This window comes from Chromobacterium violaceum ATCC 12472 (assembly GCF_000007705.1).
GTDB classification, from domain to species: Bacteria; Pseudomonadota; Gammaproteobacteria; order Burkholderiales; family Chromobacteriaceae; genus Chromobacterium; species Chromobacterium violaceum.
Genome location: NC_005085.1, coordinates 3180478 through 3405026, shown reverse-complemented (window position 1 = coordinate 3405026; position 224549 = coordinate 3180478). Strand labels below are relative to the sequence as shown.

Below are 224549 nucleotides of genomic sequence, written 5' to 3'. Positions count from 1 at the left end.
GCGATGCAGGAATACATCGATGTGGTGAACAAGCTGCTGGCCGACTGAGCCGCGCTGGACCGCGATCAAGCCAAAACGGCGCCATTCAGGCGCCGTTTTTGTTTGCCCGTCACCAGCAGCCGCTGACGTTCAGCGGGGTGCCGCTGGAGCCGTTGGCGATATTGCTCTGGTTGCCCAGATTGTCCAGCTGGTAGGTCTGGCAACTGTCCTGGGCCTGGCTGCCCTGCGGCGCGGCGTTCAGCACGAAGGTGCTGTTCGTGGCGCTGGCGATGGACAGCGCGTACAGATTATTGCCGCTGCCAGGCACGTAGACCGTGCCGCTGGCATAGCCCAGAGTGGCCAGCTGGCTGGCGTAGTTGTTGTTGATGGCGAAATAGCTTTCCTCGCGGCTGGCCAGGTCCTGCAGCGCGGTCTTGGCCGCGGTGCGGTTGGACTGCATCATGAAGCTGCGGTACGAGGGCAGGGCGATGGACACCAGCAATGCCAGCACGGCCAGCGCGATCACCAGTTCCAGCAGGGAAAATCCTTCAGGCTTTTTTTTCATGGTTTTGTCTCTAGCGTCTCAGCGCAGCTCTATCCAGTTCAGCCTGGCATGCAGGTCGAACGCTGCCGGATTGATCTGCGGCGGGGTGGCGACCGGGCCGCCGCTGATGCTGCTGCCGATCGCGAAATAATTGCCCAGAAAGCGGACCACGCTGGGCGAGCCCGCCATATTGACCGCGATGCCGTCGATCACGCTGCCGCTGATGCCGTTGAAATTGCCGGAATCGTTGGCGTAATAGGAGCGCAGGGTGGCGCCGCCGGTCTTCGGGTTCAGCGACATGGTGAAGCCGGTGGCGGACGACACCGTGCACGACGACGGATTGCTGTTGGGCGGAATGGTGGTGTTGACGGTGAAGGTGCCCAGCTGGCTGACCGGGTTGTAGATCACCTGCTCATTGCTGCCGGGCAGGTTGAGCAGCCAGCCGTAGCTGGAGCAGCTGCTGACGCCCTGCCAGCAGACGGCGTTGTTAGACAGCGCGCGGTAGCCCTGCACCGAGCCCAGCGTCGAGCTGTAGGACGCGGCGACGGTCTGGGCAGTGAGATTGCTCGGGCGCACGGTCAGGCCGCCGGTGGGGGCCGCCTGGCTGTAATAGGCGGATTGGCCCGTCAGCGTGTTCCAGCCCGACATGTCCCAGTCCCAGACGCCGTACAGACTCTGGGTGCCGCCGGCGTAGACGTCGGCGGAGTTGGTGGTGAACGGTATTTTCTGGCCGGTGCCGAACGACACCAGCACCCGCGGGCTGGTGTTGCCGGTGGGGATGGCCGTTACCAGCAGCTTGCTGGTGATCGGCTGCAGGCTGGGCGTGCAGCTGCCGGCGCTGATCTGCGCGCTGCTGCAATAGGTGTACTGGGTGGTGAACAGCGGCGAGGCCGCGCCTTTGCCGAACTGCGATACCGACCAGCTGGACGGCGTGCTGCCGGTGACATCGAAGCGCCAGACGTTGCCGAACAGGTCGCCGGCGTAGATGTAGTCGGCGGTGTTGTCGCCGTCCAGGTCGGCGACCGTGGTGTAGTAGATGCCGTTCTTGCCGCCGGCGCCCGAGGGATCGTTGGCGCTGCCGCTGCCGGTGTCCAGCTCGTAGAAGCTGGGCGCGCCGCTGCTGTTCACCAGCATGATGAAGATGACGGCGTGGCCGTTGGCGCTGTTGTAGCCGTTGCCGAACACCGCGCCCCACTGGCCGTTGTGGAAGCGGGCGATCACCGGCGTGCCGAAGGTGTAGCCCAGATCGTTGCCGCAGGTGGCCTTGTTGACGCAGCTGAGCGTGCCGCTGTTGATTTCCGACACCACCAGGCTGGCGGCGTTGGTTTCGGAGAAATTGGCCGGATTGCTGACGTCCAGCATGTATATCGCCTGGCCGCCGGCGCCGAGGCCGCCTATCAGCCAGGTGTGCCAGGCGCTGTTGTAGAACAGGTCGTCGGCGACGGGGGTGGCGTCGACGAAATACTGGTGGGGATAGGTGGGGTTGCTGTACTGGACGGTGTTGGCCTGCACCGCGGCCGGCAGGTAGGCGAGCACTTCCTGGCCATCGTTGTTGGTGGCCACGTAGTTGCCGTTGGCGTCGTTCGCGCCGCTGCGGAAGCCGTGCAGCATGCCGTCGTTGCCGCCGTTGTAGACGACGTTGGTCCGGGTGGCGTTCGCGCTCTGGTAAGCGGGATAGGTCTGGGCGCCGGTCGCGTTTTCCGCCGGCGAGGCGGAGGGGTAGAGCTTGTCGCTCCAGGTCGCCTGATAGTTGTTCTGCGGCGGCCCGACCCAGATCGGGCTGCTGTTGATCAGGTCTCCCAGCACGCTGTCCCGGTCGCGGAACAGGCCGCTGCCCAGCGTGGTGACCTCGTTGCCGCGCGCGCCGCGCAGGTAGGACACCCGAGCGGAGCCGTTGCCGTCCGGGCTGATGGCGCTTTGCTGGCCAGCCGTCAGGTTCGCCCATTGGAAGGGGATGCCCTGGCTGCCGCTCCAGCTGAGTATGGCCCGGCTGGTCTGCGCGTTCATGTTGCTGGCGCCGGTGGTGGCGCAGCTGCCGCCGGTCAGCACGCAGGAGCTGTCCCAGGTGGCGGTGCTGGCCACCGAAACCTGGCCGGTGCTGGTATTGCCCTGCAAGGCGTAGGACGCCAGCGAACCCCACCAGTTGTCGGCGTGGTAGCTGGCTACATATTGCTGAGTGCCGGTGCGGATCAGCGTGGTCTGCTGGCTGTTCAGGCCGCTGGAGCTGGCGGACTGGGTGAAGGGCTGGGCCTGGAAGCAGCTGATCTCATGCACGTTGCGGCTGGCGCCGGTGGACGCCGCGAAGCCGAAGGTGATCTGGCTGGGCAGCGGCCCGCTGACCGCGGTGTTGTTGATGTCGTAGTTGGTGATCACCGGCACGTAGGCGCCGTTGTTGTAGCTGTACCAGAGGCTGAGCAGGTTGGCCGGCGTGATCTTCAGCTTGTAGCTGATCGGCACCGCCTGGCCGCGCCTGGTGGCCGATTCGTTGGCCATGGGCTGGCTGGACGGCAGCTGATAGACGCCGCCGCTGGTGCCGGGGATGCTGATGAATGGATAGTTCATCACGCTGGTGCCGTTGTAGTTGCCGTTTCGGCACACGCTTTGCACCATGGACGCGCTGAAGCTGCGGCCGAACTGGGTGCCCAGCGAGCTGGCGGCCACCGAGCCGGCGCCGCGCAGCGAGATGTTCTGCGGCTTGGCGCCGGGGCCGCTGGAGGTGTTGTCGTTGTAGTAGCCGCCGTTGGGAAAGTTGCCATACTCGTCCATGCCCAGGCCGAGGTAGCCGCCGATGATGCCGTTGTACGGCGAGTTCACGTTGGAGCAGCTGTAGCCCAGGCTGCCGCCGAAGGAGCCGACGGCGCTGGGGATGGCGGTGAGCAGGAAGAAGCTCATGCCGTCGGCGCCGTTGCGCGCGCTGCCGCCGGAGTCGCCGTCGTAGGTGTAGCTGGTGAAGGTGGCTTGCAGGCCGCTGCTGGACGGGAACAGGCTGTTGTAGACGATGGCGCCGGACTGGCTGCCGGCGCTGTTGGTCAGCCGCAGCGCGCCGTTGCCGTTGGAGTCGGGCAGGGTGCCGCTGTAGCCGCCTATCTGGGTGTTGCCGCTGGGGTCCTTGCTGCCGCAGGCGGGAATGGTGCCGCTGCCGTTGCCGGCGGTCATGCAGGCGCCGCCGAACACCAGCCAGTTGAGCTGGGCGCTGCCGCCGGTGAAGTTGTCGCTGACGGTGACCGCGCCGGCGGCTTGCGGCCACAGGCTTGCGGCCAACAGCGCCGTCAGGCTGAGGGTGAGGCGCGGGGCATCGGGTCGCATGGTCATTTCCCCAGGTTGGTGGTGCCGGAGTACAGCGTGTAGGTGCTTTGCAGCACGGCCACCGACGCGGCGTTGCCGCCGTAGCCTATCGCGGTGAGCTGGTAGATCGCGCCGCTGCCGGCGGCGTTCAGGCCCAGATACTGGATGTAGAGCTGGGGGGACTGGTAATAGGTTTGGCCGCCGCCGCTGGCAGAGGCGGTCATGAAGGGCGGGGTGTAGGTATAGCCGGCGTTGCCCCACGATGTTGTGGCGGTCGGGTTGGACAGCGCGTTGTTGCAGACCTGCAGCGTGCTTTGCCTGCCGCTGCAATTGGCGGCGGCGCCGGCGTTGCCGCCTTGGTTCAGCCACCACTCCGCGTATTGCAGCGTCGCTTCCGCGGCCTCGAAGGCGCGGCCCTTTTCGCGGGTGTTGCCGGCCAGCTTGCCCAGGAGGCCGCTGCTGCGCATCAGCGCGATGCCGATGATGGTGATCACGATCAGCATCATCAGCGCCGCGATCAGCGTGAAGCCGCGTGGACGGCAACAGCGGGATCGATGGAGATGGCGCTTCATAGCTGGTTCATCAGGCCGGTGAGCCAGGACATGGTCACCGTGGACTGCTGGCCGGGTTGATTGGCCAGCGGATTGATCATGGTCAGCGTCACCCACACCGAGCGCACGGCGGCGCCGGCCGGCAGGCTGGAGGCCGGGTAGTAGTGGGTGGTGGAGCCGGCGCCGGTTTCATCCACGCCGTACAGCACCTTCATGCCGCTGACGCCGTCCACCAGCACCTGGGCGGTTCCGCCGTTGACCGCGCAGGTGAGCTGTTTCGAGCCGTTGACGGCAAATTGATTGATGTAGATCTGGCCGTTGCCGCCGGCGCCGTTGCAGTTCAGGGTGTTGTCATTGACCTGGGAGGCGAAGCGCACGCTCAGGGTGTCCGGCGCGCCTGACGCGCCAGACGTGCCGATGATCGACTGCCCCGCGGCGAAGCCGTTTCCGGCCGGCAGCGCTTGCGCCGCGGTCTGGGTTTGCGGGTTGGGGTAGTAGCCGGCGGATTGCACGATGCTGCTGATCAGGGTCATCGCCGTGCGCTGGTTGTCCTGCAGCTGGGCCAGGCCGGACTGGCTGGTCTTGGTCAGCCGCACGGAACTGAAGATCATGGTCAGGATGCCGAGCAAGGCCAGGCCGATGGCGATGGCTACCATCACCTCGATCAGGCCGCTGCCGCGCTGCCGGGCGGCGTTCATGGCACCACCACCATCTGGTAGCTCTGGCTGGCCGTGGCGGCGGTCATCGAGGCGGCGTTGACCGAGCGGCTTTTTTCCAGCCAGTACACGGTGATGGTACAGACCACTGGCGTGGCGCTGGAAGCTGGGTTGCAGGCGATCTGGCCGCTGCCGCCGGGCAGGGCGCTGATGGTGCCGCTGCCCCACTGGGTGGCGTCGTAGCCGGCGATATTGGCGGCGGTGCAGGTGGTGCCGGAGGCGGAGCAGACCACGGTCTGGCTCAAGGAAGGCGTGCCGCTGATGACGCCGGAGGCGCTGACGCTCCAGCTGCCGCTGGCGCTCAGCGCGCCCCAGTACGCGGTATTGGCGTGCATCGCGGCGGCCATGCTCTGGGCGGCGATGGCCCCCAGGCTGCGGCTGCGGGCGATGCTGGTGCTGTTGATGGCGGCGGCCTGCATGCCGGCGATGCCGAGCAGGCCCAGCGAGATCACGATCAGCGCCACCAGCACTTCCAGCATGCTGAAGCCGCTCTGGCGGGGCGCGCTCATGGACATGTGTATTGTCCCGTGCTGTCGGTCTGGCCGCTGGCCAGCACCTGGGGGTGGCCGACCGCCGCCAGCGCCACGCAGCGTCGGCTGCTGGCCTGGTTGGCGGGCGTGTTGAAGGTAAGCATGCCGACGTTGCTGGACGGGGCGTAGCCCATGCGGTTGAAGCATAGCGACGGATAGGCGCTGTTGCTGTAGACGGCGCTGTCGCCGCTGCCGAAGGCCTGCTGCCTGCGCAGCACGGTGCCGCTGGTGTCGCCGCAGCTGTTGTTGACCGCTTGCAGCACGATCCAGCCTCCAGCCCAATTCGTGCTGGCCGGCGCGACGGTATTGCAGTTGGCGCCGTCGGAGGAAGGACAGACCAGCACGACCTGGCCGCGTTTGAGCGCCTCGTTGCGCGCGGACAGGATGTCGCCGTACAGATTGTTGCTCTCGGACATCACCGCGTTGCTGGACACGGTGCTTTGATAGGCCGGCACGGCGAATGCCAGGACGATGGCCAGCAAGGCCATGACGATCAACAGCTCCAGCAGGGTGAAACCTTGTTTCTTGTCCATGATGCTCAATCTGTTGCCCGGCGCGCGCGCCGGCGAAGTGCTTCAATCCATTATCAGCCAAGACTCCCCGCGGCGGAATCGCCGCCGCCGCCGCTGGTCCGCCCGCCGGGTCCGTCTGTCGCCTGCATGGCACAGCGGCTCATGTCCAGGCTTGCAAAATCGCCTGCAGCGCGGGGTGCTGCAGCTTGCGGCGGCTGGCGGTGACGTAATAGTGCTCCCACACGCCGTCCAGCGCGCCCAGCGGCAACAGGCCGGGATGGTCGGCTTCGCCGTCGGGCGAAACCGGCGCCGGCAACAATCCCAGTCCCTGGCGGGCGAATGTTTCCATCAACGCATGATCATCGAATTCGCCGACAAGGTCGGGCCGGACGCCGTTCGCGTCGAACCAGTGCTCCAGTTGCCGGCGCAGCACGTTGTCCCGGCTGGGCAGCAGCAGCGGCGCCTGTTCCAGGCTGGCCGGGAATCCGGCCTGGCAGCGGGCGTGCAACTCCGGCGCGGCCAGCAGCTGCACCGGGCAGCGCAGCAGCGGCCAGGATTGGAACTGCTGTTGCTCGCCGCTGGCCACGGGGCGGTCCGCCAGCACCAGGTCCAGCCGGTGGCGGCCCAGTTCGCCGATCAGCTCATCGAAGTCGCCTTCGCCGCAGCTGAGCCGCAAACGGCCGTTGGTGCGCAGCGCCGGCCGCAGCAGCCGGCTGGCGATGCCTTTGGGCACGACATCGGAAATGCCGGCGGCCAATCTCAGCGTCTGGTCCAGCAGCGGGTCGGCCAGCGCCGTCTCCAGTTCTTCCCCCAGCAGGAAGATGCGGTCGGCGTAATCCAGCGCCAGCCGGCCGGCCTCGGTCAATGCCAGGCCGCGGCCCTGCTGGCGGAACAGCGAACGTCCCAGTTGCTGTTCCAGCTTGGTGATCTGTCCGCTGATGGTCTGCATGCTGACGTTCAACTGGCCGGCGGCGCGGGTGACGCTGCCGGCGCGCGCCACATGCCAGAAATAGTGCAGATGCTTGTAATTGATCCTGTCCATGTCTATTCGAAAATTTCGAAGAATTATTCAGATAATACTTTATTTTTTCGATGCTTTATCTGTCATACACTGCAGCATGGCTCCGGCGCAAGACCGGGCCGCGTTCCACTTTTTGGAGAATGAAACATGAAACGGGTGATTTTGCTGATTGTGACCAACATCGCGGTGATGCTGGTTCTGAGCCTGAGCGTGCGATTGCTGGGCCTGGATCGCTTCGTCACCGCCGGCGGCCTGAACCTGGGCATGCTGCTGATGTTCTCGGCGGTGCTGGGTTTCGGCGGCGCTTTCATTTCCCTGGCCCTGTCCAAGACCATGGCCAAATGGAGCACCGGCGCGCGGGTGATCACGCAGCCGTCCGGCCAGACCGAAGCCTGGCTGCTGAACACTGTGCGCAAGCTGGCCGACCGCGCCGGCCTGCCGATGCCGGAGGTGGCGGTGTACGAGGGCGAGCCCAATGCTTTCGCCACCGGCCCCAGCCGCGCCAACTCGCTGGTGGCGGTGTCCACCGGCTTGCTGGCCAATATGAATGAGGAGGAAGTGGAGGCGGTGCTGGCGCACGAGATCGCCCACATCCGCAACGGCGATATGGTGACGCTGACGCTGATCCAGGGCGTGGTCAACACCTTCGTCTATTTCCTGGCCCGGGTGGTCGGCTACCTGGTGGACAGCTGGCTGAAGCGCGACGAGGAGAACGGTTCCGCCGGCACCGGGATCGGTTATTTCATCACGGTCATCGTCTGCGAGATCGTATTCGGCATCCTGGCTTCCGTGGTGGTGATGTACTTCTCCCGCCAGCGCGAGTTCCGCGCCGACGCCGGCGCCGCCGAGCTGCTGGGCTCGCCCGTGCCGATGGCCAACGCGCTGCGTCGTCTGGGCGGCATCGAGGCCGACGGCTTGCCCAAGAGCATGGCGGCTTCCGGGATCGCCGGCGGCCGCGGCCTGCTGGGCCTGTTCGCCACCCACCCGAGCATGGAGGAGCGCATCGCCGCGCTGGAAGGCCGCGGTTGACGGAGCGGGCGGCGTATCCCGCCGCCCCACATTGATGAATTGAATGGAGTGTTGAAGTGATCGATTTTCTGACCGCCCCCGCGCTGGGCTATCCGCTGTGGACCTGGCTGGCTTTTCTGGCCGGCGTGCTGGCGCTGCTGGCCTTCGATCTCGGCATCTTGCAGAAGAGCGGCCGCGAGATCGGCGTGCGCGACAGCCTGAAGCTGTCGGCGTTTTACATCGGCATCGGCCTGGCCTTCGGCGGCTGGGTGTGGTGGTATCGCGGCGCCGACGCCGGCGTGCAGTATTTCACCGGCTATCTGCTGGAGAAGTCGCTGTCTCTCGACAATGTGTTCGTGATTTCGCTGATATTCGGCAGCATGGCCGTGCCGCGCGCCTACCAGCATAGGGTGCTGTTCTGGGGCATTCTGGGCGCCATCCTGATGCGGGCGCTGATGATAGGCGCCGGCGCGGCGCTGGTTGCCGAGTTCCAGTGGGTGCTGCTGCTGTTTGGCATCTTCCTGCTGTGGGCGGGCTTGAAGATGCTGTTTTCCGGCGACGATGAGGCCACGCCGCTTGCGGAGCAGAAGTTCTACCAATGGCTGCGCCGCCGGATGCGGCTGACGCCGGCGCTGCATGGCAACGCTTTCCTGGTGCGCGGCGAGCGCCACGGGCTGGCCAGGGGCTGGTGGGCGACGCCGCTGCTGCTGACGCTGATCCTGGTGGAGTCGGCCGACCTGGTGTTCGCGGTGGACAGCATCCCGGCCATTTTCGCGGTGACCCAGGATCCCTTCCTGGTCTACACCTCCAACATCTTCGCCATTCTGGGCCTGCGCGCGCTGTATTTCGCGCTGGCGGCGATGGTGCACCGCTTCCACTATCTGAAGTACGCGCTGGCGCTGGTGCTGGTGCTGATAGGCGTCAAGGTGGGGCTGGTGTACCTGCACGATGCCGGCCTGGTGGCGTTCAAGCTGCCCACCGCCTGGTCGCTGCTGGCGACGGTATCCCTGCTGGCGGGCGGCATCGTCTATTCCTGGCATCGCACCCGTCTGGAGACGGACAGCGGAACCAATTGACAGTTCGGTTACTCCAACCTTGAGAACGCGGGCGCCAGAAGATGGCGCCCGCGCCGTTGTCGCGCTTGCAGGCGACACCTTCGTGACCAACTCCCGATACCTTAGGAACTGCCGATGTCTCAAGCTTCCCGCGTACTTATTGTCGATGACGATCCGGATCTGCGCGATCTGCTTAGCGATTATCTGAGCCGCCAGGACATGGTTGTCTCCGCGGTGGGCGATGGCGAGGCGATGAACCGCGCCCTGGCCGAGCAATCGTTCGACATCCTGATCCTGGACCTGATGCTGCCGGGCGCGGACGGCCTGACGCTGTGCCGCGACCTGCGCTCCCGCTCCAATATGCCCATCCTGATGCTGACGGCGCGCGGCGACGAGCTGGACCGCATCATCGGCCTGGAAATGGGCGCCGACGACTACCTGCCCAAGCCGTTCAATCCGCGCGAGCTGCTGGCCCGCGTGCGCAGCATCCTGCGCCGGGTGGAGGAGCGCCGCAACAACAGCGCGCTGCGCGCCTTGCAGTTCGGCGACTGGCGGCTGGAGCTGGGCGCCCAGCACCTGGTCGACGGCGGCGGCGTGGTGACGCCCTTGTCCGGCGGCGAGTTCAAGCTGATGCAGGCGCTGGCCGAAAATCCGCAGCGCGTGATGTCGCGCGATCAATTGATGGAGGCGATGAACGGCAAGGAAGCCGGTCCGTTCGATCGCACCGTCGACGTGATGATAGGCCGCCTGCGCCGCCGCCTGGGAGACGACGCGCGCGAGCCGCTGCTGATCAAGACCATACGCAGCGGCGGCTACATGCTGGCTTGCGAGGTGGTGCCGGTGCGATGAGGCGTCTGCCTCGCACCCTGTACGGCCAGTTGTTGTTGACGCTGCTGACCAGCGTGCTGTTGGCCAACGTGATCGGCATCGCGCTGGTGCTGACCGACCGCGAGCGGCTCAGCCGCACCTTGCGCGCCGAGTATGTGGCGCAGCACCTGGCGGACATGATCAATCTGCTGGATGAGACCGCCGCCGCCAGCCGGCCCAAGCTGGCCGGCGCGCTGACCTCGCCCAACGCCCAGGTGCTGCTCGACCACCCCTGGCTGGCGGGAGGCAAGACCAGCCTGCCGGAGGCGGGGAAGCTGCGCGAGTTGATCCTGGCCGATCTCGGCTCCCCGTTCCGATTGCAGGTGCTGTCGTTCCGCGACGATTCCCCCGATGCGGCGGAGGACTTGCTTAGGCCCTTCGTCGAGCCGGGCCGGCATGTGTTCACGCCGGGCAAGCAGTTCTGGGTTCAGGCTTTCCCCAACAAGCTGGGCGAGGGCGGGCCGGAGTTCAAGATCCAGATGGCGACGGTGCAGGCGCAGCTGCGCGACGGCACCGTGGTGACCTTTCGCATCGGCCAGATATCCAGCGCGGCGGAAACGCCGTGGCGGGTGACCGCCTGGCTGCTGCTGGTGGCCCTGGTGGTGGCGGCGGCGTCCGCTTGGGCGGTGCGTCGGCTGACGCGTCCCTTGTCGCTGTTCTCCAAGGCGGCGAGCGGGCTGGCGTCCGATCTGAACCAACCCCCGTTGCCGGAGACCGGCACCCAGGAAGTGGTCAACGCCACCCGGGCCTTCAACCGCATGCAGCAGGAGCTGCAGCGCTACCTGCAGACCCGCAGCCAGATGCTGGCGGGCGTTTCGCACGACCTCCGGCTGCCCATCACCCGGGTCAGGCTGCGGCTGGAGCAGCTGGAGGAGGGCAGCGCCCGCCAAGCGATAGAGCGGGACCTGTCCGAGATGGACCAATTGATAGGCGACACATTGGCTTATTTGCGCATGGGGCAGGGCAACGAGAATGCCGTGCTGCTCAATGTGGGCGCGCTGCTCGAGGGCGTGATCGAAGACATCGAGGCGCTGGGCGCGGAGGTGGCGTACCAGGCGGAGCCGGTCAGGCCGTTGTACGCGCGGCCGCAGGCCTTGCGGCGGGCCATCGCCAATCTGCTGGAGAATGCCCGGCGCTACGGCGGGGATGGCGTGGTGGAAGTGGCGCTGCGCGAGCGCGCCGGCCGGATCGAGATCACGGTGCGCGACCATGGTCCCGGCATCGCCGAGGCCGACCTGGAGCGCGTGTTCGAGCCCTATGTCCGGCTGGAGCATTCCCGGGCCAGGCACACCGGCGGCAGCGGACTGGGGCTGGCGATCTCCCGCGCCATCGCGCGGGAACACCATGGCGACATCCTCTTGTTCAATCACCCGATGGGGGGATTGTGCGCGGAGCTGCATTTCCCTGCGCTGCGGGATGCGGCTTCGGAGCGTTGAGCGGCGAGCCCGGCGCAGCGCGGCGATGACGGGCGGGCGCGCGCGCTTAACAATGTTTGACAAACAGGGTGTCGGGGGAAATTGATTCGAAAAACGAAAGCGAGTACACTCTAAATTGAGTCTGGTTGATGTCTGAATTTCTTAGGTTCGAGCAGGCTCAGGTCAAGTCTATCCTTTTGTAAGGCCCACAAGCGTGGGCCTTTTTTTTCGATTTTTGACATTGTTTCGCCGTTAATGGCTTTGTTAAAGTTCATTAAGCAACAAATTGACACATATTTGTTAAGTTTGGACATGATTTCATGCTTGGGTGCGAGTGTTGTATTTTTGCTGCTTGTGATGTGTTTTTACAACATAGTACCGAAGTGTTCACTTGCATATATCAATCGACGGAATTAGTATTCAATCGCTTTCTAAGACAAGCCACAAGGATTGTTCACCATGAAAAAAACTCTGATCGCCCTGGCGGTTGCCACTCTGCCGGCTGCCGCATTCGCTGATGTCACCATCTACGGCCAAATCAAGGCCGGCGTGGAAAATGTCGATGCCGGCGGCGTCAACAAGACCAACGTCGATGACATGGGCTCCCGCATCGGCTTCAAAGGCAGCGAAGACCTGGGCAATGGCCTGAAGGCCATCTGGCAGGTTGAAAGCGGCTTCGACATCGACGGCACCAACCGTCAAGGTTACGGCACGTTCGCCAGCCGCGAATCCTTCGTCGGTCTGGATACCGGTTACGGCAAGGTTCGCCTGGGCAACATCTCCACCTTCAGCGACTCCAACATGAGCGTCGTGAACCCGTGGGAAAGCTCCAGCAATGCGCTGCAACTGAACGCCTTCACCCGCGACGACGTCCGCGTGAAGAACGCTGTCCGCTTCGACACCGCCAACTACAACGGCTTCCAGGGCGCCTTCCTGTACGGCACCAAGGAAGACAAGACCGCTTCCTTCGCCGGCGCGCCGAGCGACAGCTCCCGCGAGCTGTACAACCTGGGCCTGTCCTACGAGAACAGCGGCTTCTTCGGCAAGTACCAGTACATCCACCAGACCCCGGTGACCATCGCCGGCGTGCGTTCCCAGTCCAACGACAGCCATCGTCTGGAAGCCGGCTACAACGCCAACAACCTGCTGGTGGCCTTCGGTTACCGCAACGACCGCGGCGACAGCTCCATCACCCCGCTGAGCTTCCTGCAGAACAATGCGGTTCCGAACGGCGATGGCAGCAAGTACAAGTCGCAGGAATACGCGCTGACCGCCGCCTACACTCTGGGCGCCTTCACGCCGAAGATCACCTACGCTCAGGCCAAGGACTACGACAAGGACGGCGTGAGCGTGGATAACACCGGCTACAAGCAGTTCCTGGTCGGCGTGGATTACCAAATGTCCAAGCGCACCACGGTTGGCCTGCAATACGGCGAAGTGAAGGCTGACAAAGCCATCTTCAACAATGGCAGCGACGCTTCCAGCACCGGCAACAAGCTGCGCGGCGTGGGCCTGAACATGGTTCACTCCTTCTAATACCGCAAGGGATTAGAAAAGGCCGCGTCGATGGGCTGACATCGGCGCGCGAATACAGACTGCCGTTCCCGCGAGGGAGCGGCAGTTTTGTTTTGGGCGGCTTGCCAGCCCGCGCCTGCGGGCGTTAAATCGGACTTTTGCCTACAGGAGAGTTCGATGCCGGAATTGCACCGCCTGCTGCACTCGGTGGCCCAGGTCTTGCCCTGGCTGGATAAGACGATGGCGCCGTGGCAATGGCTGGCAGACTTGTCCGCCCTGCTGGCTGCGCAAAGGCGCGGCGCTTTTCCGGATGACTGGATGGTCGATGGCGAGTCCATGATCCACCGCAGCGCGGTGCTGGAGGAGGGCGCGATCCTGAAGGGGCCGATCTGGATCGGCCCAGGCTGCCGGGTGGCCGCCCATGCCTACTTGCGCGGCGGCGTAGTGCTGTGTCCCGGCGCGACAGTGGGGCCGGGGTGCGAAATCAAGACTTCCATCGTCGGGCCGGGCAGCCGTCTTGCCCATTTCAATTTCGTCGGCGACTCTGTGCTGGGCGCCGACGTCAATCTGGAGGCCGGCGCCATCCTCGCCAATCATTGGAACGAGCGCGCCGACAAGGCTATCCGGCTGCATGTGGCCGGCGAAGTGCTGCTGCCGGGGCTGGATAAGCTGGGCGCGCTGCTGGGCGACGGCGTGAGAGTGGGCGCCAACGCGGTGTTGTCGCCGGGCACGGTGCTGGCGGCCGGAACCGTGGTGCCGCGGTTGGGGCTGGTGGAGCAGGATAGGCCATGAAAACGGACCGCCGCGGCCTAGCCGGGCGGTCCGTGTCGGGGGCGCGAGGGCAAGCTAGCGCGGGAAGGCGGAAACGCCCAGTTTGCCCAGCAGGTAGCCGGCGGTCTGCAGCGCGCCCTCCACCCAGCCCTGGGCATCGGAATAGGCCTCGCCGCAGATATACAGCGGCAGATCGGTCGGCTGCACCACGGCGTGCTTCACCTCCCAGCTCTTCACCCCTATGTTCCAGCTGTTCCAGCCGCCGCCGAACGGGTCGTCGCCCCAGTCGCGGTAGGCGGCGTTGCGCACCTTGGGCGTGTAGCTCAGGCTGTGCATCACGGTCAGCTGGCGAGTGACTTCCTCTGTCATCATCCGCGGGGCCTTGTACTGGTGCCATTCCAGCTCGTTGCGCATCACGTCGTCGTCGACGCCGATGAAGGGATCGGCCAGCGGCGCCACGTCCAGGCCGCGCGCTCTGGGTTGACGGCGCTTGGCCCGCAGCCCATCCCAGAAGCCGGTGTTGTCCCCGTCGTCGTAGCTGGCCAGCAGCATCGCGTGGCCTGAGGTGGCCGGTTTGCCGTTGTCCTTCGGCCAGTAATAGGTTTGCCGCACCGGCAGGTCGGTGACCGAACGGCCTGCCTCCACCGCCGCGTAGACCGGCTTGCCGTCGGTTCCTGAGACGGTGCAGCCGGTGTTGCGCCACCAGGGACTGTCGTAGGTGGTGAACAGCTTGAACAGCGGCCGCGGGGTGACCGTCGAGATCAGCGCCTGGGTCTTGGCATCTTGCAGCGCGGGGCTGGTGGCGGTCAGCAATTCCAGCGAGCGGCGCGGCATCGCCAGGATCAGCGTCTTGGCTGCCGCCGCGCTGCCGTTGACCAGGAAGGAAAAGCCGTCGCCTTTCAAGGCGATGTCGGAGACGTGGGATGCCAGCCTCACCTCGCCGCCGGCTTGCTCAAACAGCTGGGCCAGCGACAGCGGCACCTGCTGGAAGCCCTTGCAGAAGCCCTTGTATTTCGGGTCGACGCCGAAATCGGACAGATACCAGGGGATGGCGTCGGCGGCGTTCCAGTTGCACAGCGTGGAATCGTAGCCGCCGACGTCCTCCGCGTATTGGTAGGCTTCGCCGGTGATCACCCGCAGCAGCACGTTCCAGAAGCCCTGCTTGTACAGCGGCACGCCGCCGAATTCAGCGCTTTGCGCCATTTCGCGGCGTTGTTCTTCGGTGAGGGCGGGATTGGTGATGCCCGGCACGATCTGCTCGATCGCATTGACGATCACCGCGCCGGCCGACTGGCCGTGGTCGATGAAGTTGAGCTGGTAGGGCACCAGGTCCGGGTTCTGGGTGAAGTCCGCCAGGCGCAGGTAGACGCCGCGCAGGAAGGCGATGTTCTGCGGCTCGTCCACCGGGAAGTCGTACAGCGTGATCTGTTCGTCGTCCGGCAGTTCCTTGTTCAGCTCGTGAATCAACTGGGTGACCAGCGGCTGCACCGCCGGCAGGATGCGCATGCCGCCCAGCTCCGCCACCATGTCGAAAATGTCGGGCGGCCGCACCGACAGCAGCCGTCCTCCGATGTGGTTGCTGGCTTCGAACACGGCGATCTTCTTGCCGGGATAGGTCTGTTTCAGTCGCCAGGCGCAGTAGACGCCGGATACGCCGCCGCCGACGATGGCGATGTCGAAGGTTTCTTCAGCCATGATGCGGTCTCCTCCTCGGGAGTGGATGGGGCTCAGAAGATCACCGGCACGTTGCCCGGCAGGCCGGCGCCGTCATTGCGTTGCTGCGCGTCCGCGCCGAAATGGAAGCAGTCCAGGCGCGGTTGCTTGTCGTAGCGGGCATTGGCGTCCTCCGGCGTGGGGGGCGGCTGGTCCAGGCCGACGGTATGCATGTCCAGCACATAGGCGTGTCCGCTCAGCGCGTGGTCTATGCCGCGCCGTACCGCGGCGCGCACGTCCTCCGGGTGGCGGACGATCTCGCCCTCCATGCCGCCGAAGGCCTTGGCCAGGGTGACGAAGTCGGGCTTGGGCCGGTGGATGCGCAGGTATTCCGGGTCTTGCGTCCTGGCTGTCCACTCGTAGCCGGGCGCTTCGCCGTACATCGCCTCCACCTGGGTCAGCCCCATCTGCAGCGTGTGGTATTCATGGTTGTTGGTGATGATGATGTAGAGCACGCCCAGTTGGCGGTGCTGCGCGGTCCACCAGGTTTGCGGGTAGAACAGCGAGGAGCCGTCCCCGGTGGCGGCGACGACGAAGCGGGTATTGATGTCCTGGCAGCCGCTGGGCTCCAGCTTGATGCCCAGCGTGGCCGGCATCGACCAGCCCAGCGAGCCGCCGCCGACGCAGTAATAGCTGATCGGCGCCGCCGCCTCGTCGGTGAACGGCAGCAGGTACTGGAACGGCGCCGGGTCGGACACCGCCTCGTGCACGTAGACGAACTGCTTCTCCAGCTTGCGCTCGCCGATTTCCTTGCGCAGCGCGTCGGCGATCACCACCGCCCAGATCTCGTTCTGGTGCATCGCCTCGCGCAGGTAGGCGTCCCAGGCGACCTTGCGCTGGGCGGCCATCTCCTTCAGCTTGGCGTTGCGGGCGGCGGCTGCGGGCGAGGGCTGGTCGCCGATCAGCTGGTTGATCAGCGGCAGCGTGGCTTTCAGGTCGCCGAACAGCGCCGCTTCGCCGTAGTAGTTCTTGCCGATGTCCCAGGTGTGGTTGCTGAGGTAGACCTGGGTGACGTCGGGCGGGATCAGCGGACCGTCGCTGTACTTGTAGACCGTGATCTGCGCCTGGTTGCTGAAGCCGCACAGGAAGGCGACGTCATGGCCGGCGAACACCTGTTGAACGCCGGACTGGCTGCCGGGCAGCTCGCCCTGCCAGTGGTAGTCGTTGTTGGGGAAATTGGCCAGGCTGCTGAAGGTCTGCTGCAGCACCGGCGCGCCCAGCAGCTCAGCCATCCGCTGCAGCTCGGGCCAGGCCTCGGCGTAGCCGGCGGCGTCGCCGGTGACGATGATGGGGTTCCGGGCTTCGCGCAGCAATTGCGCAGCCTGGTCTATCGCCCGGCGGTCGGCGGTGAAGTGCGGCGAGATCCGGGTCACGCCCTTGATGCGGTCGTCGTCGCCGATGCGGCGCATCGTGAACTCCCAGGGAATGGCGACGAAAACCGGGCCGTTGGGCGGCGCCATCGCCTCCTTGAACGCGCGTTGCAGCACCATCGGGAATTCCTGTTCGGTGCGGACCTCGTGCGCCCACTTGGTGTACTGGCGGGCCAGGTCCACCAGGTTGGACGCCAAGAGCGGCTCCTGCGTCACCAGCTCGTTCTGCTGCTGGCAGCACAGGACCACCAGCGGCGCTTGCGAGCGCCAGGCGTTGAACAGGTTGCCGATGGCGTGGGCGATGCCGGGCGTCACGTGCACCACCAGCACGCCGGGCTTGCCGGTCATCCGCGCCGAGCCCATCGCCGCGCCGATGGCGATGTTCTCGTGCAGGCACTCGATGTACTCCACCTGGTTTTCCGGGTAGGAGGTGCCGTCGATGATGGGAATCTCGTTGGTGCCGGGCACGCCGAAAATCCGGTGTATGCCCAGCTGGCTCAGGATGTCGAATACGTAATCGCGCGCCCAGCGCTTTTGTCCCCCTGCCTCGTCCACGCTCATGCTTGTTCTCCCCCTGGAAAATTCGGATTGATACCGTGAGTGGTAATCCAGCGGGAAAACGAAGGATATGGAAGGGAGCTTGTCGGATTTATTTCCACACCCTGATGGCAGGCCGGCGGGGCGGGATCAAGTCCGCGATTTTCCAGGCGATCTTCTCCAGGGACGAGAGGAGGTTAAGTACGAATACGACCTGTCTAAAAGTTTAGGTTTGATTCGAAAGAGCTGGATGACTGATCATGGCTGAACTAAAGCCGAGTTGTTCGCATGAAAAAAGCCGGTCATTCGACCGGCTTGCGGAGGTTTCGGCCTTATCGCGCGTTCAGACGCTCAGAACCACTGGCCGTAACGTTTGATGTACAGCGTCTTCACCGTTTGCGTCAGGGCCAGGTAGCCGGCCATGGTCAGCAGCAGCCACCAGAAGTAGCTGGTATCCAGCTGGATGAAGCCCAGCGAGGAAGCGATCGGCGAGAACGGCAGGTAGCAGGCGATGGCGATGGCAGCCGTGGTGGACAGCATCACCGGCAGGGACGCCGTGCTCTGCAGGAACGGAATCTTGCGGGTGCGCAGCATGTGCACCACCAGGGTCTGCGATATCAGGCCTTCCATGAACCAGCCAGTGTTCATGATCAACTGGCCGCCGTCGCCGCCGTGCAGGTGGTAGGCCGCGCCGGCGCCGAACACCGTCCACAGCAGGATGTAGGTGGTGATGTCGAACACCGAGGACGTCGGTCCCAGCCACAGCATGAAGCGCTTGATGTTGCCGGCTTCCCACTTGCGCGGCTTCTTCAGGAAGTCCGGATCCATCTTGTCCCAGGGCAGGAACATCTGCGACAGGTCGTAGATCAGGTTCTGCAGCAAGAGCTGCATGGCCAGCATCGGTTCCCACGGCAGCCAGGCGGACGCCACCAGCACCGAGAACACGTTGCCGAAGTTGGAGCTGGCGGTCATGTTCAGGTACTTGAGGATGTTGCCGAAGGTTTCGCGGCCCTTGATCACGCCTTCTTCCAGCACCATCAGGCTCTTTTCCAGCAGGATGATGTCGGCGGTTTCCTTGGCGATGTCGGCGCCGCTGTCCACCGAGATGCCGACGTCGGCGTCGCGCAGCGCCGGCGCGTCGTTGATGCCGTCGCCGAGGAAGCCGACGGTGTGGCCGTTGGCCTGCAGCGCCTTCACCACCCGCGATTTCTGCAGCGGGGTCAGCTTGGCGAAGATGGTGGTGTGCTTGACCGCGGCGCACAGCGCCACGTCGTCCATCGCCTCGATCTCCTGGCCCAAGAGCGGCTTGCCCGGATTGAGGCCGACGTCGCGGCAGACCTTGGCGGTGACGATGGGGTTGTCGCCGGTCAGCACCTTGACCGCGACGCCGTACTCGTTCAGCGCCTTGATCGCCGGCGCGGCCGAGTCCTTCGGCGGGTCGAGGAAGGTCAGGAAGCCGCGCGCCACCAGGCCTTTTTCGTCCGCGGTCTGGTAGGCGTTCTTGCGTTCGTCGGACGGAATGTGGCGGGTGGCCACCACCAGCACGCGATAGCCCTCGGCGTTGAATTCCTGGCTCAGGCGCAGCATGCGGGCGCGTTCTTCCGCGTTCAGCGCGCGCACTTCGTCGCCGTCCTGGATGTGGCTGCAGACGGCCAGCATCTCTTCCACCGCGCCCTTGGACACCATCAGCTGCTGGCCATTCTGCTCCTGCAGGATCACCGACAGCCGGCGGCGCTCGAAATCGAACGGCAGCTCGTCCACCTTGCTGTAATGGCGCAGCTTGACGCGCTCGCCCAGTTCGTCGGCGCGTTCGACGATGGCGATGTCCATCAGGTTCTTCATGCCGCTCTGGTGGAAGCTGTTGAGCCAGGCCAGCTGCAGCGTGGTTTCATCCTTGTCGCCGTAAACGTCGTAGTGATGCTCCAGGATGATCTTGTCCTGGGTCAGGGTGCCGGTCTTGTCGGTGCACAGCACGTCCATCGCGCCGAAGTTCTGCACCGAGTTCAGCCGCTTCACCACCACCTTGCGCCGCGCCATCGCCACCGCGCCCTTGGCCAGGTTGGCGGAGACGATCATCGGCAGCATTTCCGGCGTCAGGCCCACGGCCACCGCCAGCGCGAAGGTGAGGGCGGACATCCAGTCGCCCTTGGTGACGCCGTTGATCATGAACACGATGGGCACCATCACCAGCATGAAGCGGATCAGCAGCCAGGACACGCTGTTGACGCCCTTGTCGAAGCTGGTCTCGATGCGTTTGTGGCTGACTACGTTGCGCGCCAGCGAGCCGAAATAGGTATCGGTGCCGGTGGCCACCACCACCGCGCGGGCGGTGCCGGACACCACGTTGGTGCCCATGAAGCAGGCGTTGGACAGGTCGAGCAGGCCGGCCTCGCCGTCCGTCTGGCCGTCGGCGGACTTGGCGGCCACCGCGCCCAGCGTGTCGTACTTCTCCACCGGCAGCGCCTCGCCGGTCAGCACCGCCTGGCTGATGAACAGGTCGCGGGACTCCAGCAGCCGCACGTCGGCCGGCACCATGTCGCCGGCTTGCAGATGGATGACGTCGCCCACCACCAGTTCGGCCATCGGCACCTCCATGCGCAGCGGCACGGTCGGCGAAGTGGGGCGGCGCTGCACGGTGGCGGTGTTGCGCACCAGCGACTTCAGTTTTTCCGCCGCCTTGGCCGAGCGGTATTCCTGCCAGAATCGGAGCAGGCCGCTGACGCCTATCATGCTCCCCAGGATGATGACCTTGGTCCAGTCCTGGTCGCCCGGCGCGGCCATCGCGATGTCCATCACGTAGCTGATCGCGGCCAGCGCGATCAGCACCATCACGAACGGGTTCTTGAACGCCAGCAGCAATTGGACCAGCGCGTGCGGCGGCTTGTCGTGGGCCACTTCGTTGGGCCCGTATTGCTCCAGCCGTTGGGCGGCTTCGGCGGCGGTGAGGCCTTCCGGCTGGCTGCGCAGCCGCTTGAAGGTTTCTTCTTGCGGCAGCAAGGCTTCGTGAGCCAGGCGGAAGGCGATTTGGTCGCCGGTCTTGCCCGGGGTGGCGATGAAGCCCCGGCTCCGTTTGCGGGGGGTGAGATTCTTGGTCATGGTGTAACTCTCCTGGCGCTGCGGGCGCGACCAGCCCTGCCGCGTGAGCGTGTTCACGGTCTTTTCCCGGGCGTCGTGGACGGATGTCGGAAAATACCGCGAGCAGGCTCTCGTGCATCAGCGCCGACAATGTGTCAGCTCGAACGTCGAGAGAACATTGCCGCCCGTTGGGGCGCTCTGCGCGAACACCCCAGCGGATGGCATCTCAATATGGTGGTCAAGGCGCTATGTCATGCCGTCTCCTGTGCTGCTTGGGCGGCGGGCGGCTTGCGCCCGGCGCGTGAATGGAGGGAAGACGGCTCAGGCCGGCGCGCGATTGACGGTCGGCGGCAGCGACAGGCATTCCAGCTTCACCTGCGTCAGCGGCAGCGTGGTCAGCCGCTGGGCGACGCTCTGCAAGAAATGCATGCAGGCGGTGGAGTCGGAGCGGAAGTCGGCGCTGATCAGCCAAGGGGCGGCGCCCACGATGCCGCCGCGGGGCGGCGTCTGGGGCTGTTCCTGCCATTGCAGGATGCGCAGGCCGTGCTTGAGCGCCTGGCCGCGCAGTTCGCGCCGGGCCGCGCCCAGCGACATCGACGGGCAGGCGATCGACAGTTGATAGCGCTGTTGTTGGCGCGGATTCAGGAAGGGATTCTGCATCGTAAGCTCCTGGCCGCGCGGCGGCCGGATGGGCCATCGCGCGCGGCGACGGATGTCCGCATCTGGGCTTGAGCGTGGATGCGGACGGATCGGGTCATGCCGCGACGGCATTCCCCGATGCTTGCGATGGGGGATTACCGGCGGCGAAGGCTTGCTGTTTGCGGCTCGGGCTCTTCGGGCATGTCGGTATGGTCCTCGTTGAGATGGCGTGGTGAATGAAGTCAGGGCTATCAGGCGACTCTGGTCCGGCCGGGGCCGAACAGTCCGCGCGCCTGCGGGCGGGCGGCTTGCGCGCGGCGGCCCCAGTGAACGCGGTGGATTTCCGGCAGCTGGCTCAGGCGCAGCGCCATGTCATCCAGGATCTGGCGTTGCTGCAGCGGGCAGTTCAGCACCACCGACAGTTTGCAGTGGCTGTCGCCGCCTTCCGGCGCGATGGTGACTTGCGAGGCGCGCAGGCCGAGATCATGCATTTCCCAGAACAGGCGTTTGCGCAGCGTGGTGATCACGTTTTTATCGCAGACGATATTCAGGCGGAAATCGGCGGAGGCCGTCTCTTGATTATTGCGGGTGAAATATTTCAGCAGCTGGGACAGTTTCAGGGCGTGCATATTGAATCCCCCATTTATTATTTCAACAGGTAATAAGCATCCCGTTCCGGCTAAATAAGCCGTAGGCGGGAATGTACTCCGATATTGAATGAGCGAGTATCGCGCAGCTGCTGTTCCGGCCATTCCCGCCTAAGGGGGATCAGCCTGTCCGGCAGGCATGCGGCGCATCCGCTCGCGGTTCTGGTTCTTCCGGCATGGAATCTCCTTTGCGAAACGAAAGCATGCGCAAACAATCCGTCTGACGCGTGATCTGTCGACTGGGGCATGGCCGCCGCGACGCGGGCCCGGACGGAGCGGCGCGGCCGGTCAGGGCCGGACGGCGTTCGTCATGTAGCGCGGTGCGTCGTATTGCGGTTTGTGCGCCGGCGTGGCGCCGGGCAGAGATGCCACATCCTGCTTGCAGGATGTAGCAGAGGAAGGGTGTTCGGTCTGCTGGAATCCTGCAAGGCTTAAACTGCGATCGAAGATCGACTGGAACCGTCGTTGTCCACGGTCTGCCTTTGCAAAATTAATAACAAGCCAACTATAAGCGAAATTCGTTATTAAATCAAACCGGATTGTTATTTGATGGAATCGGCGTGGCGGATTTGTCTAATTCGCGCAGGATATTCATGAGGCGGGATGAAAGAAACGGCGAGAGGATAGAAAAACGGCATCCGGATTGGCGCCCTGGATGCCGTTTGAGTGAGTTGCGGAAATTAAACGCCGGCTTCGTGCGCCTGCACGTCGGCATGGTAGCTGGAGCGCACCATCGCGCCGACCGCGGCATGGACGAAGCCCATTTCATAGGCTTTTTCCTCGAACATCTTGAATACGTCGGGATGCACGTAGCGCAGCACCGGCAGGTGGCCGTCGGACGGCTGCAGGTACTGGCCTATGGTCAGCATGTCCACGTTGTGCGCGCGCAGGTCGCGCATCACTTCCAGGATTTCCTCGTCGGTCTCGCCCAAGCCCACCATCAGGCCGGACTTGGTGCGCACGTTCGGATTCTTCGCCTTGTAGTCCTTGAGGAGCTGCAGCGAGTGCGCGTAGTCGGCGCCCGGGCGCGCCTGCTTGTACAGGCGCGGCACGGTTTCCAGGTTGTGGTTCATCACGTCCGGCGGCGTCTGGGTCAGGATGTCGACGGCGATGTCCAGCCGGCCGCGGAAGTCGGGCACCAGGGTCTCGATCTGGGTCGCCGGCGACATTTCGCGCACGGCGTTGATGCAGTCTGCGAAGTGTTGGGCGCCGCCGTCGCGCAGGTCGTCGCGGTCCACCGAGGTGACCACCACGTACTTCAGGCGCATCGCGGCCACGCTCTCGGCCAGGTGTCTCGGCTCGTTCTCGTCCAGCGGATTGGGACGGCCGTGGCCGACGTCGCAGAACGGGCAGCGGCGGGTGCAGATGTCGCCCATGATCATAAAGGTGGCGGTGCCCTTGCTGAAGCACTCGCCGATGTTCGGGCAGGTGGCCTCTTCGCAGACCGTGTGCAGCTTCTGCTCGCGCAGGATCTGCTTGATCTCGTGGAAACGCTGGCCATTGGGCAGCTTGGCGCGGATCCACTCCGGCTTTTTCAGCTTTTCGTCCAGCGGCACGATCTTGATCGGGATGCGGGCGGTCTTGGCCGCGCCCTTGTGCTTCACCCCGGCCTGGTTGTCCGGCTTCATGCGGTCTCCTTGCTTGTGCTCAGGTGGCGTTCCAGGTGCGGCAGCAGCTTGTCGGCGGCTTCGGCGACCGTGAGGTTCACGCCCAGATTCTTCATTTGGGTCACCTTGAGGTTGGCGTAGCCGCAAGGGTTGATCCAGCTAAACGGGGTCAGGTCCATGTCCACATTGAGGCTCAGGCCGTGGTAGGTGGCGCCGTTCTTGATGCGCAGGCCCAGCGAGGCGATCTTGGCGCCGTCCACGTATACCCCAGGCGCATCGACGTCGCCGTTGGCGGCGATGCCCTGTTCGGCCAGCATGTCTATGATGGCCTGCTCGATGCGGCGCACCAGCTCGCGCACGCCGACATGCATGCGTTTGAAGTCCACCAGCAGGTAGACCACCAGCTGGCCGGGGCCGTGGTAGGTGATCTGGCCGCCGCGGTCGGTTTTCACCACCGGGACGTCGTTCTGCTGCAGCAGGTGTTCCGGCTTGCCGGCCAGGCCCTGGGTGAACACCGGAGGATGCTCCACTACCCACAGCTCGTCGCGGGTTTCGGCGCCGCGGCTGTCGGTGAAGGCTTGCATGGCGCGCCAGGTCGGTTCGTAATCGACCCGGCCCAGATGTTTGATGATGCGAGGCACCTGAACTCCCGGTGTTTTAGAGGACCATTTTTACCATCGGATGGCCGGTCAGCGACAGATAGATGTTGTCCAGCTGCTGGCGCGAGGTGGCGGTGACGGTGACGGTCAGCGCATAGAAGCGGCCGCCGGAGCTTTCGCGCAGCACCACGTCGATCTCGGCGAGATCGGGCGCGTGGACGCGGACCACTTCGGTGATGGTGGTGACGAATTCATCGTGCCGCTCGCCCATGATCTTGAGCGGGAAGCGACAGGGGAATTCAAACAGTTCCTGCTTTTCGTCGGACATGTCTGGCTACTCTAACGCGATTACAAAATGGCAGGCCGCGGTCTGGCCGCGGCGCTGCGTACTACTGACAAATACTATTATACCCCGGCTTACTTCCACCCGAGCATCAGCTTCAGGCTGTCCCACAGCCGGCTGAAGAAACCGCCTTCCTCGACGGCCTTCAGCGCGATCACCGGACGCTCCAGCAGCGGCTTGCCGTCCAGGGACACGGTCAGCTTGCCCACCACCTGGCCGGCCTTGATCGGCGCGATCAGCGGCTGCATCGTGGTCATGTCGGCCTTCAGCTTGGCTGCCTGGCCCTTGGCCACGGTGGCAAACACGTCGCTGCCGAAGCCGACCGGCACGATCTTCTCGCTGCCCTTGTACACGGAGACGTCGGATACGCGGGTGTTCGCAGCATAAAGTTTGGGCGTGTCGAAGAATTGCAAGCCGTAGTTCAGCAGCTTGGAGCTTTCCACCGCGCGCGCTTCGGGGCTGGCGGTGCCGACGACGACGGAAATCACGCGGCGGCCGTCGCGATGGCTGGAGGTGACCATATTGTAGCCGGCGCTGTCGGTGTAGCCGGTCTTCATGCCGTCGACGTTGGGGTCGCGGTACAGCAGCAGATTGCGGTTCGGCTGCTTGATGTTGTTGTAGGTGAACGACTTCATCGAGTAGATCGGGTAGAACTCGGGGTAGTCGCGGATCAGCGCGGCGGCCAGGATGCCCAGGTCGTGCACCGTGGTGTAATGGCCCTCGTGCGGCAAGCCGGTGGCGTTCTTGAACTGGGTGTTCTTCATGCCCAGCTTCAGCGCTTGCTGGGTCATCAGCTGGCCGAACACGTCCTCGCTGCCGGCGATGGCTTCGGCCAGCGTCACGCAGGCGTCGTTGCCGGATTGCACGATCATGCCCTTGATCAGGTCATCCACCTTGGCCGGAACCTTGGGATCCAGGAACATGCGCGAGCCTTCGGTCTTCCAGCCGCGCTGCGACACGGTCAGCGTCTGTTCCAGCGACAGCCGTTTTTCCTTCAGCGCCTTGAAGGTCAGGTAGGCGGTCATCAGCTTGGTCAGCGAGGCCGGTTCGATGCGGGCGTCCGGATCGCGGGCGGCGAGCACCTGCTGGCTGTTGTAGTCGAGCAGGTAATAGGCTTTGCCGGCGATTTCCGGCGTCGGCGGCACGAATGCGGTGTTGGCAAAGCCAAGAGAAGGCAGCGCCAGCGCGGAGGCCACCAGGGCAGTGGTGAGTTTTTTCATTTTCTGGAAGGGGGCTTGCTAGGGGTCACAAACAGTAGCCGTTGATTATACACACTCGAGCTGGCTACGCAGCCGGAAAAAGCCTGTCCGACACATTGCATATTGCATTGCAGCAAAATCTGTCCGGCAGGCCTCCCGCTAGTTTGGAGTTCCTGTTAGTCTGACAGTTCAAACACAAGAAACTACAGGGACGAAAGCAGCGCCATGAGCAACAAGCAAGACTATCTGGAACGCATCCTCACCTCGCGGGTGTACGACGTGGCGGTGGAAACGCCGCTGGAGCTGGCGCCCAATCTGTCGCGCCGTTACCGCAACCACATCCTGCTCAAGCGCGAGGATCTGCAGCCAGTGTTCTCGTTCAAGCTGCGCGGCGCTTACAACAAGATGGCCAAGCTGACGCCGGAGCAGCGCGCGCGCGGCGTGATCACCGCCAGCGCCGGCAACCACGCCCAGGGCGTGGCGCTGTCGGCCAGCAAGCTCGGCTGCGAGGCGGTGATCGTGATGCCGGTCACCACGCCGCAGATCAAGATAGACGCGGTGAAGCAGCGCGGCGGCCAGGTGGTGCTGTCGGGAGACTCCTTCAACGAAGCCTACCTGCATGCGGTGAAGCTGGCCGAGGAGAGCGGCCGCACCTACATCCCGCCTTTCGACGACCCGGACGTGATCGCCGGCCAGGGGACGGTGGGCATGGAAATCCTGCGCCAGCATCCGGATGATCTGGATGCCGTATTCGTCGCCATCGGCGGCGGCGGCCTGGCGGCCGGCGTGGCCAGCTTCATCAAACGGCTGAAGCCCGAGATCAAGATCATCGGCGTGCAGCCTGTCGACTCGGACGCGATGCGCCAGTCCATAGAGAAGGGCGAGCGGGTCGAGCTGAAGGATGTGGGTTTGTTCGCCGACGGCGTGGCGGTGAAGCTGGTGGGCGAAGAGACCTTCCGCATCTGCCGCGAGCTGCTGGACGAGATCATCCTGGTGGATTCCGACGCCATCTGCGCGGCGATCAAGGATATTTTTGAAGATACCCGCTCCATCGTCGAGCCGGCCGGCGCGCTGGCGGTGGCGGGCGCCAAGGCCTACATCGAGCGCGAGGGCTGCGAGGGCCAGTCGCTGGTGGCGATCTCCTGCGGCGCCAACATGAATTTCGACCGCCTGCGCCATGTCTCGGAGCGATCCGAGCTCGGCGAGCGGCGCGAGGCCATCATTGCCGTCACCATTCCGGAGAAGCCGGGCAGCTTTAAGCGCTTCTGTTCGGTGATAGGCGGCCGCAACATCACCGAGTTCAACTACCGTTTCGCCGACCCCAGCGTCGCCCATGTGTTCGTCGGCGTGCAGATCGCCGGCAAGGAGGATGTGGAAAAGCTGTTGCGCGACTTGCGCGCGGCGGAGCTGGATGGCATCGACCTGACCGACAACGAGCTGGCCAAGCTGCACATCCGCCACTTGGTCGGCGGCCACGCGCCGCAACTGAAGGACGAACGCGTGCTGCGCTTCGAGTTTCCCGACCGTCCCGGCGCGCTGATGCGCTTTTTGGAGGCGATGCGCACCGACTGGAACATCAGCCTGTTCCACTACCGCAACCATGGCGCGGACTATGGCCGGGTGCTGGTCGGCATCCAGGTGCCGTCCGGCGACGCCCAGGCCTTTCAGCAATTCCTCGACACGCTCGGATATCCTTATATAGAGGAAACCGAAAATCCGGCCTATCGATTGTTCCTTGGCAAGACCATCCGTTGATGGTGCAATGTCGGCCTCATTCCCAATCCGCTGAAGCAGGAATCATGATCAAGGCAGTATTGTTCGATTTGGACGGCACGTTGGCCGACACCGCCCGCGACTTGGGCGCGGCGCTGAACCGCCTGTTGGCGGAGGAGGGGCTAGCCCCTCTGCCTTACGAGCGTATCCGGCCCGTCGCCAGCCACGGCGCGCGCGGCCTGGTTCAGCTCGGCTTTGGCGCAGACCTGCCCGCCGAGAGGATGGAGGCGCTGCGGGTGCGCTTCATGGATCTCTATGACGCCAATCTCGCGGGGGAAACCACGCTGTTCGATGGCGTCAACGAGCTGATCGCCGAACTGGACAAGCGCGGCCTGGCCTGGGGCATCATCACCAACAAGTCGATGCGCTTCACCGACCGCCTGGTGCCGTGGCTGCCTTTCGCCATCCCGCCGGCCGTGATCGTCAGCGGCGATACCGTCGGCGTGGCCAAGCCCGATCCCAAGCCCATGCTGCATGCGACCGGGCAGATCGGCATCGCGCCGGAGCAGTGCATGTATGTCGGCGACGCCGAGCGCGACATCCAGGCGGGTCGCAACGTCGGAATGAAAACGGTGTTGGTCAACTGGGGATACTTCTCCGAACAGGATAGGCCTGAGCAGTGGGGGGCGGACATCGATATCGATCATCCCTTGCAGCTGCTTGATCATCTATAAAGACGAGTTTGGACGATACTGGAACAGGCCGGCGGCAACGCCGGCCTGTTTGTTTTCTGCCGTTGGCGCGGGGGTGAGGCGGACAGGCATGCGCTTTGCGGAGCCGCCTTGCAAATACCCCTTCCTCATATCCTGTGGCGAATCAGTGGCTTGGCTTGGGTTTGGCAGTCCGGGGCGGATTTTTCCTGATTTTTCTCGCAAAAGGTGTTGACGGGTCCGGGGGCGGGGCGTATAGTTCGCCTCCTCAGCTGACGCAGCGAACGAAACAGCGGAAACGAAACGGTTCCGGTGATGACGACGCAGCGATCGGCACTGCTCTTTAACAGAACGAATAACCGATAGGTGTAAGTGCTTGGCGAAAGCCGAATACTTGCACTGCAAGAGATAGGAAATACCAGTTATTTCTTTGAACTTGCGTGCCAGAAATTGCTAAGAGATTGAACTGAAGAGTTTGATCCTGGCTCAGATTGAACGCTGGCGGCATGCTTTACACATGCAAGTCGAACGGTAACAGGGTGCTTGCACCGCTGACGAGTGGCGAACGGGTGAGTAATGCGTCGGAATGTACCGTGTAATGGGGGATAGCTCGGCGAAAGCCGGATTAATACCGCATACGCCCTGAGGGGGAAAGCGGGGGATCGAAAGACCTCGCGTTATACGAGCAGCCGACGTCTGATTAGCTAGTTGGTGAGGTAAGAGCTCACCAAGGCGACGATCAGTAGCGGGTCTGAGAGGATGATCCGCCACACTGGGACTGAGACACGGCCCAGACTCCTACGGGAGGCAGCAGTGGGGAATTTTGGACAATGGGGGCAACCCTGATCCAGCCATGCCGCGTGTCTGAAGAAGGCCTTCGGGTTGTAAAGGACTTTTGTCAGGGAGGAAATCCCGCTGGTTAATACCCGGCGGGGATGACAGTACCTGAAGAATAAGCACCGGCTAACTACGTGCCAGCAGCCGCGGTAATACGTAGGGTGCGAGCGTTAATCGGAATTACTGGGCGTAAAGCGTGCGCAGGCGGTTGTGCAAGTCTGATGTGAAAGCCCCGGGCTTAACCTGGGAACGGCATTGGAGACTGCACAGCTAGAGTGCGTCAGAGGGGGGTAGAATTCCACGTGTAGCAGTGAAATGCGTAGAGATGTGGAGGAATACCGATGGCGAAGGCAGCCCCCTGGGATGACACTGACGCTCATGCACGAAAGCGTGGGGAGCAAACAGGATTAGATACCCTGGTAGTCCACGCCCTAAACGATGTCAACTAGCTGTTGGGGGTTTGAATCCTTGGTAGCGTAGCTAACGCGTGAAGTTGACCGCCTGGGGAGTACGGCCGCAAGGTTAAAACTCAAAGGAATTGACGGGGACCCGCACAAGCGGTGGATGATGTGGATTAATTCGATGCAACGCGAAAAACCTTACCTGCTCTTGACATGTACGGAACTTGCCAGAGATGGCTTGGTGCCCGAAAGGGAGCCGTAACACAGGTGCTGCATGGCTGTCGTCAGCTCGTGTCGTGAGATGTTGGGTTAAGTCCCGCAACGAGCGCAACCCTTGTCATTAGTTGCCATCATTCAGTTGGGCACTCTAATGAGACTGCCGGTGACAAACCGGAGGAAGGTGGGGATGACGTCAAGTCCTCATGGCCCTTATGAGCAGGGCTTCACACGTCATACAATGGTCGGTACAGAGGGTTGCCAAGCCGCGAGGTGGAGCTAATCTCAGAAAACCGATCGTAGTCCGGATCGCACTCTGCAACTCGAGTGCGTGAAGTCGGAATCGCTAGTAATCGCAGATCAGCATGCTGCGGTGAATACGTTCCCGGGTCTTGTACACACCGCCCGTCACACCATGGGAGTGAGTTTCACCAGAAGTGGGTAGGCTAACCGCAAGGAGGCCGCTTACCACGGTGGGATTCATGACTGGGGTGAAGTCGTAACAAGGTAGCCGTAGGGGAACCTGCGGCTGGATCACCTCCTTTCTAGAGACTGGCGATTGCCAAGTACTTACAGCCTATCGGTTATTTGTCGTTAAGGGCATGGCAGCTGAGCTGCCAGTCAACTGGGTTTGTAGCTCAGCTGGTTAGAGCACTGTGTTGATAACGCAGGGGTCGTAGGTTCGAGTCCTACCAGACCCACCATTTGACCTGTTTGGGGGATTAGCTCAGTTGGGAGAGCACCTGCTTTGCAAGCAGGGGGTCGTCGGTTCGATCCCGTCATCCTCCACCATACGCCGCAAACAAAATCGAATTGAGAAGTTTGATTCTGTTTGCGTTGTTGAAACGCCCGATCTTTAACAAACTGAAGAAGCCGAATATATAAGACGGCGAGATGAAAGCGTAGAGTTAACTCTTTACGCGGACAAATCGTCATCTTGGGTATTTGATTGTATCTAAGGCTGCGTCGCCATATCAAAAGGGGCGGTGCAGTCGTCGCACAAACACGCTCCGTCGTTTTGGTGATTTAGGTTACTGAAATGATAGGGTCAAGCGACTAAGTGCATCTGGTGGATGCCTTGGCGATCACAGGCGATGAAGGACGTGTAAGCCTGCGAAAAGCGCGGGGGAGCTGGCAATAGAGCTTTGATCCCGCGATGTCCGAATGGGGAAACCCCTCCGCAAGGAGATCCCTGACTGAATACATAGGTCAGTGGAGGCGAACCGAGTGAACTGAAACATCTAAGTAACTCGAGGAACAGAAATCAACCGAGATTCCGTAAGTAGTGGCGAGCGAACGCGGAACAGCCTGTACGTGTTATGGATTGTGTTAGTGGAAGGTTATGGAAAGGACCGCCATAGTGGGTGATAGCCCCGTACACGAAAACACATTCCAAGGACTAGGCGTACGAGAAGTAGGGCGGGACACGCGAAATCCTGTCTGAAGATGGGGGGACCATCCTCCAAGGCTAAATACTCGTGATCGACCGATAGTGAACCAGTACCGTGAGGGAAAGGCGAAAAGAACCCCGGGAGGGGAGTGAAATAGAACCTGAAACCGGATGCATACAAACAGTGGGAGCGGACTTGTTCCGTGACTGCGTACCTTTTGTATAATGGGTCAGCGACTTACGTTCAGTAGCAAGCTTAACCGAATAGGGGAGGCGTAGGGAAACCGAGTCCGAATAGGGCGTCTTAGTTGCTGGGCGTAGACCCGAAACCGAGTGATCTATCCATGGCCAGGATGAAGGTGCGGTAACACGCACTGGAGGTCCGAACCCACTAGTGTTGCAAAACTAGGGGATGAGCTGTGGATAGGGGTGAAAGGCTAAACAAACTCGGAGATAGCTGGTTCTCCCCGAAAACTATTTAGGTAGTGCCTCATGTATCACTTCCGGGGGTAAAGCACTGTTATGGCTAGGGGGTCATTGCGATTTACCAAACCATGGCAAACTCTGAATACCGGAAAGTGCGAGCATGGGAGACAGACGGTGGGTGCTAACGTCCATCGTCAAGAGGGAAACAACCCAGACCGCCAGCTAAGGTCCCAAATGATCAGTTAAGTGGTAAACGAAGTGGGAAGGCCTAGACAGCCAGGATGTTGGCTTAGAAGCAGCCATCATTTAAAGAAAGCGTAATAGCTCACTGGTCGAGTCGTCCTGCGCGGAAGATGTAACGGGGCTCAAACTGATAACCGAAGCTGCGGATGGGCACGTAAGTGTCCGTGGTAGGGGAGCGTTCTGTAGGTCTGTGAAGGTGTCTCGTAAGGGATGCTGGAGATATCAGAAGTGCGAATGCTGACATGAGTAGCGATAAAGCGGGTGAAAAGCCCGCTCGCCGAAAGCCCAAGGTTTCCTACGCAACGTTCATCGGCGTAGGGTGAGTCGGCCCCTAAGGCGAGGCTGAAAAGCGTAGTCGATGGGAAACGGGTTAAAATTCCCGTACTTTTGTGTAGTGCGATGTGGGGACGGAGAAGGTTAGGTCATCAGACTGTTGGAATAGTCTGTTTAAGCCGGTAGGCGTGAGGGGTAGGCAAATCCGCCCTTCTTTAACGCCGAGACGTGATGACGAGGGTCTACGGACCTGAAGTGACTGATACCACGCTTCCAGGAAAAGCCACTAAGCTTCAGCTACACAAGAACCGTACCGCAAACCGACACAGGTGGGCAGGATGAGAATTCTAAGGCGCTTGAGAGAACTCAGGAGAAGGAACTCGGCAAATTGATACCGTAACTTCGGGAGAAGGTATGCCTCTTAGAGTGTAGGACTTCGCGTTCGAAGCTTTGAGAGGTCGCAGAGAATCGGTGGCTGCGACTGTTTAACAAAAACACAGCACTGTGCCAACACGAAAGTGGACGTATACGGTGTGACGCCTGCCCGGTGCCGGAAGGTTAAGTGATGGGGTGCAAGCTCTTGATCGAAGCCCCGGTAAACGGCGGCCGTAACTATAACGGTCCTAAGGTAGCGAAATTCCTTGTCGGGTAAGTTCCGACCCGCACGAATGGCGTAACGATGGCCACACTGTCTCCTCCTGAGACTCAGCGAAGTTGAAGTGTTTGTGAAGATGCAATCTCCCCGCTGCTAGACGGAAAGACCCCGTGAACCTTTACTGTAGCTTTGCATTGGACTTTGAACAGACTTGTGTAGGATAGGTGGGAGGCTTTGAAGCCAGGACGCTAGTTCTGGTGGAGCCGTCCTTGAAATACCACCCTGGTGTGTTTGAGGTTCTAACCTTGGTCCGTGATCCGGATTGGGGACAGTGCATGGTAGGCAGTTTGACTGGGGCGGTCTCCTCCCAAAGTGTAACGGAGGAGTTCGAAGGTTACCTAGGTACGGTCGGAAATCGTGCTGATAGTGCAATGGCAAAAGGTAGCTTAACTGCGAGACCGACAAGTCGAGCAGGTGCGAAAGCAGGACATAGTGATCCGGTGGTTCTGAATGGAAGGGCCATCGCTCAACGGATAAAAGGTACTCCGGGGATAACAGGCTGATACCGCCCAAGAGTTCACATCGACGGCGGTGTTTGGCACCTCGATGTCGGCTCATCACATCCTGGGGCTGTAGCCGGTCCCAAGGGTATGGCTGTTCGCCATTTAAAGTGGTACGTGAGCTGGGTTCAAAACGTCGTGAGACAGTTTGGTCCCTATCTGCAGTGGGCGTTGGAAGTTTGACGGGGGCTGCTCCTAGTACGAGAGGACCGGAGTGGACGCACCTCTGGTGTACCGGTTGTGACGCCAGTCGCATTGCCGGGTAGCTAAGTGCGGAAGAGATAACCGCTGAAAGCATCTAAGCGGGAAACTTGCCTGAAGATGAGACTTCCCTGGAGGCTTGACCTCCCTGAAGAGTCGTTCGAGACCAGGACGTTGATAGGTCGGGTGTGGAAGCGCTGTGAGGCGTGAAGCTAACCGATACTAATTGCTCGTGAGGCTTGATCCTATCATTTGAGTGGCTTGGAGAATCCAAGGCGCGAAGATAGCGTGTGTGCGACACGATCAGATACCGAATATTCAGAATCAGAGAGGATCTCTGGTTCAGGCTTCTTGAGTTTGACCAGTTTATGTCTGGTGGCCATAGCGAGGTGGTCCCACGCCTTCCCATCCCGAACAGGACCGTGAAACGCCTTAGCGCCGATGATAGTGTGGCATTCGCCATGTGAAAGTAGGACACCGCCAGACGCCCATACGACAAAGCCCAGCTCAATCGAGCTGGGCTTTGCGCATTCCGGCCCGACCACCGGCCATGCCTCCGCCGTTTCTCGGTAGGCCTCGACATCCCCCGTTTTCAGTAGCAAAGTGCCGACGTCCCACCGGTATTGAGTAGTACGTGACCAACGTCCCTCCATGCTGCCTTTCTCGCGGGCGGGACAGCTTCGACTGTGTGAATTCTTGGACAGATTGTCCATGCGGCATCGTTGCGGCTGTGCGGTATTTTTGCAAAAATGCGCGGCAGATAATTTATGCGGCGCATATTATTCAAAATGTCGAGTAAACCCCTAAGGCGGAAGTCTTGAGCAAATTCAAGGGCGGCGAATGGCTGCTGTTCGGCGCGGTCTGGCTTGCTTGCGCGCTGCTTGTGGCAGTGCAGTGGGGTGTGGGCGAGTATCGCCGCCTGCAGGACGGCTTCGAATTGGCCGCCCATCAGGCGTATGCCGGCGTTGCCAGGCGGCTGGATCAGAACGAGTCGGTGCTGTCGGCTATCGATGCTTTGCTGCTGTCTCGAGAGCCATTCGATGCATCGGCGGTGGGCGCCTTCTCGCGGGAAATGCTGCCGCGTTACCAGCAGCTGTATGCGATCCAGTTTCTCCGCAATGTCACCTCCGACAATCGTGAGGCTTTCCTGCGCGAGATGGAGCAGCGCTTTGGCGAGACTTTCTATATCCGGGATTTCGATATCGTGGGCCGGCGCAGTTGGCAGCCTGCGCCTGTCCGTCCGCAGTCTCTCGTCGTATCGATGATAGAGCCGGATTTGCCAGCGGCCAGTCCGGTGTATGGCTACGACATGCTGGGGGATGCTTACTTCGCTCCCGAGCTGAAACGGGCGATGGCAGGCGGGCAGAAGGTGTCGTCGCGCCCCTTCGAGCTGTATGACGGCGGCGGGAGGGCTTATCTGCTGATGCAGCCCCTGTATCGCGAGTTGGAATCGCCAGGCAGGAAGCGCTTGGTCGGCATGGCGGTGCTGGTGGTGTTTTGCGATCGCTTGCTGCAGTTGCCGGTCGACGCCAGCCTGCCTGGCAATCTGGATCTGGCCTTGCTGGCGAAGGAGGGCGGACACGAGTTGCTGTACGAGCGCCTTCACCGCGTGACCGACCACGACTGGTGGCCGGTCGTCACCCGGCTGGAAACGCGATTGTCCTTGAACAGCGAAGCCCAGCCATTTGTGCTTGGGGTGGCGCAGGACATCCGGATCAGCGATCTGGCCCTGCTGCTGTTGCTGCTGCGCGAACTGTTGCTGACGCTGCTGCTGGCCGCGGTGGGGTTGATCTATTCTCAGCGCATGGCCCTGCGTAGGCAGCGCAGCCTGGCGGACGAGGAGCTGTTTTTGCAGAGTGAACGGGCGTCGGTGACGCTGAATGCGATTCACGACGGCGTGCTGATCCTGAGGCAGGACCGCAGCATCGAGATGGCGAATCCCATCGCGCTGAGGCTGGTGGAGATGCCGGCCGAGGAGGTGCTGGGTCAGCCTTGCCATGAGGTGTTCCGCCTGCTGGGCGAGCTGGCTTCGGAGTTCGCCGAAGATCCGATAGCCGAATGCTTCCGCACCGGCGCGCCGGTGGAGTTGCAGGAGAGGATGCAACTGACGACGGCGCGGGGCAAGGTGCATTTCGTCGAAGGCGGCATCGCGCCGCTGCTGTCGCGCGATGGCGTGCTGATCGGCGTGGTGTGCGCGCTGCGGGACATGGGGCCGCTGCGTCAACGGACGGCGGAAGCGCTGGAGGCCAGCGAGACGCGGGTCAAGGAGCACCTGGAGAAGCTGTCCCATGTGGCGCGCTTGCATACCATGGGTGAAATGGCCTCGGGCATCGCGCATGAGCTCAATCAGCCGTTGACAGCCATTTCCAATTATTGCCAAGCCGCGATGCAGATGCTGGAAGGCGTGGACGACGCGCCGCCCCAGGTGCATTCGGCGCTGAAGCTGGCGGTGGCGCAGGCGGGCCGGGCCGGGGAGATCATCAAGCGCTTGCGCGCGCTGGTCAGCAAGCGGGCGATAGAAACCCGGCTGATCGACATCAACCAGGTAGTCGGCAATTGCATGTTCCTGGCCGAGTACGACTTGCGCGACCGGGGCATCGAAGTGGTGCAGCTGTTGTCCGGGTATTCGATCCCGGTGATGGCGGACAGCATACAGCTGGAGCAGGTGGTGCTGAACCTGTTATCCAATGCGATGGATGCGCTGAAGGACGAGCCGCCGATGAAGCGCCATGTGATCATCCATACGCGGCGCGAGGGGCGGAAAGGGATACTGGAGGTGCGCGACACCGGCCGAGGCATTACGCCCGATCTGCTGGAGGTGTTGTTCCACCCGTTCTTTTCCACCAAGCCGCATGGCATGGGGCTTGGCTTGTCGATCTGCCAGACCATCGTCGAGCAGTACGGCGGGCTGATCTCGGCGGAAAACATCCCGGCCAGCGGCGCCTGCTTCCGCATCGAGCTGCCGCTGGCTTTGCAGGCGGAGCGGCAGGTGAGCTGACGGTCAGGGCGCCCGGGACAGGGCGCCTGGCTGGGCGCGTTGAGCGCGTTCCTCGCGCGGGGTGATGTTGAAATGGTTGCGGTAGGTGCTGGAGAAATGCGGACCGCTGGAGAAGCCGCAGGCCAGTCCGATCTGGACGATGGATTTGCTGGTCTGCTGCAGCAGCTGGCGCGCGCGGTTCAGACGCAGCTCCAGGTAGTATTTGGACGGCACCGTGCCCAGATACTGCTTGAACAGCCTCTCCAGCTGCCGGCGGGACACGCCGACGTAGTAGGCGATGTCGTCGGTGGAGAGCGGCTCTTCTATGTTCGCCTCCATCAGGCTGACCGCCTCGGTCAGCTTGGGTTGGCTGCCGCCGATGCGGGTGGCCAGCGGGATGCGCTGGCGTTCGTTGCCGGGACGGATGCGCTCCATGCTGAACAGTTCGGACAATTGGGCGATGAACTCGTGGCCCTGTTGCTTGCCCACCAGATCCAGCATGAAGTCGAAAGTGGCGGCGCCGCCGGCGCAGCTTAGGCAGCGGCCTTCGCTCTCGTAAAGATTGGACGTGACGATCACGTCCGGAAACTCCTCGGTCAGGCGAGAAATCTCGCGCCAGTGTATGGTGGCGCGCTGCCCAGCCAGCAGGCCGGCGCGCGCCAGCCAGTAGCTGCCGCAGCCTATGCCGGCCAGCGTCATCTTGTCGGCGTTGCCGCCGGCCAGGCCCTTGCTCAGGTCTTCCAGCGCGAAATCGTTGCCGATCTCATCCGCCAGGATCAGCAGATAGTCCAGCTTGGGCGCGTAGGACAGCGGCAGGTCCACAGCCAGCTTGATGCCGTTGGACAGTTGCACCGGGGCGCCGTCCAGCGACAGCAACAGGGTTTCGTACAGGCGTTTTTCCGCCAGCAGATTGGCGTGCGTCAGCACCTCGGAGGCGCTGGCGAAATCGGCCATCGAGGCATGGGGCAGGAGCAGGAAGCCAAAGCGCAGGGCTTTGCCGGTTTGGGACGGATGACCCATGGTTTGATTGTCTGTGTCAGTTGGCAAAAATGCCGCCATGTCAGGCTGGCCTGGCATGGCGGCGTTATCTTGCCCTGCATTGTACGATTTATTTCGGCGGGCCGGCACAAATTGTTGCCGGCCCGTGCGGCCTCATGGCTTGCGGGGGGCGAGGAAGGCCAGATAGCGGCGTTCGGCGCGCTTCATCAGCCAGACCAGGGCGAAGGTCAGGGCCAGGTAGATCAGCGCGGCGGTGAGGAAGGGCTCGAACGGCATATAGCTCTCGCTGTAGATGCGCCGGGCCACGCCGGTGAGGTCGGCCAGCGTCACCAGGCCGGCGATCGCGGTGCTTTGCAGCATCATGATCACTTCGTTGCTGTAGGCGGGCAGCGCGCGGCGCAGCGCCGAAGGCAGCACGATCCGGCGCAGCATCAGCCAGTGGCTCATGCCCATCGAGCGCGCCGCCTCGATCTCGCCCCAGTGGGTGGCGCGGATCTGGCCGGCGATGATTTCGGTGGTGTAGGCGGCGGTGTTCAGCGTGAAAGCCAGGATCGCGCAGACATAGGCGTCCTGCAGGTAATGCCAGGCCCAGCTGTCGCGCACCCAGTCGAATTGCGCCAGGCCGTAGTAGATGATGAACAGCTGCACCAACAGCGGCGTGCCGCGGAACACGTAGCCGAACAGCCAGACGGCGCCGGACAGCGCGCGCCTCCTGGAGACGCGGGCCACCGCCAGCGGAACCGCCATGGCCAGGCCCAGCAGCAGCGACAGGGCCAGCAGCTCCAGCGTCAGGATCAGACCGTCGGTGCTGGACAGCATCGGGCCGCCGTCACGGGCGCCGAAAAATTCAGGCAGCCGTTCGATAATCAGTTGGGGATCGATCACAGGCCGCTCTCCTTGGTGCCCATCGAATAGCGTTTCTCCAGCCAGTGGAGCAGCAGGTTGGACACGCCGGTGACGACGAGGAACAACGCGCCGACGACGATGTAGACGTCGAACGGCTGCTGGGTGGCGGATTTGGCGGCATCGGCGCGGTACATCACGTCATTGAGGCCGATCACAGACACCAGGGCGGTGGACTTCACCAGCACCAGCCAGTTGTTGGAGAAGCTGGGCAGCGCATAGCGCACCATCTGCGGCAGCTGGATGCGGAAGAACACGCGCAGCGGCGTCATGCCGTAGGCGAGCCCGGCTTCCATCTGGCCCTTGTGCACGGCCATCATCGCGCCGCGGAAGGTCTCGGTCATGTAGGCGCCGAAGATGAAGCCCAGCGTGGCCACGCCCGCGGCGAACGGGTCGATGTCCGGGCTTTGCCAGCCGAAGTAGCCGCAGAGGTCATTGAGAGCCATCTGGGCGCCGAAGAACAGCAGGAACATCCACACCAGGTCCGGAACGCCGCGCACCACGGTGGAGTAGAATTCTGCCAGCAGGGTCAGCGGGCGCGAGTGGCTGGACTTGAACAGCGCGCCGACCAGGCCGAGCGCGACGGACACGACCAGCGCGGTGCCGGCCAGTTTCAGGGTCAGCACACCGCCTTCTAGAATGCTGGGAAGGTAGCCTTGAAGCATGAAGCAATCTCGGAAAAAGGGATTGCCGACGCCGGCGCGCGGGCGGCGCGCCGGGTCGTATCGGGTGGGATCAGTTCAGGAATCAGCCGCCGTAGATGTCGAAGCTGAAGTACTTGTCCTGAACTTTCTTGTAGGAACCGTCCTTGCGGATCTGGTCGATGCCCTTGTTCAGGCGCTCGACCAAGGCCTTGTTGCCTTTCTTGACGGCGATGCCGCAGCCGGGGCCGAAGTACTTGACGTCGGAGTAGTTGGGGCCGACGAAGCTGTAGCCCTTGGCCTGGGTGGTCTTGAGGAACTCTTGCTCGCCTACGGCGCTGTCGACGAACACCGCGTCGACGCGGCCGGACTTCAGGTCCAGGAAGGATTCGGGCGATTTGGCGTAAGGCACGACGGTGGCGCCGTTCTTGCCCCAGTAATCCTTGGCGAACTTTTCCTGGGTGGACGCGCGCAGCACGCCGATCTTCTTGCCCTTCAGGCTGGCGGCGTCGACCTTGGTGCCGTCCTTGGCCACCATGCGGCTGGCGATGTTGTAGTACTTGTGCGAGAAGTCCACCGCCTTCTGGCGTTCCGGCGTGATCTGCATCGACGAGATGATGACGTCGAACTTGTTGGCGTTCAGCGCCGGGATCAGGCCGTCCCAGTCTTGCGGCACGATCTGGCAAGTGACCTTCATCGCCGCGCACAGCGCGTTGGCGATGTCGATGTCGAAGCCTTGCGGCTTGCCGTCGGCGCCTTGCTTGGAGAACGGCGGGTAGTTGAGATCCACGCCGACGCGCAGGGTTTCGGCTTGAGCGGACAGGGAGGCGAGCAGGGCGAGGCCGGCGCTTGCGATCAGGGCTTTTTTCATGATGTTGCTTCTACTTCTCTCTCGTTGGCCGCTGGCGGGACGCGCCGGCGGCCTGCTTGTAAACCCCGCACCGGAGGCAACGTTAATGTTCCGATCCGGGCCGTCTTGTGTTCTGAATCGACCAACGGTTTTTGTGATAGCCAACAATAATCGGCGGAGTTGGTCAATCCCCACAAGCAAGTGCGCACATTCTACCTTACTTTTTCGAATAAATGGAAATATCATAAAAATCAATGACTTAATATCGCATTGTTCGATGGTCTACAATGCGTGCTGTCACGAGATTTGTGTAATTGTCCGTCGCTTTGATGTAAGGTGTCGGCTGGATTTTCGCGTGGCTTATGCGGCTGCGTTTTTGCCGCCGGGATAGGGCTTGCGCGTTTTATGTAAGTCCATGTCGCATTAAGGAAATCCGGCCGGGGTGGCGCTATCTACAATGCCCCGACAACCTCCCTGCTCACAACAAGAGAAGCTAAATGTCGCTTACCAACAAGACCGAACTGGCCAGTCTGATCGCTGATATTCAGGCAGTGGCCGAGAGCAAGCTTTCTTCCAAGGAGACCCAACGACTCGCCGCCTTCTTCCCGATCTACTTCGAAGAAACCGAACACGCCGACCTTCGGCAGTTCTCCTCTCTCGATCTGTTCGGCGCAGCAATGGCCCACTACGAGTTTGCCGGCAAGCGCTCTGCCGGACAGGTCAAGTGCCGCATCTACAACCCCGATTTCGAACGCGACGGCTGGCAAAGTACTCACACGGTGATCGAAGTGGTGAACGACGACATGCCGTTCCTGATCGATTCGATCTCCATGCTGCTGTCGCGCTACAACCTCAATCTGCATCTGCTGGTCCATCCGGTGCTGGCGGTCGCCCGCGACAAGAGCGGCGTGCTGGCCGAGGTGAAGCGCACCGAGGACCGCAGCCTGCCGCTGGAGTCGTTCATCCACGTCCAGATCGACCGCATCAGCGACGCCGAGCTGCTGTCCAAGCTGGAGGCCGAACTCAAGCGCGTGCTGGCGGACATCCGCCTGGTGGTCAGCGACGAGCCGAAAATGCGCGAAGTGCTGGCCGGCATCGGCAAGGACCTGGCCAAGGTGAAGGGCGAACGCGCCGCAGAGGCCAAGGAAGCCGTGGCCTTCCTCGACTGGATGGCCGCCCGCAACTTCCTGTTCATGGGCTATTGCGACTACGACCTGGTCAAGCGCGACGGCAAGGACAGCCTGAAGATCGTCAAGGACTCCGGCCTCGGCATCCTGAAGGACCAGGGCGACAAGGAATACTCCGCCAGCTTCGAACAGTTGCCGCAGGAACTGCGCGAGCTCGCGCACCTGCCGCAACTGATCATCCTGAACAAGTCCCAGACCCGCTCCATCATCCACCGCCCGGCCTATGTCGACTTCGTCGGCATCAAGCGCTTCAACGACAAGGGCCAGGTGATAGGCGAGCGCCGCTTCCTGGGCCTGTATACCGCCAGCGCCTACCAGGCTTCGCCGAAGGACGTGCCCATCCTGCGCCAGAAAGTGGCGACCGTGGTGTCCAGCTGCGACTTCGTCGACGACAGCTACAAGGCCAAGACCCTGGGCTTCGTGCTGGAAAGCTACCCGCGCGACGAGCTGTTCGAGATCCCGGCCGAAGTGCTGGCGCCGATCGCCGAAGGCATCGTCAGCCTGCAGGAGCGTCCGCGCGTGCGCCTGTTCGTCCGCGCCGACCGTTACCACCGCTATGTCAGCAGCCTGGTCTACGTGCCGCGCGACAGCTTCAGCACTGAAGTGCGGCTGAAGATCGAAAAGGTGCTGATGAACGCCTTCAACGGCGCCAGCGCCGAGTTCAGCGTGCAGATCGGCGACGGCACCCTGGCCCGCGTCCACTACATCATCCGCACCGCATCCGCCAAGTTGCCTGAATTCCACGCCGCCGACATCGAAGCCGAAATCGCCCGCCTGGTGCGCGGCTGGACCGAGGAGCTGCACCAGCAACTGGTGGAGGCGCACGGCGAAGAGCGCGGCAACGGCCTGTTCAACCGCTACAAGGACGGCTTCCCGCTGGCTTACCGCGAAGAGTTCGCGGTGCGCAACGCGGTGCTGGACGTCCAGCACCTGGAAGCGATCTCTGCCGAGCAGCCGCTGGCGATGAAGCTGTACCGTCCCTTCCATCGCGTGGGCGCGGCCTTCAATCTGAAGCTGTTCCGCGAGGGCGAGCCGCTGGGCCTGTCCGCCAGCCTGCCCATCCTGGAGAACATGGGTGTCAAGGTGCGCGACGAGCATCCGTACTGCGTGAAGCGCGGCGACGGCAGCCAGGTGTGGATCAGCGACTTCGGCCTGGACGTCGGCGGCTTCGGCGAGCAGATGGCGCAGGACCAGGTGCAGCAGGACTTCCAGGAGCTGCTGGCCCAGGTGTTCGCCAAGCGCTGCGAGAACGACGGCTTCAACCGGCTGGCGCTGGTGGCCGGCCTCGACTGGCGCGAAATCTCGCTGGTGCGCGCGCTGGCCAAGTATCTGCGCCAGGGCGGCCTGACTTTCAGCCAGGCCTACATCGAGCAGTGCGTGGCCAACTATCCGGCCATCACCCGCAGCCTGGTGGAGCTGTTCTACGCCCGCCTGGACCCGGCGGGCTTCGACGACGACAAGGCCGAGCTGCTGCTGGCCGCGGTGCGCGGCATGCTGGACGGCGTGGCCAACCTGGACGAAGACCGCATCCTGAACGGTTTCCTGGCCGTGATCCTGGCCACCCGCCGCACCAACTTCTGGCAGAAGGCGGAAGACGGCCAGTTCAAGTCCTACATCTCGTTCAAACTGGAGTCCAACCAGATTCCGTTCCTGCCGCAGCCGCGCCCGCTGTTTGAAATCTGGGTGTACAGCCCGCGCGTCGAGGGCGTGCACCTGCGCGGCTCCAAGGTGGCCCGCGGCGGCCTGCGCTGGTCCGACCGCATGGAAGACTTCCGCACCGAGGTGCTGGGCCTGGTGAAGGCGCAGATGGTGAAGAACTCGGTGATCGTGCCGATGGGTTCCAAGGGCGGCTTCGTCGGCAAGCAACTGCCGGCGCCGAGCGACCGCGAGGCCTTCCTGGCCGAGGGCATCGCCTGCTACAAGATCTTCATCTCCGCCTTGCTGGACGTCACCGACAACCTGGTGACCGGCCAGATCATTCCGCCGAAGGACGTGCGCCGCCTGGATCCGGACGATCCGTACCTGGTAGTGGCGGCCGACAAGGGCACCGCGACCTTCTCCGACATCGCCAACGGCATTTCCGAGTCCTACGGCTTCTGGCTGGGCGACGCCTTTGCCTCCGGCGGCTCCGCCGGCTACGACCACAAGGGCATGGGCATCACCGCCCGCGGCGCCTGGGAGTCGGTGAAGCGCCACTTCCGCCATCTGGGCATCAATACCCAGGAACAGGACTTCACGGTGATCGGCATCGGCGACATGGCCGGCGACGTGTTCGGCAACGGCATGCTGCTGTCCGAGCATATCTGCCTGAAGGCGGCGTTCAACCACCTGCACATCTTCCTGGACCCGACGCCGGACGCGAAGAAGAGCTTCGCCGAGCGCGCGCGCCTGTTCAATCTGCCGCGCTCCAGCTGGGCTGATTACAACCGCGAGCTGATCTCCAAGGGCGGCGGCATCTTCGAACGCTCCGCCAAGTCGATTCCGCTGTCGCCGGAAGTGAAGGCATGGCTGGAAACCGACAAGGACCAGATGGCGCCGAACGAGCTGATCCATGAGATCCTCAAGGCCAAGATCGATCTCTTGTACAACGGCGGCATCGGCACCTACATCAAGGCGTCGACGCAGAGCCACGCCGACGCCCGCGACCGCGCTTGCGATCCGGTGCGCGTCAACGGCAACCAGCTGCAGGCCAAGGTCGTCGCCGAGGGCGGCAACCTGACTTGCACCCAGCTGGGCCGCGTGGAGTTCGCGCTGGCCGGCGGCCGCATCGCCACCGACGCCATCGACAACTCGGCCGGCGTCGATTGCTCCGACCACGAGGTCAACATCAAGATCCTGCTGGGCGCGGTGATGCAGGCCGGCGACATGACGCTGAAGCAGCGCAACGAGCTCTTGGCTGAAATGACCGAGGAAGTCGGCCACCTGGTGCTGCGCAACAACATCCTGCAGACCCAGGTGCTGGCGATCAAGCGTCTGGAAGCGGCTTCCATGCTGTCCACCCACGCGCGGATGATCGCGCACATGGAGAAGACCGGCGAGCTGAACCGCGAGATCGAGTACCTGCCGTCCGAAACCCAGATCAACGAGCGCCGCCTCGCCCGCCAGGGCCTGACCGTGCCGGAGATCGCGGTGTTGTTGGCCTACAGCAAGATTTCGCTGGACCAGGCCATCCTGGCCACCGACGTGCCGGACGACAAGGACTTCCTGCCGGTGTTGGTGGGCTATTTCCCGAAACCGCTGCAGCAGCGTTTCGGCAAGCAGATGGAGCAGCACCAGCTGCGCCGCGAGATCATCGCCAACCAGCTGGCCAACCAGATCGTCAACCGCATGGGCACCACCTTTGTGTTCCGCCTGCAGGAGGAGTCGCCGTTCTCCGCGGCCGACATCGCCCGCGCCTGGTGGATCGCCAGCCGCGCGTTCGACGCGGAAAGCCTGTGGGGCCAGATTGAGGCGCTGGACAACAAGGTGCCGGCCGACCAGCAGATGCAGCTGATGGTGCTGGTGCGCACCCTGGTGGAGCGCGTCACTCGCTGGGTGCTGCGCAACAAGCGTCCGTTCGGCTCCGTCAACGCGGTGATCGAGCAGTACGCGTCCAAGGTGCAGGGCCTGCTGGCGCAACTGCCCAAGCTGATTCCGTCCGCCGACTACCCGGCGGTGGCCGAGCTGGAGCAGCGCATCGCCCACGCCAATCTGCCGCAGCCGCTGCAGCAGGTGCTGGCTCGCCTGGAATACGCGGTGCCGCTGATGGACATCATCGAGATCGGCGAGGGCAGCAAGCTCAAGCTGGAGCAGGTGGCCGCCAACTACTTCCAGCTGGGCCGCTCGCTGCAGCTGGACTGGCTGCGCGACGCCATCACCGGCCTGCCGCGCGACAACCGCTGGCAGTCTCTGGCCCGCTCCGCGCTGCGCGATGACCTGTACCGCGTGCATTGCAAGCTGGCCAAGCTGGCGCTGCAGGATGGCGAGGGGGCAGCCTTCGCCCTGCAGTGGCTGGAGAAGCGCCACGCCGCGGTGGAGGTGTGCGGCCAGATGTTCGCCGAGCTGCAGTCCTTCAGCGCGCTGGATCTGGCGATGCTGTCCGCCGGCATGCGCGAGCTGAACAACCACCTGCTGGCCTGATGCCGATGAGCTGAAGATTCCGGCCGAAAGGACGGAATGAGCAACGCCGCGAGGTTTCCTCGCGGCGTTTTTGTTTGTCTTGCCGATGCGGCCGAGGTTTTCCGATTTTGTATTTTTGGCAGTTCAAATGTCATTGAACTTGTGTATCTTTGCCGATCTCGATGTCATGCCGTGGCAGCGGCGGATATCGGGTGAAGACTATTACAAGGGAGCAAGTCAATGAAACTGATTCCGTTGGGCATGGCCCTGGGCGCCTCGCTGGCGCTGGGCGGCTGCATGTCCGATTCCTCTTCCGTGAGCGCGACGCGCACCCAGACCGGCGACGAAGCCGCCGCTGGCCAGGTGGCGGTCAAGATGATCGCCTTCAACGATTTTCACGGCAATCTGGAGGCGCCGGGCACGCTGTCGATCCCCGATCCAAAAGACGCGAGCAAGACCGTCAAAGTGACGGCCGGCGGCGTCGACTACCTGGCGGCCTGGGTCAAGCAGCTGCGCGCGCAGTCGCCGAACACCGTGGTGGTGTCGGCCGGCGACCTGATAGGCGCCAGCCCGCTGGTGTCCGGCCTGTTCCACGACGAGCCGACCATCGAGGCGATGAACCTGCTGGGCCTGGACATCAACGCGGTGGGCAACCACGAGTTCGACGACGGCCAGGACGAACTGCTGCGTATGCAGAACGGTGGCTGCAAGGCGGGCGGCGGCAACACCACTTGCCAGAACGGCGGCAGCTTCGCCGGCGCCAAATTCAAGTTCCTGGCCGCCAACGTGCAGAAACAGGACGGCGGCACGCTGTTCCCCGCCTATGAGATCAAGAAATACGGCAATATTCCGGTCGCCTTCATCGGCATGACGCTGAAAGGCACGCCTGACATCGTCTCGCCCACCGGCATCCAGGGGTTGAGCTTCAAGGACGAGGCCGACACCGTCAACGCGCTGGTGCCCAAGCTGAAGGCGCAGGGCGTGGCCGCGGTGGTGGTGGTGGTGCACGAGGGCGGCTACCAGAGCGGCAATTACAACGAGTGCAAGGGCATCTCCGGCCCCATCGTCGACATCGTCAAGAAGCTGGACAAGGCGGTGGGTCTGGTGGTCACCGGCCACACCCACCAGGCCTACAACTGCCAGATCGACGGCCGCACCGTCACCAGCGCCAAGAACTACGGACAGTTGTTCACCGAGATCAATTTCAAGCTGAGCCACGCGACGCGGACTTTCGTGCCGGGATCCATCCAGGCGGTCAACCGCCCGGTGACCCAGGACATCGCGCCGCTGGCCAATATCAGCAGCCTGGTCCAGTTCTATTTGAACAAGGCCGCGCCCATCGCCAACAAGCCGGTGGGCACGCTGGCGGGCGGCTTGACCCGCGCAGCCAGCCCGGCGGGCGAGTCGACGCTGGGCGACGCGATCGCCGATTCGCAACTGGAAGCCGGCAAGGCGCAGGGCGCGGTGGCCGCCTTCATGAACCCGGGCGGCATCCGCGCCGACCTGGCGCCGGCAGCGGATGGCAGCGTCAGCTACAAGCAGATCTATACCGTGCAGCCGTTCGGCAACACCATGATGACGATGAAGCTGACCGGCGAGCAGATAGACCGCCTGCTGGAGCAGCAGTGGAGCAATCCGTCCCAGCCCAAGATCCTGCAGGTGTCGTCCGGCTTCCGCTACAGCTGGAGCCAGTCGGCGCCGGCCGGCAGCAAGGTGGACATCGGCAGCATCACGATCAACGGCGTGAAGATCGACCCCAAGGCCAGTTACACGGTGCAGGTGAACAACTTCATCGCCGGCGGCGGAGACGGCTTCACCGTGTTGACCGAGGGCGTCAACCGCGTCGGCGGCGGGGTGGACGTGGACGTGCTGCAAAGCTATCTGGCGGCGCATCCCGCGCTGCCGGTGCCGGCGCTTGACCGCATCGTCCAGTTGCCGTGACCACCGGCGTTCAGAAATAGTCGACCTGGCTGGAAGCCGGCGGCGCCTCCAGCTCGCCGCCGGCTTCCAACTGTTCGTAGCCGCGCACCTGGTTGCGGCCATGGCTCTTGGCGTAATAAAGCGCGCGGTCGGCTTGCTCGATCAGGCGGTCGGGCAGTTGGCCGTGGACGATGCGGGTATGCCCGATGCTGATGGTGATGTTGCCGACTTGCGGGAAGATGTGGCCTTCCACCGTGGCGCGGAAGCGTTCCAGCGCCTGTTCGGCGATTTCCGGCTGGTTGCCTTGCAGGAGCAGCGCGAACTCCTCGCCGCCGTAGCGGAACAGCCCGTCTTCCTCGCGGAAGCTCTGCTGCATCAGTTGCGCCATCAGCAGCAGCACCTCGTCGCCGACCATGTGGCCGAATTGGTCGTTCACCCGTTTGAAATGGTCGATGTCCAGCAACGCCAGCACGTGCGGCATCGTGGATGCGGGCTCGTGCTGCAGCGCGGCGATCAGGTTGTAGAAGCGCAGGTCGAACTTGCGGCGGTTGTGCAGCGCGGTCAGCATGTCACGGTCGGCCTCGAACAGCAGGCGCAAGAAGTTCTCGTGTATCCGCGTCATCGCCTTGAGCATGTCGCGGTTGATCCTGGAGTCGCTGCCGCAGTGGATCACCACCAGGGCGATGATGTTGCCCATGCAGCGCAGCGGCAGGCACAGGCCGCTGGGGATGCGCTGCACCACGTCGTCGCGGCCGACGCGGTTGAGCAGGTCGTACAGGAAGGCGGGGGGCGGCAGCCAGCCGTCGGTGTTGGTTTCCCGCACGACGGGTTTGCCGGAGGAGGCCTGGGCTTCCAGCCTGCGGCGGATGTAGGGCGCGCCGTTGACCCAGCGGCAGGCGAACAGTTCGGCCTTGTCCACCCGCATCAGCTCCACCAGCGTGGACAGCAGGCTGGACTCCAGCATTTCCTGCTCGCGCTGCGAGGTCAGCTCGACCAGATTGTCGAGCAGAAGCTTGCTGTCGTCCTGCTTCGAGGCGGAGTGGGGCATGGCGGGCGCTCCTGTGCCGCGGCGCGACGGCGCCGCGGGTCCACGGAATTATAGGCAAGCCCGCCGGGAAAAACGCCTCAGCCGCGGCCGGTGCTGCCGAAACCGCCGGCGCCGCGGTCGGACGCGTCGAAGTCGTCGACGATGTTGAAGCTGGCCTGGACCACCGGCACGATCACCATCTGGGCGATGCGCTCCATCGGCTCCAGGCGGAACGGCTGCTGGCCGCGGTTCCACACGGACACGAACATCTGGCCCTGGTAATCGGAGTCGATCAGGCCCACCAGGTTGCCCAGCACGATGCCGTGCTTGTGGCCCAGGCCGGAGCGCGGCAGCAGCATCGCAGCCAGGCCCGGATCGCTCAGGTGGATGGCGATGCCGGTCGGAACCAGCTGGGTTTCGCCCGGCTGGATGGTCATCGTCTCTTCGGTGGCGGCGCGCAGATCCAGTCCGGCCGAGCCGGCGGTGGCGTAGGCGGGCAGGTTGTCGCGCAGGCGCGCGTCCAGGATCTTGACGTCGATAACGGCTTGCATGGTGTTTCCTTGTGATGCGGCGGCGGCCGGCTGGCCGCCGCATGGTTGATTCTTCAGCGTTTGGCCAGCAGGGCGGCCAGGTGGCGGACGATGGCCGAGGCCACTTCGTCCTTGGGCATTTGCGGCAAGGGATGTTGGCCCGCGTCGTCCAGCAGCACGACCTGGTTGTCGTCTGCGCCCATCGCCTGCTGGGCGAGATTGGCCACCAGCATCGGCAGTTTCTTGCGCTTGCGCTTGGCTTCGGCGAATTCCAGCAGGTTCTGGCTTTCGGCGGCGAAGCCGACGCAGAACGGCGCGGCGGGCAGGCTGGCGACGGTGGCCAGGATGTCCGGATTCTCCTCCAGCTCGATGGTCGGCGCGGCGGCGCCTTTCTTGATCTTGTGCTCGCTGCGGTTCTTCACCCGGTAGTCGGCCACCGCCGCCACCGAGATGAACACGTCGCTGCGGCCCACTTCGGCCAGCACCGCCTGCTGCATCTCGGCGGCGCTCTGGACGTCCAGGCGGCGCACATTCATCGGCGCCTCCATGCCGGTGGGGCCGGAGACCAGGGTCACTTCGGCGCCGGCGTCGCGGCAGGCGCGCGCCAGCGCGTAGCCCATCTTGCCCGAGCTGATGTTGGTGATGCCGCGCACCGCGTCTATCGCTTCGTAAGTGGGGCCGGCGGTCAGCAGCACTTTCTTGCCGGCCAGCCGCTTGTCGGCGAAGAAGCCGTGCAGCAGCTCGACGATTTCATGCGGCTCCAGCATGCGGCCGTCGCCGGTCTCGCCGCAGGCCTGGAAGCCGTTGCCGGGGCCGAACACGGTCACGCCGTCCGCCTCCAGCTGGGCGATGTTGCGCTGGTTGGGCGGGTTCTGCCACATCTGCAGATTCATCGCCGGAGCGACGATCAGCGGGCAGGCGCGGGCGGCGGCCAGCGTCGAGACCAGGTCGTCGCAGGCGCCGTGGGCCAGCTTGAACAGCAGGTTGGCGGTGGCCGGCGCGATCAGGAACGCGTCGGCGCGGCGCGACAGCTCGATATGGGCCATCGCGTTGCTGGGGCGGGGGTCCCACAGGTCGGTGTAGACGGTGTGGCCCGACAGCGCCTGGAAGGTGGCGGGCGCGACGAAACGGGTGGCCGATTCGGTCATCACCACTTCCACTTGGTGCCCGGCCTTGATCAGCTGGCGGGTCAGCTCGGCGGATTTGTAGGCGGCGATGCCGCCGCCGACGCCGAGGAGGATGCGTTTGGCAGTCATCTCTATGGGTTCGAAAGCAGCCGTAAACTGGCCATTCTAGCGGATTTGTCCTTTCGGGTGGCCATGTCGTCCGCAGTTCATGCCAATGTTAATGTCATTGCCTGCTTCTATCTTGTTGGCCTGACCCCACAAACAATGCTATAGCCAGAAGGAGGATGCGTGATGTCTATCGCCAGTTGGCCCGAGTCCGAGCGTCCGCGGGAGAAATTGTTGTCGCAGGGCGCCGCGACGCTGAACGATTCCGAGCTGCTGGCCATCTTCCTGCGCACCGGCATCAAGGGCGTCAACGCGGTGGAGCTGGCGCGGCGGCTGTTGCAGGAGTTCGGTTCTCTTTCGGCATTGTTGGCCGCGCCGCTGCCGGCGTTCAAGGCCAAGCCGGGTCTGGGCGAAGCCAAGTACGCGCAGTTGATGGCATGCACCGAGCTGGCGCGGCGCGCGCTGTCGGAGCAGATGAGGCTGGGCGACGCGCTGTCCAGCCCGCAGCAGGTGAGGGACTACCTGAGGCTGAGCATAGGCCGGCGCGAGGTCGAAACATTTGTTGTGATTTTTTTGTCGGCACAAAACCGGCTGATCGAAGTCGAAGAAGTGTTCAAGGGAACCTTGACCGAGACCCGGGTGTATCCGCGGGAAGTGTTGCGGCGGGCATTGCGGCACAACGCGGCGGCGCTGATCATCGCGCACAATCACCCGTCAGGCGTCAGCGAGCCGTCCAGCGCCGACCGGGTGCTGACCGACACGCTCAAGCGGGCGCTGGAACTGGTCGATATCAGGTTACTTGACCATTTTGTCGTAACCGGCGGGCACGCGGAATCGTTCGCCGAGCGTGGCTGGCTGTAGAAGTGGAGTGAACACGCGGAGCCCGATGCGATGGCGGTTCGACAGTGCCGCCCCAGATGACGGAGTCCGCGAACAATAACTGTCTGCTTGACCTTGTTCTCCACCGCATCATAAGGAGGTCATCATGAACATCCTGCGTTTGCTGAATGAATCGGACTACATTCAGGTCAACAACCAGTTCGTCAAGCCGGACTTCCACGTGGTTTCAGAAGAGTTCTCCGACGACGATGACGTGGTGCTGGAAGCCACGTTGGATGGCCAGGAGCTGGTGTTGACCGTGGCCGACCTGACCGACGCCACGCCGCTCGCCGACGGCGGCTTCTGGCTGGAGGGCCTGGGCTATCTCCGCTTCCTGTCGCAGCAGAATCTGCACTGACGCTCCGTTGCCGCATTCCCGATGGCCCGGCCCTCGCCGGGCCATTTCATTTGGCGGTCCAGGTTTGACCTGCCTCAACTCCGATCCGGGCGCGATGTTCTAGAGTGGCTGCTGTTATTTGCCAGTCATAAATCGGAAGCGTGGAGCGCATATGCAAAAGTTCAGGATAGGCATGGTGGGAGTGGGGGAGACAGGCACGCCTTTGCTGAAGCAGTTGCTGGATGCGCCGTTCGTCGAGCTGGTCGGCGTGGCGGATCTGGATTTGCGTCTGCCCGGCATCCTGCTCGCCAAGGAACGGGGAGTGCCGGTGACCGACAATTTCATCGAGATCGCCGAACAGGGCAGCCGCGTCGACATCATCATAGACGTCACCGGCTCCCGCAAGGTAAGGGAGGATCTCCGCCGCTACATGCAGTTTTCCGGCAACACCCACACGGTAATCGTGCACGAGCGCGTGGCGCTGCTGATGCTGTCGCTGGGGGCCGGACGCTGGGTGGAGACCAGGCATGACGAGTTAAGTTATTGATTCGGAATGCTTAGGATATGAGGCTGTCCCGGCGACAAGGGATGGCTGCACGAGGGGATGCGGGAGGCTTGCGCCTCCCGCTTTTTTTATTCTCGGGTCGGCGCTTCGGGCCGGCCGGCGTTCTTGTATGCTGGGAGTGTAGTCCGCGTGGTTTGCGTGTTGCGGATCATCCTTCATTGCCATGCAAGGGGAATGCAAATGATCAAGCCATCTTCATCCGCCTGGCTGCTGCTGCTGTTGCTGCCGGGACTCGTATACGCCGCCCTGGGGCAGCGCATCGACTTGTCAAGCTCGGCGCCGGCCGCCGGCCGTCAGCAGCTGGCCGTCACTACCGGCGCGGCCTATCGGGTGGTGCAGGAGCAGGATGCCGCGGGTCGAGTGATCCGCCAGTATGTGGCCGGCGACGGCACCGTGTTCGCCGTGGCCTGGAGCGGGCCTACGCTGCCGAATCTGCAGCAGTTGCTGGGCGATTATTTTCCCGCCTTCCGCCAGTCCCAGCAGGCCAACCGCCGCGGGCTGAATGCGATGCAGGGCCAGGTGGGCAGCTTTGTGGTGCAGTCCCGCGGCCGCTTGGGCAACTTTTCCGGCTTCGCTTACGACAGCGCCCTGTTGCCGGCGGGCGTAGCCATTGATCAGCTGAAATGAGGGGCGAAGCGATGCGAAGAATAATATCGATATGCCTGATGCTGTTGTTGAGCGCTTGCGGCGGGGGCGGAGGTGATGGAGGCAATCTCTCCAATGGCAGCAATACCGGCAGCACGGCCAACAGCGTGACGATGACGGTCGATTCCGGGCCCAGCGGCGTCCAGGGCGCGTTCAATCTGCCTTATGTCTCGGTCACCGTCTGCACGCCGGGCAGCGCCAGCAATTGCCAGACGGTCGATCACGTGCTGGTCGACACCGGCTCCACCGGTTTGCGGATACTGGCGTCGGCCTTGAATGCCTCGCTGCTGGCAGGGTTGGGCAGCCAGCAGGTGAACAGCCGGCAGGTGGTGGAGTGCATGCAGTTCGCCGATGGCATCACCTGGGGGCCGGTCAAGCTGGCCGACGTCAAGATGGCCGGCAAGACGGCGAGCGCGCTGCCGATGCAGCTGATTTCAGATCCGTCGTACGCCACGATTCCGGCCAGCTGCTCATCGATAGGCTCCAATGAAGGCAATCTCGCCGGGCTGGAGGCCAACGGCATCATCGGCGTCAGCCAGGCCTTGCAGGATTGCGAGATCAATGGCAATTGCGCCAGCAATTCGGCCAATTCCCTGTACTACTTGTGCGCCGGCGCAACGAGTTGCGTACCGGGCGCGGTGCCGGTGGCGCAGCAGGTGGCCAATCCGGTGGCCAGTTTCAGCGGCGACAACAACGGCGTGCTGCTGCAATTGCCCAGCCTTGCCGCCACCGGTGCGGCAAGCGCCACCGGCTCGCTGACCTTCGGCATAGGCACCCAGTCCAATAATGCGGTTCCAGGCGGCGCCCAGGCCTTCCTTACCACCTCGGCTTCGGCGTTCAACATCAACACCCTCTACAAGGGCCTTAGCTATTCCAGCTTTATCGACAGCGGCTCCAATATATTGTTTTTCCCGGATAGCAGCATCAGCACCTGCGTGGTATCTGGTTCAACCTGGTTCTGCCCCGCCTCGCAGCAGAACCTGAGCGCGGTGTTGTCCAGCGGCGCCAGCAGCAGCACCGTCAATTTCAGCGTGATCAGCGCGCAGTACCTGACGAGCACCAGTTATGCGGCCATTCCTGGCATCGCCGCGCCGGCCTCCGGCGTGCTTGCCAGCCAATTCGACTGGGGCCTGCCGTTCTTCTATGGCCGCAGCGTGTTCATCGGTTTCACCGGCCGCAGCAACCCGTTGGGAAATGGCCCTATGTATATTTTCTGAGCCAGTCCGATCTTGCGGCGCAGCAAAAGCTGGCCTATAACGCAAGCGTCATCACGATGACATCTCCTCTGTCTTTGTGCTTGAGGATAATGGCAAACAGGCCCGGAACATTCCGGGCCTTTTTTTGTTATATGGTCGGCACAAAATGTCAGTTAACCTGGTATTTGTTCCATGCTACATTTCCATGTCATTTTTATGTCGGAATGCATGTGAACGCGGCGAAGAAGATACGGCAATTGCTGGATCAGAGCGAAGAGCCGGAGCAAGTGGAAGTGTTGTTGCAGATGGCGGCCGGTTTGCAGCTTGGCTTGCCGTTCGACCTGAGGCGCTTGTGCGGGATCGAGCAGCCTTATTTCGAATTGGGCATGGCTCTGCTTAAGGACTGGCACGCCGATCATCACATCGCCGCGCGCAGCAAGCTCTTGGAGTCGATTCTGGCCCGGGACCAGGGGCTGCAGCTTCGGCTGTGCCATCTGGGGTCCGCCGCGGGCTGACCTTGTTGTTAGAATGGCCGTCTTTGGATTCACGGAGACGATCATGCTGGCGGATGTGGAACTGGCCAAATCCTATCGATTGTTGAACCATGGCCCGACGGTGCTGGTCAGCAGCGCGGCGGCAGGCAGGCGCAACGTGATGGCCGCCGCCTGGGCGATGCCGCTGGATTTCGATCCGCCCAAGGTGCTGGTGGTGATCGACAAGTCCACGTATACCCGGGAGCTGGTTGAGGCCAGCGGCGAGTTCGTGCTCAACATTCCCTGCCGCGCGCAGGCGGAGCAAGTGGTGCGGGTGGGCAGCGAGAGCGGCCATGGTCGGGACAAGTTCGCGTCCAGCGGGCTCGCGCCTCTGCCGGCGCGGAAAGTGGGCGCGCCGAGGGTGGCCGGCTGCATCGCCTATCTGGAGTGCAAGGTGGTTCTAGAGCCGCACAATCAGCGGCAATATGATCTGTTCATCGGCGAAGTGGTCGCCGCCCAGGCTGATGACGCCTTGTTCAGCGATGGTCATTGGCATTTCGACGACGACCCGGCCAAGCGCAGCCTGCACTACATCGCCGGCGGCGCCTTCTTCGCCACCGGCGAGGCGTTCAGCGTCTGAGCGTCGCCCCACAATCCTGCGCTGCGCCTTCTTGCCGCTTGGCGACGGTGCCGGCGCGTCTTCGCTCAGGCGCATCGCGAGGTTGGATTGGCGATGAAAAAGCCCGCTTTCGCGGGCTTTTTGTTTGCGCGGGGCGTTTACTGCCAGTCGACCAGCGCGTACAGCTTCTTACCGCGCTTCAGCAGCGAGTACTGGCCGAACAGGCGCTCGCCGTCGCCGATCGCGTGCTCCAGGCTGTCCACCTTGATGCCGTTGACGCTGACGGCGCCGCTCTGGATGAAGGTGCGCGCCTCGCTCTTGGACTTGGCCAGGCCGCCGGCGGCCAGCGCGTCGATCAGGCCGCTGGCGCTCTTGTCCAGCTTGATGGTCGGCAGGCCGTCCTGCGCCAGCTGGGCGAAGTCGTCGGCGGTCAGGTTGGTCAGGTCGTTGCTGAACAGGCTGTGGGTGATGCGCTGCGCGGCTTCCAGCGCGGCCTTGCCGTGCACCAGCTCGGTGACTTGCTCGGCCAGGATGCGCTGGCCTTCCGGCTTGCCTTCGCGGCTCTTGTCGGCTTCTTCGATCGAGGCGATCTCGTCCACCGACAGGAAGCTGAAGTAGCGCAGGAACTTGTACACGTCGGCGTCGGCCGTGCCGAGCCAGAACTGGTAGAAGGCGTAGGGCGAGGTCTTCTTCGCGTCTAGCCAGATGGTGCCGGATTCGGTCTTGCCGAATTTGGTGCCGTCGGCCTTGGTCACCAGCGGCATGGTCAGGCCGTATACCTGGGTCTGGTTCAGGCGGCGGGTCAGGTCGGTGCCGGCGGTGATGTTGCCCCACTGGTCGGAACCGCCGATCTGCAGCTTGCAGCCCAGCCGCTGGTTCAGCTCGGCGAAATCATAGCCCTGCAGCAGGCTGTAGGAGAACTCGGTGTAGGAGATGCCCTGGTCGTCGCGGTTGATCCGCTGCTGCACCGATTCCTTCTTGATCATCGCGTTGACAGAGAAGTGCTTGCCGATGTCGCGCAGGAACTCGAGCGCGTTCATTTTGCCGAACCAGTCGTAGTTGTTGGCCATCACGGCGGCGTTTTCGCCTTCGAAGGACAGGAAGGGTTCCACTTGCTTGCGGATCTTTTCCACCCAGCCCTCGATCACGTCCGGGGTGTTCAGCTTGCGCTCGGCGGCCTTGAAGCTCGGGTCGCCTATCATGCCGGTGGCGCCGCCCACCAGGGCCACCGGACGGTGGCCGGCCTGCTGGAAGCGCTTCAGCATCAGGATGGGCACCAGGCTGCCGATGTGCAGGCTGTCCGCCGTCGGGTCGAAGCCGCAATAAAGCGTAACCGATTCCTTGTTCAGCAGTTCTTGCAGCGCGGCCATATCGGTGGTTTGCGCGATGAGGCCACGGGCCTCCAGATCCTGAAGAAGGGCGGTTTGCGTCATTTGACTGGGTCTCCAACACGGTAGAAAAACAACGGCCCTCGGGGGCCGTCAGGGACATGCGGGCCCGACGCCGCGCCGCGTCGTCGGGAAAAACGTCCATCTTAACCGAAAATGGGGCCAATTGCGCCTCCTGGCGCAGAATATCCTCATCCATGGCATGGGCGGGTTTGCCTGCCTGCCGCATTGCGGCAAAATGTCGAATGGAAAATCAGGAAAGGAAGAATCGATGTCGCGGCAGGTCAAGGTATGGGATGCGCCCACCCGTTTGTTTCACTGGACGCTGGTGATATTGTTCGGCGCGATGTGGTTCTGCGCGGAGCAGGGCGGCGAATGGCTGCAATACCATATCTATTGCGGCGTGGCGCTGGCGTCGCTGCTGGTGTTCCGCCTGGTCTGGGGCGTGATCGGCAGCCAGACCGCGCGCTTTTCCAGCTTTGTGCGCGGTCCGCGCGCCATTCTGCGTTACCTGAAGGGCGAGCTGCCGGAGCGCGAGGCGCCGGGCCACAACCCGCTGGGCGGCTGGATGGTGGTGGTCATGCTGCTGGCGCTGGCCGCGCAGGTGCTGACCGGCCTATTCGCCGCCGACGTGGACAGCTACCTGTACGATGGCCCGCTGGCCAAGCACGTGGGCAGCGGCTTGGCCGAGGCCGCCACCGGCGTGCACAAGCTGCTGTTCAACGGCCTGCTGGGCCTGGTGGGGCTGCATGTCGCCGCCATCGTCGCCTACCGGGTGGTGAAGAAGCAGAACCTGGTGGGGCCGATGCTGACCGGCTACAAGAAAATGGCGGGCGAGCCGCCGCGGCTGCGTTTCGCCCACGGCGCGCTGGCCTTGGCGACGCTGCTGTTGTCGGCGGGCGGCCTGTATTTCGCGCTGCTGCGCTGAAGCGCTTCCGCGGAAAACGACAAAGCCGGCAATCGCCGGCTTTTTGCTTTCCACCGCGCCGGGCGCTTATTTTTCCGGGCCGCGGAAGGCGTCGTGACAGGTCTTGCAGTTTTGCGCCACCTGGCCGTAGGCCTTCTTGATGGCGGCCAGATCGCCGGCCTTGGCGACGGCGGCGAGGTTGTCCACCGATTTCAGGAAGGCGTCGCGGTCGGCCTGGAACTTGGCCGGCTGGCTCCAGATTTCCGGCTTGGCGCGGCTCTTGCCGCTGATGCTGTTCGCCGGGAAGTGCTTGAACGGCTCCGCGGCCAGCGTCTTCATCGCTTCCGCCTGCTGCTCGAACTTGGCCTTGTCATAGGGCGCGCGCTCGCGCACCGCCATGCCCATGGGCTCGAACGATTGCAGCAGCATCTTCTTGAATGCCTGGCCGCGAATTTCGGCGGGGGTGTCGGCGTGGGCGGCGGGAATGGCGATGGCTGCCAGCAGCAGCGCGGTCAGTATCTTGTTCATGGCGTCTCGAATGCGTGTCGTGCTTGTCGGATGGCGGCGCGGCGCGGCGCGCCGCAAGAGCCTGTTTGCGATGAGTGGCCGATGCCGCAAAAAGATCGTAAACAGGCGCTCAGCCGATTATATCGATGACGGCGGGAAATGGGGCCGGGTGGGCGGCCCGGGCGGATCAATCCTTGCGGAAATCCTTGTGGCAGGCCTTACAGGTCTGCTGGGTGGCGCCGAACTGGGCCTTGATCGCGGCCAGATCGCCGGTCAGCGCCACTTGCTTCAGCTTGGCGGTGGCGGCCTTGTGGTTGTCGATGGCTTTCTGCCAGTCGGCGGGCTTGCTCCAGATTTCCGCTTTGGCGTCGGTCTTGCCCGCGCCGCTGCCGGCCGGGAAGTATTGCCAGGGCTGCTGCGACAACTGTTCCAGCTTGGCCGCCTGCTTGGCGAATTGGTCCTTGTTGTAAGGGATTTCGCCCTTCACCATCTTGCCCATCTCGCCGACCACCGGCTTGTACTGCTTGAACACGTCCTTGCGCTGGCTGACCGGGTCGGCGGCGAAGGCCTGGGCGGCCAATAGCAGCGCCACGGAAGCCATTAACATCTTTTTCATCGAAACTCTCCTTGTTTGGCATGAAAAGCGGCGTTGGCAGCGTATCACGGCATGCACTTCGCCAAAACCCGCAATGTGTAAATGGTTGAAAGTGTGCGATGTTATACAGTAACATTATCGCCGTCATTCAGCCGAACCATGGCAAACCGAAATGGATTCCACCTCCTATCTCGCCGCCGCCGAGCGCCACTGCGCCGCGCGCGGCAGCAAGCTGACCGAACTGCGCCGCCAGGTGCTGAAGCTGGTGCTGGGCCGCCGCGGCGTGGTCAAGGCCTACCAGGTGCTGGCCGATCTGCAGCAGCAGCGCGGCAACGCCGCGCCGCCGACCGTCTACCGCGCGCTGGACTTCCTGGTGGAGCACGGCCTGTTGCACAAGGTGGACGCGCTCAACGGCTTCATCGTCTGCGATCATTTCGATTGCCAGCATGAGAGCCTGATCCTGGTGTGCGAGCAATGCGGCCGCGTCAATGAAGTGGACGCCGCCGGAGGGCTGGCCAGCCTGCGTGAAATGGCGCAAGCCGCCGGCTTCGCGCTCAGTCCGCAAAACCTGGTGCTGGCCGGACGCTGCCAGTCCTGTGCCGTCTGAATCTGAAGAAATCATGAACAACAAGACCAAAGTCAACCTGTTTACCGGCTTTCTGGGCGTCGGCAAGACCACCGCGCTGCGCCACCTGATCGCCAACCGGCCGCAACACGAGAAGTGGGCGGTGATCGTCAACGAGTTCGGCGAAGTCGGCATAGACGGCGCCGCGCTGCTCAACGACGAGCTGGCGGTGGCGGAGATCGCCGGCGGCTGCCTGTGCTGCGTCGCCGGCCCGCAAATGACGGCCACCGTGGCCACGCTGCTGCGCCGCGAGAAGCCGGACCGCCTGCTGATCGAGGCCAGCGGCCTCGCCCATGCCGCCGGCGTCATCGACGAGCTGCGCGCCAAGCCCTTGGGCGAGGCGCTGGAAGTGGCCGCGGTGCTGACCTTGGTGGACCCGCGCCAGTTCATCCAGCCCGACTACCACCGCCAGCCGCTGTACCGCGACCAGATCTCCATCGCCGACGTGCTGGTGGCCAACAAGATCGACACCGCCGACATCCCGACCATGGAAGCCTTCCGCGCGCAGGCGGCGGCGCTGTTCCCGCCCAAGTCGCTGGTCGGCGAGGTGCGCGACGGCCAGCTGGATGTCGCCTGGCTGGACGCCGAGCTGGCGGCCAAGCCGCGCTACCGCCCGGCGGTGTTGCCGGACAATGCCAGCGCGTGGCAATCGGCCGGCTGGACCTTCGACCCGGAGCTGAATTTCGACGGCGAGCGGCTGACGCGGCTGTTCGACGGCCTGCCGGCCAAGGTGCCGGGCCTGGTTCGCGCCAAGGGCGTGTTCCGCGTGCTGGACAGTTGGGTATGGCTGAACTGGGCCGCCGGGCAGTGGGGCGCGGCCCAGGTGTCCTGGCGCCGCGACAGCCGCTTCGAGCTGATCGCGCCCGAATTCGACGCCGCCGCGGTGGAAGCCTGGCTGAAGGAGTGCCTGGAATGAGCGGACAACACTCGCACGATCATGGGCACGGCCACGCGCACGCGCCGCACCGCCACGTGACCGCCGCCAATCTGCGCGCGCCGCTGAGCCTGCTGTCGATGTCGGCCGCCCGGCGCGTCGCGCTGACGCTGCTGCCGCTGGCCGGGTTGTGGCTCTTGGTGTGGTGGGCATTGCGGGAGCTGGCATGAGCATCATCCTGAACAACCTGACGGTGTCCTACCAGCGCCATCCGGCGGTGCACCACATCAGCGGCCGCTTCGCCGACGGCGACGCCACCGCGATCTTCGGACCCAACGGCGCGGGCAAGAGCACCTTGCTGAAGGCGATGATAGGCGCGCTGACGCCGGATGCCGGCGGCGTGGACCTGAACGGCTACCGCCGCAGCGACATCGCCTACCTGCCGCAGCAGGCCGAGATCGACCGCAGCATGCCGGTCAGCGTGCTGGAGCTGGTTTGCACCGGGCTGTGGCACCAGAGCGGGCCGTTCGGCGGCGTGGGCCGCGACGGCATGGCCCGCGCGATCGAGGCGCTGGAGCAGGTGGGCCTGGCCGACTTCGCGCTGCGGCCCATCGCCGCGCTGTCGAGCGGCCAATTCCAGCGCGTGCTGTTCGCCCGCATCCTGGTGCAGGACGCCAGGCTGATCCTGCTGGACGAGCCCTTCAACGCGGTGGACGCCAAGACCACCGAGGACCTGCTGGGCCTGGTGGCGCAGTGGCGGCGCGAGCGGCGCACCGTGATCGCGGTGCTGCACGACGCGCTGCAGGTGAGGGCGCATTTCCCGCACACGCTGCTGATGGCGCGCGAGGTGATCGCCTGGGGCGACAGCGCCACGGTATTGAATGACGACAATCTGCGGCGCGCGGTGGACACCGCCGCCCACTGGCAGGCCCAGGCGCCGGTTTGCGGCCTGGATGGAGCAAGCGCCTGATGCAACACTTGTACGATCTTCTGGTTTCGCCCTTCGTCGAATTCGCCTTCATGCGCCGCGCCCTGGCCGGCTGCCTGGCGCTGGCGCTGGGCTCGGGGCCCATCGGCCTGTTCCTGGTGATGCGGCGCATGAGCCTGATGGGCGACGCGATGAGCCACGCCGTGCTGCCCGGCGCCGCCGTCGGCTTCATGTTCGCCGGCCTCAGCCTGCCGGCGATGAGCCTGGGCGGCTTCGTCGCCGGCGTGCTGGTGGCGCTGCTGGCCGGTTTGGCCACCCGCTTCACCAGCATCAAGGAGGACGCCAGCTTCGCCGCCTTTTACCTGCTGTCCCTGTCCTTGGGCGTGCTGCTGGTGTCCCGGGGCGGCAGCAACGTCGATCTGATGCACATCCTGTTCGGCTCGGTGCTGGCGGTGGACGACGCCGCGCTGTACCTGGTGTCCGGCGTGGCCACGGTGACGCTGCTGACCTTGGCCGTCATCTACCGGCCGCTGTTGCTGGAAAGCCTGGACCCGGTCTACCTGCGCGCGGTGGGCGCGCGCGGCGCCTGGTGGCATCTCTTGTTCCTGATGCTGGTGGTGTTGAACCTAGTGGCCGGCTTCCAGTCGCTGGGCACGCTGATGGCGGTCGGCCTGATGATGCTGCCGGCGATCACCTCGCGGCTGTGGACCGAGCGCATCGAGGCCATGCTGGCCTTGGCGGTGGCCATCGCCTTCTTCAGCGGCCTGGGCGGTCTGTTGCTGTCCTACCACTTCGAGTTGCCGTCCGGCCCCGCCATCATCCTGCTGGCCGGCGTGGTCTATCTGCTGTCTTTGCTGTTCGCGCCGGTTGGGGGCGCGTTGCCGCGCTACATCCGCGCGCGGCATCTGGAATCTTGAACCTATAGGGGAAGCCTCATGAAGAAGACTTTAGCCGCCTTGCTGCTGCTGGGCATGCCGGCCCTGGCCTTGGCCAAGGTGCCGGTGGTGGCCAGTTTCAGCATCATCGCCGACATGGCCCGCGAAATCGGCGGCGACCGCGTCGAGGTGGTGTCGCTGGTCGGCCCGGACCAGGACGCCCACGTGTTCCAGCCGTCGCCGGCCGACATCAAGAAGGTGTCCGCCGCCAAGGTGCTGGTGACCAACGGCCTGGGCCTGGAGGGCTGGATGACCCGTTTGGACAAGGCGGCCAATTTCCGCGGCGTGACCGTGGTGGCGTCCAAGGGCATCCGGACCCGGGAAGCGGCGGAAGAGGAGCATGCCGAGGACGGCCATGATCACGGCCACGATCACGGCGCGGTGGATCCGCACGCCTGGCACGACCCGGCGCGGGTGCAGACCTATATCCGCAACATCAGCGCCGGCCTGATCCAGGCCGATCCGGCGGGCAAGGCCGAGTACCAGCGCCGCGCCGCCGATTACGCGGCCAAGGTGAAGGCGGTGGACGACTGGGCCCAGCGGCAGTTCGCCGCGGTGCCGCCCGCCAAGCGCAAAATCCTGACTTCGCACGACGCCTTCGGCTATCTGGGCGAGCGCTACCAGTTGAAGGTGCTGGCGATCCAGGGCGTCAGCACCGAGTCCGAGGCCTCGGCCAAGGGGGTCGCGCAGCTGACGCGGCAGGTGAGAAAAGAGGGCGTCAAGGCGGTGTTCATGGAAAACATGAGCGATGCCAGGCTGCTGAGGCAGCTGTCCGCCGAGGCCAAGGTGCAGATCGGCGGCAAGCTGTACGCCGACGCGCTGTCCGGCCCCGGCGGTCCGGCCGCCAGCTATCTGCAGCTGATGCGCTACAACGTCGACACCATCATGAAATCGTTCCGCTGACCAGCTGAGCCAGCTTCCACGCGCCGATTCCCGCCACGCCCAGTCCGGCCGCCAGCCGCACTGGGCGTTTTTGCATCCAGCGGCGCAGGCTGTCGGCGAACACCCCCATCAGCAACAGGTTGGGCAGCGTGCCCAGGCCGAAGGCCAGCATCAGGCCGGCGCCGGCGCCGGCCGAGCCGCTGGCCAGCGCCGAGATCGACGCGCTGTAGACCAGTCCGCAGGGCAGCCAGCCCCATACCGCGCCCACCGCGACGGCGCGGCCGGCGGATCGCACCGGCAGCAGCCGCCCCACCAGCGGCTGAATCCGCCGCCAGACGGGCTGTCCCAGCTTTTCAAGCGCGGTGACGGCCTGGGCGAATCCCGCCAGATAGAGGCCCATCGCGATCAGCATCAGATCGGCCAGCGCGGCCAGGCCCAGCTGCCAGGAATGCGTGGACGCCAGGCTGAGTCCGCCGGCAGCCACCCCGCCCAGCAGCGCGCCGATCAGCGCGTAACTGGCGATGCGTCCGAGATTGTAGCCGGCCAGCACCCGCCAACGGGCGTGGCCGGTAGGCTGGTGCAGGGTGAGGGCGGCGACGATGCCGCCGCACATGCCGACGCAATGTCCTCCCCCCAGCAGGCCGGCGAGGAACAGAATCCAGTAATTTGTCTCAATCATGCCGCAAGCGGTTCAGGAAAGCTCTATGGTAACAGAGGGCATGACGGAGCGGCGGTAAGCCGCTGATTTGGCTTGACGATGGGGTTGACGGCGGATTGTTCGATTCTTTTTGGCATTGTCGAAACAGTCATTCTACAAAAAAGGTTGAAGATAATTGTTTCGCCTACTGGCCAAAAGGACAGTTTGCAAAGAAAATGTCGGTTTTGGCGCGACAACAAGGACTGCGCCGCCTGCGTGGCGGACGCGGCCCATGCCTGGAGCCGGGCCGGACTCGGGAGCGGTTCGTCGATGAAGACGAGTCGATCCGGCCGAGGCTGCAATGAAAAGGAATGGGGATACATGAGGAACACAATATGGCCAGGTATCTGACACTTGAACGGCTGGGAAAGTCGGCCATCATCACGCTTTCCAACCTGCCTGCCAATCTGCTGACGACCGATGGCCTGAACGAGCTGACGGCGACGCTGCAGGCGTTGAATGCGGATGACGACGTGCGTTCGGTGGTGATTACCGGCGCCGGCGACGCGTTTTTTTCCGCCGGAGCGGATTTGAAGCAGTTCGCCGCAGGCGACAAGGCGGCGGCGGACACCTTGCTGCAGGCCTTCGCCGACACGCTGCAGGCGATACGCGCCTATCGCGGCGTGACTGTGGCAGCGGTGAACGGTTTCGCGCTGGGCGGCGGTCTGGAGTGCGCGCTGGTGTGCGACTACATCATCGCCGAGCGGGGCGCCAAGCTGGGCCTGCCTGAAGCCAAGGTCGGACTGATTCCGGCCGCCGGGGGCACCAAGACGCTGGCCGACAAGGTGGGCGTGTCCTGGGCCAAGCGCATCATTCTGGGCGGCGAGGTGGTGTCGGCCGAGCAGGCGCTGAAGATAGGCCTGATCGAAGAGGTGGTGGATCAGGGCTTCGCCAAGATCGTCGCGGTCAGCCTGGCCAACAAGGTCGCAGGACAGAGCCCGGCCGCGGTGGCGGTGGCGCGCAAGCTGATCGAGGATAGCCCCAACCTGACCCTGGACGAGCATCTGAAGCGGGAACGCGCGGCGACGCTGGGCCTGGTCGGCGGCTCGGAGCAGCTCGACGGCGTGGCGGCTTTCCTGGCCAAGCGCGCGCCAAGCTGGGCGCAGGACGACGACGATTGAGCCGTCGCCGCCTTTGCGAGCCGATATGACAAAAGCCGCCTGCGCGCAATATTCGCCGCAGGCGGTTTTGTTTTGGCCGCGCCCGACGTGTTAGCCTAGGCGACATTTGGCATAATCCGGCCGAAGATGTCTTCGGCCGGCACGCAGGGGAGAGCATGGAAATCTACCAGTTGCGCACCTTCGTCACCGTGGCGCAGCAGGGCCATCTGACGCAGGCGGCCGAGCTGCTGCACCTGTCGCAGCCGGCGGTGACCGCGCAGATCAAGGCCTTGGAAGAAGAAGTGGGCATGCCGCTGTTCGAGCGCAACGCCGGCGGCGTCAGCCTCACCCGGGCCGGGCAGGAGCTGCTGCCTCAGGCTCAGGGCGTGCTGGCCGCGGCGCGCGACATCATCAACCACGCCAAGCAGCTGAAGGGACAGTTGTCCGGCCAGGCGCGCGTCGGCGTGACGCTGATGCCGGACATCCTGAAGCTGGGGCCATGGGTGGCCGCGCTGGTGAGCGCGCACCCGTTGCTGGAGGTGCAGTTGACCCACGGCGTGTCGGTGGACGTGCTCAATCTGGTGCGCAAGAAGGAACTGGACGCCGGCTTCTACCTGGGCAAGAACCCTTATATGAACGTCAGCACCGTGCCCTTGCAGACGCTGGATTTCCGCGTCGCGCTGCCGCCTGCCTGGGCGGGGCAGATGGCGTCGGGAAAGCTGAAGGATTTGGGCAAGCTGCCCTGGGTGGGCATTTCGCAGTTTTCCAGCCTGTCCAAGATCACCGCGGAGTTGTGGCGCGAGATCAATATCTCGCCTAAAAAGGTGGCGGAGAGCGATCACCTGGCCGTGATACTGGAGCTGGTGGCCGCCGGCGTCGGCGCGGCGCTGGTGCGCGAGGAAGAGGCCTTGGCATGGGAGGCGGAAGGGCGCGTCTGGCTGGTGCCCGATTTGCGCAAGCGAGCCGAATTGCAGTTCGTCTACCCGGCGGACCGGGCCGGCGATCCGGTGCTGGAGACCTTGTTGAGAGAGCTGCTGGCGGTCTGGGGACTGCCCTGTCCGCAAGCTTGAGTCCGGGCGCGTCGGCGCCGTCGAATGGGGAGGCCGCATGGCCAGTTGGATAGTCGGAGCGATGGAAACGTATCGCGGCGCGGTGGAGCAGGGGCAGCGCCGCTGGCTGGACGCGCAGCAGGAGGCCTGCAGCTGTTGGCTGTCGTCGATGCAGCCGGGCTTTCCCTTGTCCGAACGGGAAATGGCGAGGCGGATAGACGGCGGTTTGCTGGCGGGCGCCTCGATATGGCAGGCCCAGGCCGACATCCAGCGCGGATGGATGCTGGCCGCGGAGAAAGTGTGGACCGAGATGGGACGCAGCATCGCGCGGCAGCTGCCGGATGACGGCGCGGCGCCGATCGCGGCGGTGCGCCAGGCGCTGGAGGTGGGCTGCGTTTCCGGCGCGGCGATCTCCACCGCGTCGCGTCAGGCAGGCCATTTCGCCGCCACCAGCTTCTCCGGCATCCCGCTGAAGACCGCGCGCGACGTGCGGCGGGTGTTGAGGCAGAGGTAAGCCTGTTACGCATTCACGATCTCCGAGGGCGAGCGTTCTTGTTGACGTCGCCCAAAGGAGAGTGAAAATGAAAGTTCGACTGATCTTAAGTTGCGTTTTGGCGCTGGCGTCCGCGGCTTCGCAGGCTGGCATCGTCTTCGAGAACGGCTGGGATGCGCCAGCCAACAGCAATGTCCAAGCCTATACCCGGCAGGGCGCAGAGACGTACCTATCGGGTTACAGCGACGACTTGAAGCAGATGATAGAAAAGAGCGCTTGCAAGCTGACTGTGGTCAAAGGGTGCCACCAACCCAATGACCGGCATTTCACGGTCAAGGGCACGGGATCGGGCAAATCCTGCAAAAGCATCTACGCGGGGTCGGGCAGCGTGCACATTCCTTGCTGAGGTTTGCGTTCGAAAGGAGACGGCTCGCGGCGCGCGGGCTGTTTTTTATCGGGGGGGAATGTCGGCAAGAGGCTTGGCGGGATGTCTTTTTGCCGTATCTGACAAGGGGAACGCATGTACATCCTGGGGGCCTGCCACTGCGGCAATATTTCCTTCGAACTGGACTGGCCGGACGACGACGCCATCCCGGCGCGACGCTGCGGCTGCGGCTTCTGCCGCAAGCATGGCGGCGTATGGACCGCCTCGCCCGGCGGCAGGCTGGCGGTAACGCTGCGCGATCGCCGGCGGGTATCGCATTACCGTTTCGGCACCGGCACCGCCGATTTCCACATCTGCTCCGATTGCGGCGTCGCGCCGCTGGTCACCAGCGAGATCGGCGGCCGCTTGCACGCCGTGGTCAGCGTCAATGCCTTCGAGACGCCGGATCTGCCGCTGGGCGACGCGGTCGATGTCTCTTTCGATGGCGAAAGCGAAGCGGAAAGGCTGGCGCGCCGCGCCCGCAACTGGATTCCCGATGTCCGTTTCGCCTGATCGTTCCGCCATTGTCCGCCTTGAAGCCTTGCCGTCCGCCGTGTTGGCCGATTTGGCCGCCGGCAGGCGGCCGACGGGTTTGCGCCGCGCTTGCGAGGAGGGCGCCTTGCCGCCGCCGGAAGTGGCGAGGCGGGCGCTGCGCTTGCAGGCTGAGGGCGTGGAGGCGCGCTGGAGCCTGCCTTATGCCATGATCGATGAGGGTGGCGCCCTGGTCGGCGCCTGCGGCTTCAAGGGACCGCCCAGCCTGGGCGTGGTGGAAATCGGCTATGCGGTGGCGCCCTCGCGGCGCGGGCGCGGCATCGCCGCCGCCGCCGTGGCGCAATTGCTGCAGAAGGCTGCGGCCGGCGGCGCGCGCCGGGTGCTGGCCAGGATCAATCCGGACAATGCCGCGTCGTCCCGGGTGGCGGACAAACTGGGTTTCGTCCGCGGCGAGGTGGCGTTGGACGACGACGGCGAGCCGTTGGCGCAGTGGCTGTGGCCGGCGGCGATCGATTTTCCCGTTGATGGAGACGCATCATGAAGCTGATAGGCATGCTGGACTCCCCCTATGTGCGCCGCGTCGCGATTTCCCTGCAATTGCTCGGCCTTCCGTTCGAGCACCAGCCCTTGTCGGTGTTCAGCGCCTTCGACCGTTTCCGCGAGATCAACCCGGTGGTGAAGGCGCCCACGCTGGTGTGCGACGACGGCACGGTGCTGATGGATTCCACATTGATTCTGCAATACGCCGAGTCGATCGCGCCGGAACGCAGCCTGCTGCCGTCCGATCCGCGGCGGTTGCTGCAGAGCCTGAGGGTGACCGGGCTGGCGCTGGTGGCCTGCGAGAAGAGCGTGCAGGTCGTCTACGAGCGCAAGCTGCGGCCCGAGGACGCGCGCTACCCGCCCTGGCTGGAGCGGATCAGCGGCCAGCTGCTGGCCGCTTACGACGAGCTGGAGCGGGTGTTTGCGTCCGGCTGGCCGGACATCGACGGCGGCGTCATCGACCAGGCCGCGCTGACCACCGCTGTCGCCTGGCGCTTCAGCCGGCGGATGACGGCGGACATCGTGCCGGAAACCCAGTATCCGGCGCTGGCCGCCCTGTCCGCCCGGGCGGAGGCGCTGGACGCGTTCCAGGCGGCGCCGTTCGGCGACGGCGTGTGCCGCGCGGTTCGCTGACGCCGACGTAGCCGGGGCGCGAAAAAACGCCGCCGCATCCCTGAGGATGCGGCGGCGTCGTCTTTTGCGCTGCAGGGGTTTTACTTCGGATGCGCGCCGGCGGCGACGATGCCGCGCACCTTGGCCACGTCGCCGGCGGCCACCGGGCTGGCGGCGTTGCCCCAGCTCTGGCGCATGTAGGTGAGCACGTCGGCCACTTCCTGGTCGCTCATCTGCTGCGCGTAACCGGGCATGCTGTATTCCCAGGCCAGGTGGCGGGTGCGGGCGTTGACGCCGCCTTCCAGCACCACGCGGATCAGCGAGGTGGCGTCGCGCGCCATCACCGCCGAGCTGCCGGCGAGCGCCGGCACCACCTGGTCGTGGCCCTGGCCGTTGGCCTGGTGGCAGGTGGCGCAGTTCTCGAAGAACAGCGCGGCGCCGGTGCGCACCGGCGCGACGTCGGCCGCGCCCGCGCCGGGCAGGCTCTTCAGGTAGACGGCGATCGCCGACAGGTCGGCGGCGTTGATGTGCTGGCTGCTGTAGTGCACCACTTCCGCCATCGGGCCGAAGGCCGCGGTGTGGCGGTTGCGGCCGGTCTGCAGGTATTGCACCAGCTCTTCGGCCGACCAGCCGCCCAGGCCTTCGCGCGCGTCGCCGGTCAGGTTGCCGGCGTACCAGCCGGCCAGCTGCGCGCCGGTCAGGTAGCCCGGTTTCTTGTCGCTCAGCGCCACCTCCTGGAAAGCGGCGCCGCGCGGGGTGTGGCAGGTGCCGCAGTGGGCCATGCCCTGCACCAGATAGGCGCCGCGGTTCCATTCAGCGCTCTTGCCCGCGTCGGGCTGGTAGCGGCTGTCGTCATGGAACATCCAGCGCCACAGCGTCAGCGGCCAGCGCATGGACAAGGGCCACGGGATGTCGCTGTCGCGATTGGCCTGCTTCACCGGCTGCACGCCGTGCATGAAATAGGCGTACAGGTCGCGCATGTCGTCGTCGTTGATGCGCGCGAACGAGGTGTAGGGCATGGCCGGGTACAGCGAATGGCCTTCCTTGGCCACGCCGCGGCGCAGCGCGCGGGCGAAGTCCTCGTAGCTGTAGTCGCCGATGCCGGTTTCCTTGTCCGGCGTGATGTTGGTGGAGTAGATCTTGCCCACCGGGGTGTCCATCGGCAGCCCGCCGGCGTTTTCCTTGCCGCCGGGCGCGCTGTGGCAGGCGATGCAGTCCGACACGCGGGCGAGGTAGGCGCCGCGGCGCACGCCCTCGGTGTCGACATGCGCCTGGGCGGCGTTCGCCGCGCAGGCCAGCAGGGCCGCGAGGCCCAGGGTTTTCATCAGTTTCATCACGGTGTTCCTGTCAGCTCAGCTCGTTGACGGCGCGCCATGCCTGGTCGATGGCGGCGTGGGTGTACGGGTTCCAGTCGGAGTCGGAGTTGGCGATCGCCACCTTGCCGGCCGGACGGCGGGCGGCGGCGATGATGCGCTTGGACTCTTCTTCGTCGTCGTACATCGAGTTGAGGAAGTAGGAATAGCCGTGCGACCAGCGGTTGACGGTGATGGCCGCGATGTCGCGGTTGTGGTCGAAGCCTACGGGGCCCAGGATGCGCTGCAGCTGGCTGCGGATCATGTTCTCGTGTTCGGAGAACGGCATGGCCAGCAGTTTGGCGCGGCCCATCTTCCACTGCGTGCGCGGGTCGAGGTTGGAGCCGGCGATGGTGGGCACGTAGACCATGTGCAGGCACATCGGCTCGGACGGCTTGCGCGGGTGCTGGTAGCCGCCCAGGTCCACCGGATAATCCATCTTGATGCGGCTGTACGGCATGGACGGGCAGTACAGCTCGTGCACGCCCAGCTTCATGAAGCTGTCCCAGTGCTTCAGCACCACCTTGGTGTAGACCAGCGGCGCCTTGACGTTCATCGCCAGCGCCTGCTTCTGATCGTTTTCCAGCTCCGGCATGATGTGCGGGATCATCATGTTGTAACAGGCCATCACTACGTGGCGGCCCTGCACGCGGCGCAGCCTGCCGCCCTTGTCCAGGTAGCCGACGTCCACCGGGCCCTTGGCGTTCTCCACGCGCACCACGGTGCTGTTCAGCCGCAGCCGCACCGGGTTTTCGGGCAGGTCCAGCTTGCTGTAGTCGAAGCGGGCCAGCACGATGTCGTTCATGTCCTTTCCCGGCGCCGCCTGCGGGATCATCTTGCGCACCAGGAGGCGGGCGATGGAGGCGTTGCCGTCCGGGAAGTGGTAGATGTAGGGGTCGCGCAGCTCGGCTTCCGCCTCGGCGCTGATCTTGCCCAGGCCGGCCACGCCGTGGAAGCCCGGCAGGTCCAGGTTGCGCGCGTCCAGCGCCGGCAGGCCGTCGATGCCCACGGCCTGGAAGTCGTTGCTGCGCGACTGGAAGAAGCGGATCGCGGTGGCGCTCAGGCCGACGTGGCGGGACAAATAGGTGCTGTAGCTGATCTTGGCGAGGTAAGCCTCGCGCTTGTTCTTGGGCATGTCGCCCAGGTAGTCGCGGGTGCTGGTGTGCAGGGCGATCAGCGCGTCGCGGTCTTTCTTGGACATCGGGAAGTCGTTGATGAAGTCGCGGATCGGGCGCGCGTTCAGGCGCTTGGGGTCGATGTCGTCCGCCACCTGCAGATAGGGGTCGCCGCCGACGGTCTTGTCCACGCCGAAGTCTTCTTTGTTGAAGAACACGCCGCGCGACAGCTTGAGGTCGGGGTAGAAATTGCGGTGGAAGTGGCTGGCCAGTCCATCGATGTCGATGGTCAGTTCCTTCATCAGCGCCAGCGCTTCCTTGCTGAACACGTGCTTGGGCGATTGCAGCGATTCGGTGCCGCCGTAGCCCAGCATCAGGCGGTTGCCGACCTTGAACTCGTTGCGCTTGGCGTGGCCGCCGAAGTCGTCGTGGTTGTCCAGGATCAGCACCTTGGCCTGCGGGTGCTTCTTGCGGTAGTAGTGGGCGGCCGCAAGGCCGCTGATGCCGCCGCCGACCACCACCAGGTCGTAATGTTCTTCGACTTTGGCGCCGCCCAGGTTGACGGCATGGTGGGCGCGGCCCAGCTTGTGCGCGTTCTCGAACGAGCCGTCATGGTTGCCGCGCAGGCCTGTGAGCGAAGGCGGGTAGTAGCTGGCGCTGATCTGTCGGGGTGCGGCACGGAGAATTTCCAGCGGAGTGAGCCCGGCAGCCACCGTCAGCGCAAAACCGTTGAGAAAGTCTCGTCGGGTAATGGACATGGCTTTTCCTGTGTTGTCATTGGAATAAACCAGCAGCCTCTGCGTGCTGTCTGGCGTTCCATTATAACAAATTGTAAAAATTGTTAATTTTTATGCGGGAGGGATGGCTGGACCGCAATAAGCTGGCGAGGCCGCGGGAAAGAAAGGGACAGGCCCGGCTGAGCCGGGCCTGGGAGGATGCCGCGCGCAAGCGGGCGAGATCAGGCCTGGGGGATTCTCTTCTTCAGCAGGCCCAGCGCCAGCGCGGTGACGGCGGTGCCGGCGGCGAGCGCCGCCAGGTAGCTGGCGAGGTGTTCGACCGCGTTGGGGATGGGCAGCACGAACACGCCGCCGTGCGGCACTTTCAGTTCCACGCCCATGGTCATCGAGACGGCGCCGGCCAGCGCCGAGCCGGCCATCAGCGCCGGAATCACGCGGAAAGGATCGCGCGCGGCGAAGGGGATGGCGCCTTCGCTGATGAAGGCCAGGCCCAGCACGGCGGCAGCCTTGCCGGCCTCATGCTCGTCGACGGTGAAGCGGTCTCGGAACAGGCGGGTGGCCAGCGCGATGCCCAGCGGCGGCGTCATGCCGGCGGCCATCACCGCCGCCATCGGCGTGTAGACCTGGCTGGCGATCAGGCCGGTGGCGAAGGCGTAGGCCGCCTTGTTGACCGGGCCGCCCATGTCGAAGGCCATCATCGCGCCCAGCAGCGCGCCCAATGCCAGCGCGCTGCTGCCCTGCATGCCCTTCAGCGCGTCGGTCAGCGCCGCCAGCACGGCGGCCACCGGCTGGCCCACCACGTAGATCATCAAGAGGCCGGTCAGCAGCGAGCCCAGCACCGGCAGGATCAGCACCGGCTTCAGGCCGTCCAGATGCTGGCCCAGCTGGATGCGGCGGTTCAGCTCCCGCGTGCCGTAGCCTGCGATGAAGCCGGCGACGATGCCGCCGAGGAAGCCCGATCCCAGGCTGGCGGCCAGCATGCCGCCCACCATGCCGGGGGCGATGCCGGGGCGGTCGGCGACGGAGTAGGCGATGTAGCCGGCCAGTATCGGCACCATCAGCGCGAATGCCGATTTGGCGCCGATCTGGAACAGCGACCAGGCCAGCGTGCCCTTGTGCGCGTCGTCGAAGGCGTAGATGCCGCCCAGCGCGAAGGCGAGCGCGATCAGGATGCCGCCGGCGGTGACGAAGGGCAGCATGAAGGACACGCCGGTCATCAGGTGGCGATAGGGGCCGTCCTTGGTTTTCTCCTTGCCGGCGGCCTGGGCGGCGGGCGCGGCCGCGCCGCTCCAGGGCTGCGCCTCCGCTATCGCGCGGCGGATCAGCGCCTTGCCGTCGCCGATGGCGGCCTTGGTGCCGCTCTTGAACAGCCGTTTGCCGGCGAAGCGGTCCAGCTGCACCTGGGTGTCGGCGGCGATCACCACCAAGTCGGCGGCGGCGATCTCGGCGTCGGTCAACGCGTTCTGCGCGCCGACCGAGCCCTGGGTTTCCACCCGCATCGCGTGGCCCAGCGCCTTGGCGCCCTGGACCAGCCCCTCGGCCGCCATGAAGGTGTGGGCGATGCCGGTGGGGCAGCCGGTGATGGCGACGATGCTGAGCGCGCGCTCGGCAGCCGCGGCGCCGTCCAGCTGCGCGGCCGGATCGGCCAATACCGCGTCCAGCGTGGCGCGGCGCGCGGGTTTTTGCCCGGCGCGGGCGTCGTCGGGACAGTCCACCAGCAGGATCTGGCTGGCGGCCTGCAGGATGTCAGCGCCCAGCGCGGGCTGGCCGTCTATCTCGATGTCTATCCGTTTGCCCTGCCGCTGGGCGGCCTGGCGCAGCGCTTCGGCGGCCAGCCTGGCCTGGGTGCTGCGCTCCGGGGCGCGGATGATGGCGACGATGCTCATGTGTTTCCCCTGTTTCTGGGCGGACGCGGCTCAGGCCGCGGCCAGGGTTTGCAGGCTGACGGCGGCGGCCTGCTCTCGTATCTGTTGTTCCGGCGGCAGGTGCGGGCCGACGCGTTGCAGCTTGGCGGCGGCGAAGGCCACCGCCAGCGTCAGGCTGTCCGCGGCGTTCAGCCCCTGGCTTCTGGCGGCGGCCAGGCCGGCCACCAGCGCGTCGCCGGCGCCGACGGTGCTCAGCGGCCGCTGCGGCGGCAGGCTGGCCAGCAGCGCCGCGTCGGCGTCCACCAGCAGCGCGCCCAGTTCGCCCAGCGACACCACCACCCGGCCGACGCCCATCCGCTGCAAGCCGCGCGCGCAGCGGACCACGTCGTCCAGGCCGGGCAGCGGGCGGCCTGCCCATTGCGCCAGCTCATCGCGATTGGGTTTCACGCAGTCGGGCAGCGCCTCCGGCGGATTGGCCAGCGCGGCCGCCAGCGGCGAGCCGCTGCTGTCCACCAGCACCCAGGCGCCTTGCCGCTTCAGCTGCGCGCACAGCCGGGCCAGCGCGTCGCGCGGCAGGCCGGGCGGCAGGCTGCCGGCCAGCACCGCCAGGTCGCCGGCGCCGAGATGGGCGAGGCCGGAGGCCAGCGCCTGCAGCTCGGCCTCGCCGGTTTCCGGGCCGGGCAGGTTGATGTCGGTGGTGTCGCCGGTTTCGAGATCGGCCAGCTTGATGTTGACGCGGCAGGCGCCGGCCACCCGCAGCATGCGGTCGTCTATGCGCTTGGCGGCGAACAGCTGCTCGAAGGGGCCGCTGTTGTCGCGGCCCAGCAGGCCGTGGGCGTGGACCGGCAGGCCCCAGTCGGCCAGGCAGGAGGCGACGTTGACGCCCTTGCCGCCAGCGTTGACGTGGGCGGCGCGCGCCAGGTTGACGGCGCCGGTCCGCAAGGCGTCCAGGGTCACGGTCTGGTCGAGCGCCGGATTGGGGGTGACGGTGTGTATCGCGCCGCTCATGCCAGCGCCTCCAGCAATTGCCGCACTTCCTCGGCGCTGTCGCAGGCGAGCGCCTGCTCCGCCAGCTCGCGCAGCCTGGCGTGGCTGTGGCGGCGCAGCATCGCCTTCACCGCGGCGATGTCGTGCGGGCTCATCGACAGCTCGTCCACGCCCAGGCCGGCCAGCACCGCCGCGCCCTGCGGATCGCCGGCGATGCCGCCGCACACGCCCACCCAACGGCGGTGCGCCGCCGCGCCTTGCACGGTCTGGCGGATCAGCCGCAGCACGGCGGGGTGGAGGCTGTCGGCCTCGGCGGCCAGCTCGGGGTGCTGGCGGTCCATCGCCAGCGCGTACTGGGTCAGGTCGTTGGTGCCGATGGAGAAGAAGTCGACATAGGGGGCGAACTGGTCGGCCAGCAGCGCGGCGGCCGGCACCTCCACCATGATGCCGATCGGCACCTGCGGCGCGTCCAGTTCCTTGCGCACGCCCTCGCACAGGCCCTTGAGGCGGGTGATCTCCTTCAGCGAGCTGATCATCGGGAACATGATGGATAGCGGCTTGCCGGCCTTGGCGGCGCGGTACAGCGCGCGCAGCTGCGGCTCCAGCAGCTCGCGGCGGGACAGCAGCAGCCGCGCGCCGCGCATGCCGAGGAAGGGATTGTCCTCATGCGGCAGGTTCAGATAGGGCACCTGCTTGTCGCCGCCGATGTCCAGCGCGCGGACGATCAGCGGCCGGCCTTGCAGCGCCTGCTGCATGGCCAGATAGGTGCGCAGCTGCTCTTCTTCGTCCGGCGCGGCCTCGCGTTCCAGGAACAGGAACTCGGTGCGCATCAGGCCCACGCCCTCGGCGCCGGCGTCCAGCGCGGCGGCGGCCTGGTCGGGGCGGTTGATGTTGGCGGCGATTTCGATGCGTTTGCCGTCGGCGGTCTGTCCGGGCTGCTGCCGTTCCGCCTGTTGTTTTTGCTGGTCTTCCAGCTGGCGCTGCTGCCAGGCGCGGGCGGAGGCGAGGTCGGCGTCGCCCGGATTCAGGTACAGCCGGCCGGCGTCGCCGTCCAGGATGGCGGGGCTGCCGTCGGCCACGTCCAGCAACGCCGCGCCGGCGGCCACCAGCGCCGGCAGGCCCAGCGTCCGGGCCAGGATGGCGGTGTGGGCGGTGGGGCCGCCTTGAGCGGTGGCCAACCCCTTGACGCGGGAAAGGTCCAGGCTGGCGGTGTCGGACGGCGAGAGATCGGCGGCCAGCAGCAGGGTGTCGGGGCCGAATTCGGCCGGCGCGCTGCCCTGCAGCGCCGGGTCCAGGTGGAACAGCACCCGACGGCCGACGTCGCGCAGGTCGGCGGCGCGCGCCGCCAGCAGCGGGTTGCCCAAGGCGGAGATTTTTTCCGCCAGGCGCTCCACCGCCTGATGCCATGACCACTCCACGCCGTGGCCGGCCACCATCAGCTGGCAGCTTAGCGTGATCAGGTCGGTGTCGTTCAGCAGTTCCGCCTGGGCACGGAAGATGCCGGCTTCGCCGGCGCCCAGGGTCGCCTGGGTGGAATCGGCCAGTTCGGCCAGCTGTTGGCGGGTGGCGGCCAGCGCTTCGTGCAGGCGGTCGCCGCCATCGGCCAGGCTGACGGGCCGGTCGGGCACTTGCAGCCGCTCTCCGGCCAGGACGCGCACGGTGCCGATGGCGAGGCCCGGACTGGCGGCGATGCCGGGCAGGGAAATCAAAGATCCGGCCGGCTGCCAGCCGGCGGTTTTGCGCGCGCCGGCGGCGCGCTGAGCGGCGATGGCCGCCGCGGTCTGCTCCGCCAGGCTGGCTTCGCGCATCGCCTTCAGCAACTGGCGCACGCCTTCCTCGGCCTGCGGGCCGCGGGCGGATACGGCGACCAGGTCGCCCTGGCGCAGGCCCAGCTGCAGCAGCGAGATCAGGTTCTTGGCGTCGGCGGCGCGGCCGCCGTGGCGCACCTGCAATTGGGCCGGACTGCGCCGCGCTGCCTCCACCCACAGCGCGGCGGGGCGGGCGTGCAAGCCGTTGGGGTAGTCGAGCCGCCATTCGTCCCGCACGTCCAGGTCTTGCGCCTCGACGTCCGCTTGCGGGGTTTCCGCCGGTTGTTCCAGCGCGGCGATCAGGTCGGCGCTGTCCCGGGTGGAAAACAGCGGCAGCAGCCTGGCCTCGTCTTGCAGCAGCCGCGTCAGCTGGCGCAGCAGCACCAGGTGGTCGTCGGAACGCGCGGCGATCGCGCACAGCAGGTGGGTGCGCTGGCCGGGGTTCCATTCCAGTCCGGCTGGAATCTGCAGGATGGCGACGCCGGTGCGCAGCACCATCGCGCGGTCTTCCACCATGCCGTGGGGAATGGCGATGCCGTTGCCCAGGTAGGTGTTGGCTACCGCCTCCCGGCGCAGCAGGCTGTCTATGTAATCGGGCGCGATGCAGCCGGCGTCGGCCAGCATGCGGCCGGCCTCGCGGATGGCGGCCTCTTTGCCGGCGGGCTGGCAGCCCAGGCGTATCAGTTGCGGAGTGAGCAGGGCGTCGGACACGGCGTACCTCGTTCTTGGACTCGATATGGCTGGCATTGAAAACGATTACATTTTTGCTGTCAATCGGACAGAACTGGTTAAAATCAAACTTGTCGCGCAATTCGGAAAACTGTGGCGATTTTGCGCTTGCCAGCGCGGCGCGCGCTGGTGCAGCATCGCTTTCTTCAATTGAAAACGATTTCTCAGTCATGACTACCAGCATCAAGGATGTCGCGTTGTTGGCCGGCGTATCGGTGGCCACCGTGTCGCGCGTGCTGGGCAACGGCCCGGTCAGCGCCGCGCTGCGCGCCAAGGTGGAAGCCGCCGTCGCCCAGAGCGGCTACCGGCCCAACCTGTCGGCGCGGCGGCTGCGCTCTCAGCACACGCATACCATAGGCCTGATCGTGTCAGACATCCGCAATCCGTTTTTCACTTCGGTGAGCCGGGCGGTGGAGGACGTCGCCTACCGGTCGGGCATGCGCGTGATCCTGTGCAATACCGACGAGAACCCGGACAAGGAGGCGATGTACCTTCGGCTGATGCAGGAGGAGCGGGTGAGCGGGGTGATCTTCGCCGCCACGCGCGCCACCGCCGATTCGCTGGACGTCGCCGGTCTGGGCTTCCCTGTGGTGATGATAGACCGCGCCGGACCTTCCGCCCGCTGCGACGCGGTGCTGCTGGACAACCGCACAGCGGCGGCCGAACTGGTCGATCACCTGATCGGGCGCGGCTACCGGCGCATCGGCGGCCTGTTCGGCAATACCAGCAGCACCGGGGCCGAGCGGCACGCGGGCTTCCAGGAGGCGATGGAAAGGGCGGGCCTGGCGGCTGCGGCGCGCTTCGTCGCGCCCAGCGCCGAGGCGGCGCAGGCGGCGGTGGCGGGCTGGTTGCGGGAGGCGGGCGCGCCTGAGGCGCTGATCGCCAGCAACGGCCTATTGCTGCTGGGCGCGGTGAAGGCGGTGCGGGCGGCCGGCATCGCCGTGCCGGGCGAACTGGCGCTGGCGGGCTTCGACAACGATAGCTGGACCGAACTGGCGGATCCGGGCATGACGGTGATCGAGCAGCCGGTCGACGAGATCGGCCGCGCGGCGATGGAAATGCTGCTGGAGCGGCTGCAGCAGCCGGAGCGGCCGCTGCGCAAGGTGGTGTTGGCCGGCCGGCTGGTGGCGCGCGGCTCCAGCCGGACCAGGAACTGAATCAGCGCATCGGGCCGGTCAGCCGGGTCAGCGTGTCATCCTTGAGGAAACGGTGATGCCATACCGCGGCGGCGGCGTGCAGTATGCTCAGCCACAGCAGCACATTGCCCAGCAATTCGTGGATCTCCTTCAGCTCCTTGCCCAGCGGCGGATCGTTGGGCATGAAGGCGGGGAGCGCCAGGCCGAACAGGGCGACTTCGCGGCCATTGGCCTGGATGAAGGCGATGCCCAGGATCGGCAGGGCCAGCATCAGCGCGTACAGCGCCCAGTGGCCGGCGTGGGCCAGCAGATTCATGGCCGGGCTGGGCGCGGGCTCGATGGCGGGCGGGGGATTGCCCAGCCGCCAGGCCAGCCGCGGCAGCACCAGCAGCAGGACGATCAGCCCGGCCTGGACATGGGCGTAGCCCAGGCCGCTGCGGAGCGGGTCGCCCTTGGGGAAATTGCCTTTCAGTTCGATGAAGACCAGCGCGGCGATCACCGCCAGCGCGCACAGCCAGTGCAGGGCGCGGGCGATTCCGCCGTAACTGTGAGAGGTGTTGCGCAACATGTCGGCTCCTGTTGTTTTGGTTGGAACATGCTGCAAGCTTAGCCGCTCAAGCTTAAGCAGGTCTTAATCCATTTCAATGGGAGGGGAAATGCCGCGCGCCTCGGCGTCGCGGATGACGCCTGCCTTGTCCGCCGGCCGCCAGCCTTCCGGCTTCAACACCTTGCCGTCGGCGCGGCGCACCACCTTGCCATCGACGCATTTGCGCAGATTGGCGTCGTGTATCGCCTCGCACATCGCTTCCAGCGGCAGACCCTGCGACAGCAAGAGGCCGCACACCACGTTGAGCACGTCCACCGCCTCGGCGGTCAGCTCGGCCCGGCTGTGACGCTGCTGTTCGGGGGATTGCGCCGGCAGCGCGCGGTACTCGGCCAGGGCCTGCTGAAGTTCGGCCACTTCCTCGTCCAGCATGGTCTGCCACATCGCCAGCTGTTCGGGCTGGAATTCGGGGCGGGAGGGGGAGGGGAGGTCGAAGCGCCGCATGAAATCGCGGCGCATCCGGAACAGATCGCTCATCGTTAGACTCCTTTGTGATGCATATATTGTGGAGTCTATCGATTAAATCATCAATATATTGCGATTATTGCGCCTGCAGCGCGGCCAGCGCCTGGAAGTAGCCCGGGAAGGTCTTGGCCACGCAGCCCGGGTCGTTGATGACGACCGGCGCGCCCAGCAGCGAAACCAGCGAGAAGCACATCGCCATCCGGTGGTCGTCGTAGGTGTCGATCTCGGCGTTCGGCGTCAGCGCGGCCGGCGGGGTGACGCGGATGTAGTCCGGCCCTTCTTCCACCGTCGCGCCCACCTTGCGCAGCTCGGCCGCCATCGCCGACAGGCGGTCGGTTTCCTTCACCCGCCAGCTGGCGATGTTGCGCAGCGTGGTGGTGCCGTCGGCGGCCAGCGCGGCCACCGCCAGCGTCATCGCCGCGTCCGGGATGTGGTTGCAGTCCAGATCGATCGCCTTGAGCCTGCCTTCGGCGCGGGCCTCGATCCAGTTGTCGCCGAGGCGCACCGATGCGCCCATCCGCTCCAGCGCTTCCGCGAAACGCACGTCGCCCTGGATGCTGGCCTCGCCGACGCCCTCCACCCGCACCGGTCCGCCGGCCAGCGCGCCGGCCGCCAGGAAATAGGACGCGCTGGAGGCGTCGCCTTCGACGTAGACTTCGCCCGGCGAGATGTAGTGCTGGCCGCCGGGAATGACGAAGCGCTGCCAGCCGTCGCGTTCGACGCGCACGCCGAAGCGGGCCATCAGGTTCAGCGTGATTTCGATATAGGGTTTGGAGATCAGCTCGCCCACCACTTCGATCTCGGCCTGGCCGCCGGTCAGCGGCAACGCCATCAGGAGGGCGGTGAGGAACTGGCTGGAAACATTGCCTTTCACCTGGATGGGGGCGGCGCAGCGCACGTCCGCCGGGGAAACGGCGAGCGGCGGGAAGCCGGGCTGGCCCAGGTATTCGATGCGGGCGCCGGCGGCGTTCAGCGCGTCCACCAGGTCGCCGATCGGGCGCTCGTGCATGCGCGGCACGCCGGATAGTTGGTAACTGCCGCCCATCAGCGCCAGCGCCGCGGTCAGCGGCCGGAAGGCGGTGCCGGCGTTGCCGAGAAACAATTCGGCGTTCTTCACCGGGAAGACGCCGCCGCAGCCCTGGACGCGGAAGTCCCGGCTGTCTCCTTGTTGCTCGATCTTCACGCCCAGCAGCTTCAGCGCGCTCAGCATGTGGCGGATGTCGTCGGAGTCCAGCAGGTCGCGCACCAGCGTGCTGCCGCCTGACAACGCGGCCAGCAGCAGCGTGCGGTTGGAGATGCTCTTGGAGCCGGGCAGCTTGATGGAGCCGGCGAGGCGGGTGCAGGGATTGAGATGCAGTTGTTCCATGAGGCGGGCGCGTTCTGTGTTCGGATGATGGATGCTAAGCAGCGGACACTGTAACCGCCATGGCGCGATGGTGGCAATCATGCGGCGCGCATTCCGCCCACTCGGCGAAGCCCGCTTCGGTTACAATGCCCGGTTTGACCGGCCCGTTCTTCCCGCGACGCGCGGCGGATCCGGCCGGGTCTCGGCAGAATGCAACAGGATCAGATTTCGATGACAGTTCCGGTGATTACCATCGACGGCCCGTCCGCTTCCGGCAAGGGCACGGTGGCGGCCCAGGTCGCCGCGCGCCTCGCCTTCCATTACCTCGACTCGGGCTCGCTGTACCGGCTGCTGGCGCTGCACGCGCGCCGCCGCGGCATCGCCTGGGACGACGAGCCGGCGCTGGCCAGAGCCGCCGCCGCCTTGCCGGTGGAGTTCTCCGACGGCGCGGTGTGGCTCGAAGGCAACGACGCCAGCCAGGATATCCGCGCCGAGGAAATCGGCATCGGCGCGTCCAAGGTGGGCGCGCTGCCGGCCGTGCGCGCCGCGCTATTGCAGCGCCAGCGCGATTTTTGCGAAGCGCCGGGCCTGGTGACCGATGGCCGCGACATGGGTTCGGTGGTGTTTCCGGACGCGACTTTGAAGATTTTTTTGACCGCCAGCGCGGAAGAAAGGGCGAGTCGCCGTCATAAGCAGTTGATCGGCAAGGGGGAATCTGCTAACCTCGCACAGATTATGCAGGACATTATCGATCGGGACGCGCGCGATGCCGCCCGGCCGGTAGCGCCGCTGCGCCAGGAGCCGGACGCCTTTTTGCTCGATACCACGGAGCTGACCATAGACCAGGCGGTCGACAAGGTCCTCGAGTGGTTTGAGGAAAAACAAGCTTCCGGCCATTGATTTTTTGTACGGCCGTTTTTGCTGCAATGCGGAAACGGCCCTGTTTTCAACCCTAACCCCGCAAGCCGCAAGGCCTGCAACCGAGAGTACGCTTGATGACTACCCTCTCCATGGAAAACTTCGCTCAACTGTTCGAGGAAAGCCTCACCCTGCACGACATGCGCGTGGGCGAAGTGATCACTGCTGAAGTCGTGGCAGTTGATTCCAACTTTGTTACCGTGAACGCCGGCCTGAAGTCCGAATCCCTGATTCCGGCCGAAGAGTTCAAGAATGACCAAGGCGTGGTCGAAGTCGCCATCGGCGACTTCGTGACCGTCGCCATCGACGCGCTGGAAAACGGCTTCGGCGAGACCAAGCTGTCCCGCGAAAAAGCCAAGCGCATGGCCGCTTGGGTCGAGCTGGAAGAAGCGCTGGAAGCCGGCACCATCCTGTCCGGCATGATCAGCGGCAAGGTGAAGGGCGGCCTGACCGTCATGGTCAACGGCATCCGCGCCTTCCTGCCGGGTTCCCTGGTCGACGTGCGCCCGGTGAAAGACACCACCCCGTACGAAAACAAGCAGATCGAGTTCAAGGTTATCAAGCTGGATCGCAAGCGCAACAACGTCGTGGTTTCCCGCCGCTCCGTGCTGGAAGAAACCCTGGGCGAAGAGCGCAAGGCGCTGCTGGAAACCCTGAAAGAGGGCGCAGTCATCAAGGGTATCGTCAAGAACATTACCGACTACGGTGCGTTCGTTGACCTGGGCGGCATCGATGGCCTGCTGCACATCACCGACCTGGCATGGCGCCGCGTGAAGCACCCGTCCGAAGTTCTGGCCGTGGGCGACGAAGTGGAAGCCAAGGTACTGAAGTTCGACCAAGAGAAGAACCGCGTATCCCTGGGCCTGAAGCAACTGGGCGAAGATCCGTGGGTGGGCCTGTCCCGCCGCTACCCGTCCGGCACCCGCCTGTTCGGCAAGGTGACCAACCTGACCGACTACGGCGCGTTCGTGGAAATCGAGCAAGGCATCGAAGGCCTGGTGCACGTGTCCGAAATGGACTGGACCAACAAGAACGTACACCCGTCCAAGGTGGTTCAGGTTGGCGACGAAGTGGAAGTCATGATCCTGGAAATCGACGAAGACCGTCGTCGCATCTCCCTGGGCATGAAGCAGTGCCTGGCTAACCCGTGGAACGAGTTTGCCGACAACTTCCACAAGGGCGACAAGCTGAAGGGCGCGATCAAGTCCATCACCGACTTCGGCGTGTTCGTTGGCCTGCCGGGCGGCATCGACGGCCTGGTTCACCTGTCCGACCTGTCCTGGAACGAAGCCGGCGAAGAAGCCGTGCGCAAGTTCAAGAAGGGCGACGAGGTTGAAGCCGTTGTTCTGTCCATCGACGTGGAAAAAGAGCGCATCTCCCTGGGCATCAAGCAGCTGGAAGGCGATCCGTTCAACAACTTCGTTGCCATGAACGACAAGGGCGCTCTGGTGAAGGGTACCGTCAAGTCCGTTGACGCCAAGGGCGCGGTTATCGCTCTGGACGCCGACGTTGAAGGCTACCTGCGCGCTTCCGAACTGTCCCGCGACCGCGTGGAAGACGCTCGTTCCGTCCTGAAGGATGGCGACGCCGTCGAGGCCGTGATCGTTGCCGTGGATCGCAAGTCCCGCAACATCAGCCTGTCCATCAAGGCTAAGGACGCTCAAGAAGACAACGCCGCTCTGAAGAGCCTGGCCGTTGACAGCGCTTCCGCCGGCACCACCAACCTGGGTGCCCTGCTGAAGGCCAAACTGTCCGGTTCCAACGAGTAATAGCGTCATGACCAAATCTGAGCTGATCGCGAGGCTGTCGGAACGACTGGCCGAGCGCAATTCTCAGTTGGTCTACAAAGATGCTGAGTTGGCCGTCAAGACCATTCTGGACGCGATGGCCAACAACCTGGCGCAGGGAAGCCGCATCGAGATTCGCGGGTTCGGTAGCTTCGATCTGAACTACCGTCCGCCGCGGGTCGGCCGCAACCCGAAGTCGGGCGCCAGCGTCTCGGTTCCTGAGAAATACGTGCCTCATTTCAAGGCCGGCAAGGAACTGCGCGAGCGCGTGGACTTGTCCCTTCTGGAACAGACCCAGGCCTGATCGCAGTTTCATCGGTCCATATGCTAGAAAGCGCCGCGTTTGCGGCGCTTTTTTCATGCCTTCGCCGCTCGCGCGGCTTGGGTTGCGGCGGGCTATCGTTTAGAATTGCACTCCGGCAAACTCATCGAGCGATCCCATGCGATATTTGTTGCGCATCGTCGAACTGGCCCTGTTGTTGCTGCTGGTCGCCGTTACCGTGCAGAACAGCCACTCGGTCGAATTCAAACTGTTCTTCGGCCAATCGTGGTCGGCGCCGTTCATCGTGTTCCTGCTGCTGTTCTTCGTCGTCGGCGCCGCCGTCGGCCTGCTGGCCACCTTCAGCTTCTACCTGAAAACCCGCCGCGAGCTGTCCCAGCTGAAAAAAGAGCTGCGCAACCGCCCGCCCGCCAGCAAGGTGGTCAGCGATCCCAGCGACGCGATCGCCGATTGAGCCTGTCTTCCGGGGCCATGACCTTGGCCCTGTTCTATCATCCCGAAAGGATTGCTGTTGGAACTCGATTTGTGGTGGCTGCTGCTGTTTCCAGCCTTCTTCGGCCTGGGCTGGTTCGCGGCCCGGGTGGACATGCGCACCGTGCTGAAGCAGGCGAAATCGGTGCCGATTTCCTATTTCCGCGGGCTGGACGCGCTGGTGGACGACAAGACCGACGTCGCGGCGCAGGCCCTGGCGGAGGTGGCGCGCCAGCAGGGCTCGGCGCTTGAGTTGCAGCACATCCTGGGCAAGCTGTACCGCAAGCGCGGCGAGAACGACCGCGCGATCCGCCTGCATCAGCAGATGCTGGACTCGTCGGATCTGCCCGGCGAACAGCGCGACCTGGTGCGCAACGAACTGGCGCAGGACTTCCGCAAGGCCGGGCTGGTCGATCGCGCTGAGGAAATCCTGCTCAAGCTGTTGAACGGCAACATGGCATTGGCGGCGCGCCGCCAGCTGCTGGACATCTACCAGCAGGACCGCGACTGGAAGAAGGCGATCGAGACCGCGCGCGAGCTGCGCAGCGACGCGCACTCGTTCCAGCACGAGGTCGCGCAGTTCTACTGCGAACTGGCGCAGGGCGAGCTGTACAAATCCGACCATAGCCAGGCTAGGCAGTACGTCGCCGAGGCGTTGGCCGCCAACCGCAAATGCGTGCGCGCCAGCCTGATCCTGGGCGATATCGAGTTCGCTGAGGGCAATCTGGAGGCGGCCATCGCCGCCTGGCAGAGCATCGAGAAGCAAAACTACGAATACCTGGCGATGGCGGCCGAGCGGCTGTTCGACGCCTACGAGAAACTGGGCCGGCCGCTGGAGGGCATCGCGCTGCTGCGCGGCTATCAGCGCACCTTCCCGCAGCTGGAGCTGACCGACCTGCTGTACCAGAAGATCGCCACCTACGACGGCGAGGCCAAGGCTTTGGAAGGCGTGCGCGAAGCGGTTCACGCGCGTCCCAGCCTGGCCGGCGTGTACCGGATGATAGAGGCGCAGATGGACGAGCTGTCCCCGGAAGGGCGGATGGACGCCGAGGTGGCGCGCGCGCTGATCCTCAAGCATTCGCAGCGCCTCAGCGTGCACCGCTGCAAGTGCTGCAATTTCCGCTCGCGAGCCTTCTTCTGGCACTGCCCGGCCTGCGGCGAATGGGAAAGCTTCACCGCCAACCGTTCGGAAAACTGAATCACTCGGCGCGCGCTGTCTTGATGGCGCGCGCCGCGCAATATGGAATGATGGAGCATCGATGAATCCTCTGATCGCACAGGGCGAAAGCCGGACGACGTCCCCGGTGGTGGTGGCGCTGGATTTCGCCGACGCGGACGGCGCGCTCGCCTTCGCCAGCCGCCTGGATCCGGCGGAATGCCGGCTGAAGGTCGGCAAGGAGCTGTTCACCTCCAGCGGCCGCCACTTGGTCGAATCGCTGGCCGCGCGCGGCTTCCAGGTTTTCCTGGACATGAAATTCCACGACATCCCCAATACCGTGGCCCAGGCCTGCAAGGCCGCGGCCGAGTCCGGCGTGTGGATGGTCAACGTCCACGCCTCCGGCGGCCGCCGGATGATGGAGGCCGCGCGCGAGGCGCTGGCCGGCTACAGCCAGCGCCCGCTGCTGATCGCGGTGACGGTGTTGACCAGCATGGAGGCGTCGGACCTGGCCGAGGTCGGCATCGCCGCCACGCCGCAGGAGCACGTGCTGCGCCTGGCCACGCTGACCCGCGATTGCGGCCTGGACGGCGTGGTGTGCTCGGCGCAGGAGGCCGCGATGCTGAAGCTGGCGCTGGGCCGCGATTTCAAGCTGGTGACGCCGGGCATCCGTCTCGCCGACAGCGCCGGCGACGACCAGCGCCGCGTGATGACGCCGACCGCCGCCTTGGCCGCCGGCTCGGACTATCTGGTGATCGGCCGGCCGATCACCCGCGCCGCGGACCCGTTGGCCGCGCTGCGCGCCATCAATCAAGACATTTCCGTATTCCTGGGTAAACAATCATGAAAGTAACGGTAATTGGCTCGGGCTATGTCGGCCTGGTGACCGGCACCTGCCTGGCCGAGACCGGCTACCACGTCTGCTGCCTGGACGTGGATCCGCGCAAGATCGAGATTCTGCAAAGCGGCGGCATTCCCATTTTCGAGCCGGGCCTGGAAGACATGGTGAAGCGCAATGTGGCGGCAGGCCGCCTGCACTTCACCACCGACGTCGCCGCGTCGGTCGCCTTCGGCGACATCCAGTTCATCGCCGTCGGCACGCCGCCGGACGAGGACGGTTCCGCCGACTTGCAATACGTGCTGGCGGCGGCGCGCAACATCGCCCGCCACATGACCGACTACCGGGTGGTGGTGGACAAGTCCACTGTGCCGGTGGGCACGGCGGACAAGGTGCGCGCCGCCATCGCCGACGAGCTGGCGGCGCGCGGCGCCGACATTCCGTTCAGCGTGGTGTCCAATCCGGAATTCCTGAAGGAAGGCGCGGCGATCGATGACTTCATGCGGCCCGACCGCGTGGTGATCGGCGCCGACGACGACCGCGCGGCCGAGATCATGCGCCGCCTGTACAAACCGTTCCAGCGCAGCCATGAGCGCGTGCTGCTGATGGATGTGCGCTCGGCGGAACTGACCAAGTACGCGGCCAACGCGATGCTGGCCACCCGCATCTCGTTCATGAACGAGCTGGCCAATTTGGCCGAAACCATGGGCGCGGACATCGAACAGGTGCGCCAGGGCATGGGTTCCGATCCGCGCATCGGCTACCATTTCCTGTATCCGGGCGTAGGCTACGGCGGCTCCTGCTTCCCCAAGGACGTCAAGGCGCTGGTGCAGACCGCCAAGGAAAACGGCCACACGCTGCGCGTGCTGACCGCAGTGGAAGAGGCCAACGAGGTCCAGAAGCTGCGCCTGGTCGAAAAAGTGGTTTCCCGTTTCGGCGAAGATCTGTCCGGCCGCCGTTTCGCGTTGTGGGGCCTGGCGTTCAAACCCAATACCGATGATATGCGCGAAGCGCCCAGCCGCGTGATCGTCGAGGAACTGACCCGCCGCGGCGCCGAGATCGTCGCTTTCGACCCGGTGGCCGCCCACGAGGCGCAGCGGGTGATGACAGGGGTCAACGGCATCGCGTTCGCCGAAGACATGATGAAGGCGCTGCAGGACGCGGACGCGCTGCTGATCGTCACCGAATGGAAGATGTTCCGCGCGCCGGATTTCGAGGCGGTCCGCCGCAGTCTGAAGCAACCGCTGATTTTCGACGGCCGCAATATGTACGATCCGGCGTGGCTGCGCGAGCAGGGCTTCGATTACCACGCCATCGGCCGCTGAGGTAAGCCATGGGTCTGATGCAGAATCTGGGGCTGGAGCCCGCCGCGCTGGCCGCCAGCCTGGCCAAGGCCAAGGTGTTGGTGGTCGGCGACGTGATGCTGGACCGCTACTGGTTCGGCGATGTGTCGCGCATCTCTCCGGAAGCGCCGGTGCCGGTGGCCAAGATAGGCCGCAGCGAGGAGCGCGCCGGCGGCGCCGCCAACGTGGCGCGGAACATCGCGGGCCTGGGCGGCAAGGCCACCATCCTGTCGGTGGTGGGGGACGACGAGGCGGCGGATGCGCTGGAACGCCTGCTGGGCGACGACGGCATCGTCACTTCGTTCAAGCGCGACGCCAACATCGCCACCACGGTGAAGTTGCGGGTGGTGGCGCGCCAGCAGCAGCTGATCCGGCTGGACTTCGAAGACGCGCCCAGCCATGAGATCCTGGCGGACAAGCTGGAGGAGTTCACCGACATCGTCGCCGCTCACGACGTGGTGATCCTGTCCGACTACGGCAAGGGCGGTTTGACCCACGTGGCCGAGATGATCCAGTTGGCCCGCGCCGCCGGCAAGCCGGTGCTGATCGATCCGAAGGGCGACGATTACAGCAAGTATGCCGGCGCCACGCTGCTCACCCCCAACCGCAGCGAGTTCCGCCAGGTGGCGGGAAGCTGGAAGGACGAGGCCAGTCTGACCGCCAAGGCCCAGGCGCTGCGCGCGGAGTTGAATCTCGATGCCTTGCTGGTGACCCGCAGCGAGGAGGGCATGACGCTGTTCCGCGCCGACGGCGCGCTGCATCAACCCACTTTCGCGCGCGAGGTTTATGACGTGTCCGGCGCCGGCGACACCGTGATCGGCACGCTGGGGCTGGCGTTGGCGGCCGGCCAGCCGCTGCCGGTGGCGATGAACTTGGCCAATGCCGCCGCGGGCGTGGTGGTGGGAAAATTGGGCACCGCCGTGTGCTCGCAGCAGGAACTGTTTGCCTTGTAAGCCGGCGCGCCGGTAGGAGACGCGATGACGAAGCTGACCGCGCAACAAGTGGAAGAGGTGCTGGCCTTCTGGTTCGACGCCAGCGACGATGGGGCCTTGAACCGGCCGCGCGAGGCCTGGTTCCGCCGCGACGACGCTTTCGACGCCGAAATCCGCCGCCGTTTCCTGCCGTTGTGGCAGGAGTTGGCGGCCGGAGAGCTGGCCATCGACGCCGGCGACGCCCGCGCGGCGCTGGCCTGGCTGATCGCGGCCGACCAGTTTCCGCGCAACCTGTTCCGCGGCGAGGCCCGCGCCTTCTCCAGCGACGTTCTGGCGAGGGAAGGCGCGCGTCTGGTCATCAGCCAAGGATTGGACCAGGCGCTGCCGCCGGTGGCGCGGGTGTTCGTCTACCTGCCGTTCGAACACAGCGAGGACATCGCCGACCAGCGACTGTCCTTGCGGCTGTTCCAGGCTTTGGACACGGCGCTGCCGGGCTCCAATTATTACGATTACGCGCAGCGGCATGAACGGGTGATCGCCGAGTTCGGCCGCTTCCCGCACCGCAACGCGGCGCTGGGCCGAACCAGCACGCCGGCCGAGCTGTCCTATCTGGCCCAACCCGGCGCGGGTTTCTGAATTTCCATCCGGGCCCGAGGGCCCGAAGCAGAACAAGGATCTATACATGACTATCGTCGTCACCGGCGCCGCCGGCTTCATCGGCTCCAATCTGGTCAAGGGACTGAACCAGCGCGGCATCACCGACATCATCGCCGTCGACAATCTCAGCAACGGCGACAAGTTCCATAACCTGGTCGATTGCGAAATCTCGCACTACCTCGACAAGCACGAATTCCTGCACCTGCTGCTGGATGGCGAGTACGAGGGCGAGCTGTCCGCCATCCTGCACCAGGGCGCGTGCTCGGACACGATGAACCACGACGGCAAGTACATGATGGACAACAACTACCAGTACACGCTGGCGTTGTTCGACTATTGCCAGCACGAGGAAATCCAATTCCTGTACGCGTCCAGCGCCGCCACCTACGGCAAGGGCACGGTGTTCAAGGAAGAGCGCCAGCACGAAGGCCCGCTCAACGTCTACGGCTACTCCAAGTTCCTGTTCGACCAAGTGCTGCGCCAGCGTATCAAGGAAGGCCTGTCCGCCCAGGCTGTCGGTTTCCGCTACTTCAACGTCTACGGCCCGCGCGAGCAGCACAAGGGCCGCATGGCTTCGGTGGCCTTTCACCACTTCAACCAGTACCGCGAACACGGCAAGGTCAAGCTGTTCGGCGGCTGGGATGGCTGGGAAAACGGCATGCAGAGCCGTGATTTCGTGTCGGTGGAGGATGTGGTCAAGGTCAACCTGTTCTTCCTGGACAATCCCGGCAAGAGCGGCATCTACAATCTGGGCAGCGGCCGTTCGCAGCCGTTCAACGACGTGGCCGAGGCCACGGTGAATGCCTGCCGCCGCCACGAGGGCAAGCCGGCGCTGACGCTGGCTGAAATGATCCAGCAGGGCATCGTCGAGTACATCGACTTCCCGGACGCGCTGAAGGGCAAGTACCAGAGCTTCACCCAGGCCGACATCGCCAAGCTGCGCGAAGCCGGCTACGCCGAGGCCATGCTGTCGGTTGCCGAGGGCGTCGACCGCTATGTCGACTGGCTGATCGGCCGCCAGGGCTGATCGCCGGAACGATTCATCCGTCGGTGCAAAAACCGCGTCATCGTCGAAGATGGCGCGGTTTTTTTTGTTTCAGCGCCCGGCGCTTTCCTGTTCCAGCCGCAGGCGCGCGCGCGCGTCGCGCTCGGCCAGCAGCATCTGGTTTTGCAGCGTGTCGGCGACGAAGTCGATATGCCGCTCCGCCGCCTGCTGCGCGGCGTCCGGCTGGCGGCCGCGTATCGCCTGCCAGATGGCCAGGTGCTGCTCGCGCAGCGCCTCCGCGACCTCGCCGACGGCGAACAGATTGGCGATATTGTCCTTCACATGCCGCTGCAGCATCGCCAGCAGGCTGCCGGACAGGTGGGCGAACAGCACGTTGTGCGAAGCCTCGGCCACCGCTTGGTGAAACTCCACGTCGGCCTGCGCCTGTTCGGCCAGTTCGCCGCCGCGATAGGCTTGCTGCAGCCGGTCCACGCAGCGTTGCATCCGTTCCAGGTCGGCCGGGGTCGCCCGGCTGGCGGCGCAGCGCGCCACTGTGCCCTCCAGCACGCGGCGGAATTCCAGCAGGTCGCCATGCAATTCTTCGTGCTGGTTCAGCAATTTTTCCCAGGGATCGGAAAACGCCGTCTCCAGCCTGTCGGTCACCCAGGTGCCGCCGCCCTGGCGGCTGGACAGCAGGCCGCGCGACGTCAGTTGCTGGATGGCTTCCCGCAGCGAAGGCCGCGATACGCCGAACTCCTCGGCGAGCTGCCGTTCCGGCGGCAGGCGATCGCCCGGCTTGAGCACGCCGTCCAGTATGCGTTTTTCCAGTTGCTGCACGATCATGTCGGACAGCTTGGGCAGGGTGACTTTGGGGTAGGCCATGTGATGGGAAAATTGGTCTGACCGGATGAACGAGCATAGCACATAGCAATGCCGATAAATGCCGATTTTCCTGATTCACTGCGTCAGCAACGTCGTGAAAATCAAGAAAGAAAAAATATTTTCACTTTCCGCGGCGCTGTTGCATAAATCCCGAACAGGGCGAGTTTCCCCTTTTCCCAAACCGATTTACGCCACCGCCACCGTGCATGGACGGCCCAGCATGCTGAAACGGTTCAAGATGGCAGCGCGTACTTGCCGCTCTGCCACTTGGCTATCGAAGCGACGGGCCGTCACCCTTTCACCCAACCGTTTGAAGCAATGCATCTTGGTTTCCACCAGGCTGCGGCGATGGTAGCCGCTCCAACACTTCCAGTTCGCCCGGCCTAGTCGTTTGGTCGCCCGCAGAATCTCATTCCAAGCCAGCACACCCAACGAGTTTCCTTTCCATGGTTTCGCATTCTTGCGGGTGCGGAATGCACCCGATCGCGCCCCGCGCGGCAATCGCCTCGTGGCATGCCTTGGTATCGAAAGCCCCATCGCCGCTCACGCAGCCTATCGCCTCAGCGGCCGGAATGTGCGTCAATAGCGAAGGCAGCATTTGCGCATCGCCCTGGCGGTTGTCCGTGACTTCAATGGCACGAATTTGCAGGGTTTCCGCATCGATGCCCAGATGCACTTTTCGCCATTGCCGGCGATATTCCGCGCCATGCTTCTTGGTTTTTCACTCACCTTCGCCCAGCATCTTGATGCCGGTGCTATCCACCAGCAGATGCAGCGAGCCTGAACTTTTCTGATAGGGAATTTTGACCTGCAGCGTCTGCTGCCGTCTGGACAGCGTGCTGTAGTCGGGGAGGCCCCAGCCCAAGCCGGCCAGCTTGAGCAGACTTTGGATGAAACCGATAGTTTGCCGCAACGCCAGTCCAAACAGGTTCTTGATAGTCAAACAGAACTGAATAGCCACATCGCTATAGGTCTGCGTCCGTCCGCGTTTGCCCCGAGGAGCGGCCTGCCATGACATGCTCGTGTCCAGCCAGACGGACAGAGAGCCGCGTTGTATCAGGGCTTGGTTGTAGGCGTTCCAATTGGTCGTTCGATAGCGTTTTGGAGCGGGCTTGGTCATGCCGCTATCCTACCAAGCTGCGGTGGAGAAGGATTTGTGCAACAGCGCCTTGCTGAAGCGAGAACGCGTGATGATGTTGATGAATTTTATCGTAGTCGTGATATGTTGGGACCGCGTGGAGTAGGTAGCTCAATCGATGGTGGTGAACGGATGGAGTTAAATTTTAGAGAGGTGGTCAAGGCGATGTCTCCAAACATACCGAACATCAAATTGGAAGATTTGCCTTCACCATTCTTCAGGGGGGCAATTACGGAGAAGGGGATGTTGCAGGAAAGTAGAACTTTCTTCCATGGCATGTCGTCGGAGGAGGCTGATGCATGGGGGCGGAGGGGGATGGATGCTGCATTGAGTATAATGTCTGATTTTTATAATGAGAGTAAGTCATCGATAGATGCTCATGAGGCTATTCAGCTAAATCTTTATGATAAATCTAATCATTCTTGGTCTTTTTTAAGATTTAATCCTTTTAAGTGGGGGGGTGTGAGCTTGATTAGGCTAGGGATTTTTATTATGTGTTTAAGCGTGGTTGGCTGTGCTTCTAAGCGGGAAGTGACATCTGATCGATTTAAAGGGGTGTCCGAGACAGTTAGCTTGATGCTTGAGGAGGAGAGGGTTTTCAATGCAAGCCACTCTTTAGAAGGCATGGCAGCAAGTGATGCGGCAAAGTCCCTTGAGGGGGAGGGATTTTTTTGCCAGATCGAATATGCAAGGGTGCCAATCTCGCTTATTCCTCTGGCAATGGTAGATGTGCCTAATGTTTATTGTCGAAAATCAGAGCCGAAATTGAAAGATTACTGTCCAAATAAGATGGTTATTGTAAAAGTGGAGTGGCGGGATCCAAAGGTGCCTATGGATAAACTGTATAGGGATGCGCAGCTTAGTCCTGTCAAGGAAGTTAGATTTCATTGTCACTTGAAGTAGGATGGTAATTATTATCCTGGGATGGGCGGGCAGGTTTCAGTCTTGCTCGTATACTCGGCGGTTTACCATCGTCAGTTCAGCGGCTGATACTCGCCATTTGACGCAACATGGCGGCAATGTTTTATGCCAATGGACTTTGTTGGCGTTGCTGGTGAGTTAAGATAACCAGGGCTGTAGAAGCCACGGTGTTGTTTGGCTGCCTCTCGACGAAAAGTCTTATGTCATATTTCGACAAGCCCATCTAGTTTGAGATATTTGCTATAAAGACATACTGTCTTTTGCAAGGAGTTGTGCGATGTCGGACCTGCTGAAAAAAATCGACGCCCGAACCAAGCTGGCCGGCACCAACAAGCTGGAAATCCTGCTGTTTTCGCTGGGCGATGATCAGCGCACCGGCCGCAAGGAGGTGTTCGGCATCAATGTGTTCAAGGTGCGCGAGGTGATGCGCACGCCGGAAATCACCACCGCGCCGGAGATGCCGGCCTCGGTGGAAGGCATGGTTAGCCTGCGCGGCGCGCTGGTGCCGGTGATCGATCTGGGCAAATACACCGGCATCGTCACCCCCAAGCGGCCGGAAATCATGATCATCACCGAATACAACGGCCATACCCAGGGCTTTCTGGTGGAGACGGTGGACACCATATTGCGTTTGGATTGGGCGGCGATGCGGGTGCCGCCGGACATGATCACCAACCGGATGGCGGGCCTGGTCACCGCGGTCACTGAGCTGGAGAACGGCACGCTGGTGATGATGATGGACGTGGAGAAGGTGCTGGCCGAAACCTGCCTGTCCGACGAGACGCAGAATTACATCTCCATCGAGCCGGTGAAGGAAGACCGGCACATCTTTTTCGCCGACGACAGCGCGGTGGCGCGCAAGCAGATCGAGCGCACGCTGGAGGCGATGCATATCCGCTATTCGTCGGAAATGAACGGCATGCGCGGCTGGGAAACGCTGCAGAAGATGGCGCAGCAGGCGGAGGCGGCCGGCCACAAGTTGAGCGATGTGCTGCACCTGATCCTCACCGATGTGGAAATGCCGGAAATGGACGGCTATATGCTGACCAAGATGATCAAGGACGACGCGCGTTTCGCCGGCATCCCGGTGCTGATGCACTCTTCGCTGTCCGGCATGGCCAACAAGAAGCTGGGCGAGTCGGTGGGCGTGGATGCTTACGTGTCCAAGGACGAGCCGCAGAAGCTGGCCAGCAAGCTGAGGGAGATGCTGTTGCTGGCGTAAGTTGTATTGGACGGATCTCGCAGGCGCGCCATGGTGCGTCATCTTTGCCGGCGCAGACTGGCGTGATTTTCGTTGCCCTGGAGAGTTGAAATGGCTGCAGGGTTTGCCATTCATGAAGTTTCAAGTCGCAGCATCGCCATCTCTGGCTGGGTGGCGATGCAGCCAGCTGTCTTCCTGCATCAGGATTCCTAACAGGGCCTGCAGCCAAAATCGGGTTTGTGTCACATTGCCGGAAGATTGGGTGCTTGCCTCTTGCGGCTCGATGCCGGTCTTTCTTTCCCATTTTCTCCATGCGATTAGATGGATTCTCGCATTGCCTCCCTATTTATGCGCGTCATTTCCTGAGCATTTCCCATCTCTGATATGGAATAAGCAGCCTTGTTTCCCCTAGGTTAAGCGGATTGAATAGGCATTGAATCAATCTGCATTGCTCATCACAGACGTGTTTACCTATTTTTTTTCAGGCTTTCAGTAAATTAGGCATTTTATTTGTTGTTTTAAATATCCAACAGGTAAGGCGATAGGTTGGATGCATAAAATATTGAATTTGGCTTGGCTGTCAATTGAGGCGATTTTGTATGTTTTAGAATTGTTGCGAGTGAGATGGTTAAGAGGTTTCTGAAATTTTTTTTGATATTTTGTTGATTAAATATTTTGCGATATGTTGAGATTCAATAAAAGAAGCCATTTATATCGCGACGTACATTTCATTTTTTAAATTATTTGAGGTGGTGGTATGTATCAAATAGATTATAATAGCTATCGTGCTATTAAGGGGTTTAATCGCCGTGTACGTTTTTTGGTTATGCATTATACGGCAGCGGATTTTAAAAGATCGATTGAGGATCTTGCGGTAAATGGAAAGGTTAGCGTTCACTATCTGATTCCGGATCCTACGGAGAAAACTTATATAGATGCCGGTTTCAAGGAGTTGCAGATTTTTAATCTGGTGGATGAAAGCGAGCGTGCATGGCATGCTGGGGTTAGTTACTGGGCTGGGCGTGTCAATATCAATGACTCTTCAATCGGGATCGAAAATGTAAATCTCGCAGCCGATCATGGTGATGGAATCATATTCCTTCCCTATAATGAGGCGCAGGTTAAAGCCATCAAATCGCTTGCGCTGAATATTCTCCAGCGTTATCCGGATATTTCTCCAACTAATGTGGTTGGGCATAGCGACGTCGCTCCTGGCCGAAAAAGCGACCCGGGCCCGTTATTCCCATGGCAGGAGCTTTACAAGGAGGGTATAGGTGCATGGTATGACGATGCGACCAAGAAAGAGTATGAGAAGATCTTTTTCGAGCATGGGCTGCCCATTGAAAAGGAAATCATCGAAAAATTAGGCATTTATGGTTATGACGTTTCGCATGCGAGTCATCCCGATGGCCTGAAAGCGCTTGTGCGATCTTTTCAAATGCATTTTCGCCCGGCTGATTACGATGGGAGAGTGGATGTTGAAACCACGGCGATCTTGTATGCGCTGGTGAAGAAATATTTCAATAAATAATTTCCGCTGCGGGAATCTGCAAGGCTTGCGAGCCTTGCGGCCCGGCAGACAGCGAGAGGTTTTTCATCTTGATGGTCCGATGGCTATTTCCAGTGCGCAAGTGGAGTGTTCCGCTCCCGCTTGGCGTCGCCAGATTCTGTGGTGGTCCTCCTTGTCGCGCCGCCAAAGCCTGCATGCCGTAAGCGCAGGCAGTCTGCCTGGTTTGGTTGGCCGTTCTTGGATTACCGCACAGACAGGCTCCTTGTCATATTGACGAACTCAAGCATTCACTCTAAAGTGGTTTTCATAAGAATAATTGGTCTTACCAATTTACAAAGGAAGCCATGAAGACGCCTGCCGACGTTTACCTGTTCGGCACCTGTCTGCTCGACCTGTTCCTGCCGGAGGCTGGCCTGGATGCCATCGCCCTGCTGGAAGGCTTGGGCGTGCGGGTGCATTTCCCTCAGGCCCAGAGTTGTTGCGGCCAGCCTGCCTATACCAGCGGCCATCCCAAGGAAGCGCTGGCGGTGGCGCGTGCGCAGCTGGCCTGTTTCCCGGAGGACTGGCCCATCGTGGTGCCGTCCGGCTCCTGCGGCGGCATGATCAAGCACCACTGGCCTCGCCTGTTCTCCGGGGAGCCGGACGAAGTGCAGGCTTGCGACATCGCGGCGTGGGTAGTGGAATTCTCCGATTTCCTGCTCAACCACCTCGACTGGCAGCCGCAAGACCTGGGTGCGCCGGTCAAGGTGGCGGTGCATACCTCCTGTTCGGCGCGGCGCGAGATGAACGTCCACAAGAGCAGCTGGGCGCTGGTCGACCGGCTGCAGAACGTCGAGCGGGTGGTGCATGACCATGAGTCCGAATGCTGCGGCTTCGGCGGCACCTTCTCCATCAAGCATCCGGACATCGCCGGCGCGATGGTGGCCGACAAGGCGCAATCGCTACAGGGCTGCGGCGCGGCGGAGTTCGTCACCGCCGACGGCGGCTGCCTGCTCAATATCAACGGCAAGCTGGGCCTGTGCGGCAGCGGCTTCCAGGGCCGCCATCTGGCCAGCTTTCTGCTGGAGCGCACCGGGGGCAAGCGATGAGCGCCCGCGCCTCCATTCTGCAAAAGCTGCGCGCCGCGCCGCGGCAGAAACGCGCTCGGCCCGACCTGGATGGCCACTTCCGGCATTTCTCCAGCCAGGATGACGAACTGGCGAGACTGCGCCATTGGGCGGCGATGATGCGCGCGGTGAAGACCGAAATCCTGTGGACGCGCGAGGCGGAGTGGGACGCGGCCTTGGCCGACTGGCTGGCGGTACATCCGCAACACTCGCTGCTGTTGTCCGACACCCCGCATGGCCGGCGGCTGGCGCAGCGCCTTGAGGGCGTGGACAAGGCGCCGCGCATCGTCTGGTTCGACCGCGAGGTGGATGGCTGGAAGCCGGAGTTGTTTGAGGTCGCCGCCGGCTTCACCGCCGTCCGCTGTGGCATCGCCGCCACCGGCACGCTGGCCTTGTGGCCGGACGAGGCCGAGCCGCGGACGATGAGCCTGATCCCGCCCTTGCATATCGCCTTGTTCGATACTTCCACGCTGTACCCGGATTTCTATTCGGCGATGAAGGGAGAAAACTGGGCAGCCGGCATGCCGACCAACGCGCTATTGGTCTCCGGCCCGTCCAAGACCGCCGACATCCAGCAGACGCTGGCCTACGGCGCGCACGGCCCGCGCGAGCTGCTGGTGCTGGCCGTGCTGCCGCTGCGCATCGCCATCCACGATGTGGAAGGAGGCGGGCGATGAGCGAGAGCAAGATCACCGTCTACCCGTCCCGCGCCTTCAAGGACAACGCCAGGCTGGCGCTGAGCGACGGCAAGCTGAGGCAAAGCCTGCGCGGCGCGATGGATTTCCTGATGGCCAAACGGCTGGCCTCGTTTCCGGACCCGGCGGAACTGGCGGCCCTGCGCACGCTGGGCGAGGGCATACGCCAGCGCTGTCTGTCGCGGCTGCCGGAGTTGCTGGAGCAGCTGGAGGAGAAGCTCACCGCCAACGGCGTCCAGGTGCATTGGGCGGAGACTGCCGAGGAAGCCAACCGCATCATCCATGGCATCGTCGCCGGTAGACAGGGCAAGCTGATGGTCAAGGGCAAGTCCATGGTCAGCGAGGAGATCGAGCTCAACCACTATCTGGCGGAGCGGGGCGTGGAGGCGGTGGAGAGCGATATGGGCGAGTACATCGTCCAGCTGGCAGGCGAGAAACCCACCCACATCATCATGCCGGCCATCCACAAGACCAAGCAGGACATCGCCCGGCTGTTCCACGAGCAACTGCCGGACACGCCGTACACCGAGGACGTGGACGCGCTGATCCAGATCGGCCGCCGCGCGTTGCGGCAAAAGTATCTGGACGCCGACGTCGGCCTGTCCGGCGTCAACTTCGCCGTCGCCGAAACCGGCACCCTGTGCCTGGTGGAGAACGAGGGCAACGGCCGCATGTGCACCACGGTGCCGGATGTGCATATCGCCGTCACCGGCATCGAAAAGGTGGTGGAAAAGCTGGAAGACGTGGCGCCGCTGTACAGCCTGCTGACTCGTTCCGCCATCGGCCAGCCCATCACCACCTATTTCAACATGATCAGCGGTCCGCGCAAGCCGGGCGAGAAGGACGGCCCGCGCGAGGTGCACCTGGTGCTGCTGGACAACGGCCGCAGCCAGGCCTATGCCGACGAGCAGCTGCGCAAGACGCTGCAATGCATACGCTGCGGCGCCTGCATGAACCACTGCCCGGTCTATACCCGCATCGGCGGCCACGCCTACGGCACCACTTATCCGGGGCCGATAGGCGAGATCATTTCGCCGCACCTGATGGGGCTGGAAAATACGAGCGATCTGCCGACCGCGTCCAGCTTGTGCGGCGCCTGCGGCGAAGTGTGTCCGGTGCGGATTCCGATACCGGAGATGCTGATGCGGCTGCGCGAGGAGAGCCAGCGGCCGGCCGGCGAGCGGGTGGCGCATCCGCTGCGCGGCCAGGGCGCGGCGGCCAGCGGCGCGGAGCGCCTGGCCTGGGCCGGATGGCGGCTGGTCAACGCCTCGCCCAATCTGTACCGGATGTTCGGCTGGGCGGCCACCCGCTTGCGCAGGCACGCGCCCAAGAATCAACTGGGTTGGACGCAAAACCATCTGCCGCTGACGCCGGCGTCCAGGACGCTGCATGAGCTGGTCCGCGAACGCGAAGCTAGCAAGGGGACATCCGCATGACGCCCGCCCACGCCGATTTTCTGCAGGACCTTCGCCGGACGATGCCGGCGGCGCGCATTTTCACCGACCCATTGTCCACACTGGCTTACGGCACCGACGCCAGCTTCTACCGGCTGCGGCCGCAGATCGTCGCCCGGGTGGAGAGCGAGGACGAAGTGGCCGAGATGCTGCGGCTGGCCAGATTGCACCGGGTTGCCGTCACCTTCCGCGCCGCCGGCACCAGCCTGTCCGGCCAGGCGGTCAGCGATTCGGTGCTGGCCGTGCTGGGCGATGGCTTCAACCGCGGCGAGGTGCTGGAAGGCGGAGAACGCATCCGCTTGGGGCCGGGCATGATAGGCGCGCACGCCAACGCGATGCTGGCGCCTTACGGCCGCAAGATCGGCCCCGATCCGGCGTCCATCAACACCGCCAAGATAGGCGGCATCGCCGCCAACAACTCCAGCGGCATGTGCTGCGGCACCCGCGACAACAGCTACCACACCATGCGATCGCTGCGGGTGCTGCTGCTGGACGGAACCGCGCTCGACACCGCTGATCCGGCCAGCGTGGCGGCTTTCCGCGTTTCTCATGCGGATCTGCTCGATGGCCTGGCCCAGCTGTCGCGCCAGCTGGCCGGCGATCCGCCGCTGGCCGAGCGGGTGCGCCGCAAATACAGGTTGAAGAACACCACCGGCTACGGCATCAACGCCTTGCTGGATTTCACTGATCCGCTGGAGATGCTCAGCCACTTGATGATCGGCTCCGAAGGCACCCTGGGCTTCATCTCCGAGATCACTTTCCACACCGTGGCCGAGCATCCGCACAAGGCCTCGGCGCTGGTGTTGTTCGACGATCTGGAGCGCTGCTGCCGCGCGGTATCGGCCCTGAGCGCGGCGCGCGACGCCTGCGGGGTGTCGGCGGTGGAGTTGATAGACAGCCGCAGCATCCGCGCGGTGCAGGGCAAGCCGGGACTGCCGGATTTTCTCTATCAGCCGGTGGGGCCGGGCAGCACCAGTCTGTTGATCGAGCTGCGCGCCGGCGACGAGGCGCGGCTGGGAGAGGATTGCGCCGCGATCGAGCGGCTGCTGGCCGATTATCAGCCGCAAGTATCCAGCGGCTTCAGCCGCGACGCGCGCGAATGCGAAACCTACTGGGCTTTGCGCAAGGGCCTGTTCCCTGCTGTGGGCGCGGCGCGGCCGGTGGGCACCACGGTGGTGATCGAGGACGTGGCCTTTCCCATCCCTCAGTTGGCCGACGGCGTGGCCAAGCTGACTGCGCTGTTCGACAAGCACGGCTACGACGAGGCGCTGCTGTTCGGCCACGCGCTGGACGGCAATCTGCACTTCGTGTTCGCGCCCGGCTTCGAAAGCCCGGCCGAGGTGGCCCGCTACGACGCGTTTATGCAAGATGTCAGCGACCTGGTGGCCGGCGAGTACGACGGCTCGCTGAAGGCCGAGCACGGCACCGGCCGCAACGTGGCGCCCTTCGTGCGCCAGGAATGGGGCGACGCCGCCTGGAACATCATGCGCCGCATCAAGGCGCTGTTCGATCCGGACGGCCTGCTCAATCCCGGCGTGATCATCACCGACAACGAGCGCTTGCACCTGGAAAACCTGAAGCCGATGCCGGCGGCGGACGCGCTGGTGGACCGCTGCACCGAATGCGGCTTCTGCGAGCCCGCCTGTCCGTCGCACGGCCTGACGCTGAGCCCGCGCCAGCGCGTGGTGGCCTGGCGGCGCATCCGCCAGCTGGAGAGGGACGGCGAGGGCGCGATGGAGCTGGCGGCCTTGAAGGCCGGCTACCGCTACCGCGCCATCGATACCTGCGCCGCCACCGGCATGTGCGCGACGCGCTGCCCGGTGGGCATCAACACCGGCGCGCTGATGAAAAAGCTGCAAGGCCCCAGCCGGCGTTCCGTCCTGGCCGGCTTTGCCGCCCGCCATATGCAGTGGATGACGGCGGCGGCGCGGACCGGCTTGCGGCTGGCGCATCTGGCGGGCGCGCAACGGCTGCATGCGCTGACAGGGAGAGCGCCGGGCGAGCGCAAGATCATCCCGCTGATTCCGGCCAGCCTGCCGCGCGCCGCCGCGCCGTTGCCCAAGCCAGGCGGCGACGGCGAGCCGGTGGCGCTGTTCGTCAGCTGCGTCAACAGAACGCTGGCCGAGGGCGAGGGCGGCGAGTCGGTAGCGGCGCATACGATCAATCTGCTGCGCCGCGCCGGTTTCGCGCCCATCTATCCGCCCGGCCATGACGGCTTGTGCTGCGGCCAGCCCTTCGCCTCAGCCAACGCCGCGGACGCCCTGGCCAGCAGCCAGGCCTCCTTGAACGACGCCTTGCTGCAAGCCAGCGGCAACGGCCGCCACCCGGTTTACCTCGACAACAGCCCGTGCGCGGCGCGCGTGAAACAGGCGCAGGCCGAAGGGCTGCTGGATGCCCGCTTGCAGCTGTTCGACGCCGCCGGCTTCCTGGCGGAAAAAGTCCTGCCCAGGCTGGAAATCACCCGGCGCCTGCCGCAGCTGGCGCTGCACATCCCTTGCAGCGCCACCGAGATGGGCGCGGCGGGCAGCTTGCAGCGCCTGGCCGCCAGCTGCTGCGACGAGCTGACCGTGCCGGACATCGCCTGCTGCGGCTTCGCCGGCGACAAAGGCTTCACCGTACCGGAACTGAACGCCCATAGTCTGAGGAGATTGAAACCGGCGTTGCCGGAAACCTGCCGCCACGGCGTGTCGATGAGCCGAACCTGCCAGATCGGTTTGACCGAGCACGGCGGCATTCCCTACGCCAGCATTGAGGCGCTGCTGGATTTCTGTACCCACCCGAGCGGCCCGTCATGAAGGCCGCCTTGTCAACGCTGATGTAAACCCAAGAAACGCAAGCCAGCCCCGCCATGCCGAAACGATCCCGTTCATCGGCAGGGGAGCGGCTGCGCCTGCGAAACCAGGAATGAGGAGAAGCTTCACATGCAAGGAATCTGGACCCAACAGTACTTTCCCGCCGGCGGCTCCGCGCTGTCGGCGCTGATGGCCGCGCTGCCCATCGCCTTCTTCTTTGTCGCGCTGGCGCTGCTGCGGCTCAAAGGCCATGTCGCCGGCACGCTGACGGTGCTGATCGCGCTGGCGGTGGCCATGCTGTTCTACGGCATGCCGGCGCAGATGGCGCTGGCGGCGGCGGCCTTCGGTTTCGGCTACGGCCTGTGGCCGATCGCCTGGATCATCGTCGCGGCGGTGTTCCTGTACAAGATCACGGTCAAGACCGGGCAGTTCGACATCATCCGCGCCTCGGTGCTGTCGGTGACCGAGGACCAGCGGCTGCAGATGCTGCTGGTGGGCTTCTCCTTCGGCGCCTTTCTGGAGGGCGCGGCCGGTTTCGGCGCGCCGGTGGCCATCACCGCCGCGCTGCTGGTGGGGCTGGGCTTCAATCCGCTGTACGCGGCCGGGCTGTGCCTGATCGCCAACACCGCGCCGGTGGCTTTCGGCGCGATGGGGATACCCATCATCGTCGCCGGGCAGGTGACCGGGCTGGATGCTTTCGCCATCGGCGCCAAGGCCGGCCATCAGCTGCCCATCCTGTCGGTGATCGTGCCGTTCTGGCTGGTGATGATGATGGACGGGCTCAAGGGCGTGCGCCAGACCTGGCCGGCCATCCTGGTGGCCGGCCTGTCCTTCGCCGTCACCCAGTTTTTCACTTCCAACTACATCGGGCCCGAGCTGCCGGACATCACGTCGGCGCTGGTCAGCCTGGTATGCCTGACGCTGTTTCTGAAGGTATGGCAGCCCGGTGAAATCTTCACGTTCAACGGCCGCCGCGCGCCGTCCGCTCGTCAGGCCAGCGGCTTTGGCCTGGGCCGGATCGTCCGCGCCTGGAGTCCATTTTTGATCCTGACCGCGCTGGTGACGGTGTGGAGCGTCAAGCCGTTCAAGGCCTTGTTCGTCAAGGGCGGCGCGCTGGAGGGCTGGATCTGGAAGCTGCATGTGCCGGGGCTGGACAAGCTGGTGCTGAAGACCGCGCCCATCGTCGCCCATGACGCGCCGTACGAGGCGCTGTACAAGTTCGACATCGTCTCCGCCGTCGGCAGCGCCATCTTTCTATCCGCATTGCTGTCCATGATCTTGCTGAAGTTCCGCCCGGCCGACGGCGCGCGCGCTTTCGCCGAGACGCTGGTCGAATTGCGCCGGCCGATATTGTCGATAGGCATGGTGCTGGCCTTCGCCTTCGTCGCCAATTATTCCGGCATGTCCAGCACGCTGGCGCTGTGCCTGGCGGGCACCGGCAAGGCCTTCCCGTTCTTCTCGCCCTTTCTGGGCTGGCTGGGCGTGTTCCTGACCGGTTCCGATACCTCGTCCAACGCCTTGTTCTCCGCCTTGCAGGCGGCCACCGCGCACCAATTGGGCGTGTCGGACGTGCTGCTGGTGGCGGCCAATACCACCGGCGGGGTCACCGGCAAGATGATCTCGCCACAGTCCATCGCCGTCGCCTGCGCGGCGGTGGGGCTGATCGGCAAGGAGGCGGACCTGTTCCGCTTTACGCTGAAGCACAGCCTGATCTTCTGCAGCTTCGTCGGCGCGCTGACCTGGCTGATGGCCTACATGGGGTGATGCCGCCTCCCCGCGCCCGCGGCGGGCGGTCGCCGCCGCGGGCGCGGACTGTCCGGTTACCGATGGTTATTAGATTAGAAATAACGATTTCGCATCTGCTGATAGCCAATCGATATAATGTGGCCAGTTCTGGGAGAGTCTCTGTGTACAAACATCTGGAAGATTTCGTCGGCGGCACGCCGCTGGTGCGGCTCAAACGCCTGCCGGGCGACAACGGCAACGTGGTGCTGCTGAAGCTGGAGGGCAACAATCCGGCAGGATCGGTGAAGGACCGGCCGGCGCTGTCGATGATCCGCCGCGCCGAGGCGCGCGGCGACATCCGGCCCGGCGACACGCTGATCGAGCCGACCAGCGGCAACACCGGCATCGCGCTGGCGATGGCGGCGGCGATGATGGGCTACCGCATGGTGCTGATCATGCCGGAGAATTCCAGCGCCGAGCGGGTGCAGGCGATGCGCGCCTACGGCGCCGAGGTGATCCTGACGCCGGCGGCCGGTTCGATGCCGGCGGCGATAGACCTGGCGCGCAGCATGGAGGCGGCAGGCGAGGGCCGCATCCTGGATCAATTCTCCAATCCGGACAATCCCCAGGCGCATTACGAGGGCACCGGCCCGGAAATCTGGGCGGAGACCGAAGGCAGGATCACCCATTTCGTGTCCAGCATGGGCACCACTGGCACCATCATGGGCACCGGCCGCTTCCTGAAGGAGAAGAATCCGGCCATCCGCATCGTCGGCGTCCACCCGGAGCCGGGCAGCCAGATCGCCGGCATCCGCAAGTGGGAAGACCCGTACGTGCCCAAGATCTGCGATTTTTCCCGCATCGACGAGATCCTGCACGTCGGACAGAAGGAGGCGGAAGACACTGCCCGGCTGCTGGCGAGGCGCGAGGGCATCCTGGCCGGGCCGTCGTCTGGCGGCGCGTTGGCGGTGGCTCTTAGGCTGGACGCGCAACTGAGGGACGCGGTGATCGTGTCCGTGGTGTGCGACCGCGGCGACCGCTACCTGTCCACTGGATTGTTCGATCCTGCTTGACGCCCGGTGCTCCGCCGCCGGCTTGGCAGCGGACGCTTCGGCGATTAGCATGGCGTTTTCCCATCAAGATGCCGCCATGCTGAAACTCTATGTCGATCACGATTTTTTCAGCCCCTACGCGATGGCCGCCTTCGTCGCGCTGAGCGAAAAGGGCCTGCCCTTCGAAACGCTGACCCGCGATCTGGCAGCGGGCCAGCAGTTCGAGCCCGGCTACCGCTCGCAATCGCTGGCTTCCCGCGTGCCGATGCTGTTGGACGGCGATTTCGCGCTCAGCGAATCGTCGGCCATCATCGAATATCTGGAAGACGCCTATCCCGACACCGTCCGCGTGTTGCCGGCCGATCCAAAAGCCCGCGCCCGCGCGCGCCAGCTGCAGGCGTGGCTGCGCAGCGACCTGCTGCCGCTGCGCGACGAACGCAGCACCGAGACGGTGTTCGGCCGCAAGCCGGCTTTGCCGCTGGGCGAGGCGGCGCGCAAGGCGGCGGACAAGCTGATCGCGGTGGCCGAGGCGGTGGCGCCGGCGGACGGCGGCGATCTGTTCGGCGCCTGGTGCGTGGCGGACGCCGAGCTGGCCCTGCTGCTGAAGCGGCTGACGGCGGACGAGTTGCCGCCGTGGTTGTCCGCTTACGCCGAAAGGCAATGGCAGCGGCCGTCGCTGGCCGCTTGGCGCGGCCGGCAGGCTCGCTGATCCGGCCCGACTCTCTCTATACTGCCGGTAAAGAAGAGCGGGGACGGAGACGATGAGGGGTGGGCAAACGAACCTCCGGCTATGGGCCGGCCTGCTGCTGGCCTGCGCCGGCGCGCAGGCGCAGGCGCAGGCGGCGTCGCGCGAGCTGTATTTCGTCACCCAGCTGTTTCCGCCCTTCATCACCCAGAGCGCCGACGGCAAGCTGGACGGCGCCTTGGTGGCCATCCTGCGCGAAGCCTGCCGGCGGGCAGACTGGAACTGCAAGGTCCAGGCCATGGTGTGGAAACGCGCGCTGCTGACTGTCAGCCAGGGCGGCGCCGACGGGTTGGTGCTGGCGCAGGACGCGCCGGAGCGGCGCGCGGTGATGGAGCTGTCCAAGCCGGTGCTGGCCAGCAGCTACGGCCTTTATGTGAAAGCCGACAGCGCCATGCGCTACAGGCAGCCTGCCGATCTCGCCGGCAAAACTTTGGCGGTGTACGGCCCGTCGCTGTCGCAGATCAATAGCGAGCGCCTGGTCCAGGGCGTGGCCGGCGTGAACCTGACCGTGGAGCTGGACCCGGAAACGGTGCTGCGCAAGTTGGGGGCGGGCCGTTACGGCCATAACGCGGTGGCGTTTTCCAATGACGATGTCGCCCGTTACTGGATCAAGCGCGACGGCCTGGGCAATCTGCGCAAGCTGGCCGAGGTCAAGCCACTGACTTACCTGTACGGCTTCACCCGCAGCCGGGTGAAGCCCGGCATGCTGGAAACGTTCAACCGCGCGCTGGACAGCATGTGCCGCGACGGCAGCCTGGCCAGGCTGGCCGCGCCGTCCGGCATCCGGCTGGCCACTTGCCGCTGAGTGCGGCAAGGACGAGTCAAAGCGGTTATCATTCAGGCATTCCCTAGCCGCCGCCGGCGGCGCCACACGCAGCGCAGAACAAGCATAATCATGTCGCAACACGCATTCTCTCCGGACGAAAACGTCCATCTCAGCCCCAAGGGCTGGTATCGGCAGGCCAGCGAGAAGCCTGGCTTCATCCACGACGCGGCCCAGGCCGCCGCCATCGAGCAGCTGGACCGCCTGTGGCACGAGCTGGTGGATTTCAAGAGCAAGCGCAACCGTTTCCTGGGGCGCAGCCTGAGGAGCCCTCAGGTGCCGCGAGGATTGTATTTCTGGGGCGGAGTGGGGCGCGGCAAGAGCTTCCTGATGGATGCCTTCTACGCCTGCGTGCCCTACCGCCGCAAGCGCCGCATCCACTTCCACCACTTCATGGCGGAAACCCATCGCGAGCTGAGGAAGTTCGCCGGCGGCAAGGACCCGCTGCTGGCCTACGCCGACCAGATCGCCAAGGCGACGCGGCTGCTGTGCTTCGACGAGTTCCACGTCTCCGACATCGCCGACGCGATGATACTGGGCCGGCTGCTGTCGGCGCTGCTGGAGCGCGGCGTGGTGGTGGTGACCACTTCCAACTACGCGCCGGACGATCTCTACCCGGGCGGCCTGCAGCGGCAGAATTTCCTGCCGACGATAGAACTGATCAAGCGCGAGCTGGACGTGCTGAACGTGGACGGCGGACATGACTACCGGCTGCGCGAGCTGACGCGGGAGCCGCTGTTCATGGTGCCGGCGGACGCGGCCAACGAAGGGAAGATGGAGCAGCTGTTCCGGCGGGTGAGCACCGGCGCGGAGCTGGCGCAAAAGTCCATCACCGTGCTGGAGCGGGAGATCGCGGTGAAGCGGATGTCGCCGGGCGTGATCTGGTTCGATTTCATGGCCTTGTGCGACGGTCCGCGCGCGCAGACCGATTACCTGGAAATCGCCAGCGAATACCATACGGTCTTCCTGTCCGGCATTCCCAGGCTCAGCGCCAAGCAGGCATCGATCGCCCGCCGCTTCACTTGGCTGGTGGACGTGTTCTACGACAACCGCGTCAAGCTGATCGCCTCGGCCGACGCGCCGCCGGAGGCGATCTATACCGAAGGCCTGCAGTCCGGCGAATTTTTCCGCACCGCCAGCCGGCTGACCGAGATGCAGTCCAAGAGTTATCTGGAGCTGCCGCACCAGTCGATGACGCAAAGCCACGACCAGCCGCCGCCGGGCGTGGCGCTGTAAGGGGCCCGCGCGCGCTCAGTTGCGCGCCGGCTGCAGGTCCAGCTCCAGGATGTGGTCGGCGATCATGATGTCGCGGGCCAGGTCCACCACGCTGATGTAGCTGCGGCGGTCCTGGGCGGACACCAGGAAGCTCCAGCTGGCGCCGGACGGGTCGGCGCGCACGCTGATGCTTTCCTCGTGCAGCTTCAGCCCGGACGGCGCCAGCCGTTCCGCCAACCGCTCCACCGTCCAGTCGTGTTCCGGGCTCAGCTTGACGCTGACGAACAGGCTGACCCGCCGCGGCAGGATGTTCTCGATGCGGTTCACCACGGTGACGAAGACCATGCACAGCACGGTCAGCGCGATGGCCGCGGCGTAGAAGCCGACGCCGATCAGGATGCCGATCACCGACGACATCCACACCGAGGCGGCCGACGTCAGGCCGCTGATGCTCAAGCCTTCCTTCATGATCATGCCGGCGCCCAGGAAACCGATGCCGGTCAGCACGCCTTGGGCCACGCGGGTCATGTCGCCGTGCATGATGTCGGCCGATTGGCCGCCGTACCAGTAGCCGGAATAGCCGATGATGCTGATCGCCGCCGACGAGGCCATGCACACCAGGCCGTAGGTGCGCATGCCGGCCGCGCGGCCGTTGTACCAGCGCTCGTAGCCGAGCAGGCTGCCCAGCAGCAGCCCGCCGGCCAGGTGGGCGATCACCAGCAGGTTGATCTGCCATTTGCCCGCGCTCCAGTAAAGGGCCGCCAATTGCTGCCAGCTCTGATCCATTGCCTTCCTCCGCCGCCATCGGGCGCGTTCGATGTCTGTTCGTTCAAGCCGGCATCATGGCATAACGGCCGGCGTTTTCCCAAGCGCGCTGTCGCTCTTAGCTGAAGGGAGGGCGGCGGCGGCAAAATATCTTCATATGAAAATATGTAGTGGACAGACTACATTTTTGCGTTTTCCTCTTTCGCGGCGCAGGCCAACTCTGCTATAAATCGGTGCTGATCACGTTTTAGCAAGAAAAACGCTATTTGTGCGCTGCAATGTAGCAAAGGTACACAAGGAGACGGCATGACTCGGGTGCTGGTAGTCGGCAGTATCAATATGGACCTGGTGGTCACCGCCAGGCGGATGCCGAAACTGGGCGAAACGCTGCTGGGCGACGGTTTCGCCACCCATCCGGGCGGCAAGGGCGCCAATCAGGCGGTGGCCGCCGCCCGGCTCGGCGCCGAGGTGGCGCTGCTGGGCTGCGTCGGCGACGACGCCTTCGGCCGCGATCTGCGCGCCCATCTGGAGCGGGAGGGCGTGGATTGCCGCGGCGTGGCGACCGTGCCCGGCCCCACCGGCATCGCCGCCATTACCGTCAGCGGCGGCGACAACGCCATCCTGGTGGTGCCGGGCGCCAACCACCAGCTGACGCCGGCGCATCTGGACGCCGCCGAGCAGGCCTTCATCGACGCCGACGTGGTGCTGACCCAGCTGGAAATTCCGCTGGCCGCGGTGCGCCGCGCCGCCGAACTGGCCGCCCGCCACAAGAAGCCGCTGCTGCTGAATCCGGCGCCGGCGGTGCCGCTGCCGGAAGAGCTGCTGCAGCGCGTGACGCTGCTAACCCCCAACGAACACGAATTCCTGACCATGCTGGCCCAGCCCGACGCCGACTGGCGCGCGCTCTTGGCCGAGCGCCCGGGCAAGTTGGTGATGACCCACGGCAAGCACGGCGCCTATTTCGCGCTGGCGCGCGGCCAGTTGCGCCACCAGCCCGGCTTCGAGGTCCAGGCGGTGGACAGCACCGGCGCCGGCGACACCTTCAACGGCGCGCTGGCGGCCTTCCTGCCGCTGGGCCTGGAAGAGGCGGTGCGCCGCGCCAACGCGGCCGGCGCGCTGTCGGTCACCCGGCCGGGCGCGCAGGGCGGCATGCCGACGCTGGCCGAGCTGGAAGCCTTCCTGGAGAACAAAGCATGAAGAAGCACGGCCATCTGAACCGCGACATCGCCCGCATTCTGGCGTCCATGGGCCATACCGACAGCCTGGTGATCGCCGACTGCGGCCTGCCCATCCCGCCCGGCGTGGAATGCGTGGACCTGTCGCTGAAACTGGGGCAGCCCGGCTTCATCGAAACCCTGGACAGCATCCTGGCCGATTTCCAGTGCGAGCGCGCGGTGTTCGCCATCGAGTGCCGCCAACACAACCCGGCGGTACAGGACAAGGCCGAGCGGATGGCGCAAGCCGGCGCGGCGCTGGATTTCGTCAGCCATGAGGAATTCAAGCAGCGCTGCCAGGCGGCGCGCGCGGTGATCCGCACCGGCGAATGCACGCCTTACGCCAACGTGATCCTGCATTCCGGCGTGATTTTCTAAGGAGCCGACCATGCAAGTGACCATGCGCGGCATCAGCAAGGCTTTCGGGCCGGTCAAGGTGCTGGAGAACGTGGAGTTCACGCTGCGCGGCGGCGAGATCCACGCGCTGATGGGCGAGAACGGCGCCGGCAAGTCCACGCTGATGAAGATACTCAGCGGCGTGCACCGCGCCGACGCCGGCGAGATCCTGCTGGACGGCCGCAAGGCCGAACTGAGGAGCACCGAGGCGGCGGAAGCGGCCGGCATCGCCATCATCCACCAGGAATTGAACCTGATTCCGCAGCTGTCGGTGATGGAGAACCTGTTTCTCGGCCGCGAGCCGTCCCGCTTCGGCATCATCGACTACGCGGCGATGCGGCGCGAGGCGCGGGCGCAGCTGGAGGCGCTGGGCGCCGGCGGCATCGATCCGGACGCCGAGGCCGGCAGCCTGTCCATCGGCCAGCAGCAGATGGTGGAGATCGCCAAGGCGCTGGCGCTGAACGCCCGCGTGCTGATCATGGACGAGCCGACGGCGGCGCTCACCGAGCGCGAGATCGACCGGCTGTTCGAGCTGATGGCCCAGCTGAGGGAAAACGGCGCGGCCATCGTCTACGTCTCGCACCGGATGGAAGAGATCTTCCGCGTCTGCGACCGCATCAGCGTGCTGCGCGATGGCTGCTTCGTCGGCGAGCGCGAAATCGCCCGCACCGATTTCGACGAAGTGGTGCGGATGATGGTGGGGCGCGAGATCGGCGACCGCTATCCGAAGCGCGAGGCCGCGCCGGGCGAGGTGAGGCTGAAGGTGGAGAACCTGGCCGACGAGAACATGATCGCCGGCATCGGCTTCGAGGTGCGCGCCGGCGAGGTGCTGGGCATCGCCGGGCTGATGGGCTCGGGACGCAGCGACATCCTGAAGACGCTGTTCGGCGCCAAGCGCCGCACCGCCGGCCGCGTCGAGCTGGACGGTAAGGAATTGAAAGTGGCCGCGCCGGGCGACGCCATCGCCGCCGGCCTGGGCTTCGTGCCCGAAGACCGCAAAAGCAAGGGGCTGGTGCTGGGCATGTCGCTGCGCGAAAACGCGACCCTGGTGCATCTGGACCAGTACGCCCGGCTGGGCGTGGTCAGCGCCGCCGAGGAAAAGCGGGCGGTGGACGGCTTGATCGCTCAGCTGCGCATCCGCGCCCGCGACGCCGAGCTCGACGTCAAGTCGCTGTCCGGCGGCAACCAGCAGAAAGTGGTGTTCGCCAAATGGCTGGCGAATCCGCCCAAGGTGCTGCTGCTGGACGAGCCGACGCGCGGCGTCGACGTCGGCGGCAAGGCCGAGATCTACCACATCGTCAACCAGCTGGCCGCCGCCGGCACCGCCATCGTGATGGTGTCGTCCGAGCTGCCGGAAGTGCTGGCGCTGAGCAACCGCATCCTGGTGCTGCACGAAGGCCGCCAGGCCGGCATCTTCGACGCCGCCGGCTGCAGCCAGGAAACCCTGATGGCCGCCGCGACCGGCGGCGCCGTTCACTCCGAAACCAGGAAGCAAGCATGACCCCGCAACAGAAAGCCAATTTGCAACGCCTCGGCCCCTTCATCGCCCTGGTGCTGGTGGCCGTCGGCCTGTCCGTGATGAGTCCGGACTTCCTCACCGTCAACAACCTGCTGAACGTGATGCGCCAGGTGTCGATCAACGCGCTGATCGCCTTCGGCATGACGCTGGTGATCCTGCTGGGCGGCATTGACCTGTCGGTCGGCTCCATCCTGGCGCTGTCCTCGGTGCTGACCGCCACCCTGTTGCGCGCAGGCGTGGATCCGATGCTGGCGACGCTGCTGGGCATCCTGGCCGGCGCGGCGATGGGCCTGTTCAACGGCCTGGTGGTCAGCAAGGGCAAGGTGGCGCCGTTCATCGCCACGCTGGCGTCGATGACCATCCTGCGCGGCCTGGCGCTGGTGTTTTCCAACGGCAGCCCGATCACCGGCTTCGACAGCGAGCTGTTCTCCATGCTGGGCGGCGGCTATGTCGCCGGCCTGGTCCCGGTGCCGGTGGTGTGGATGCTGATCCTGTTCGCCGGCTTCTGGTTCCTGCTGAAGAAGACGGTGTTCGGCCGCCACCTGTACGCCACCGGCGGCAACGAGGAGGCGGCGCGGCTGTCCGGCGTCAAGGTGGACAGCGTCAAGCTGTGGGTGTACACCACCTCCGGCGCGATGGCGGCGATGGCCGGCGTGGTGCTGACCTCGCGCCTCAATTCGGCGCAGCCGACTGCCGGCACCGGCTACGAGCTGGACGCGATCGCCGCGGTGGTGCTGGGCGGCACCAGCCTCAGCGGCGGCCGCGGCTGGATTTTCGGCACTCTGATCGGCGCGCTGCTGATCGGCGTGCTCAACAACGGCTTGAACCTGCTGGGCGTGTCCTCGTTCTACCAGCAGGTGATCAAGGGCGCGGTGATCCTGCTGGCGGTACTGCTGGATCGCAGCAACAAGAAGTGACGATGGCGGCGCGCGCCGCTCAATGCAGTGCATCATTCCATTTCTCAGGGAGCATCAGCATGAAACGCATTCTTACTCCGCTCGTGGCCGGCATCCTGGCCTTCGGCATCGCCGCCTGCTCCAAGCAGGGCCCGGGCGGCGCGCCGGCCGGCGACGCCAGCGCCGCGGCGGCAGACGGCAAGATCGCCGTCGGCCTGGCGGTGTCCACGCTCAACAACCCGTTCTTCGTCGAGCTGCGCGACGGCGCGGCGGCCGAAGCCAAGAAACAGGGCGTCAACCTGATCACCGTCGACGCCCAGGACGATCCGGCCAAGCAGCAGGCCAGCGTGGAAGACCTGATCCAGAAGAAGGTCAGCGTGATCCTGATCAACCCGACCGACTCCTCCGCCGTGGCCAACGTGGTGAAGGAAGCGACGTCCAAGGGCATCAAGGTGGTGTCGCTGGACCGCAGCGTCAACGGCGCGGAAGTCAGCGCCCACATCGCGTCCGACAACATCGCCGGCGGCGTGATGGCCGGCAAGTACCTGCTGGACAAGCTGGGCGGCAAGGGCCGCATCGTCGAGCTGGAAGGCATCGCCGGTTCTTCCGCCGCCCGCGAGCGCGGCGAGGGCTTCCACCAGGTGGTGGACAAGAAGGACGGCGTCAAGCTGCTGGCCAAGCAGCCGGCCGACTTCGACCGCGCCAAGGGCCTGTCGGTGATGGAAAACATCATCCAGGGCAATAAGGACATCCAGGGCGTGTTCGCGCACAACGACGAAATGGCGCTGGGCGCGGTGAAGGCGATCCAGGCAGCCGGCCTGAAGAACGTGGTGGTGGTGGGCTTCGATGCCACGCCGGACGCCGTGGCCGCGGTCAAGGGCGGCACGCTGTCCGCCACCGTGCAGCAGCAGCCGGCGCTGATCGGCCAGTACGGCGTGCAGACCGCCAAGAAGCTGGCCGACGGCCAGAAGGTGGACAAGTTCATCCCGGTGCCGCTGAACCTGGTCCATCAGTAAAGCCCGCAGACAGAACCCCGGCCGCCGCTTGGCGGCCGGGGTTCTACCCGCTGGAGACGCGGTGCGGCAACGGGGCCGGCGCAAGGCGCGCGGTCCCGTTTCGCCGTATTGCGATTATCATTTCGCTTTCATCGCCCGGTCCGCCTCATGAGCAGCTTCAAACGCCTGACCATAGACGACATCGCCGCCCTGGCCGGCGTGTCGCGCACCACCGCCAGCATGGTGTTGAACGGCCATGCCGAGCGTTACCGCATCTCGCCGGCCACCGTGGAAAAAGTGGAGCGGGTGGCGCGCGAGCACCATTTCAAGCCTTCCCAGCAGGCCCGCAGCCTGCGCAGCCGGCGCAGCAGCAGCATAGGACTGGTGGTGCCGGACCTGACCAACTCCACCCACGCCGCGCTGGCGCAGGCGCTGGAGAACCGCTGCCGCGAACGGGGCTACCAGTTGCTGATGGTGACCAGCGACGAAGACCCGGAACGGGAGAGCGACGGCATCGGCCAACTGGCCGCGCGCCAGGTGGACGGCATGATCGTGGTGCCGTGCAGCGGCGACGCCGCGCGCTATCAGCCCTGGACCGGCCGGCTGCCGTTCGTGTTCGCCGACCGCCATATTCCCGGCAGCGGCATCCCGTCGGCGGTCACCGACTCCGGCGACAGCGTCGCCCGGCTGCTGTCCCCGCTGTTGGCCGGCGGGGTGGACGAGCTGGCATACTTTGGCGGCCAGCCGGAACTGTCGGCCAGCCGCGAGCGCCTGGCTGGCTACCGGCAGGCGCTGCAAGCCGCGGGTTTGGAAGAGGGCGCAGACTGGGTGGCCGAGCGGGATTTCCAGCGCGAATCCGGCTACCGGATGATGGCCGACTGGCATGCCCGCCACGGGCGCTATCCGCGCGCGCTGTTCACCGCGTCCATCACCTTGCTGGAGGGCGTGCTGTCTTTCATCCGCGAACGGCATCGGCTGCGCGAGTCGCCGCGATATCTGCTCACTTTCGACGATCATCCGCTGCTCGACTGCCTGCCGCTGCCGGTGGACGCCATATGCCAGGACAGCCGCGCGCTGGCCGAGGCCAGCCTGGGCCAGGTGCTGGCGCTACTGCAGGGCGAGGCGTTGGCCGAGCGCGATCTGCGCGTGCCGGCCAGCCTTAATTTGCGCCGTATCTAAGCGCCCTGAGCGGCCTGGCGCGCGGCGGGCTCCCGCGTTTCGCGCATCAGCAGCGAGCCCAGCAGGAAGGTGGACGACAGCAGCGTGGCGAACGCCATCGCCAGCCCGTAATCGCCGCCGCGCAGGTCCACCAGCTTGCCGAACAGGTAGGGCGCCACCGTGGCCAGCAGATAGCTGAGGAACCAGAACAGGCTGAAAGTGACCGCCGCCTTGTCCGGCGTCATGCCCGGCTGCTCCTGCGCCAGCGTCACCAGGCTGGTGATGGGCAGGAAGATGAAGAAGCCGGCCGCCAGCGCCGCGGCGGTGACCAGCCCCGCGTCGTCGCTCCATCCCCAAACCTGGGCATGCAGGCCGATCACCGCCAGCAGTTGCAGCAGCCCGGACAGCCGCAGCAGCGGCAGCCGGCGCGTCACGCGCCTGGCCAGCCAGATGCCGGCCACCGTGCCGGCCAGTCCGGCGAGCACCACGTATTTCGCCTGCTGGATGCCGGCGTTCTGGTAGAAGCTGAACAGGATCACGTAGAAGGACAGCGTGCCGCTGTAGGTGAAGGCCAGCAGCCAGTTGAAGCGCTCCTTCAGCCCCTGCCACAGCGTATGGCGCGGCCCCGAGTCGGCCTGCTTTGCTTCCGCCGCGCCATCCGCGCCGAAAACCAGCCACAGCGCCAGGCACAGCACGCTGCCCAGCGAAATGGCGAGCAGCGTGGTCTGCCAGTCCTGGAACCAGCCCAGCATGGCCGGCAGTCCGAACAGGATGGCGGCGGTGCCGATGTTGAAGGCCACCGAATTCAAGCCATTGACGAATGGGCGCTCGCTTGGCGCGAACCATTGCATGACGATGGGCGAGAAATAGACGATGACCAGCGCGCCGCCCAGTCCCATCAGGAAGCGCACCAGCAGCAGCCAGGGGTAGCTGTGCACGAAGGGCGTCAGCGCGCCCAGCGCCATCAGCGCCATGGCCAGCGCCACCGCCTTTTTCGCCAGCAGCCGCGACAAGATGCCGGCGGCGACGAAGGTGCCCAGCAGCTTGGCGGCGGCCACGGCGTTGCTGATGTGGGAGCCGGCGGCCAGGTCGTGCACGCCCAGTTCGCGCATGATCTGCGGAATGAAGGCGCTGCCGCCGGCCCAGCTCATGCCGAACAGCACATAGCTGGAAAACAGCAGCGCTTCGATCAGGTACTTGTTGGTTTTCATCCCTGCCTCGACGAGTATCGAAACTGCCAGTTTTAGCGAGGCCGGCTGCGGTGAAACCTGTCTTTTCAGCCAGCCCAGCCTGGGACGTGGCTGTCCAGCGGCATCGACGGCAGGTCCCAGCGCGCCGGCGTCAGCGCCATTCGGGCGGCGTGGCGCACCGCCAGCAGGCGACCGAAGCCGGAGTCGCGCTCTTCCAGCCAGGGGCGGACATCGTCCAGCGTCGGCAAGGACCGATCCATCGCGCCGGCCACCCGGCCCAGGCCGCGCAGCCAATGGCCGGTCTGGGCCAGCGACACCTGCACGTGCCAGCTGCCGCCCTCGGCCCGCTGGCGGTGCAGCGCGGCGATCGCGCCCAGCGCCGCCAGGTAGCCGGCGCCGTGGTCCAGCGCCTGGGCCGGCAGCGCGCGGGGCGCATCGCTGCCGGCGGCCTCGGCTTCGGCCAGGTTGAAGCCGCTGGCGGCCTGGGTCAGCGAGTCGAAGCCTCGGCGCCCAGCCCAGGGGCCAGTATGGCCGTAGGCGCTGAGCGAAACGTAGACGATGCCGGGGCGGAGGCGCGCGGCATCCTCGGGAGAGAAACCCAGCGCGGCCAAGCCTCCCGGCCGGTAGCCCTGGATGAAGACATGGGCGTCGGCCAGCAGGGCGCGCAGCGCCTCGCGGCCCGCTGCCGTCGTCAGGTCCAGCCCGGCGTTGCGCTTGCCGCGTCCGGTGTCGATATCGAGCGTCGCTATGGTGGGCAGGTTCGGCGAGGTGATGCGCAGTACGTCGGCGCCGTGGGCGGCCAGCGCGCGTCCGGCCACCGGGCCGGCGATGATGCGGGTCAGGTCCAGCGCGCGGATGCCTTGCAGCGGACGGAAAGAGGGCGGGAGCGGCAAGGGCGGCGCGTCTCCTATCCGCGTGATGGTCAGCGGCGGCAGTGCGGCGACGGCGCGGCCTTGCGGATGCGCATCCCATTCGGCGAAGCTGCGCAGCGCGGCGACGACCAGGCCGCGCTCTGCGGCCGCGTCCTCGAAATCGAAGGCGGACCAGGTCGCCAGCGCGCCGGCCACCGCATCCCTGTCGTATTCGCAGCCCAATAGATCCAGCACGCCCCGGCAGTGATGGGCGAAGTTGGTGTGGATGCGCACCCAGCGTCCGTCTCCGCAGCGATAGATGCCGGCTATCTTGTCCCAGGGGTCGGCCGGGAGCGCGCCATCGACGCGGAAATAGTGCTCGCTGCGGAATTCCGCGACGGCATGGCTGGCGTCGACGCCGACCGTCTGCAGCTCCCCGCCGCGCAGACGCCAGAATTCAGCCGCCGCCAATCCGCAAGCGCCTATCGACGCCTGCGCGGCGGCGGCGATGGCGAAGGAAGAAGGCAGCATGGCGCCGCCGTCGTTCAGTTCAAGCTGGGAGAGGGCGGAGGCGTCGAGGCCGCAGTCGAGCCAGAGCTGGCGGACTGCGCGAAGGGCGAGCGCGGGCATGGGTTTCCCCGGATGGTGGATATCGCATTACAACCCGCGCTTTCCTGCCGGTCAATGCATATGTCCTTATTGGGGGGCGTCTCCGGCCAGGAAGTCGCGCAGCATCGCTTGCGCGGCAGCCGGCTGGTCCCTGGCCACGCGCAGCCCGGCGTTTTGGATGATGATCTGGCTGAGATTGCCATGGCTGCGGATCAGGCCGGCAGCCAGGCCATAGGGGCGCCAGGCCTGCCGCTTTTGCCGGCGGAAGGCGTCGGCCTGCGACCAGGATTGGGTATTGAACCAGGCGTCGAGCCCCAGGTAGTTCCCCGTCATGCAGCATTCGCCGTGAAAGAACAGCACCTTCAATTGATCCAGCAGCATGGGCAGCAAATGGGATGAGCTTTCCTGCCATATGGCTTCGGTCATCAGGCTGGAATGCGGCTGCAATTCATTATTGGAGCGGGGGTCGATGTGCAGAGCCTGTTGCACCGAGGGCTTTTTCAGGTATTCGCTCAGCGCTTTGGACGGCTTCTGAGGCGGATGGCGGATATCGTGCAGATCGCGGCCGCAGCATTGCTGGATATAGCGCTCTATCCCGACCGCTATCCGGCCCGCCGATTGCTGCTGCAAGGCGATGGGAGAGGCGTGGGCCCGGTTGAACTCGTCCAGTCCGGCTTGCGCGTGGTTTCGTTCGTCCAGATTGATCAGCCGGTGCTGATACGCGTAATCGATATGGCTGGGCAGCTGGATGTCGGGCGCCAGCTGGGCGTTGCCCAGTCCCAGCCCCTTGAGCGAGATTTGCGGCTGGCCGCCGCTGTTGCCGTCCAGCACGCGGTGGGCCAGGCGCGCGATGGTGTGGGTCGCCGCGGCGTTGCCGAACAGGTAGCAGTCCCGTTCCCGGTAGCGCGGCCAGCGCAGCAGGAATTCCTGCAGCGCGTGGTACAGCTGCAGGCTGGCTTCGTCGTGGCTTTCCGGCAGGTAGCGCGGATGGGTGGTGAAGGACAGGCCATGGCCCAGCGGCTGTTCGATGATCAGGAGGTTGACATGATGGTGCCAGCCGAAAGGGTTGGAATAGATGCGGCCGGAAGGGTCCAGCAGATAGGGGCCGTGCTCGTCCAGCAGCGCGTCCAGCGCGCTCCATTCCGGCGCGCCGTTGATCCAGACCAGCAGCGGGGCCTGCTCCGGATGGTCTCCCGCTTCGCTGAAGCAGAAATACAGCCAGCCTCCGGCCGAGTCGCCGACGGACAGATAGCCGGCGAGCTGGGTGCTCCGGACCGCGCCGAAGCCGGGCAGATGGCTGAGGGCGGCGCTTTCGAACAGGAAAGGATTCGATTGCACGTTCATCGACGGTTTATCTCCGCACGACGGTGGGGACCCGGGGGCCTGGCCGTGATGACTATGTTATAGACATTGCGCGAAGCGATGTGGCCGCTTGATAAAATCCAGTGTGATTTTTCACGTCTTGTTGAGATTTAAGTTCGCTGCGATAAGCGCCGCCTTGCAAGGGTAACGGCAGCCATGCCGCTTACCCAACCAAACCTGACGGAGCATTTCCATGCTGAGCCTGCACACCAATATCGCGGCACTGAACACCAAGTCCAACATGAACAGCACCCAGGGCGCGCTGTCCACCTCCATGACCCGCCTGGGCACCGGCCTGCGCATCAACTCCGCGATGGACGACGCCGCCGGCCTGCAGATCGCCACCCGTCTGGACGCCCAAAGCCGCGGCATGACCGTCGCCATGAAGAACGCCCAGAACGGCATCTCCATGCTGCAGACCGCCGAAGGCGCGCTGAACGAAGTGACCAACATCCTGCAACGGATGAAGGACCTGGGCACCGAAGGCGCCAACGGCACCACCACCGCAGCCGACAAGACCGCGATGCAGGCAGAGTTCGACCAGCTGGGCAAGGAACTGACCAACATCATGAAGAACACCTCCTTCGGCGGCGAGAAGCTGCTGCAAGGCGGCAAAGTGGCCAGCGCCCTGAGCTTCCAGATCGGTTCCGCCGCAGAAGAAACCATGTCGGTGGATCTGAGCGGCAATATGAAGTCGTTGGACGACTCGCTGGGCAAGGTGTCGGCCAACTACGAAAAGACGATGACCGCCGACGAGAAGGCCGCCGCCGACAAGGCCAAGCGCGATAAGCAGATTACCGCTGCCAACGGCGTACTGGACGCCACCGCCAAGACTGCAGCGGAAGCCGCCGCCAAAACCGCCGCAGGCGGCAAGGACCAGGCTGCCATCACCGCGATGGCTAGCGGCACCGACGCCGAGAAAAAGGCCAAGGCCGACGCTCAGGCTCAATACGACAACGGCTACCTGGCCGAGGCTTCCAAGAACGCCGATGCCAAGACCGCGATCGACGCCGCTGTCGCCAATACCGAAATCGGCAAGTCCGACACCATCACCACCATCAACGCCGCGCTGGACGCCGTCGGCACCGTGCGCTCCGCGCTGGGCGCCAACGCCAACCGTCTGGACCACGTGATCAACAACCTGTCGAACGTGAACAACAACACGCTGGCAGCCAAGGGCCGCATCATGGACACCGACTACGCCAACGAAAGCTCCAACATGACCGCCAAGCAGATGCTGATGCAAGCCAGCACCTCCATGCTGAAGCAAAGCGGCAGCATGAGCAGCCTGGCCATGTCCCTGCTGCAGTAATCATCGACGCGCGGCCTTGCGCCGCGGCGATGCAAGCCAGTGGTCCGCCACTGGCTTTTTGCTTTTTCCATCCGCCGCTTGGGCCGCGTGGTAGAAAATGGTTGCAAAGTGTGGCGCGGGCGGGGTTTTCTTCGCTTAGGACTGGTTGCGAAGGGGCGGGGATGAATATAATTGGCCGTTTTTTATCTGCGATTCGAGGATGGCTATGCGTAAGGCCCTGTGCTGGCTGATAGGCCTCTGCCTGAGCGTGCCCGCGCTGGCGGGCGGCGATCCCGTGGTTTTGACGGTTTCGGGCAAGATCGGGCGCTTCACCGACGCCAAGCGCGGCGTCTACCAGTTCCGCGACAGCGACCTGGGCAAGTTGAAGCAGGTGAGCTTCACCACCTCCACCAGCTGGACGCCTTCGGTGCGCTTCAGCGGGCCGCTGGTGCGCGACATCCTGGCCAAGGTGGAGGCCAAGGGCACCATGGTGAGGGTGCTGGCGATCAACTACTACCGCTACGACATCTCGGTCGATGAGTTGGGCAAGCAGAGCGTGGTGCTGGCGCGGCGCATCGACAACAAGCCCTTCGATGTCGCCCATTACGGTCCGCTGTGGCTGATGTATCCATTGCAGACCATGCCGGACGCCGACAAGGGCCCGCCGCTGGACGCCAAGCTGGTATGGCAGGTCGAGGCGATGGAGGTGATGTGAGGCTGGGCGGCATGAAGCGCTATGTGCAGGCGCCGTGGTGGCTGATCCTGTCGCTGCTGGTGCTGCTGCTGGCCGCCGGCTGGAATTTCTACCGGATAGACCGCGCCAGCCAGGCCCTGATAGACAGCGGCAAGAGCGAGCAGCTGTACTGGACGGTGGCGCAGCTGCACATCGAGCTGGAGAAGACCCGGGCGGAGCTGATCGGCTACGCGGCCGAGCCCTCGTCGTTCGATCCGGGCGCGCAGTTCCAGTTGCTGCAAAGCCGCTACCAGGTGTTCGAGGCGCCGGACAGCGTGCTGGTGCACCGCCAACTGCGCCGGGTGGCCGGCTTCGAGGCGCTGGTCGGCGCGCTGGGGCCGCTGATCCATGACAAGAGCTGGCTGCGGATCACGCCCGACTGGGCGCGCCGCATGGTGGTGCGCATGGACGCGCTGCGCCCGGTGCTGGCCAATTTCGCGGTGCAGAGCCGCGAAGCCGAGGTGTCTACCCGCGTGGCGCGCACCAGGGCGCTGGCCAGCCAGCGCTCGCAGATGCTGATGCTGCAGCTGGTGCTGTGCGGCGGCATCTGCGGCGTGCTGCTGGTGTTGATGCGCTTCCGCGAAGTGAAGGAGCTGGCCGAGGTCAGGCAGTCGCTGCTCGAGCAGGAGCGCGCGGCGCACCAGGCCACCGTCGCGCTGGAGCTGGACCGAACCACCTTTCTGGGCACGCTGGGCCACGAGATCCGCTCCCCGCTGCAATCGATGCAGATGTGCATGGAGCTGGTGGAGCCCGCGGTGATGCCGCAGCCGGCCGCCCAGTTGGCGCTCAAGCGGATGAAGGCCGGCATGGCGCAGCTGACCAGCCAGGTCCACGACATCATGGACATCTCGGCGATCAAGAACATGCAGCTGCGGCTGAATCCGGGCCGGGTCAAGCCGTCCGCGGCGCTGAAAGCGGTGATCGACGTGATGCAGCCGCTGGCGGACGCCAAGGGCCTGACCCTGCGCTACGAAGAGGATGGCCTGCCCGAGCGCGCGCTGCTGGACGAGACCCGCTTGCGCCAGATCGTCGGCAATCTGGTGTCCAACGCGATACGCTACACCGATCAGGGCGGCGTCACGCTGAAGGCGCGAGGCGTCAGCGACGCCGATCATTCCGAACTGTGGCTGGAGGTCAGCGACACCGGCATCGGCATCGCCGACGAGGACAGGCAGAGGATATTCCAGCCGTTCAGCCAGGGGCGCAATCGCCGTCCCGGCAGCAGCGGCCTGGGCCTGTCCATCGTCAAGGAGCTGGTGCGCCTGTTCGGCGGCAGCATAGAAATGGAAAGCGCGGTGGGCGCGGGTTCCGTGTTCACCGTCAGGCTGCCGCTGCGCGCGGTGGGAGAGAGCGAGCAGGGGCGCAGCGTGCTGGTGGTCGAGGACGACGACGAGATCCGCGGCTCGATCGCCGAACTGCTGGGCCAGGAGGGCTACCAGGTATCCTGCGCGGCGACGCTGTCGCAAGCGGCCGGCAGCCTGGTGCAACAGCGTTTCGACGTGTTGCTGCTGGACATGCAGCTGGGCGGCGACAGCGGCTACCAGCTGGCGGAGCTGGCGCGCAAGCAGCCGCAGCGGCCGCTGATGCTGGCGATGAGCGCCGACCCCGACGAATTCGCCGACGCGCGCGCAGGCTGGTTCGCCGCCAGGCTGCGCAAGCCTTTCGACAGCGGCCAGCTGCGCGCCGCGCTGGCGGCGCTGCCGCTGTAGCGCAAAGGCGGCAGGGCAAAAAAACAGGCTCCGTGCGGAGCCTGTTTTGTTATCGGCTTGAGCGAGGCTCAGGCATGTTCCAGCGCGTTGGTGACCATGTTCTTGATCTGCAGCGCCAGGATGGAGCCGGGCGCCGGCTTGCCGATGTAGTAGACGCCGTGGGTCTGCAAGGCGCGCGACAGCTCGCTTTCATGCTCAAGCGCGTAGCCGGTCAGCACCACGATGGGCACCGTGGACGAGTGGCTGCGTATGGTCTCGATCACTTCCATGCAACTGGTGGGCTCGCCCAGCACCCAGTCCAGCACGAAGGCGTCGAACTCCTCGTGCTGCAAGGCCTGCAACAGCGCCTGCGGCTGATGGTAGGGCAGGGCGAACAGGCCTTGCTGCACCAGGATGGCCGACAGCAGGTCGGCGTCCTTGTCGTCCAGGACCGCCACCAGCAGCCGCTTGGTGTTGGCGCGCTTGGGCGGGCGTATGGTCAGGTAGCCGACCTCGTAGCCGTCCTCGCCGTCGAACAGGGTGCCGGGGAACACATGCCAACAGTCGTGCAGGCGCTTGGCCAGGAACAGCGGCGCGCAGGAGTCGTCGGCCAGCTGTTCGCCCAGCTGTATCCAGCAATGGGCCTCGCCGCTCTGGTTGTTCAGGTGCAGGATGGCCGGCAGCAGTTCGTTGTCCATCGGGCTCTGCCCTTCCTGCTGGCTGTGGTCGACCAGCAGGCTGGAGGCCGGGAGGTTGAAGTACTGGGCTAGGCGCTCCACCTGGGCCAGCTGCCAGGGGCTACTGCCGTTCAGCTTGCGGTATGCCTGGGAGGTGCTCAATCCCAGGATCTGTTCGATCAGGCTGGCTTGCTGCGCTTCCGGCCAGCGGAACTGGTCCAGCTGCTTGCGGATGTTGTCGCAGATGATTTCGTTGGCGGACTTGGGGGTGGTCATGGCGATGTCCCGTCACATGATTTTCATATTGGCGATCCTAGCATCCATGCGGCCGACATGTGTGCAAAAAATGCTCATACTGGCAATTTTTCCTAATTTTGCGAAACATGCATTTGCATTTTCACAACATGCGAAAAGGTACGCCTGTATTTCAGGGGCAGCTGGCCCATTTCATCAATTGAAATCGCGGAATTTTTGGCCTAAGGCCATGAATATCATGCACTAAGCGGCATGATGGGGAGGGTCTGGCCTGAAAGGGCCGGGGGATTCGCGCCGGATGGCAGGCATCCGGCGCAAGAAATGCGAGCGCGTCAGCCCAAGGTGCCGGTCAGGCTGACCTGGCGGTTTTCCGGCACTTCGTTGTACGACAGCACGTGCAGGCCGGGCGCGAACAGCCGGCCGTAGCGGGCCAGCAGCGGGCGGATCTGGGGCATCACCAGCAGCACCGGCGCCTGGCCCAGCTGCTTCATCTGGTCGCGGACCACCGGCATATTGGCTTGCAGCTGCTGCAACACGTTGGGATCGATCGGGAAACTGTCCAGCTGCGGCTTGCCGGTCTGCTGCGCCTGGCCCAGCGCGGAGAGCAGCAGGTTTTCCAGGTCGGCCGACAGGTTGAAGGCCCGGATCTCGTCGCGCGGGCCGATGATGGCCTGGACGATCTGGCGTTTCAGCGCGCAGCGCACCTCGGCCGCCAGCATGATGGGGTCCTTGCTGGCGTCGCTGGCTTCCAGCAGGGCGGTGGCGATGGGCACGATGTCCTTCAGCGACACATTGTCCTGCAGCAGCTGGCGGAACACGCGCAGCTGCTGCACCGGCGTCAGCGCCTGGCCCAGCGCGGCGGCAAGCTTGGGCGCCAGCGCCGCCAGCCGCTCGCCCAGCGCCGCCACGTCGTCGTGGCGGAACAGCTCGGCCAGGTTCTCGCGCATCACTTTGTTCAGGTGGGTGGCCATCACGCTGGCGCAATCCACCACCTGATAGCCCAGGCCCAGCGCCTTGCTCTTGTCGGCGAGGGCGATCCAGGTGACCGGCATGCCGAAGGCCGGGTCGATGCCGGGGATGCCGTCCACCTCGCCGTAAACGTCGGGCGACGGAATCGCCATCAGCCGGTCTGCGTAAACCTCGGCCTCGGCTACGGTGTTGCCGGAGATCTGGATCGCGTATTGGGAAGGCTTGAGACGCAGGTCGTCGCGCAGATTCACCGTCGGCAGCAGCAATCCCATCTGCTCGGACAGGCTCTGTCGCACGCCCTTGACGCGCTTGGTCAGCGGCGCGCCCTGGCCGGCGTCCAGCAGCGCCACCAGCTTGTAGCCGAGCGCGATGCCCAGCGTGTCGGCGTAGGGCAGGGTGCTCCATTCCAGCTCGATCTCGGATTCGCCCTGCAGCGCCGACTTCACCGCCGCCTGGTTCAGGGTGCTGGCGGCGACCGGCCGGCGGGCGTGCATGCGCCAGGCCACGTAGCCGAGCAGCGCGGCGAAGCCGAGGAAGGTGGGCCACGGCATGCCGGGGATGATGGCCAGCACCAGCATCATGCCGGCCGCGCTCATCAGCACGGTCGGCGAAGCCAGCATCTGGCTGCCCACCTGCTGCGGCATGTCGGCCTCGTCGTTGATGCGGGTGACGATGATGGCGGCGGCGGAAGACAGCAGCAACGCCGGAATCTGCGCCACCAGGCCGTCGCCTATGGTCATCAGCGCGTACTGGCGGAAGGCGTCGCCCATCGACAGATTGTGCATCAGCGCGCCGATGGCCACGCCGCCGAACAGGTTGATGATCAGGATCAGGATGCCGGCGATGGCGTCGCCGCGGACGAATTTGGACGCGCCGTCCATCGCGCCGTAGAAATCCGCCTCGGTGGCGATGTCGCGGCGCCGCTGCTGCGCCTGCTCCTGGTTGATCAGGCCGGCGTTGAGGTCGGCGTCGATCGCCATCTGCTTGCCCGGCAGCGCATCCAGCGTGAAGCGGGCCGACACCTCGGAGATCCGCTCGGCACCCTTGGTCACCACCATGAAGTTGATGATCATCAGGATGACGAACACCACCATGCCGACGACGAAGTTGCCGCCTATCACCACATTGCCGAAGGCCTCGATCACCCGGCCGGCGGCGTGGGTCCCCTCGTGGCCGTGCAGCAGCACCACCCGGGTGGACGCCACGTTCAGCGACAGCCTGAGCAGCGTGGTGGCCAGGATGATGGTGGGGAACACCGAGAAGTCCAGCGGCCGCCGCGCCGACACGCTGACCAGGATCACGATGATGGCCAGCACGATGTTGAAGGTGAACAGCATGTCCAGCGCCAAGGGCGGCAGGGGCAGCATCACCATCGCCAGGATGGCGAGCAGGAACAGCGGGGCGGCGAGCTTGTGGCGGCCGATGTCGGCAAGCAGTTTGGTCAGCGAGTTCATGATGCGGGCTCGGGATCGGACAGTTCGCGGGGGACCGGCAGGTCCGGCAGGGTGGGCCGGCTGCGGCGGCTACCCGCCTGGAACGCCTTCAGTTGCAAAACATAGGTCAGCACTTGGGCCACCGCGCGGTATAGCGGCGCGGGGATCTGCTGGTTGACCTGGGTGGTGTGGTACACCGCGCGCGCCAAGGGCGGCAGCGGCAATACCGTCAGTTTCATTTCCTCCGCCAGCTGGCGGATGTACAGCGCCATCTCGTCCACGCCCTTGGCGACGATGAACGGCGCCTCGGCGCGGTTTTCGTCGTATTTCAGCGCCACCGCGTAGTGGCTGGGGTTGACGATGATCACGTCGGCGCCGGGCAGCGCCTTGCGCACGCCGCGTTGCGCCATCTGCTGCTGCAGCTGGCGGATGCGCTGGCGCACTTCGGGCCGTCCTTCGGTGTTCTTGTGCTCTTCCTTGATTTCCTGCTTGCTCATCCGCTGCTGCTTCAGGAACAGGAACACCTGCAGCGGCAGATCGGCCAGCGCGAACAGCAGGAACACCGCGGCCAGCTTGAGCAGGCAGGACAGCAGCAGGTCGGCGGCGCCGGCCAGCGTCGGCAGCAGCGGCATGCTGTGCAGCGCGAAGAAGTCATGCAGCGCATCGCTGGCCACGCGGTACAGCAGCCAGCCCAGCACCAGCGCCTTGGCGATGGATTTGCCGATCTCGCTGGCGTGCTTGGGCGAGGCCAGCCGCGACAGGTGGGCCAGCGGGTTCATCCGCTCGAACTTGGGGCTGATCTGGTTCAGCACGAACACCCAGCCGCCGGGAAACAGGCTGAGCAGCAGCATGGTCAGCGGAATGACGGCCAGCGGCGCCAGCATCTTGATCAGCAGCAGCAGGGTGCCGCCGAACAGCTTGGACAAGCTGTTTTCCAGCGCGCCCTGGCCGGACAGCGAGGCGAAGGCCAGCGCGAACAATTGCCGGAAATCGTCCAGCCAGCCCGGCGCCAGCCAGAACATCATCTTCAGCGCCAGCAGCAGGCCCAGCGCGGCGGCCAGGTCCTTGGAGCGCGGCACCTGGCCCTGCTCGCGGGCCTTGCGCAGCCGCTGGGGCGTGGCCTTTTCGGTCTTGTCGTCCTGCCGCGCCTCAGCCATGGCCGATCTCCAGCAGGCGGTTCAGCAGCCGCAGCGTCTGCTCGCTCAGGCTCAGGTATTGCGGCGGCAGCACTTGCATCAGCAGGGTCAGCGTGGACAAGCCGAACAGCGTCACCACCGGGAAGCCCAGCGAGAACAAGTTCAGCGCCGGCGCCACGCGGTTGATCATGCCGAAACCGGCCTGGACGACGAAGGTGGCGAACACCACCGGCAAGGCCAGGATCATCGCCGCCGACATCACCCAGCCGACGCTGGCGGCCAGCACCGGCAGCGAAGCCTGCGGGATGCCGCCGCCCAGCGGCCAGGCGCGGAAGCTGGCGTACACCACCTGCACCAGCACCAGATGGCCGTCCATGGCGAAGAACAGCAGCGCGGCCAACAGGTAGAGCAGGCTGGACACCACGTCCGAGCTGTTGCCGTTGCCGGGGTCGTTCATGATGGCCATCGACAGGCCCATCTGCGACGACAGCAGGAAGCCGAGCAGCGCCAGCACCGACAAGGTCAGCTGGAAGGCGAGGCCGAACAGCAGGCCGATGACCACCTGCTCGACGCTGGCGGCGACGCCGTGCAGCGTGAACGGGTCGATAGGCGAATGGGCGGGCATGCCGGGAATGCAGGCGACGGCCAGCGCCAGCGCCAGGCCGACGCGGGCGCGCATCGGCACCACCGCGTCGCCGATGAAGGGCGCGATGGCGAAGGCCGCCATCAGCCGGCAGAACGGCCACCAGACGGCGGGAACCAGATCCAGCAGCTGGGCGTACAGGCCCTGCATCGCTACCCCACCTGGCTCGCGGCGCGCTGGAACATGGCGACGCAGAAATCCATCAGGTAGCCGGTGATCCAGTGGCCGGCCAGCGCGATGGTCAACAGCACGATCAAGAGCCGGGGCAGGAAGGACAGCGTCTGCTCGTTGATCTGGGTGGCGGCCTGGATCAGGCTGACCACCACGCCGACGATCAGGCTGGGCAGCACCAGCAGCACCACCAGCGTCACCACCACGCGCAGGCTGTCGTTGACGATGTCGACGGCGATATCGGGCGTCAGCATGGCTCCGTCCCTCCTAATAGGCCTGTATCGACGTGACCAGCGTGTTGACGGTCAGCGACCAGCCGTCCACCAGCACGAACAGCAGCAGCTTCAGCGGCAACGAGATCACCAGCGGCGACAGCATCATCATGCCCATCGCCATCAGCACGCTGGACACCACCAGGTCTATCACCAGGAAGGGAATGAACAGCATGCAGCCGATCTGGAACGCGGTTTTCAGCTCGGACAGCACGAAGGCCGCCAGCTTGACGGTGAAGGCGTGGTCTTCCGGGCGGGCGACGTTTTCCTCGCCGGACAGGCGCGCCACCTGGGCCAGCGCGGTCTTGCCGGTCTGGGCCAGCATGAAGCGGCTGACCGGTTTGGCGGCGATCTCCAGCGCCTGCTGCATGGTGATCTTGTCCTGGTCGAAGGGCACCATCGCCTCGTTCCACACCTGCAGTCCCACCGGGCGCATCACCAGCAGCGTCAGGATCAGCGCCACGCCGGTGATCAGGCGGTTGGGCAGGCCCTGCTGCAGGCCCAGCGCCTGGCGCAGCAGCGACAGCACGATGACGAAGCGCGTGAAGCTGGTCATCATCAGCACCAGCACCGGCAGCAGGCCCAGCGCCGTCATCAGGATCAGGATCTGGGTCTTGATCGTGAAGTCGACGGATGAGCCGCCGGCGTTGGCGGACAGCAGCTTCAGCGGCTCGGCCCAGGCTGGCGCGGCCGCGAGCAGGCCAGCGGCGGCGAGCGGCAGCAGGGGAAGTGCGCGTTTCATCAGGCCAGGCTGTCCAGCTGCAGGTCGTTGAGTTCCACCACGCGCAGGCCGTAATTGTCGCCGGACACCACCACCTCGGCGCGGCCGATCACGGTGCCGTTGACCTTGATGTCCAGCGGCTCGCCGGCGATCTTGTCCAGCTCCACCACCGATCCGGCGCTTATCTGGCACAGATCGGCCAGGCTGATGTCGGCGCTGCCGACTTCCAGCGTCAGCTTCACCGGGATCTTGCGCAGGAAAGGTGTCATGTCGCGCGGGGCCGGCGCGGATTCGGCGGGCGCGGGGGAGGGCGCGTCGGCGTCCAGGCCGTCCAGGATGCCGTCCAGGTCGAAGTCTTGGTTCAGTTCCATTGCGGGTTCCTTGGTTTATTCGATGTCGGCGAAGCCGGACAGGCACAGTTTGCCCTGGCGCTCCACCACCTGGGCGCGGAACAGCGGCGAGCCCTGGGCGCAAACTTCGGCGTGAGGCTGCATGGCGACGGGCAGCACGCTGCCGGGGCGCAGGTCCAGCACCGCGCCCAGCGGCAGTTCCTGCTCCAGCAGCCTGGCGTCCAGGCGGATGCGCACCCGCTCGGCGAAGTTGGCGCTGTCCGGGTTGCCCAGCAGCCGCGGACGCTGGCCGGACAGGTTCTGCAGCAGCGCGTCGAAGGCGGCGGCGTTCAGGCGCAGGCGCAGCGTGCCGAGCTTGGCGTCGCCGTCGCTGAGGTCCACCTCCAGCTGCCAGGCGGCCTGGTCCGGGTAGCCCAGCGGCTGCGGCCTGGAAGCGTCGGGCAGAGAGGCGCGGCTAAGTTGATGGATGGCGCGGGCCAGGCGCGGCAGCAGCCGTTCGGCCAGCGTGCGGCCCAGGCGGCGCTCGGTTTCGGTTTCGGCCGGCAGTTCGCCGTCCGACGCGCCGGCGCGGGCGCCGAAGCGGTAATCAAGTATGCCCAGCAGCAGGCCGCGGTCGAAATGGCTGCCCAGCCGCCAATCGTCCAGCGCGTGCCACTGCCAGCGCCGCTCGTCGGCCGCCGGCAGCTGCTGGCGCAACGCGTCGATGCGGAAGCCGGCGTGGTAGCGGCGGTTCAGTTCGCGTTCGAGAAAGTCTTCCAGTTCCTGCCGCAAGGCGCGGGCAAACAGCGGCAGCAGGTGTATCGGGCGGCCCAGCGTGCGCAGGTCCAAGGCCTGCAGGCGGGCGCCTTCCTGCGGTGCGACGATTTTGGCTTTGGGCATCGGAGCTTCGTTATCGTGGCGGGCGGCTGCGCGGCAGCCCCCGGCTATTGCTGGGAGTGTGCATCTTACTGGCTGTCCGCCAGTGGTAAAGGGGGAAAATTCACGGCTGGGAATGTGAAAAGTACCATCGGTATGCTAAAGCGGTGAGTTTAAAATCCGCCAGCCTGCATTTAACAAGCGCTGCAGGTTGATGGAGTAGTTTCGATACCGCTTTTCTAAGGATGAACGATGGCCACCAATCTGGGCTTGATGATCCACGCCGACCGCAGCCAGCTGCTGGGGGAGATGGCGAAACTGGGCCAGTCCGCCCCCGCGCCGATCGCCGCGCAGGAAGACGCCGCCACCGGCCACAGCTTCAGCCAGGCCATGGTGTCTGCCGTGCGCGATGTCGACCAGCAGAACCGCCTCGCCGCGGAGAAGATGACCGAGGTGGACAGCGGCCAGAGCGACGACCTGGTCGGCGCGATGCTGATGAGCCAGGAAGCCAGCCTGTCGTTCTCGATGCTGATGCAGGTGCGCAACAAGGTGGTCGGCGCGGTCGACGACCTGATCAAGATGCAGCTGTAAGCGGGAGCCGACTGTGGTCAAACAATTGCGCAGCGGCCTGGCCGCGGTTCAACAAAGAATGGCGGGCCGCCAGTTGCTGCCCGCCAACGCCTGGCGCTACCTGCTGCCCATCGTGCTGCTGGCCATCGGCCTGAGCGTGGTAGCCACGCTGTGGCTGTGGCGCGACGACGCCAGCTACAAGCCGGTGTTCGGCGCCCAGGAGAAGGTGAGCGGCGCCGACATGATGGCGGCGCTGGACGCCGAGAAGATTCCCTACCGCGTCCATCCGCAGACCGGCCAGGTGCTGGTGCCGGACGGCGACCTGGCCCGCGCCCGGATGCAGCTGGCGGCCAAGGGCGTGGTGGCGCAGCTGCCGGCCGGCCTGGAGCTCTTGGACAAGAACGACCCGCTGGGCGTCAGCCAGTTCGTGCAGGACGTGCGCTTCCGCCGCGGCCTGGAGGGCGAGCTGGTGCAGAGCATCCAGGCGCTGGATCCGGTGCGTTCGGCGCGGGTGCACCTGTCGCTGCCGCGCAGCACTTCCTTTGTCACCGCCGGCGGCGAGAAGGGCTCCGCCTCGGTGGTGGTGACGCTGAAGCCGGGCCAACAGCTGTCCAGCGAGCAAATCGCCGCCGTGGTCAAGCTGGTGGCCGGCAGCGTGGCTTCGCTCGATCCGTCCCAGGTGACGCTGGTCGACCAGGCCGGCAACCTGCTGTCCGCCCACGTCGACCTGAGCGACGGCGGCATCGCCGGCAACAACAGCGAGGCGGCGCGCCGCTTCCGCGACGAGGCGCTGCAGAACGCGCGCGACCTGCTGACGCCGGCGCTGGGCGCGGGCAATTTCAAGGTCAGCGTCACCGCCGACGTCGACAACGACCGCGTCGAGGAAACCCGCGAGAAGTACGGCGAGGCGCCCAAGGTCACCAACGAGGCCTCGCGCGAGGAAACCAGCACCGAACGGATGGCGCTGGGCGTGCCCGGCTCCCTGAGCAACCGTCCGGTCAACACCGACTCCTCGTCCCCGGCCGCCGACAAGGCTGGCAACAGCAAGAACGCCGTCACCCGCCAGTACGCGTACGACCGCAACATCACCAACATCAAGCGCGCGCGCGGCACGCTGCGCCGCCTCAGCGTGGCGGTGGCGCTGAACCAGGCCGCGGCGCCGGGCGGCAAGGGTTGGCAGCCTGCCGAGCTGGCCAATATCGACAAGCTGCTGCGCAACGGCCTGGGCATCAACGCCGAGCGCGGCGACGTGCTGGCGGTGTCCACGCTGCGTTTCGCGCAGCCGACGCCGGCGGAGCCGTTCTGGGAGCAGCCGGAAACCTGGTTCGAGGGCGCGCGCTGGGCCGCTTACGCGGTGGCGCTGCTGCTGGCCTACCTGCTGTTGGCGCGGCCGCTGCTCAAGCTCGCCCGCCAGCTGGCCGAGCGCAAGCTGAACGATTACACGCCGGACGAGCTGGATGTGACGCCGGACGATCCGCTGCTGGACAACCGCCCGCTGCGTGAGGCCGCCAGCCAGCGCCAGGCGGCGCTGTCGGCCGCGCCCGGCGACAGCCCGGTGGTGCCGCTGCTGGAAAATTATGACCTGCCGCCCGCCGGCTCGCCGGTGGACGTGATGGTGGAACACCTGAAGGGCCTGGCCGCCAAGGAGCCGGAGCGCGTCGCGGAAGTGGTCAAGCAATGGGTGCAGAACAATGGACGCAAACAATAATCCGGCGCCGGAATCCCCGGCTTACATTCCGCCCGCGCCTGCCGCCGGCAACGGCCAGATGAGCGCGATCGAGCAGGCCGCGGTGCTGCTGTTGTGCATGGGCGAGGAGCCCGCCGCCGCGGTGCTGCGCTGCCTCAGCCGCGAGGAGCTGCTGCAGGTGACGCAGGCGATGTCCGGCATGAGCGGCATCAAGGTGGACGCGGTGAGGACCACGATGCAGCGCTTCTTCGACGAATACCGCGAGCAGAGCGGGGTGCACGGCGCCAGCCGCAGCTTCCTCAAGCGCTCGCTGGAGCTGGCCCTGGGCGGCGACATCGCCGGCAGCGTGCTGGACACCATCTACGGCGACGCGATCCGCCCCAAGATGGCGCGCCTGCAGTGGGTGTCGCCGCAGTGGCTGGCCGACCGCATCGCCGCCGAGCACGTGCGCATGCAGGCCGTCTTCCTCGCCTTCCTGCCGCCGGCGCTCGCCGGCCAGGTGGTGGAAGCGCTGCCCGAGGCCAGCCGGGACGGCGTGCTGGTCAACGTCGCCCGCCTGACGGACGTGGACCGCGAACTGCTGAACGAGCTGGACGAGCTGGTCAACCGCTGCCTGGAGAGCCTGCACACCCAGAGCACCGCGGTGGAGGGCATGCAGCAGACCGCCGACATCATCAATCGCCTGCCGGGCGACCGCAGCCGGATGATGGAGCTGTTGCGCGCGCACGACCCGGAGATCGTCGACGAGATCGAGGTGAGGATGTACGACTTCTTCATCCTGTCGCGCCAGACTGAGGAAGTGCTGATGCGCATCTGCGAGGACATTCCGCTGGAGCAATGGGCGATCGCGCTCAAGGGCGCCGAGCCTGCCGTGCGCGACGCCATCATCCAGACCATGCCGCGCCGGCAGGCGCAGAACTTCGAAGCGACCATGCGCCGCTCCGGTCCGGTGCCCAAGAGCCGCGTCGAGGAGGCGCGCCGCGAGATCATGGCCCAGGTCAAGCAGCTGGCGGACGCCGGCGAGATCGACCTGCAGCTGTTCCCTGAGGAAGTGGTCGAGTGAAGCACTGGCGACCTTTCCGATTTCCGCCGCTGATAGACGGCGCGCCGCTGGCGCCCGACGCCGCGGCCGAGGTGCAAGCCTCCGCCGCGGACGGTTTCCGCCAGGGCATGGACGCCGGCTACCGCGAAGGTTTTGACAGCGGCGAGGCCGCCGGCCGCGACGCCGGCTATCAGGCAGGCCTCGAGCAGGGCCGCGCCGAAGGCGCCGCCGCCGCGCGCGCCGAGACGCTGGCCGGGCTGGAGACCCTGGGCGCGCCGCTGGCGGCGGCCATCGAACAATTGAACAAGCTGTGCCGCGACTACCAGGCCGCGCAGCGCGACGAGGTGGTGGACCTGGTGGCCAAGGTGGCGCGCCAGGTGATCCGCTGCGAGCTGGCGCTGAAACCGGTGCAAATCCTTGACCTGGTGGAGGAGACGCTGGCGGCGCTGCCGCAGGGCGCGCACAGCCAGGGCGAGGTGGAGGTGCTGCTCAATCCGGAGGAGTGCCAGCGCATCCGCGAGCTGGCGCCGGAACGCGCCGCGCAGTGGAAGCTGAGCGCCGATCCCTCGCTGGCGCCGGGCGAATGCCGGCTGCGCGGCGCCGAGTTCGAGGCCGACGCCGGCTGCCAGCAGCGGCTGGAGCGCTGCGTCGACAGCCTGCGCGAGCAGCTTGCGGCGGAAGAGGGCTAGGCGATGCTGCGTCAGGCGCTTAGCCAGCTCTCCGTGCCGGACACGCCGGTCGCCACCGTCAGCGGCAAGCTGGTGGGCGTCAACGGCTTGCTGCTGGAAAGCGTGGGCTGCCCGCTGCAGACCGGCCAGCGCTGCCTGGTGGAAACCGCCGGCGGCGGCTGGCTGCAGGCGCAGGTGGTGGGCTTCCGCCGGGAAGTGTCCTTCCTGATGCCGTTCAAGAAGCCGGTCGGCCTCGCCACCGGCGCGCGGGTGCTGCCGGCGCCGGACAACGGCGGGCTGATGATAGGCGACGGCTGGCTCGGCCGCATCGTCAACGGCCTGGGCGAGCCGCTGGACGGCAAGGGCCGCCTGGGCGGCGACGCGCCGCTGGCCGCCCATCCGCCGCAGATCAATCCCTTGAAGAAAAAACCGGTCGATACGCCGCTGGACGTCGGCGTGCGCGCGATCAACGGCTTCCTGACCATGGGCCGCGGCCAGCGCGTCGGCCTGTTCGCCGGCTCCGGCGTCGGCAAGAGCGTGCTGTTGGGCATGATCACCCGCCACACGGAGGCTGAGGTCGTCGTCGTCGGGCTGATCGGCGAGCGCGGCCGCGAGGTGCGCGAGTTCGTCGAGCACGCGCTGGGGGCGGAAGGACTGGCCAAGGCGGTGCTGGTGGTGGCGCCGGCCGACGAGTCGCCGCTGATGCGGCTGAAGGCCACCGAGCTGTGCCACACCATCGCCGCCCATTACCGCGACCGCGGCCGCAACGTGCTGTTGCTGGTCGATTCCCTGACCCGTTACGCGATGGCGCAGCGCGAAGTGGCGCTGGCGCTGGGCGAGCCGCCGGCCACGCGCGGCTATCCGCCGTCGGTGTTCGGCCTGCTCCCCAGCCTGGCCGAGAGCGCCGGCAACGGCGAGGGCGGCGCGGGCAGCATGAGCGCGATCTACACCGTGCTGGCCGAAGGCGACGACCAGCAAGACCCGGTGGTGGATACCGCCCGCGCCATCCTGGACGGCCATATCGTATTGAGCCGGGAATTGGCCGAGCGCGGCCATTACCCGGCGATAGACATTTCCCGCTCGGTCAGCCGCTGCATGAGCCAGCTGATCGACGCCGACCACGCCGCCGTCGCGCGCGAGCTGCGCGGTGCCTGGAGCCGTTACCAGGAAGTGCGCGGCTTGCTGCCGCTGGGCGCTTACGTGCCCGGCGCCGATCCGGCCACCGACCGCGCGCTGCGGCTGCAGCCGCGCATCGAGGCGCTGCTGTGTCAGGATGCCGGCGAGGCGGCGCCCTACGCCGAGTGCCTGAGCCGACTGCAGGAGCTCGCCAGCGCATGAACCCGCCGATACGACAACTGGATCTGCTGCTCAGGCTGCGCGAACGCGACGGCGAGCGGCTGGAGACCGAGCTGGCCGCCAAGCGGCGGCTGCAGGAGCGCTATCGGCGCAATATCGAGCGCCTGGACCAGCTCAGCGCGGCCAGCGGCCCGAGCGCGGCGGCCGGCCACCCGGCGCTGGCGCTCAATTGCGCCGGCTACAAGCGCCACCTGCTGGATCTGCGCCAGTCGCAGCAACAGGATCTGCAGCTGGCGCAGGCCGACGCCGAAGTCAGCCAGTCGCGCTTGCAGGACGCGCGCCGGCGCGAAGAGCAGGTCAAGCTGCTGCGCGAGGAAAAACTGCTGGAATGGCGGACTGCGCAGAGTCGGGCCGAGCAGAAGCGCACCGACGAAGCCGCCGGCCAGGCCTGGATGAGGGGACGCGGCTAGTGGTGAATATTCACGTCGTTTCAGTCCGCGCGGGCGATGGTCGCCCTGTAATGGTACATACCGTTAGCGGACGAAAGGAATACTGATGGCGATCGACTTCAACGCGATGCCGCCCTCCACCTGGGCGGAAAACCTGGCGCGCAACCAGTTGAGCAAGTTGCAGACTCAGTTGGACACCCAGACCAAGAGCGCCAAGGCGCGCACCGACGCGCTGAGCCAGTTGCAGAAGGCGCTTCAGGACTACAAGAGCAGTCTGGCCACGCTGACCGGCAAGAAGAGCCTGGTGGCGATGAACGCCGCCGCCACCCCGGACGGCATGGCCTCGGTCACCGCCAAGGGCAACGCCGCCGCCGGCAATTACAGCGTGTTCGTCGAGCAGCTGGCCAGTTCCCAGCAGCTGCTGATGGGCGATCTGGCGGGCGCCACGGCCAAGGCCGGCGACAAGTTCACCGTCAAGCTGGCCGGCGGCGAGAGCTTCGACGTGGCGCTGGACGGTTCCGACCGCGATAACGATGGCAAGCTTTCTCCGAGCGAGCTGGCGCTGGCAATCAACCGCGCCAGCGGCAACGCCGGCAAGGTCAACGCGATGGTGCTGAACAACAACGGCGTCAGCCAACTGGTGCTGTCGGCCGGCAAGAGCGGCGAAAAGAACACCATTTCCCTGGATTTGAGCGGCGTCGGCGATGCCGGCCTGAAGAGTGGCCTGTCCGCGCCCAAGGAATTGAGCAAGGCGCAGGACGCCGTTGTCTGGCTGGGCGGCAAGACCAATGGCGTCAGGCTGCAGCAGGGCTCCAACACCTTCGACAACATCGAAGGCGTCAGCTTCACCGTCAACAAGGTCAGCAAGGATACCGATCCGCCGCTGCAGATTTCCGTCAGCCGCGGCGACAGCGACACCACCGCCAACGTCCAGTCCTTCGTCGATGCGTACAACAAGGTCTACAAGGCGATTACCGACCTGTCGCAACCGGGCAGCAATGGCAAGCCGGGCGCGCCCTTCGCCGACGACTCCAGCATCCGCGGCTTGCGGAGCCAGCTCAACGCCATCCTGCGCCAGCCCTTTGACGGCGTCACCCAGGGCCAGCTGGGCATCAAGGCGACGCGGGACGGCACGCTGGAGCTGGACAGCAAGAAGCTCGGCGAAACCTTGAAGGCTACGCCCGACGCGCTGGACCGCTTCTTCAACGGCGCGAGCCAGAACGGCGCGCTGAAGCAGAGCGCCGACTACCTGGACAAGTGGCTGAACGGCAGCAACGGCATGCTCAAGCTGCGCCGCGACAGCGAGGATCGCAACCAGAAAGATTTGGGCCGGCGGCAGGACGCGTTGCAGAAGACCTTCGATCAGACCTACAACCGCTACCTGGCGCAATTCACCAAATTGCAGAGCATGCAGGATCAGATGACCCAGACCATGGGCATGCTCAATTCCAACTTCATCTGAATTTAAGAAAGCAGGATCGAGATCGTGGATTACGACGCCTATCGCAGCTACCACGCGGTCAATCTGGAAGCCCAGACCGGCGCCGCCAGCCAGATCGAGCTGGTGCTGGTGCTGTTCGACGGCCTTCTGGAAGAGATCGCCCGCGCGCGCGGCCACTTGCAGCACCAGCGCTTCGAACAAAAGGGCGAGAGCATCAGCAAGTGCATCAACATCCTCAACGGCCTGTCCAGCGCGCTGGACTTCGAGTCCGGCGGCGAGGTGGTGACCAATCTGGCGCGCTTGTACGACTACTGCGCCCACCGCTTGTACCAGGCCAGCGTCGAGCTCGACGCGGCGGCGCTGGACGAGGCGGAGAAGCTGCTGGTCACGCTCAAGGGCGGCTGGGTCGGCGTGCGGGACCAGAATGCCGCGGCCTGATGTCCAGCGCTGGTGCCAGGCCATCGCCGAAGCGGTTGGCCGGCGGGACTGGGACGCGCTGACGGTTTTGGACGGATACCTGCGTCGGTTGCTGTCCGAGCCCGGCCATGGCCTGGACGCGGACGACAGGGCGGCGCTGGCCGCCGCCTACCGCGCCGCGCTGGCCGCGAGCGGCGCCGAGCGGGACGCGCTAGGCGAAAAGATGTCCGCGATCGGACAACAGCGCGAAGGCCGGCTGGCCTACGCGCAATTCAGTGAATGGGAACAAGCATGAGCAGAGTGGCACCGCCGCAATCCGCTCCCGCTTCCTCCGCGCAGGCGGGGAACGGCGACGCGGCTGTCGGCCAGGCGATGGACGGCCTGGCGTGGATGGATGCCGATCCGGCAATCGGCTTCGCCGACGCGATGTCCGATGCCGGCGCGCGGCAGCCACCGCCTGAAGATGAGCCGGAGTCGGCTCCGGCGGCGCGCGATGCGGCGCCGCTGGCGGCTGTCGTCCGCCAGGACTTGCCGGTCGCGCCGGCCGCCGTCGATCAGAACGCCGCGGCGGGAGACGGCGCGGACGGGAAGGCGCAGGCGGGCAAACCGGTGGATGCCGCGGCGCTGAGCCCGGCGCTGCTGCCGCAGACCTGGCAGGCGCTGATGCCGCGGCAGGCGCCGCCGCCAGCCGCTGCCGAGTTCGCTGTCGATGTCGGCGAACGGCTGGCTCCGGCGCTGGATGCCGCGGCCAAGCCGGCAGACAAGGCCTTGCAGGCGCAGTTGCCGGAGATGGCGCTGCCGCGGGAGGCCGCGCCGCGCCTGGACGGCTTGGCCGCGGTCTTGCCGCAGATCCATCCGGCCGAAGCCGGCAAGCCGGCGGAGAGCTTCAGCCTGGCCTTGCCGCCGTCCCAGCCGGAAAGCTGGAGCGGCAAGCTGCAGGCCGCACTGGGGGAGCGTTTGCAGGCTATGCCCGCGCAGAATATGGACCGGGCGACGCTGCGGCTGGACCCGCCGTCGCTGGGCACGCTGGAAATCTCCCTGCGCCACCAGGCGGGCGCGCTGACGGTGGAGCTGACCGCGTCGCACGGCGAGGTGGTGCGCCAGCTGCAGGGCATAGGCGAGGCGTTGCGCCAGGACCTGGGCGGCCGTCAGTACACCCAGGTGGCGGTGGAGGTGCGCGAAGGCATGCCGTCCGGCCACGGCCAGGGCGGCCGCCAGGGACGGGAACAGCAGGCGCAGCAGCAGCCGGGCCGCGCGCTGAGCGAGCAGGGCTGGCAGGCTGCCGGCGGATTTCAACTGGATCAGGGCTGAGACAGCGAGAGGATATCGATAGATGAATAGCAGGACCCTGATCGTGGCCGTTCTGGTGGCCATTGCGGTGGCGGGCATGGGCGCAGGCGGCTGGTGGTATTACCGGCAGGCCGCGCATGCCGAGCCGGCCAAACCCAAGCCGGTCGACTACCGTTTCGTCACGCTGGACAAGATCATCGTGATGCTGAAGAGCGAGTCCGGCGGCGACGCGCGCTACATGGCGGTGGACCTGGTGTTCCGCAGCAGCGCCGAAAGCGAGGCCAAGGTGAAGGAGCAGTTGCCCCTGCTCAAGAGCGTGGCGGTGCGCGCGCTGTCGCAGCTGACCCGCGAGCGCGCCAACGCGCTGAACATCGACGACTTCCAGAAGCTGCTGGACCGTTCCTACCGCGCGACTTTCGCGCGCGAGTCGCGCGAGCAGCCGTTCACCGAGGTGATGGTCAGCAAGCTGATCATCGAGTAAGCGCGATGTACGCCGAGTGCTACGAGCAGCCGCCCCAAGCCGCCGACGAGGCGCGGCACCTGGCCGTCTATGCGCCGCTGGTCAAGCGCGCCGCGCGCCAGCTCTCCAGCCAGGCCGGCGGCGTGTTCGATCGCGAGGACATGGAGCAGATCGGCCTGATGGCCTTGCTCGATTGCCTGCGCCGCTATGGCGGCGAGCCGGACGAGCGCTTCGCCGGCTTCGCCATGCTGCGCATCCGCGGCGCGATCCTGGACGAGCTGCGGCGGCTGGACTGGCGCCCGCGCTCGGTGCGGCAGGAGGCGCACCGGGTGCGCGACGGCTTGCGCGAATTGCGGCGCAAGCTCAGGCGAGAGCCGACCGAGGCGGAGGCGCTGGGGCTGCTGGGGCTGGACGCCGACGCCTACCGCGATGCCCTGTTGGCGGAAAACGCCGAGGCGATGGCCAGCTTCGACGAGCTGGTGGCTTCGGGGATGGAGCTGGCGGCCGAAGGCACGCCCGAGGCGAGGCTGGAGCGGCAAAGCGAGCTGGCGCGCGCGCTGACCGCGCTCAACGAGCGCGAGCAGCAGGTGATCCAGCTGTATTACGAGTTCGAACTGAGTCTCAAGGAGATCGCGGCGGTGCTGGAGCTGACCGAGGCCCGCATCTGCCAGATCAACAAGAGCGCCCTGAAAAAGATGCAGGCCTGCCTGATGGCGGCCTGAAGCAAGGAAACACTCCATGCAGCAATTGTTTGGCATTCTGATCGTGCTGGTTTGCGTATTCGGCGGCTTCATGCTGCACGGCGGCGTGCTGTCCATCATCTGGCAGCCCACCGAGCTGTTGATCATCTGCGGCGCGGCGCTGGGCGCGGTGGTGCTGGGCAACCCGCCGCACGTGCTGAAGGAAATGGGCGGCCAGATCAAGCGCGTGGTGGTGCGCAAGAAGCAGGGCGCGGAATTCCAGCGCCAGCAGCTGCTGCTGATGTACGAGCTGCTGATCACCGCCAGCCGCGGCCTGAAGGCGCTGGACCAGCACGTGGAGGCGCCGCGCCAGAGCCCGCTGTTCAACCGCTACCCCATGGTGCTGGAAAACCGCAAGTTGCTGGCCTTCATCGTCGACAACTTCCGGCTGATGGCGATGGGCAAGATCAACGCGCATGAGCTGGAGGGCGTGCTGGACCAGGAGCTGGACGCCATCCACGAACAGCTGATGCAGCCGTCCAAGTCGCTGCACAAGATCGCCGAGGCGATGCCGGGCTTCGGCATCCTGGCTGCGGTGCTGGGCATCGTGATGGCGATGAACACCGTCGCCCAGGGCGCCAGCGCCGGCGAGATCGCCGCCAGCGTCGCCGCCGCCATGGTCGGCACCTTCATCGGCATTTTCTTCTGCTACGGCGTGCTGGACCCGCTGTCCAACGTGATGCACCAGCTGGTCAAGGAAGAACTGTCGAATTTCGAATCGGTGAAAGTGGTGCTGACCACCCACGTGTCCGGCAAGCCGCCGCTGTTGGCGATCGACGCCGGCCGCCGCCTGGTGCAGCTGAACACCAAGCCCAGCTTCTCGCAGCTGGAGTCGTGGATCAATGCGATGGAAGGCTTGGGTTAAGCGATGGCCGGCTTGAAGAACAAGGGCGAGCACGACGGCGCGGTGATCAAGAAGGTGTCCCGCCGCAACGCGGAAGAGGGGCATGGCGGCGCATGGAAAGTGGCGTTCGCCGACTTCGTGCTGGCGCTGATGTGTCTGTTCCTGGTGCTGTGGGTGCTGGCCGCGCGCGACCAGGAAAACCTGCAGCAATTGCTGACCACTTCCGGCGGCAGCCCGCTGCTGCAGGGCAACGGCAAACAGATCGATCACATGGGCAATCCGCCCGGCACGCTGATTCCGCGCGATCCGATACCCGGCCAGGCCGGCAGCCAGGCGGCCAGCAAGTCGGCGGTGCGGGACAGCGACAAGCGTGCCAGCGAGCAGCCGGAGCTGCCGCGCCGCAGCTACGACAGCGAAGCCGACCTGCGCAAGCTGGCCGCGCAGCTGTCCGAGATGAGCCAGAAGGCCGGCTTGTCCAGCAATCTGCAGACGGTGATCACGCCCTACGGCCTGCGCGTGACGTTGCACGACACCGACCAGCAAGGCATGTTCGAGCGCGGCAGCGCCATCGTCGAGCCCCGCTTCCGCAGCCTGCTGCAGCAGATCGGTTCCATGCTTGGCGAAATCGACAACCGCCTGCTAGTGGTGGGACATACCGATGCCGCGCAGTATCACAGGGCCGGCGGCTTCGCCGCGATGTCCAATTGGTCGCTGTCCAGCAACCGCGCGATGGCCGCCCGTCTGCACATGATGCAGGGCGGTCTGGCCGCCGATTCCGTGCTGCAGGTGGTGGGCATGGCGGAGCGGGCACCGCTGGACAAGCAGCATCCGCTGGGCGCGGTGAACCGCCGGATCGAGCTTTTGGTGCTGACTTCCGGCCAGGCTCAGGCGGTGGTGGCCATGTTCGGCGCGAGGGGGGAGGGGCTCGCCAATGCGCCAGGTGTTGCGTTAGCGCTACCAAATGCAGAGGACCTTAAAACCCTGCGAGAAAATACCATAAACATGCAGTAAGTTGCTGAAAATATGCTCTCTTCCCATAAAAGCCTTGCCTTTGCAAGGCTTTTTTCTTGTGTGTTTTTCACATAAATTTTAATCAAATTATTTACAATTAACACGGTGTTGATAACAATGTCAGGCATATGAGCCACCTCTCATATCGCAAACAATAAATAATGACTTGGGCATGACTGTGCCTTCGAGGTTGCGGTGCCGGTAGTCGGGGACGTGTTACCGAGATGAATCAAGAACAAATTAGGCAGATGTTGCGGCAGACGCCGCTGTTTGGTCATTTGACGGACGAGATGCTGGAAAGGGCTCTGGAGTGTTCGGAAACGGTCCGTCTGGGCAAGGGCGAGTCTCTCTATGTCGAGGGGGATGAATCCGATTCCGTGGGCTTGCTGGTGGCGGGGTCCATGCAGCTGTTCGTCGCCGACGAGGGCGGCAAGAAGTACATATTGCAGATGGCCATGCCTGGCGGAATGGTTGGAATGGAGTCCTTCGTCGATGGCGGTTGCCGCAGCAGCAACGCGGTGGCAGACGAGGATTGCGTGTTGCTGATGTTTTCCCGGGAGGTGCTGAAAGGCCTGTTCGACAGCGAGGACGGCCTGCCCGGTTGCGAGCGGGTGCGCGGCAACATCATGTGCTACCTGGTTTCCCTGGTGCGCCATATGACCACGCTGGCGCGCAACCTGGCCCTGCTGGACGTTTACGGCCGGGTGCGCATCCTGATCAACCAGATGCTGATAGAGCAGGATGGCGTGCTGATGCTGCGCAAGCAGTTGACCCAGCAGGAGATTGCCGACCAGATCGGCTCATCGCGCGAGATGGTGGCGCGGATTCTGAAGGAGCTGGTCTACGGCCATTACATCCGCCTGGAAAATCGCCGCATCGTGGTGTTGAAGATGCTGCCCGAGAATTTCTGAGCCGAAGGTGGCGCCGCGCGGCATCGGGCCGCGCGGCTTTTTGCGCGCGTGGTTTAAGTTTGGCGGCCTGGGGTCGCCTTGTATCGGTATCACACCCATACAGTCGGTAGGCAGACAGATGCAGATTTCCTCACTTTCCACCTGGCGCGGCGAAAAAGCGGCGAGCAAGACCGAAACCGCCGCAGCGACCGATGCCGCGCCGCGCGCGGCATCGCCATCGGCTGTCGCGGAGGCTCCGCTGGCGGCCTCCTTGCGGGCGATGCCGGAGGTCGACCAGTCCAGGGTGGACGAAATCCGCGCCGCGCTGGTGCGGGGCGAAGTGCGCTTCGACGCGCAGCGCCTGGCGGGCCTGATCGAGCAGTATCACGGCGGCCGTTGATGGACAGGAAGCAGCTTTATCGCCAGTTGTTCGCCACCGTGGGCGGCGACCTCTCCGATTATCCGCGGCTGAGCGCGCTGCTGGAGCAGCAGTTCCGCGCAGCGTTGGCGCATGACGCGGCCGCGCTCGAGCGCTGCGCGGCGGAGATCGCCGCTTTGTGCGACAAGCTGGAGCGCAGCCGCCGCGAGCGCCTGTCCTTGGTGGAGTCGCTGTTGCCTGCCGGCGCGGAGCGGTCGATGGCCGAGGTGTTGAAGGTTTTGCCGCAGGCCTTGCGCGAGCAGGGTGAGGCGCACTGGCAGCGCTTGCGCGCGCTGATCGCCGACTGCCGCGAGCGCAATCTGCGCAACGGCCAGCTGCTGCAGGAGCGCAGGCAGTTACTGCAGCGCGTGCTCGAGGGCGAAAGCGATGTTTACGCAGCGCAGTGAGGGCTGGCAGGCTGCTGGCGCCGCGCAGCCGTCGGACGCGGTGGCGCTGCCGCTGGATCTCCCATCCGAGGGCGCGGGTTTTGCCGAGCAGTTTGCCGGCGTGCGCGCCGAGGTGGAGCGCTTCATCGCCGACGGCGGATCGGCTTCGGCGCAGCAATTGTCGCCGGAGGCCTGGCGGGTGCGGCAGCAGCTGGGCGCCGGTTCGGTCGACTTGTCTGCAGTGCCGCCGGACAGGCAGGCTTTTGTCGAGGAAATGCTGCCGCACGCGCAGGCGGCGGCGGCCAGGCTGGGCGTGACGCCCGATCTGGTGCTGGCCCATGCGGCGCTGGAGTCGGGTTGGGGGCGCAAGCCGCTGACGCGTGGCGACGGCGGCAACAGCCATAACCTGTTCGGCATCAAGGCCGACGCGCGCTGGCGCGGCGAGGTGGCCGCCTCGCTCACCACCGAATTCATCCATGGCCAGAAGCAGAGCAGGGTGGAGTCGTTCCGCGCCTATCCGGATTACCGCGCGGCATTCGACGATTACGCCGATCTCCTGGCGTCGAATCCGCGCTACCGCGCGGCGCTGGGCGTTGGCGGCGACGCCAGGGCCTTCGCCGAGGCCTTGGCGCGCGGAGGCTATGCGACCGATCCCGACTATGCCGGCAAGTTGGCCGGTTTGGCGGGGCAGTTCCGCAAGGGCATGCGGTGAGCGGCGAGTCAGTAAGGTTGGCACCATGGGCGCCAATTTTCATTTGTGCCGTTTTTTGAAAAATAAAAAGGAAAAAGCCGAAATCTTGCGATTTCGGCTTTTTTACTGGTGGAGGTAAGCGGGATCGAACCGCTGACCTCTTGCATGCCATGCAAGCGCTCTCCCAGCTGAGCTATACCCCCACGTAAAGCTGTGGCGTCCCCACGGGGATTCGAACCCCGGTTATCGCCGTGAAAGGGCGGTGTCCTAGGCCTCTAGACGATGGGGACTGAATTGTTGGTGGAGGTAAGCGGGATCGAACCGCTGACCTCTTGCATGCCATGCAAGCGCTCTCCCAGCTGAGCTATACCCCCACATAATCCGTCGATTTCGCTTTCGCGTTGACCGTTCGGTCTCGACAGGAGGCGAACTATACATCGAGCAATTTAGCCATGCAAGCGGTTCGTGAAAATATTTTGAAAAATTACAGATTTTACCCATTTTGACTGGCGAAAGCGGTGCCGGCGGCGCGACAATGAATCGAATCGGGTATTTATATTTCCATTTGGAATAAGAAAGTAAAATAATATTACTTAATGTTCTGATTTTCGGCTGATATGGTGTCGCCATGCCCGGCCGGGTCTAGGCTGGATAAACCGCATTCTGGAGAATGGACAATGAAAAAACTGAACGCAGCGCTTGCACTGATTCTGGCCGCGGCGGGCGCCGTCGCCCACGCCGACGACCTGGCCGATATCCGCAAGGCCGGCGTGCTGAAGATAGGCACCGAAGGCACTTACGCGCCCTTCACCTATCATGACGCCGCGGGCAGCCTGACCGGCTTCGACGTGGAGATCGCCCAGGCCATCGCCGCTAGGCTGGGCGTCAAGCCGCAATTCGTCGAAGGCAAGTGGGACGGCCTGATCGCCGGGCTCGACGTCAAGCGCTACGACGTGGTGATCAACGAGGTGGCGATCACCGACGCGCGCAAGGTGAAATACGACTTCTCCGCGCCCTACATTGTCTCCAAGGCTGTGCTGATCGTCCGCGACGACAATCGCGACATCAAGCGTTTTGAAGATCTGAAGGGCCGCAAGTCGGCCAACACCCTGACCAGCAACTTCGGCAAGCTGGCGCAGCGCTACGGCGCGGAAATCGTGCCGACCCAGGGCTTCAACGAATCGGTCGCTTTGCTTGAGTCCGGCCGGGTGGAAACCACCATCAACGACAGCCTGTCCTTCCTCGACTTCAAGAAGAAGCAACCCAAGTCTCGGCTGAAGGTGGCCGCCACCGAGGCGAACGGCGACGCGTCCGGCGTGCTGCTGCGCAAGGGCAATCCGGAGCTGAAGGCGGCCATCGACAAGGCGCTGGCGGGAATCAAGGCCGACGGCACCTACCAGAAGATCTCGCACAAGTATTTCGGCGCCGACGTGTCGCGCTGAGTTGAGGAGCGGCAATGCCTCCGTGGTTGCAGTTGATGGCAGATTCGCTGCCATCTCTTTTATATGCCGGCCTGGTGTTCACCGTGCCGTTGACGCTGCTGTCCTTCGCCGGCGGCCTGGCGCTGGGTTTGCTGGTGGCCTTGATCCGGCTGTTCGGGCCGCGCCCGCTGGTGCTGCTGGTGCGCGGCTACTCCTGGCTGGTGCGCGGCACGCCGCTGTTGGTGCAGCTGTTCGTGATCTTCTACGGCTTGCCGCGGGTCGGCATCGTGTTCGATCCGTTCCCGGCGGCGCTGCTCGGCTTCGTGCTCAGCGTCGGCGCCTACACCTCGGAAGTGATACGGGCGGCGATCTCGTCGGTGCCCAGGGCGCAGTGGGAGGCGGCGTATTCGCTGGGCATGAGCTGGTCGCAGGCGATGCGCCGCACCATCCTGCCGCAGGCGGGCAGGGTGGCGGTGCCGCCGCTGGCCAACTCCTTCATCTCGCTGGTGAAGGACACCTCGCTGGCGGCGGTGCTGACGGTGCCGGAAATGTTCCAGGCGGCGCAGCGCATCGCGGCCACCACGTACGAGCCGCTGCTGCTGTATCTGGAGACCGCGCTGATCTATCTGTTGTTGAGCACTGTATTGACCTGGCTGCAGGAGCGGCTGGAAAAACGTTTTGACCGGCATGTGGCGCCGGTGGGGGCTGCGTCGTGATCAAGCTGAGCCATATCGTCAAATCCTTCGGCGGGCAGGAAGTGCTGCATGACGTCAGCCTGGCGCTGGCCGAGGGCGGCGTCACCGCGCTGATTGGTCCGTCCGGCAGCGGCAAGAGCACGCTGCTGCGCTGCGCGAACCTGCTGGAGACCCCGGACGGCGGCGAGCTGCAGCTCGCTGGCGAAACGCTGCGGTTCGAGCCTGGCAGGAAGCTGTCCCGCGACGCCATCCTGCGCGTGCGCCGCGTCACCGGCATGGTGTTCCAAAGCTTCCAGCTGTTTCCGCACCAGACCGTGTTGCAGAACGTGATGGAAGGGCTGCTGACCGTGCAGCGCTGGCCACGGGCCAAGGCTGAGGCGCGGGCGCGAGAACTGCTGGACAAGGTGGGCATGGCGCACAAGGCGGACGCCTGGCCGTCCACGCTGTCCGGCGGCCAGCAGCAGCGGGTGGCCATCGCCCGAGCGCTGGCGCCGTCGCCCCAGCTCTTGCTGTGCGACGAGCCGACCTCGGCGCTGGATCCGGAGCTGGCGGCCGAGGTGGTGGCGGTGTTGCGCCAGCTGGCCGCCGACGGCGTCACCATGCTGATGGCCACGCACGACCTGCGGCTGGCCTCCAGCGTCGCCCGCGACGTGGTGTTCCTGGAGCAGGGCCGCGTGGTGGAGGCCGGCAGCGCCGCGCAGATCTTCGGCGCGCCGCGCGAGGCGCGCACGGCGGAGTACGTGTCCACGTTGACGGCCGGGGCCAGGGATCTGGTGCAGATCTGAGCCGTTGACGGTATTGGATGAGCAAATTTTTATATTGCCCGGCGGGTCCGGTCGGTAAAACGACCGTATCAACACTGGGAGAAGAAAATGCTCATCGGGCACAGACTGCATCTGCCGGCCGGTCCGGTCGGCTCGGCGCAGGAATCGGGCCGCGCGCAAGGCGCGGCTGAAAGCGGAAAAGTGGGGGATGCCGGCTCCGGGCTGGATCCGCACCGCTTGCGCGAGGTGACCTTCATCGGCGCGGGCAGCAGCATCGCCTATCTCGCCAATGAAATGGCGGGCCGCTTTGAAGGCGTCGGAGCCGACCAGCCGCTGCTGGGCAAGGTCAGCGTCATCGGCGTTGAGGACGCGTGGTCGCCGTCGGTGCGCGGCCAGGGCTACATCAATCATCAAAACGAAATCATCGGGCAGTGGGGCGAGCGCGCGCCGGCCTACGATCCCGGCTATGCGGACCGGGGCGAATTCGCCGCCGGCAATGGCCGGCAGATCGGCAGACTGGAATCGCTGGGCGCCGAGCGCCTGGAGGCTCAGGTGAAAGATATCCGCCGTCTTGACGACGGCTGCTTCCGCCTGACGCTGGACGACGGCAGGGTGCTGGACAGCCGCCAGGTGGTGCTGGGCGCCGGCGCGGGCCCGCATACCAGCATCTGGAACCGGGCCGCGCCGCAAACCGAGGCGGAAAAGCGCCTGGGCAATATCCGCCTGTCCCAGCCGGAGGCCTTGCGCGGCAAGGTGATGGATCTGGACGAGTTCATGCGCGCCAGCGACGCGGATCCGTCCCGCTTCGCCGGAAAAATCGTGGTGGTCCATGGGCCCAATGCCGGCATTGACGCCGTGGAGCGCGCGGGCGAGCTCGGCGCCAAGGTGGCGTGGTTTGTGCGAACCACCGCGCCTGTGCTGCTGGATGGCAATCAGCTGAAATTCGCGCCGGAGTTGGCTAAAAGCGCGCTGCATAAAGTGGATGCCTTGGAGATCTCGCCGACGGAGGCCGGCGGGGTGGGCCTGAGCTATACCGCGCCGGGCGGCGGCGCATCGCAGGCCGCGCACAGCTTGCAGGCCGACTACTACGTCTACGCGCTGGGCCAGGACATCAACAAGCCGGGCAGCGCCGGCGCCATGCTGGGCGAAATCGCAGCCCAGTTGGAGCCGGTTTACGATTATGACCAGGTTTACAGCGACCAGCCTTTCCGCACCGTGCTCGGCCTGCAGAGCCGTGGCGCGAACAGCGATGGCGGCCTGGTTGTCGTCGGCGCCGCGGTGGCGCAACTGGCGGGCAGGGTGCAGCACACCTATCTGGATCATGCCGCCGAACGCATACTGGGCCAGTTGGATCGCTTGCCTGAGGCTGGGGGCGAGGCGCTGTCGAATATGCTGCTGGCAGGCGCGTCCGCGGCGGAAATCGAGGCCGGGCTGATGGCGATGCGGCCGGAGGGCGGCGCGCGCGCGGATTGGGATGTGCTGCGCAGCCAGGTAAGGGATTTCCTCGCCGCGCGCGATTATTTCATCAAGGAAGGCACCCGCAGCGTCGTGCGGGAAGTGGAAAACCAGGTGGGCGCCGAAGTGGCTTCCGTGGTGGTGTCGCCGCAGCTGGGCACGGTGAAGGCGGCTTCCGCCGCCTTGTCCGGCCTGATGCCGGCTTATGTCGGCAATGGCGAGAACAATTTCACCAGCGACAACCGCACCATGCTCCGGGCGGGTCTTGCCATGCGGCATCCCGATTTGGCCGAGCGCGATGCTTCGGGTTTCATTCAGGAGTCGATCGCCTTGCGGCGCCTGGATGGCCAGCGATTTGTCGAGCAGGTGGCGGAGGATATGCTGAAAAGAGAGCTGCTGCCGATGTTGGAGCGTTTGACGCGCGAAAGCTTGCCGGCCTTTCAGGCCAGGCTCGCGCGTTTGCGGCTGCCGGAGGACTTGTCGCGTCAGGCCGAGGCGGTGGCGGACGGGGCCGCGCGCGAAGCATTCGCCGATGCGCTGGGCGGCGCGTTGCGCGAGCGTCTGGCCGAGTCGGCCAAGCCGGTCAGGGGCGTGCCGACCGAGGTGAGGGAAGCGTACGAGGCCAGACTGGCCGAGGCGGCCAAGGGCGGGGGCGACGGCGCGTCTTTGGGCGGCTTGTGGCTGAGTCGGTCCTGATGGGTGGAAAAGCCGGCTGGGGCCGGCTTTTTTTTGCGCGGATGGGCGCTGGCTGGCGGCGACGAATGCTTTGGCGGCTTCGTCGCGGGGCGGGCGGTGGCAATGAAAAAAGCCCGCGTGCGCGGGCTGGTTTCATCGTGAAGCAGTCGGTTGGTGGAGGTAAGCGGGATCGAACCGCTGACCTCTTGCATGCCATGCAAGCGCTCTCCCAGCTGAGCTATACCCCCGTTGGTCCGTCGCTGCGTTCACAGTGCTGCGCATTCTATGCGTGTCCTTCCGGCTTGTAAATACCTTGCGGGAGAAAAAGTGAAAATTGCCGCGGCGGCGCCGGCGGCATGGTTCAGGACATCCGGGCATGGCATTGTCAGCGAGAAGGACGCTGTAACGGGGCGTCGGGTATAATCGGCGGCCCGGATACCCAGGAGGACGCCGATGTCGGTCGGCCACTACGAGAATTTCCCGGTAGGCTCGCTGCTGCTGCCGCGCAGGATGCGGCGCGCGGTGCACGCCATCTACCGTTTCGCCCGCTACGCGGACGACGTGGCCGACGAGGGCGACGCGGCGCCGGCCGAGCGCTTGGCCGAGCTGGACCGCATAGAGGCGGACCTGGACCGCATCGCGGCCGGCGAGCCGACGCGAATCGCGCTGATGGCCCCGCTTGCGGCGGCCGTCGCAGAGCATGCGTTGCCGCTGCAGCCTATGCGCGACTTGTTGTCCGCTTTCCGCCAGGATGTGGTCAAGACGCGCTACCAGAGCTTTGGCGAGCTGGTCGACTACTGCCGCCGTTCCGCCAATCCGGTGGGCAGGCTGATGCTGGCGCTGTACGGCGAAACCGATCCGCGCAGCCTGGCGCAGGCGGACGGCATCTGCACCGCCTTGCAGCTGATCAATTTCTGGCAGGATGTGGCGCTGGACTGGCGCAAGGGCCGGGTCTACCTGCCGCAGGAGGATCTGGCGCGCTTCGGCGTCGACGAGGCGCAGATCGCCGCCGGCCGCTTCGACGCCAAGTGGCGCGCGTTGATGCTGTTCCAGGTGGAGCGGGCGCGCAAGATGCTGCAGGCCGGCGCGCCGCTGGGCAAAACGTTGCGGGGCCGGCTGGGGCTGGAGTTGCGGCTGATCGTGATGGGCGGAGAGCGCATTCTGAGCAAGCTGCACGCCGCGGACGGCGACGTGTTCACGCGGCGGCCGGTGCTGGGCGGCCGCGATTGGATCTACATGATGTGGCGGGCGTGCCGGGCCAAGTGAGCCGGCGCGGCGCCGAAAACGGAATGCAGCCGGTCCGGAGACGGATCGGCCGACAGTGGGGGAGAGGCGCGTGACGCCCGATCAGTATTGCGAAGACAAGGCCGCGGCCAGCGGCTCCAGTTTCTATTACAGCTTCCGTTTCCTGCCGGAAGAACGGCGTCGGGCGATCACCGCGTTGTATGCGTTTTGCCGCGAGGTGGACGACGCGGTGGACGAATGCCATGACCTGAACGTGGCCCAGGCCAAGCTGGCCTGGTGGCGCGGCCAGGTGCAGCGCGCCTATCGCGGCGAGGCCGACCATCCGGTGATGCGCGCGCTGCTGCCGCATCTCGAAGCATTCCAGCTCCCGCAATCCGAACTGGAAGAGATTGTCGACGGCATGGAGATGGATCTCAGCATGGTCCGCTACCAGCGTTTCCAGGACCTGCTGCTGTACTGCCACCGGGTGGCGGGCGTGGTGGGCAAGCTGGCGGCGCGCATTTTCGGCTACAGCGACGAGCGCACGCTGGAGTACGCGCACGAGCTGGGCATCGCCTTCCAACTGACCAACATCATCCGCGACGTCGGCGAAGACGCGCGTCGCGACCGCATCTACCTGCCGATGGAAGAGCTGCAGCGTTTCAACTGCCCGGCGATGGACATCCTCCACTACGAGGAGAGCGAGGCTTTCAAGGCCTTGATGGCTTTCCAGATCGAGCGCGCGCACCAGCATTACCGCAAAGCATGGGAACTGCTGCCGGCGGCCGACCGCAAGTCGCAGCGACCGGGCCTGTTGATGGCGGCGATCTACCGCGCCACGCTGGAAGAGATCAGCCTGGACGGCCCGGCCAAGGTGCTGAACCAGCGCCTGTCGCTGACCCCGGTGCGCAAGCTGTGGCTGGCCTGGAAAACCTGGACCTTCGGCTACAAGCCGTGAAGCCCAGGGTGGCGGTGGTGGGCGCCGGCTGGGCCGGGCTCGCCGCGGCGGTGGAACTGGCCGGCCATGCCGATGTCACCGTCTATGAGGCCGGTCGCGAGCCGGGCGGCCGCGCGCGCTGCAGCGGCCGCGGAGACGACAGATTTGACAATGGTCAGCACATCCTGCTCGGCGCTTATGCAGAATGCCTGCGCTTGATGCGGACAGTCGGCGCCGATCCAGATCGCCTGTTGCTGCGCAGGCCGCTGCAATGGCGGCGGGAAGGCGGTTTGAGCCTGGATTGCCCCCGGCTGCCGGCGCCGTTGCATCTGGCGGCCGGTTTGCTGGCGGCGCGCGGACTGGGCTGGCGCGACAAATGGCTGCTGGCGCGCGCGCTGGGCCGTTTGCGGCGCGACGGCTACAGGCTGGCGGCCGACCGCAGCGTGGAGGCATGGCTTGAGGAGCAGGGGCAGAGCCGCAGGCTGAGGGACGACTTTTGGCGGCCGATGGTGCTGTCGGCGTTGAATACGCCGCCTGAGCGCGCGTCGATGCGGGTGCTGGCCGCTGCCTTGCGCGACAGCCTAGGCGCGCGGCGCGAGGCCAGCGACCTGCTGCTGCCGGCGGCGGGACTGTCCGCGCTGTTTCCCGAGCCGGCCTGGCGCTGGCTGGAGGGGAAAGGCGCTGATTTGCGCGCAGGTTGCCGGGCGAGGACGATCACTTCGACTGCAGACAGGCCGCAAGTGGACGATGAGAGGTATGATGCGGTGATATGCGCCGCCGCGCCCTACCATGCGGCGGAACTGTTGGACGATCCGGCCTTGCGCGCCGCGCTGGCTGCCTACCGTTACTGGCCGATCGCCACCGTCTACCTGCGCTTTGGCGTTTCGCCGCGGCTGCCCGCGCCGATGCTGGGCGTCAGCGGCGGCGGCATGGATTGGCTATTCGACCGCGAGGCGCTGGCCGGCGAGTCCGGCCTGGTGGCGGCGGTGCTGAGCGCGCCGGCGGAGTTGCCCGGCGCGGAGGAACTGGTGGCCAGGGCGTTGGCCGACGCGCGCAGGCTGGCGCCGCATCTGCCCGCGCCCGCGCACAGCCGCGTGATCGTGGAAAAGCGGGCGACGTTCGCCAGCGAGGTCGGCCTGGAGAGGCCGGGGGCGAGAACGGCGCGGCGAGGAATCTATCTGGCCGGAGATTGGGCGCATCCCGATTACCCGGCGACGCTCGAAGGAGCGGCGCGCAGCGGCGTGGCCGCGGCGGCGGCCGCATTGCAGGACTTAGGAATAGAACCATGACGATGAAGACCGAATTTGCCCAAGACGCGCTGGCAGGGCGCGTGATCCTGATCACCGGCGCCTCGCAGGGCATAGGACGCGAAGCCGCGCTGACTTTCGCCCGCCACGGCGCCACCGTGGTGCTGCTCTCGCGCAGCGTCAAGGGGCTGGAGAAGGTCTACGATGAAATCGTGGCGGCCGGCGGGCCGGAGCCGGCGGCGGTGCCGCTTGACCTGCTGAACGCGGGCGAGAACGAGTTCAACCAGCTGGCGCTGACCATCCAGCGCGAGTTCGGGCGCCTGGACGGCATCGCGCACTGCGCCTCGCATTTCTATGCATTGTCGCCGTTGACCAACCAGACCATAGAAGAGTGGATGAACCAGTATCGGATCAACACCGTGGCGCCGTTCGCGCTGACCCGCGCCTGCCTGCCGCTGCTGAAGGAGGCGCCGGACGCGTCGGTGTTGTTCGTCGGCGAGCACCATGCCCTGCATCCGGCCGCCTACTGGGGCGGTTTCGGCGCTTCCAACGCCGGCTTGCCGTACCTGACCAAGGTGGCGGCCGACGAATGGGAGATGTTGCCCAGTCTGCGCGTCAACCTGCTGTTGCCGGGGCCGGTCAATTCGCCGCAGCGCAACCGCACCCATCCGGGCGAGGACAAGAGCGAGCGCGCCGATCTGGCCGACCTGATGCCGCATTTCCTGTACTGGCTGGGCGCGGACAGCCGCGGCCGCAGCGGGGAAGTGGTGGAGCTGGACTTGCGCAAACCGCGCGGCTGAAACGGGGAGAGGGCATGAAGAGACTGCTGCTGTTGGCCTGCGCGCTGCTGCTGGGCGGCTGCAACTACGTGAACAGCGTGACCGGCCTGAGCAAGGATTCGGACAAGGCGATAGGCGCCGCCTGCCGCCAGACCGGCCGCTCGCTGGAAGAGTGTTACCAGCGCAATCCGAATGCCGACAAGGCCTTCATCTACGCCGGCTGGCGCGAGATGAACGAATACATGGCCAAAAACAAGCTGGAAACGATGGAGCCGTTGCCGGAAGTCGCGGCGCAGCCGGCCTCCGGCACGACGCCGGCGGTGGCCGGCAAGCATCCCGCCAGCGGCTCCACTTCGTCGGCCGGACAGACCGGCCTGCCGGACCTGATGAGCAGCGAGGAGGCCGACCGCGCCGCCAAGAGCGATCCGCAGGTAGCGGCCGTGATGCGCGCGATTCGCAGCGGCCATTCCGCCAAGAGCGCGTCGTCGGCGCCGGCCGAGGACCAGAAGCGACTGCTCAACATCATCAAGGAACTGAACAAGTCCGATCCGGGGCGCAATCCGGGCTGAAAGCCCGTCGAGCGCCTTCCCGGTAGAGGCCGCTGTCCTCCGCGGCCGGGCGCGGAGCCGGCGCCAAGGCGTTTTTTGACTGCCGGTTTCGCGCCGTCCTGCTATCCTTCCGCCTTTGGTACCCCCTGATTTTTCTCCGATGGCCAAGAACAAAACCGTATTCAGCTGCACCGAGTGCGGCGGACAGTCGCCCAAGTGGCAGGGCCAGTGCCCGCACTGCAGCGCCTGGAACACGCTGGTGGAGGCGGTGGCCGCGCCGGCCGCCGCCAGTCCCCGCTTCCAGTCCTGGGCGGCCAACGTCACCAAGGTGCAGAAACTGTCCGAGGTGCAGACCGAGGAAACCCCGCGCGATCCGTCCGGCATCGACGAACTGGACCGCGTGCTGGGCGGCGGCATCGTGCGCGGCGCGGTGGTGCTGATCGGCGGCGACCCGGGCATCGGCAAGTCCACGCTGCTGCTGCAGGCCTTGTCTCAGATCGGCCGCAGCCGCAAGGTGCTCTACGTTTCCGGCGAGGAATCGGCGCAGCAGATCGCCTTGCGCGCCTCGCGACTGGCGCTGGATACCAGCAGCGTCGATCTGCTGGCCGAGATCTGCATCGAGAACATTCTGGAAACGCTGAAGCGAGAGCAGCCGGAAGTGGTGGTGATCGACTCGATCCAGACGCTTTACACCGAGCAGGTGACGTCGGCGCCGGGCTCGGTGTCGCAGGTGCGCGAGTGCGCGGCGCAGCTGACGCGGATGGCCAAGCAGAGCGGCATCACCGTGTTGCTGGTCGGCCATGTGACCAAGGAAGGTTCGCTGGCCGGTCCGCGCGTGCTGGAGCACATGGTGGACACCGTGCTGTATTTCGAGGGCGACTCCCACTCCAGCTACCGGATGATACGCGCGATCAAGAACCGCTTCGGCGCGGTCAACGAGCTGGGCGTGTTCGCGATGACCGACCGCGGCCTGAAGGGCGTGTCCAATCCGTCGGCCATCTTCCTTTCCTCGTATCGCGACGACGTCGCCGGCTCCTGCGTGCTGGTGACGCAGGAAGGCACGCGGCCGCTGCTGGTGGAAATCCAGGCCTTGGTCGACGACTGCCACGGCTTCCAGCCCAAGCGTCTCACCGTCGGCCTGGAGCAGAACCGTCTGTCCATGCTGCTGGCGGTGCTGCACCGCCACGGCGGCGTCGCCTGTTTCGACCAGGACGTGTTCCTCAACGCGGTGGGCGGCGTCAAGATCAACGAGCCGGCCGCCGACCTCGCCATCATCCTGGCCATGGTTTCGTCGCTGCGCAACAAGGCGCTGCCGGAAAAGCTGGTGGTGTTCGGCGAGGTGGGCCTGGCCGGCGAGGTGCGGCCGGTGACGCGCGGCCAGGAACGCTTGAAGGAGGCGGCCAAGCTGGGCTTCACCCGCGCCATCGTGCCCACCGCCAACAAGCCGCGGCAGGAAATCGAGGGCCTGAAGGTCTTGGCCGTGGACCGCCTGGATCAGGCGGTGGAATACTGCAGGGAGTAGCGCATGACGGTCGATCCGCAGGCGATAGAACAAGAACGTCCTTATCTGCTGCGCTACGCGCTGGCCCAGCTGCGCGAGCGCGACGCCGCCGAGGAGGCAGTGCAGGAGACGCTGCTGGCGGCGCTGGAGGCGCGGGACGGTTTTTCCGGCAAGTCCACGCTGCGCACCTGGCTGACGTCGATCTTGCGTTTCAAGTTGATCGACGCCTTGCGCCGCAAGGGCAAGGAGAAACTGTTCGAATCGCTGGACGAGGAATGCGACGACGGCGATTTCGACGGCCTGTTCACGCAGGACGGCCATTGGCGGGAGCCGGTGCGCGCCTGGAGCGGGCCGGAGTCGCAGCTGGTGTCCAAGCAGTTCTGGCAGGTGTTCGAGGAGTGCTCCAAGGTGATGCCGCGACGCACCGCGATGGTGTTCGCGATGCGCGAGGTGATGGGGATGGAGATCGCCGACATCTGTAACAATCTGGAGATCACCGCGACCAACTGTTCTGTATTGCTGTACCGCGCGCGCATGAGCTTGCGCGAGTGTTTTTCGACGCGCTGGAGCCGGGAGGACGAGCGATGAGGTTGAGTTGCCGCGCGGCCAGCCGGCTGATTTCCGCCGGCCTGGACCGCCCTTTGAGCGCGATGGAGCATCTGAAGCTGCGCATGCACCTTTTCCTGTGCGGCAACTGCCGCCAATTCTCCCTGCAGCTCGGCGCGCTGAGAAACGCCGCGCGCCGGGCGGGCCGGGGCGAGGACGAAGCTGCCGGAGATTGATGCCTTTGACATTTTCATCGCCGCTGGCGACACTGGGCCTTTCCTGTTCGAAAGGCCTTTTTCATGTCTGCTGCCGCCATCCTTGATGCGCTGATGCGCACCCATGACGATGATCCCGACGCTGCGATCGAGCAGTTGCCCGCCTTGCTCGCCGCGCCAGGGCTTTCCGCCGCGGAACGTTCCCGGGCAGCCTGGCTGGCCAACCATCTGCTGGGAGAAAAGCGCGGAGACTGGCGCCGCGCCTGGTCCTTGCTGAAGGCGTTGCCGGAGGCCGGCGCCAATCCGGCGCAGCTGCGCCACTGCGCGGTGGCCGCCACGCTGGCCGGCGACGCGCTGGCGGCCTGGCGGCTGGAGCGCCAAAGCCTGGCCTGCGGCTCGAGCGCGGACGGCGTTCGCCTGGCGATCCGCTTGGGCGTGCTGCAGGGCGCCCTGGGCGCGGCGCCGCTGCGGGATGCCTTGTCCGAATTCGCCGTGCTGCAGGCCGGGCTGGAGCTGGAGGAGGCCGGCGAGCCGAACGCCGCGCTGGCGGCGCTGGTCAACAACATCGTGTCGGCGCTGCTGGAAAAGGACGAGCTGGATATCCGCGACCCGCTGTGCGAAGAAACGCTGCTGCGGGGCGCGCGGATCGCCAGGCTGCTGTGGGAACGGGCGGGAAGCTGGGTCAACCGCGAACGCGCGGAATACCTGCTGGCGCTGGCGGCCAATCGTTTCGAGCGCTGGAGGGATGGCTTGCAGGCCGCCGACGCCGGTCTGGCCTTGATCGCGGACAATGGCGAGGAGGAGGTGGACCGGGCCTTCCTGCTGCTGGAGCGGGCGAGGGCGCTATCCGGCCTGGATCGGCGGGCCGAGGCGGAAGAGGCCCATGCCGCCGCGCGGGCGCTGGCGGCATCATTCGATGCCGATCTGAAGCGGTGGTTCGACGACTGCGCGCGGCGGGCAAAAAAGGAGCCGGCGGGAGCCGGCTCGTGAAATTGCAAAGGTAAGGCTAGAGAAAAGCTTGCCGAAACAGGCGCTTCAACGTTTGCGCTTGACGGGCTTGTCGCCGCCGCTGCGTTGCGGGCAGGCGGCGCAAGGCTGCTCGCACATGCCGGCGCCGGTCAGCGATTGCTTGAGCGCGCAGACCGAACGCCGACAGGCGATGAAGCGGATCTGCTGCTCCGCCGCCAGCTCGCGGAAATGGCGCATCACGTTGTGGCCGAGGAAGTCGGTGAACAGGATCAACAGGTCGGTTCCCGCCGGCAGGCGGTCCACCTTGCGCTGGTGCGAGCTGTTGCGGCCGCTCAGGTGGCGGTGGATGGTGATGCCGTAGTTCTGCAGCACGTCGGGGATGTTGCCCAGGGTGTCGGCTCCAACCAGCATGGCATTCATCGGGCTTGCTCCTGTGTGAGTTTTTGAAAATGATAATAATTATCATTTGCAGAGTCAATCGTGTTTTTCAAGGTTTTTTTCTTCCCCCGCTTGGCTGCGCCGCTCCCCGGCATTGAAGTCAAGGCGCGAAGCCATGGCTCAAGGCATTGAGGCTGAGGGGTTTTCAGCGTTTTTTGCTGGCTGCCGGGCCGGCATCGCCTATTTTGTAAAGAATGATCTTGCCCTTAGTGCCAGTGGGGCGGGCGGGGAGGCGATATGAGCGTGGCGGGTCGGAAAGCATGGGCGCTTTGCGTGGTGATGCTGTTGTCGCTGGCTCCTGCGCAGGGGGGCGGCGACGAGTGGGCGCGCATCCGGAAGGATGGCGCGCTGTTGATCGGCCTGGAGGGCACCTTTCCGCCCTATAGCCAGTTGGCGGGCGGGCAGCTGCAGGGTTTCGAGGTGGATTTCGGCCGGGCGCTGGCTGCCCAGATGGGTGTAACGGCGCGTTTTCAGACCATGGTGTGGGACCATATGCTGGACAGCCTGGCGGCGGGCAGGCTGGATGCGGTGATCAACCAGGTGGTGGCGACGCCCGCGCGCGGCAAACGCTTCGATTTTTCCATTCCCTATACCTATTCCGGCCTGCAGCTGGTGGTGCGCAAGCCGGATCTGACGCGCTTTCGCGGCGCAAGGGATTTGGCCGGCGCCCATGTCGGCGTCAGCGCGGGCACCAATTACGAGCAATGGCTGCGAGACAACGCGCCTCAGGCCCACATTCACCTTTACCAGGATGATCCGACCAAGTTCGACGGCCTGCGCCGCGGCGAAGTGGACGCCATCGTGATCAACCGGCTGGCGGCTTTCAACCTGGCGCTGAAGAGCCAGGGCGAACTGGTGCCGACCGGCCGCGTGCTGGCGCGCGAGGACGCCTGCGTGGTGTTGCGCAAGGGCAATCCGCGGCTGCTGGCGGAGGTGAACCGGGCGATAGGCCACCTGCAGCGCGACGGCACGCTGCAGGCGCTGTCGCGCAAATGGTTCAAGGCCGACATCGTCAGCCGGCCGCAATAGCCGGCTTGCGGCAGCGAGGGCCGCTTTGTCAGCCGTACACGTCCAGCTGGCTGATCATGCCGGCCTGCCCGTCCTCCTTCACGAACACGCCGGCGCGCCGCATCTGCGCCTGCGGGTCGGCATCGCTTGAATGGGCGCGCAGCGTCAGCGGCGCGTCCACGCTGGGCAGCAGGATGGCGCCGATGCCGACATCCTGCAGCGAGCGCAGCTGGTCCTTGCCGTCTCCGCCGCGGCCGGTCCAGATCCTGAGCTGGGCGAAGGCCGGGTCGCGCTCGTCGATCACGCCGTCGCGGTTGTCGTCCAGCCTGGCCAGGTCGGCGAAGCCGTTGCCCGACTGCGGGCCGAACAGTTCGCTGCCGTCGTTGATCTTGCCGTCGCCGTTCTTGTCCAGCGCCAGCCAGCCGCCCTGGCTGGAGAAGGGCAGGCTCATCAACTGGCCGTTGCCCAGCAGGTCGAAGCTGACGCTGGCGCCGTCCAGACCGCCGGCGCCGCCGCCCAGATCGACCATCAGCGGATCGCTGCTCTTTTTGCCGCCGGACGAGTAGCGCTGGCTGCTGTGGTATTGGTAACTGCTCTGCAATTGAACGTTCAGCGAGAATTGCAGCTGCTTGCCGTCCTGGGTGGTGATCTGGCCGCTGGCGGAGAAGCTCAGTTGCTGCTGTTCCTGGTAATCGACCTGCTGCTGCGCGCTGACGGCGGATTGCGAAGGGGAAGAGGGCGCTTGCGAGGCGTCGGGATGGAGCGGGAACAGGCGCTGCAGCTTGAAATGGATGCCGAAGGCTTTTTCCAGTATCGCCGCGATCAGGCTGTAGACCGCGTCTTTGTCCGAGCCCAGCTGGTCCAGCAGGCTGGACTGCGTCGCCTGGCTGCTCAACTGAACATCGTCGGCGGGAGCGGCCTGAGGCGGCTGCTCCACGACGACGCTCTGCTTGATGCTGAGGGATTGGCTCTGGCTGAAATGGCTGCCGAGGCTGACGGTGGCGGAAGCGATTTTCATGGCGGCGTCCCTCAAGATGTACTTCCTCGCTATCGACCCGCCTCCGCCCGACTTGATGCCGCGGTATTCCGTATCGCCAATGGTTCCAAAGCCTGCCCGGACAGTTATAAGTCCTTGCCTGAGCGCCAGATCGACCAGACCAGCCACACGCTGTTGAACAGCGCCAGCATGAAGCCGAAGAAGCCGAAGAAGGGCAGGCCGAACAGCTTGGGTCCGGCGTTCACCGTCATCACGATGGACGAGCCTATGATCAGGCAGCCGGTGACGATGCCCATGGTCAGCCGGTTGCTGCTGCGGTCCAGCTGCTTGCCGAAGCTGTCCAGCCGCTGCAGGTCGAGGTTGACGCGGAACTTGCCGTGGCGCATGTCGCGGCCGATGCGGACCAAGTCGCGCGGCAGGCCGGTGATCATCTCCAGCCCCTCTGACAGCGTCTGCCGCCCGCGCTTGAGCAGCGCCGCCGGGTGGTAGCGGGCGACGATCAGCTCCTTGACGAAGGGGGTGATGTGGGCGACCAGCTGGAAATCGGGGTTCAGCTGCCGCCCCAGGCCCTCCAGCGTCACCAGCGCCTTGAACAGCATGGCCATGTCCGGCGGCAGCACGATGCCGTGGTTGCGGATCAGCGCCATGATGTCGGAGATCAGCTGGCTGATGTTCAGCCCCTTCAGCGGCAGGTGCTCGTACTGGAACATGAACTCGCCGACCTCGTCGGCGAATTTCTGCATGTCCACCGGCGCGCTGCCGGTCCATTCGACCAGCACGTCGATGATGCCGTGCTCGTTGCGCTCGGCCACCGCCGACAGCAGATCGACGATCTCGTCGCGCCGCGCGTGACTGATGCGCCCCACCATGCCAAAATCGATGAAGGCGATGCGGTGCTCGGCCAGGAAGAACACGTTGCCGGGGTGGGGGTCGGCATGGAAGAAGCCGTTGATCAGTATCATCTTCAGCACCGCGTCCGCGCCGCGCTGGGCCAACAGCACCGGATCCAGGCCGCTGTCCTTCAGCCGCGACAGATCGCTGGCCGGCACGCCGTCGACGAAGGTCTGCACATTGACGGCGGCGTTGGTGTACTCCCAATGCACTTGCGGCACCATGACGAAGGGGTCGTCGACGAAGTCCTTGGCGAAACGCTCCATATTGCGCGCCTCGATGGCCAGGTCCAGCTCGCGGCGCAACGAGCGCGCGAACTGCGCGGCGATGCCGGACGGCTGGTAGCGCCGCAGTTCGGGGAACTCCAGCTCCAGCAGGTGGGCGAGGTGGGCGAGGATGCGCAGATCGGCCTCCACCTTGTCGGCGATGCCCGGCCGACGCAGCTTCACCGCCACCTCGCGGCCATCCTTCAACCTGGCGCGATGCACCTGGGCGATGGAGGCCGAGCCTATCGGCTGCATGTCGAACTCGGCGAACAACTGGTCGGCCTCGGCGCCCAGCGTATCGACTATCATCTTTCGAACCATCGCCGGCGGCAGCGGCGGCACCCGGTTCTGCAGCTTTTCGAACTCGTCTATCCAGTCCGGCGGAAACACGTCCACCCGGGTGGACAGGATCTGGCCCAGCTTGATGAAGGTGGGCCCCAGCTCCTCGAAGGCCAGCCTCACCCGCACCGCGGTCGGCCGCCCGGACTCGCCCTCCGGCAGCGACAGGTTCAGCCACTCCCCGGCCTTTTCCATCGCGCGCGGCAATTTCAGCCGCTGGGCGAACTCTCCCAGTCCATGACGGATCAAAATTCCGCTGATTTCTCTTAACCGCGGTAAGTCCCGCATTGCAATCAAGGTTTCCCGAATCATGTGCTTTTCGCCGTCCCGCTTGGCTTTACACTACCGGCCCCGTCCGATAGAGTGCGGCCTATGAAATTGCAACTCCGCTTATCAGCGTTGGCGCTGGCGGGCTTCATGGTTTTTGCCCAGGCCGCGCCAGACAAGGCCACACCGGACAAGGCCCCGACCGAGGGGAAAGCCGCCGCCGACAGTTCGGCGGCGGACAAATCGGAAGATCCCATCTCCAAGTACGCCGCTCCGCAAGAGGATGCGGTGGGCGATCTGCTTTTGCAAGCGATGAGCCTGCTGGGCGTCGCCTATCGCTTCGGCGGCAACACGCCGGACGACGGCCTGGACTGCAGCGGCTTCATCCGTTACGTGTTCCAGAAATCGCTGCGGGTGAACCTGCCGCGCACCGCGGCCGAGATGGCCCGCGTCGGCAAGTCGGTCGGCCGCGGCGAACTGATGCCGGGCGACCTGGTGTTCTTCAACACCCGCGGCTTCAATTACTCCCATGTCGGCATCTACATGGGCAACAACAAATTCATCCACGCGCCGCGAACGGGCAAGAACATCGAGGTGTCGAACCTGTCGCAGAGCTACTGGACCGCGCGCTACAATGGCGCGCGCAGGGTCAATCGTAGCACTGCCGCGCAGTCGGCCGATACCTCGGATGACGTCAGCGTGAAGAGCGCGGCCAAATCGTCGGCGGCGCCGGAGGCGGCCAAGTGCCGCAAGGGCAGGAAATGCAAGGCCGCGGCCGCGCCCAAGGGCAAGAAGGGCGTCAAGGCGGAGAGGGCGGCCAAGTCGGCCGGCAAGAAGAAAAAGGGTCGGCACTGAGCGGTCCGGCCGCGCGACGATGCCCGCTTTTCGCGGGCATCGCGTTTTCAGGAACAGGAATATGGCATTGAAAATCGAAATACCGGTATGGCGCGACCCGGAGGGCAACGTCGTCGCCTGCGTCGAGAAGCTGAAGGTGATGCGCGAGAACCTGGAGGAAATCGCCCAGCTGGCCCAGGACGCGTTCGAGGACGCGGTGCTGATGGGCTGCGAGGAGACGCAGGTGCGCGACTTCCTGGTGGCGATGATGCAGAGCCTGGAAAACCCCTACCGTTCCAAATGAGAAAACCCGAACATGCCATTTGAAGCCTTCATCGGGCTGCGCTATCTGCGCGCCAAGCGCCGCAACGGATTCATCTCTTTCATCTCCCTGATTTCCATCGTCGGCATCGCGCTGGGCGTAGCCGCGCTGATCATCGTGCTGTCGGTGATGAACGGTTTCCAGAAGGAAATCCGCGGCCGCATCCTCAGCGTGGCCTCCCACTTGGAAGTCAGCGGCTACGACGGCCGCCTGTCCGGCTGGCGAGACGCGCAGGCGATGCTGGCCAAGCAGCCGCACGTGCAGGCGGCGGCGCCCTTCGTCAGCAGCCAGGGCCTGTTCGTCGCCTACGGCAACGTGCGCGGCGGCCTGGTGCGCGGCATCGATCCCGCGCTGGAGAACAAAGTGGTGGACGTCGGCCGCCACATGGTGGCCGGCAAGCTGGAAGACCTGAAGCCCGGCGGCTTCGGCATGGCGCTGGGCGTGGAGCTGGCGCGCCAGCTGGGCGTCGGCGTCGGCGACAAGGTGACGCTGATGACGCCGCAGGGCAACATCACGCCGGCCGGCATGGTGCCGCGCTCCAAGCAGTTCACCGTGGTCGGCATCTTCAAGGTGGACATGTTCGAGTTCGACGCCTCGCTGGCCATGGTCAACCTGCGCGACGCCCAGGTGCTGGAGCGCATGGGCGACGCGGTCAGCGGCGTGCGGCTGCGCCTGGACGACCCGATGCTGGCGCCGCAGCTGAAGGCCGAGCTGCGGCCGCGGCTGCCGCAACTGCTGGTCACCGACTGGACCGACACCAATGCCAATTACTTCCGCGCGGTGCAGATCGAAAAGCGGATGATGACCATCATCCTGACGCTGATCGTCGCGGTGGCGGCGTTCAACCTGGTGTCCACGCTGGTGATGGTGGTGACCGACAAGCAGGCCGACATCGCCATCCTGCGCACGCTGGGCGCGTCGCCGGGCAGCATCATGAAGATCTTCGTGATCCAGGGCTCGGTGGCCGGGGTGCTGGGCACGCTGGCCGGCGTGGCCAGCGGCGTGGCCATCGCGCTGAACCTGGACGTGATCGTGCCGGTGATCGAACGCATCATCGGCACCAAGATCCTGTCCAGCGACGTCTACATGATCGACTACCTGCCGTCCGACGTGCAGTGGGGCGACGTCTCCACCATCACTATCATTTCGCTGCTGCTGGCCTTGTTCGCCACGCTGTACCCGAGCTGGCGCGCCGCGCGCACCCAACCGGCGGAGGCCTTGCGCTATGAATAAGGTATTGAGCTGCCGCTCGCTCGGCAAACGCTACCAGGAGGGCAAGCTGGCGCTGGACGTGCTGTCCGGCGTCGATCTGGAGGTGGGCAAGGGCGAGCATCTGGCCATCGTCGGCGCGTCCGGCTCCGGCAAGAGCACGCTGCTGCACCTGTTGGGCGGCCTGGATACGCCGACCGCCGGCACGGTGGAGGTGTTGGGGCGCGATCTGTCCAAGCTGTCCGAGACCGAGCGCGGCAAGCTGCGCAACGAGTCCATGGGCTTCGTCTACCAGTTCCACCACCTGCTGCCGGAATTCACCGCGCTGGAAAACGTGATGATGCCGCTGCTGATCCGCCGCATGGACAAGGGCGAGGCCGCCCGCCGCGCCGCCGAGATGCTGGAGCGGGTGGGATTGGGCAAGCGCCTGGAGCACAAGCCGGGCGAATTGTCCGGCGGCGAGCGCCAGCGCGCCGCCATCGCCCGCGCGCTGGTGACGCAGCCGGCCTGCCTGCTGGCGGACGAGCCCACCGGCAATCTGGACGCCCATACCGCGAGCCAGGTGTTCGAGCTGATGCTGGAGCTGAACCGCACCCTGGGCACCAGCCTGATCATCGTCACCCACGACCTGGAACTGGCCGGCCGCACCCAGCGGGTGCTGCGCCTGAACGAAGGCCGGCTGGCGGTGTCGGATACCGTTTCTGCCTGACGACGGCCGAGCGCCGCGTTTTGACCAAGGAGTCGCACATTGCTGTTCATCCGCAAGGAAATGAATTTCTTCGCGCTGCTTGACGCGCTGCAGACCAAGAACGGTCTGATCGAGCTGGCGCTGGGCCTGCTGTGCGTGATCGCCGCCTATGCGCTGGCGCGCCGGCTGTACCGCTACTGGTTCGCCCATCACCCGGAGCGTTACGACCAGTTCCTGCCCTATACCGGCTTCCGGCTGGTGCTGCCGGTGTCGGCCCAGGTGCTGGTGGTGCTGGCCAGCTTTACCTGGGGCCGGCTGGAGCACGCGCCGATGCTGGTGCTGCACATCCTGAGCGCGCTGCTGTTCTGGCTGGCGGTGATCCGTCTGTGCACGGCGGTGGTGCGCCAGGCTTTTCCGCACAGCCGTTTCGAACGGCATTCCGAGCACTTCCTGGCCACGGCCTTGTGGCTGGGCTTCGTCAGTTGGACCATAGGCTTCGACGTGGCGGTGATGGACTGGCTGGAGTCGATCTCCTTCCACGTCGGAAAGACCAGGCTGGACTTGCTGACCATCCTCAACGGCCTGCTGTGGGTGACGGTGATCGTGGTGGTGGCGCTGTGGGCCAGCCGCCTGATCGAAGCCCGCATCATGAAGCTGAAGCATCTGGACTCCAATCTGCGCATCGTGTTCGCCAAGCTGACGCGCACCGGATTGGTGGTGGCCGCGGTGCTGGTCGCGCTGCCGGTGGTGGGAATAGACTTGACCGTGCTGTCGGTGTTCGGCGGCGCGGTCGGTATCGGCCTGGGCTTCGGCCTGCAGAAGATCGCCAGCAACTTCGTGTCCGGCTTCATCATCCTGCTCGACCATTCCATCCGCATCGGCGACCGGCTGATGGTGGACAACCGCGTCGGCTACGTGACCAAGATGACCTCGCGCTACGTGGTGCTGAAAGGCGCCGACGGCACCGAGGCGCTGATTCCTAACGATGCCCTGATCTCCAACACGGTGATCAACCAGTCCTACTCCGACCGCAATATGTGGACCAGCCTGCCGGTGCAGGTGGCCTACGGCACCGACCTGGACCTGGCGCTCAGCCTGCTCAAGCAGGCGTCCGACCATCCGCGCGTGCTGAAGAATCCGGGCGCCAACGCCTTCGTCACCCTGTTCGCCGACAGCGGCATCAACCTGGAGCTGGGCTTCTGGGTGGCGGATCCGGAAAACGGCTTCATGGGCCTGAAGTCGGACATCAACCTGGCCATCTGGCGCTTGTTCAAGCAGCACAATATCGAGATCCCGTTCCCGCAGCGGGAAGTGCGCATCGTCGGCGACAAGCCGGCGCAGCAGGGCTGAGGAGATATCATGAGCGCGAAACGGCTGGCCATCATCGACGATGACGAGGCGGTGCGGCAGTCGCTGTTGTGGCTGCTGGACGGCCAGGGTTACCGGGCCGACGGCTTCGACAGCGGCGAGGCCTTTCTGGCCGATGGCCATGGCGCCGAGTACAACGGCATCATTCTGGACCTGCGGCTGTCCGGCATCAGCGGCATCGTGCTGCTGGAAAAGCTGGCGCAGTGGCCGTACTGTCCGCCGGTGATCATGCTGACCGCCCACGGCGACGTGCCGCACGCGGTGGCGGCGCTGAAGCTGGGCGCGCTCGATTTCATCGAGAAGCCGTTCGACGACGTGCACCTGCTGGAGCGGGCCGCCGCCGCGGTGGCGCTGGACGAGCAGAATCGCCAGCGCCACGGCCACCAGCGCAAGGTGTCGGCGGCGCTGGCGCTGCTGACCGAGCGCGAGCGCGAGGTGATGCAGCTGATCCTGGCCGGCAAGCTGAACAAGCAGATCGCCGAAGAGCTCAGCATCAGCATGAAGACGGTGGAGGTCCACCGCTCGCGGGTGTTCGAGAAGATGGGCGTCAAGTCCGCGGTGGAGCTGGCCGGCATGCTGGCCGCGCCGGGCGCGCAGGGAGGCAAGATCTAGATGGGCAGCAAGCAGCCGGTGTCGGTGCTGGTGGTGATACACAGCCGGGATGGCCGGGCGCTGCTGATGGAGCGGGCGGACAAGCCCGGCTACTGGCAGTCGGTGACCGGCAGCCGCGAAGGCGGCGAAGACCTGATGGACACCGCCCGCCGCGAGGTGGCGGAGGAGACTGGCCTGGACGCGTCCCGCTTCGCGCTCAGCGACTGGCACATCGTCAACCGCTACGAAATCTACGAGCACTGGCGCCACCGTTACCCGGAAGGCGTCACCCACAACGACGAGCACGTGTTCGGCCTGCTGCTGCCCGAGCCCTGCGAGGTGGCGCTGGCGCCGCGCGAGCATCTGGGCTACCGCTGGCTGCCGTGGCATGAGGCCGCCGCGCTGGCGTTCTCGCCGTCCAACGCCGAGGCGCTGCGCATGCTGCCGGAAAAGCTGGGTTTGAGCGGCTGATCCGCAGGAATGCCAATCCATGGACAAAGCCCGCTCAGGCGGGCTTTGTCGCGTCCGGGAGCCTGAGCTTGCCGTCTGCTTATGAAACTGGCATCGATGGTATGCTTGTCCGCTAGACATCGCCAGCGAGGAGGGCGCATGGAGTTGACCGACCTGTTGCCGCGCATCGTCGCCGCGCTCGAGCGCGACGAGCGGCTGCACACGGTGCTGTTGTACGGCTCCAGAGCCGACGGCAGCGCCAATCAGGGCAGCGATTACGACATCGCCGCCTTTGGCGCCGTGCCGCAGACGACGCGGGACACCCGCCGCATCGATGGCCAATACCTGGATCTGTTCCTGCATCCGGACAGCGCGCTGGACGCGCCGACCGAGGCGCACCTGGCGCTGAGGGGCGCCACGATACTGAGGCAACGCGGCGAGGCGGGGAGCCGTTTCCTGGCTAGACTGGAGGCGCTCCATGCCGCCGGACCGCAGCCGCTGTCCGAAGACGAGGCGCAGGCGCGCCGGGATTGGGCGCACAAGATGGCGGCGCGTATCCAGCGCGGAGACGCCGAGGGCGATTATCGCCGCGTCTGGTTGCTGACCGCGCTGCTGGAAGACTACTTCGCCTTGCGCGGCATGTGGTTCGAGGGGCCGAAGAAAGCGCTGCGCTGGCTGGAGCGGCATGACGGGGCAAGCCGGCTCGCGTTCGAGCAGGCATTGAAGCCGAATGCCGGGTACGAGGCCATAGAACGACTGGTGCGCATGGTGGCGGGGCCGCCGCGCGATGGCGGGATGGCGTGAAAAGCCCCGGCTCGCGCCGGGGCCGGGGACGGCCTAGTCCGGGGAGACGCCGGGCTCGGGCAGTGGCTCGATGCGGCCCAGCAGGAACACGAAGGCTAGGATGCCGATCACCAGCATGAATCCCGCCACCAGGAAGGCGTTGGCGAAGGAGTGGGTGGCGCCGACGATGAAGCCGGTGACGATGGGGGCGACCGCGCCCATCATGTTGTTGGCGAAGTTCATGATGCCGCCGACGGTGCCGGTGCCGCCGCGCGGCGCGATCAGAGACGGCAGCGACCAGCCCACCGGCGCGGCGGCGGCCAGGCCGCTGAGGGCGATGGTGATCCAGACGATGGCGACGTAGGGATCGCTGGTGGTGGTGGCGCCGAACACCGCCATGCCCATGGCCATCCCGCACAGCAGCACCGCCTTGCGCACCTTGGTCTCGTCGTAGCCGCGTTCTATCAGCTTGTCGATCAGCCAGCCGCCGACGAACAGGTCGGACAGGGTGGCGAACATCCACGGAATGGCGGAAAACCATGCCGATTTGAGAATGTCCATGTGCATGCTCTGCACCAGGTAGCCGGGCAGCCAGGTCAGGAACAGGTAGAACACGTAGCCGTAGGCGGCGAAGCCGATGGACAGGCCCCACACCTTGCGTTGGCGCAGCAGGTAGCCCAGCATGGCCATCGATCCCTGCTGGCTGACGCCTTCCTCGGCCGCGCCGCCCTGGACGATGTATTGGCGCTCGGCTTCGCTCAGCTTGGTGTCGGCGCTGGGATCGCGGTAGATCAGGTAGAAGGCGATGAAATACAGCACGCTGAGGATGGCGGATACGCCGAAGCCCCAGCGCCAGCCCAGGTGGACCACGGCCAGCGCCACCAATGGCACGCCGATCACGTTGGAGAACTTGGCCGCGGCGTCGAAGATGGCGGTGGCCATCGCCCGCTCGCGGCGGGGAAACCAGTAGCCGGTGGCCTTGGAGCTGACCGGGAAGCCTGGCGCCTCGGCCACGCCCAGCAGCATGCGGGCGGCGAAAATGCCGGCGAAGCCGCCGGCGCAGGCGGTCAGCGTGGCGGCCACGCCCCACAGCAGCGCGCCCAGCCGGCCGATGCGGGTGGTGCCGAAGCGGTCCAGAATCACGCCGGTGGGGATCTGCAGCAGCGCATAGCTCCAGAAGAAGGCGCTGAACAACAGGCCCAGCTCGCCGTTGCTGAGGCCGAACTCCTGCTGCAGCTGCGGCGCGGCCACGGACAGGCTGATGCGGTCGAAGTAATTGACCAGGATGCCGATGCCCAGCAGCCAGCCTATGCGCCAGCGACGGGCGGGAATCTTGTTGTGTTGCGGGGATGGGGCGTGCATTGTTGTTCTCCTCTTTCTTACTGCCTTTGCGTTGAATCTTCGGGGCTAGCCCAGCTCGGCCAGGATGCGCGGCAACAGCGCCTCGGGCGGCAGGCTGACGTCGCAGGGAATCGCGCTTTCATCGGCGCCGGGGGCTTCCAGGTCGCGGAACTGGCTGTCCAGCAGGCTTTCCGGCATGAAGTGGCCGCTGCGCTCGCGCATGCGCTCGGCGATCAACGCCTTGTCGCCGTACAGGTGGACGAAGCGCAGGCCGGGGTCGCCGTCGCGCAGCACGTCGCGGTAGCGGCGCTTCAGCGCCGAGCAGGCCAGCACCAGCGGTTCGCCGCTGTCGCGGCCCTGGCGCAGCTGGGCTGCCAGGTTGGCCAGCCAGCCGGCGCGGTCGTCGTCGCCCAGCGGAATGCCGGCGCGCATGCGTTGGATGTTCTCGGGAGGGTGGAAACTGTCGCCTTCGATGAAGCGGGCGCCGATGGCCTCGGCCAGCAGGCGGCCCACGCTGCTTTTGCCGCAGCCGGCCACGCCCATCACCACGATATTGCCGTATTTCATGTTAGCGCTAACATTTGCAAGTGAAAGGATAGCCGGCGCGGGCCGGCTGGATGGCAATGATGTTAGCGCTAACAAAAATCGGGAAACAAGCAGTTGGATCAAGTTTCATCGATTGTCCGGACCATGCTGTAGTGGTATCGCAACAATCTTGCAATGATGGCCAAAGCGGCTTCGGCGCCGGCTTTCAGCTGCTGCGGCGCAACATCAGCCGGAAGCCCAGATCGGCGCGGCGGGACGCCGGCTCCTCGCCATCTATCAGCTGCAACAGCGCTTTGGCGGCGTGGACGCCGATGTCGCGCCGCGGCGTGGCCACCGTGGTCAGGGGCGGGGTGCACCATGCGGCGGGCTGCAGGTCGTTGAAGCCGGCGATGGCCAGCCGCTCCGGCACGGCGATGCCCAGCTGCTGGCTGCGCGCCAGCGCGCCGATCGCCAGGTCGTCGTTGCAGCAGAACAGCGCGTCGCAGTCCGGCCGCTCCGCCAGCGCGCGGTCCAGCATGTCCGCGCCCATCTGCATGCTGGACGGCTGCGGGTCCAGCCATTCCAGCCCGGCGTCGCGGCAGTCGGCCGCGTCCAGCGCCGCGCGGTAGCCGTCCAGGCGCTTCATCACCCGCTCGTCCAGCTGCGCGCCGAGAAAGCCGATGCGGCGCTTGCCGCGCGACAGCAGGTGGCGGGTGATGGCGGCGCCGGCATCCTCCTGCGAAAACCCCACGCAGCAGCGGCCGTCGTCGGCCAGGTCCATCATGTAGACCACCGGCAGCGCGTGCTGGCTCAGGATGCGTTCGAACGGCTCCGCGTGGCTGAGGCCGGTGATCAGGACGCCATCCGGCCGGTGCTGCAGATAGGCGCGCAGCAACTGCAGCTCCTGGCCTGCGTCGTAATGGCTGTTGCCGATCAGCATCTGGTAGCCGGCGGCGTCCAGCACCGTTTCGATGCCGGTCAGCGTTTCCAGGAACACGGTGTTGGCCAGCGAGGGGATCAGCACCAGCACCGTCCGCGACTTGGCCGAGGCCAGCGTGCTGGCGGAGCGGCTGGGCACGTAGGCCAGCGCGTCCACGGCTTGCATCACTTTTTCGCGCAGCTGCTCGGACACCTGCTGGGGTTGGTTCAGCACCCGGGACACGGTGATGGCGCTGACGCCGGCCGCCTTGGCCACGTCGTGCATGGTGACGCCGCTGCCGGAGCGGACGCGCGGTTTTCTGGACATGTGCTTCTCTGAAATGGATTGGCAATACACTTGTCATTATATCGCGGGGCAATCGCTTGCCGCGCGATGACGTCTGCTTGTAAGGTCGTGATTTTTCCCGGGGAACTCATCATGTACCAGCCCAGCCATTTCGTCGAGGCCGATCCCGCCGTCCTGTTGCGCCTGATGCGGGGCCGCTGGCCACCCTGGTGATCAACGGCGAGACGGGGCCGCTGGCCAACCACCTGCCGCTGCTGGCTGTCGAGGAGGCGGGCGAACTCAAGCTCAGAGGCCATGTGGCGCGGGCCAATCCCTTGTGGCAGCTGCTGCAGGCGGAGCCGGAGGCGCTCGCCGTGTTTCAGGGCGACGACGCCTACATCAGCCCCTCCTGGTACCCGGCCAAAGCAGAGCACGGCCGGGTGGTGCCTACTTGGAACTACATGGTGGCGCATGCCAGGGGGACATTGCGGGCGGTGGACGACCCGGCCTGGCTGCGGACCCTGCTGGACGCGCTGACCGGCGAGCGCGAAGCCTCGTTTCCGCAACCCTGGCGCGTGGCCGACGCGCCGGCGGATTACCTGGACAAGATGCTGCGCGCCATCGTCGGCGTCGAGCTGACGGTCGGCCGGCTGGAGGGCAAATACAAGCTCAGCCAGAACCAGGATGAGGCGACCCGGCAGAGCGTGAGGAACGGTCTGGCAGGCGGCGATGCGCGCGCCGTGTGGCTGGCCGGCGAGATGGCCGGCCGCTAGTGCCGGAAGCGGGCGAGCAGCTCCGCCAATTCCGGCGCTTGATCCTCGCCGTCCTGCCGCAGCCGCTGCAGAAAATTGTCCAGAAAGCCGGGAAGCAGTTCGGTCGAGGTGGCGGTGGCGCCGATGCGGGCGTGATCCCACTCCACCACCAGCCCTTGCAGATAGGCGGTCAGGCGGTTGCAGTCCTGCTGGAACGAATGGTACAGGCTGATCGCCGGCGCGCCGCCCAATTGGTAGAAGGCCTGCAAGGTCGATTTGTCCAGCCTGCTGCGGCTGAGGATGTCGCGGCTGTCGAATTCGACGAACAGCGGCTGTACCACCTGGTTGCGGTGGACATGGCTCTGATAGGGACGCGACACCACGCCTATGGGGGCGTTGAGCTGGCCGGCCGGCCGACCATTGCTGATTGGATGCCCCAGGAGCAGCGTGAATGCGCTGGCCATCGGATCCGGCAGCGCGCCGTAATCCAGTTCGAAGCAGCGCTCCACCGGGTGGCGCGCCAGCCAGTCGGCCGGCAGGTGGAAGGCAGCCAGGTCCAGGTGCTGGGGACTGGCGCAACGCAGCTGCGCCAGCGGGAGCTGCGACTGGCCGCTGCAGGCCATCACATTCTGGCCGTGATTGACGCAAATGGCGGATAGAATGGCCTCCGTCGTGACGATGAATTTTTCGCCGCGATAGCCCAACAGCAGGCCGTTGCCGAAACAGGGACCGGTCCGGCCCGCGCTTTTCTTCGGATGAAAGGACACCACCAGCGGGTTGAGATACTGGTAGATATGTTCCAGACACTGCAGGGGATCATCCAGATCGAACAGAAACTCCATCCCCGTTTTCCTCGCGAGACAACGATTCTTGGATCAGCATAGTCCAGACTAGGATAATTTGAGCGCCTGTTTGCCTTCCGGCAACGGCGTGGGCCGGGACGGGTGCTATACCTGTATTGAGCAGGGCCAGATGAAACGGTCGGCATCGGCGCTCGTGAAATCGGTTTTGCGACATGGCTCCGCCGACAACGCGGCGCGGAAGACGACAGACCCGGCCATCGCCGGGCCCAGGGGGCATTTATGGCAAGCAACCCGCGGAACAGATTCATTCTGCTGGCGGTGTCGAGCTATGCGCTGTTCGCGCTGGCCTGGATCTTTTTCTCCGACCAGCTGCTGGCGGGGCTGGATGCATCCCGAGTGGTTCCCCTTTCCATCGCCAAGGGGGTTTTCTTCGTCCTTGTCACTTCCATCCTGCTGCTGCTGGCGCTGAGGGCGGTGCCGTCGCGCGAAGGCGGCGCCCAGCTGGCCTGGCTGGGCAATCTGGCCAATGGCATGCGGTCCGAGCGCTGGACCAACTGGCTCGCCTATCCGGCGGTGCTGGCGCTGGTGGCCGGCGCCCTGGCGCTGCGGCAGTTCCTGATGGGGCCGGAACTGGGCGCGCATCCGATGCTGATCCTGTTCATGCTCCCCATTATCCTCGGCGCCTGCATGGGGGGCATCGGCCCCGGCCTGCTGGCGACCGTGCTGTCGGTGCTGGCCGTCGACCTGATGGTCGAGCCCCACCTGCATGCCGCGCAGACGCCGTGGCACAGCAAGGTGCAGTTGCTGTTCCTGGCCTTGAACGGCTTGGCGGTGAGCCTGTTATGCGAAATGCTGCGCCAGGCGCTGGAGCGGGTCGCCTTGCACCGCGCCCTGCTGGACGCCGTGGTGTCCAGCACTTCGGACGCGGTGTTCGTCAAGGATGTCCAGGGGCGCTACCTGCTGGTCAACCAGGCGGCGCTGGCCTTTGTCGGCAAGACGAGCGGGGAGGTGATCGGTAAGGACGACAGGGACGTATTCGACGAAGAGACCGCCCGCGAGCTGATCATCCAGGATCGCTTGATCATGCAGAGCGGCAGGGTGCAGACCCATGAGGAGCATCTGGCGCTGCAAAACGGCGAGCGCATGGTGTTTCTGGTGACCAAGGGGCCAGTCTACAACCACGAAGGGCTGCTGGGCGGCCTGTTCGGCATCTCCCGCGACATTACCCGCCAGAAGCAGGCCGAGAACCAGCTGCGCGACAGCGAAGCGATGTTGCAGCAGGCGCAGCAGCTGGCCGGCATAGGCAGCTGGAGCTGGGATCTGGTCGACGACCGCCAGAGTTGGTCTCCCGAAGCCTACCGCCTGTTCGGCCTGACCGAGAAATCCGGGCCGCCCGGCTATCCGGCGATGCGGCGCTATTTCGACGCGGACGGCTGGGCGCAGTTGTCGGAGGCGGTGGAGCGCTGCAAGCTGGTGGGCATGGGGTACGAATGCGACGTGGAGCTGCTGCGGGCCGACGGCGAAAGCCGTTGGCTGACGATGCGGGGCGAAGCCAGGCGAGACGAGGAGGGAGCCATCGTCAGCCTGTACGGCACCATGCAGGACATCACCGAGCGCAAGCGGATGGCGATGCAGGTCAAAGCCAGCGAATCCCGCCTGCAACTGGTGGCGGAAGCCACCAGCGACGGTTTCTGGGATTGGGATTTGCGCAGCGGCAAGGTGTACCGCTCTTCCCGCTATTACGAGGTGACAGGCACCCAGCCCGAAGATGACAGCGGCGATTTTCGCTTTTTCCGCCAGATGGTGCATCCGGCCGACCTGCCTTATGTGCTGCAGGCGATAGAGGCGCACCGCCGCGGGAAGACCCCGCGCATCGAGATCGACTTCCGCCTGGCCCGGCAGGATGAAGGCGTGCGCTGGCTGCAGGCGCGCGGCCGCGCGGTGGAGTGGGACGAGCGCGGCGCCGCGGTGAGGCTGGTCGGCAACCTGTCCGACATCACCGAGCGCAAGCGAGCCGACGAAGATCTGCGCCTGGTGCTGAACGAGGCGGGCGACGCGATCTGGGTCACCGACGTGGACGGCTACTTCATTTTCGCCAATCCCGCAGCCTGCCGTCTGACCGGGCATAGCCTGGACGATTTGCGCGAAATGCACATCCACGACCTGGTGGCGCCGGAATGCCTGGGGCTCTTGGCCGAACATCTGGCCAAGATCAACAACGGCGCTTTCCTGCGGTCCGAGTGGAAGCTGAGGCTGAAAAAGAGCGGCACCGTCAGCGTCGATCTGACTTCCGGCAAAATGAAGGACGGCCGCTATATCGCTTTCGGCCGCGATTTGACCGAACAGCACCGCGCCGAACAGGAGCTGCGCGACCGCGAGCGCCAGCTGGCGCGGGTGATCGCGGGCTCCGATCAGGGCTTCTGGGACTGGAACCTGGAAACCAACCGCTTCCAGGTCAGTCCGCGCTGGGAAAGCATGCTGGGCTACGGTCCCGGCGAGATGCACATCACGGCGGACAGCTGGTACGAACATGTGCATCCCGAAGACGTGGAGCGCACCCGCGACTCCATCCAGCGCAACCTGAGCGGCGAAATGAAAAGCCACGAAGTGGAGATACGCTGCCGCACCCGCGGCGGCGACTGGCGCTGGATCCTGTCGCGCGGGCGCGTGGTGGAGCGGAACGACAGGGGCGAGCCGCTGTCGATGTCGGGCACCCATACCGACATTACCGAGCGCAAGGTGTTCGAGCAGACGCAGAAGGAAGCCGCCGCGGTGTTCGACAGCAGCTACGAAGGCATCCTGATGGTGAATCCGGACGGCGTGATCACCAAGGTCAACAACGCCTTCTCCCGCATCACCGGCTACAGCGCGGAAGAGGCGATAGGGCAGAAGCCCAGCCTGCTGGCGTCCGGCAAGCAGCCCATCAGTTTTTACGAAGAGCTGTGGAATTCGGTCAAGGGCCATGATTTCTGGCGCGGCGAACTCTGGAACCGCCGCAAGAGCGGCGAGCTGTACGCCGAGCTGTTGTCGATTTCCGTGGTGCGCGACGAGCAGGGACAGGTGCAGCACTACATCGGCATTTTCTCCGACATCACCCAGCTCAAGCAGCACGAGGCGGAGCTCGACCGCGTCGCCCACTATGACCCGCTGACGGGCGTGCCCAACCGCCGGCTGCTGTCCGACCGGCTGCGCCAGGCCATCGTGCGGGCCAATCGCAGCGGCCGGTCCTGCGCGGTCTGTTTCCTGGACCTGGACGGCTTCAAGGCCGTCAACGACAAGTACGGCCATGCGGTGGGCGACCAACTGCTGGTGACCGTGAGCAACAATCTCAAGTCCATCCTGCGCGGCGACGACACGCTGGCGCGCCTGGGCGGCGACGAGTTCGTAGTGCTGCTGTCGGAAGTCGGATCCCCCGAGGAGTGCATGCTGGTGCTGGACCGGGTGCTGGCCACCGCATCGCGGCCGATGCCGGTCGGCGACGCCGAGGTCGGCGTCACGGCCAGCATCGGCGTCAGCCTGTACCCGCAGGACAATGTGGATCCCGACACGCTGCTGCGCCATGCCGATCAGGCGATGTACCTGGCCAAGGATGCCGGCAAGAACCGCTACCAGCTGTTCGACCCGGAAAACGACCGCAAGGCGCAGGAACACAGGCAATTTCTGGAGTTGTTGCGCCAGGCGCTGGTCCATGACGAGTTCGCGTTGTTCTATCAGCCGGTGGTGGACCTGCAGAGCGGCGAGATCATCAGCGTGGAGGCGCTGATCCGTTGGCGGCATCCCAGGCGCGGCCTGCTGGCGCCGGCGGAATTCCTGCCCCACCTGTCCGGCAACGAGCTGGAGGCCGCTTTCGGGCTGTGGGTGCTGGATGCGGCGCTCAGCCAGGTTTCGCGCTGGGCGGAGGCCGGCTTCCACATCAAGATCAGCACCAATGTCAGCACCAATTACCTGTTGCGCACCGATTTCAGCCAGCAGTTATCCACCGTGCTGGGGCGGTACCCGAACGTCCCGCCCTGGCACCTGGAGCTGGAAATCGTGGAGAGCGCGTCCGGAGACGTCGAGCAGACCATACGGGTGCTGCAGCGCTGCCGCGAGCTCGGCGTGCATTTCGCGCTGGACGATTTCGGCACCGGCCACGCGTCCCTGACCCACCTGCGCCGCTTGCCGGTGGATACGTTGAAGATAGACAACAGTTTCGTGCACGACATGATAGGCAGCCAGGACGACAGGCGCATCGTCGAGGGCGTGATCGAGCTGGCCTCCATTTTCGCGCGCAAGGCGATCGCCGAAGGCGTGGAGACGATGGAGCATGCCGCGTTGCTGCGCAGCCTGGGCTGCCACTATGCCCAGGGCTTCGGCATTGCCCGGCCTATGGAAGCCGACAAGGTGATGGACTGGTGCCAGCGCTGGCGGCAGGACGAGGGCTGGCAACAGCTGGAAGGCGAAATGTCCTGATCCGATTTGCCGCCGTCATTTTCGGGGCTGCCGACTCAACCGTTTCCTGCTAGATTGTGGCCTTTGCCTCACCCGGGTCCGCCATACGGCGGGCCTTGTCGTTTCGGGAGCTGGAAATGATGGAGCGCACCGATGCGGGGCATACGCTCGAGATACGGCTCGCTGCCGGCGCCGATGCCGAAGCGCTGACGGCGCTGTATCGCCAGCTGACCGGCGATGCGCGCACGCGCGTGCTGCCGGAACGCCTGGACGCGCTGGCCGACGGCGCGCGGGCGCAGGTGCTGGTATGCGCATGCGGCGCAGAGCTGGCCGGCACCGCCTGGCTCGGTTTTTGCGAAGACGTCATGTACGGCGCGCAGCCGTTCGCCGTGCTGGAGAATGTGGTGGTGGACGCGCGCTGGCGCGGCCGCGGGCTGGGCGCGGCATTGCTGCGCGAGGCCGAGCGGCGCAGCCTGGCGCGCGACTGCTCCAAGATCATGCTGCTCAGTTCCGCCGGACGCGAAGACGCGCATCGCTTCTTTTTGCGGGCGGGTTTCCGCGGCGACGCCAAGCGCGGCTTCGTCAAATACCGGCGTGATATGGGCGGCGATGGACATCAATGAACCGAGGAAAGCAGAGATGCAAACGCAGGATAGGCCGATCGCGGCCCCGCCGCGGCCGGTCTCCGGCCTGTCGATCCGGCTGGAGAGACCGGACCAGCCTGAGGTGATGGCTTTGATCGACGAGCTGGACGCCTACCAGAAACCCTTGTATCCGCCGGAGTGCCATTACGGGGTGGATGTGTCGGCGTTGTTGAAGCCGGATGTGGCTTTCGCCGTGATTCGAGGAGAGGAGGGCGCGGCGCTGGGGTGCGGCGCGGTGTGCTGCGCAGCGGAATATGGCGAGCTGAAGCGGGTATTCGTCAAGCCGGAGAGCCGGGGCATGGGGGCGGCGCGCGCGCTGCTGTCCTTTCTGGAAGAGCAGGCGCGCGCCAGGGGCTGCGAGACGATGATGCTGGAAACCGGCATCCACCAGCACGAGGCGATTCGGCTATACCAGCGCGCCGGCTACGATTTCTGCCCGCCGTTCGGCGACTACCCGGACGACCCGCACAGCGTCTTCATGCGCAAGGCGCTCTGAGTCACGGCGCCTTGCCTAGATGCGCGGCCAGCTGGCGCGCGCTCTGGCGGCACCACTCGTCGATCAGCGGCTTGACCAGCTCCAGCGTCATCGGCTGTTCCTTGGTCTTGTTCTTGTCGCTCTGGCGCAGGTTGACGGTGCCGGCCAGCAGGCTGCCGTCCTGGGCGTCCTCCAGCTGCGCCATGCTGGCTATCTTCAGCAGATAAGGCTCCTTGCCGGCGGCCAGGCGGGCCAGGTTGAACACCGCCTTCACCGGCAGCAGGTCGGCGGCATTGACGCCCGGCCTGTCCTGGCTCAGACCGGTCACGGCCACTCGCATGCGGGCGACGCCCGGCGCCGGCTGCAGCGCCTCCGGCACGCCGGCGGCTTTCAGCTCCGCCTGCATGCGGTCGTGGAAATAGTTGACGATCGCGTTCTCGTCTCCCGCCTGCAGCAATTCCCAACTGCCGTCTTCCGACTGGCGCAGAAACAGCAGCGGCTCCAGCAGCACCGAATGGTAGGCCTTCAGCTCGACCCCTGGCTTCTGGTACACGCGCTGGCCCGGCACCATCTTCCCGGGCTGGAAGGCGTCCAGCGGCACGGTGAACAGGTTGTCGGCGGTGTCGGCCCAGGCCGGCAGGCTCAATCCCAGGGCGCAGCAAAGCGTCAGTACGGACAATCTCATCATGGTTTCCTCTGTTTGGGATGCAGTACGCTGACATGCTGTTGACAGGATAGTTCGGCGCGGGAGACTTGTCGCGCGGCGCGCGCAAAGGGCGGGAGCCCGCGCGGCGGGCCCGGCGGTCAACGGTTGAGGTAGGTGTACAGCGCCAGCAGCAGGATGCAGGCCACCACCATCAGGTTGAGGAGCAGTTCCTCCTGCAGCGGTTCGAAATGCAGTTTGTCATGCGTGTTCAGGCGGGAGCCGTTGCGCTTGCGCAGCCAGTATTGCAATAGATTGCGCGGACTGGGACCGTCCTTGTCGGCATTACCGGGTTTCATGATCGAACGCCTTTGTGGTTGAGAGTGAACGCATTTGCATTTTACGCCGCTTTTATATGCGAGCAACATTTTCTGAAGCTGGTCTGCGTTTTCGCAAATGAATATCCTGATGAAAATAGTGCGCATGCATCGCGCGCCGGCCTGTCCGGCGCGGAGAAGAAGGGGGCGACGGCTGATCTACACTGACGGAAGCGAGGCAAGTAGGACGGCCAGGGCATCCGGCATGATAAAAGGCGCCGCAAGCTCGCCGCCGTCAAAGCGGGAGGGAAAGATGAGGTCTCTGTTGGTTTGGCTGGTTTGGGCGTCGGCTGCTGTTGCCGGGCCGGCGCCCTTCCATTCCTATACGCTGGCGGTGGAGCCGTGGGGCGTGGCCGACAGCGACAGGGGCGTCGGCCCGGATTTCATCCGTTTTCTCGCCGCGTGGTCCGGCGTGCCGGTGCAAGCCGAAGCGAGGCCGTATCTGCGGGTGATAGACGGCATGCGCAGCGGTGTCAACGCGATCAATCTCGGCATTCCCACCGAGGCGCGGGAACGTTATGGCATTGCCATCTGCGAAGTGGCGACGCTTAGCGTCTCGCTGGTCTATCTGAAGCGGGAAGGGCGGACGCATGCGTCGGCCGAGAGCTTTTCCGGGCTTGCTATCGGCGAGTTGAGAGGCAGCCACACGCTGGACGCATTCGACCGGACGGTGCGGCACGACAAGGTGCTGCTGGGCGACATGGAGCAGGGGGCGAGGATGCTGGCGGCGGGCAGGCTGGATGCCACCGTCTGTGTGCGGCCCGGTTGCGGCAATGTGCTGGATGAGACGGGGCTGGCGGCGGATGCGCTGGGCGAGTGGAGGCTGGATGAGCAGCCGCTGCGCATTTATGTCGCCAAGTCCAGCCGGCTTGCCGGCGACGCGGATGCGATGCGCAGGCTGCGGCAGGCTTGCGAGTCGCCGGAAGGCCGGCTGGAAATGCGCCGTCTGCTGACGCCCTATCATTGAGCGCCGGAATCGGCGTGTCGCGGCGGGCGGGGACGTGCCGCCCGCCGCGCGTGGGCTCACACCGACAAGGACATCAGCAGGCTGGAGATGTCGTTGTTGCTGGCATTGGCCTGGAACAGGCTGAGCGCTGCCTGGGTTTGCTGTTGGTTGAGGGAAGAGAGGGCGCTGCTGCCGGAGGCGGCGCCGTTGCCGTTGACGGCGTTCAGCAGGCTGGCCAGGCTGTCGGTCTGGCCGCTCTGCTGCTGGCCGCCATGGTGATGATGGAGGTGATGGCGGCCGCTTGGCTGGCGTCGGCTTGCTGCAGGCCCTGCTGCAGTTGCTGGAAAGCTTGCTGGGCCTGGCTCAGATTGCCGGCTTGCAAATCCTGTCCCAAGGCATTCAGCAGAGAAGACACGCTGCTGGAGGAGCCGGAAGTTGTCTGGGCGTCGTTCAACGCGGCGTAGGGGTCGCTCGAGCTGGCGGAGGCCGCGTTGACGGCATGGTTCAGCATGGCGCTGAAATCGGGGTCGCTGCCGGAGCCGGCGCTTCCTTTCAGCTGCTGCAAAGCGGCCAGCGCCTGCTGCGCGCCGGCGATGTCGCCCTGCTGGACCGACTGGGTCAGCTTGCTGAACTCCTGGCGGCGCTGCTGATGCATCGAATGCAGCTGTTGCCAATAGGCGTTCGAGGTATCGGTGTTGCTGATGGACATGGTGCCTCTCCTTGAAAACGATGTTGCCGGGCAGCGTTTCACGGATCCGCTGCGGTCCTTGGCGGCAGCCGGCTGGAGCCAGGCTCCCATCCGGCCGGCAATTGTTGCCGCCTTGCCGTTCAATGCTTGCCGTTGTCGTCGACGGAATCGCGGGGTTTCCGGTTTTTTTATCAGAAACAATGGCTTGCCGGCATCGGGTTCAGCAAGCGGCATGCCAGGGCGGCGCAGCCTGAAGGGAAAGATGTTTACAGATGTTGCGGCCTTATCCGAAGCCGCGGCGGCGCAGCGCCTGGTACAACATCGCCGCGCTCAGCGCATCGTTGAGCGCGTCATGGCGCGGCAGCGCGGGCACGCCCAGTTCCCGGTGCAGCGCGTCCAGGCTGAGGTCGATGTGGGAGTCGGGGCGCTGGCGGAAGCGGTAGTCGTAGTAACGGGCGGAGAGCTCGATCTGCCGTTGCGGCAGGCCTATCCCTAGCCAGGGCTTCACATACTTGTTCAGCACGGCGACGTCGTATTCCAGGTAGTAGCCCAGCAGCGGGCGGCCGCCGATGAAGGCCAGCAGCCGCGAGACCGCCTCTCGGGCTGGCAGACCCTCGGCCAGGTCCCGGCGCCGCAGCCCGTGCACGGCGATGTTGCCGGCGCTGGGGACGCTGTCCGGCTTGACCAGCAGGTACAGCGCTTCGCTGTGCAGGATGCGGTCGCCGCGCAGCTTCACCGCGCCTACCGACAGCAGCTCGGCTTCGCTGACGTTCAGGCTGGTGGTTTCGCAATCCAGGCTCACCACTTCGCCGGGGTGCTCGTCCAGCAGGCCGGCCCATGCCGGGTCGCGCAGCCTCGCCAGCAGCCAGCGCCGCCGCAGCCGCGCCAGCATCAGAAGCTCCCCAGCCGGTAATGATGGCGCAACTGGGTCTTGAAGCGCTTTGCCACCGCCAGCGCGTCCTTGAGCAGATCGCGCTCCAGCGTGGACAGCGCTTCCGGCTCGATCAGGTTATCGGGCGACTGGCCGGCATCCAGCCGCCTCAGGCCATGCTCCAGCCGGAGCTGGGACAGGAAGGCCAGCGCTTCCTGGATGTCGTCGGCGAGCCCGGCTTCCAGCTTGCCTGCGGCGGCGAGCAGCCGGGCGCGATCCGCGCTGGACGGAGCGGCGATGCCGTTTTCCAGCGCCAGCGCCCGCAGCCCGTGCACCAGCGGGAAAATGCCGCCTTTTTTCAGATCCAGCAGCTCCCGTCCGTCCCGCTCCCGGGTCCGCAGGCGCGAGAACGGCCCCAGCGGCGTATCGAATTGCTCGACGGCGCGGGCGAAGCGGGAGAAAAAGCCCGCGTCGTCCTGCAGCTTCGCCTGCAGGTAGCCGCGGCAATCCGCCAGCAGGGAGGCGTCGCCGCAGACGGACTCCGCGTCGCAGAAAATCGCCAGCCGCATCATGCCCTCGCCGTCGGGACGGGTCAGCCAGTGGTGGATGCGATCGCGCATTTCCGAGCGGGTCAGGCGCCAATGCGGGTTGCTGACCATCACGCCGCCGGGGCAGGGCGGATAGCCGAAGCGGGAGAGGGCGGCGGAGAAAGCCTCGCAGCAGGCCGCGGCCTCGGGGAAGTCTTCCCCGTCGGGCAGCAGCAACGCGTTGTCCTGGTCGGTCTTCAGTATCTGCTCGCCGCGGCCTTCCGATCCCATCACCAGCAGGCAGCTGGTTTCGGCCAGCCGAGACGGCGCGATCATGCGCCAGGCGCGCGCGAACAACCGGGCATTCAGCGCTTGCACCAGCCGGCCGAGCTGCTGCGGGCGCACGCCGTGGCCCGACAGGATGCGGACCAGCCGGTCGATCTGGCCGGCCACGGCGGCCAGTTCGTCCAGATCGGCGGCGCGATCCAGCCGCTGCGCGATCAGGTGCGAGTGGTTGGAAAAATAGGACAGCACGTCCACCTGGGCCAGGATGCCCACCGCCTCGCCGTTCTCGGTCACCACCAGGCGGCGCAGATTGCGCTGGGTCATCAGCAGCAGCGCGTTGAACAGGAAATCGTCCCGCTCCACGCACAGCAATTGGTAGCTGCAGTGCCGGCCCACCGCTTCCGCGCTGTCCACGCCGTCCAGGATCACGTCGCGGCAGTCGGTGGTGGTGAAGATGCCCAGCTTTCCGTCTCCGCGCACCAGCACCGACTTGCTGCGCTGTTCCTTCATCGCGCGGGCCGCGTCGCGGATGCTGTCGGAGGCGTCGACGAAAACCGGCTGGCGGCAGCCGACGTCGCGGACGGTGGCGGACAGCAGGGTTTGCAGCTCCCGGGCGCCCGCGCGCTGGGCGAGCAGGCCCATCTTCTCGGCGACGCCGGCGTAGAAATAGGCGCCGAAGCGGGGATTGCTGCCGGTCAGCGCCAGCACCGCCTCGCGCGGCAGCGCCAGCAGCAGCGCCTCCTCTTCGGCGACGAAGCGGCTGGAGGCGCGGCCGGCCACCAGCGCGCGGGCGTCGAAAACGTCGCGGACGTGGCAGCGGCCCAGCGTTTCATCGTCGGCAAGCTCGCGCACCACGCCCTTGATCACCATGTAAAGCGCGTCGATCGGCTGGCCGGGCCCGATGATCTGCGCGTCGTCGGGAAAGTAGACGATGTCGGCGCGGGCCTCCAGCGCGTCGCGCTCGGCGGGCGTGAGGTTGTCGAACGGCGGCTGGCTGAGGTCGAAACGGCTCATGGCGTATCCGTGCTGAAGGCGGTTCCCGTCAGCATAACGCCTATCGCCGTTCCGGTGTCAGGCTGCCGGCTTGCGCGACAGCAGCGGCGCGCCGTCGCGGAACAGGATCAGTTCGCCAGGGGAGAGCGCGGTCCAGGCCTCGTTGTCGGTCAGCGGCTGGGTGGCGATCATCGCCACCTGGTCGCGCGGCGTGGTGACGGTGGAGAAGTCCACGCTGACGTCGTCGTCCACCAAGTGGGCGGTGTTGAACGGCGCGCGGCGGATGATGTAGTGCAGATGGGTCGAGCAATGGACGAACAGCGCCTCGCCGTTGCTCAACATGAAGTTGAACACGCCGCGGGCGCTGATCTCGGCGGCCAGCCTGGCCACCTCCTCGAACAGCGCTTCCGCTTCCGGCGGCTCCGCCCATTTGGCGCGCAGCTTTTCCAGCAGGTGGCAGAACGCGCGCTCGGAATCGGTGGTGCCGACCGCGCGGTAGTGTTCGCCGGCTTCGGGATGGAAGCTCTCCAGATTGCCGTTGTGGGCGAAGATCCAGTACTGGCCCCACATCTCGCGCATGAACGGGTGGGTGTTGGCCAGATTGACCTCGCCCTGCGTCGCCTTGCGGATGTGGGCGATGACGTTCTCGGACTTGATCGGGTAGCGCCGCACCAGGTCGGCGACCGGCGACTCCACCGACGGCTTGTCGTCGAGGAAGACGCGACAACCCTTGTCTTCGAAGAAGGCGATGCCCCAGCCGTCGGCATGGTGGTCGGTGAGGCCTCCGCGGCGGTGGAAGCCTTCGAAGGAAAACAGAATGTCGGTAGGGGTGTTGCAATTCATGCCCAGCAGCTGGCACATCGGCTTGATTCCACTTCTCGAAACGGGTTGCGCGGCTCCGGCCTGCTGCCGGGATGGTCTTGTAGCTGAGCTTAGGCGATCTGGCGGCGGCGGGCAATCGCGGTTTTTCCCTACCGGCTGCGGAGTATGTCCATGCGGGGCGTCATGCAAGGTTATTTTAATATTTATTTTAATTCACAAATAATAATGTATTATCAATTGGATGGATGCCGTGCGGGTGAGCCCAATGCGTTGGCTTAGCATCGCAGCGCTTTTCCTGCGGCTGGCATCGACGGAGAGGTGCGATCATGTTGAAAAGTTTGTTCGTGCTGTCGTTGTGTTTCTTGCCGATGCTGGCGGTTGCGGACGCGCTGCCGCTGTGGCGGCAACCTGGCTACGCGGAGGCTATCGTCAAGGCGCGCAACGGCGACACCGGGCCGGCCTTGCAGTTGCTGCAGCGCGAGGTGGCCGGCGGCAACCGCCAGAGCCAGGTGGTGGATGATTATCTGACTGTGCTGGCGTGGGCCGGCCGCGGCCGCGAAGCCGTGGATGAGGCGCGCAGGTTCTCCGATGTTCCGCTATCCGCGCCGACATTGCGGCTGTTGGCGAGCGCCGCCCGCGACCGGCATGACTACGCGTCGGCGGTCGAGCTGTACCGGCGTTTGCCGGAGAAGCAGCGCGACGCGTCCTGGCTGGCGGCGCTGGCGATGGCGCAGGCTGAGGCTGGCGCCGACAGCCAGGCATTGGCCACGCTGGACGCGGCGGACGGCAAGGGCGGCGCCGGCTCTGCGCTGGAGCGCGCCCGCGCCCGGGCCTATGTGCTGGCCGCCGGTCCAGAGTCCGCCCGCGCCCTCGCTTACGCGCAATCGGCTCTGGCGCGTTTTCCCGATGATCCGGATCTGGCGCGCACCTATGTTGGCCTGCTGTTGCGCCTGCATGCGCCGTTCGAGGCCGCGGCGGCGATGACGCGCTACCGCTTGAAGGATCCCGTCCTGCAGAGCAGGGCCGAACTGGACCAGGCCGCGATGCTCAGCCATTGGGGCGAGGCCCGTCAGCAGACCGCGACCGGCCTGGCGCGTTTCTCTCTGACCGACCGGGCCTTGAGCGATAACCAGGCGGCCGGCGGCCAACTGCCTCCGCCCGCCGCCTGGATGAAGCGTGGCGCGCTGGACGACAGGCTGATCATGCTGCAGCAGCGCGGCCTCAGCGCCGACGCGGCGCGCGAATACGAAGCCGCGCCGCTGGGCGCCGGACTTTACGCCAAGGCCGCGGTGGCCGATGCCTACCTGGCTTTGCGCCGTCCGGAGCGGGCCTTGCCGCTGTACCGCGAGCTTGCCGCGGCCAGCCCCGATCCGAACCAGCATGTGGAATGGCATATCGGGCTGGTGTATGCGCTGTTCGAGTCGGGACGGATCGCCGAGTCGCGGCGAGAGCTGGACACCCTGCTGATGTCGGTGCCGCCGTATGTCTTCAGTTATGGACGCAAGGCCAGCAATCCGGATTACCGCGAGCTGGCGCAGCTGGATGCGATGATGGATTCCTATTCCGACCGCACCCGCGAGGCCTGGCAGAAACTGGATGCCTTGCTGGAGCAGGCGCCGCACAACGCCAGCTTGCGGGGCGGACAAGCCGAAGTGGCGCTGGCGCGAGGATGGCCGAGGATGGCGGCCGGCATCTACGATAGGCTGCGCGCGGACGATCCGGACAATTACAGCGCCTACGCCGGCCTGGCCCAGTCGGCGATGGATCTGAAGGAACTGGACGAGGCCAAGCGTCAGATCGATTATCTGCGGCAGGCTCAGCCCGAGTGGGCGACGCTGGATCGGCTGGAGCGTCGTTGGTATTGGGAACGGCGGCCTGAGCTGACGGTGGAGGCGGGCAAGGATCTGCCCGGCGGCGGCGGAGCGGGCGTCGACGAACTCGGCGGCTGGGACGAGCATGCCCGGCTGTACTCGTCGCCATGGGGGCACTGGCGGCTGTTCGCGCTGCACGACTACGCCACCGCCAATTACCGCGATATCGGCCGGGTCAGCCGGCAGGACGGGGGCGTCGGCATCCAGTACCGCTCGGCCTTCGGCACCGCGGAGGCGGGCCTGACCGCGCAACTGGGCGGCGCGCGCGGCGGCGGCGCTTTCGCCGGCTTCGGCTGGACGCCGGATGACTACTGGACGCTGGGCGCGCATGCGGAGATCAACACGCCGGACGCGCCGCTGAAGGGCCGGTTTGACGGCGTGCGCGGCAACGCCGTCCAGCTGAGCGCAACTTACCGCGTCAGCGACTACCGCAGCTTCGGCGGCCAGGCATCATATACCAGCCTCAGCGACGGCAACCGGCGCGGCGGGCTCGGCGCCAACTGGCAGGAGCGCTGGCACAGCGGCCCGGTGTACAAGCTGGACACCATTCTCGCGCTGAGCGCCGGCCGCAACAGCGACACGCCTTCCGCGATCTACTACAACCCGCGCAGCGATTTCGAGGCCGATCTGACCGTGGCGCAGGAATGGCGGCTGTGGGGGCGCTACGACGACAGCCTGCACCAGCGGCTGGGGCTGACCGTCGGCCAGTACCGGCAGCAGGGCTTCGGCACCGGCGCGGTGTGGGGCTTCTACGTCGAGCAGGAATGGCGCTGGTCGCCCCGCGGCGGCCTGACTTACGGCTTCGCCAGAAACCGTCATCCTTATGACGGCGCGGCGGATATCGGCAACCGCATCTACGTGCGACTTGAATGGCGGTTCTGACATGAGCGGATTCAGGATGGTTTGGCTGTTGCTGGCGCTTGGGTGCGGCTGGATAGGGCAGGCGCAGGCACAGGGGCTGCTGATTCTCTGTTATCACGAGATTTCGCAGGCCCAGGCGCGGCAGGATGATGAAAGCGTCGATGTGGATGCCTTGGCCCGGCAGCTGGAATGGTTGCGCGGCGCGGGATTCCGCTTCGTCAGCCTCGACGACGCGATGGCGGCCAGGGCCGGCGGACCGGCTTTGCCGGACAAGTCGGTCTTGCTGAGTTTCGACGACGGCTACCGCAGCGTCTATACCCAGGTCTACCCGGTGCTCAAGGCTTTCCGCGCGCCGGCCTTGATCGGTCTGGTTGGCAGCTGGCTGTCCCCGCCCGAGGGCGGCAGCGTCAACTTCGCCGGCGTGAAGGTTCCGCGCGATGATTTCCTCTCCTGGGGGCAGATTCGCGAGATGCAGGCCAGCGGCCTGGTGGAGGTGGCCAACCATACATTCGATCTTCATTACGGCATCCAGGCCAATCCTCAGGGCAATCTGCTGCCGGCCGCCTCGTCGGCGCGCTACGACCCGGCTAGCGGCAGTTACGAGAGCCATGGCCAATTCCTGGCGCGGGTGGAGCGGGACCTGGCGCGGAACAGCGCGTTGCTGCGTCAAAAGCTGGGACGCGCGCCGCGCGCCATGGTATGGCCCTATGACAGTTACACCCGGGAAGCGGGGGCCATCGCCGCCAAGCTCGGCATGCCGGCGATGCTGACCTTGGACGACGGGGTCAATGGCCCCGACGTGCCCCTGTCCGCATTGCGGCGGGTGCTGGTGGGCGCGGACATGAGCCTGGCGGATTTTGCCCGGCTGGTGCAGGCCAGCCAGCGCTGGCCGCAGGGCATCGCGCCCAGGCCCGAGCGGGCGATGCCGCTGTCGCTCGACGACATCTACGACCCGGATCCGGCGAAGCAGGAAGAGAAGCTGGGCAAGGCGCTGGATCGCGTGAAGGAGATGGGGGCGAGCATAGTCTATCTGAAGGCATTCCACGATCAGGACGGCGATGGCGTCGCGCGCCAGCTGTACTTTCCCAACAGCCATCTGCCGATGCGCGCCGACCTGTTTAACCGGGCCGCATGGCAGCTGGACAGCCGCGTGGGCGTGGAGGTTTATGCCTGGCTGCCGGTGGATGGGTTGCGGCTGCCGCCTCCCGCTCTATTCGACGTTTATCGGGAGCTCGGCCGCGCAGGCCGCTTCCGCGGCTTGCTGTTCCGAGGCGAGGGGCTGCCACCGGCCGGCGCGCCGGCAATGGGCGGCCGGGACGCGCTTCAGCTGCGGCTGGCCGAGGCGGTCCGCGAATCCAACCCCAGGCTGAAGGCGGCCAGCGGGCTGGACGGCGACGCCTTGCTGAGCGGCGCCGCGGATGATGACTGGCGCAGAATGCTGGCCGAATACGACCGAGTGGAGGTGTCGGCGGCGCCGCGGCAGGCTGCGGGGGGCAATGCGGACGACTGGCTGCGCCGTTTGCAGCGCAAGGTGGCCGAGACGCCGGGCGCGCTGGAGAAGACGGTTTTCGAGTTGCCCAGCGTCGACCCGCGCAGCGGCAAGCCGGTGCCGGCGGAGACGCTGGCCGGCTGGATGCGCGAGCTGAATGGCTGGGGCGTGCGCCAGATGGCGTATTACCCGGGCCTGCCGGACAGCGACGCCGCCGGATGGCGGACGCTGAGGCGGGCGTTTTCCCTGGCCGAGACGCCGCGATGACGCGGGCGGCTTGCGGCAACGATGCGTCGGAGGAGCGGCGATGAACCACTACGTTCTGGATTTCGCCTTTTATTACCCGCTGTTCATGTCCTATCTGTGGATGATAGGCGCGGTGGGGTATTACTTGCACTACGAGCGGCATGATCCGCCGCTGGAGCATCCTCCGGATGTCAGCTATCCGCCTGTGACGGTGGTGGTGCCGTGTTTCAACGAAGAAGCCCACGTCCGCGAAACGCTGTCGCATGCGCTGGCGCTCGACTATCCCGAGTTCGAGGTGATCGCGGTCAACGACGGCAGCAGGGACGGCACCGCCGCCATCCTGAACCAGATGGCCCAGGAGCATCCCAGACTGCGGGTGATCCATCAGGCGCACAACCAGGGCAAGGCGGTGGGCCTCAATACCGCGCTGCTGTTGTCGCGCTACGAGCACCTGATCTGCATCGACGGCGACGCGCTGCTCGATCCGCATGCGGCCAAGTGGCTGATGCGCCACTTCCAGCTGGGCTCGCGCGTCGGCGCGGTGACCGGCAATCCCCGCATCCGCAACCGCACCACGCTGCTGGGCCGGCTGCAGGTAGGGGAGTTCACCTCCATCATCGGCCTGATCAAGCGCGCGCAGCGCACTTATGGCCGTCTGTTCACCGTGTCCGGGGTCATCGCGGCCTTTCGCAAGACCGCCGTCGTCCAGGCCGGCTACTGGAGTCCCGACATGCTGACCGAAGACATCGATATCAGCTGGAAGATACAGCTGCAACATTGGGACGTGCGCTTCGAGCCGCGCGCGCTGGTGTGGATACTGATGCCGGAAACATTGAAGGGCCTGTGGAAGCAGCGGCTGCGCTGGGCCAAGGGCGGCACCCAGGCCTTGCTGCGCAACAGCGAGATCTTCGGCTCATGGCGGTTTCGCCGCATGTGGCCGGTGTATGTCGAATATTTCTTCAGCGTGGTGTGGTCGTATGTGATGGCCTTCATCATCATCTGGTGGATAGTGGACGTCTTCATCCCCGGTGCGCTCCCACCGGTGGACTCGCCGTTTCTGCCCAATTGGCAGGGGCTGCTGCTGGGCCTGACCTGCCTGCTGCAATTCATCGTCAGCAAGGCGATAGACAGCCGGTACGACCGGGGCCTGGGGCGCAATTATTTCTGGATGGTGTGGTATCCGCTGGCCTACTGGCTGGTCAATACCGCCACCACGGTGGTGGCGTTTCCGCAGGCGGCGCTGCGACGCAGCGGCAAGCGCGCGCGCTGGGTGAGTCCGGACCGGGGAGTACGCTGATGGCCACCCCCTTGCATGAGCATGAAGACGACTATCTGATCATTTCCGCCGTGCACAATGTGCCGTGGTGGCGCCGCCTGCTCGGTTGGCTGGTGACGCTGGCGTTCTGGTGCGTGTGGTTTTACCTGTGGTTGCCGCTGCTGGTGTCCCTGGCCAGGCTTGGCGGGATGCGCGTCCCTGTTCCCGGCTGGGTGCGGGGCATAGGCTGGGTGCACAGCCGCCATCTGCTGATCCTGTACGCCTTGGCGGCGGCGTTGATCGGCGGCGCGCTGCTGTTGTGGGCGGCCATCAATCTGTGGCGCTTCGCCGGCGTGAACCGGCGCGGGCAGATTCCGGCGGTGGCGGAACGGGAGGTGGCGCAGGCGCTGGGCATCGCGGAAACCGAGCTAGCTCGCGGCAGGCGCAGCAAGGTCTGCATCGCTCGCCATCAGGATGACGGCTGGCTGGAGTCCGTGGAGGTGGTTCAGCCGCTTCCTCCGCCGATGGCATCCGTTCCCGAGCCGCCGCCGCGCGTCGGCTAAAATCTGCCAGGGATGCCGGATGCCGCGCGCGGCCGAACGCAGCTTCCCCGCGATTTCCCATCGCGAGGCTTTTCAAGGCTGAGCCCGCCGGCGGGGCCCGAGTTATCCGCGGTCCCAGGGGGCTTCCGGCCCGCCCAGCTTTTCCACCAGGAAGTCCAGCAGGCTGCGCAGCGACAGCGGCAGCAGCCGGCGCGATGGGTAAAGCGCGTGAATGCCCAGCACGGCGGGCTGCCATGCCGGCAGCAGCGCCGCCAGCTCGCCCCGCCGCACGTATGGCGCGGCCAGGTAGCTGGGCTGCAGGCTGACGCCGGCGCCGGCCAGCGTGGCGCTCAGGAGCGCGCTGGCTTCGTTGGCGCTGATGTTGCCGGCGACCCGCACTTTCGATTCTTCCTCGCCCTTCCGCAACCGCCATTCGCTGCGGCCGAAATTGCTGTAGCTGAGACAGCGGTGGCTCTCCAGATCCACCGGCTCTTTCGGCGTGCCGTGGCGGGCAAGGTAAGAGGGCGCGGCCACCAGCAGCGAGCGGCAATCGCATAGCCGCCTTCCCACCAGGCCGGGGTCCGGTTCGTTGGTAATGCGGATGGCGAGGTCTATTCTTTCTTCAATCAGGTTCACCGCGCGATCGCCCAGCTGCAGGTCTACCCGCAGCTGGGGGTGGCGCTCGCCGAACTCCGCCACGGCGCCGCCCAGCACCGCCAGGCCGAAAGAGGTGCTGGCCGCCACCCTGAGCAAGCCGCGCACCTGGCCGTCGCGCTGGCTGGCGTCGGCCCGCACTTCGTCCGCCAGGTCCAGCATCTGCCGGCAGCGGGCCAGGCAGGCGAGGCCGGCGTCGGTGAGGGTGACCTTGCGGGTGGAACGCTGCAGCAGCCGCACGCCCAGCCATTGCTCCAGCTCTTCGACATAGCGGGTGACCATCGGGCGCGACATGTCCAGCTTGTCGCCGGCGGCGGTGAAGCTGCCCAACTGGGCAACTTCGGCGAAGACTTGCATGGCGGTGAGTCGGTCCATTTATTTGCACGATTTAAGAAACAATAATGTGCAGTTTAGCCGATTTATTGGATCGATTATTGCGCTTATAGTGTGCGCATCCTCACTGAAACGCAGTGCAACCCGCCGGCGGGCGCCGGCATTTAGACCAAGGAGTCACCTTATGATCCGTCAAACTCTGATCGCCGCCGCTCTCGCCGCCGCCGGTTTCGCCCATGCGGGCGACCTGAAACTGTCGGTGTACAACGCCGATGGCAACAGCTTCAACGTTTCTTCCGTGCTGGTCACCGGCGACAAGGACGCCGTGCTGATCGACACCGGCTTCACCCGCGCCGACGCCTACCGCATCGCCGCCAAGGTGCTGGACAGCGGCAAGAACCTGAAGACCATCTACGTCAGCCAGGCCGATCCGGACTACTACTTCGGCGCCTCGGTGCTGAAACAGATCTTCCCCAAGGCCGAACTGGTGGCCGCGCCGGAAGTGCTGGCCCACATCAAGGGCAATGTGAAGGGCAAGGTGGCGTTCTGGGGCCCGAAGATGGGCGCCAACGCGCCGCAGGCCAACCCGTTGCTGCCGACCGCGCTGAAGGCTGACAAGATCATGCTGGAAGGCAAGGCGCTGGAACTGCGCGACACCCAGGGCGTGATGGCTCACCGCGGCTATATGTGGATTCCGTCCATCCGCGCCATCGTCGGCAATGTCGGCATCTACTCCGGCATGCATGTCTGGACCGCCGACACCCAGAACGACGCCGAACGCAAGGGCTGGTACAAGCAGCTGGACGACATGGAGGCGCTGAAGCCGGAAGTGGTAGTGCCGGGCCACATGATCGCCGGCGACAAGATGGACGTGTCCGCCATCCGCTACACCCGCGACTATCTGAAAACCTTTGAGGCCAAGAACGCCGAAACCCGCAACAGCGGCGAGCTGATCGAGGCGATGAAGCAGGCCTACCCGAATGCGGCCGAAGTCTCCACGCTGGAGCTGGGCGCCAAGGTGCGCAAGGGCGAGATGAAGTGGTAACAAGCATGAAACTGCATTATTTCTACGATCCGCTGTGCGGCTGGTGCTACGGCGCCTCTCCGCTGCTGCAGGCGGTGGCCGCATTGCCGGGCGTCAGCGTGGAAATGCACGCCGGCGGCATGCTGGACGAGTCGGAAGGGCGCACCATCACCCCCGATTGGCGATCCTACGTGATGCCGCACGACAAGCGCATCGCCCAGATGAGCGGTCAGCCTTTCGGCGACGCTTACTACGATGGGTTGTTGAACGATATCGGCGCGCCGCTGGCCTCCAATCCGGCCATCGCCGCGGTGCTGGCGGCGGACACGCTGGGCATCGCGCCGCTGGCGATGCTGGCACGCATCCAGCGCGCCCACTACCAGGAAGGCCGGCGCATCGCAGAGTTCGCGGTGTTGAGCGAATTGGCGGTCGAACTGGGCGCGGATGCCGGCGCTTTCCAGGCCGCCTGGCAGCCGGCCCGCGAGGATGCCGAAAAGCACATCGACGACACGCGGCGCCGGATGGGCCAACTGGGCCTGCGCGGTTTCCCGTCGGCGGTGCTGGAGCAGGATGGCCGGCTGGAGCGCCTGGAGTTGTCGGGCTGGTTCGGCAAGCCGGCGCAACTGGCCGCGGCCTTGGCGGAACGCCTGCCCAAGCCGGCCGCGGGCGGCGACGACGCGCTGTTCTGCACGCCGGAAAGCTGCCGCTGATTTTCTTGCCGCATCCTGGCCGCCGCCCACTCCGGGCGGCGGTTTTTTTCGTGCTGCCGGCGGCTACTCCCCGGCGTCCTGGATTGGCTGGATCTCGGGGTAGGCGGCCTGCTTCATCACCGTGGCCATCAGCCGGAAAGCGTCTACCCAGGCTGCGCGCAGTTCCTGGGTCCACGACGCCTCGCCCAGCCCCTGCTTCAAGGTCCACAGCAAGGCATTGCCCACCGGGGTGTAGTCGCCAGGCTTGACGCCGTAGTCGACATGGCGTTGCGCCAGCTTGCGCAACACGGGCGTCAATTGCTCCAGATCGTCCAGCCCTTTGACCGCCAGCTTCAGCGTGGACATCAGCATTTGCCGCTGCGCGGCCATGTCCTTCTTGAACAACGGGCGCAGATCCGGCGCGTATTCGAACAGCTTGTCGTAAAACAGCTTGGCGGCCTCGTCGGCGATCGGCTCCACCTTGGCGAAGCTTTCCTGGACCAGGCGGATTTGCTGCTGGGTGAGGGGCATGTCTCGCTCCTTGCGGCGGGTAATGCATTCAAGATAGCAAATCGACCGGCTGACAAAAGACAGGGGCCGGAGCCGGAATACGAAAGCCATGGCGCGGCTTTGCCTGTACCAATCAGATGAGCGGCACGGACGGCCCGGCTATCAGGCCGGGAGCGGGAACCGGAAAGAAATTCATCCGTCCCCTTCAAGAGCGGGTGCCGATATCGATAGCGCGGGTAAATGGGTTTTCTCGCGGCATTGATATTTATTTGACATTCAATGCTTGAAAGTTACTGCTGGCGACATACTCTTAAATACCAATCAAATACCAATTGAACGTCATGAGGAGAGGGCAGATGCGCAGAACGACAGGCAGGGCGATTGCAATGGCTATGCTGCTGGCCCTGGGCCAGCACGCATGGGCGGCGGCTTGCCCGGGCTGGGCCGAGGGAACGGCCTACAAGGTCGGCGACGTGGTCAGCTACAACAATGCCAACTATACCGCGCTGGTGGCGCACACGGCTTATGTCGGCGCCAACTGGAACCCGGCCGCCTCGCCGACGCTGTGGACGCCGGGCGGCAGCTGCGCCGGCGGCGATCCCACTCCGCCGACGCCGCCGAATCCACCGACCCCGCCCAGCCCGCCGCCGGGCAATACCGTGCCTTTCGCCAAGCATGCGCTGGTAGGCTATTGGCACAATTTCGCCAATCCGAGCGGCAGCGCCTTCCCGCTGTCCCAGGTCAGCGCCGACTGGGATGTGATCGTGGTGGCCTTCGCCGACGACGCCGGCAACGGCAACGTCAGCTTCACGCTGGATCCGGCCGCGGGCAGCGCGGCGCAGTTCATCCAGGACATCCGCGCGCAGCAAGCCAAGGGCAAGAAGGTGGTGCTGTCGCTGGGCGGCCAGAACGGTTCGGTGACGCTGAACAACGCCACGCAGGTGCAGAACTTCGTCAACAGTCTGTACGGCATCCTCACCCAGTACGGCTTCGACGGCATAGACCTGGATCTGGAGAGCGGCAGCGGCATCGTCGTCGGCGCGCCGGTGGTCAGTAATCTGGTCAGCGCGGTCAAGCAGCTGAAGGCCAAGATCGGGCCCAATTTCTACCTGTCGATGGCGCCGGAGCATCCGTATGTGCAGGGCGGCTTCGTCGCCTACGGCGGCAACTGGGGCGCCTATCTGCCCATCATCGACGGCCTGCGCGACGATTTGTCGGTGATCCATGTCCAGTACTACAACAACGGCGGACTATACACCCCTTATTCCACCGGCGTGCTGGCCGAGGGATCGGCCGACATGCTTGTCGGCGGCAGCAAGATGCTGATCGAGGGCTTCCCGATCGCCAACGGCGCGTCGGGCAGCTTCAAGGGCCTGAGGCCGGACCAGGTGGCCTTCGGCGTGCCGTCCGGCCGCAGTTCGGCCAATTCGGGCTTCGTCACCGCGGACACGGTGGCCAAGGCGCTGACCTGCCTGACCACGCTGCAAGGCTGCGGCTCGGTCAAGCCGGCGCAGGCTTATCCGGCCTTCCGCGGCGTGATGACGTGGTCGATCAACTGGGACCGCCGCGACGGCTACACCTTCTCCCGGCCGGTGGCCGCCAGCCTGCGCCAGCAGCCTGTCGCCGCGCAGGCGGGCAAGAAAAAGGCCGCCCGCGCGACGCGGACGGCCTGGTGATGCGATGACTGGATGATCGTCGCTCAGGCGGCGGTCATCTGGTAGCCGCTGATCTGGGCGGCGGAAACCAGCATGTTCAGGTACTCGTGCATGGCTTGGTTGACCGCCAGGTCGGCCAGGTAGTGCTGCAGGCGTTCCTTGACTTCGTCGAAGCCGATCTTGCCGCCTTCGGCGCGCTGCTCCACCTGGATGATGTGGTAGCCGAACTGGGTTTCCACCAGGTGCGGGGTGATCTGGCCGGCTTCGGTGCTGAACACCGCCTGTTCGAATTCCGGCACCATCTGGCCGCGGCCGAACTGGCCGAGGCTGCCGCCTTGCTTGCCGGACGGGCAGGTGGAGTGCTCCTGCGCCAGGGCGGCGAAGCGGGACGGGTTGGCTTGCGCCTCTTCCAGGATGCCTTCAGCCTTGGCCTTGATCAGGCTGGCTTCCAGGCCTTCGCCCTTCGGCAGCAGGATGTGGCTGGCCACGGCGCTTTCGCCGGCGCTGAAGCGCTCCGGATAGCGGTCGTAGAATTCGCGGCAGCTGGCCTCGTCGATGGCGGGCACCTGCAGCTTGCTGTCCAGCAGCGTCTGGATCGCCTGCTGCTCGTCGGCCACGTCCAGGCCTTCGCTCTTGGCCTGCTGAATCAGCAGGGTGTGCAGGATCAGTTGCTGGATGGCGGTGTCGCGCGGGCTCGGGGTGTCGGCGTAGTGGTCCAGTTGGGACGCGATCATGTCTTCGCTGATTTCGACGCCATTGACGGTGATGGTCATGTGAGTTTCCTGTGGGGGAGCGGCCAGGTCATGGCGTTTCCAGATGAGGCTGCCTGGGCAGCGCTGACAAGGGCAGGGCGGGCCTGCTGCGGATGAGCGGGAAGGTAAGCGCGGCGGGGAGCGCTGTCAAGCAAAACGGGGACGGCAAGCCGTCCCCGTCGCGCGCGGTGCGGGGGCTTACTGCTGGATCTGCGCCTTGGCCTTCAGCTCGGCGACATATTTCTCGATGCGGGCGCCCATCACGCGCTGGGTCAGCTGCGGACGGATTTCCTCGAGCTGCGGCACGTTGCGCTGGGTGCGCACGTCGTCCAGCTTGATCACGTGCCAGCCGTATTCGGTCTTCACCGGCTTGGCGGTCACTTCGCCCTTGGCGAGCTTGCTCATCGCTTCGGAGAACGGCGCGACGAAAGTGCCGGCTTCTTGCCAGCCCAGGTCGCCGCCATTGGCCTTGCTGCCCGGATCCTGCGATTTTTCCTTGGCCAGCTTGTCGAAGGACTTGCCCTTCTTCAGCGCGTCGATCACGGACTTGGCTTCGGCTTCGCTCTTAACCAGGATGTGGCGGGCGTGGAACTGCTTGGTTTCCGGCACCGAGGCCGCCAGCTTGTCGTATTCGGCCTTCAGATCGGCCTCGCTCAGCGGATTAGCCTTCTCGTAGTCCTTGATCAGGCGGTTGGCCAGCGCCATCGCCTGCATGTTCTGCAGTTCGGCGTTGAATTCCGGCGACTTGTCCAGGCCCTTCTTCACGGCTTCCTGGCGCAGCACTTCGGCGGTCACCAGTTGGTCCTTGATCTGGTCGCGGGCCTGCGGGTTCACGTTCTGACCCTGGGCTTCCATCATTTTCACCACGGCGTCGACGCGGGCGTCGGAGATGGGCTGGCCGTTGACGGACGGGCCGGCCACGGCGATCGCGCTGCCGGCGAAAGCGGCTACCAGGGCGGTTTGCAGCAGGATTTTACGCATGTTGTTCTATTCCCGGATAAGGTGGATTTACTGGATCTTGCTCTTGGCGCGCAGGTCTTCCACGGCCTTGGCAATGGCTTCTTCCTGCAACTGGCGGGCGATCTGCGGCTTGACGGCGTCCAGCGGCGGCACCTGGGCGTTGCGGATGTCGGCTACCTTGAATACGTGCCAGCCCAGTTGGGACTGGTAAGGCGCGCTGCTGACCTGGCCCTTGGGGATGGCTTTCAGCGCCTCGGCCAGCTTGGGCTCCATGCGGGACAGGTTGCCCCAGTTCATGTCGCCGCCGCTTTGCTTGGCGTTGGGGTCGATGGAGCGGGTCTTGACCAGTTCGTCGAACTTGGCGCCCTTCTTCAGCTGGGCGATCACCTTCTGCGCGTCGGCTTCGCTGCCGAGCGTGATCTGGTAGGCATGGACTTCCTTGCTGCCGGCGACCTGCGCGGCCATTTCGTCGTAGCGGGCCTTGATCTGGGCGTCGCCTACGTTGGCTTTCTCCGCGATGTCGGCGAACAGCGCGTCGCGCAGCAGCTCGGCGCGGACTTCATCCATCCGCTTCGCGAAGGCCGGCTGCTTGTCCAGGCCGCGGCGGGTGGACTCCTGCAGGATCAGCTGGCGGCCGATCAGCGAGTTCTTCAACTGCTCGCGCAGTTCGGGGCTGTCCTGCATCTTGCCGCCGCTGCTTTGCACGACATTGGTGACGGCGGCGTCCAGTTCGGACTTGTCGATGGAGACGCCGTTGACCACGGCGATCGACTCCGCGGCGACCGGCAGGCTGATCGAGGCTGCCAGCGTCAGGGCGGCGATACGGGAGAGTTTCATATTGTCCCTTTGGTAGAAATTCAGAGTTCTTCTGGTGTCAGGGCGCGGATGGCCAGCGCGTGGACGCGGCCGGACATCATCTCGCCCAGGGTCTGGTAGATCAGCCGGTGACGCGCCACGCGGTTAAGGCCGGCAAAACGCGCGCTGACGATGGTCAGCGTGTAGTGGCCGCCGCCGCTCTTGGCGCCGGCGTGGCCGGCGTGCAGCGCGCTGTCGTCCTGGATGTCCAGATGCTCGGGCTCCAGGGCGCGTAGCGCGGTTTCCAGCAGTTGCACGGTATCGCTCATGCGGGGAAAACCTGCACGAAGGGCTGGACGTCGACGCTGGCGTAGACGCCGCCTGCCTGGTACGGATCGGCCGCGGCCCAGGCGCGCGCGTCTTCCAGCGACGCGAACTCGGCCACCACCAGGCTGCCGCAGTAGCCGGCCGGGCCGGGATCGGCGCTGTCGATGGCGGGCAGCGGGCCGGACAGCTTCATCCGGCCCTGGTCCTGCAGCGCGGCCAGCCGCGCGCGGTGTTCGGCGCGCAGCGCGATGCGGCGCTCGAGGCTGCCGGGATGGTCGCGCGCGATGATGGCGTACAGCATTATTTCTTTTCCTCGATGTACTTGGCCAGGAACAGGCTCTGGGCGATCACGAACAGCAGCATCAGGCCCATGCCGCCGAACAGCTTGAAGTTGACCCAGACGTCCTCGCTGAAGTGGTAGGCGACGAACAGGTTGAGCGCGCCCATGAAGGCGAAGAAGCCGCTCCAGGCCCAGGTGAGCTTGCGCCAGACCGGATCGGGCATTTCGATCTGCTTGCCCATCATCAGGCGCAAGCCGTTCTTGCCGGCGAATTCGCTGATCAGCAGACCGGCGCCCATCACCCAGTACAGCACAGTGGGCTTCCACATGATGAAGTGCTTGTCGTGCAGCAGCAGCGTGGCGCCGCCCAGCACGACGATCAGCCCGAGGCTGATCCATTGCATGGTGTCGACCTTGCGGTGCTTGAACCAGGCCCAGGCCACCATCACCGCGGTGGCGGCGATGGCCACGCCGGTCGCGACGAACATGTCGCGCGTCAGCCAGTAGGCGCCGAAGAACAGCAGGACGGGAAGGAGATCGGTAAAAAATTTCATGCGGGTGATTATGGGGGCTGGCGCGGCCAGATTCAAGCCGCGCCGGGGCTTTCAAAGGGATTAACGGTTAGTTTGTTTGACCACGCTGAGCGCGCTGGCCACCAGCCCGCCGACGTCTGCGACGTTGCTCGGCATGATGATGGTATTGTTTTCCTTGGCCAATTTGCCGAAGGCGGCGATGTATTGCTCGGCGACTTTCAGGTTGACCGCCTCCAGGCCGCCTTCGGTGCGGACGGCGCCGGCGATGCGGTTGATCGCGTCGGCGGTGGCGTCCGCCACCAGCCGGATCGCCTCGGCTTCGCCCATCGCCTGGTTGATCGCGGCCTGCTTGCCGCCCTCGGAGTTGTTGATGGTGGCCTGCATCTCGCCCTGGGACTTCTGGATCGCCGCCTCGCGGGCACCGGTAGCCAGGTTGATCTGCTCCACCTTCACGCCTTCGGACTGGGCGATGCGGGCGCGTTTCTCGCGCTCGGCGGTGATCTGCGCCTGCATCGCGTGCAGGATGTCCTGCGGCGGCACCAGGTCCTTGATCTCGTAGCGCAGCACCTTGACGCCCCAGTTGATCGCGGCTTCGTCCAGCGAGGCCACCACGCTGCGGTTGATGTCGTCGCGCTCTTCAAACGTTTTGTCCAGCTCCAGCTTGCCGATGACCGAGCGCAGCGTGGTCTGCGACAGCTGGGTGATGGCGACGATGTAGTTGCTGGTGCCGTAGGAGGCTAGCTTGGCGTCGGTCACCTGGAAGTAGAGGATGCCGTCCACCTTCAGCTGGGTGTTGTCGCGGGTGATGCAGATCTGGCTGGGCACGTCCAGCGGGATTTCCTTCAGGCTGTGCTTGTAGGCGATGCGGTCGATGAAGGGGGTGATGATGTTGAGGCCCGGCGTCAGCGTGGCGTGGTAGCGGCCCAGGCGCTCGACGATGTAGGCGTGCTGCTGCGGCACCACCGCCAGCGATTTGAAAATGAAGATGACGACGGCCACGAACAGGATCAGGGCGATTTCCATGGGTTTTTCTCTTTATTGCGGTTGTTGTGACGAGATCTTGAACAGATTGCCTTCGCGGCCGGAAATGTAGCCGGTGCTTCCCGCGTCCAGCCGGCTGTCCATCAACAGGGCGTCCCATTCGGCGCCGCGGTAATGGATGCGGGCATGGCCCGGCGTGGTCAGCGCGCGGATTTCCACCTGCTGGCCCCAGTCGGGGTCGTCCTGCGGCGGAGGAGGAGGCATCAAGCTGCGCCGGCGGCGATGGATCGCGAGCAGGCCGACGGCGCCGCTGACGCTGGCGATCAGCCACTGCCACGGTTCCGGCGCGCCCAGCCAGGCGGCGAATCCGCCGCAGGCGAGCGCCAATGCCACCATCAACAGGTAGAAGGTGCCCGATACGAATTCGGCGATCAGCGCGACCAGCGCGCAGCCGAACCAGAAGGTGAGTTGCGACATGAAATCCTCAGCGGACGGTCATCACGGTTATTGTCCGGCCATTTCTTGCGAATGACAACGGGGTCGCCGGCGGAGCCGGCTGCGCGGGCTGGGCCTGTTCTCGATCATGTTCCGGCGGCGGGCTTCTGGGCGGGCCGCGGAGGAAAATCGCGAGCAGATCTTTATACGTGGTCGCGATCTGGCAGGAAATGGGACAGGTGGATGGCGTCCTCGCTGTCCAGCCAGAATTTCCTGACGTACAGCCACAGGCCGGCGACGATCAGCGGCGAAAGCAGGAGCAGGGTGGTCATGGCCGTTCCCTCCGGAAGGTTCCCGCTTTCAGTCTAGACCGCCGGCGCGGTGTCTGCGGTACCGGAATCGCGGCCTCCGGGTTTACAATGCCCGCCCGTTTCAGACTGCAGGATGCGCCGAATGTTCCAGTTGCAAGCCGAGGCCCGCGCCGAGGTGGAAATCCGCAAGAGCCGCTTCATCGGCATCGTGTCGCCTGCGGCCAGCCGCGACGAGGCGTTGCGCGAGCTGGCGGCCATCCGCGCGCGCTGGCCGGATGCCCGCCATTACTGCGCGGTGCTGCTGTGCGCCGGCGACTCCATGCTGGACGACGACGGTGAGCCATCGGGCACCGCGGCCAGGCCGATGTACAACGTGTTGCGGCACAAGGACATCACCAATGTGCTGGCGGTGGTGGTGCGCTATTTCGGCGGCATCAAACTGGGTGCGGGCGGCCTGGTCAGGGCCTACACTCAAGCTGTCAACGCCGCGCTGGCCGAGGCCACGCTCATGGAGCTGAGCCGGACCTGCCTGCGGCGGCTGGCGGTGGACTTCGCCGGCGAGGCCCGCCTGCGGCACGCGTGCCAGGAGATGGGGCTGGCGGTGGTGGATCAGCAATACGCCGACAGGGTCTGGCTCACGGTGGAGCTGCCCGAGGCGGAGATCGACGAGCGGTTGGCCCGCCTGGCCGACCGGATGGCCGGCGCGCTGGAGGTGGCGGCGCCGGACGGCTGAGAACGCAATGAACGGGAGGCGCAGATGACGCAGCAGAAACAGTACCGCCTGGTGACGCGCAGCGATTTCGACGGACTGGTGTGCGCGGTGTTGCTCAACGAGCTCAAGCTGATCCGCGAGGTGATGTTCGCTCACCCCAAGGACATGCAGGACGGCAAGGTGGAAATCACCGGCGACGACATCACCACCAACCTGCCTTACGTCGCCAAGGCGCACTTGGTGTTCGACCATCATCTGTCGGAAACCCTGCGCAACGCCACCGATGTCGACAATTACGTGATCGACCCGCGCGCGCCGTCGGCGGCGCGGGTGGTGTACAACCATTATGGCGGCAAGAAGGCGTTTCCCGGCATCAGCGACGAGATGATGGCGGCGGTGGACAAGGCGGACTCCGCCCAGTTCTCCATCGACGAAATCCTGAATCCCAAGGACTGGGTGCTGCTGAACTACCTGATGGACGCGCGCACCGGGCTCGGCCGCTTCCGCGAGTTCAAGGTCAGCAACTTCCAGCTGATGATGGATTTGATCGGCTACTGCCGCAATCACGGCATCGACGAAATCCTGCAGCTGCCGGACGTGCAGGAGCGGGTGGCGCTGTATCGCCAGTACGAGACGCTGGCCAAGGAGCAGATCCGCCGCTGTTCGCGCGTGCACGGCAACGTGGTGGTGCTGAACCTGCTGCACGAGGAAACCATCTATCCGACCAACCGCTTCATGATCTACGCGCTGTTTCCCGACTGCAACATCTCCATCCACCAGATGTGGGGGCTGAACAAGCAGAACACCGTGTTCGCGGTGGGCAAGTCCATCGTCAACCGCACCTCGCGCACCAATGTCGGCGCGCTGATGCTGCAATACGGCGGCGGCGGCCACGAGGCGGCCGGCACCTGCCAGGTGGGGCATGACCAGTCCGAGGATGTGCTGGACGAGCTGATCGCCCGCATCCGCGGGCACGGCTAGGGCGGGCGTGGCCGGCGACGGTCTGATGCCGCCGGCCCTGTGGCTTCGCTTACAGCTCGCGCAGCAGCGCCAGCGCCTGCAGCAGATCCGGGCAGGTGGCCAGCGCCTGCTCGCGCTGTTGTTGGGACGGTGCGATCAGGTCCGGCACCAGGATGACCCTGGCGCCGGCGGCGACGCCGGCCTGCATGCCGTAGGGCGAATCCTCCAGCACGATGCAGCGCTCCGGCGCGGCGCCCAGCAGCGCGGCGGCCGCCAGGTAGATGTCGGGCTCCGGCTTGGTGCGGGCCACTTCGTCTCCGGCGATGGTGTGCCGGAAATAGCGGGCCAGTCCGCTGCGCGCCAGCTTGACGTCGGCGATCGCGCGGCGGGTGGAGGTGGCCACCGCGCGCGGGATGTCTTGGCTTTGGGCCCAGTCCAGCAGCTCGACGATGCCCGGTTTGAGCGGAATCTCCTCCTGTTCCAGCATGCGGCGGTAGCAGGCGCGGCTGGTCCGCTGCAGCAGGGCGGCCTGCTCCTCGTCGGCCAGGTATTCCGCGATGTAGCGGGTGCAGCGGGCTTCGGACAGGCCCACCATGCCCATCAGCATCGCCTCGTCTATCCGGATGCCCAATTCCGCTCCGGCGCGGCGGGTAGCCGCGCAGGACAGCGTCTCGGTATCCAGCATCAGGCCGTCCATGTCGAACAGCAGGGCGTCGAAACTACGGTTCATTCCTTCTCCTTTCCACCCGAAACTATCGGTTTCCCGGGCTGCCGGCAAGGGCGATGACTCTGGTATAGTGATCCCGGTCAAGCACAGGGCGAGGGAGGCGAGGGTGAGGTCGGTACTGATAGCGAATCCCAAGGGCGGCAGCGGCAAGTCGACGCTGGCCACCAATCTGGCGGCCTATTACGCAGCCAGTGGCAAGAAGGTGATGTTGGGGGACGTGGACCGCCAGCAGACCTCCTTGCACTGGCTGGCCAGGCGCGATCACGCGCTGCCGGGCATCTCCGGCTGGGAGGTCGCCGCCAACGAGCCCAGGCGCCCGCCGCGCGGCACCGAGGTGGTGGTGCTGGACAGCCCGGCCAGCCTGCACGGCAAGAAGCTGACCGCGCTGCTGTCACAGGTGGAGCACGTGATCGTGCCCATCCAGCCGTCGCCGTTCGACATGTGGGCCAGCGAAGCCTTTTTCGAGCAGATGCTGGAGGAAAAGGCCATCCGCAAGAACAAGGCCTATATGGCGGTGGTGGGCATGCGGGTGGATCCGCGCACCCGTTCGGCCAGGGAGCTGGAGCAGTTCCTGGCGCGGCACGAGGTGCCGGTGCTCAGCTGGCTGCGCGATACCCAGCTCTACGTGCAGGCGGCGTCGGCCGGGATGTCGCTGTTCGACCTGCCGGCTTCGCGCACCGCGCGGGACCGCGAAGCGTGGCTGCCGATACTGCGCTGGCTGGGAGAGGATCCGGCGGCCTGGTGCGACAAGTAGCGAAAATTTTTACGTGCAGACTCTTGACGTCGAGAATCAATGCGCGTAGCTTTGTGTCGTAACTGCGTGCGAGCCGAAGACAGGCGTCGCAGGGGTAGCTGCAAATGGGAGCCTATACGGCTCCCGTCTTTGTTTGGGGCCCCTGTTTTTTCATCCAAACCTGTTTTTGTGGGAGCACACGCATGATCAAGACCGAACTCAACTACGGCGACGTATACCTGGTGCCGAAGAAAACCGTGGTGGACAGCCGCAAGGAGTGCGACACCTCCGTGCAGTTCGGCCCGCGCCGCTTCGCGATGCCGGTCTACCCGTCCAATATGAAGTCGGTGGTTTCGGCCGAAACCTGCGAGCTGTTCGCCCGCGAAGGCTGGTTCTACACCCTGCACCGCTTCAATGTCGACGCGGTGGCCTTCACCCGCTACATGCAGGAGCAGGGCCTGTTCGCGTCGATCAGCGTCGGCGTCAACGACGACACCTACGAGCAGCTGGACGCGCTGAAAGCCGCCGGCCTGAGCCCCGAATACATGACGCTCGACATCGCTAACGCCTGGTGCGTGAAGGCGGAGCGCATGATCAAGCACATCAAGCAGCATTTCCCCAACACCTTCCTGATCGGCGGCAACGTCGCCACCGCCGAAGCCGCGCGCGACCTCGAGGCCTGGGGCTGCGACGCGATCAAGGCCGGCATCGCCGGCGGCCGCGTCTGCATCACCAAGAACAAGACCGGCTTCCATCGCCCGATGGTCTCCACCGTGCGCGACTGCGTGGCCGCGGTGACGATCCCGGTGATCGCCGACGGCGGCATCGTCGAGCACGGCGACATCGCCAAGGCGCTGGTCTGCGGCGCGACCATGGTGATGGCCGGTTCGCTGTTCGCCGGCTATGACGAGTCGGCGGGCGACATCGTCGAGATCGCGGGCAAGCACTACAAGGAATACTTCGGCAGCGCCTCGCAGTTCAACAAGGGCGCCTACGTCAACGTCGAGGGCAAGAAGATCCTGGTCGAGTACAAGGGCAGCATGGGCAAGCTGCTGCGTGAACTGCAGGAGGACCTGCAGTCTTCGGTCAGCTACGCCGGCGGCACCACGCTGGCCGCGCTGCGCGAGGTGGAGATGATCCAGGTCTATCGCTGAGCCGACATCTGAAACGACAAACGGCCGCGGGCTTGCGCTGCGCGGCCGTTTTCATGCCTGCTGTTACTTGGCGCCGGCCAATTCCGGCGCGGCGGCCTCGGCCTTGCTGCGGCATTGCAGCCAGATCGCGCACTCCAGCTGCATCGCCGTCTCGCCGCGCTGGTTGCGGGTGGTCCAGCTCACCTTGACCACGCCGAAGCCGGGTTGGCTGCTTGAGCGGCGCTTGTCCAGCACTTCCACTTCCACCTGCAGCGTGTCGCCGGGGCGGCTAGGCTGCGGCCAGCGCATCTTGTCGATCTGCATGCCGATCAGGCCATTGGCGGCGCGGCCCAGTTCAGACTCCGCCACCAGCCGCATCGACAGGCTGCTGGTATGCCAGCCGCTGGCGGCCAGGCCGTTGAAGAAGGTCTGGCGGGCGGCCTCCGGATCGGTATGAAACGGCTGGGGGTCGAACTGGCGGGCGAAAGCGATGATTTCCTGCTCGCTCAGCGTGTGTTCGGCGCTTAAAAAAAGCTGGCCGGGCCTAAGGTCTTCGAAGTAGAGCATGATTCATCTTACGTTAACGTAACATCAGGCTTGCAGCATAGCCTCGGCGTTGAAATTGGTCAAAGCATCATTCTCAATCCAGCGCGGCGGCAATCGCCTCGGCAAGGCCGGCGGGATTGTCCCAGGCCAGCGAGTGGCCGGCGTCGGCCACGATGCTGGCGGCGATGCCATGCCGGGGCAGCCATTCGAGGTCGGGATCGGGCAGCGATTTTTCGCCGAAGATGATGCGGCGCGGCATGGACAAGGCCCGCAGCTGCTCGCGCCAGCTGACTGCGCTGCCCGCGATCAGGCCCTTGGCCGCCCTGTGCACGGCTAGCGGCGAGGCGACGGCCATGCTGCCGGCCCAGTTGGGATTGTCCGCGCCGAAGGTCCGAATGATTTCCCGATGGCCGCGGGCGACGTAGTCGGGCTCGCTCCAGCTTGCCAGCGCGCGGCTGTAGGCGCCGCCGCCGCTGTCCAGATTCGGCTCGGCCAATACCAGGCGCCGGATTCGGTCAGGCAATAGCGTGGCCAGTTCGATGGCGACGCTGCCGCCCATGCTGTGGCCGTACAGATCGAATTCGCGCAAGCCCAGTTGTTCGATCCATTGCCCCAGCGCTTCAGCCTGGGCGCCGGGGGCGTAGCTGAAATCTTCCGGCTTGTCGCTGAAGCCGTGGCCCAGCAAATCCACCAATAGCGCGCGGCGCCTGGCGAGACCCGGTTCGGCCAGCAGGCGGGGATAATCGAACGAGGAGGCGCAGCCCAGGCCGTGCAGCATGATGAGCGGCGCGCCGTGGCCGGGAATGTCGTGATAGCGCAGCATGGCTTGCGGCTGGGAAAGCGCGAAATATTGCATGATGGATTCAGCGTGAGGAGTTTGAAATTTTCCGGTATTCATGTCGCTTCAGGCCGCTGATGTGGGTCAGCCGGGTTCCGGCGGCCTGGCGGCTGAAGATCAGCCGCTCGGGCAGCCGCTCCAGTCTGGCCTCGCAATGCTCAGGCCCGCTGCGGCTGGCGATGACGGCGCAGTCGCAGCGCGCGCCGTAGCGGCGCGTGAGCGTGGCGATGCCGCCATTCATGATGATTTCATCGCCGTCGCCGGCCAGGTAGCGCCCATCGAGCCAATCGGGCAGGGTGGCGAAGCCGGTTGCGGCGGGGCCGGTATCGACAGGGTTACCGTCAAGGAGCTGGCAAACCGTTTCCGCCAGCGCCCAGGCATCGGTTTGAGCCAGATGGCTGAGCGCGATCACGCAACGGTTCTTGGCTGGCTGGGCCAGCAAGACCGAAACAAAGCCGTTGATGTCGCCAAGATGGGAGAAGACGGGGCCGTCGGGCGCGTGTTCGCGATACCAGCCGGCGGCATTGGTCCGGCGTCCAGTATTGTTGCATCCGCGTCGGCCAGTAGTCGGGCAGGGCGGTGTGATTGCCCAGCCCGGAGCGGTGGCGCAGCAAGTGGCCGGCGGTGAGGGCGTCCGGCAGCTTGAATTGCGGCAACAGCGGCTGAAGGGGCTGATCCAGCGCCAGCAGGCCATCGTCCACCAGCCGCAAGACCAGCGCGACGGTAAAGCTTTTGCTGAGCGAGCCTATGCGCAGCGGCGTGTCGTTTGCCATCGCTCTGCCGGAAGCGGCATCGGCCCAGCCATAGCTGCGCAGCCATTGCCTGTCGCCCTCGGCAGCCAGGATGACGCCGCTGAAATTGCCGTCGGCGGCCAGGCGTTGCAGATAGGGCATCAGCAAATCCATGGGCTCTGCCTAGTTGGCCAGCGCGTACAGCGCGGTGTCGCGCAGGCTGCCGTCCGGCGCGATGCGCTCGTTGCGCAGGATGCCTTCCAGCCGGAAGCCGGCGCGCTCGGCGACGCGGCGGCTGGCCAGGTTTTGCTCGTCGGCCAGGCAGGCGATGCGGCGCAGACCCAGCTGAGCCTGGGCGAAGTCGCAGATGGCGCGCACGGCTTCGCTGATCAGTCCCTGGCCCTGCCAGTCGCGATGCACCCAATAGCCTATGTGCGCCTGCCGGTGTTTCCAGTCGAGCTGATGCAGGCCGCTGGCGCCGACGAGGCAGCCGCCGTCCTTCAGGAGCAGCAGCATGGGCAGCCCCTTGCGAGCCAGATAATCGACCCGGCTCTGGCGGCAGAAGGTTTCCGAGATATCGACCGAGGGTTCCTGCATCGCCCAGAGCATGGAGGCGGGAAAGGCGCGCAGCGGTTCCAGCGAGGCGCAGACGGCGGCATATAGGGCCGCGCCGTCGCCCGGCATCGGGCTGCGCAGAATCAGGCGTTCGCTTTCTATCTGGTCGGGGATGTCGCGCAGAATATCCGTCATGTCATGCTCCTTGCATTGTGCAATGCAATATTAACGTCATAACATGAAATATTCCAAATGGAATTTCAGATCCGCAGCGCGGTGATCAGCGCGGCCTCCAGCGCCAGCGCGGTCTTGTCGTCCTTCAGCGCCGCGCCGGAGACCTGGAACGAGTCCTCGGCCCGGCCGCCCAGCGTCATGATCTTGGCCGAGCGCACGTTCAGACGGTAATCGGCCAGCACCTTGGCGATGCGGGCGAGCAGGCCGGGACGGTCGCCGGCGACGATGGACAGGATGAAGTCGCTGTCCTTGTCGTCCGGGCGGATCGACACCTGCGGCGTGATTGGAAAGTGCTTCAGGTGGCGGCTGATCCGTCCTTGCGGCGGCAGCTGCAAGGGCTGGTCGGTTGCCAGCGCCGCGGCGAGCTCGAACTCGATGAAGTTGATCATGTCGCGGTAATCGCCGTCGTGGTGCTCGGGCACGAAGACGTGGAAAGTGTCCAGCGCGTAGCCGTGGCGGGTGGTGTAGACCTTGGCGTCGGCGATGCTGTAATTGGTGCGGCCGAAAAAGGCGCAGGCGCGGGCGAACAGCTCCGGCTTGTCCGGCGAGTAGATCAGCACCTGCAGGCCTTCGTGGTCGTCGGCCAGGCGCGCGCGCACCTGCGGCGTGTCCGGCGACAGCTGGCGGTTGAGCACGCGGGCGTGCCAGGCGATTTCCTTGGCCTCGTGGCGCAGGAAGTAGACGGTGTCCAGCTGGGCCCACAGGCCAGCCTCGGCGGCGTCCGGTATCGCGTGCAGCCGCAGCTGGGCGCGGGCCTGGTTCTTGCGGGCTTCCAGCTCGGAGGCGAGGTCGATTTCGCCGCCGCGCGACAGCACGCGCAGCGTCGCGTGGTACAGGTCTTCCAGTAGCTTGGCCTTCCAGGTGTTCCACACCTTGGGGCTGGTGCCGCGGATGTCGGCCACGGTCAGCAGGTAGAGTGCGGCCAGCCGGCGCGGGGTGCGCACCAGTTCGGCGAAGCGCTGCACCGTTTCCGGATCGTAGATGTCCTGCTTCTGCGCGATGCTGGACATGGTCAGGTGCTGACCCACCAGCCAGGCGACCAGTTGGCAATCTTCTTCCGCCAGGCCGTGGTCGCGGCAGAAGGCGTCGGCGTCGGCGATGCCCAGCTGGGAGTGGTCGCCGCCGCGGCCCTTAGCGATGTCATGGAACAGGCCGGCCAGGTACAGCACTTCGGGCCGTTCGAAATCGTTGATCAGCCGCGACAGGAACGGATATTCGTGGTTGTACGCGCTGATGGCGAAGCGGCGCAGATTGCGTACCACCATCAGGATGTGCTCGTCGACGGTGTAGACGTGGAACAGGTCATGCTGCATCTGGCCGACGATCTGGCCGAAATTGGGCAGGTATTGGCCGAGGATGCCGTACAGGTTCATCCGCCTGAGCGTGCGGGTGAGGCCGGACGGTTCGCGGAAAATCTGCATGAAGGTGGCGCGGTTGCGCGGGTCGCTGCGGAAGCGGTCGTTGATCTGGCTGCGGCCGTGCCACAGCGCGCGCAGCATGCGCGGCGCGAAGCCGGACAGTTCCGGGTGGCGCTGCAGGGTGAGGAAGGCTTCCAGTATCGCATGCGGGTGCTTGTCGAAGACGTTGACCTCGCGTATGCCCAGCATGCCGTTGACCGCGTGGAAGTATTCGCTGATGTGCTGGGTGACGCGCGGCACCTGGCAATAGATGCGGCCGCGCAGATTGGGCAGCAGGATGCCGTTGAGCTGGTTCACCGTCTTGGCGGCGCGGAAATACAGCTGCATCAGCTGCTCGCTGGCGCGCTTGGCCGGCGTGTCGGCCAGGCCCCAGGCCTGCGCCACTTGCTGCTGCAGGTCGAAGATCAGCCTGTCCTCGCGGCGGCGGGCCAGCAGGTGCAGGTCGACGCGCAGTTTCTGCAGCTGCTCCTCGCTGTGCTTGATCAGCCGCGCCTCGGCCAGGGTCAGGATGCCGCGCCGGACCAGGGAATCCCAGTTGTCGCCCAGGCCTGCGGCCTTGCTGATCCACAGGATGGTGTGCAGGTCGCGCAGCCCGCCCGGGCTTTCCTTCAGATTGGGCTCGAGGTTGTTGCTGACGCCGAAGTGGCGGGTGTGGCGCTGCTGCTGCTCCAGCGTCTTGCCTTCGAAGAAGGCGAGCGGATCGCGCTGGGCCTCCAGCCGCCGCATCAGTTCGCGCCAGGGCTCGGCCGGACCGGCCACCAGGCGGTTTTCCAGCAGATTGGTTTCGATGGTGATGTCGCCGGCCGCCTCGCGCAGGCATTCGTCCAGCGTGCGCACGCTGTGGCCGATCTCCAGGCCGATGTCCCACATCAGGCCGATGAAGTGGCTGACCTTGTCATTGATCTCGGCCGGCGTCGGATCGGGCAGCAGGATCAGGATGTCGACATCGGAGCAGGGGAAGAGCTGGCCGCGGCCATAGCCGCCCACCGCGGCCAGGGCGGCTTGTCCGTCGAGCCCCTGTTCGCGCCACAGCGCGGCCAGCGTCTGGTCCACCGCCTGGCTGTAGCGGCGCAGGAAGGCCGGCGCGTCGCGGTCGGCGCGGTAGGCGTCGGCCAGTTGTTGCCGCTTTTCGGCCAGCGTCTGCCGCCAGTGTTGCAGGGGAGCGGCCGAAAGCGTCATGTCAGCGCCTTTCCTGTTTGGCGATGATGGCGATGCCGCCCAACAGGAAGATCAGCGTGGGCAGCGTGGCCGACAGGATGGCGTTCCAGTCGTACAGCAGGCCCAGGTGGCCGAACAGGCGGTTCACGAAGTGGAAGGTCACCCCCAGGCAGATGCCGGCGAACAGCTTGATGCCCAGCTGGCCGTGGCGGCGCTGCTGAGGGGTGAAGGCCAGCGCCACCAGCGCCATCGAAATGCAGGCCAGCGGATAGAACAGCTTGCTCCACAACGCGATTTCGTAGCGCTGGGTCTGCTGCTTGTTCTTCTTCAGATGCTCGATGTAGGTGAGCAGGTTGTGCGCCGACATCTGTTCCGGCACCACCAGCAGCACCGACAGGATTTCCGGCTCGACGATGGACTTCCACTTCAGCGTCGGATAAACGGCGCTGATGGTGCGGTTGGGGGCCAGCACGGTTTCCTTGACGTTTTCCAGCTGCCAGCTGCGGTCTTGCTTGGAGAAGGTGCCGCGCTCGGCGATGCGGGTGCGCTCCAGCTTGAAATCCTGGTCGTAGGTATAGATGCGGATGCCCAGCAGGGTGTTGTCCGGCAGCATTTCGTGCACGTTGATGAAGTTCTGGTTGTCTTTCACCCAGGTGCCGGAACGGAATTCTTTGGCGACGATGGAATGGGTGGCGGTCAGCCTGGTGCGCTCGGCCTCCTGCATCGCCCAGGGCGCCGCGAACTCACCCAGCAGGATGGTCAGCACGGCGAAGCCCAGGCCGAACTTGAGCAGGGTGGCGGCGATTTGCTTGAGCGTGACGCCGGAGGTGCGGATCACCGTGTATTCGCTGGAGCTGGCCAGCTGGGTCATCGCCACCATGCCGCCGATCAGCACGGCCAGCGGCATCAGCTCATACGCGTGGCCGGGAATCAGCAGCGCCACGTAGGTGGCCATCACGCCGGCGGTGTAGTTGCCGGTGCCGAGGGCGGGCACTTCGCCCAGCAAGTCGAAAAAGCCGTACAGGCCCAGCAGCGCCAGCAGCGTGAACAACGTGGATTGGGTCAGCGTGCTGACGATATAGCGGTGTATGAGTTTCATCGGAGTGGGCGCTTAGCTTTTCTTGCCGAACATCAGACGCAGCGATTGGGAGAACGGCGCCTGCGGGTGATCGCGGTGCTTGAGCAGCAGCAGCGCCGCCAGCAGCAGCAGAACGTGAACCAGCGCCACCGCCCATACCCCCACCTTGTCCTGGCCGACCCAGTTGCGGGTCAAGGTCAGGCCATTCTGGTAGACGAAGAAGGCCAGCAGCGCGAACAGCAGATTGTAGGTATGGCCGCTGCGGGGGTTGTAATAGGACAGGGGCAGGGCGAGCAGGGCCAGCAGGATGCAGCTGATGGGCATGGACAGCCGCCAGGCCAGTTCCGCGCGGTATTCCGGGTTGCCGCTGCCGGCGAGCAGCACGCTGGTGGGAATCGACTGGCGGTTGCTGGCCGGTCCGGTGACGGCCTGGCTGTCGCCGAGGCTGGCGGTATAACGCTTGAATTCGCCGATCTGGTAATCGGCCTGGCCAGGCTCGCCGACGTAACGTTTGCCGTCCTCCAGCACCAGCACGCGCTCGCCGTCCGGCTTGATCGAAATATAACCGTGCTTGGCGAAAATGGTGCTCACTTTGCCGTCGGTCATGTCCTGCATGAAGATATTGGTGGCGGCGCTGTGCAAGCCCGAATAATTTTCAATGAAATACACTTTGCTGGATGACGCCGATTCTTTGAACACGCCAGGCGATATCGCGGAGATCTCTTCGCGGCGCTTGATGATTTCGGCGTAATCCTGGCTGCGCTGGTCCGCCCAGGGGCCCACGAACAAAGTCACGCCCGCGATCAGGATGGCCAGCGGCAACGTGAAGCGCATGATGGGCCAGACCCAGTCGCGCAGCGACAGGCCGGCCGACAGCCAGACCACCATCTCGTGGTCGCGCCAGGTGCGGGTGAGCACCACCAGCACGCTGACGAACACGGTCAGGATCATCAGTACCGGGAAAAATCCCAATGTCCAGAAACCGATCAGAGCGGTGACCGCCTCGTTGGCGATCTGCCCCTCGGCCGCGCGTCCCAGCAGATTGATCGCCTGCGTGGAAACAATGATGGCGAGAAGCACGACGAATACGCCCAGCGCGGTTAAAGTCAATTCCCGTGTCAGGCTTTTTTGAAAAACCATTTATTCAGTGCCTTTTTGACTTTTTGTGAAAAGCATTGTGATAATTCGATGAGACAATTCTGAATCGCCAATTCCGGCAAATTTGGACTAATACAACAATCCTGCGTTCACCGGCGGCCTAGCCGTCCGTCTTCCCCGAGCTTAGACGGCCGTCATGAGGTGGAGCAACGACACTCGTTCTACAGCGGAGTACCTATGGAATTTAACATAAAAAGCGGCAGCCCGGAGAAGCAGCGCGTCGCCTGCGTGATCGTCGGCGTTTATGAATCGCGCAAGCTTACCTTCGCCGCGGATCTGCTCGATCGCATCTCCAACGGCTTCATCAGCGACGTGATCCGCCACGGCGACATGGAGGGCAAGCTGGGCAGCACGCTGGTGCTGCATTCGGTGCCGCACACGCTGTGCGACCGGGTGATGCTGGTCGGCCTGGGCAAGGAGCGGGATTTCCGCGCCAAGGAATACCGGGAAGCCGTGCGCGCCTCGGTCAAGGCGCTGACCCAGACCTCGGCCAGCGAGGCCGTCAGCTACCTGTCCGAACTGACCGTCAAGAAGCATGACGTGGAATGGATGATCGAGCAGGCCACCGTAGTGACGCTGGACGCGTTGTACCGCTTCGACCGCTTCAAGAGCAAACAGGACGAGTCCGTGCGCGAGCCGCGCAAGCTCACGCTGGCGGTGCCGCGCCGCAGCGATCTGGCCGATGGGGAGAAGGGGCTGCAACGCGGCCTGGCCATCGGCAACGGCATGAAGCTGGCCAAGGATCTGGGCAACCTGCCAGGCAATGTCTGCACGCCGAGCTACCTGGGCGAGGAGGCGCGCAAGGTCGCCGAAACCTTCGGCGCAGAAGCCGAGATCCTGGGCCCGCGCGAAATCGCCGAGCTGGGCATGCATTCCTTCCTGTCGGTGGCCAAGGGCAGCGCGGAAGAGGCCCGCCTGATCGTGCTCAAGCACCACGGCGCCAAGGACAAGAACGACAAGCCCATCGTGCTGGTGGGCAAGGGCATCACTTTTGATTCCGGCGGCATTTCGCTGAAGCCCGGCGAAGGCATGGACGAGATGAAGTACGACATGTGCGGCGCCGCCACCGTGCTGGGCGCGTTCCGCGCCGCGGTGGAGATGAATCTGCCGCTGAACGTGATCGCCATCGTGCCGACCTGCGAAAACATGCCGAACGGCAACGCGGTGAAGCCGGGCGACATCGTCACCTCCATGTCCGGGCAGACCATCGAAATCCTCAACACCGACGCCGAGGGCCGCCTGATACTGTGCGATGCGCTGACCTATGCCGAGCGCTTCAGCCCGGCCACCGTGATCGATGTCGCCACGCTGACCGGCGCCTGCGTGATCGCGCTGGGCCATATCGCCACCGGCCTGTACAGCAACCAGGACAGCCTGGCGCGCGAGCTGCTGGCCGCCGGGGAAGAAGTGGCCGACCGCGCCTGGCACATGCCGATGTGGGACGAGTACCAGGAGATGCTGAAGAGCCCGTTCGCCGACATGGCCAATATCGGCGGCCGTCCGGGCGGCAGCGTCACCGCGGCCTGCTTCCTGTCCCGCTTCGCCAAGGCCTACGACTGGGCGCACCTGGACATCGCCGGCACCGCCTGGAAGGGCGGCAAGGACAAGGGCGCCACCGCGCGTCCGGTGCCGCTCCTGGTGCAGTTCCTGCAAGACCGCGCCGACATCGCGCTGGGCAACGTGGTGCGCCGCGGCCGTCCGCGCCGCGAGGCGCCCGAAGTGGCAGACGATGAGCAGGATTGATTTTTATACCAATGTCGCCGACCCGCAGGCTTTTGCCTGCAGGTTGGCCGATACCGTGCAGCGCAAGAAGGAAAGGTTGCTGATCTGGCTGGACAGTGAGCGCAGCGTCGAGGTGTTCAGCAACCGCTTGTGGAGTTTCGGCGATACCCGCTTCGTGCCGCATTGCCGGCTTGGCGCCCCGGAGGCGGCCGAGACGCCGGTTTGGCTGGCCGCCAGCCTGCCCGACGATCTGTCCCATCCGGTATTGCTGAATCTGGGGCCGCAGTTGCCCTTTGAATTCGGCAGGTTTGAGCGCATTCTTGAAATAGTGGGACGCGACCCCGAGTCGCTGGCCACCGCCCGCGAGCGCTTCCGTGCCTACCGTGAGCACGGCTGCGAAATCGAACATCACGACATGAGTCAAACGCCATGACTGAGTCGCCGAAAGCCAACGAGCCCGACTGGAGCGGCCTCAACCTGCCGGTCCTGACCGAAGTGGTGGACGAGCAGGCCGTTCCGACATTGGCCGAGGAAGCGCCGCCGGCAGAGGTGCCCGAGTTCGACTTTTCCTCCGAACTGGACTTGCTGGCGGCCGAGCTGGACGAGGGCGAGACCGAGCTGGAAATTCCCGAGCTGACACTGGACGAGTTGCTGGAGGCGCCTACGCCCGCGGAGCCCGCCGGCGGCCTGGATTTCAGCAATCTGCCCTCGCTCGAGCTGGCAGACGCGGATGGATCGGTGGACGGCGAGGGGCTGGATTTCGTATTGGAGCCCAAGGCAGAGGCGGCTGTCCAGGATGCGGACGGTTTGGCCGCCTTGATGGCCCGGGCCGACCTGCATCCGGCCGTTTCCGAGTCGGAGCCGCTTGAGCCGGCGGCGGAAACGCCGTCCGAGCCGGAGATGCCAGAGGCGGTCAGCTGGAACGATGTCGTGGCCGCGGCCAGCGAACTGCAGGCCGATTCGCTTCCGGCCCTGGACAGCGATGCGCAGGCGGCGGCGCCTGCCGGATTGCCCGAGCCGGAGGGCGTGTCCGAGGCCGCGCCGCCCCCGGTCGAGATGGGACCCGCCTTGTCACCCGCCGAGCCCGGCGGCGCTGACCTGCCCCCCGAACCGCCCGTTTCGGCTGCCCAGGCGAGCGGCGCTGCCGGAGCGGAGTCGGAGCGGGAAGAGGCGGCGCCGTTCACTTCCATTTCCATAGACAGCTTGCCGAGCGGCGTGCTGGGCGGCGGCGTAGGCCGCGAGCCGGCCCCGCCCAGCGGCCTGGAGTGGCTGTCCGAACTGCCTTCGCAGCAGGCCGAGCCTCCCAAGCCCTCCATCAAGGACATGATAGCCGAGGCGGAGCGCGTGCTGGCCGAGGAGCGCGCCAAGCAGGCAGCCGCCAATCTGGCCGCTGTGGAAGCGTTTGGCACGCGTCCGGCAGAGCCGCCTCCTGCCGCTCCAGAGCCGGCGGCTGCGCCGGCGTCGGAAGAAATCCAGCCGCTTGCCGAGACCGCGGTCAGCGGTTTTGACGAAGCTTCCCCGGTTGCAGAGGCGCCTGTCGGACCGGCAGCGGAGACGGCGCAGGTTCCTGAGCCGGAATCGTTGCCGGATTTCGCCGCTGCGGCGGAGCTGGAAGCGCCGGCCAGCATCGACTCTGCCGAGATCGAGCTGCCGGATGGGCATGGCGAAGCGCCAGCCGAACGAATGGAGGCCATGTCGGAGACAGCGCCCGAGACAGGGCCGCGAGAGCCGGAGGCCGAGACCGGTCCGATGGCGGAAGAGGCGGAACCGGCGATTGTCCTGGACTGGCCTGCGTTGATCGAGCGGGATGTGGAGGCGCAGCCGGCTTCGCTGACGGAAGCCGCGCCCGCTGCCGAGCCGGAGAGGCAGGACGGCGCGCCTCCGCCATTCCCGCCTGAAGCGGGGGATGCATCGCTGCCGGAGTCGGCAGAGGACGCCAGCGCGCCTGCCTGTGAATCGGAACCGGTTGCCGCGTTCGACTCGATCGATGGCGGCGCAGTTGAGGCTGATGGCGCCATGAATGGCGAGCCATCGGTATTGGAGGATGCTGCGGAGTCTGCGCCTGCGCGCTTGCCGGAGCGGCTTGAACCGCTGCAGCCTGAGCCGTCGGCGTGCGGAGCGCAAGAGCAGGCTTTGCTGTTGGATGAGGCCGCGCCGGCAGAGACGCGGGAACCGGATCCGGCGGCGGCGCCGCAAGGCGACGAATTGCCGTCGCTGGAAGAAGAGGCGGAGCCGGCGGCCGGGGAGGACGCGGCGCCGGCATTCGGGCAGGCGGACGCGCTCCTCGAAGGAGAGGAAGACGCGGCGGCATTGCCAGATGCGGCGTTCGATTCTGAACGCGAGCCCGCAATGGCGCCGGAGGCGCTGGCCGGATTGGCGGCGGAGCCGCATGCGGCCGAAATCGAGCCGTTCGATGCCTTGCCGGAACATGATCAGCCGGACGAGTCCGTCGAGGAAAGGCCCGAGGCGGCATTCGCGCCGCCGGAGCCGGACTTCGATGCGGCGTTCGAGGGCCATCAGGCCGAGGAACCGCAGGCTGGCGAAGCGTTGCCTGCGGAGGCGCTTTCTGCGTCCATCCCGGTTCTGCCGGTGGCGGAAGCGGCTGTGCCGGACATTCAGCCTGAGCCCGAGGCCAAGCCTCTGGTCGAGGAGGATGCGGTATCCACCTTGTACGAGGCGGTGCCGCAGCCGGCGCCGCTGGAGGACGAGGACATGCCGGCTTTGTCCGGTCTGCTGGGCCGGGGCCTGGCCGCGCCCGCGGTGTCGACTCCGTTGGCTGAGCCGGTCGCGGAGCCGTCGGCGTCAGTCGATTCCGCCGCCGAAGTGTCGGTGCTCAAGGTGGCGGCCATGACCTCAGCCGCGGCCGCGGGAGCCTCCAGGCAGTCGCCCCAAGGGCTGGACGAGCAGGCGCTGTTCGATTCTCTGTACGAGCAGATGCTGCCCAGGATGAAGGTGGAGTTGTCGCTGTGGCTGCAGGATGCGATCGAGGTGCAGGCCAAGCAGATGTTGTCCGGGATGATGCACCAGTTGAAAGAGGACTATGAAATGTTGTTCGGCGACGCGCTGAAGGAGAGCCTGCGCCAGGCGCTGAGCGATGCCGGGCGCAGGGATGGGGAGGGCGGGCATGAGTGATCGCTTGTCCTCCATCGTCACCCGCACCGGAGACGACGGCGCCACCGGACTGGGCGACGGCAGCCGCGTCGCCAAGGACAGCGTCCGCATCCAGGCGCTGGGGGATGTCGACGAGCTCAATTCGGTGATTGGCGTGTTGCTGGCGGAAACGCTGCCGCCGCCGATCGCGGAATGGCTGGCGGAAGTGCAGCATGACCTGTTCGACTTGGGGTCCGAACTGGCGGTGCCGGGCTACCAGGCCATCGCGGATGGCCACGTTCAGGCGCTGGAGGCCCTGGTGTCCTTCATGAACGAAGAGCTGGGGCCGCTGAAGGAGTTCATTCTGCCGGGCGGGCTGCGCACGGCGGCGCTGGCCCACCAGGCCCGCTCCGTCTGCCGCCGCGCCGAGCGGGCGGTGGTGGCGCTCGCGCGCGAAGAGAATGTGTCTCCGGCCCTGCGCCGCTACCTGAACCGCCTGTCGGATTTCCTGTTCGTGCTGGCCCGCTATCTGAACCGCGAAGGCGGCGTGCCGGACGTGTTGTGGCAGGCTAGGCGGCGCTGAGCGCAGGGCCTGGCGCGCAGCGGGGCGGCGTGAGCCGCCCTTTTTCTCGCGCCGCCGAACGCGAGGCGGACTCCTCTTTCCGCCTGCTTGCGGAACGCATGGGCCGCCAGGCCGCTCGCCGGGTCCAGCGGGCGCCCTTGCTGCGGCTGGCATTCCAGTTTCGAGCCCTTGGCCGGCCGCTTCGCCAGTTCAGTGTCCGGCTGCCATTTGCTATGGCCGAGGCCGCCCAGATCCTACATATTGGCCGGCTGCGTGTTTTGGGGCGCTGAATGGGAATGGTCTGAATATGCGATTGATCCGGATGGACTGTTGCAGCCTTTTTGGCGATGCGAGTCTTTTCCGTGCCTGTTCTTTATCGGTGTTTGCCCTTTTGATCGGCCCGGCCTTGAGGCCGGGCCTTTTTTCGGAAGATTCCCAATGACGAGAAGTTTGAGCGCATCTGCTGCCATGCTGCGGCGGTATTTCGCGAGTATGGCGCGAACTTGATGCGTCATGGCTGCTCTCGGTGTTTTTGTGGCCGACCTCGGACCCATCTTGTCTGTGATGGGCTTGGTATCGATGTTTGGCTTTGAATCAAGCCAGTTGTAGAGCCTGAATTGAGCGCTGGAGGTCGTGCGGTATTTTTGCCAGCGAATTGCGCCGTGGCCTGGCCTGGATGAATTCCTTCATGGTTTCAATAAAATGCTTGCGCTATGCGATTGTTGCCATAGTTCTGGATTGTTGCAATTTATAAAATACTTGATATGGATGCATCGTTCTGCTTGAAGCTGTCTCAGGCAGGCATTGGGTATGGATAATTTCAAAGAATTTGATTCGGGCATGGGCTCGGTTTTCAGGGCGTGGATTTCAGATTCCCACTGCGAGCCGGGGCTGGTTAAGACTAGCTGTACCGGCGTCCCTGATTTTATTTCACCGTTGGCGATGGTAATGAATAAGTCCGGTGTCGAGTGCACGCTAAGTTCCAATTGCTCTGCTGCATTTTTCGAAATACCTTTCGTTTTCAGTATCTTGGGTGCGGCTAGGCTTGGAGGTTGCAACAGGTTTACATAACAAGGGGTTTTGATCTGTCCTCCTCCGCATAGGCTGAAAGTTTTGACTTTTATTCGATAAAGTCCGGGTTTGCGTGGTAGGTCTGCTATAGTCAGAGAGCCTGCGTAGTTCATTTTCCCATGCACGGTTTCCGGGTCGGCGCATTCCGTCATTTTATATCCTTTGACCCATGTGGATTCGAGCACCCAATCGTGGTCTACTATTTTTTCTATCCATACGTCGGCTTTTATGCCGCTGGCGCAGTAATCCGGGACGCCCCAGTGTATTGTTAGGCTTTCTCCTGTATTAATCTCCGTTGTTCCGCCAAGTGCCATGGCACGAGTATCCTTTGTCCAGATAGGGTGCATTCCAGTGTCGATTGTTGGCATATCGCGAAATCCGATCAAAATGAGTATGCCGATTCTTATTTAAGCCATAAAAGGTCAATTGAGGATTTTAATTTAATCCGAATTATCTTATGCCTGGTGTGGAGCTTGATGAGCTGTCAGGCTAGCTGTTTCCGGCGTCTGACAACTGGTAGTGAGGGGGAGAGGGTCGATTTAGGGCTGATTGCAGGCAGTGGGCGGCGCGCTTGGCACGTTGATATCGCCGCCATTTCGGTTTTGTACGCTAAGCTTGGCCTATCGCACAGGAAAAAAATGCCTCGCCTGGCTGTTGGCGATGACGGCAATTGATATGCGGCGCGCGAGGGGGCGAATAGCCAGATCAAAAGCAAGGATGAATGAAATGGAGATCAGGAAAAGACTAAGGGCCTTGTATCGCTACAAGGCCCTTGGAATTGGTGCCGGCGGCAGGAATCGAACTCGCGACCCCCTGATTACAAGTCAGGTGCTCTACCAACTGAGCTACACCGGCGAAGAGAGACGCATTATGCCCGGCTGTTTATTGCTTGGCAAGAGGCCTAATGCTTTTTCTTGTGCTTGTGATGCGGCTTGGCGGTTGTCTTCTTATTTTTATGGGCCTTGTGCTTGTGGGCCTTGGCCGGTTTGTGGGCTTTCTTCTTGGCGTGATGCTTGGCCTGGCCTTTTTTCAGATGCTTGCCGCCGGCCTGCGCGCGCTTGTTTTTGGAAGCATGCTTGGATTTCGCGTGATGCGGTTTGGCGGCATGTTTTTTGGCGTGGGCCTTGCCGGATTTGGCGTGCGGGGCCTTGGCTTTGCCCTCCGCATGGGCGGCAGGCTTGGAAGCGTGGCTGGGCGCGGCTTTGGCGCGGGGCTGGTGCAGCGGCTTGGCGGCCGGCGCGGGCTGGAAGTCGCCGGGCAGCGGCTGGTCTTCCGGCTCTGCGTGGCTCAGGGGGCTGGCGATGGCCAGGCCGATGGCGATGAACGGGCTTATCAGCTTGATCAGGTTCATTGTTTTATCTGATTCGTTGGAGGGGAACCGCTGATCGGAATCGTGGCGGTATTTGCCTATATTAGCATGAGTGCGGGGCGCGGCCAGGAACCGGCCGCGATCAAAACCGCTTGATCAAGGATGTACTGGATCAGGAGTGATGGCCATGAAGCTTTCCACCCGCCTGGGCATTCTGGTATTGAACGCGGGCCTGGGCCTGGTCGTATTGGCGGGCGTCGCCTTGTACAGCCTGCATGATTCGCAGTTGGAGGACCGCCGCTCGCAGATCCGCATCCTGCTGACGCTTGCTGGACAGCAGGTTTCGCATTTCCAGAAGCTGGAGCAGTCCGGCAAGCTGTCCCGGCCGGAGGCGCAACGGCGCGCGATAGAGGCGATGAGCAGCCTGCGCGACAAGGGCAGCTACGTTTTCGCCCGGGGCAGCGACAACCTGGTGCTGGTTCACCCGGACAAACGCAAGCTGGGCAAGAACGACCCCGGCGAAAAACTGCCGGACGGACGCACGCTGGTGCAGGCTTACGACGACGTGCTGCGCGACGCCGATTTCGGCTTTGTGCAAATCCGCACCCGCCGCCCCAATGGCGACGTGCCGCTGCCCAAGCTCAACGCGGTGATGCGCATCCATGGCTGGAACTGGACCATAGGCACCGGCGTGTTCCTGGATGATGTCGACCAGGTGTTCAACAGGCTGGCGCTGCGGCTGCTGCTGATCGGCGCGGCGGTGCTGGCGGTGGTGATCGCCATGACCTGGCTGGTGGCCCGTTCGATCTACGCGGTGATAGGCGGGGAGCCATACGACGCATCGCGCACGGCGCTGGACATCGCGGCCGGCGATTTGACCCTGAGCGTGAAGAGCGAAGGCCGCGGCAGCCTGATGGAGGCGATCGCGACGATGCAGGAGAGCCTGCGCGGCATGATACAAAGCCTGCAGCGCGGCGCGACGGACCTGGAGCGCGCGGTGGGCGGCCTGAGCGGCCAGGTGGAGCGCATCAACGACGCGGCGCACCAATCGCTGCTGGCGACCCAGGGCACGTCCCGCGAGATCGAATCCATGGCGGCCTGCAGCGACCAGGTGAGCGTTTGCGCGGGGGAGACGGAGAGCGATTCCCTGCGCTCCTGCCGCCTGGCGGGACAGGGAGAAAAACTGGTGATGCAGGCGGCGGACGAGATCCAGCTGGTATCCGGACAGATCGCCAGCGCCTCGACCCTGATAGGCGGCCTGGCCGACCGTTCCCGGGAAATAGACGGCATCGCCGGCGAGATCAAGGAAATCGCCGACCAGACCAATCTGCTGGCCCTGAACGCGGCGATTGAGGCGGCCCGGGCCGGCGAAAGCGGCCGCGGCTTCGCCGTGGTGGCGGACGAGGTGCGCAAGCTGGCGGAACGCAGCGCCCAGGCTACGGAAAGAATCGCCGGCATGGTCAAGCGCATCCAGGAGGACACCGGCTCCGTGGCGGACAGCATGAGCGAGGTGAGGCCGCTGGTGACGCGCGGGGTGGAAAGGGCGCAGGAAGCGGCGCAGGCGCTGCGCGAGATCAATCAAGGCGCCGAGCACACGCTGGAGCAGATACGCTCGATGGCGAAGGTGGCGACGGAACAGGCCGAGGCCGGGCATAGCGTCGCGTCCAACGTGGCGTCCATCACGCGGATGGTGGACGCGTCGCAGGCCTCAGTCACCGAAGTGAGCGGCAACGTCGAGGCCTTGTCGGCGCTGGCCCATCAGCTCAAGGATTCGGTGGCCAAGTTCCGCTTGTAGCCGCAAGCCGCCTTGTTCATGAGCGTGGGAGCCTTGGGTTTCCTGGCGGTCATTGCATGGGTCATGGGGGAGCGCTGTTGCATAAATCCTGGACAAGACGACTTCCCCCCTTGCCCCAAACAGATTGACGCCCTCTCTGGGAACCGACAGCCCCGCCAGGAGGCCCGGCCGGCATGGCCGATGCGCCGGATGCCAAGCCCGGCAGCTGGGTGAGCCTTGTCAGCGCTATTGTTTCTGCTTGGCGCCGCCGGCCGCGCGCGCTGCCTTCACCGCCAGGAAGCGCGAGAAGGCGTCGATGCGGGAGGCGTTGCTGCCGTCCCGGATGCCGGCGTCGCTCATCATGGCGTAGTAGGCGCTGGGCTGGAACAGGGCGGTGAACAGGTAGCCGCTGCGCAGGTAGTTGGTGTCCTTGCTGTTGCCGGCGCCGGTGGTGCCGTTGAGGCGGCCGGCGTAGTGGCGGTCGCCCAGGCGCATCACATCGAGGATGGTGTTGGCGATGGGCGCCCGCTGCGCGGCTTTCAGGCCGTAGCGTCCGCTTTGATACAGCCGGTACAGGCCTGCGCTGTCCAGGCTGCCGTGGCTGTTGTCCTCGCCGGCGGTGTCGGGCATGGCGTAGCCCCAGTCGTAAGCGGGACGGCCGGCTTTGTCGGTGTAGCGGGTGAGGCCGGACTGGAGGAACCAGTCCAGATTGGCTTGCAGGATCTGGTCGTAACGCTTGACGCGGGCCGGGTCGTCTTTCAGCAGCTCATGCGCCTGGGCCAGGTTGAGGAAGCCGTAGCCGAACATCATCTGCTGGTTCCACGGCACCGGCTCGCCGCCCTTGTAAGGGGCGTTAGCGGCGAAGTACATGCGGTTGCCGTCGGTCAGCTTGAGCAGCGATTTCAGGATGTGCTGGTCAACCGTCTTGTCGGCTTCGCTCAGATAGGTCTTGGCGCGCTGCAGATAGGTGGCGCCGAAATGGAAGGGGTCGCCGCCGGCCACTTTCTGGTTGTATACCGCGGTGGTTTTCAGTATCTGCCGGGCGCAGCTGCCCAGGTGGCCCACCGGGTCGCCTTGTTCGCCGCCGGTCTGGATCGGGCTGACGTCCGGCTTGTTCAGCCATATCGGATCGATGCGGTCGGTCCAGATCACTCGCTGGCCAGCTGGCGCCGGCAGGATGTCGTTGCGTTCCGACAGCAGCGCGTCGCAGAAGGACACCATCTTGTCCAGCAGGGGCTGGCTCGGCGCGATGTCGTAAACCAGGGCCATGGCTTTCAGGTTTTCGCCGCTGTGGCCTTGCGCCCATTCGTTGCCGACGTTGGAGGCGCCCGGTTGCAGTTCCTGAGCGAAATCGACGAAGGACTGGATCTCGTTGCGGGTGACGGGGCCGTCCAGGCTGTCCACGGTCATGGCGGCCGCCCGCGCGTCCGCGCAGGCAAGCGACAGGCTCAGCATCAAGGCGGGGCGCAGCAGGGCCATCTGTCTCATGATTGACTCTTTCATCCGGAAATGGAAAAGGCGAGCAGCGTTTTGCAATGCTTTCCTCGAGTAAATATTCTATTTGAATTTCCGGCATGGCGGGCGACGGGTTTGGCCTGGCGCATGAAAGACCGGGAAAGGCAACGCGCTGGTCGATGTCGGCGCTGGCTGTCGCCGAGGCCGGTCGCTGTTCTTGAGACGGCGCGCTGAAGCCTGATGGGGAGCGCCGGATGGGCAGGATGGGGCATCCCGCCTCTCCGGGCTGTGAGCATGGGCTTACGCTTCTAGGTCGCGGATTCTGTCGCAGGCATGCCGGATCAGGCGATGGGCGATGGAGATGGGCATCGGCAGCCCCGGCAGCGCGTCGATGTCGAACCAGCCCGCGTCCTCGATCTCTCCCTCCTGCGGGCGGATGTCGCCGCCGTCGTATTCGGCGATGAAGGCCAGCATCAGCGAGTGCGGAAAGGGCCAGGACTGGGAGAAGGCGTAACGCAGGTTCTTCACTTTCACGCCCACTTCCTCCCAGGTTTCGCGGTGCACGCATTCTTCCAGCGTTTCGCCGGGCTCGACGAAGCCGGCCAGCGCGCTGTACATGCCGGGCGCGAAGTGTGGGCTGCGGGCCAGCAGCAGTTCGCGGCCGCGGCGGACCAGCACCATCATGGCGGGGGAGATGCGCGGGTAGTACACCTGGCCGCAGCTGGGGCAGTGCCGGCCGAGCTGGTCGGCGCTGACGGCCAGCGGCGTGGCGCAATGGCCGCAGAAGCGGTGGCTGTGGAAGAACTGGCGCAGCTGGGCGGCGCGGGCGGCCGCTTGGACCTGGGCCATGGGCATGGCCAGCAGCGCCGGGCGCAGCGGCAGCCATTCTCCGGCCTGCGCCGGCATGTCGCCGACCAGGTCCGCCAGGAACAGGTTGCTGCCTTCGTGAATGCCGAGAAAGCGCTGGCCGGTCAACGCGCAGCCGGCCGGCGGCTGCGCCGGCAGCTGATTGTCCTGCAGCCACAGCAGGCTGCCGTTGAATACGCACCAGCGCTCGGGCAGTTCCGGCGCCGGTTGTTGCGGGAGTTCGAAAGGCATAAAGGGGCGATCCGATTGCAATCGCTCAGTTTACGCCGACTCCCGGCTCGGCGTACATCCAGTGCTCGCTCTGGCGGCGCACCACCTCGCTCAGCGAGCCGCTCTGCTCGAATATCTGGCGCAGCCAGCGGCTGTCGCTGTGGCATTTCAGCGCCCGCTGTCGCAGCGCGGCCAGCTGGTGCTGGCTGCCCAGCGCCTCGGCGTGCGGCTCCAGCGCGCGCAGCGTGTCCAGCAGGTCTTCCTGCAGACCCAGCTGGCTCTTGCTGCGGGCATCCACCATCACGCCGTCGAAGCCGAAGCGGCAGGCCTGGAAGCGGTTGTAGCTGTAGGTGAGGTAGGGCTCGGGGCAGATGTCGTTCCAGCTTTCCTCGAAGCAGCGTCGCGCCAGCATCTGGGCGTAGGCGGCCAGCAGCACCGGCGTTTCGACCGATAGCGGCGTGTCGCAGATGCGGATCTCCACGGTGCCGTATTCCGGCTTGGGGCGGATGTCCCAGTAAAAGTCCTTCATGCTGGCGACGATGCCCAGCGCTTCCATGCGCTCGAAATAGGCGTTGAACGCGTCCCAGCTGTCCACCACCGGCATGCAGCCCGACAGCGGGAAGGCGTTGACGCTGGTGAGGCGGGAGGTCTGGAACGAGGTGTCCACACCCTGGTAGAAGGGCGAGGACGCCGACAGCGCGATGAAGTGCGGGATGTAGCGGGCCAGGTAGTGGGTAAGCCGCACCGCCGCGTCGCCGTCCGGACAGCCGATGTGGATGTGCTGGCCGTAGACGGTGAATTGCTTGGCCAGATAGCCGTAAAGCTCGGATACCAGCTTGTAGCGCTCCTTGGGATAGATGCGCTGGTCCTCCCAGTGCTGGAACGGGTGGGCGCCGCCGCCCGCCAGGCCCAGGTTCAGCTTGTGCGCGCTGTCCACCAGCAATGTGCGGATGGCCAGCAGCTCGTCCAGCATCGCGTTGACGTCGCTGTGGACGGCGGTGCCGATCTCTATCATGCCCTGGGTGATCTCGGGCTTGATGTCATAGCCGTGCGGCTTGCGGTTGATCTGCAGCAGCAGGTCGTCGGAGCCGCGGGTGAGGTTGTAGTCGCGGCGGTTCAGTATCATCAGTTCCAGCTCCACGCCCAGGGTGAGCGGCTGGCTTTGGTTGAATTCAAGCATGGCTGGCTCCTGCGGTTTCGCCGGCCAGGCGCAGGGCTAGCCGGGTGAGGATGGGGGCGGCGATCTCGTTGATCAGCAGCGCGGCCATCAGCGCCGCGCTGAAGCTGGCGGCGGCTTCGCCCAGCGACACCATGCCCAGGCCCAGCAGCAGCGCGGAGCCGCTGTTCATCGGGCTGAGCGCCAGCCCCAGCCAGGCCCCCTGCCTGCGCGACAGGCCGTTGCCGCGCGCCGCCAGCCACCATACCAGCATGCCGATGCCGCCGCGCAGGATCAGGCACAGCAGCGCCAGCGGCCAGTGCGAGGCCAGCGCCTGCGGCGACAGGTGGGCGCCGGCGGAGACGAAGAAGGCGACGGTGAACACATGGCTCAGCGACAGGATGCCCGGTTCGCTGACGGTGTAGCCGTGGCGCAGGTTGCGGGTGCTCATGCCCGCCACCAGCAGCGCCATCAGCGCCAGCAGCTGCAGCATGTCGGCGGCGCCGACCAGGAGCGCGATCAAGCCGAACAGCAGCACGCGCTGCGCCTCGCGCTGATGGCCGCCCAGCCAGCGGTTGAGCTGGGTGGTGACCAGGCCGGCGACCAGGCCCAGCGCCACCGAGCCCAGGATCAGCCAGCCCGGCATCAGGATGCCGTCTTCCACGCTGTGGTCGGCGGAAAGATGGGT

The 224549-nt window shown here is 65.2% G+C and carries 212 protein-coding genes, 7 tRNA genes, 3 rRNA genes and 2 pseudogenes (2 of these 224 only partly in view); 132 read left to right on the top strand and 92 right to left on the bottom strand.

Translation table 11 applies throughout. The features are described 5' to 3' along the window. Positions 1 to 48, top strand: partial view of an acyl-CoA-binding protein gene (locus tag CV_RS15305; protein WP_011136664.1) — the end only. The gene continues 213 nt to the left of window position 1, outside the view; 48 of the gene's 261 nt are visible here — the last part of the coding sequence; its start codon lies off the left edge, out of view; it ends in the stop codon at positions 46 to 48. 61 nt (positions 49 to 109) lie between these two features. On the opposite strand, the gene CV_RS15300 is transcribed toward CV_RS15305, so the two are convergent. From CV_RS15300 to nhaR, 7 genes are all read right to left on the bottom strand, one after another. Then, entirely contained in the window at positions 110 to 544 is a 435-nt protein-coding gene (locus CV_RS15300; protein WP_011136663.1) for a type IV pilin protein, read from the bottom strand. An 18-nt stretch (positions 545 to 562) separates the two neighbouring features. Next, on the bottom strand, positions 563 to 3829 hold the full coding sequence (locus CV_RS15295; RefSeq protein ID WP_052278852.1) for a pilus assembly protein: 3267 nt from the start codon (positions 3827 to 3829) through the stop codon (positions 563 to 565). 2 nt (positions 3830 to 3831) lie between these two features. Continuing rightward, complete coding sequence (locus tag CV_RS15290) at positions 3832 to 4380, bottom strand: pilus assembly PilX family protein (protein WP_043596451.1); 549 nt, start codon at positions 4378 to 4380, stop codon at positions 3832 to 3834. After that, complete coding sequence (locus CV_RS15285; protein WP_043596450.1) at positions 4377 to 5057, bottom strand: PilW family protein; 681 nt, start codon at positions 5055 to 5057, stop codon at positions 4377 to 4379. The genes CV_RS15290 and CV_RS15285 overlap by 4 nt, the downstream gene beginning before the upstream one ends. Next, complete coding sequence (pilV, locus tag CV_RS15280; protein ID WP_011136659.1) at positions 5054 to 5590, bottom strand: type IV pilus modification protein PilV; 537 nt, start codon at positions 5588 to 5590, stop codon at positions 5054 to 5056. The genes CV_RS15285 and pilV overlap by 4 nt, the downstream gene beginning before the upstream one ends. Beyond that, positions 5581 to 6138, bottom strand: coding sequence for a GspH/FimT family pseudopilin (locus CV_RS15275; protein ID WP_011136658.1), 558 nt, complete (start codon positions 6136 to 6138; stop codon positions 5581 to 5583). Before CV_RS15275 ends, pilV begins: the two co-directional genes overlap by 10 nt. A gap of 139 nt (positions 6139 to 6277) precedes the next feature. Next, positions 6278 to 7159 carry a transcriptional activator NhaR gene (gene nhaR / locus CV_RS15270; RefSeq protein ID WP_011136657.1) on the bottom strand — a complete coding sequence of 294 codons (882 nt, stop codon included), beginning with the start codon at positions 7157 to 7159 and terminating at the stop codon, positions 6278 to 6280. 126 nt (positions 7160 to 7285) lie between these two features. Here nhaR and htpX point away from each other — a divergent pair, with 126 nt between their 5' ends. The 6 genes from htpX (at position 7286) to CV_RS15240 (ending at position 13790) form a co-directional block, all read left to right on the top strand. Continuing rightward, complete coding sequence (htpX, locus tag CV_RS15265) at positions 7286 to 8167, top strand: protease HtpX (protein ID WP_011136656.1); 882 nt, start codon at positions 7286 to 7288, stop codon at positions 8165 to 8167. A 56-nt stretch (positions 8168 to 8223) separates the two neighbouring features. After that, the gene (locus tag CV_RS15260; RefSeq protein WP_011136655.1) at positions 8224 to 9222 is read left to right on the top strand and encodes a TerC family protein; all 999 of its coding nucleotides are present in this window, start codon (positions 8224 to 8226) and stop codon (positions 9220 to 9222) included. Between the two features lie 114 nt (positions 9223 to 9336). Beyond that, the gene (locus CV_RS15255) at positions 9337 to 10050 is read left to right on the top strand and encodes a response regulator (protein WP_011136654.1); all 714 of its coding nucleotides are present in this window, start codon (positions 9337 to 9339) and stop codon (positions 10048 to 10050) included. Continuing rightward, positions 10047 to 11504 (top strand): ATP-binding protein, encoded by a 1458-nt coding sequence (locus CV_RS15250; protein WP_011136653.1) that lies wholly within the window; start codon positions 10047 to 10049, stop codon positions 11502 to 11504. Before CV_RS15255 ends, CV_RS15250 begins: the two co-directional genes overlap by 4 nt. A gap of 438 nt (positions 11505 to 11942) precedes the next feature. After that, entirely contained in the window at positions 11943 to 13019 is a 1077-nt protein-coding gene (locus tag CV_RS15245; protein ID WP_011136651.1) for a porin, read from the top strand. Between the two features lie 156 nt (positions 13020 to 13175). Then, positions 13176 to 13790, top strand: coding sequence for a hypothetical protein (locus CV_RS15240; protein ID WP_011136650.1), 615 nt, complete (start codon positions 13176 to 13178; stop codon positions 13788 to 13790). A gap of 54 nt (positions 13791 to 13844) precedes the next feature. Here the strand turns inward: CV_RS15240 and CV_RS15235 are convergent, their stop codons facing one another. From CV_RS15235 to CV_RS15195, 9 genes are all read right to left on the bottom strand, one after another. Beyond that, positions 13845 to 15464, bottom strand: coding sequence for a flavin monoamine oxidase family protein (locus tag CV_RS15235; protein ID WP_011136649.1), 1620 nt, complete (start codon positions 15462 to 15464; stop codon positions 13845 to 13847). Positions 15465 to 15496: 32 nt separating this feature from the next. Next, on the bottom strand, positions 15497 to 17413 hold the full coding sequence (locus tag CV_RS15230; protein WP_011136648.1) for a thiamine pyrophosphate-binding protein: 1917 nt from the start codon (positions 17411 to 17413) through the stop codon (positions 15497 to 15499). A gap of 327 nt (positions 17414 to 17740) precedes the next feature. Next, entirely contained in the window at positions 17741 to 20542 is a 2802-nt protein-coding gene (gene mgtA, locus CV_RS15225; RefSeq protein WP_217806149.1) for a magnesium-translocating P-type ATPase, read from the bottom strand. A gap of 243 nt (positions 20543 to 20785) precedes the next feature. Continuing rightward, positions 20786 to 21124: a hypothetical protein gene (locus CV_RS15220; RefSeq protein WP_011136646.1), complete on the bottom strand. Its 339-nt coding sequence runs from the start codon at positions 21122 to 21124 to the stop codon at positions 20786 to 20788. A 230-nt stretch (positions 21125 to 21354) separates the two neighbouring features. Beyond that, complete coding sequence (locus tag CV_RS22275; protein WP_052263089.1) at positions 21355 to 21732, bottom strand: hypothetical protein; 378 nt, start codon at positions 21730 to 21732, stop codon at positions 21355 to 21357. A 698-nt stretch (positions 21733 to 22430) separates the two neighbouring features. Next, positions 22431 to 23378 carry a lipoyl synthase gene (lipA, locus tag CV_RS15210; RefSeq protein ID WP_011136644.1) on the bottom strand — a complete coding sequence of 316 codons (948 nt, stop codon included), beginning with the start codon at positions 23376 to 23378 and terminating at the stop codon, positions 22431 to 22433. Beyond that, positions 23375 to 23998 carry a lipoyl(octanoyl) transferase LipB gene (gene lipB / locus CV_RS15205; RefSeq protein ID WP_011136643.1) on the bottom strand — a complete coding sequence of 208 codons (624 nt, stop codon included), beginning with the start codon at positions 23996 to 23998 and terminating at the stop codon, positions 23375 to 23377. Before lipB ends, lipA begins: the two co-directional genes overlap by 4 nt. A 16-nt stretch (positions 23999 to 24014) precedes the next feature. Beyond that, complete coding sequence (locus tag CV_RS15200; RefSeq protein WP_011136642.1) at positions 24015 to 24284, bottom strand: YbeD family protein; 270 nt, start codon at positions 24282 to 24284, stop codon at positions 24015 to 24017. An 89-nt stretch (positions 24285 to 24373) separates the two neighbouring features. Beyond that, complete coding sequence (locus CV_RS15195; RefSeq protein WP_011136641.1) at positions 24374 to 25519, bottom strand: D-alanyl-D-alanine carboxypeptidase family protein; 1146 nt, start codon at positions 25517 to 25519, stop codon at positions 24374 to 24376. A gap of 201 nt (positions 25520 to 25720) precedes the next feature. On the opposite strand from CV_RS15195, the pseudogene ilvA reads away from it, so the two are divergent. From ilvA to CV_RS15155, 8 genes and pseudogenes are all read left to right on the top strand, one after another. Then, positions 25721 to 27253: pseudogene (ilvA, locus tag CV_RS15190) on the top strand (threonine ammonia-lyase, biosynthetic); the annotation flags it as partial. 44 nt (positions 27254 to 27297) lie between these two features. Continuing rightward, entirely contained in the window at positions 27298 to 27945 is a 648-nt protein-coding gene (locus CV_RS15185) for an HAD family hydrolase (RefSeq protein WP_011136639.1), read from the top strand. Positions 27946 to 28384: 439 nt separating this feature from the next. Beyond that, positions 28385 to 29920: ribosomal RNA gene (locus CV_RS15180) — 16S ribosomal RNA — on the top strand. Positions 29921 to 30002: 82 nt separating this feature from the next. Then, a tRNA-Ile gene (locus CV_RS15175) sits at positions 30003 to 30079 on the top strand. Between the two features lie 12 nt (positions 30080 to 30091). After that, positions 30092 to 30167, top strand: a tRNA-Ala gene (locus CV_RS15170). A 254-nt stretch (positions 30168 to 30421) separates the two neighbouring features. Beyond that, positions 30422 to 33310: ribosomal RNA gene (locus CV_RS15165) — 23S ribosomal RNA — on the top strand. Positions 33311 to 33434: 124 nt separating this feature from the next. After that, positions 33435 to 33549: ribosomal RNA gene (gene rrf / locus CV_RS15160) — 5S ribosomal RNA — on the top strand. Together the 16S, 23S and 5S rRNA genes with 2 tRNA genes alongside form the textbook arrangement of a ribosomal RNA operon. Positions 33550 to 33880: 331 nt before the next feature. Next, entirely contained in the window at positions 33881 to 36061 is a 2181-nt protein-coding gene (locus tag CV_RS15155) for an ATP-binding protein (protein ID WP_223938032.1), read from the top strand. 3 nt (positions 36062 to 36064) lie between these two features. Here the strand turns inward: CV_RS15155 and CV_RS15150 are convergent, their stop codons facing one another. The 4 genes from CV_RS15150 to CV_RS15135 all read right to left on the bottom strand — a co-directional run bounded on the left by CV_RS15150 (position 36065) and on the right by CV_RS15135 (position 39454). Next, a complete protein-coding gene (locus CV_RS15150; RefSeq protein ID WP_011136635.1) occupies positions 36065 to 37060 on the bottom strand; it encodes a GlxA family transcriptional regulator in 996 nt (331 codons plus the stop codon). A gap of 132 nt (positions 37061 to 37192) precedes the next feature. Then, a complete protein-coding gene (locus CV_RS15145) occupies positions 37193 to 37924 on the bottom strand; it encodes an ABC transporter permease (RefSeq protein WP_076227544.1) in 732 nt (243 codons plus the stop codon). Beyond that, positions 37921 to 38607, bottom strand: a complete 687-nt coding sequence (locus CV_RS15140) for an ABC transporter permease (RefSeq protein WP_011136633.1) — start codon at positions 38605 to 38607, stop codon at positions 37921 to 37923. Before CV_RS15140 ends, CV_RS15145 begins: the two co-directional genes overlap by 4 nt. A gap of 82 nt (positions 38608 to 38689) precedes the next feature. Next, positions 38690 to 39454 carry an ABC transporter substrate-binding protein gene (locus CV_RS15135; RefSeq protein WP_011136632.1) on the bottom strand — a complete coding sequence of 255 codons (765 nt, stop codon included), beginning with the start codon at positions 39452 to 39454 and terminating at the stop codon, positions 38690 to 38692. 476 nt (positions 39455 to 39930) lie between these two features. Between CV_RS15135 and CV_RS15130 the strand changes: the two genes are divergently transcribed. Further along, the gene (locus tag CV_RS15130) at positions 39931 to 44739 is read left to right on the top strand and encodes an NAD-glutamate dehydrogenase (RefSeq protein WP_011136631.1); all 4809 of its coding nucleotides are present in this window, start codon (positions 39931 to 39933) and stop codon (positions 44737 to 44739) included. A gap of 219 nt (positions 44740 to 44958) precedes the next feature. Beyond that, positions 44959 to 46659 (top strand): bifunctional metallophosphatase/5'-nucleotidase, encoded by a 1701-nt coding sequence (locus CV_RS15125; protein WP_011136630.1) that lies wholly within the window; start codon positions 44959 to 44961, stop codon positions 46657 to 46659. A 10-nt stretch (positions 46660 to 46669) separates the two neighbouring features. On the opposite strand, the gene CV_RS15120 is transcribed toward CV_RS15125, so the two are convergent. The 3 genes from CV_RS15120 to coaBC all read right to left on the bottom strand — a co-directional run bounded on the left by CV_RS15120 (position 46670) and on the right by coaBC (position 49451). Continuing rightward, complete coding sequence (locus CV_RS15120) at positions 46670 to 47686, bottom strand: GGDEF domain-containing protein (protein WP_011136629.1); 1017 nt, start codon at positions 47684 to 47686, stop codon at positions 46670 to 46672. A gap of 77 nt (positions 47687 to 47763) precedes the next feature. Further along, positions 47764 to 48216 (bottom strand): dUTP diphosphatase, encoded by a 453-nt coding sequence (gene dut / locus CV_RS15115; RefSeq protein ID WP_011136628.1) that lies wholly within the window; start codon positions 48214 to 48216, stop codon positions 47764 to 47766. 53 nt (positions 48217 to 48269) lie between these two features. Further along, positions 48270 to 49451, bottom strand: coding sequence for a bifunctional phosphopantothenoylcysteine decarboxylase/phosphopantothenate--cysteine ligase CoaBC (coaBC, locus tag CV_RS15110; RefSeq protein ID WP_011136627.1), 1182 nt, complete (start codon positions 49449 to 49451; stop codon positions 48270 to 48272). 162 nt (positions 49452 to 49613) lie between these two features. Here coaBC and radC point away from each other — a divergent pair, with 162 nt between their 5' ends. From radC to CV_RS15075, 7 genes are all read left to right on the top strand, one after another. After that, complete coding sequence (radC, locus tag CV_RS15105) at positions 49614 to 50288, top strand: RadC family protein (protein WP_011136626.1); 675 nt, start codon at positions 49614 to 49616, stop codon at positions 50286 to 50288. A gap of 124 nt (positions 50289 to 50412) precedes the next feature. Beyond that, complete coding sequence (locus CV_RS15100; protein ID WP_011136625.1) at positions 50413 to 50664, top strand: hypothetical protein; 252 nt, start codon at positions 50413 to 50415, stop codon at positions 50662 to 50664. 151 nt (positions 50665 to 50815) lie between these two features. Beyond that, positions 50816 to 51190 carry an oxidoreductase gene (locus CV_RS15095; protein WP_043596442.1) on the top strand — a complete coding sequence of 125 codons (375 nt, stop codon included), beginning with the start codon at positions 50816 to 50818 and terminating at the stop codon, positions 51188 to 51190. A gap of 198 nt (positions 51191 to 51388) precedes the next feature. Then, entirely contained in the window at positions 51389 to 51835 is a 447-nt protein-coding gene (locus tag CV_RS15090) for a DUF2844 domain-containing protein (RefSeq protein ID WP_011136623.1), read from the top strand. A gap of 38 nt (positions 51836 to 51873) precedes the next feature. Beyond that, positions 51874 to 53070 carry a DUF3443 domain-containing protein gene (locus tag CV_RS15085; RefSeq protein WP_011136622.1) on the top strand — a complete coding sequence of 399 codons (1197 nt, stop codon included), beginning with the start codon at positions 51874 to 51876 and terminating at the stop codon, positions 53068 to 53070. 209 nt (positions 53071 to 53279) lie between these two features. Next, complete coding sequence (locus CV_RS15080) at positions 53280 to 53564, top strand: hypothetical protein (RefSeq protein WP_131825819.1); 285 nt, start codon at positions 53280 to 53282, stop codon at positions 53562 to 53564. A 43-nt stretch (positions 53565 to 53607) separates the two neighbouring features. After that, on the top strand, positions 53608 to 54162 hold the full coding sequence (locus tag CV_RS15075) for a flavin reductase family protein (RefSeq protein ID WP_011136620.1): 555 nt from the start codon (positions 53608 to 53610) through the stop codon (positions 54160 to 54162). A gap of 137 nt (positions 54163 to 54299) precedes the next feature. Here the strand turns inward: CV_RS15075 and tyrS are convergent, their stop codons facing one another. Beyond that, positions 54300 to 55574 (bottom strand): tyrosine--tRNA ligase, encoded by a 1275-nt coding sequence (gene tyrS, locus CV_RS15070; protein WP_011136619.1) that lies wholly within the window; start codon positions 55572 to 55574, stop codon positions 54300 to 54302. Between the two features lie 226 nt (positions 55575 to 55800). Between tyrS and CV_RS15065 the strand changes: the two genes are divergently transcribed. Beyond that, complete coding sequence (locus CV_RS15065; RefSeq protein ID WP_011136618.1) at positions 55801 to 56457, top strand: cytochrome b/b6 domain-containing protein; 657 nt, start codon at positions 55801 to 55803, stop codon at positions 56455 to 56457. A 66-nt stretch (positions 56458 to 56523) separates the two neighbouring features. Here the strand turns inward: CV_RS15065 and CV_RS15060 are convergent, their stop codons facing one another. Both CV_RS15060 and CV_RS15055 read right to left on the bottom strand, forming a co-directional pair. Continuing rightward, the gene (locus CV_RS15060; RefSeq protein WP_043596431.1) at positions 56524 to 56964 is read right to left on the bottom strand and encodes a c-type cytochrome; all 441 of its coding nucleotides are present in this window, start codon (positions 56962 to 56964) and stop codon (positions 56524 to 56526) included. A gap of 166 nt (positions 56965 to 57130) precedes the next feature. Further along, positions 57131 to 57559, bottom strand: coding sequence for a c-type cytochrome (locus tag CV_RS15055; RefSeq protein WP_011136616.1), 429 nt, complete (start codon positions 57557 to 57559; stop codon positions 57131 to 57133). A 151-nt stretch (positions 57560 to 57710) separates the two neighbouring features. Between CV_RS15055 and CV_RS15050 the strand changes: the two genes are divergently transcribed. Genes CV_RS15050 through CV_RS15025 form a run of 6 tightly spaced genes read left to right on the top strand, consistent with a single transcriptional unit; the run spans position 57711 to position 61803 of the window. Beyond that, positions 57711 to 58145: a transcriptional repressor gene (locus CV_RS15050; RefSeq protein ID WP_043596428.1), complete on the top strand. Its 435-nt coding sequence runs from the start codon at positions 57711 to 57713 to the stop codon at positions 58143 to 58145. A 13-nt stretch (positions 58146 to 58158) separates the two neighbouring features. Then, the gene (locus tag CV_RS15045; RefSeq protein WP_043596427.1) at positions 58159 to 59079 is read left to right on the top strand and encodes a CobW family GTP-binding protein; all 921 of its coding nucleotides are present in this window, start codon (positions 58159 to 58161) and stop codon (positions 59077 to 59079) included. After that, the gene (locus CV_RS15040; RefSeq protein ID WP_043596425.1) at positions 59076 to 59267 is read left to right on the top strand and encodes a hypothetical protein; all 192 of its coding nucleotides are present in this window, start codon (positions 59076 to 59078) and stop codon (positions 59265 to 59267) included. The genes CV_RS15045 and CV_RS15040 overlap by 4 nt, the downstream gene beginning before the upstream one ends. After that, positions 59264 to 60007: a metal ABC transporter ATP-binding protein gene (locus CV_RS15035; RefSeq protein ID WP_011136613.1), complete on the top strand. Its 744-nt coding sequence runs from the start codon at positions 59264 to 59266 to the stop codon at positions 60005 to 60007. Before CV_RS15040 ends, CV_RS15035 begins: the two co-directional genes overlap by 4 nt. Then, a complete protein-coding gene (locus CV_RS15030; protein WP_011136612.1) occupies positions 60007 to 60882 on the top strand; it encodes a metal ABC transporter permease in 876 nt (291 codons plus the stop codon). Before CV_RS15035 ends, CV_RS15030 begins: the two co-directional genes overlap by 1 nt. A gap of 18 nt (positions 60883 to 60900) precedes the next feature. After that, positions 60901 to 61803: a metal ABC transporter substrate-binding protein gene (locus CV_RS15025; RefSeq protein WP_011136611.1), complete on the top strand. Its 903-nt coding sequence runs from the start codon at positions 60901 to 60903 to the stop codon at positions 61801 to 61803. On the opposite strand, the gene CV_RS15020 is transcribed toward CV_RS15025, so the two are convergent. Continuing rightward, on the bottom strand, positions 61784 to 62461 hold the full coding sequence (locus tag CV_RS15020; protein WP_011136610.1) for a sulfite exporter TauE/SafE family protein: 678 nt from the start codon (positions 62459 to 62461) through the stop codon (positions 61784 to 61786). The genes CV_RS15025 and CV_RS15020 overlap by 20 nt on opposite strands. Before the next feature lie 353 nt (positions 62462 to 62814). On the opposite strand from CV_RS15020, the gene CV_RS15015 reads away from it, so the two are divergent. From CV_RS15015 to CV_RS14985, 7 genes are all read left to right on the top strand, one after another. Further along, positions 62815 to 63600 carry an enoyl-CoA hydratase gene (locus CV_RS15015; protein ID WP_043596422.1) on the top strand — a complete coding sequence of 262 codons (786 nt, stop codon included), beginning with the start codon at positions 62815 to 62817 and terminating at the stop codon, positions 63598 to 63600. 155 nt (positions 63601 to 63755) lie between these two features. After that, the gene (locus CV_RS15010; protein WP_011136608.1) at positions 63756 to 64649 is read left to right on the top strand and encodes a LysR family transcriptional regulator; all 894 of its coding nucleotides are present in this window, start codon (positions 63756 to 63758) and stop codon (positions 64647 to 64649) included. 61 nt (positions 64650 to 64710) lie between these two features. Next, entirely contained in the window at positions 64711 to 65142 is a 432-nt protein-coding gene (locus CV_RS15005; protein WP_052278851.1) for a hypothetical protein, read from the top strand. Positions 65143 to 65209: 67 nt separating this feature from the next. Continuing rightward, a complete protein-coding gene (locus tag CV_RS15000; RefSeq protein ID WP_043615469.1) occupies positions 65210 to 65527 on the top strand; it encodes a hypothetical protein in 318 nt (105 codons plus the stop codon). A 114-nt stretch (positions 65528 to 65641) separates the two neighbouring features. Continuing rightward, positions 65642 to 66058 carry a GFA family protein gene (locus tag CV_RS14995; RefSeq protein ID WP_011136606.1) on the top strand — a complete coding sequence of 139 codons (417 nt, stop codon included), beginning with the start codon at positions 65642 to 65644 and terminating at the stop codon, positions 66056 to 66058. After that, entirely contained in the window at positions 66042 to 66578 is a 537-nt protein-coding gene (locus CV_RS22270; RefSeq protein WP_011136605.1) for a GNAT family N-acetyltransferase, read from the top strand. Before CV_RS14995 ends, CV_RS22270 begins: the two co-directional genes overlap by 17 nt. Beyond that, the gene (locus CV_RS14985; RefSeq protein WP_011136604.1) at positions 66575 to 67210 is read left to right on the top strand and encodes a glutathione S-transferase; all 636 of its coding nucleotides are present in this window, start codon (positions 66575 to 66577) and stop codon (positions 67208 to 67210) included. Before CV_RS22270 ends, CV_RS14985 begins: the two co-directional genes overlap by 4 nt. A gap of 80 nt (positions 67211 to 67290) precedes the next feature. Here the strand turns inward: CV_RS14985 and CV_RS14980 are convergent, their stop codons facing one another. From CV_RS14980 to ptsP, 5 genes are all read right to left on the bottom strand, one after another. Next, positions 67291 to 68523 (bottom strand): cytochrome c, encoded by a 1233-nt coding sequence (locus CV_RS14980; protein ID WP_011136603.1) that lies wholly within the window; start codon positions 68521 to 68523, stop codon positions 67291 to 67293. Positions 68524 to 68536: 13 nt separating this feature from the next. After that, the gene (locus tag CV_RS14975; protein ID WP_011136602.1) at positions 68537 to 70414 is read right to left on the bottom strand and encodes an NAD(P)-binding protein; all 1878 of its coding nucleotides are present in this window, start codon (positions 70412 to 70414) and stop codon (positions 68537 to 68539) included. A 200-nt stretch (positions 70415 to 70614) separates the two neighbouring features. Beyond that, positions 70615 to 72279, bottom strand: a complete 1665-nt coding sequence (locus CV_RS14970) for a PTS fructose transporter subunit IIC (RefSeq protein WP_011136601.1) — start codon at positions 72277 to 72279, stop codon at positions 70615 to 70617. 30 nt (positions 72280 to 72309) lie between these two features. Beyond that, positions 72310 to 73266, bottom strand: coding sequence for a 1-phosphofructokinase (gene pfkB / locus CV_RS14965; RefSeq protein ID WP_011136600.1), 957 nt, complete (start codon positions 73264 to 73266; stop codon positions 72310 to 72312). After that, the gene (gene ptsP, locus CV_RS14960; RefSeq protein WP_011136599.1) at positions 73263 to 75764 is read right to left on the bottom strand and encodes a phosphoenolpyruvate--protein phosphotransferase; all 2502 of its coding nucleotides are present in this window, start codon (positions 75762 to 75764) and stop codon (positions 73263 to 73265) included. The genes pfkB and ptsP overlap by 4 nt, the downstream gene beginning before the upstream one ends. Before the next feature lie 188 nt (positions 75765 to 75952). Here ptsP and CV_RS14955 point away from each other — a divergent pair, with 188 nt between their 5' ends. Next, positions 75953 to 76939, top strand: a complete 987-nt coding sequence (locus tag CV_RS14955) for a LacI family DNA-binding transcriptional regulator (protein WP_011136598.1) — start codon at positions 75953 to 75955, stop codon at positions 76937 to 76939. A gap of 1 nt (position 76940) precedes the next feature. Here CV_RS14955 and CV_RS14950 read toward each other — a convergent pair whose 3' ends face one another. The 3 genes from CV_RS14950 to aroA all read right to left on the bottom strand — a co-directional run bounded on the left by CV_RS14950 (position 76941) and on the right by aroA (position 79353). Continuing rightward, positions 76941 to 77486 carry a cytochrome b gene (locus tag CV_RS14950; RefSeq protein WP_011136597.1) on the bottom strand — a complete coding sequence of 182 codons (546 nt, stop codon included), beginning with the start codon at positions 77484 to 77486 and terminating at the stop codon, positions 76941 to 76943. Between the two features lie 63 nt (positions 77487 to 77549). Then, entirely contained in the window at positions 77550 to 77999 is a 450-nt protein-coding gene (locus tag CV_RS14945; protein WP_011136596.1) for a nucleoside triphosphate pyrophosphohydrolase family protein, read from the bottom strand. Between the two features lie 64 nt (positions 78000 to 78063). After that, the gene (aroA, locus tag CV_RS14940; protein ID WP_043596417.1) at positions 78064 to 79353 is read right to left on the bottom strand and encodes a 3-phosphoshikimate 1-carboxyvinyltransferase; all 1290 of its coding nucleotides are present in this window, start codon (positions 79351 to 79353) and stop codon (positions 78064 to 78066) included. A 210-nt stretch (positions 79354 to 79563) separates the two neighbouring features. Here aroA and cmk point away from each other — a divergent pair, with 210 nt between their 5' ends. The 10 genes from cmk (at position 79564) to rfaD (ending at position 88741) form a co-directional block, all read left to right on the top strand. Beyond that, a complete protein-coding gene (gene cmk / locus CV_RS14935; protein ID WP_011136594.1) occupies positions 79564 to 80232 on the top strand; it encodes a (d)CMP kinase in 669 nt (222 codons plus the stop codon). A 95-nt stretch (positions 80233 to 80327) separates the two neighbouring features. Continuing rightward, positions 80328 to 82019 (top strand): 30S ribosomal protein S1, encoded by a 1692-nt coding sequence (rpsA, locus tag CV_RS14930; protein ID WP_011136593.1) that lies wholly within the window; start codon positions 80328 to 80330, stop codon positions 82017 to 82019. Between the two features lie 7 nt (positions 82020 to 82026). Next, positions 82027 to 82341, top strand: a complete 315-nt coding sequence (locus tag CV_RS14925; RefSeq protein ID WP_011136592.1) for an integration host factor subunit beta — start codon at positions 82027 to 82029, stop codon at positions 82339 to 82341. A gap of 136 nt (positions 82342 to 82477) precedes the next feature. Further along, positions 82478 to 82771: a LapA family protein gene (locus CV_RS14920; protein WP_011136591.1), complete on the top strand. Its 294-nt coding sequence runs from the start codon at positions 82478 to 82480 to the stop codon at positions 82769 to 82771. A gap of 57 nt (positions 82772 to 82828) precedes the next feature. Beyond that, complete coding sequence (gene lapB / locus CV_RS14915) at positions 82829 to 83986, top strand: lipopolysaccharide assembly protein LapB (protein WP_011136590.1); 1158 nt, start codon at positions 82829 to 82831, stop codon at positions 83984 to 83986. Between the two features lie 61 nt (positions 83987 to 84047). Next, a complete protein-coding gene (gene pyrF, locus CV_RS14910) occupies positions 84048 to 84791 on the top strand; it encodes an orotidine-5'-phosphate decarboxylase (protein WP_011136589.1) in 744 nt (247 codons plus the stop codon). Continuing rightward, positions 84788 to 86107: a UDP-glucose dehydrogenase family protein gene (locus CV_RS14905; RefSeq protein ID WP_011136588.1), complete on the top strand. Its 1320-nt coding sequence runs from the start codon at positions 84788 to 84790 to the stop codon at positions 86105 to 86107. Before pyrF ends, CV_RS14905 begins: the two co-directional genes overlap by 4 nt. 8 nt (positions 86108 to 86115) lie before the next feature. Further along, a complete protein-coding gene (gene rfaE1, locus CV_RS14900) occupies positions 86116 to 87078 on the top strand; it encodes a D-glycero-beta-D-manno-heptose-7-phosphate kinase (protein ID WP_052278848.1) in 963 nt (320 codons plus the stop codon). 24 nt (positions 87079 to 87102) lie between these two features. Beyond that, on the top strand, positions 87103 to 87693 hold the full coding sequence (locus tag CV_RS14895) for a DUF924 family protein (protein WP_011136586.1): 591 nt from the start codon (positions 87103 to 87105) through the stop codon (positions 87691 to 87693). A 46-nt stretch (positions 87694 to 87739) separates the two neighbouring features. Beyond that, positions 87740 to 88741: an ADP-glyceromanno-heptose 6-epimerase gene (gene rfaD / locus CV_RS14890; RefSeq protein WP_011136585.1), complete on the top strand. Its 1002-nt coding sequence runs from the start codon at positions 87740 to 87742 to the stop codon at positions 88739 to 88741. A gap of 69 nt (positions 88742 to 88810) precedes the next feature. On the opposite strand, the gene CV_RS14885 is transcribed toward rfaD, so the two are convergent. Both CV_RS14885 and CV_RS23060 read right to left on the bottom strand, forming a co-directional pair. Next, a complete protein-coding gene (locus CV_RS14885; protein ID WP_011136584.1) occupies positions 88811 to 89581 on the bottom strand; it encodes an FCD domain-containing protein in 771 nt (256 codons plus the stop codon). A 186-nt stretch (positions 89582 to 89767) separates the two neighbouring features. Further along, positions 89768 to 90701: pseudogene (locus CV_RS23060) on the bottom strand (IS5 family transposase). Positions 90702 to 90737: 36 nt separating this feature from the next. Here CV_RS23060 and CV_RS23635 point away from each other — a divergent pair. From CV_RS23635 to zapE, 12 genes are all read left to right on the top strand, one after another. Further along, positions 90738 to 91622, top strand: a complete 885-nt coding sequence (locus tag CV_RS23635; protein ID WP_147296159.1) for a hypothetical protein — start codon at positions 90738 to 90740, stop codon at positions 91620 to 91622. Positions 91623 to 91917: 295 nt separating this feature from the next. After that, positions 91918 to 92862 (top strand): chemotaxis protein, encoded by a 945-nt coding sequence (locus CV_RS14875; RefSeq protein WP_011136579.1) that lies wholly within the window; start codon positions 91918 to 91920, stop codon positions 92860 to 92862. A gap of 736 nt (positions 92863 to 93598) precedes the next feature. Continuing rightward, positions 93599 to 94372: an N-acetylmuramoyl-L-alanine amidase gene (locus tag CV_RS23055; protein WP_011136578.1), complete on the top strand. Its 774-nt coding sequence runs from the start codon at positions 93599 to 93601 to the stop codon at positions 94370 to 94372. Positions 94373 to 94695: 323 nt separating this feature from the next. Beyond that, positions 94696 to 95439: a (Fe-S)-binding protein gene (locus CV_RS14870; RefSeq protein WP_011136577.1), complete on the top strand. Its 744-nt coding sequence runs from the start codon at positions 94696 to 94698 to the stop codon at positions 95437 to 95439. Further along, positions 95436 to 96134 (top strand): LutC/YkgG family protein, encoded by a 699-nt coding sequence (locus CV_RS14865; protein ID WP_011136576.1) that lies wholly within the window; start codon positions 95436 to 95438, stop codon positions 96132 to 96134. Before CV_RS14870 ends, CV_RS14865 begins: the two co-directional genes overlap by 4 nt. Beyond that, positions 96131 to 97588 (top strand): LutB/LldF family L-lactate oxidation iron-sulfur protein, encoded by a 1458-nt coding sequence (locus tag CV_RS14860; protein ID WP_011136575.1) that lies wholly within the window; start codon positions 96131 to 96133, stop codon positions 97586 to 97588. Before CV_RS14865 ends, CV_RS14860 begins: the two co-directional genes overlap by 4 nt. Continuing rightward, positions 97585 to 100401 carry an FAD-binding and (Fe-S)-binding domain-containing protein gene (locus tag CV_RS14855; RefSeq protein WP_011136574.1) on the top strand — a complete coding sequence of 939 codons (2817 nt, stop codon included), beginning with the start codon at positions 97585 to 97587 and terminating at the stop codon, positions 100399 to 100401. The genes CV_RS14860 and CV_RS14855 overlap by 4 nt, the downstream gene beginning before the upstream one ends. A gap of 126 nt (positions 100402 to 100527) precedes the next feature. Beyond that, positions 100528 to 102162, top strand: a complete 1635-nt coding sequence (locus CV_RS14850; RefSeq protein WP_011136573.1) for a lactate permease LctP family transporter — start codon at positions 100528 to 100530, stop codon at positions 102160 to 102162. 143 nt (positions 102163 to 102305) lie between these two features. Beyond that, complete coding sequence (gene cysM / locus CV_RS14845) at positions 102306 to 103196, top strand: cysteine synthase CysM (protein WP_011136572.1); 891 nt, start codon at positions 102306 to 102308, stop codon at positions 103194 to 103196. Between the two features lie 76 nt (positions 103197 to 103272). Further along, the gene (gene yfcF / locus CV_RS14840; RefSeq protein WP_011136571.1) at positions 103273 to 103884 is read left to right on the top strand and encodes a glutathione transferase; all 612 of its coding nucleotides are present in this window, start codon (positions 103273 to 103275) and stop codon (positions 103882 to 103884) included. Positions 103885 to 103936: 52 nt separating this feature from the next. Next, entirely contained in the window at positions 103937 to 104725 is a 789-nt protein-coding gene (locus tag CV_RS14835; RefSeq protein WP_011136570.1) for a substrate-binding periplasmic protein, read from the top strand. 90 nt (positions 104726 to 104815) lie between these two features. After that, positions 104816 to 105979, top strand: a complete 1164-nt coding sequence (gene zapE, locus CV_RS14830; RefSeq protein WP_011136569.1) for a cell division protein ZapE — start codon at positions 104816 to 104818, stop codon at positions 105977 to 105979. 15 nt (positions 105980 to 105994) lie between these two features. Here zapE and CV_RS14825 read toward each other — a convergent pair whose 3' ends face one another. Beyond that, on the bottom strand, positions 105995 to 106744 hold the full coding sequence (locus CV_RS14825) for an MgtC/SapB family protein (RefSeq protein ID WP_011136568.1): 750 nt from the start codon (positions 106742 to 106744) through the stop codon (positions 105995 to 105997). Positions 106745 to 107029: 285 nt separating this feature from the next. Between CV_RS14825 and rbsK the strand changes: the two genes are divergently transcribed. The 6 genes from rbsK to CV_RS14795 all read left to right on the top strand — a co-directional run bounded on the left by rbsK (position 107030) and on the right by CV_RS14795 (position 112922). Beyond that, positions 107030 to 107920, top strand: a complete 891-nt coding sequence (rbsK, locus tag CV_RS14820; protein ID WP_011136567.1) for a ribokinase — start codon at positions 107030 to 107032, stop codon at positions 107918 to 107920. Beyond that, positions 107917 to 108315: a D-ribose pyranase gene (gene rbsD, locus CV_RS14815; RefSeq protein WP_011136566.1), complete on the top strand. Its 399-nt coding sequence runs from the start codon at positions 107917 to 107919 to the stop codon at positions 108313 to 108315. Before rbsK ends, rbsD begins: the two co-directional genes overlap by 4 nt. A 10-nt stretch (positions 108316 to 108325) precedes the next feature. Next, complete coding sequence (locus tag CV_RS14810) at positions 108326 to 109834, top strand: sugar ABC transporter ATP-binding protein (RefSeq protein ID WP_011136565.1); 1509 nt, start codon at positions 108326 to 108328, stop codon at positions 109832 to 109834. Next, the gene (locus tag CV_RS14805) at positions 109831 to 110769 is read left to right on the top strand and encodes an ABC transporter permease (RefSeq protein WP_011136564.1); all 939 of its coding nucleotides are present in this window, start codon (positions 109831 to 109833) and stop codon (positions 110767 to 110769) included. Before CV_RS14810 ends, CV_RS14805 begins: the two co-directional genes overlap by 4 nt. Positions 110770 to 110828: 59 nt before the next feature. After that, positions 110829 to 111764, top strand: coding sequence for a ribose ABC transporter substrate-binding protein RbsB (gene rbsB / locus CV_RS14800; protein ID WP_011136563.1), 936 nt, complete (start codon positions 110829 to 110831; stop codon positions 111762 to 111764). 147 nt (positions 111765 to 111911) lie between these two features. Then, on the top strand, positions 111912 to 112922 hold the full coding sequence (locus CV_RS14795; protein ID WP_043596409.1) for a substrate-binding domain-containing protein: 1011 nt from the start codon (positions 111912 to 111914) through the stop codon (positions 112920 to 112922). On the opposite strand, the gene CV_RS14790 is transcribed toward CV_RS14795, so the two are convergent. The 3 genes from CV_RS14790 to CV_RS14780 form a co-directional block, all read right to left on the bottom strand. After that, positions 112919 to 114112, bottom strand: a complete 1194-nt coding sequence (locus CV_RS14790; protein WP_011136561.1) for an MFS transporter — start codon at positions 114110 to 114112, stop codon at positions 112919 to 112921. The two genes, CV_RS14795 and CV_RS14790, sit on opposite strands and share 4 nt — an antisense overlap. Positions 114113 to 114177: 65 nt before the next feature. Continuing rightward, positions 114178 to 115572 (bottom strand): CoA transferase, encoded by a 1395-nt coding sequence (locus CV_RS14785; RefSeq protein ID WP_011136560.1) that lies wholly within the window; start codon positions 115570 to 115572, stop codon positions 114178 to 114180. A gap of 66 nt (positions 115573 to 115638) precedes the next feature. Next, on the bottom strand, positions 115639 to 116895 hold the full coding sequence (locus CV_RS14780; protein ID WP_011136559.1) for a serine carboxypeptidase: 1257 nt from the start codon (positions 116893 to 116895) through the stop codon (positions 115639 to 115641). A gap of 211 nt (positions 116896 to 117106) precedes the next feature. Here CV_RS14780 and CV_RS23050 point away from each other — a divergent pair, with 211 nt between their 5' ends. The 3 genes from CV_RS23050 to CV_RS14765 all read left to right on the top strand — a co-directional run bounded on the left by CV_RS23050 (position 117107) and on the right by CV_RS14765 (position 120646). Then, positions 117107 to 118225, top strand: a complete 1119-nt coding sequence (locus tag CV_RS23050) for a flagellin (RefSeq protein WP_011136558.1) — start codon at positions 117107 to 117109, stop codon at positions 118223 to 118225. Between the two features lie 205 nt (positions 118226 to 118430). Continuing rightward, positions 118431 to 118919, top strand: coding sequence for a hypothetical protein (locus CV_RS14770; RefSeq protein WP_052262886.1), 489 nt, complete (start codon positions 118431 to 118433; stop codon positions 118917 to 118919). Between the two features lie 11 nt (positions 118920 to 118930). Continuing rightward, complete coding sequence (locus CV_RS14765) at positions 118931 to 120646, top strand: ATP-binding response regulator (protein WP_011136556.1); 1716 nt, start codon at positions 118931 to 118933, stop codon at positions 120644 to 120646. Positions 120647 to 120714: 68 nt separating this feature from the next. On the opposite strand, the gene CV_RS14760 is transcribed toward CV_RS14765, so the two are convergent. The 8 genes from CV_RS14760 to CV_RS14725 all read right to left on the bottom strand — a co-directional run bounded on the left by CV_RS14760 (position 120715) and on the right by CV_RS14725 (position 128131). After that, complete coding sequence (locus tag CV_RS14760; RefSeq protein ID WP_011136555.1) at positions 120715 to 121578, bottom strand: helix-turn-helix domain-containing protein; 864 nt, start codon at positions 121576 to 121578, stop codon at positions 120715 to 120717. 311 nt (positions 121579 to 121889) lie between these two features. Then, complete coding sequence (locus CV_RS14755; protein WP_043596403.1) at positions 121890 to 123980, bottom strand: flagellar biosynthesis protein FlhA; 2091 nt, start codon at positions 123978 to 123980, stop codon at positions 121890 to 121892. Continuing rightward, positions 123977 to 125116, bottom strand: a complete 1140-nt coding sequence (flhB, locus tag CV_RS14750; RefSeq protein WP_011136553.1) for a flagellar type III secretion system protein FlhB — start codon at positions 125114 to 125116, stop codon at positions 123977 to 123979. The genes CV_RS14755 and flhB overlap by 4 nt, the downstream gene beginning before the upstream one ends. After that, complete coding sequence (fliR, locus tag CV_RS14745; protein WP_011136552.1) at positions 125109 to 125888, bottom strand: flagellar biosynthetic protein FliR; 780 nt, start codon at positions 125886 to 125888, stop codon at positions 125109 to 125111. The genes flhB and fliR overlap by 8 nt, the downstream gene beginning before the upstream one ends. A 2-nt stretch (positions 125889 to 125890) precedes the next feature. Beyond that, positions 125891 to 126163, bottom strand: coding sequence for a flagellar biosynthesis protein FliQ (gene fliQ / locus CV_RS14740; protein ID WP_011136551.1), 273 nt, complete (start codon positions 126161 to 126163; stop codon positions 125891 to 125893). 13 nt (positions 126164 to 126176) lie between these two features. Next, entirely contained in the window at positions 126177 to 126923 is a 747-nt protein-coding gene (gene fliP / locus CV_RS14735) for a flagellar type III secretion system pore protein FliP (RefSeq protein ID WP_011136550.1), read from the bottom strand. Next, the gene (gene fliN / locus CV_RS14730) at positions 126923 to 127273 is read right to left on the bottom strand and encodes a flagellar motor switch protein FliN (protein ID WP_011136549.1); all 351 of its coding nucleotides are present in this window, start codon (positions 127271 to 127273) and stop codon (positions 126923 to 126925) included. The genes fliP and fliN overlap by 1 nt, the downstream gene beginning before the upstream one ends. 15 nt (positions 127274 to 127288) lie before the next feature. Then, positions 127289 to 128131, bottom strand: a complete 843-nt coding sequence (locus tag CV_RS14725) for a FliM/FliN family flagellar motor switch protein (protein ID WP_011136548.1) — start codon at positions 128129 to 128131, stop codon at positions 127289 to 127291. A 228-nt stretch (positions 128132 to 128359) separates the two neighbouring features. Here CV_RS14725 and CV_RS14720 point away from each other — a divergent pair, with 228 nt between their 5' ends. The 18 genes from CV_RS14720 (at position 128360) to flgJ (ending at position 142428) form a co-directional block, all read left to right on the top strand. Further along, positions 128360 to 128698, top strand: coding sequence for a flagellar hook-basal body complex protein FliE (locus tag CV_RS14720; protein ID WP_043596400.1), 339 nt, complete (start codon positions 128360 to 128362; stop codon positions 128696 to 128698). A gap of 13 nt (positions 128699 to 128711) precedes the next feature. Further along, positions 128712 to 130385 carry a flagellar basal-body MS-ring/collar protein FliF gene (fliF, locus tag CV_RS14715; protein ID WP_076226158.1) on the top strand — a complete coding sequence of 558 codons (1674 nt, stop codon included), beginning with the start codon at positions 128712 to 128714 and terminating at the stop codon, positions 130383 to 130385. Beyond that, positions 130369 to 131427 carry a flagellar motor switch protein FliG gene (locus tag CV_RS14710; RefSeq protein ID WP_080509040.1) on the top strand — a complete coding sequence of 353 codons (1059 nt, stop codon included), beginning with the start codon at positions 130369 to 130371 and terminating at the stop codon, positions 131425 to 131427. The genes fliF and CV_RS14710 overlap by 17 nt, the downstream gene beginning before the upstream one ends. Further along, a complete protein-coding gene (fliH, locus tag CV_RS14705; protein WP_011136544.1) occupies positions 131424 to 132095 on the top strand; it encodes a flagellar assembly protein FliH in 672 nt (223 codons plus the stop codon). The genes CV_RS14710 and fliH overlap by 4 nt, the downstream gene beginning before the upstream one ends. A 3-nt stretch (positions 132096 to 132098) precedes the next feature. Further along, the gene (gene fliI, locus CV_RS14700; protein WP_011136543.1) at positions 132099 to 133412 is read left to right on the top strand and encodes a flagellar protein export ATPase FliI; all 1314 of its coding nucleotides are present in this window, start codon (positions 132099 to 132101) and stop codon (positions 133410 to 133412) included. Next, positions 133409 to 133840, top strand: a complete 432-nt coding sequence (fliJ, locus tag CV_RS14695; RefSeq protein ID WP_011136542.1) for a flagellar export protein FliJ — start codon at positions 133409 to 133411, stop codon at positions 133838 to 133840. Before fliI ends, fliJ begins: the two co-directional genes overlap by 4 nt. A gap of 85 nt (positions 133841 to 133925) precedes the next feature. Further along, entirely contained in the window at positions 133926 to 135281 is a 1356-nt protein-coding gene (fliD, locus tag CV_RS14690) for a flagellar filament capping protein FliD (RefSeq protein WP_011136541.1), read from the top strand. Positions 135282 to 135305: 24 nt separating this feature from the next. After that, positions 135306 to 135698 (top strand): flagellar export chaperone FliS, encoded by a 393-nt coding sequence (gene fliS / locus CV_RS14685; protein ID WP_011136540.1) that lies wholly within the window; start codon positions 135306 to 135308, stop codon positions 135696 to 135698. Next, positions 135685 to 135972, top strand: coding sequence for a hypothetical protein (locus CV_RS14680; RefSeq protein WP_043596397.1), 288 nt, complete (start codon positions 135685 to 135687; stop codon positions 135970 to 135972). The genes fliS and CV_RS14680 overlap by 14 nt, the downstream gene beginning before the upstream one ends. Further along, the gene (locus CV_RS14675; RefSeq protein ID WP_052278847.1) at positions 135969 to 136988 is read left to right on the top strand and encodes a flagellar hook-length control protein FliK; all 1020 of its coding nucleotides are present in this window, start codon (positions 135969 to 135971) and stop codon (positions 136986 to 136988) included. Before CV_RS14680 ends, CV_RS14675 begins: the two co-directional genes overlap by 4 nt. 22 nt (positions 136989 to 137010) lie before the next feature. Continuing rightward, entirely contained in the window at positions 137011 to 137448 is a 438-nt protein-coding gene (locus tag CV_RS14670) for a flagellar basal body-associated FliL family protein (protein ID WP_011136538.1), read from the top strand. Positions 137449 to 137453: 5 nt separating this feature from the next. Further along, on the top strand, positions 137454 to 138149 hold the full coding sequence (locus CV_RS14665) for a FliA/WhiG family RNA polymerase sigma factor (RefSeq protein ID WP_011136537.1): 696 nt from the start codon (positions 137454 to 137456) through the stop codon (positions 138147 to 138149). Positions 138150 to 138165: 16 nt separating this feature from the next. Beyond that, positions 138166 to 139032: a flagellar motor stator protein MotA gene (gene motA / locus CV_RS14660; protein WP_011136536.1), complete on the top strand. Its 867-nt coding sequence runs from the start codon at positions 138166 to 138168 to the stop codon at positions 139030 to 139032. A 3-nt stretch (positions 139033 to 139035) separates the two neighbouring features. Further along, complete coding sequence (locus tag CV_RS14655) at positions 139036 to 140022, top strand: flagellar motor protein MotB (RefSeq protein ID WP_011136535.1); 987 nt, start codon at positions 139036 to 139038, stop codon at positions 140020 to 140022. Positions 140023 to 140312: 290 nt separating this feature from the next. Further along, positions 140313 to 140933, top strand: coding sequence for a Crp/Fnr family transcriptional regulator (locus CV_RS14650; protein WP_227590047.1), 621 nt, complete (start codon positions 140313 to 140315; stop codon positions 140931 to 140933). A gap of 7 nt (positions 140934 to 140940) precedes the next feature. Further along, positions 140941 to 141312 carry a flagellar biosynthesis anti-sigma factor FlgM gene (flgM, locus tag CV_RS14645; RefSeq protein WP_011136533.1) on the top strand — a complete coding sequence of 124 codons (372 nt, stop codon included), beginning with the start codon at positions 140941 to 140943 and terminating at the stop codon, positions 141310 to 141312. Next, a complete protein-coding gene (flgN, locus tag CV_RS14640; RefSeq protein ID WP_011136532.1) occupies positions 141312 to 141737 on the top strand; it encodes a flagellar export chaperone FlgN in 426 nt (141 codons plus the stop codon). Before flgM ends, flgN begins: the two co-directional genes overlap by 1 nt. Then, complete coding sequence (flgJ, locus tag CV_RS14635) at positions 141718 to 142428, top strand: flagellar assembly peptidoglycan hydrolase FlgJ (RefSeq protein ID WP_043596392.1); 711 nt, start codon at positions 141718 to 141720, stop codon at positions 142426 to 142428. The genes flgN and flgJ overlap by 20 nt, the downstream gene beginning before the upstream one ends. 106 nt (positions 142429 to 142534) lie before the next feature. Here the strand turns inward: flgJ and CV_RS14630 are convergent. The 3 genes from CV_RS14630 to CV_RS14620 form a co-directional block, all read right to left on the bottom strand. Continuing rightward, a tRNA-Ala gene (locus CV_RS14630) sits at positions 142535 to 142610 on the bottom strand. An 11-nt stretch (positions 142611 to 142621) separates the two neighbouring features. Then, positions 142622 to 142697: transfer RNA gene (locus CV_RS14625), tRNA-Glu, on the bottom strand. An 8-nt stretch (positions 142698 to 142705) separates the two neighbouring features. Next, a tRNA-Ala gene (locus tag CV_RS14620) sits at positions 142706 to 142781 on the bottom strand. Between the two features lie 303 nt (positions 142782 to 143084). Between CV_RS14620 and CV_RS14615 the strand changes: the two genes are divergently transcribed. From CV_RS14615 to CV_RS14600, 4 genes are all read left to right on the top strand, one after another. Further along, positions 143085 to 143849, top strand: a complete 765-nt coding sequence (locus CV_RS14615; protein ID WP_011136530.1) for an amino acid ABC transporter substrate-binding protein — start codon at positions 143085 to 143087, stop codon at positions 143847 to 143849. A gap of 14 nt (positions 143850 to 143863) precedes the next feature. Further along, positions 143864 to 144544, top strand: a complete 681-nt coding sequence (locus CV_RS14610; protein WP_011136529.1) for an amino acid ABC transporter permease — start codon at positions 143864 to 143866, stop codon at positions 144542 to 144544. After that, positions 144541 to 145308, top strand: coding sequence for an amino acid ABC transporter ATP-binding protein (locus tag CV_RS14605; RefSeq protein ID WP_011136528.1), 768 nt, complete (start codon positions 144541 to 144543; stop codon positions 145306 to 145308). The genes CV_RS14610 and CV_RS14605 overlap by 4 nt, the downstream gene beginning before the upstream one ends. Before the next feature lie 87 nt (positions 145309 to 145395). After that, the gene (locus CV_RS14600; protein ID WP_011136527.1) at positions 145396 to 147438 is read left to right on the top strand and encodes a restriction endonuclease Eco57I; all 2043 of its coding nucleotides are present in this window, start codon (positions 145396 to 145398) and stop codon (positions 147436 to 147438) included. A 151-nt stretch (positions 147439 to 147589) separates the two neighbouring features. On the opposite strand, the gene CV_RS14595 is transcribed toward CV_RS14600, so the two are convergent. Further along, positions 147590 to 147665: transfer RNA gene (locus tag CV_RS14595), tRNA-Ala, on the bottom strand. Between the two features lie 205 nt (positions 147666 to 147870). On the opposite strand from CV_RS14595, the gene hpnC reads away from it, so the two are divergent. The 9 genes from hpnC (at position 147871) to CV_RS14550 (ending at position 155404) form a co-directional block, all read left to right on the top strand. Next, positions 147871 to 148683: a squalene synthase HpnC gene (gene hpnC, locus CV_RS14590; protein ID WP_011136526.1), complete on the top strand. Its 813-nt coding sequence runs from the start codon at positions 147871 to 147873 to the stop codon at positions 148681 to 148683. Between the two features lie 70 nt (positions 148684 to 148753). Continuing rightward, a complete protein-coding gene (gene hpnD / locus CV_RS24120) occupies positions 148754 to 149599 on the top strand; it encodes a presqualene diphosphate synthase HpnD (RefSeq protein ID WP_043596390.1) in 846 nt (281 codons plus the stop codon). Beyond that, positions 149596 to 150867: a hydroxysqualene dehydroxylase HpnE gene (gene hpnE, locus CV_RS14580; RefSeq protein WP_043596389.1), complete on the top strand. Its 1272-nt coding sequence runs from the start codon at positions 149596 to 149598 to the stop codon at positions 150865 to 150867. The genes hpnD and hpnE overlap by 4 nt, the downstream gene beginning before the upstream one ends. Further along, entirely contained in the window at positions 150864 to 151625 is a 762-nt protein-coding gene (locus tag CV_RS14575; protein WP_011136523.1) for an SDR family oxidoreductase, read from the top strand. The genes hpnE and CV_RS14575 overlap by 4 nt, the downstream gene beginning before the upstream one ends. A gap of 14 nt (positions 151626 to 151639) precedes the next feature. Continuing rightward, entirely contained in the window at positions 151640 to 152173 is a 534-nt protein-coding gene (locus CV_RS14570; RefSeq protein ID WP_011136522.1) for a hypothetical protein, read from the top strand. A gap of 139 nt (positions 152174 to 152312) precedes the next feature. Continuing rightward, positions 152313 to 153674 (top strand): DNA repair protein RadA, encoded by a 1362-nt coding sequence (gene radA, locus CV_RS14565; protein WP_011136521.1) that lies wholly within the window; start codon positions 152313 to 152315, stop codon positions 153672 to 153674. A 3-nt stretch (positions 153675 to 153677) separates the two neighbouring features. After that, positions 153678 to 154241, top strand: coding sequence for a sigma-70 family RNA polymerase sigma factor (locus tag CV_RS14560; RefSeq protein WP_011136520.1), 564 nt, complete (start codon positions 153678 to 153680; stop codon positions 154239 to 154241). Next, the gene (locus CV_RS14555; RefSeq protein WP_011136519.1) at positions 154238 to 154435 is read left to right on the top strand and encodes a zf-HC2 domain-containing protein; all 198 of its coding nucleotides are present in this window, start codon (positions 154238 to 154240) and stop codon (positions 154433 to 154435) included. The genes CV_RS14560 and CV_RS14555 overlap by 4 nt, the downstream gene beginning before the upstream one ends. 63 nt (positions 154436 to 154498) lie before the next feature. Continuing rightward, positions 154499 to 155404: a hypothetical protein gene (locus CV_RS14550; RefSeq protein ID WP_011136518.1), complete on the top strand. Its 906-nt coding sequence runs from the start codon at positions 154499 to 154501 to the stop codon at positions 155402 to 155404. A gap of 45 nt (positions 155405 to 155449) precedes the next feature. Here the strand turns inward: CV_RS14550 and CV_RS14545 are convergent, their stop codons facing one another. Then, on the bottom strand, positions 155450 to 155803 hold the full coding sequence (locus CV_RS14545) for a DUF2325 domain-containing protein (protein WP_011136517.1): 354 nt from the start codon (positions 155801 to 155803) through the stop codon (positions 155450 to 155452). A gap of 255 nt (positions 155804 to 156058) precedes the next feature. Between CV_RS14545 and CV_RS14540 the strand changes: the two genes are divergently transcribed. Beyond that, a complete protein-coding gene (locus tag CV_RS14540; RefSeq protein WP_011136516.1) occupies positions 156059 to 156850 on the top strand; it encodes a cystine ABC transporter substrate-binding protein in 792 nt (263 codons plus the stop codon). A 28-nt stretch (positions 156851 to 156878) separates the two neighbouring features. Here the strand turns inward: CV_RS14540 and CV_RS14535 are convergent, their stop codons facing one another. Together CV_RS14535 and CV_RS14530 are read right to left on the bottom strand one after the other, a co-directional pair. Continuing rightward, positions 156879 to 157847, bottom strand: coding sequence for a hypothetical protein (locus CV_RS14535; protein WP_052278846.1), 969 nt, complete (start codon positions 157845 to 157847; stop codon positions 156879 to 156881). A gap of 104 nt (positions 157848 to 157951) precedes the next feature. Then, positions 157952 to 159571: an ABC1 kinase family protein gene (locus CV_RS14530; protein ID WP_223938029.1), complete on the bottom strand. Its 1620-nt coding sequence runs from the start codon at positions 159569 to 159571 to the stop codon at positions 157952 to 157954. 123 nt (positions 159572 to 159694) lie between these two features. Between CV_RS14530 and CV_RS14525 the strand changes: the two genes are divergently transcribed. The 8 genes from CV_RS14525 to CV_RS14490 all read left to right on the top strand — a co-directional run bounded on the left by CV_RS14525 (position 159695) and on the right by CV_RS14490 (position 165855). Beyond that, the gene (locus tag CV_RS14525) at positions 159695 to 160444 is read left to right on the top strand and encodes a C40 family peptidase (RefSeq protein ID WP_045050583.1); all 750 of its coding nucleotides are present in this window, start codon (positions 159695 to 159697) and stop codon (positions 160442 to 160444) included. Between the two features lie 61 nt (positions 160445 to 160505). Continuing rightward, the gene (locus CV_RS14520) at positions 160506 to 160727 is read left to right on the top strand and encodes a hypothetical protein (RefSeq protein ID WP_043596384.1); all 222 of its coding nucleotides are present in this window, start codon (positions 160506 to 160508) and stop codon (positions 160725 to 160727) included. Positions 160728 to 160739: 12 nt separating this feature from the next. Next, positions 160740 to 161978 carry a lipoprotein-releasing ABC transporter permease subunit gene (locus tag CV_RS14515; RefSeq protein ID WP_011136511.1) on the top strand — a complete coding sequence of 413 codons (1239 nt, stop codon included), beginning with the start codon at positions 160740 to 160742 and terminating at the stop codon, positions 161976 to 161978. Beyond that, a complete protein-coding gene (lolD, locus tag CV_RS14510) occupies positions 161971 to 162663 on the top strand; it encodes a lipoprotein-releasing ABC transporter ATP-binding protein LolD (protein WP_011136510.1) in 693 nt (230 codons plus the stop codon). Before CV_RS14515 ends, lolD begins: the two co-directional genes overlap by 8 nt. 39 nt (positions 162664 to 162702) lie before the next feature. Beyond that, on the top strand, positions 162703 to 163992 hold the full coding sequence (locus CV_RS14505) for a mechanosensitive ion channel family protein (protein ID WP_011136509.1): 1290 nt from the start codon (positions 162703 to 162705) through the stop codon (positions 163990 to 163992). 9 nt (positions 163993 to 164001) lie between these two features. Continuing rightward, positions 164002 to 164622, top strand: coding sequence for a response regulator transcription factor (locus CV_RS14500; protein WP_011136508.1), 621 nt, complete (start codon positions 164002 to 164004; stop codon positions 164620 to 164622). Continuing rightward, positions 164623 to 165072: a dihydroneopterin triphosphate diphosphatase gene (gene nudB / locus CV_RS14495; protein ID WP_011136507.1), complete on the top strand. Its 450-nt coding sequence runs from the start codon at positions 164623 to 164625 to the stop codon at positions 165070 to 165072. It abuts the gene before it with no gap. A 138-nt stretch (positions 165073 to 165210) separates the two neighbouring features. After that, on the top strand, positions 165211 to 165855 hold the full coding sequence (locus tag CV_RS14490) for a nucleotidyltransferase domain-containing protein (protein WP_011136506.1): 645 nt from the start codon (positions 165211 to 165213) through the stop codon (positions 165853 to 165855). Positions 165856 to 165888: 33 nt separating this feature from the next. Here CV_RS14490 and CV_RS14485 read toward each other — a convergent pair whose 3' ends face one another. The 3 genes from CV_RS14485 to CV_RS14475 all read right to left on the bottom strand — a co-directional run bounded on the left by CV_RS14485 (position 165889) and on the right by CV_RS14475 (position 168946). Next, the gene (locus tag CV_RS14485; protein WP_011136505.1) at positions 165889 to 167196 is read right to left on the bottom strand and encodes an MFS transporter; all 1308 of its coding nucleotides are present in this window, start codon (positions 167194 to 167196) and stop codon (positions 165889 to 165891) included. Between the two features lie 45 nt (positions 167197 to 167241). After that, complete coding sequence (locus tag CV_RS14480) at positions 167242 to 167742, bottom strand: gluconokinase (RefSeq protein ID WP_043596380.1); 501 nt, start codon at positions 167740 to 167742, stop codon at positions 167242 to 167244. Positions 167743 to 167926: 184 nt separating this feature from the next. Beyond that, positions 167927 to 168946, bottom strand: a complete 1020-nt coding sequence (locus tag CV_RS14475) for a LacI family DNA-binding transcriptional regulator (RefSeq protein WP_011136503.1) — start codon at positions 168944 to 168946, stop codon at positions 167927 to 167929. 188 nt (positions 168947 to 169134) lie between these two features. On the opposite strand from CV_RS14475, the gene CV_RS14470 reads away from it, so the two are divergent. Continuing rightward, positions 169135 to 169677, top strand: coding sequence for an FMN-binding negative transcriptional regulator (locus tag CV_RS14470; RefSeq protein ID WP_011136502.1), 543 nt, complete (start codon positions 169135 to 169137; stop codon positions 169675 to 169677). Here CV_RS14470 and CV_RS14465 read toward each other — a convergent pair. Next, complete coding sequence (locus CV_RS14465) at positions 169674 to 170498, bottom strand: hypothetical protein (protein ID WP_011136501.1); 825 nt, start codon at positions 170496 to 170498, stop codon at positions 169674 to 169676. The two genes, CV_RS14470 and CV_RS14465, sit on opposite strands and share 4 nt — an antisense overlap. A 240-nt stretch (positions 170499 to 170738) precedes the next feature. Between CV_RS14465 and CV_RS22260 the strand changes: the two genes are divergently transcribed. The 3 genes from CV_RS22260 (at position 170739) to CV_RS14445 (ending at position 176030) form a co-directional block, all read left to right on the top strand. Further along, positions 170739 to 174911: a PAS domain S-box protein gene (locus tag CV_RS22260; RefSeq protein WP_011136500.1), complete on the top strand. Its 4173-nt coding sequence runs from the start codon at positions 170739 to 170741 to the stop codon at positions 174909 to 174911. A gap of 116 nt (positions 174912 to 175027) precedes the next feature. Continuing rightward, entirely contained in the window at positions 175028 to 175513 is a 486-nt protein-coding gene (locus CV_RS14450) for a GNAT family N-acetyltransferase (RefSeq protein ID WP_011136499.1), read from the top strand. A gap of 16 nt (positions 175514 to 175529) precedes the next feature. Further along, entirely contained in the window at positions 175530 to 176030 is a 501-nt protein-coding gene (locus CV_RS14445; protein ID WP_011136498.1) for a GNAT family N-acetyltransferase, read from the top strand. A gap of 1 nt (position 176031) precedes the next feature. On the opposite strand, the gene CV_RS14440 is transcribed toward CV_RS14445, so the two are convergent. Beyond that, complete coding sequence (locus tag CV_RS14440; protein WP_043596375.1) at positions 176032 to 176697, bottom strand: DUF3313 domain-containing protein; 666 nt, start codon at positions 176695 to 176697, stop codon at positions 176032 to 176034. A gap of 116 nt (positions 176698 to 176813) precedes the next feature. After that, positions 176814 to 177011, bottom strand: a complete 198-nt coding sequence (locus CV_RS14435) for a hypothetical protein (RefSeq protein ID WP_043596372.1) — start codon at positions 177009 to 177011, stop codon at positions 176814 to 176816. Between the two features lie 271 nt (positions 177012 to 177282). On the opposite strand from CV_RS14435, the gene CV_RS14430 reads away from it, so the two are divergent. After that, positions 177283 to 177996, top strand: a complete 714-nt coding sequence (locus tag CV_RS14430) for a hypothetical protein (protein WP_011136495.1) — start codon at positions 177283 to 177285, stop codon at positions 177994 to 177996. A gap of 202 nt (positions 177997 to 178198) precedes the next feature. On the opposite strand, the gene CV_RS14425 is transcribed toward CV_RS14430, so the two are convergent. From CV_RS14425 to CV_RS14410, 4 genes are all read right to left on the bottom strand, one after another. Beyond that, complete coding sequence (locus CV_RS14425) at positions 178199 to 178684, bottom strand: hypothetical protein (protein ID WP_011136494.1); 486 nt, start codon at positions 178682 to 178684, stop codon at positions 178199 to 178201. Between the two features lie 262 nt (positions 178685 to 178946). After that, positions 178947 to 179555 (bottom strand): 3'-5' exonuclease, encoded by a 609-nt coding sequence (locus CV_RS14420; protein WP_011136493.1) that lies wholly within the window; start codon positions 179553 to 179555, stop codon positions 178947 to 178949. Beyond that, on the bottom strand, positions 179555 to 181360 hold the full coding sequence (locus tag CV_RS14415; protein ID WP_011136492.1) for a putative nucleotidyltransferase substrate binding domain-containing protein: 1806 nt from the start codon (positions 181358 to 181360) through the stop codon (positions 179555 to 179557). Before CV_RS14415 ends, CV_RS14420 begins: the two co-directional genes overlap by 1 nt. Positions 181361 to 181417: 57 nt before the next feature. After that, positions 181418 to 182200: a class II glutamine amidotransferase gene (locus tag CV_RS14410; RefSeq protein WP_011136491.1), complete on the bottom strand. Its 783-nt coding sequence runs from the start codon at positions 182198 to 182200 to the stop codon at positions 181418 to 181420. Between the two features lie 287 nt (positions 182201 to 182487). On the opposite strand from CV_RS14410, the gene pgaA reads away from it, so the two are divergent. Genes pgaA through pgaD form a run of 4 tightly spaced genes read left to right on the top strand, consistent with a single transcriptional unit; the run spans position 182488 to position 188446 of the window. Then, positions 182488 to 184914 carry a poly-beta-1,6 N-acetyl-D-glucosamine export porin PgaA gene (gene pgaA, locus CV_RS14405; protein WP_011136490.1) on the top strand — a complete coding sequence of 809 codons (2427 nt, stop codon included), beginning with the start codon at positions 182488 to 182490 and terminating at the stop codon, positions 184912 to 184914. A gap of 1 nt (position 184915) precedes the next feature. Beyond that, positions 184916 to 186649: a poly-beta-1,6-N-acetyl-D-glucosamine N-deacetylase PgaB gene (pgaB, locus tag CV_RS14400; RefSeq protein ID WP_052278845.1), complete on the top strand. Its 1734-nt coding sequence runs from the start codon at positions 184916 to 184918 to the stop codon at positions 186647 to 186649. A gap of 40 nt (positions 186650 to 186689) precedes the next feature. Then, positions 186690 to 187925 (top strand): poly-beta-1,6-N-acetyl-D-glucosamine synthase, encoded by a 1236-nt coding sequence (gene pgaC / locus CV_RS14395; RefSeq protein ID WP_011136488.1) that lies wholly within the window; start codon positions 186690 to 186692, stop codon positions 187923 to 187925. After that, the gene (gene pgaD / locus CV_RS14390; protein WP_011136487.1) at positions 187925 to 188446 is read left to right on the top strand and encodes a poly-beta-1,6-N-acetyl-D-glucosamine biosynthesis protein PgaD; all 522 of its coding nucleotides are present in this window, start codon (positions 187925 to 187927) and stop codon (positions 188444 to 188446) included. Before pgaC ends, pgaD begins: the two co-directional genes overlap by 1 nt. Positions 188447 to 188548: 102 nt before the next feature. Here pgaD and CV_RS14385 read toward each other — a convergent pair whose 3' ends face one another. Continuing rightward, the gene (locus CV_RS14385; protein WP_011136486.1) at positions 188549 to 189454 is read right to left on the bottom strand and encodes a LysR family transcriptional regulator; all 906 of its coding nucleotides are present in this window, start codon (positions 189452 to 189454) and stop codon (positions 188549 to 188551) included. A 142-nt stretch (positions 189455 to 189596) separates the two neighbouring features. Between CV_RS14385 and CV_RS14380 the strand changes: the two genes are divergently transcribed. Both CV_RS14380 and CV_RS14375 read left to right on the top strand, forming a co-directional pair. Then, complete coding sequence (locus tag CV_RS14380) at positions 189597 to 190457, top strand: MBL fold metallo-hydrolase (RefSeq protein WP_011136485.1); 861 nt, start codon at positions 189597 to 189599, stop codon at positions 190455 to 190457. A gap of 5 nt (positions 190458 to 190462) precedes the next feature. After that, positions 190463 to 191146 carry a DsbA family protein gene (locus CV_RS14375; protein ID WP_011136484.1) on the top strand — a complete coding sequence of 228 codons (684 nt, stop codon included), beginning with the start codon at positions 190463 to 190465 and terminating at the stop codon, positions 191144 to 191146. Between the two features lie 63 nt (positions 191147 to 191209). Here CV_RS14375 and CV_RS14370 read toward each other — a convergent pair whose 3' ends face one another. Beyond that, entirely contained in the window at positions 191210 to 191656 is a 447-nt protein-coding gene (locus CV_RS14370; RefSeq protein WP_011136483.1) for a globin family protein, read from the bottom strand. A gap of 365 nt (positions 191657 to 192021) precedes the next feature. Here CV_RS14370 and CV_RS14365 point away from each other — a divergent pair, with 365 nt between their 5' ends. Then, a complete protein-coding gene (locus tag CV_RS14365; protein WP_227590046.1) occupies positions 192022 to 193311 on the top strand; it encodes a chitinase in 1290 nt (429 codons plus the stop codon). Positions 193312 to 193334: 23 nt separating this feature from the next. On the opposite strand, the gene CV_RS14360 is transcribed toward CV_RS14365, so the two are convergent. From CV_RS14360 to CV_RS24290, 9 genes are all read right to left on the bottom strand, one after another. Continuing rightward, positions 193335 to 194063, bottom strand: coding sequence for a peptidylprolyl isomerase (locus CV_RS14360; protein ID WP_011136481.1), 729 nt, complete (start codon positions 194061 to 194063; stop codon positions 193335 to 193337). A gap of 177 nt (positions 194064 to 194240) precedes the next feature. After that, complete coding sequence (locus CV_RS14355; RefSeq protein ID WP_011136480.1) at positions 194241 to 195023, bottom strand: peptidylprolyl isomerase; 783 nt, start codon at positions 195021 to 195023, stop codon at positions 194241 to 194243. 27 nt (positions 195024 to 195050) lie between these two features. Continuing rightward, a complete protein-coding gene (locus tag CV_RS14350; RefSeq protein WP_011136479.1) occupies positions 195051 to 195839 on the bottom strand; it encodes a peptidylprolyl isomerase in 789 nt (262 codons plus the stop codon). A 20-nt stretch (positions 195840 to 195859) separates the two neighbouring features. Then, entirely contained in the window at positions 195860 to 196126 is a 267-nt protein-coding gene (locus CV_RS14345) for a BolA family protein (protein WP_011136478.1), read from the bottom strand. After that, entirely contained in the window at positions 196123 to 196425 is a 303-nt protein-coding gene (locus CV_RS14340) for a YciI family protein (protein ID WP_011136477.1), read from the bottom strand. The genes CV_RS14345 and CV_RS14340 overlap by 4 nt, the downstream gene beginning before the upstream one ends. Beyond that, positions 196425 to 196958, bottom strand: a complete 534-nt coding sequence (locus CV_RS14335; protein WP_011136476.1) for a septation protein A — start codon at positions 196956 to 196958, stop codon at positions 196425 to 196427. Before CV_RS14335 ends, CV_RS14340 begins: the two co-directional genes overlap by 1 nt. Positions 196959 to 197018: 60 nt before the next feature. Further along, positions 197019 to 197960, bottom strand: coding sequence for an SPFH domain-containing protein (locus CV_RS14330; RefSeq protein WP_011136475.1), 942 nt, complete (start codon positions 197958 to 197960; stop codon positions 197019 to 197021). 12 nt (positions 197961 to 197972) lie between these two features. Continuing rightward, complete coding sequence (locus CV_RS14325) at positions 197973 to 198395, bottom strand: NfeD family protein (RefSeq protein ID WP_011136474.1); 423 nt, start codon at positions 198393 to 198395, stop codon at positions 197973 to 197975. 161 nt (positions 198396 to 198556) lie between these two features. Further along, a complete protein-coding gene (locus tag CV_RS24290; protein WP_254894011.1) occupies positions 198557 to 198685 on the bottom strand; it encodes a hypothetical protein in 129 nt (42 codons plus the stop codon). 121 nt (positions 198686 to 198806) lie between these two features. On the opposite strand from CV_RS24290, the gene CV_RS14320 reads away from it, so the two are divergent. Together CV_RS14320 and CV_RS14315 are read left to right on the top strand one after the other, a co-directional pair. Next, positions 198807 to 199397, top strand: coding sequence for an IMPACT family protein (locus CV_RS14320; protein WP_011136473.1), 591 nt, complete (start codon positions 198807 to 198809; stop codon positions 199395 to 199397). 24 nt (positions 199398 to 199421) lie between these two features. Next, entirely contained in the window at positions 199422 to 200357 is a 936-nt protein-coding gene (locus CV_RS14315) for an exopolyphosphatase (RefSeq protein ID WP_011136472.1), read from the top strand. A 49-nt stretch (positions 200358 to 200406) separates the two neighbouring features. On the opposite strand, the gene CV_RS14310 is transcribed toward CV_RS14315, so the two are convergent. Next, positions 200407 to 201066 (bottom strand): HAD family hydrolase, encoded by a 660-nt coding sequence (locus CV_RS14310; protein ID WP_011136471.1) that lies wholly within the window; start codon positions 201064 to 201066, stop codon positions 200407 to 200409. Between the two features lie 103 nt (positions 201067 to 201169). Here CV_RS14310 and CV_RS14305 point away from each other — a divergent pair, with 103 nt between their 5' ends. After that, entirely contained in the window at positions 201170 to 201817 is a 648-nt protein-coding gene (locus CV_RS14305; protein ID WP_011136470.1) for a ParA family protein, read from the top strand. Between the two features lie 182 nt (positions 201818 to 201999). Next, entirely contained in the window at positions 202000 to 202950 is a 951-nt protein-coding gene (locus CV_RS14300; RefSeq protein WP_011136469.1) for a GMP reductase, read from the top strand. Between the two features lie 63 nt (positions 202951 to 203013). Here CV_RS14300 and CV_RS14295 read toward each other — a convergent pair whose 3' ends face one another. From CV_RS14295 to lptF, 8 genes are all read right to left on the bottom strand, one after another. Beyond that, the gene (locus tag CV_RS14295; RefSeq protein WP_011136468.1) at positions 203014 to 203496 is read right to left on the bottom strand and encodes a MaoC family dehydratase; all 483 of its coding nucleotides are present in this window, start codon (positions 203494 to 203496) and stop codon (positions 203014 to 203016) included. A 73-nt stretch (positions 203497 to 203569) separates the two neighbouring features. Beyond that, positions 203570 to 204331 (bottom strand): alpha/beta fold hydrolase, encoded by a 762-nt coding sequence (locus CV_RS14290; RefSeq protein ID WP_043596367.1) that lies wholly within the window; start codon positions 204329 to 204331, stop codon positions 203570 to 203572. A gap of 7 nt (positions 204332 to 204338) precedes the next feature. Continuing rightward, a complete protein-coding gene (locus tag CV_RS23630) occupies positions 204339 to 204725 on the bottom strand; it encodes a hypothetical protein (protein ID WP_147296157.1) in 387 nt (128 codons plus the stop codon). Then, complete coding sequence (locus tag CV_RS23040; RefSeq protein ID WP_080509034.1) at positions 204655 to 205218, bottom strand: serine hydrolase domain-containing protein; 564 nt, start codon at positions 205216 to 205218, stop codon at positions 204655 to 204657. The genes CV_RS23630 and CV_RS23040 overlap by 71 nt, the downstream gene beginning before the upstream one ends. Positions 205219 to 205227: 9 nt before the next feature. After that, complete coding sequence (locus tag CV_RS14280) at positions 205228 to 205794, bottom strand: GNAT family N-acetyltransferase (protein ID WP_011136465.1); 567 nt, start codon at positions 205792 to 205794, stop codon at positions 205228 to 205230. A 65-nt stretch (positions 205795 to 205859) separates the two neighbouring features. Beyond that, positions 205860 to 208430, bottom strand: coding sequence for a [protein-PII] uridylyltransferase (locus CV_RS14275; protein WP_011136464.1), 2571 nt, complete (start codon positions 208428 to 208430; stop codon positions 205860 to 205862). A 1-nt stretch (position 208431) separates the two neighbouring features. Continuing rightward, on the bottom strand, positions 208432 to 209508 hold the full coding sequence (gene lptG / locus CV_RS14270; RefSeq protein WP_011136463.1) for an LPS export ABC transporter permease LptG: 1077 nt from the start codon (positions 209506 to 209508) through the stop codon (positions 208432 to 208434). A 12-nt stretch (positions 209509 to 209520) separates the two neighbouring features. After that, positions 209521 to 210627, bottom strand: coding sequence for an LPS export ABC transporter permease LptF (gene lptF / locus CV_RS14265; protein ID WP_011136462.1), 1107 nt, complete (start codon positions 210625 to 210627; stop codon positions 209521 to 209523). Between the two features lie 195 nt (positions 210628 to 210822). Between lptF and CV_RS14260 the strand changes: the two genes are divergently transcribed. From CV_RS14260 to CV_RS14245, 4 genes are read left to right on the top strand one after another with little or no spacing between them, the layout of a single operon-like run. Further along, positions 210823 to 212388, top strand: a complete 1566-nt coding sequence (locus CV_RS14260; protein WP_011136461.1) for a leucyl aminopeptidase — start codon at positions 210823 to 210825, stop codon at positions 212386 to 212388. Further along, complete coding sequence (locus tag CV_RS14255; protein WP_011136460.1) at positions 212375 to 212800, top strand: DNA polymerase III subunit chi; 426 nt, start codon at positions 212375 to 212377, stop codon at positions 212798 to 212800. Before CV_RS14260 ends, CV_RS14255 begins: the two co-directional genes overlap by 14 nt. Further along, positions 212797 to 215499: a hypothetical protein gene (locus CV_RS14250; RefSeq protein ID WP_011136459.1), complete on the top strand. Its 2703-nt coding sequence runs from the start codon at positions 212797 to 212799 to the stop codon at positions 215497 to 215499. The genes CV_RS14255 and CV_RS14250 overlap by 4 nt, the downstream gene beginning before the upstream one ends. Beyond that, complete coding sequence (locus tag CV_RS14245) at positions 215492 to 216040, top strand: cob(I)yrinic acid a,c-diamide adenosyltransferase (protein WP_011136458.1); 549 nt, start codon at positions 215492 to 215494, stop codon at positions 216038 to 216040. Before CV_RS14250 ends, CV_RS14245 begins: the two co-directional genes overlap by 8 nt. A gap of 665 nt (positions 216041 to 216705) precedes the next feature. Here the strand turns inward: CV_RS14245 and CV_RS23625 are convergent. Together CV_RS23625 and CV_RS14240 are read right to left on the bottom strand one after the other, a co-directional pair. Then, positions 216706 to 217458: a hypothetical protein gene (locus CV_RS23625; RefSeq protein ID WP_147296156.1), complete on the bottom strand. Its 753-nt coding sequence runs from the start codon at positions 217456 to 217458 to the stop codon at positions 216706 to 216708. 411 nt (positions 217459 to 217869) lie between these two features. Then, positions 217870 to 217945 (bottom strand) — tRNA-Thr (locus tag CV_RS14240). 49 nt (positions 217946 to 217994) lie between these two features. Here CV_RS14240 and CV_RS23620 point away from each other — a divergent pair. Both CV_RS23620 and CV_RS14230 read left to right on the top strand, forming a co-directional pair. After that, positions 217995 to 218453 carry a hypothetical protein gene (locus tag CV_RS23620; RefSeq protein ID WP_011136455.1) on the top strand — a complete coding sequence of 153 codons (459 nt, stop codon included), beginning with the start codon at positions 217995 to 217997 and terminating at the stop codon, positions 218451 to 218453. A 133-nt stretch (positions 218454 to 218586) separates the two neighbouring features. Beyond that, positions 218587 to 220194 carry a methyl-accepting chemotaxis protein gene (locus tag CV_RS14230; protein ID WP_011136454.1) on the top strand — a complete coding sequence of 536 codons (1608 nt, stop codon included), beginning with the start codon at positions 218587 to 218589 and terminating at the stop codon, positions 220192 to 220194. Positions 220195 to 220419: 225 nt separating this feature from the next. On the opposite strand, the gene CV_RS14225 is transcribed toward CV_RS14230, so the two are convergent. The 4 genes from CV_RS14225 to CV_RS14210 all read right to left on the bottom strand — a co-directional run. Beyond that, positions 220420 to 221661 (bottom strand): hypothetical protein, encoded by a 1242-nt coding sequence (locus tag CV_RS14225; protein WP_147296155.1) that lies wholly within the window; start codon positions 221659 to 221661, stop codon positions 220420 to 220422. A gap of 267 nt (positions 221662 to 221928) precedes the next feature. Beyond that, entirely contained in the window at positions 221929 to 222726 is a 798-nt protein-coding gene (nudC, locus tag CV_RS14220; RefSeq protein ID WP_011136452.1) for an NAD(+) diphosphatase, read from the bottom strand. Positions 222727 to 222751: 25 nt separating this feature from the next. Next, complete coding sequence (locus CV_RS14215; protein WP_011136451.1) at positions 222752 to 223885, bottom strand: YbdK family carboxylate-amine ligase; 1134 nt, start codon at positions 223883 to 223885, stop codon at positions 222752 to 222754. Next, positions 223878 to 224549, bottom strand: partial view of a cation:proton antiporter gene (locus CV_RS14210; RefSeq protein ID WP_011136450.1) — the 3' portion only. Its footprint extends 531 nt past the window's final position; 672 of the gene's 1203 nt are visible here — the last part of the coding sequence; the start codon falls outside the window, past its right edge; the stop codon is at positions 223878 to 223880. The genes CV_RS14215 and CV_RS14210 overlap by 8 nt, the downstream gene beginning before the upstream one ends.

What these genes read in the sequence shown, in the direction of transcription:
- nhaR (WP_011136657.1), bottom strand. Translation starts at nt 7,159, where the DNA reads ATGGACAGGATCAATTACAAGCATCTGCACTATTTCTGGCATGTGGCG.
- CV_RS14440 (WP_043596375.1), bottom strand. Translation starts at nt 176,697, where the DNA reads ATGATGAGATTGTCCGTACTGACGCTTTGCTGCGCCCTGGGATTGAGC.
- radA (WP_011136521.1), top strand. Translation starts at nt 152,313, where the DNA reads ATGGCCAAGAACAAAACCGTATTCAGCTGCACCGAGTGCGGCGGACAG.
- CV_RS15275 (WP_011136658.1), bottom strand. Translation starts at nt 6,138, where the DNA reads ATGGACAAGAAACAAGGTTTCACCCTGCTGGAGCTGTTGATCGTCATG.
- CV_RS15120 (WP_011136629.1), bottom strand. Translation starts at nt 47,686, where the DNA reads ATGCCCCACTCCGCCTCGAAGCAGGACGACAGCAAGCTTCTGCTCGAC.
- CV_RS14375 (WP_011136484.1), top strand. Translation starts at nt 190,463, where the DNA reads ATGAAACTGCATTATTTCTACGATCCGCTGTGCGGCTGGTGCTACGGC.
- CV_RS14550 (WP_011136518.1), top strand. Translation starts at nt 154,499, where the DNA reads ATGTCTGCTGCCGCCATCCTTGATGCGCTGATGCGCACCCATGACGAT.
- CV_RS14870 (WP_011136577.1), top strand. Translation starts at nt 94,696, where the DNA reads ATGAAGACGCCTGCCGACGTTTACCTGTTCGGCACCTGTCTGCTCGAC.
- fliP (WP_011136550.1), bottom strand. Translation starts at nt 126,923, where the DNA reads ATGAAACGCGCACTTCCCCTGCTGCCGCTCGCCGCCGCTGGCCTGCTC.
- CV_RS14765 (WP_011136556.1), top strand. Translation starts at nt 118,931, where the DNA reads ATGAAGCGCTATGTGCAGGCGCCGTGGTGGCTGATCCTGTCGCTGCTG.
- CV_RS14435 (WP_043596372.1), bottom strand. Translation starts at nt 177,011, where the DNA reads ATGAAACCCGGTAATGCCGACAAGGACGGTCCCAGTCCGCGCAATCTA.
- rpsA (WP_011136593.1), top strand. Translation starts at nt 80,328, where the DNA reads ATGACTACCCTCTCCATGGAAAACTTCGCTCAACTGTTCGAGGAAAGC.
- CV_RS14250 (WP_011136459.1), top strand. Translation starts at nt 212,797, where the DNA reads ATGACTGAGTCGCCGAAAGCCAACGAGCCCGACTGGAGCGGCCTCAAC.
- CV_RS14255 (WP_011136460.1), top strand. Translation starts at nt 212,375, where the DNA reads ATGAGCAGGATTGATTTTTATACCAATGTCGCCGACCCGCAGGCTTTT.
- CV_RS14655 (WP_011136535.1), top strand. Translation starts at nt 139,036, where the DNA reads ATGGCCGGCTTGAAGAACAAGGGCGAGCACGACGGCGCGGTGATCAAG.
- pfkB (WP_011136600.1), bottom strand. Translation starts at nt 73,266, where the DNA reads ATGAGCGGCGCGATACACACCGTCACCCCCAATCCGGCGCTCGACCAG.
- CV_RS14230 (WP_011136454.1), top strand. Translation starts at nt 218,587, where the DNA reads ATGAAGCTTTCCACCCGCCTGGGCATTCTGGTATTGAACGCGGGCCTG.
- CV_RS15100 (WP_011136625.1), top strand. Translation starts at nt 50,413, where the DNA reads ATGAACATCCTGCGTTTGCTGAATGAATCGGACTACATTCAGGTCAAC.
- CV_RS23050 (WP_011136558.1), top strand. Translation starts at nt 117,107, where the DNA reads ATGCTGAGCCTGCACACCAATATCGCGGCACTGAACACCAAGTCCAAC.
- CV_RS14950 (WP_011136597.1), bottom strand. Translation starts at nt 77,486, where the DNA reads ATGTTGCGCAACACCTCTCACAGTTACGGCGGAATCGCCCGCGCCCTG.
- flgJ (WP_043596392.1), top strand. Translation starts at nt 141,718, where the DNA reads ATGTTTACGCAGCGCAGTGAGGGCTGGCAGGCTGCTGGCGCCGCGCAG.
- CV_RS15015 (WP_043596422.1), top strand. Translation starts at nt 62,815, where the DNA reads ATGGCCAGGTATCTGACACTTGAACGGCTGGGAAAGTCGGCCATCATC.
- CV_RS14855 (WP_011136574.1), top strand. Translation starts at nt 97,585, where the DNA reads ATGACGCCCGCCCACGCCGATTTTCTGCAGGACCTTCGCCGGACGATG.
- CV_RS23055 (WP_011136578.1), top strand. Translation starts at nt 93,599, where the DNA reads ATGTATCAAATAGATTATAATAGCTATCGTGCTATTAAGGGGTTTAAT.
- CV_RS14225 (WP_147296155.1), bottom strand. Translation starts at nt 221,661, where the DNA reads ATGAGACAGATGGCCCTGCTGCGCCCCGCCTTGATGCTGAGCCTGTCG.
- lptG (WP_011136463.1), bottom strand. Translation starts at nt 209,508, where the DNA reads ATGAAACTCATACACCGCTATATCGTCAGCACGCTGACCCAATCCACG.
- tyrS (WP_011136619.1), bottom strand. Translation starts at nt 55,574, where the DNA reads ATGACGCAAACCGCCCTTCTTCAGGATCTGGAGGCCCGTGGCCTCATC.
- CV_RS14465 (WP_011136501.1), bottom strand. Translation starts at nt 170,498, where the DNA reads ATGGAGTTTCTGTTCGATCTGGATGATCCCCTGCAGTGTCTGGAACAT.
- fliI (WP_011136543.1), top strand. Translation starts at nt 132,099, where the DNA reads ATGCTGCGTCAGGCGCTTAGCCAGCTCTCCGTGCCGGACACGCCGGTC.
- CV_RS14360 (WP_011136481.1), bottom strand. Translation starts at nt 194,063, where the DNA reads ATGACCATCACCGTCAATGGCGTCGAAATCAGCGAAGACATGATCGCG.
- CV_RS14810 (WP_011136565.1), top strand. Translation starts at nt 108,326, where the DNA reads ATGCAAGTGACCATGCGCGGCATCAGCAAGGCTTTCGGGCCGGTCAAG.
- pyrF (WP_011136589.1), top strand. Translation starts at nt 84,048, where the DNA reads ATGAATCCTCTGATCGCACAGGGCGAAAGCCGGACGACGTCCCCGGTG.
- CV_RS14905 (WP_011136588.1), top strand. Translation starts at nt 84,788, where the DNA reads ATGAAAGTAACGGTAATTGGCTCGGGCTATGTCGGCCTGGTGACCGGC.
- CV_RS14970 (WP_011136601.1), bottom strand. Translation starts at nt 72,279, where the DNA reads ATGAGCATCGTCGCCATCATCCGCGCCCCGGAGCGCAGCACCCAGGCC.
- CV_RS14995 (WP_011136606.1), top strand. Translation starts at nt 65,642, where the DNA reads ATGTACATCCTGGGGGCCTGCCACTGCGGCAATATTTCCTTCGAACTG.
- CV_RS14430 (WP_011136495.1), top strand. Translation starts at nt 177,283, where the DNA reads ATGAGGTCTCTGTTGGTTTGGCTGGTTTGGGCGTCGGCTGCTGTTGCC.
- pgaC (WP_011136488.1), top strand. Translation starts at nt 186,690, where the DNA reads ATGAACCACTACGTTCTGGATTTCGCCTTTTATTACCCGCTGTTCATG.
- CV_RS15290 (WP_043596451.1), bottom strand. Translation starts at nt 4,380, where the DNA reads ATGAAGCGCCATCTCCATCGATCCCGCTGTTGCCGTCCACGCGGCTTC.
- CV_RS15040 (WP_043596425.1), top strand. Translation starts at nt 59,076, where the DNA reads ATGAGCGGACAACACTCGCACGATCATGGGCACGGCCACGCGCACGCG.
- fliR (WP_011136552.1), bottom strand. Translation starts at nt 125,888, where the DNA reads ATGCAGGGCCTGTACGCCCAGCTGCTGGATCTGGTTCCCGCCGTCTGG.
- CV_RS15300 (WP_011136663.1), bottom strand. Translation starts at nt 544, where the DNA reads ATGAAAAAAAAGCCTGAAGGATTTTCCCTGCTGGAACTGGTGATCGCG.
- CV_RS14670 (WP_011136538.1), top strand. Translation starts at nt 137,011, where the DNA reads ATGAATAGCAGGACCCTGATCGTGGCCGTTCTGGTGGCCATTGCGGTG.
- CV_RS14340 (WP_011136477.1), bottom strand. Translation starts at nt 196,425, where the DNA reads ATGCTGTACGCCATCATCGCGCGCGACCATCCCGGCAGCCTCGAGCGC.
- CV_RS22270 (WP_011136605.1), top strand. Translation starts at nt 66,042, where the DNA reads ATGTCCGTTTCGCCTGATCGTTCCGCCATTGTCCGCCTTGAAGCCTTG.
- CV_RS14975 (WP_011136602.1), bottom strand. Translation starts at nt 70,414, where the DNA reads ATGTCCATTACCCGACGAGACTTTCTCAACGGTTTTGCGCTGACGGTG.
- CV_RS14725 (WP_011136548.1), bottom strand. Translation starts at nt 128,131, where the DNA reads ATGCCCAAAGCCAAAATCGTCGCACCGCAGGAAGGCGCCCGCCTGCAG.
- CV_RS14710 (WP_080509040.1), top strand. Translation starts at nt 130,369, where the DNA reads ATGGACGCAAACAATAATCCGGCGCCGGAATCCCCGGCTTACATTCCG.
- CV_RS14450 (WP_011136499.1), top strand. Translation starts at nt 175,028, where the DNA reads ATGATGGAGCGCACCGATGCGGGGCATACGCTCGAGATACGGCTCGCT.
- lipA (WP_011136644.1), bottom strand. Translation starts at nt 23,378, where the DNA reads ATGAAGCCGGACAACCAGGCCGGGGTGAAGCACAAGGGCGCGGCCAAG.
- CV_RS15045 (WP_043596427.1), top strand. Translation starts at nt 58,159, where the DNA reads ATGAACAACAAGACCAAAGTCAACCTGTTTACCGGCTTTCTGGGCGTC.
- fliJ (WP_011136542.1), top strand. Translation starts at nt 133,409, where the DNA reads ATGAACCCGCCGATACGACAACTGGATCTGCTGCTCAGGCTGCGCGAA.
- CV_RS14515 (WP_011136511.1), top strand. Translation starts at nt 160,740, where the DNA reads ATGCCATTTGAAGCCTTCATCGGGCTGCGCTATCTGCGCGCCAAGCGC.
- CV_RS14560 (WP_011136520.1), top strand. Translation starts at nt 153,678, where the DNA reads ATGACGGTCGATCCGCAGGCGATAGAACAAGAACGTCCTTATCTGCTG.
- CV_RS14275 (WP_011136464.1), bottom strand. Translation starts at nt 208,430, where the DNA reads ATGACGCTTTCGGCCGCTCCCCTGCAACACTGGCGGCAGACGCTGGCC.
- CV_RS14925 (WP_011136592.1), top strand. Translation starts at nt 82,027, where the DNA reads ATGACCAAATCTGAGCTGATCGCGAGGCTGTCGGAACGACTGGCCGAG.
- rfaD (WP_011136585.1), top strand. Translation starts at nt 87,740, where the DNA reads ATGACTATCGTCGTCACCGGCGCCGCCGGCTTCATCGGCTCCAATCTG.
- CV_RS14545 (WP_011136517.1), bottom strand. Translation starts at nt 155,803, where the DNA reads ATGAATGCCATGCTGGTTGGAGCCGACACCCTGGGCAACATCCCCGAC.
- CV_RS14760 (WP_011136555.1), bottom strand. Translation starts at nt 121,578, where the DNA reads ATGACCACCCCCAAGTCCGCCAACGAAATCATCTGCGACAACATCCGC.
- CV_RS14370 (WP_011136483.1), bottom strand. Translation starts at nt 191,656, where the DNA reads ATGCCCCTCACCCAGCAGCAAATCCGCCTGGTCCAGGAAAGCTTCGCC.
- CV_RS14600 (WP_011136527.1), top strand. Translation starts at nt 145,396, where the DNA reads ATGCTCATCGGGCACAGACTGCATCTGCCGGCCGGTCCGGTCGGCTCG.
- CV_RS14300 (WP_011136469.1), top strand. Translation starts at nt 202,000, where the DNA reads ATGATCAAGACCGAACTCAACTACGGCGACGTATACCTGGTGCCGAAG.
- dut (WP_011136628.1), bottom strand. Translation starts at nt 48,216, where the DNA reads ATGCAAGCCGTTATCGACGTCAAGATCCTGGACGCGCGCCTGCGCGAC.
- CV_RS14785 (WP_011136560.1), bottom strand. Translation starts at nt 115,572, where the DNA reads ATGCCCGCGCTCGCCCTTCGCGCAGTCCGCCAGCTCTGGCTCGACTGC.
- CV_RS15055 (WP_011136616.1), bottom strand. Translation starts at nt 57,559, where the DNA reads ATGAAAAAGATGTTAATGGCTTCCGTGGCGCTGCTATTGGCCGCCCAG.
- motA (WP_011136536.1), top strand. Translation starts at nt 138,166, where the DNA reads ATGCAGCAATTGTTTGGCATTCTGATCGTGCTGGTTTGCGTATTCGGC.
- yfcF (WP_011136571.1), top strand. Translation starts at nt 103,273, where the DNA reads ATGCTGAAACTCTATGTCGATCACGATTTTTTCAGCCCCTACGCGATG.
- CV_RS14610 (WP_011136529.1), top strand. Translation starts at nt 143,864, where the DNA reads ATGCCTCCGTGGTTGCAGTTGATGGCAGATTCGCTGCCATCTCTTTTA.
- CV_RS14780 (WP_011136559.1), bottom strand. Translation starts at nt 116,895, where the DNA reads ATGAACGTGCAATCGAATCCTTTCCTGTTCGAAAGCGCCGCCCTCAGC.
- CV_RS14525 (WP_045050583.1), top strand. Translation starts at nt 159,695, where the DNA reads ATGAAATTGCAACTCCGCTTATCAGCGTTGGCGCTGGCGGGCTTCATG.
- CV_RS14540 (WP_011136516.1), top strand. Translation starts at nt 156,059, where the DNA reads ATGAGCGTGGCGGGTCGGAAAGCATGGGCGCTTTGCGTGGTGATGCTG.
- CV_RS14385 (WP_011136486.1), bottom strand. Translation starts at nt 189,454, where the DNA reads ATGGACCGACTCACCGCCATGCAAGTCTTCGCCGAAGTTGCCCAGTTG.
- CV_RS15245 (WP_011136651.1), top strand. Translation starts at nt 11,943, where the DNA reads ATGAAAAAAACTCTGATCGCCCTGGCGGTTGCCACTCTGCCGGCTGCC.
- CV_RS14980 (WP_011136603.1), bottom strand. Translation starts at nt 68,523, where the DNA reads ATGAAACTGATGAAAACCCTGGGCCTCGCGGCCCTGCTGGCCTGCGCG.
- CV_RS14260 (WP_011136461.1), top strand. Translation starts at nt 210,823, where the DNA reads ATGGAATTTAACATAAAAAGCGGCAGCCCGGAGAAGCAGCGCGTCGCC.
- CV_RS14570 (WP_011136522.1), top strand. Translation starts at nt 151,640, where the DNA reads ATGAAGAGACTGCTGCTGTTGGCCTGCGCGCTGCTGCTGGGCGGCTGC.
- fliD (WP_011136541.1), top strand. Translation starts at nt 133,926, where the DNA reads ATGGCGATCGACTTCAACGCGATGCCGCCCTCCACCTGGGCGGAAAAC.
- CV_RS15125 (WP_011136630.1), top strand. Translation starts at nt 44,959, where the DNA reads ATGAAACTGATTCCGTTGGGCATGGCCCTGGGCGCCTCGCTGGCGCTG.
- CV_RS14500 (WP_011136508.1), top strand. Translation starts at nt 164,002, where the DNA reads ATGAGCGCGAAACGGCTGGCCATCATCGACGATGACGAGGCGGTGCGG.
- CV_RS14310 (WP_011136471.1), bottom strand. Translation starts at nt 201,066, where the DNA reads ATGAACCGTAGTTTCGACGCCCTGCTGTTCGACATGGACGGCCTGATG.
- CV_RS14295 (WP_011136468.1), bottom strand. Translation starts at nt 203,496, where the DNA reads ATGCTCTACTTCGAAGACCTTAGGCCCGGCCAGCTTTTTTTAAGCGCC.
- CV_RS15075 (WP_011136620.1), top strand. Translation starts at nt 53,608, where the DNA reads ATGCTGGCGGATGTGGAACTGGCCAAATCCTATCGATTGTTGAACCAT.
- CV_RS14325 (WP_011136474.1), bottom strand. Translation starts at nt 198,395, where the DNA reads ATGTCGCAACTCACCTTCTGGTTCGGCTGCGCGCTGGTCGCGCTGATC.
- CV_RS15035 (WP_011136613.1), top strand. Translation starts at nt 59,264, where the DNA reads ATGAGCATCATCCTGAACAACCTGACGGTGTCCTACCAGCGCCATCCG.
- cmk (WP_011136594.1), top strand. Translation starts at nt 79,564, where the DNA reads ATGACAGTTCCGGTGATTACCATCGACGGCCCGTCCGCTTCCGGCAAG.
- CV_RS14410 (WP_011136491.1), bottom strand. Translation starts at nt 182,200, where the DNA reads ATGTGCCAGCTGCTGGGCATGAATTGCAACACCCCTACCGACATTCTG.
- CV_RS14380 (WP_011136485.1), top strand. Translation starts at nt 189,597, where the DNA reads ATGATCCGTCAAACTCTGATCGCCGCCGCTCTCGCCGCCGCCGGTTTC.
- CV_RS15095 (WP_043596442.1), top strand. Translation starts at nt 50,816, where the DNA reads ATGCAAAAGTTCAGGATAGGCATGGTGGGAGTGGGGGAGACAGGCACG.
- nudB (WP_011136507.1), top strand. Translation starts at nt 164,623, where the DNA reads ATGGGCAGCAAGCAGCCGGTGTCGGTGCTGGTGGTGATACACAGCCGG.
- CV_RS14365 (WP_227590046.1), top strand. Translation starts at nt 192,022, where the DNA reads ATGGCTATGCTGCTGGCCCTGGGCCAGCACGCATGGGCGGCGGCTTGC.
- CV_RS14345 (WP_011136478.1), bottom strand. Translation starts at nt 196,126, where the DNA reads ATGAGCGATACCGTGCAACTGCTGGAAACCGCGCTACGCGCCCTGGAG.
- CV_RS14555 (WP_011136519.1), top strand. Translation starts at nt 154,238, where the DNA reads ATGAGGTTGAGTTGCCGCGCGGCCAGCCGGCTGATTTCCGCCGGCCTG.
- CV_RS15195 (WP_011136641.1), bottom strand. Translation starts at nt 25,519, where the DNA reads ATGAAAAAACTCACCACTGCCCTGGTGGCCTCCGCGCTGGCGCTGCCT.
- rbsD (WP_011136566.1), top strand. Translation starts at nt 107,917, where the DNA reads ATGAAGAAGCACGGCCATCTGAACCGCGACATCGCCCGCATTCTGGCG.
- CV_RS15060 (WP_043596431.1), bottom strand. Translation starts at nt 56,964, where the DNA reads ATGAACAAGATACTGACCGCGCTGCTGCTGGCAGCCATCGCCATTCCC.
- CV_RS14805 (WP_011136564.1), top strand. Translation starts at nt 109,831, where the DNA reads ATGACCCCGCAACAGAAAGCCAATTTGCAACGCCTCGGCCCCTTCATC.
- flhB (WP_011136553.1), bottom strand. Translation starts at nt 125,116, where the DNA reads ATGGCTGAGGCGCGGCAGGACGACAAGACCGAAAAGGCCACGCCCCAG.
- CV_RS15085 (WP_011136622.1), top strand. Translation starts at nt 51,874, where the DNA reads ATGCTGTTGTTGAGCGCTTGCGGCGGGGGCGGAGGTGATGGAGGCAAT.
- CV_RS14860 (WP_011136575.1), top strand. Translation starts at nt 96,131, where the DNA reads ATGAGCGAGAGCAAGATCACCGTCTACCCGTCCCGCGCCTTCAAGGAC.
- rfaE1 (WP_052278848.1), top strand. Translation starts at nt 86,116, where the DNA reads ATGGGTCTGATGCAGAATCTGGGGCTGGAGCCCGCCGCGCTGGCCGCC.
- CV_RS15220 (WP_011136646.1), bottom strand. Translation starts at nt 21,124, where the DNA reads ATGCAGAATCCCTTCCTGAATCCGCGCCAACAACAGCGCTATCAACTG.
- CV_RS15050 (WP_043596428.1), top strand. Translation starts at nt 57,711, where the DNA reads ATGGATTCCACCTCCTATCTCGCCGCCGCCGAGCGCCACTGCGCCGCG.
- htpX (WP_011136656.1), top strand. Translation starts at nt 7,286, where the DNA reads ATGAAACGGGTGATTTTGCTGATTGTGACCAACATCGCGGTGATGCTG.
- CV_RS15240 (WP_011136650.1), top strand. Translation starts at nt 13,176, where the DNA reads ATGCCGGAATTGCACCGCCTGCTGCACTCGGTGGCCCAGGTCTTGCCC.
- CV_RS15020 (WP_011136610.1), bottom strand. Translation starts at nt 62,461, where the DNA reads ATGATTGAGACAAATTACTGGATTCTGTTCCTCGCCGGCCTGCTGGGG.
- CV_RS14475 (WP_011136503.1), bottom strand. Translation starts at nt 168,946, where the DNA reads ATGTCCAGAAAACCGCGCGTCCGCTCCGGCAGCGGCGTCACCATGCAC.
- CV_RS14825 (WP_011136568.1), bottom strand. Translation starts at nt 106,744, where the DNA reads ATGGATCAGAGCTGGCAGCAATTGGCGGCCCTTTACTGGAGCGCGGGC.
- CV_RS15130 (WP_011136631.1), top strand. Translation starts at nt 39,931, where the DNA reads ATGTCGCTTACCAACAAGACCGAACTGGCCAGTCTGATCGCTGATATT.
- CV_RS14415 (WP_011136492.1), bottom strand. Translation starts at nt 181,360, where the DNA reads ATGAGCCGTTTCGACCTCAGCCAGCCGCCGTTCGACAACCTCACGCCC.
- CV_RS14755 (WP_043596403.1), bottom strand. Translation starts at nt 123,980, where the DNA reads ATGAACTCGCTGACCAAACTGCTTGCCGACATCGGCCGCCACAAGCTC.
- CV_RS15250 (WP_011136653.1), top strand. Translation starts at nt 10,047, where the DNA reads ATGAGGCGTCTGCCTCGCACCCTGTACGGCCAGTTGTTGTTGACGCTG.
- CV_RS14955 (WP_011136598.1), top strand. Translation starts at nt 75,953, where the DNA reads ATGACTACCAGCATCAAGGATGTCGCGTTGTTGGCCGGCGTATCGGTG.
- nudC (WP_011136452.1), bottom strand. Translation starts at nt 222,726, where the DNA reads ATGCCTTTCGAACTCCCGCAACAACCGGCGCCGGAACTGCCCGAGCGC.
- CV_RS22260 (WP_011136500.1), top strand. Translation starts at nt 170,739, where the DNA reads ATGGCAAGCAACCCGCGGAACAGATTCATTCTGCTGGCGGTGTCGAGC.
- CV_RS14520 (WP_043596384.1), top strand. Translation starts at nt 160,506, where the DNA reads ATGGCATTGAAAATCGAAATACCGGTATGGCGCGACCCGGAGGGCAAC.
- CV_RS14315 (WP_011136472.1), top strand. Translation starts at nt 199,422, where the DNA reads ATGACGCAGCAGAAACAGTACCGCCTGGTGACGCGCAGCGATTTCGAC.
- CV_RS14330 (WP_011136475.1), bottom strand. Translation starts at nt 197,960, where the DNA reads ATGGAAATCGCCCTGATCCTGTTCGTGGCCGTCGTCATCTTCATTTTC.
- CV_RS14425 (WP_011136494.1), bottom strand. Translation starts at nt 178,684, where the DNA reads ATGTCCATCAGCAACACCGATACCTCGAACGCCTATTGGCAACAGCTG.
- CV_RS24290 (WP_254894011.1), bottom strand. Translation starts at nt 198,685, where the DNA reads ATGACCACCCTGCTCCTGCTTTCGCCGCTGATCGTCGCCGGCCTGTGG.
- flgN (WP_011136532.1), top strand. Translation starts at nt 141,312, where the DNA reads ATGGACAGGAAGCAGCTTTATCGCCAGTTGTTCGCCACCGTGGGCGGC.
- CV_RS15010 (WP_011136608.1), top strand. Translation starts at nt 63,756, where the DNA reads ATGGAAATCTACCAGTTGCGCACCTTCGTCACCGTGGCGCAGCAGGGC.
- lptF (WP_011136462.1), bottom strand. Translation starts at nt 210,627, where the DNA reads ATGGTTTTTCAAAAAAGCCTGACACGGGAATTGACTTTAACCGCGCTG.
- CV_RS23620 (WP_011136455.1), top strand. Translation starts at nt 217,995, where the DNA reads ATGCTTTTTCTTGTGCTTGTGATGCGGCTTGGCGGTTGTCTTCTTATT.
- pilV (WP_011136659.1), bottom strand. Translation starts at nt 5,590, where the DNA reads ATGTCCATGAGCGCGCCCCGCCAGAGCGGCTTCAGCATGCTGGAAGTG.
- zapE (WP_011136569.1), top strand. Translation starts at nt 104,816, where the DNA reads ATGTCGCAACACGCATTCTCTCCGGACGAAAACGTCCATCTCAGCCCC.
- CV_RS14920 (WP_011136591.1), top strand. Translation starts at nt 82,478, where the DNA reads ATGCGATATTTGTTGCGCATCGTCGAACTGGCCCTGTTGTTGCTGCTG.
- CV_RS15235 (WP_011136649.1), bottom strand. Translation starts at nt 15,464, where the DNA reads ATGGCTGAAGAAACCTTCGACATCGCCATCGTCGGCGGCGGCGTATCC.
- CV_RS14245 (WP_011136458.1), top strand. Translation starts at nt 215,492, where the DNA reads ATGAGTGATCGCTTGTCCTCCATCGTCACCCGCACCGGAGACGACGGC.
- CV_RS14650 (WP_227590047.1), top strand. Translation starts at nt 140,313, where the DNA reads ATGCTGGAAAGGGCTCTGGAGTGTTCGGAAACGGTCCGTCTGGGCAAG.
- hpnC (WP_011136526.1), top strand. Translation starts at nt 147,871, where the DNA reads ATGTCGGTCGGCCACTACGAGAATTTCCCGGTAGGCTCGCTGCTGCTG.
- CV_RS15150 (WP_011136635.1), bottom strand. Translation starts at nt 37,060, where the DNA reads ATGGGTCATCCGTCCCAAACCGGCAAAGCCCTGCGCTTTGGCTTCCTG.
- CV_RS15090 (WP_011136623.1), top strand. Translation starts at nt 51,389, where the DNA reads ATGATCAAGCCATCTTCATCCGCCTGGCTGCTGCTGCTGTTGCTGCCG.
- rbsB (WP_011136563.1), top strand. Translation starts at nt 110,829, where the DNA reads ATGAAACGCATTCTTACTCCGCTCGTGGCCGGCATCCTGGCCTTCGGC.
- CV_RS14675 (WP_052278847.1), top strand. Translation starts at nt 135,969, where the DNA reads ATGAGCAGAGTGGCACCGCCGCAATCCGCTCCCGCTTCCTCCGCGCAG.
- CV_RS14850 (WP_011136573.1), top strand. Translation starts at nt 100,528, where the DNA reads ATGCAAGGAATCTGGACCCAACAGTACTTTCCCGCCGGCGGCTCCGCG.
- CV_RS14770 (WP_052262886.1), top strand. Translation starts at nt 118,431, where the DNA reads ATGCGTAAGGCCCTGTGCTGGCTGATAGGCCTCTGCCTGAGCGTGCCC.
- CV_RS14355 (WP_011136480.1), bottom strand. Translation starts at nt 195,023, where the DNA reads ATGCGTAAAATCCTGCTGCAAACCGCCCTGGTAGCCGCTTTCGCCGGC.
- CV_RS14535 (WP_052278846.1), bottom strand. Translation starts at nt 157,847, where the DNA reads ATGAAAATCGCTTCCGCCACCGTCAGCCTCGGCAGCCATTTCAGCCAG.
- CV_RS22275 (WP_052263089.1), bottom strand. Translation starts at nt 21,732, where the DNA reads ATGCACGCCCTGAAACTGTCCCAGCTGCTGAAATATTTCACCCGCAAT.
- CV_RS14720 (WP_043596400.1), top strand. Translation starts at nt 128,360, where the DNA reads ATGGCCACCAATCTGGGCTTGATGATCCACGCCGACCGCAGCCAGCTG.
- CV_RS14875 (WP_011136579.1), top strand. Translation starts at nt 91,918, where the DNA reads ATGTCGGACCTGCTGAAAAAAATCGACGCCCGAACCAAGCTGGCCGGC.
- CV_RS15140 (WP_011136633.1), bottom strand. Translation starts at nt 38,607, where the DNA reads ATGCTTCAAGGCTACCTTCCCAGCATTCTAGAAGGCGGTGTGCTGACC.
- CV_RS15025 (WP_011136611.1), top strand. Translation starts at nt 60,901, where the DNA reads ATGAAGAAGACTTTAGCCGCCTTGCTGCTGCTGGGCATGCCGGCCCTG.
- CV_RS14985 (WP_011136604.1), top strand. Translation starts at nt 66,575, where the DNA reads ATGAAGCTGATAGGCATGCTGGACTCCCCCTATGTGCGCCGCGTCGCG.
- CV_RS15135 (WP_011136632.1), bottom strand. Translation starts at nt 39,454, where the DNA reads ATGAAAAAAGCCCTGATCGCAAGCGCCGGCCTCGCCCTGCTCGCCTCC.
- CV_RS14350 (WP_011136479.1), bottom strand. Translation starts at nt 195,839, where the DNA reads ATGAAACTCTCCCGTATCGCCGCCCTGACGCTGGCAGCCTCGATCAGC.
- CV_RS14490 (WP_011136506.1), top strand. Translation starts at nt 165,211, where the DNA reads ATGGAGTTGACCGACCTGTTGCCGCGCATCGTCGCCGCGCTCGAGCGC.
- coaBC (WP_011136627.1), bottom strand. Translation starts at nt 49,451, where the DNA reads ATGACTGCCAAACGCATCCTCCTCGGCGTCGGCGGCGGCATCGCCGCC.
- aroA (WP_043596417.1), bottom strand. Translation starts at nt 79,353, where the DNA reads ATGGAACAACTGCATCTCAATCCCTGCACCCGCCTCGCCGGCTCCATC.
- CV_RS14335 (WP_011136476.1), bottom strand. Translation starts at nt 196,958, where the DNA reads ATGAAATTTTTTACCGATCTCCTTCCCGTCCTGCTGTTCTTCGGCGCC.
- CV_RS15295 (WP_052278852.1), bottom strand. Translation starts at nt 3,829, where the DNA reads ATGCGACCCGATGCCCCGCGCCTCACCCTCAGCCTGACGGCGCTGTTG.
- CV_RS14665 (WP_011136537.1), top strand. Translation starts at nt 137,454, where the DNA reads ATGTACGCCGAGTGCTACGAGCAGCCGCCCCAAGCCGCCGACGAGGCG.
- lolD (WP_011136510.1), top strand. Translation starts at nt 161,971, where the DNA reads ATGAATAAGGTATTGAGCTGCCGCTCGCTCGGCAAACGCTACCAGGAG.
- CV_RS14480 (WP_043596380.1), bottom strand. Translation starts at nt 167,742, where the DNA reads ATGAAATACGGCAATATCGTGGTGATGGGCGTGGCCGGCTGCGGCAAA.
- CV_RS14575 (WP_011136523.1), top strand. Translation starts at nt 150,864, where the DNA reads ATGACGATGAAGACCGAATTTGCCCAAGACGCGCTGGCAGGGCGCGTG.
- CV_RS14885 (WP_011136584.1), bottom strand. Translation starts at nt 89,581, where the DNA reads ATGGCCTACCCCAAAGTCACCCTGCCCAAGCTGTCCGACATGATCGTG.
- CV_RS15185 (WP_011136639.1), top strand. Translation starts at nt 27,298, where the DNA reads ATGATCAAGGCAGTATTGTTCGATTTGGACGGCACGTTGGCCGACACC.
- CV_RS15200 (WP_011136642.1), bottom strand. Translation starts at nt 24,284, where the DNA reads ATGTCCGACGAAAAGCAGGAACTGTTTGAATTCCCCTGTCGCTTCCCG.
- pgaD (WP_011136487.1), top strand. Translation starts at nt 187,925, where the DNA reads ATGGCCACCCCCTTGCATGAGCATGAAGACGACTATCTGATCATTTCC.
- fliQ (WP_011136551.1), bottom strand. Translation starts at nt 126,163, where the DNA reads ATGCTGACGCCCGATATCGCCGTCGACATCGTCAACGACAGCCTGCGC.
- CV_RS14895 (WP_011136586.1), top strand. Translation starts at nt 87,103, where the DNA reads ATGACGAAGCTGACCGCGCAACAAGTGGAAGAGGTGCTGGCCTTCTGG.
- CV_RS15005 (WP_052278851.1), top strand. Translation starts at nt 64,711, where the DNA reads ATGGAAACGTATCGCGGCGCGGTGGAGCAGGGGCAGCGCCGCTGGCTG.
- CV_RS14420 (WP_011136493.1), bottom strand. Translation starts at nt 179,555, where the DNA reads ATGCTGGCGCGGCTGCGGCGGCGCTGGCTGCTGGCGAGGCTGCGCGAC.
- CV_RS14680 (WP_043596397.1), top strand. Translation starts at nt 135,685, where the DNA reads ATGCCGCGGCCTGATGTCCAGCGCTGGTGCCAGGCCATCGCCGAAGCG.
- fliN (WP_011136549.1), bottom strand. Translation starts at nt 127,273, where the DNA reads ATGGAACTGAACCAAGACTTCGACCTGGACGGCATCCTGGACGGCCTG.
- CV_RS15065 (WP_011136618.1), top strand. Translation starts at nt 55,801, where the DNA reads ATGTCGCGGCAGGTCAAGGTATGGGATGCGCCCACCCGTTTGTTTCAC.
- pgaB (WP_052278845.1), top strand. Translation starts at nt 184,916, where the DNA reads ATGAGCGGATTCAGGATGGTTTGGCTGTTGCTGGCGCTTGGGTGCGGC.
- CV_RS23625 (WP_147296156.1), bottom strand. Translation starts at nt 217,458, where the DNA reads ATGCCAACAATCGACACTGGAATGCACCCTATCTGGACAAAGGATACT.
- CV_RS15000 (WP_043615469.1), top strand. Translation starts at nt 65,210, where the DNA reads ATGAAAGTTCGACTGATCTTAAGTTGCGTTTTGGCGCTGGCGTCCGCG.
- radC (WP_011136626.1), top strand. Translation starts at nt 49,614, where the DNA reads ATGTCTATCGCCAGTTGGCCCGAGTCCGAGCGTCCGCGGGAGAAATTG.
- CV_RS14790 (WP_011136561.1), bottom strand. Translation starts at nt 114,112, where the DNA reads ATGAAAACCAACAAGTACCTGATCGAAGCGCTGCTGTTTTCCAGCTAT.
- CV_RS15285 (WP_043596450.1), bottom strand. Translation starts at nt 5,057, where the DNA reads ATGAACGCCGCCCGGCAGCGCGGCAGCGGCCTGATCGAGGTGATGGTA.
- CV_RS14945 (WP_011136596.1), bottom strand. Translation starts at nt 77,999, where the DNA reads ATGAGCGATCTGTTCCGGATGCGCCGCGATTTCATGCGGCGCTTCGAC.
- CV_RS14795 (WP_043596409.1), top strand. Translation starts at nt 111,912, where the DNA reads ATGAGCAGCTTCAAACGCCTGACCATAGACGACATCGCCGCCCTGGCC.
- rbsK (WP_011136567.1), top strand. Translation starts at nt 107,030, where the DNA reads ATGACTCGGGTGCTGGTAGTCGGCAGTATCAATATGGACCTGGTGGTC.
- CV_RS14445 (WP_011136498.1), top strand. Translation starts at nt 175,530, where the DNA reads ATGCAAACGCAGGATAGGCCGATCGCGGCCCCGCCGCGGCCGGTCTCC.
- CV_RS14215 (WP_011136451.1), bottom strand. Translation starts at nt 223,885, where the DNA reads ATGCTTGAATTCAACCAAAGCCAGCCGCTCACCCTGGGCGTGGAGCTG.
- CV_RS14485 (WP_011136505.1), bottom strand. Translation starts at nt 167,196, where the DNA reads ATGCACGCCCCATCCCCGCAACACAACAAGATTCCCGCCCGTCGCTGG.
- CV_RS23040 (WP_080509034.1), bottom strand. Translation starts at nt 205,218, where the DNA reads ATGGATTTGCTGATGCCCTATCTGCAACGCCTGGCCGCCGACGGCAAT.
- CV_RS14615 (WP_011136530.1), top strand. Translation starts at nt 143,085, where the DNA reads ATGAAAAAACTGAACGCAGCGCTTGCACTGATTCTGGCCGCGGCGGGC.
- CV_RS14320 (WP_011136473.1), top strand. Translation starts at nt 198,807, where the DNA reads ATGTTCCAGTTGCAAGCCGAGGCCCGCGCCGAGGTGGAAATCCGCAAG.
- CV_RS15230 (WP_011136648.1), bottom strand. Translation starts at nt 17,413, where the DNA reads ATGAGCGTGGACGAGGCAGGGGGACAAAAGCGCTGGGCGCGCGATTAC.
- CV_RS14835 (WP_011136570.1), top strand. Translation starts at nt 103,937, where the DNA reads ATGAGGGGTGGGCAAACGAACCTCCGGCTATGGGCCGGCCTGCTGCTG.
- pgaA (WP_011136490.1), top strand. Translation starts at nt 182,488, where the DNA reads ATGTTGAAAAGTTTGTTCGTGCTGTCGTTGTGTTTCTTGCCGATGCTG.
- CV_RS14280 (WP_011136465.1), bottom strand. Translation starts at nt 205,794, where the DNA reads ATGACGGATATTCTGCGCGACATCCCCGACCAGATAGAAAGCGAACGC.
- CV_RS14290 (WP_043596367.1), bottom strand. Translation starts at nt 204,331, where the DNA reads ATGCAATATTTCGCGCTTTCCCAGCCGCAAGCCATGCTGCGCTATCAC.
- CV_RS15255 (WP_011136654.1), top strand. Translation starts at nt 9,337, where the DNA reads ATGTCTCAAGCTTCCCGCGTACTTATTGTCGATGACGATCCGGATCTG.
- CV_RS14865 (WP_011136576.1), top strand. Translation starts at nt 95,436, where the DNA reads ATGAGCGCCCGCGCCTCCATTCTGCAAAAGCTGCGCGCCGCGCCGCGG.
- CV_RS15030 (WP_011136612.1), top strand. Translation starts at nt 60,007, where the DNA reads ATGCAACACTTGTACGATCTTCTGGTTTCGCCCTTCGTCGAATTCGCC.